The following is a 198,472-nucleotide window of genomic DNA, read 5'->3' on the forward strand; positions in this document are numbered from 1 at the left end:
AGGATGCCTTCGTGGCCGAGGCCGTTGCTTACGCATTCCTGCATGGCGTCCCAGAGTTTCAGCAGCCCGGCGCGGATCTCCGCCTCGCTGCGCCAGGCCTTCTCGTTGGCCAGCATCAGTTCCGAAATGCGCAGGTTATGGCGCTGGCACAGCACCAGCAGCTCCTCGGCGCTGGAGAAGTCGTAGGGCAGTTCGGTGGCGTCCTGATCGAGTTGCCCGGCCTTGGCCTGGGCCTCGTCGACCACGAAGCCGCCGCCGACGGAGTAGTAGGTGTCGCGGTGCAGTTCGCCCGCCTCGCCTTCGACAATCAAGGTCATGGCGTTGGGGTGGTAAGGCAGGTTCTCGTCCAGCAGCAACAGGTCGCGGTTCCAGTCGAAGGCCACCGGGTGACTGCCATCCAGCCGCAGTTCGCGGGCTTCCTTCAGCGCCTCGATGCGCGGGGCGATCTGCTTCGGGTCGACGCGGTCCGGCCATTCGCCCATCAGCCCCACCAGGGTGGCGCGGTCGGTGCCGTGGCCGACGCCGGTGGCCGACAGCGAGCCGTACAGGCGCACTTCGACACGCGTCACCTGCGCCAGCAGACCGCGCTCACGCAGCGCCGAGGCGAACAGCGCCGCCGCCCGCATCGGGCCCACGGTGTGCGAGCTGGAAGGGCCGATACCGATCTTGAACAGGTCGAACACGCTGATGGCCACAGGGAAAACTCCGGTAGGGATAACTCTTGGCGCCATGATCGACATTTCGCCAAAGCGAGGACTTCCCACACCGACTTGCTCGTATCCAAACACGTCGTGCTCGTTGCACGGAATGGCCTGGGCGATGTGGGGGCGAATTCATTCGCTGAGGGCAACGCAGTTGCCCCTGAACCTATGCAGGGCAGGCCTTCGGCCTGCTTGGCGAATGAATTCGCCCCCACAGAGAGCAGCCCCACAGGCGATCCTTCGATTGTCTTGCATTAGCCGCGACAGATAAGTTCTGAGTGCGACCGAGTCGGTAGTCAGGCGATGCGTCTGGCCCGCATCATTCCCGCGCCCGGGGGCGGGGGCCTGCAGCAGTCCGACAGCCACGCGAGTCCGGAAAACGACAATAAATCCAGCTGTGGATGGACCCCTCCCATGACTCGACCCACCACTCCCCTGCTGGCAGCATCGCTGCTGGCCATCTCCCTGTTCAGTACCCAGGCCACCCTGGCAGCCGCCGATCCCGAGCGCTGCTCCACGGTGCACTTCGCCGACGTCGGCTGGAGCGACATCACCGTCACCACCGCCGTCACCCGCCATGTGCTGAGCGAGCTCGGCTATGTCACCAAGGTCAAGCGCCTGTCGGTGCCTGACACCTACAAGGCCCTTGGCGAAGGCAAGATCGACGTGTTCCTCGGCAACTGGATGCCGAGCATGGAAAACGACATCCGCCCCTACCTGGAAAAAGGCACGGTGGAAAACCTCGGCGCCAACCTGACCGGTGCCAAGTACACCCTGGCGGTGAACCAGGCTGCGTGGGATGGCGGGGTGAAAAGCTTCGCCGACCTGGCGAAGTTCAAGCAGCAGCTGGGCGGGAAGATCTACGGCATCGAACCGGGCAACGACGGCAACAAGCTGATCGACAAGATGATCAAGGGGAACGCTTTCGGCCTTGCCGACTTCAAACTGGTGGAGTCGAGCGAGAACGGCATGCTGTCGCAGGTCAAACGCGCCGAGCACCTCAACCAGTGGGCGGTGTTCCTCGGCTGGGAACCGCACCCGATGAACAACCAGTTGCAGATGCATTACCTGGCCGGGGGCGATGACGTGTTCGGCCCCGACTTCGGCGGCGCGACCGTCTATACCAACGTGCGCAAGGGCCTGACCCAGGAGTGCCCGAACCTCGGGCGACTGTTGAAGAACCTCAAGTTCAGCCTGGCCATGGAGAACCACCTGATGGAGGCCATACTGAATCAGAGCACCAATCGCCGACGCGAAGCAAAGGCGTGGCTGAAGGCCAATCCCGACACCCTGGCTGCCTGGCTGCAAGGCGTTACCGCGCGCGACGGCAGCCCTCTACCGGTGGCCCTCACACAGGCCAAAGCACCGTGACGCGTCGCATCCAGCGATATCCATAGGCCATGTCGTCGCGCAACATATGAACGTCGCAAACCGACAATTGCCAAGGCCTCAAGGCTTTATCGTTGAGTCACCCGATTTCGTCGCTGTCGGTTCCCGTGAACCGGCAGACCGTGAGCACTCCGCTCCGGACCGAAGAACACAAGCGGCGGCCTCCCCCCGAACAGAGGTCGGCCTAATAAGAAATTTCGGAAGTACGCGCACCTCGGACCGAGGTGCAGAACCCGCCCAGGGAATGGGTTTCGTAACACTGCCAGAGGGCTGCGAGGTTCTCGAAACATTGTTATCCACACAGGCAAGACAGTCGGCATCACCGGACTGAGCGTCGTCGAGCGCCAGTTCTGGCTCCGTGTAGCTGTCCTGGATGTCTACTGAAGGGGAAATATCCCATGCAGTCTGGAAAGATCGTGGTTCAAAACCTGTACAAGGTTTTCGGGCAACAACCACAAGAAGCAATCGATTTACTCAAGCAAGGCTGGAGCAAGGAGAAGATCCTGGCAGAGCGCGGCGCCGTGATTGGCGTCAGCGATGTGTCTTTCAGCGTCAACGAAGGTGAAATCTTCGTGCTGATGGGCCTGTCGGGTTCGGGCAAGTCGACCTTGATTCGCTTGATCAACCGCTTGATCGAACCTACCGCCGGTGACGTGTTCATCGACGGGCAGAACGTCGCCAAGCTACCCACGTCGCAATTGATCGACCTGCGTCGTCGCGACATGAGCATGGTGTTCCAGTCCTTCGCCCTGATGCCCTCGCGCTGTGTGCTGGACAACGCCGCCTTCGGCCTGGAAGTGGCCGGCAAGGGCAAGAAGGAACGCGAGAAACGCGCCATGGAAGTGCTGGAACAGGTTGGCCTGGCCAGCTTCGCCCACAAGTACCCCCATGAGCTTTCCGGCGGTATGCAGCAGCGTGTCGGCCTGGCCCGCGCCCTGGCCGTTGACCCGTCGATGATCATCATGGACGAGGCCTTCTCCGCCCTCGACCCGCTCAAGCGTCGCGAGATGCAGGATGTGTTGCTGGACCTGCAGAAGAAGCACAGCCGCACCATCATCTTCGTGTCCCACGACATCGAGGAAGCCATGCGCATCGGCTCGCGCATCGGCATCATGGAAGGCGGCAAGCTGATCCAGGTGGGCACGCCCCAGGAGATCATCGAAAACCCCGCCAACGACTACGTGCGCAACTTCTTCAACACGGTCGATACCAGCCGCTACCTCACCGCCGGCCAGCTCAAGTCCGACAGCGTTCCGCTGTTCGTGCACAACGGCAAGGCGCCGGACGCGCAGACGGTCTGCCAGAAGCTGCAGGCCATGGACAAGCACTACGCCTTCATCGTCGACGAGAAGAACAATTTCCGTGGCTCCATCAGCCTCGAGAAGATCGCGCTGCTGGTCGAGGGTGGCCGCACCCTGGACCTGGAGCAGAGCCTGCTCAAGCACATCGATCCGGTACCGGAAGACCTGCCGCTCGACAGCGTCATCCAGCGCCTGGTGATCAACGAGGGGCCGATCCCGGTGGTCGACCAGAGTGGCCGCTATAGCGGCGCGATCAGCAAAGGCCGCCTGCTGAGCCGCCTGCGGGGAGAATGACGATGAGCGAGAAACTGGATCTTGGCAGCTGGGTGAATGACGTCGTCCAGCACCTGCTCGAAAACTACAGCGGCGCCTTCGAAAGCGTCGGCAACGTGGTCAGTGGCTTCTCCGAGCTGATCGAACGCTTCCTGATGTGGCCGCCGGCCTGGGTACTGATCGCGGTGTTCGTCGGCCTCGGCCTCTGGCGCATCGGCGTCAAGTTCGCCCTGTTCACCGCCGCATCGCTGGTGCTGATCGTACTGACCGGCTTCTGGGAGCAGACCGTGGTCACCCTCGGCCTGACCTTCTCCTCCACCTTGATCAGCCTGTTGCTCGGCATTCCGCTGGGCATCTGGGCAGCCAAGAGCGAGCGCGTGGCGGTGATCATCCGCCCGGTCCTGGACTTCATGCAGACCATGCCGGCGTTCGTTTACCTGATCCCCGCGGCCATGCTCTTCGGCCTCGGCCGCGTGCCCGGCATCATCGCCACGGTGATCTTCGCCATGCCCCCGGCGGTGCGACTGACCGCCCTGGGTATCCGCCAGGTGAACAAGGAAATCGTCGAGGCCGGTCAATCCTTCGGCTGCAACAGCTGGCAACTGCTATACAAAGTGCAGCTGCCGAATGCCATGCCGTCGATCATGGCCGGCGTGAACCAGACCATCATGATGGCGCTGTCCATGGTGATCATCGCGTCGATGGTCGGCGCCGGTGGCCTGGGTAACGACGTGCTCGCCAGTATCCAGCGCCTGGACATCGGCCTGGGCTTCGAGAGCGGCATGGCCGTGGTACTGCTGGCGATCATTCTCGACCGCATCACCGAAAGCTTCGGTACTCGCCAGACCACGACCCGCGGTCGTGTCTTTGGCCGGCTCGGAGCCAAACTGCAGCGGCAGCAAGCGCACTAAGAACGCTTCACCTTTTCAATGTCAGGGAGTCGCTAATGAAAAAAATGAAGAAAGTCGCTGCATTAGGCCTGCTGGCCTGCGCGCTGGCCCAGGGTGCCTGGGCCCAGGAGCCGCAGAGCTGCAAGCAGGTCCGTTTCGCCGAGATCGGCTGGGCCGACATCGCCGCCACCACCGGCGTGGCCATGGTGCTGACCGAAGGACTGGGCTACACCCCGCGCAAGATCATGGCGTCCGTGCCCATCGCTTTCACCGGCGTTAAGAACAAGCAGATCGACGTCTTCCTCGGCTACTGGGCGCCCTCCATGGACGCGGTGATCGAGCCCTTCACCAAGGACAATGGCGTGAAGGTGCTGCCGACCCCCAACCTGGAAGGTGCCAAGTACACCCTGGCGGTTCCCACCTACGCAGCTGACGCCGGCCTGAAGAGTTTCCAGGACATCGCCAAGTTCAAGGACCAGTTGGGCGGCAAGATCTACGGCATCGAACCGGGTAACGACGGCAACCTGCTGATCGACAAGATGATCAAGGGCAACCAGTTCGACCTCGGCCAGTTCCGCATGGTCGAGTCGTCCGAGGCCGGCATGCTGGTCCAGGTACAACGGGCAGTGAAGAAGAAGGAACCGGTGGTATTCCTGGGGTGGGCACCGCACCCGATGAACACCCAGTTCGACATCACCTACCTGGCTGGCGGCGATGACGTATTCGGCCCGGACTTTGGCGCCGCCAAGGTCTTCACCGTAGTACCACCGGACTACGAACAGCGTTGCGCCAACGTCGGCAAACTGCTGAACAACCTGCAGTTCAGTGTCGAGATCGAAAGCCAGCTGATGGAGAAGATCCTCGAGAAGGAAGACCCGGTGAAAGTCGCTACCGGCTGGCTCAAGGCCAACCCGGCCGTGCTCGACAAGTGGCTGGCTGGCGTTACCACCTATGACGGCCAGGACGGCGCCGCTGCCGTGAAGAAACACATCGGCCTGTAATTCCCGGGCTCCGCTCCGGAGCCTGTTTCCTTGCAATTCGCCAATCGTGGCCCGGCAACGGGCCACGACGGGCACTGTCGCGAACCCGCCAGAGAACGGGCCATCGACCACGTAGTTGGCTGCCAATCCCACCTGATGGAGCAATACGTATGCGCAAGTTGAAATCCCTGTGTCTGAAGACCCTTGGCGTCGCCACCCTTGCCCTTGGCATGGGCATGGCCAACGCCGCTGATAAACCCACCCTGAAGATCGGTTTCGTGAACGGTTGGGACGACAGCGTCGCCGCTTCCTATGTCGCGGGCGAAATCCTCAAGGAGAAACTCGGCTATGGCGTCGAACTGAAGCCCGTCGAGCCGGCGATCATGTGGCAGGGCGTAGCCCGTGGCGACCTGGATGCCACCCTCTCCGCCTGGCTGCCGGCTACCCACGGCGAGTACTTCGAAAAGCTGAAGGACAAGGTCGTCGTGCTGGGTTCCAACTACAAGGGCGCCAAGATCGGCCTGATCGTCCCTGACTACGTGCAAGCCAAATCCATCGAGGACCTGAACACCTACAAGGCCGACTTCGACGGCAAGATCACCGGCATCGACGCGGGCGCGGGCGTGATGCGCCGCACCGAAGACGCCATCAAGCAATACAACCTCGACATCAAGCTGATGCCCAGCTCCGGCCCGGCCATGGCCACCGCCCTGACCCGCGCCGAGAAAGCGCAGAAGCCGATCGTGGTGACCGGCTGGATTCCGCACTGGATGTTCGCCAAATGGAAGCTGCGCTTCCTGGAAGACCCGAAAAAAGTCTATGGCGATGACGAGCACGTCGACACCGTGGTCAACCCTGGCCTGGAAGCCAAGGCCGCCGACGCCACCGCATTCCTGAAGAAATTCTCCTGGAGCGGCGAAGAAGTCGGTGCCGTGATGCTGGCCATCCGCGAAGGTGCCAAACCGGAAGCCGCCGCCAAGGACTGGATCGCCAAGAACCCGCAACGTGTGGATGAGTGGTTGAAGTAAGCAACCACTTCGCTCCAGAACGCCCCCGCCGGCCATCGCCCGCGGGGGCGTTCTGCTTTTCGTGGGGGCGAATTCATTCGCTTTGGGCAACGCAGTTGCCCCTCCCCCAAGGCAGACCTTCGGCCTGCATAGCGATTGAAATCGCCCCCACAAAAGCATTCCCCTGCCGCCGATGCACCCTGATCAACCCCATCGATTGATCGATCAATCAATTTCCCCCTAGACTGCGCGCTCCCAATTCCCGCACAAAATGGTGGAAATACCCGATGCCCAAGGTCGGAATGCAGCCGATCCGCCGCTCGCAGTTGATCCAGGCCACCCTCGAAGCCGTCGACCAGGTAGGCCTCAGCGATGCCAGCATCGCCTACATCGCCCGCATCGCCGGTGTCTCCAATGGCATCATCAGCCACTACTTCCAGGACAAGAACGGCCTGCTGGAAGCGACCATGCGCCACCTGATGGGCGCCCTGAGCAGCGCCGTGCGCCAGCGCCGCACCGCCCTGCGCGACGACACCCCGCGCGCGAATCTGCGGGCGATCGTCGCGGGCAACTTCGATGACAGCCAGGTCAGCGGGCCGGCCATGAAGACCTGGCTGGCCTTCTGGGCCGCCAGCATGCACCAGCCGTCCCTGCGCCGACTGCAGCGCATCAACGACCACCGGCTCTACTCCAACCTGTGCTGCGAACTGCGCCGTTGCCTGCCCCAGGACCAGGCGCGCTCCGCTGCCCGTGGCCTGGCCGCGCTGATCGACGGCCTGTGGCTGCGCGGCGCCCTCTCGGGCGATGGCTTCAATATCGAGCAGGCACTGCATATCGCCTACGAGTACCTGGACCAGCAGTTGGCGAAAGCCGACGACTGAGGGGCTGAATCGCTCTGTTGTAGGGGCGAATTCATTCGCCAAGCAGACCGCAGGGCTGCCCTTGGAGGCCATCAGGGGCAGCTTCGCCGCCCTTGGCGAATGAATTCGCCCCTACAAGGAAATCACTCGGCCACAAATAAAAAGCCCGGTCCAGAGACCGGGCTTTTTCATTTCAAGCTGTTGGCTGATCAGGCCGCCTCGCCACGCAACTGGACGACGTTCGGGTGCTTCGGCACTTGCTCCATCGCCGCCACATCCGCCTTCATCTGCTTGAGCAGGGCGAACATGTAGAGCAGCAGCACCACCGAGAACGGCAGGCCCGCCAGCACCACCACCGTCTGCATCGCGGTGAAGTTGCCGGCGAACAGCAGGCCGATGGTCGCCAGGGTCACCACGGCGGACCAGAAGATACGCAGCCAGTTCGGCGCGTCTTCGTCCAGGTCGCCTTCCTCGCGGGACAGGTTGGCCAGCATCACCGAGCCAGAGTCGGCCGGGGTGAGGAAGAGCACGAAGCCGACGCAGATCGACAGGCCGATCACCGCCTTGGACCAGGGGTAGTGCTCCAGCAGCAGGTAGATGGACATCGCCGGCTGCTCCAGTGCCGCCTTGCCGAGGTCCGCCGCGTTCTGGTTCATCACCAGGTCGATGGCGCTGTTACCGAACACCGACAGCCAGGCCAGGGTGAAGCCCAGCGGGATCAGCAGCACGCCGCTGACCAGTTCGCGGACGGTACGGCCACGGGAAATACGGGCTACGAACATGCCGACGAAGGGCGCCCAGGAAATCCACCAGGCCCAGTAGAACAGGGTCCACAGGCCCATCCACTCTTCGCTCTTGCCGGACTGGCCGGTGTAGACGTAGAGGTCGAATGTCTTCAGCACCAGGCCGTTGAGGTAGTCACCCAGGTTCTGCACGAAGCCGTTTAGCAGATGCAGCGTCTGGCCGGCCAGCAGCACGAATACCAGCAGGCCGCTGAACAGAATGATGTTCAGGTTTGACAGGCGACGGATGCCCTTCTCGATCCCGGATATCGCGGCCAGGGTGGCTACCGCACTCATCACCAGGATCACCGCCAGCAGTGCGCCCTGGCTGTGGGGCAGGCCGAACAGGTACTCGAGGCCGGAGGACACCTGCAGCGAACCGATACCGAGGTTGGTCACCAGGCCCAGCAGGGTCACGAAGATGCCGAAGCAGTCCACCGCATTACCCACCGCACCCTTCATCCGGCGCTCGCCGAACAGCGGGTAGAGCGCCGAGCGCAGCGCCAGCGGCTTGTTGTGGCGGTAAGCGAAGTAACCAACCGCCAGGCCCACCAGCGCATAGATGGCCCAGCCATGCACGCCCCAGTGGAGGAAGGTCAACTGCAACGCCTGGCGCGCGGCGGACTGGCTGCCCGGCTGGCCTTCCGGTGGATTGTAGAGGTGGTCGATGGGCTCGGACGCCGCGAAGTACAGCAGCGAAATGCCGATGCCCGAGGAAAACAGCATGCCGGCCCACGCGCCGTAGCTGAAGTCCGGACGGCTGTCGTCGGCGCCCAGGCGCAATTGGCCGTAGCGGGAGAAGGCGACATAGAGGACGAAGAACAGGTACGCGCCGATGGCCAGCATGTAGTACCAGCCGAAGCTGCGCGACAGCCAGGCCTGAGCCTTGCCGAGCACATTGCCGGCGTCGTCTGGGAACACGATCAAGGCAACCGTGAGCAGCATGATGAGCGCGGTGGATCCGTAGAACACGACCGGATTCAGGCGCACCTTCCCGTGATTTTTTGTTGTTGGAGCTTTACTCATTTGGAAATACCAAGGCAGTTAAAGCAGGCGCCCAATGGGCGCAACGGCAGACCGCGCCTGTGGCTGCGACGGGTGGCAACCGCCGGCCGAAGGCCTGAAATCAGGTGCGGCGAACTGCCGCATCTCGCTTCATGGTGCGCAGCTTATTCTTTGTTGTTTGAACGTTCAATAAAAATAAAGTAGGCTGATTTTCGACCTGTCCGGAACGGTTCCGGGAAGCGGAGGAAACCCATGCCAAAAGTCGGAATGCAGCCCCTGCGGCGCACCCAACTGATCCACGCCACACTCGAGGCGGTGGACCAGGTCGGCATGGGCGACGCCAGCATTTCCTACATTGCGCGACTCGCCGGGGTTTCCAACGGCATCATCAGCCACTACTTCCAGGACAAGAACGGACTGCTGGAAGCCGCCATGCGCTTCCTCATGAACGATCTGCAGGACGCGGTGCGCAAGCGCCGCGAAGCCATGCGCGACGACAGTGCGCGCGGCTACATCCGCTCGATCATCGACGGCAACTTCGACGAGACCCAGGTCAACGGCCCGGCCATGAAGACCTGGCTGGCGTTCTGGGCCAGCAGCATGCACCAGCCGTCCCTGCGCCGTTTGCAGCGCATCAACGACCTGCGCCTCTACTCGAACCTCTGCTGGCAGTTCCGCCGCGAACTCGATGTGGAAAGCGCCCGAACCGCCGCACGTGGCCTGGCCGCCCTGATCGACGGCCTCTGGCTGCGCGGCGCGCTCTCCGGTGAAGCCTTCGAAACCGAGCAGGCCCGCCGGCTCGCTTACGAATTCCTTGATCAACAACTGACCAAGCAGGCGGCCTGAGCCGCCCGCCTTGCGACTACAAGACCTAGAGAGGACAACCACCATGGCCCGATTCGAAGAACAGAAGCTCTACATTGGCGGCCGCTACGTCGACTCCACCAGTGGCGCCAGCTTCGAGACCATCAACCCGGCCAATGGTGAAGTCCTGGCCAACGTCCAGCGCGCCGGCAAGGAAGACGTCGAACGCGCCGTCGCCGCTGCCGTCGAAGGCCAGAAGGTCTGGGCCGCAATGACCGCCATGCAGCGTTCGCGCATCCTGCGTCGCGCCGTCGACATCCTCCGTGAGCGCAACGACGAGCTGGCCGCACTGGAAACCCTGGACACCGGCAAGCCGCTGGCCGAAACCAAAGCTGTGGACATCGTCACCGGTGCCGACGTGATCGAGTACTACGCCGGCCTGATCCCCGCCATCGAGGGCGAGCAGATCCCCCTGCGTGAAACCAGCTTCGTCTACACCCGTCGTGAGCCCCTGGGCGTGGTCGCCGGCATCGGCGCCTGGAACTACCCGGTGCAGATCGCCATGTGGAAATCCGCCCCGGCCCTGGCCGCCGGCAACGCGATGATTTTCAAGCCCAGCGAAGTCACCCCGCTGACCGCCCTGAAACTGGCCGAGATCTACACCGAAGCCGGCGTACCGGATGGCGTGTTCAACGTCCTCACCGGCAGCGGTCGTGAAGTCGGCCAGTGGCTGACCGAACACCCGCTGATCGAGAAGATTTCCTTCACCGGCGGCACCTCCACCGGCAAGAAAGTGATGGCCAGCGCCTCCAGCTCTTCGCTGAAGGAAGTGACCATGGAACTGGGCGGCAAGTCGCCGCTGATCATCTTCGAAGATGCCGATCTCGACCGCGCCGCCGACATCGCCGTCATGGCCAACTTCTTCAGCTCCGGCCAGGTCTGCACCAACGGCACCCGCGTGTTCGTACCGCGCGCCCTGCAGGCCCGCTTCGAAGACAAGGTGATTGAGCGCGTCAAGCGCATCCGCCTGGGCAACCCGGAAGACGCCAACACCAACTTCGGCCCGCTGACCAGCTTCGCCCACATGGAAAGCGTGCTCGGCTACATCGAAGCCGGCCGCAAGGAAGGTGCACGCCTGCTGATCGGCGGCGAGCGCGTCACCGACGGTGAATTCGCCAAAGGCGCCTACGTGGCCGCGACCGTATTCAGCGACTGCACCGACGACATGACCATCGTCCGCGAAGAAATCTTCGGCCCGGTGATGAGCATCCTGGTCTACGACACCGAAGAAGAAGTGATCCGCCGCGCCAACGACACCGAGTACGGCCTGGCCGCCGGCGTCGTCACCCGCGACCTGGCCCGCGCCCACCGTGTGATCCACAAGCTGGAAGCCGGTATCTGCTGGATCAACACCTGGGGCGAGTCCCCCGCCGAAATGCCGGTGGGCGGCTACAAGCAGTCCGGCGTCGGCCGCGAGAACGGCCTGACCACCCTGGCCCACTACACCCGCATCAAGTCCGTACAGGTCGAGATGGGCGACTACTACTCGGTGTTCTGACCCGAGCCAGCGCCCAGGCGGCCCGGGACAGACCGGGCCGCACCCTAGAACAAGATGCCGTGCCCCGGAGGCGACTCCGGGATTTCTAGCAGGTAAGTCACATGTCCCAAGAATTCGATTACATCATCGTCGGCGCCGGTTCCGCCGGTAACGTGCTGGCCACCCGCCTCACCGAAGACGCGGATGTCAGCGTCCTGCTGCTGGAAGCCGGCGGCCCGGACTACCGCCTGGACTTCCGCACCCAGATGCCCGCCGCCCTCGCCTATCCGCTGCAAGGTCGCCGCTACAACTGGGCCTACGAAACCGATCCGGAACCCTACATGAACAACCGCCGCATGGAGTGCGGCCGTGGCAAGGGCCTGGGTGGTTCCTCGCTGATCAACGGCATGTGCTACATCCGCGGCAACGCGCTCGACTTCGACGGCTGGGCCAAGGCCCCGGGCCTGGAAGACTGGACCTACCTGGACTGCCTGCCCTACTTCCGCAAGGCGGAAACCCGCGACATCGGCCCGAACGACTTCCACGGCGGCGACGGCCCGGTGAGCGTGACCACGCCCAAGACCGGCAACAACCCGCTGTTCCACGCCATGGTCGAGGCCGGCGTGCAGGCCGGCTTCCCGCGTACCGACGACCTCAACGGCTACCAGCAGGAAGGCTTCGGCCCCATGGACCGTACCGTGACCCCGGAAGGCCGTCGTGCCGCCACCGGTCGCGGCTACCTGGACCAGGCGCGCAACCGCCCCAACCTGACCATCGTCACCCACGCCCTGTCAGACCGCATCCTGTTCAGCGGCAAGCGCGCCATCGGCGTCGCCTACCTCAAGGGCAACAACGACACGCCGATCACCGCGCATGCCCGCCGCGAAGTGCTGGTGTGCAGCGGCGCCATCGCTTCGCCGCAACTGCTGCAACGTTCCGGCGTCGGCCCGGCGGCCCTGCTGCGCGACCTCGACGTGCCGGTCGTACATGACCTGCCAGGCGTGGGCGCCAACCTGCAAGACCACCTGGAGCTGTACCTGCAGTACGCCTGCAAGGAACCGGTCTCGCTGTTCCCGGCCCTGCAATGGTGGAATCAGCCGGCCATCGGCGCGCAGTGGCTGTTCCTCGGCACGGGCCTCGGCGCCAGCAACCAGTTCGAAGCCGGCGGCTTCATCCGCACCCGCGAGCAGTTCGAGTGGCCGAACATCCAGTTCCACTTCCTGCCGGTGGCGATCAACTACAACGGCAGCAACGCGGTGAAGGAACACGGCTTCCAGGCCCACATGGGCTCCATGCGCTCGCCGAGCCGTGGGCGCATCCACCTGAAGTCGAAGGACCCGCGTCAGCACCCGAGCATCCTGTTCAACTACATGGCCCACGAACAGGACTGGCAGGAGTTCCGCGACGGCATCCGCATCACCCGCGAAATCATGGGCCAGCCGGCGCTGGACCCGTACCGTGGCCGCGAACTGAGCCCGGGCGCGAACCTCAAGTCCGATGCCGAGTTGGACGAGTTCATCCGTACCCACGCGGAAACCGCCTTCCACCCGTCCTGCTCCTGCAAGATGGGCACCGACGACATGGCGGTGGTAGATGGCCAGGGCCGCGTGCACGGCATGGAAGGCCTGCGGGTGGTGGACGCGTCGATCATGCCGGAGATCATCACCGGCAACCTCAACGCGACCACCATCATGATCGCCGAGAAGATCGCCGACCGAATCCGCGGCCGCAAGCCGCTGCCGCGCAGCACCGCCGACTACTACGTGGCGGGCGCCAAGCCGGTGCGTGGCACGCCGGTTCGCAAGCTGTAAGGCGGCAGCCTGAACGCAACGCCCCCCCGGGACCGTTGCAGGTTGGCGTAGAGCGCAGCGAAACCCAACGATGGGCGAGCCCGACACTCCGCTTGTTGGGTTTCGTTCCTCTACCCAACCTACGACTGTGGGGGTGAATTCATTCGCCAAAGGGTGACGCAGTCACCCCGCTGCATTTCAGGGCAGACCTTCGGCCTGCTTGGCGAATGAATTCGCCCCTACAACATCGACATCCTGCGAGCCCTACTCCGGCAAATCCTGCCGGATCATCCAGTGTCCGCTTGGCGGCATCAGGTGGCTGATATCGAAGCGCTGGAGGTTGTTCCGGTCGATGACCTCGATGCGCGGACTCACACGCCGCGGTGACTGCCTGCCCTCCAGCGCGCGTATGGCCAGGTCCACCGCGACCCGCGCCTGGACCACCGGCGAATCCGTGGGTGAGGCCAGCACGGAGCCGTCGGCGATGGCCTCCAGGACCCGCTCGGTGGCATAGAGCGATACCACCTGCGCCTTGTAACGACTGCCCGCTGAACGCACCAGCTGTCCGGCGAAGGCGGCGGCTTCGGCGTTGCCGAGGATGTAGTCCAGCTCCGGCTCACGGGCCAGCAACTGGCGCACAAGAGTGGCCTGGGTGGAACGGTCCACCGGACCGTAGCCACCGGCTATCAGGGTCACCCCGCCCTGCGAGCCGAATTCCTTCAGGCCTCGCTCGGCGTCAGCGACCCAGCCGGCGTCCTCGGGGCCGGGCAACCAGCCCACGCGCACCGGGCGACCACCACTGTGCTCACGGATGTAGGTCATGGCCGCCTTGGCCATGTCGGCGAAATCCACCTGGGCTCGGGCGGTGATGCCCGGGCAGTCGATGCGATTGATCAGGTCGATCACCGGTACCTTGTCCCGGTGCAACAAAGCGATCTCGTCGCAGAGCCCCTTGGCGCTGATGGCGGCGATCACATAGGCGTCGGCGGCCAGCTGGCCGCAACGGGTCAGCTGCGCCCGCTGCATGTCAGGGAACTGATAGCCACCGGCCTCGTATACCCCAAGCTGTATGCCCTGGCGCTGCGCTTCCTCGTCCAGCCCCCAGGCCACGCCCCACCAGTAGCGGTCCATGCCATGGGGCAGCAGGGCGCAGATGCGCCAGGGCTTGCTCGCTCCGGTCAGCGGCTGGTAGCTGGCCTGGCGGCCGTCCACCTCGACCTGCAACGGAAACCACTCCGCCGCGACGCAGGAGGTCGCGCTCAGCCAGCTCAACAGCAGGGCACAGAGGGTCCGCATGGGGACATTCCTTCCATGGCAGGAACAGTGGGGTATGGATAGTGGCAAGCCTGGCAGCCGGGCGCCAGCGCTCCTTGGTCCAAATGCGACCGGCTGGAAACAAGACCGGCCGGCGCCTAAAGTGCGCAGGGTCCCATACGCAAGGATCGACATGGCCGAGCCCGTATCCCTCGACGCCCGCACCGCCCGCATGCTGCCCTGGCTGGTGGCGGTGGCCTTCTTCATGCAGGCCCTCGACGGCACCATCCTCAACACCGCCCTGCCCGCCATGGCCCGCGACCTGGCCGAGGACCCGCTGCGTATGCAGTCGGTGGTCATTGCCTACATGCTCACCGTAGCCCTGCTGATTCCGGCCTCCGGCTGGATCGCCGACCGCTTCGGCACACGCCGCGTGTTCTTTGGTGCAGTACTGCTGTTCAGCCTGGGCTCGTTGTTCTGCGCCCTGTCCGCCACCCTGCCGCAACTGGTGGGCGCACGGGTGGTGCAAGGCCTTGGCGGCGCGCTGATGATGCCGGTGGGACGGCTGGTGGTACTGCGTGCCTATCCCCGCACGGAACTGGTGCGGATCATGAGTTTCATCACCCTGCCCGGCCTGCTCGGCCCGCTCATCGGCCCGACCCTGGGCGGCTGGCTGGTGGAATACGCCAGCTGGCACTGGATCTTCCTGATCAATATCCCGGTGGGCCTGATTGGTGGATTCGCGGCCTGGCGCTTCATGCCCGACCTCCGTGGCAGTGGGCCGGTGCGCCTCGACCTGGTCGGTTTCCTGCTCTTCGGCACGGCGATGGTGTTGATCACCATCGCTTTGGAAGGCCTGGGCGAACTTCAACTGCCCCACGTGCGGGTGATGCTCCTGCTGCTCGGCGGCCTGGCCTGCCTCGCCGTCTACTGGCTGCATGCGGTGCAGGTCGAACGGCCGCTGTTCGCGCCATCGCTGTTTCGCACCCGGACCTTCGCCGCGGGCATCCTCGGCAACCTTTTCTCGCGTCTGGGCAGCGGCGCCCTGCCCTTCCTCACGCCGCTGCTGTTGCAGGTGGCGCTGGGTTATCCACCGGCCCAGGCGGGAATGACCATGATCCCCCTGGCGCTCGCGGCCATGGCTGTCAAACCCGTAGCCAAGCCGTTGCTGGATCGTCTCGGCTATCGCCGCCTGCTGCTCGGCAACACGGTGCTGCTGGGCATGATGATCGCCAGCCTGTCGCTGATCGACGCCAATACCCCCTATCCACTGCTGCTCCTGCACCTGGGTGCGCTGGGCGCGGTGAACTCGATGCAGTTCACCGCGATGAATACCGTCACCCTGCTGGACCTGGACGACCACCAGGCCAGCAGCGGCAACAGCCTGCTCTCGGTGGTGATGCAGCTGTCCATGAGCCTCGGTGTGGCGGTGGCGGCGGCGCTGCTCGGCGGCTTCGGCAAACCCGATGCGCCCAGCGTGCTGGAGGCCTTCCAGGCCACCTACCTGTGCGTCGGCGTGCTGACCCTGCTGGCGGCGGCGATCTTCTTCCAGTTGCCGGCGGACAGCGGCCGCGCCGTACGCAGGGTGCACCGCGATATCGACGAGTGACGGGGGAGGCACGCAGGAGCCTGCTAAACTGCGCGCCATTTCGACTTCCAGGCCCGTCCCGTGACCACCACCGCCTTCTCCTCCCTGCCCCTCTCCGAGGCCACCCTGGCCAACCTGGAGACCCTGGGCTACCGCGACATGACGCCGATCCAGGCCCAGGCCCTGCCGCTGATCCTCAAGGGCCAGGACCTGATCGCCCAGGCCAAGACCGGCAGTGGCAAGACCGCCGCGTTCGGGATCGGCCTGCTGGAGCCGCTCAACCCGCGCTACTTCGGCTGCCAGGCGCTGGTGCTCTGCCCCACCCGCGAGCTGGCCGACCAGGTGACCAAGGAAGTCCGCCGCCTGGCCCGTGGCCACGGCAACATCAAGGTGCTGACGCTCTGCGGCGGCGTTCCGTTCGGCCCCCAGGTGGGCTCGCTGGAACACGGCGCCCACGTCATCGTCGGCACCCCCGGCCGGGTCCAGGAACACCTGCGCAAGGGCACCCTGGTACTCGACGGTCTCAACACCCTGGTGCTGGACGAAGCCGACCGTATGCTCGACATGGGCTTCTACGACAGCATTGCCGACATCATCGGCCAACTCCCGGCGCGCCGGCAGACGCTGCTGTTCTCCGCCACCTACCCGGCCGGCATCGCCCAACTGGCCAAGACCTTCATGCGCGAACCGCAGCAGGTGAAGGTGGAGGCCCTGCACGACGACAGCCAGATCGAGCAGCGCTTCTACGAGATCGACCCGCGCCAGCGCATGGATGCCGTGCTGCGCCTGCTGCAAAGCAACCGCCCGCAATCCTGCGTCGCCTTCTGCCATACCCGTCAGCAATGCCAGGAGCTGGAAGCCCACCTGCGCGACAACGGCGTTTCCGCGCAATCGCTGCATGGCGACCTGGAGCAGCGCGAGCGCGACCAGGTGCTGGCCCTGTTCGCCAACCAGAGCTGCAGCGTGCTGGTGGCCACCGACGTCGCCGCCCGAGGCCTGGACATCGCCGGCCTGGAAGCGGTGATCAACGTCGAACTGTCCCGGGACCCGGAAGTGCATATCCACCGTGTCGGCCGCAGCGGCCGCGCCGGCGAGAAGGGCCTGGCGCTGAGCCTGGTGGCACCCGCCGAGGCCAACCGCGCCCAGGCCATCGAAGACCTGCAGCAGTCGCCGCTGAACTGGCAGCGCATCGATGAACTGATCGTGAAGAACCGCGACCCCCTGCTGCCGCCCATGGCCACCCTGTGCATCAACGGCGGTCGCAAGGAGAAGCTGCGCCCCGGCGACATCGTCGGCGCCCTCACCGGTGAAGCGGGGATTCCCGGCAGCCAGGTGGGCAAGATCGCCGTCTTCGACTTCCAGGCCTTCGTCGCGGTCGAACGCGGCATCGCCAAGCAAGCGCTCAAGCGTCTCAGTGAAGGGAAGATCAAGGGGCGTTCCTACAAGGTCCGCATCCTCTGACTCAAGGTTGAGCTAACCCATGGCGGGCGAAGATGGCCTGATAGGTGCCGTCTTCGCGCATCCCCTGCATCGCCTGGTCGAACTCCTCCACCAGTTGCCGATGCCGTGGATGGCTGCGACGCACCAGGATATGCAGGCCGTTCTCGCTGAGCGGCCGGGGCAGGAACTCCAGCTGCTCACGAATGCCTGCAAGTTCGCCATTGAGGTAGAAACGCGCCACCAGTTCGTCTTCCAGCGTCAGTTGCACACGTCCGGCAGCCAGCATCCGCGCGCCCATCTGGAAATTCTTCACGGGCACCCTGTTCAGGCCAGCATCGGTATCGAAGCTCGGCAGGTAGCTGTAGCCGCGCACCACGGCAATGCTGCTGCTTTTCAGATCAGCCGGTGCCTGGAACCGGGCATCGCTGCCCTGGCGCTTGAGGAAGAGGATGCGATTGGTCAGGTAGGGCTTGGAGAACTGACCGTAGCCGGCTCGTTCGTCGCTGTACCAGGCATTGACGATCAGGTCGTAATCGCCGACCTGGACCCCGCGCAGGGCGCGAGCCCATGGCACCTGGACGAACTCGGGACGGTGGCCGGCGCGCTTGAGCGCCGTGCTCACCAGCTCGGTCGCCAGACCATTGCCCGGCAGGCTGGCATCGGTGAAGGGCGGCCAGATATCGGCAGCCATGCGCAAGGTTTCAGCAGGGGCACTCGCGGCGGCGAGCAGCAGGGCGAAGAAGGCAAAACCACAGCGTCGTCTCATGCGAAGGCATCCGAGAACAGGTCTGGCCGGCAGGTAGCCAAGACTGCACGAAAATTGCGACAGCGACCAGATATCCGGTACTTCCGTACCTGGTCCCGTAACGCCGCAATGTGACTCGCACCGCGCGCCAGCATCGAATGCGACAGGGTGGCTGACAGCGTCACCCACTGCCCTTAGGCTGTACGCGGCAGCACAGCCGTACCCGGACATTCGCCCACAAGGCCCCTATGCCCTCGACTCGATTCAATGAAACGCTGCGCCGCCTCTGGGCGCTGGACAAGTTCAGCTACAGCCTGCGCGTCTTCGTCGCCCTCACCGGGAGCATGGCGCTGTGCTGGCAGCAGGACCGATTGGACCTGCTGATTCCACTCTTCCTCGGCATCATCGCCAGCGCCCTGGCAGAAACCGACGACAGCTGGCAGGGCCGCCTGACGGCACTGCTGGTGACCCTCGGCTGCTTCAGCGTCGCCTCGCTATCAGTGGAGCTGCTATTCCCCTACCCCTGGGTCTTCGTCAGCGCCCTGGCCCTGGCCAGCTTCGGCCTGACCATGCTCGGCGCCCTGGGTGAGCGCTACGCCACTATCGCGTCGGCGACACTGATTCTCTCCATCTACACCATGATCGGCGTCGACCAGCGCGGCGGCGCGCTTACCGATCTCTGGCAGGAACCCGCCCTGCTCGTGGCCGGGGCCGCCTGGTACGGCCTGCTCTCGGTGCTCTGGCAGGCGCTCTTCACCCACCAGCCGGTGCAGCAGAGTCTCGCCAGGCTGTTCCGCGAACTGGGGCAATACCTCAAGTTGAAATCGGCGCTCCTGGAGCCGGTGCGCCAACTCGATGTGGAAGCTCGCCGGCTGGAACTGGCGCGGCAGAATGGCAAGGTGGTGGCGGCACTGAACGCGACCAAGGAAATCATCCTGCACCGGGTCGGCAATGGCCGGCCCGGCCCCAAAGTCAGCCGCTACCTCAAGCTGTACTTCCTGGCGCAAGACATCCACGAGCGCGCCAGCTCCTCCCACTACGCCTACAACGAACTGGCCGAAGCCTTTTTCCACAGCGACGTGCTGTTCCGCTGCCAGCGCCTGCTGCGCCAGCAAGGCGGTGCCTGCCAGGCGCTGGGGCGTGCGATCCAGATGCGCCGGCCCTTCGACTACCTGGATGGCGCCCAGGCCCTGGAAGACCTGAACAAGTCCCTGGAGCACCTGCGCATCCAGAGCAACCCGGCCTGGCGCGGCCTGCTGCGCTCGCTCAACGCGCTGGCGCGCAATCTCGCCACCCTTGACCGCCTGCTCATCGATGCCAGCAATCCCGATGCCCTCGCCGAAGCTCAGGACGCCAGTCTGCTGGACCGCTCACCCAAAGGCCCGAAGGATGTCTGGGAACGCCTCAAGCAGAACCTCACGCCCACGTCCCTGGTGTTCCGCCATGCCCTGCGCATGGCCGTGGCATTGACCGCCGGCTATGGCGTGCTGCACCTGATCCACCCCGAGCAGGGTTACTGGATCCTGCTGACCACGGTGTTCGTCTGCCAACCCAACTTCGGCGCCACCCGACGCAAGCTGGTGCAGCGGATCGCCGGTACCCTGCTCGGCCTGGCGCTGGGCTGGGCGTTGTTCGACCTGTTCCCCAGCGCCCTGGTGCAGTCCGCCTTCGCCGTGATCGCCGGGGTGATCTTCTTCGCCAATCGTGCGACCCGCTACACCCTGGCCACCGCCGCCATCACCCTGATGGTGCTGTTCTGCTTCAACCAGGTCGGCAACAGCTATGGCCTGTTCCTGCCGCGCCTGGTGGACACCTTGCTGGGCGCGCTGATCGCCGGCCTGGCGGTGATCTTCATCCTGCCCGACTGGCAGGGCCGCCGGCTCAACCAGGTGGTGGCCAACACCCTTGCCTGCAACAGTCGCTACCTGCGGCAGATCATGCAGCAGTACGCCAGCGGCAAACGCGACGACCTGGCCTACCGCCTGGCCCGGCGCAACGCCCATAACGCCGACGCGGCGCTGTCCACCACCCTTTCCAACATGCTCATGGAGCCGGGCCACTTCCGGAAGGAAGCGGACATCGGCTTCCGCTTCCTGGTGCTCTCACACACCCTGCTGAGCTACCTCTCCGCGCTCGGCGCGCACCGCAGCGATACCCCCGGTGAAGCCCTGACGCCGACAATCAACGAAGCCGCCGAACAGATTGCCGAGAGCCTGGACTGCATCGCCCAAGGCCTGACCGACCGCCGCCCGATCAACATCCATCGCGACGAAGAGGATGCCCTCGCCAAGACCCTGGAACAGCTTCCCGAAGACATGGACGACCGCCCCCGCCTGGTGCAGACCGAACTGAGTCTGATCTGCCGACAACTGGGGGCGTTGAGGACGCTGGCGGCGCATTTGTTGAATGAGGGGAAGGTGGCATAGGAGCCGGGCAGATTCGTTGTGGGGGCGATTTCAATCGCTATGGGCGGCGAAGCCGCCCCTGGGATCCATAGGCCGTCCTTCGGACGGTTCAGCGAATGAATTCGCCCCCACAGTCATATTCCCGAACCGCAACTTTCAGAGCCACTGCGCGTCCCAGAACGGGTAGTCGCCGATCCGCTCCACCAAGCCTGCCCGCAAGGGGTTGGCGACGATGTAGCGCGCCACCTTGCGGATGTCCTCTTCGCTGCGCAGAGCGTAGTCGTGAAATCCCGGTTGCCAGACGCCTCCACCGGTTTCGACGCGGAAGCCCAACTGACGGGCCGAACGCCCTTTGAATACCTTGACCACGTTGGACAATCCAATTGGCCCGTTGAGCTGAACCAACCAGTGCAGGTGGTCCGGCATCAGCACCCAGGCGAGCGAGCTCACCACATTCTGATCATGCAGCCGGCGCAACTCGGCAACGGCAATACGTGCGCAATCGAAGTCCCGAAACAGGGGCCGGCGGTCGTTGGTCGTGGTGGTGATGTGGTAGATCTGGCCAACGCGTGAAACGCGGCCCTTGAGGAGGTCCTCACTTGGCATATCCATTGCCCTTGTTGTTCTGAAGGCAATGACTTTATGGCCCAGGCAGCCGGATATGGGCTGCCACGCAGTGGTGAAAGGGATGATCCGGGCCGAGGAAGTTGCTGACGCCGCACCTCACCCTGTGGGGGCGAATTCATTCGCTGAGGGCTGCGCAGCAGCCCCACGCAAATCACAAGGCAGACCTTCGGTCTGTTTAGCGAATGAATTCGCCCCCACAAAAAAGCGGTCCGCCCATCTTCTACTCCCCCATCAACTCCCTGATCGTCTCCCCCACCTTCCGCACCGCCGCTTCGATGGCTGGTGTCGGTTTGGAGGAGTAGTTCATCCGCAGGCAGTTCCGGTATTTGCCGGAGGCGGAGAAGATGCTGCCGGCGGCGATCTGTACGCCTTTGGGCAGCAGGGCGCGGTTCAGGCGCAGGGTGTCGAAATCCTCGGGCAGTTCCACCCACAGCATGAAGCTGCCCTGGGGCCGGCTGGCGCGGGTGCCTTCGGGGAAGTAGCGCATCACCCAGTCGATCATCTGGTCGCGGCTGTGCTGGTACTGGCTGCGCATGCGCCGCAGGTGCGGTTCGTAATGGCCCTTGCCGATGAAATCGGCCAACGCCAGTTGCGGCTGGGTCGCCGTGGCACCGGTGGAGATGTATTTCATGTGCAGCACCCGATCGAGGTAGCGGCCGGGGGCGATCCAGCCGACACGGATGCCCGGCGCCACGGTCTTGGAGAAGGAGCTGCAGAGCAGCACGCGACCGTCGTCGTCGAAGGACTTGATGGTGCGCGGTCGCGGGTACTGGTAGGCGAGGTCGCCGTACACGTCATCTTCGAGGATCGGCACGTCGTAGCGCTGCGCCAGGGTGACCAGGGCGCGCTTGCGTGCCTCCGGCATGATGTAGCCCAGCGGGTTGTTGCAGTTGGGGGTGAGCTGGATCAGCTTGATCGGCCACTGTTCCAGGGCCATTTCCAGGGCTTCCAGGCTGATGCCGTTGAGCGGGTCCGTGGGGAGCTCCAGGGCCTTCATGCCGAAGCCCTTCAAGGTCTGCATGGCACCGTGGAAGCTTGGTGAATCCACGGCGACTATGTCCCCCGGCTCGCAGGTGGAGCGGATCGCCACCGACAGCGCCTCATGGCAGCCGGTGGTGATGACGATATCGCTGGCGGGGATCTGGCAGCCGGAATCCAGCGCCAGGCGCGCCACCTGTTCGCGCAGCGCCTCGGTGCCGTAGATGCTGTCGTAGTAGAGGCCGCTGCCATCCTGGCGCCGGCTGATCTGGCCGAGGCTGCGCAGCAACGGTTTCAAGGTCGGACTGGTGATGTCCGGCATGCCGCGGCCGAGCTGCAGGACATTGTCCTTGGCGCTGCGCTTGATCAGGTCGAGCACGTCGTTCCATTGAGAGACATCCACCGGCCGCTGCGGCGCCCGACTCATCGCCGGCAGCGCGGGTGTTTGACGGCGCGGCGGCACGAAGTAGCCGGACTTCGGCCTGGGCTCGGCCAAGCCACCGTCCTCGAGAATCCGATAGGCCTGCTGCACCGTGCTAAGGCTCACGCCGTGCTCCAGGCTCAGCGCGCGTACCGACGGCAGGCGGTCGCCCGGGCGGTAATAGCCCTGTTCGATGCGTTCACCGAGGGTTTCGGCCAGCTTGATGTAGAGCTTCATGACAGTCTCCCGAATCGGAGCGAACACACAGCAGAACCATTACAGATGGGTGCTGATCTGAGGATTCAGATAGAAAACCACGCAATCTGTATGAAGAAAATATACAGATCGTGAATCTGTATTGAGAAATTGCCGACGGACATCATGTTCCCACCCCGATCCACCACAGGGCATGAGGAACGCAATGATGAACGGCCTGAGCGATGTACGCCTGACTCTCCACGCACGGGAACTGGAACAGGAGCAGCGCACGCCTGTATCCCTCGCACCGGCCCTGTCGGGCAACCGCTGGGACCGTTTCTGGATGCGCCTGCAAACACGCCGCAAGCTGCTGGAGCTGGATGACCACGCCCTGCGGGACATCGGACTGACCCGCGAACAAGCGCTGGAAGAGGCCCTCAAACCCTTCTGGAAAGTCTGAACGCCGGAGCGGACACGGGCTCGATCGAGTAAGTCCAACCAGCCATCAGGGCCAGGGCTTCCAGTCGCGAGAAGGCTTGTTCAACGGCGCTTGCAGGCCCTGGAAGCCCGGTTGTGCCTGGAGCTTGCGCAAGCCTTCGGCCAGTCGCTTGTCCACGTACTTGCCACGGGGGTTGTCCGGCACCAGCCAGTGCACCGGATAAAGACCGAAGTCCTGGGCACGCAGCTGTTCACGCAGGCCCAGGCGATCGATTTCGTGTTCGGTCTCGCTCACGGCGAAGACGTAGCCGTCGATGCGCCCGCGCACCAGCTTCTGCAGGCTGCCCTCGATGCTGTTGCCGGACAGCGCCGGAAAACCCAGCCAAGGCGCATGGGCACGATCCGTCTCGACCTGGTAAGGAAACGCCAGGCTGCGCAGGGCTGGCGTCACGACCGGCGCGGCAAGCTGTTCCTGCAATTCATCGACGCGCCAGCTGTGCCCCAGCAGGGGCTGCAACTGTGCCTGTTGCCCGGCATCGAGACCGCTGGCGGCCAAGCGATCGGCGCTGAGCATATGGGCCGGGTCGAGCAGCTGGGCAACGTTCAGGCTGTAGGCACGCCGGGTGAACAGGCCGAAACGCACCTCCCAGAGCAGGCCCGAGCCGTAGCGCAATCCGGCCGGCAGGCGTGGCAGGTTACCGAGAAAGGGCACCTGGAATTCGCACTCACCGTTCTGCAGCAGGTGAAAGGTGCGCGCGAACGGGATGATCTGCAGGTCGAAATCGATGTCCGGGAGTTGCTGGTCGATGGCGCGGACCAGGTCCAGCAGCGGTCCGCTGCCATCCGCCTCGGCCAAGCCGGGCACTTCGGCCACCGCCACCCGCCATTGCTCGGCGGCCGCGACGGTGCTGGCCCAACCCAGGCACAAACTGAGGCACAGCAACGAGAATCGGCGCATGGATCACCCCGGAGGAGCGGTACGCCTGAGTATAGGAGCGCCCTCTAGCGCAGCAGGCTCGCCGTGCGCTGGATCGCATCCTGATGGGCGGACACCAGGGCCAGGCCGCCGCCGGCGTCCAGGGCATCCAGCGGAGGCGCCAGCTTGCGATAGGCGGCCAGTTGCTCGATGGCTGGCAAGCGCGCCTGTCGGCCGTCGTCGCGCAGGGCATGGAAGAGTCCCAGGTTGACCAGATCGACCAGGCCGAGCCGGCCGCCCGTGTCGACGTCCCACTGCCTGGCACTGCGCACGACATCAATGTAGCTCTGATCCACGGCCCATTTCTTCAGCACGATCACACTCAGGGACTGGCCGTATTCCTGGCAAAGACGCGTGTAGACCTCCGGACTCGGGACCTGGCTGGCGTCCTTGAAAGCGGAGAGCACCGCCAGGTCGCCCACATCGCAGAGCAGGCTGGCCAGCATTGCATGGTCCGGCGAGGGGAAGCCCAGGGGGCGGGCAAGTACCGCGCTGATTGCCGCATGGCGCGTGAGCCGTCCCCATACACCGATGAACAGCTGCTTGTGGGCGGCACTGTGGAGCGTGAAGAGACTTTTCAGGCTGTGGATCAGGGTGATGCGATCCACCTCCTGCAAGCCAAGCAGGCGGATCACATCCTCCAGCGTCCGCGGTGGCGCGCTGGAACGGAACATGATGCTGGAGGCGTGCTTCATCAGCAGTGCGCTGAGCGCCGGGTCCTTGCTGATGACCTGCTTCAACCGGGCGACGGAGACGTTCGGATCAGCCAGGGCGCGGCGGATGTCCAGGGTGATCATCGGCAGGCTGGGCAGTTGCTCTTCGCCATTCATCAGCTGCGTGACCACCTTGCGGTAGATCGAGTAATCCGACTCTGCTGCGCTCAACACGGTTCTCCCCTTTTTTTGTGGGCGCAGTGTAGCCACATGCCATCACGGCGCCCATGGGAAAACGTCTGCAATCGGACAGATTGCTCAGGGGAGCGGCACACCGTAGGGCTTGGCGAGCTTCTTCAGCCGACCATCGGCACGCATCTTCTTCAGCACGCGACCGATATCGTCACGCAGTTGTCGGTGGGATTCCCCCCTGGGTAGCGCGAAGTAACCGACCTGGGTATCGATCACTGGCGTGAGCTTGCGCACCTGAGCGTCGATACCCAGCTCGTCGATGCGCGGACGGGAATCCCGTTCGTTGCTGGCGACGAGATCGGCCCGGCCCGCCATCAGCAGCCGGAACGCCAGTTCCACCGAAGGCGTTACGTGCTGGTCGAGCTGGCCGCGCATGGCCTCGAAGCGCTCACCATAGATCCAGCCGTGAATGATAGCGATGCGTTTGCCCTTCAGGCTTGCCAGGGTGCCGTCCCAGGTCACCGGCGAGTCACTGCGCGCGTAGAACACCACGCTGTCGCGATAAAAACCGGGTTCGACGAACTGGAAGCGCAACTCCCGTGCGGCCGTGCGGTAAGGGCCGATCAGCACATCGGCGCGACCCTCTTCCACGAGCTTCTGGGCGCGGGCCCAAGGGTAGCTTTCGAAGCGCACCTGATCGCCCAGGTCCTTGGCGATCGCGCGCATCACATCGATGCCCAAGCCGCTGGGGGCTCCTTTGGCATCGAGAACATAGAGACCGGGGAATTCAGTACCAACCGCGAGCAATTCGCGGCCATTGGCGAAGGGGACCAAGCCCAGCACCCAGAGAATGACGCAGAGGGTGCGGAAACTCGGACGCATGTCCGCGGGCCTCGGTCTGCTGCTACTTCACAGCCTAGCAGCCGGCGTTGCGCTCAGCCCGGCAGTTCTCGCCAGGTGAGGTACACGCGCAGGTCGAACTCCAGCTGGTGGTAGCCCGGCAGCATGTGCTCACAGAGCTGGTAGAAGGCCTTGGTGTGATCGCGCTCTTTCAGGTGCGCCAGTTCGTGGACCAGGATCATCTGCAGGAATTCCGGGGCCGCTTCCTTGAACAGCGAGGCGACGCGGATTTCCTTCTTCGCCTTGAGCTTGCCGCCCTGCACCCGCGAAATCGCGGTGTTCAGGCCAAGGGCCTTGTGCACCACATCGAGCTTGTTGTCGTAGAGCACCTTGTCTGGCGCCGGGGCGTTGCGCAGGTGCTCCTGCTTCAGGGTCATGGCATAGCTGTACAGCGCCTTGTCGCTCTGCACTTCGTGGCGGCCCGGATAGCGGCGCTCCAGGTACTCAGCGAGGCGGCCGGCGGCCATCATCTGCGCCACCTGTTCCTGGAGGTGCGCCGGGTAGCCACGGAGGTACTTGAGACTGGTCATGACAAGGCAGGTGGGAATGGAAGGCGCGACAGTCTACCCGAGCACAGCGTTCGGCGAGCGCCTTCCAGACAAGTCGACCGCACCTCGAAAAGTTCCCTGGCGCTTTGCGACGCAGTTCAATTTTCGAGCAAATTCCCTCTCGAGTGAGCCACACGCATCGCTGATAGCACCGAGCCAGAGCCTTTCAAAAAACCGGCGCGGCTGATGGGAAAATTTCCTTATCCATCAAGGGCGGTCATTTCCGGCCGCTTTCGGCCACCCCCATAAAGGCAATATCGCAATACTGGCCAATCCCGATTTAGACATAATTTTGACGCCAATATGCCGACAATCGGTAACTGACAACCCGCCAGCGCCTTCGTATAAAGCGCTCGCGAGACGGCCAAACGCCTTCGGACGAAACGGCAGGCAACTGCCACCAGCAACCTTCACTTTTGGTTCGAGCGACTTTGGCCGGAACGCCGTCCTGCACCTGTGCGACGTGGATTCGCAGCGCCCGACCGGAAGTTCCTTTCGAGAACTCCGTCATGATCGACCTTTCCACCTGGAACCTGACCCTGCCCGTAGGCGTGCCTGCCGTCACCATCGAGACACCCCTGCTGGTGGGTGGCTACCGCGACTATTACTTCCAGAACGACAGCACCACCATCCGTTTCTGGGTACCAGTAAATGGCACCACTACGGCCAATGCGACCTACCCACGCAGCGAGCTGCGCGAAACCTACGCCGACGGCAAGCTGCGCAACTGGACCTACCCCAGCGCCGACAACCTGCTCAGTGCCAACCTCGCCGTCAGCCAGGTGCCCTCCACCGGCAAGCTGGTGATCGGCCAGATCCATGCCCATGGCAGCACCAGCCCACTGCTCAAGTTGGAGTACCAGTTCAAGACCAAGACGCAGACCGCCAATATCGTCGCCAAAGTACGCAACTCACCGACCGAGGAAACCAGCACGGTGATCCCGCTGCTCAGCGGCATCCCGCTGAACCAGCGCTTCAGCTATGTGATCGACCTGTCGCCGAATGGCCTGCTCAGCGTCATGGTGAATGGCAGCCTGTGGAGCCAGCAGCTCTCCACGGCGTGGGCGCCGAAGTCGCTGTACTTCAAGGCTGGGGTGTATGCGCAGGACAACGAAGGGTATGAGACGGAAGCAGGTGCGGCGACTTTCTATGGCCTGAAGATCGAGCATCGGGTGCCCTAAGCCCTCACCCCCGGCCCCCGCCCTGCGCCCCGGCCTGATCGCTTCGCGCTCAGTCGCTCATCGACACTGGAAGCGGTGCTTCCAAAAGCGTGTCTCTTCGCCCCTGATGGAGAGGGGTGACTCGCGCCTGGAGCTTTTGAATCTGCCGGCAAGTTTGGAGTGGTTTCTGGGGCAGGCACTCAATCGTGGCACGGTTGAGTCCCCCTCGCCCTTCAGGGAGAGGGGCTAGGGGAGAGGGTGACGGGCTCCAGGCACCGCGCCAGAACCTTCGCATCCGTCAAAACGCACGGATCGCCCGCGAGATAGCTGCGATACACCCTCAGCAGGTCCCCCTCGCTGATTCTGCAATCGCCCGCCGGGCACTGGCTGGCGAACTCGAAGCGGCCGGTGGGCGGATCGGCCAGGCGGATTTTCAGCGACGGCCAGCCAGACGGTTTCGCCGCCGATGGAGTGAACAACCAGGCACCCTTGCGCTGCACCAGGGCGCCGCCGGCTTCTGCGTAGTCGAAGACGAACATCAGGGTGCGCGAGGTCTTGGTGGTGCAGTCGGTGTGATCCAGGCATTGCTGCGGGTCGCTGGATACCGGCTCGGGCGGCGGCACGGGGGCCATCGGTGGCTGGCCGGCACATCCTGCGAGCAGCAAGGCAAAGCCCATCATCAGGGGCAGTCTCATCGGAAACTCCTGTTGCCGGATACGAAAGAGCCCCGCAGTGCGGGGCTCCTCGTGAAACGCCAGGGGATCAGTTGACCTTGGCGGCTAGCTCGCCCTTGGCGTAGCGCGCGAACATGCCTTCCAGGGAGATCGGTTTGATCTTGGAGGCGTTGCCGGCGGTGCCGAAGGCTTCGTATCGGGCGATGCAGATGTCACGCATGGCTTCGACGGTCTTGGCGAAGTATTTGCGCGGATCGAACTCGGCCGGGTTCTTGGCCAGGAAGCTGCGGATGGCACCGGTGGAAGCCAGGCGCAGGTCGGTGTCGATGTTCACCTTGCGCACGCCGTACTTGATGCCTTCGACGATTTCCTCGACCGGCACGCCGTAGGTTTCCTTAATGTCGCCGCCGAACTCGTTGATGATCGCCAGCCAGTCCTGCGGAACGGAGGAAGAACCGTGCATCACCAGGTGAGTGTTGGGGATGCGCTTGTGGATTTCCTTGATGCGGTCGATGGCGAGGATGTCACCGGTCGGCGGCTTGGTGAATTTGTAAGCGCCGTGGCTGGTGCCGATGGCGATGGCCAGGGCGTCCACCTGGGTCTTCTTGACGAAGTCGGCGGCCTCTTCCGGGTCAGTCAGCATCTGGCTGTGGTCCAGGGTGCCTTCGGCGCCCACACCGTCTTCCTCGCCGGCCTGGCCGGTTTCCAGGGAACCCAGGCAGCCCAGCTCGCCTTCCACGGACACGCCGCAGGCGTGGGCGAAGGCAACGGTCTGCTGGGTGACGCGGACGTTGTAGTCGTAATCGGACGGGGTCTTGCCGTCTTCACGCAGGGAGCCGTCCATCATCACGGAGGAGAAGCCCAGCTGGATGGAGCGCTGGCAGACGTCGGGGCTGGTGCCGTGGTCCTGGTGCATGCACACCGGGATGTGCGGGAATTCTTCGATGGCAGCCAGGATCAGGTGGCGCAGGAAGGGTGCGCCAGCATATTTGCGAGCACCCGCGGAGGCCTGCACGATCACCGGGGAATCGGTCTTGTCGGCCGCTTCCATGATGGCGCGCATCTGTTCCAGGTTGTTGACGTTGAAAGCCGGTACGCCGTAGCCGAATTCGGCGGCGTGATCCAGCATCTGGCGCATGCTGATGAGTGCCATGGTGTTTCAGTCTCCCGATTGGGTGGGCTGTCAAATTACAAAGCCTGCCGCAGGGGCAGGCCGGGTTCAAGGTCCCGGGGAGGAGCGGTCATGCGCCCATCCACGGGAAAATCAACTTTTTCAGAGCCTGTTCACACTCTAGCGAGCGGCTCTCAGGGCGCCTTGCAACCACGACCAATCAGATCATCGGTCGCCGCCCAGTAGACCAGGCCTTCATCACCCTTGGTGTGGAAGGCGAGGTTGCCGTCGGTGTAGAGCGCGCCGGAGCCCGAGGGTTCCCGCTTGAGGCGGTGGACGATATCGCCGCCGCCCAGGCGCAGGTCAACGCTCTCCTGACTCGCATCGCTAAAGCGCCAGAGCACTTCGGTCTGGCTGTCGCACACCCAGCGAGTCCAATCGTCGCTGGGGGCCTGCTGGCTGGCGCAACCGGCCAGGAGCGCCAAACCCGCAAGGGCGAACCATCCTTTCATCCACGTCTCCTTGGAGGATGGCTCCGACCATCCGCGCACCGCTGGTCATGGGCAGTGCTGTTGTCCTTCGTTACTCACAGTGGGGTCGCCACTGGCCTGCGCCTCCACCCGCTGGTCATCCTGATTGCTCGGGACTATCACCTGGGGCGGGCTCATTACGTCACAGGTGCTGGACGGCTTGCTACCGGCACAACCCCAAAGCCCAGCACTGAGAATCAACAGAATCGCAGCGTAGCGCATGGCAGGCTCTCCTCTTTGCGTTCCCTATCAAGGGACCACGGGGGCCTGCCATGGTTTAGGGCTTTTACTTCGCGCGCTGTTCCAGCACTTCCACGGCGGGCAGCACTTTACCCTCGACGAACTCGAGGAAAGCACCACCACCGGTGGAGATGTAGGAGATCTGCTCGTTCACGCCGTACTTGTCGATTGCTGCCAGGGTGTCGCCACCACCAGCAATGGAGAAGGCCGGGCTTTCGGCGATGGCCTGGGCCAGGACCTTGGTGCCATTGCCGAACTGGTCGAATTCGAACACGCCCACCGGACCGTTCCAGAGGATGGTCTTCGAGGACTTCAGCAGCTCGGCGAACTGGGCAGCGGTCTGCGGGCCAATGTCCAGGATCATGTCGTCGTCGGCCACGTCGGCAATTGCCTTGACGGTAGCAGCGGCGCTTTCAGCGAATTCCTTGGCAACCACGACATCCACCGGCAGCGGCACGCTGACCTTGGCGGCGATGGCCTTGGCGGTGTCCACCAGGTCAGCTTCGTACAGCGATTTGCCAACCTTGTAGCCCGCCGCGGCGAGGAAGGTGTTGGCGATGCCGCCGCCGACGATCAGCTGGTCGCAGATCTGCGACAGCGAGTTCAGCACGTCGAGCTTGGTGGAAACCTTGGAGCCGGCCACGATGGCGGCCATCGGGCGGACCGGGTTACCCAGGGCCTTGCCCAGGGCGTCCAGCTCGGCAGCCAGCAGTGGGCCAGCAGCGGCGACCTTGGCGAACTTGGCCACGCCGTGGGTGGAACCCTCGGCGCGGTGGGCGGTGCCGAAGGCGTCCATCACGAAGACGTCGCACAGGGCGGCGTACTGCTGGGCCAGCTCATCGGCGTTCTTCTTCTCGCCCTTGTTGAAACGCACGTTCTCGAACAGCACGACCTGGCCGGGGGCAACGTCGACGCCGCCCAGGTAGTCGGCCACCAGCGGCACTTCGCGGCCCAGGGCCTTGCTCAGGTAGTCGGCCACCGGCTTGAGGCTGTTCTCTTCGGAGAACTCGCCTTCGGTGGGACGGCCCAGGTGGGAGCAGACCATTACCGCCGCGCCTTTCTCCAGTGCCAGCTTGATGGTCGGCAGGGAAGCGAGGATGCGCGCATCGCTCTTCACGACGCCGTCCTTCACCGGCACGTTGAGATCCTCACGGATCAGCACGCGCTTACCCTGGAGGTCGAGGTCGATCATTTTCAACACGGTCATGGGGTCAGTCCTTCACGGGGGCTGTAGTTAACGAGAAGCAGCGGAAACCCGCAGATAGTGGTCTGCGGTGTCGAGCATACGGTTGGCGAAGCCCCATTCGTTGTCGAACCAGGCCAGCAGGTTGACCAGGCGCGGGCCGGACACGCGGGTCTGGCTGCCGTCGACGATGGCTGAATGGGGATCGTGGTTGAAATCGCAGCTGGCGTGGGGCAGCTCGGTGTAGGCCAGGAGCCCCTTCAGCGGACCGCTTTCGGCGGCCTCGCGAAGCACGCGATTGATCTCGTCGGCCGAGGTGTCACGGGCGGTCTGCAGGGTGATATCCAGGCAGGACACATTCACCGTCGGCACGCGGATCGCCTTGGCCTGGATGCGCCCGGTGAGTTCGGGCAGCAGGCGCTCGATACCACGGGCGAGACCGGTGGATACCGGGATCACCGACTGGAAGGCAGAGCGGGTGCGGCGCAGGTCTTCGTGGTGGTAGGCATCGATCACGGGCTGGTCGTTCATCGCCGAGTGGATGGTGGTAATGGAGACGTACTCCAGACCCACGGACTCGTTGAGAAGTTTCAGCAGCGGCACACCGCAGTTGGTGGTGCAGGACGCGTTGGACACCAGTTTCTCGGTGCCGGTCAGGCTGTCCTGGTTGACGCCGAAGACGATGGTGGCGTCGATGTCCGACTCGGTGGACATCGGCTGGGACAGCAGCACGCGTGGCGCGCCGGCAGCCAGGAAACGCTCGGCCTGATGGCGGTGGGTGTACTGGCCGGAGCACTCCAGCACCAGGTCCACGCCCAAGGCGGCCCAGTCGATACCTTCCGGCTCGGCGTGGCGCAGCACCTTCACGCAGTCGCCGTTGATGTGCAGGCAATCGCCATCCACCCGCACTTCGCCAGGGAAGCGGCCGTGGGTGGAGTCGAAGCGGGTCAGGTATTCGATGCTGGCCTGGTCGGCCAGGTCGTTCAGCGCGACGATCTCGAAGCTCGCCCCGCCACTGCGCTCATGGAGCGCGCGCAGCACGCAACGGCCAATGCGGCCGTAGCCGTTGAGGGCGACTTTGAAGGGGCGGTTGCTTGGCATGGTGCGCTCGCAGGACCGGAAAGGAAGAGGAAACCCCGTAGGAGCGAGCTTGCTCGCGAAACAAACGCTTCGCGAGCAAGCTCGCTCCTACGAACCGGGTCAGACGTCCAGCAGTTCTTCGGCGGTGGCGACGATGTTGTCGACGGTGAAGCCGAAGTGCTCGAACAGGGCTGCGGCCGGCGCCGACTCACCGAAGGTGGTCATGCCAATCACGCGGCCTTCCAAGCCGACGTACTTGTACCAGAAGTCCGCATGGGCAGCTTCGATGGCAATGCGCGCGCCAACCTGTACCGGCAGCACGGCCTGCTTGTAAGCGGCGTCCTGCTGATCGAACAGGCTGGTGGACGGCATCGACACCACGCGTACCTTGCGGCCGGCGGCGGTCAGCGAGTCGAAAGCCTGAACAGCCAGGCCCACTTCGGAACCGGTGGCGATCAGGATCAGCTCGGGCTCGCCGTCGCTGTCCTTCAGCACGTAGCCACCACGGGCAATGTTCGCCACCTGGACGGCATCACGAGCCTGGTGGGGCAGGTTCTGGCGGGAGAAGATCAGCGCGCTCGGGCCGTCGTTGCGCTCGACGGAAGCCTTCCAGGCCACAGCGGATTCCACCGCGTCGGCCGGACGCCAGGTGTTCAGGTTCGGGGTGCAGCGCAGGCTGGCCAGCTGCTCCACCGGCTGGTGGGTCGGGCCGTCTTCGCCCAGACCGATCGAGTCGTGGGTGTAGACGAAGAGCACGCGCTTCTTCATCAGCGCGGCCATGCGCACGGCGTTGCAGGCGTATTCCATGAACACCAGGAAGGTGGCGCCGTACGGAATGAAGCCGCCGTGCAGGGCGATGCCGTTCATGATGGCGCTCATGCCGAACTCGCGCACGCCGTAGAACAGGTAGTTGCCGGAGGCATCCTCGGCGGACACACCCTTGCAGCCCTTCCACAGGGTCAGGTTGGAACCGGCCAGGTCAGCCGAACCGCCGAGGAATTCCGGCAGCAGCGGGCCGAAGGCGTTCAGGGCGTTCTGGCTGGCCTTGCGGCTGGCGATGGTTTCGCCCTTGGCGGCGACTTCCGCGATGTAGGCATCGGCCTTGGCGGAGAAATCAGCCGGCAGTTGACCTTTGATGCGGCGCTGGAATTCAGCGGCCAGCTCCGGGTGGGCGGCGGCGTAGGCGGCGAAACGCTCGTTCCACTCGGCCTCGCGGGAGGCGCCGGCGGCCTTGGCGTCCCATTCGGCGTAGATGTCGGCCGGGACTTCGAAGGGCGCGTGGTTCCAGCCCAGCGCGGCGCGGGTCAGGGCGATCTCGTCGTTGCCCAGGGGAGCGCCGTGGCACTCTTCCTTGCCTTGCTTGTTCGGGGAACCGAAGCCGATCACGGTCTTGCAGCAGATCAGGGTCGGACGGTCGCTGGACTTGCGCGCGGTCTCGATGGCGGTCTTGATCTCGTCGGCGTCATGGCCGTCGACGTTGCGGATCACCTGCCAGCCGTAGGCTTCGAAGCGCTTCGGGGTGTCGTCGGTGAACCAGCCGTGGACTTCGCCGTCGATGGAGATGCCGTTGTCATCGTAGAAGGCGACGAGCTTGCCCAGGCCGAGGGTGCCGGCCAGTGCGCAGACTTCGTGGGAAATGCCTTCCATCATGCAGCCATCGCCGAGGAACACGTAGGTGTTGTGATCGACGATGTTGTGGCCTTCACAGTTGAACTGGGCCGCCAGGGTCTTTTCGGCGATGGCGAAGCCAACGGCGTTGGCGATGCCCTGGCCCAGCGGACCGGTGGTGGTCTCGATGCCGGCGGTGTAGCCGTATTCCGGGTGGCCCGGGGTGCGGCTGCCGAGCTGACGGAAGTTCTGCAGGTCTTCGATGTTGAGGTCGTAGCCAGTCAGGTGCAGCAGCGAGTAGTTCAGCATCGAGCCGTGGCCGTTGGACAGCACGAAGCGGTCGCGGTTGGGCCATTCGGGGTTGTTCGGGTTGTGCTGCAGGTAATCCCGCCAGAGCACTTCGGCGATATCGGCCATTCCCATGGGGGCGCCGGGGTGGCCGCTGTTGGCTTTCTGCACAGCATCCATGCTCAGGGCACGAATGGCATTGGCACGCTCACGACGGCTGGGCATCGCTTATCTCCTGCAGGTCTGAATAGACGGCTAATCGAAAAAAGGCCGCTATTTTCGCCCAGCCGGCAGGTCGCGGGCAATCACAGATGGTCGCAGTTTCACCGGTCGACCACGCGAAGGACCCGGCCAACCGCCGATCAGCCAATATCAAAACTTTTTGATATTGGCATTGCGACCCCGGGGGTCGGGGGCTAGACTGCCCTCCCTATGAGCCTGCGCGTACCCCAGATCCGCCATGACGACAGCGACGAGCTGGCTGCCCTGTGCAAGGCCGGCGGCGATCCGCTGCGTCTGAACGTGCTGCGGGTGCTGGCCAACGATTCGTTCGGCGTGCTGGAACTGGCGCAGATCTTCGCCACCGGCCAGTCAGGCATGAGTCACCACCTCAAGGTGCTGGCCCAGGCGAGCCTGGTGGCCACCCGGCGCGAAGGCAACGCGATCTTCTACCGCCGCGCGCTGGCGCAGAACGAGCGGGTCGGCGGCATGCTGCACGCGGCCCTGCTGGCTGAAGTGGACGAACTGGAGCTGCCGGGCGATATCGCCGGGCGCATTGCCGAAGTGCACGCCCAGCGTGAAGCGGTCAGCCGCGACTACTTCGCCCGTGCGGCGGAAAAATTCCGGGCGCAGCAAGACCTGATCGCAGGATTGCCGCAATACCGTGACAGCGTGCTGGCACTGCTCGACGCGCTGAGCTTCGAATCCGCTGCCACGGCACTGGAGGTCGGCCCCGGCGATGGGGGCTTCCTGCCGGACCTGGCACGACGCTTCAGCCAGGTCACGGCGCTGGACAACAGTCCGGCCATGCTGGAACTGGCGCGCATGCGCTGTAACGAAGAAGGCCTCGGCAACGTCGACCTGCGACTGACCGATGCCCTGAATGACGAGCAGGCGGCCGCCGACTGCGTGGTGCTGAACATGGTCCTGCACCATTTCGCGGCGCCGGCCGATGCGATGAAACAATTGGCCCAGCGCGTACTGCCAGGCGGCGCGCTGCTGGTGACCGAGTTGTGCAGCCACAACCAGAGTTGGGCCAGGGAGGCCTGCGGCGATCTATGGTTGGGCTTCGAACAGGACGACCTGGCCCGTTGGGCCAATGCCGCGGGGCTCACGCCCGGCGAGAGCCTCTACATTGGCTTGCGAAACGGCTTTCAGATTCAGGTAAGGCACTTCGCCAAACCGGATTCACGAAGCGAACTCACCCACCGGTAACGAATAGGAAAACCGATAGATGAGCGAATACTCCCTGTTTACCTCCGAATCCGTGTCCGAAGGCCATCCGGACAAGATTGCCGACCAGATTTCCGATGCCGTCCTCGACGCCATCATCGCCCAGGACAAGCACGCCCGCGTTGCCTGCGAAACCCTGGTCAAGACCGGCGTTGCAATCATCGCCGGTGAAGTCACCACCTCCGCCTGGGTCGACCTGGAAGAGCTGGTGCGCAAGGTCATCATCGACATCGGCTACGACAGCTCCGACGTCGGCTTCGACGGCGCCACCTGCGGCATCCTGAACATCATTGGCAAGCAGTCCCCGGACATCAACCAGGGTGTTGACCGCTCCAAGCCGGAAGACCAGGGCGCCGGTGACCAGGGCCTGATGTTCGGCTACGCCAGCAACGAAACCGACGTGCTGATGCCCGCTCCGATCTGCTTCTCCCACCGTCTGGTGGAGCGTCAGGCCGAAGCTCGCAAATCCGGCCTGCTGCCGTGGCTGCGCCCGGACGCCAAGTCCCAGGTCACCTGCCGCTACGAAGGCGGCAAGGTCGTCGGCATCGACGCCATCGTGCTGTCCACCCAGCACAACCCCGACGTGAAGTACTCCGACCTGCGCGAAGGCGTGATGGAGCTGATCGTCAAGCACGTGCTGCCGGCCGAGCTGCTGCACAAGGACACCCAGTTCCACATCAACCCGACCGGCAACTTCGTGATCGGCGGCCCGGTGGGCGACTGCGGTCTGACCGGCCGCAAGATCATCGTCGACTCCTACGGCGGCATGGCCCGTCATGGTGGTGGCGCCTTCTCCGGCAAGGACCCGTCCAAGGTTGACCGTTCCGCTGCCTACGCCGGCCGCTACGTTGCCAAGAACATCGTCGCCGCAGGCCTGGCCGAGCGCTGCGAGATCCAGGTGTCCTACGCCATCGGCGTGGCCCTGCCGACTTCCATCTCGATCAACACCTTCGGCACCGGCAAGATCAGCGACGACAAGATCGTCCAACTGGTCCGCGAGCACTTCGACCTGCGTCCGTACGCGATCACCAAGATGCTCGACCTGCTGCACCCGATGTACCAGCCGACCGCGGCCTACGGCCACTTCGGCCGCAATCCCTACGAGATGAGCTACGGCGAAGACACCTTCACCGCGTTCACCTGGGAGAAGACCGACAAGGCCGAAGCCCTGCGCATTGCCGCTGGCATCTAAGCCCTGAGCGATCTGCAGAAAGCCCCGCCTCGTGCGGGGCTTTTTGTTGGGTCATCGCCACGATTCAAAATCCCCACAACCTGCTGCGCCCGAACGGACACGTGATTCAGCGCCCGCTGACAAGCGCCACTCCTAGACTGGCCGCCTCCCCTGTGAGCATGGAGGCTCGCCGTGAAAACCTGGACATTCCTTCTTGCCCTCCTCCCCGGCCTCACCCTGGCCGATGCCTGCCCTGATTGGCACAGCGACCGTGCCCAAGCCGAACTCGCATCCCTCGCAGACCGGATCGCCGATTGGGATTTCGCCTACCACAGAGAGGGTCGCTCGCCGGTGGATGATGAGCTCTACGACCAGGCCCGTGCCCGCCTGACACGCTTGAGCGAGTGCTTTCCCGGCGCGACCTCGCCAGGGCGTCATCCCCTCGCGGGCAGCTCCGGCAAGACCCGCCACCCCGTCGCCCAGACGGGCCTGAACAAGCTGCGGGACATCGACGACCTGCGCCGCTGGATGGGTCAGCGGCGAGATCTCTGGGTCCAGCCCAAGGTGGATGGAGTCGCGATTACCCTGAGCTATCGCGACGGTCGCCTGGTTCGGGCCATCAGCCGCGGCAATGGCAGTCAGGGGCAGGACTGGACGCACCAGGCCCGGCGCATTGCCGCCATTCCCGAAAGGCTGACCAACATTGGCGACGCCGTGCTGCAGGGCGAGCTGTACTGGCGGCTGGACGGTCATGTGCAGGCGGAACGCGGCGGCCAGGGCGCACGCGGCAAAGTGGCCGGACTGCTGAATCGGCGCACGCTGGCCGAGCACGATGCCGGCGGCATCGGTCTCTTCGTCTGGGACTGGCCGGATGGCCCGGTGCAGATGGAGATGCGCCTGCAAAGCCTCAAGGCCATGGGCTTCGCCGATGCCGAGGCGCTGACCCGCCCCGTCACAGGTGCCGAAGACATCGCCGCCTGGCGCGAACGCTGGTACCGCTCGCCACTGCCGTTCGCCAGCGACGGCATCGTCATTCGCCAGGGCACGCGGCCTACGGCACAGCGCTGGAAGCCGGAACCGCCGAGCTGGGCCGTGGCCTGGAAATACCCGTTCGCCAAGGCCCTGGCGGACGTGCGCTCAGTGGAATTCAAGGTAGGGCGGACCGGCCGGGTCACGCCGCTGCTGAACCTGTCGCCGGTGGAACTGGATGGCCGGCGTATCCAGCGCGTCGGCCTCGGCTCGCTCAAGCGCTGGCGCGAACTGGACATCCGCCCCGGCGACCAGGTCGCCATCGTACTGGCCGGGCTCACCATCCCACGTCTGGAATCCGTGGTGCTGCGTGCCAGCGAACGCCTGCCGCTGGAAGCGCCACATCCGGGCCGCTATCACGCACTCAGCTGCTTTCGCCCGGAGCCCGGTTGCCGCGAGCAATTCCTCTCGCGCCTGGAGTGGCTCGGCGGCCCCAAGGGCCTGGGACTGAACGGGCTGGGGCGCGGCACCTGGGCGCGCCTGGAACTGGATGGACTGCTGGGCTGGCTTGATCTGGATGCTGCCGCCGTTGAGGCCCGGCCGGGCATCGGCGCGATGCGCGCGGCCGCCTTGGTGGAGACCTTCCGGGAAGCGAGGGGGCGATCTTTCAGGCGGTGGCTGAGCGCACTGGGGTTGCCGGCCATGGGCGCCTGGAAACCGGAAGGGGACTGGACGGTGCTGGCAGGCAGAACGCCTGCGCAATGGCAGGAACTGGCAGGCGTCGGACCGGGCAAGGCCAGGCAACTGGTAGCCTTCTTCCAGGACACCGACGTGCTAGCGCTGGCGGAACGTCTTGGTGCGGCCGGGGTGGATGGATTTTCCGCACCTCAATAGGCGCGGAACTCCTTGTGGCAGGCCTCGCAGCTGTCTTCCACCTTCTGTACCAGCGGCGCGACGCCCTGGGCGGTGACCGGACGGGCCTGGGCGGCGCTGGCGAGTTGGCCGGTGCTGGCCTCGAGCTCGCGTACCAGTTCCTTGAAGCGCTCCTGGCGCTGCCAGACCTCGTCACGGGCGGCGCTGTCGGCGTCACCTTCCTGGGCCTGCGGGAAATGCTGCCAAGGCTCGCGGGACAGCTGGTCGAGCTTGGTCGCGCCCGTGGCGAAACGTTGCTCGTCGAAGCTGATTCGGCCGCGCAGCATGCCACCGAGGTCTTCGCTGGTACGCAGCATTTCCTTGAAGATCGCCTGGCGCTTGCCCAGCGGCGAATTGGGGTCCACGCCGCCACAGGCAGCAAGGCCCAGACAGGCGGCGGCAAGGATCAGGAGCTTCTTGGCTTTCATCGACAGAATCACGGGTAGGGCTGAAGGCGGGCGACAGTATCCCCACCTGTCCGGCAAATACCAAGCCTGGCGACAGTTTGTCGCAGATCATGGAATTGCAGCTCCGCCCCGCAACCGCGCGCATTTCCCGCCACAATCAGGACTTTCGCAATCAAGGAGAAAACCGATGAAGCGACGTCTTGCCCTTCCGTTCGTCCTGGTCGCCGGTGCCTTATTGGCCCAGCCCCTCCTCGCCGCCGAAACGGGTTGCGCCGCCAAGCGTCAGGCCATCGAACAACGTATCGAAGTCGCCAAGGCCCAGGGCAATGCCGCCCAGCAGACCGGGCTGGAAAAGGCCCTGGCGGAGGTGAAGGCCAACTGCACCGATGCCGGCTTGCGTCAGGAGCGAGAAGCGAAGGTCGCCAGCTACGAGGCCGAAGTCCGCCAGCGCGAAGCCGACCTGCGCGAAGCCCAGGCCAAGGGCGATCCGGAGAAGATCGCCAAACGCAAGGCCAAGCTGGAAGAGGCGCGTGCGGAGCTGGCTGCGGCGCAAAAGGCCCTGGAAAACTGACCACGGCAATCAGACGAAACGAGGCGACGACCTGTCCCGCCCCTTCACCTGTAACCTTGGCGCGGCCTATTCCTTGAACTGGTCCTTGATATAGGTGATTTCGCGCTTGCCATGGGGCGCCGGCAGGCCGTCTTCGCCGATGTTGACGAAGACCATCTTGTCGATGGTCAGGATGCTCTTGCGGGTGATCTTGTTGCGCACTTCGCAGCACATGGTGAGCGAGGTACGGCCGAACTCGGTGGCGGTGATACCCAGTTCGATGATGTCGCTCTGGCGTGCCGAACTGACGAAATTGATCTCGGAAATGAATTTGGTGACCACGCGCTGGTTGCCGAGTTGGATGATGGCGTAGATGGCCGCTTCCTCATCGATCCACTTCAACAGGCTGCCGCCGAACAGCGTGCCGTTGGGGTTGAGGTCTTCGGGCTTGATCCATTTGCGCGTATGGAAGTTCATGCGGCGTCCTCCTTGTGTGAGATGGGAATAATCATGAACGGCCAGCTGCCGCTTGTCGCGGCAAGGCTTTCAATGGCTCTGATAGGTCCTCGACCGGGCGACGGAAAACCTTGGGCTTGCCCATCGACGTCGCTATAATCCGCAGGTTTCAAACGGCCGGCACAGTCTGGTCGTTCCCGCCACCCATCCGAGGGGCGCTGCAGCAAGTGGTACCTGTCAAGGCAGGTTCCGCCTGTCAGGCTCGGAAGGGGCGTTTTCAAAACGCATCAACGGCGCCCATTCGCACACTACGAATGGAGACTCACGCATGAGCGCTGTCATGACGCCTGCCGATTTCAACGACTACAAGGTCGCCGACATTTCCCTGGCCGCCTGGGGCCGCCGCGAGCTGATCATCGCCGAATCCGAAATGCCGGCCCTGATGGGCCTGCGTCGCAAGTACGCCGGCCAGCAACCGCTGAAAGGCGCGAAGATCCTCGGCTGCATCCACATGACCATCCAGACCGGCGTGCTGATCGAGACCCTGACCGCCCTGGGCGCCGAAGTGCGCTGGTCGTCCTGCAACATCTTCTCCACCCAGGACCAGGCCGCTGCCGCCATCGCCGCCGCCGGCATCCCGGTATTCGCCTGGAAAGGCGAGACCGAGCAGGAGTACGAGTGGTGCATCGAGCAGACCATCCTCAAGGACGGCCAGCCGTGGGACGCCAACATGGTGCTGGACGATGGCGGTGACCTGACCGAAATCCTGCACAAGAAATACCCGCAGATGCTCGAGCGCATCCACGGCGTCACCGAAGAAACCACCACCGGTGTGCACCGCCTGCTCGACATGCTCAAGGCCGGCACCCTGAAAGTCCCGGCGATCAACGTCAACGACGCCGTGACCAAGAGCAAGAACGACAACAAGTACGGCTGCCGCCACAGCCTGAACGACGCCATCAAGCGCGGCACCGACCACTTGCTGTCCGGCAAGCAGGCCCTGGTGATCGGCTACGGCGACGTGGGCAAGGGCTCCGCCCAGTCCCTGCGCCAGGAAGGCATGATCGTCAAGGTTTCCGAAGTCGACCCGATCTGCGCCATGCAGGCCTGCATGGACGGCTTCGAGCTGGTCTCCCCCTACAAGAACGGCATCAATGACGGCACCGAAGCCAGCGTCGACGCCGCGCTGCTGGGCAAGATCGACCTGATCGTCACCACCACCGGCAACGTCAACGTCTGCGACGCCGGCATGCTCAAGGCCCTGAAGAAGCGCGCCGTGGTCTGCAACATCGGCCACTTCGACAACGAGATCGACACCGCCTTCATGCGCAAGACCTGGGCCTGGGAAGAAGTGAAGCCGCAGGTACACAAGATCCACCGCACCGGTGCTGGCGCCTTCGATCCGGCCAACGACGACTACCTGATCCTGCTGGCCGAAGGCCGCCTGGTGAACCTGGGCAACGCCACCGGCCACCCGAGCCGCATCATGGACGGTTCCTTCGCCAACCAGGTGCTGGCGCAGATCTTCCTGTTCGAGCAGAAGTTCGCTGACCTCTCCGCCGAGAAGAAGGCCGAGCGCCTGACCGTGGAAGTACTGCCGAAGAAACTGGACGAAGAAGTGGCCCTGGAAATGGTCAAGGGCTTCGGCGGCGTGGTCACCCAGCTGACCAAGCAGCAGGCCGACTACATCGGCGTGACCGTGGAAGGCCCCTTCAAGCCGGACACCTACCGCTACTGATGGTCCGGGTGGACGGGCGCGTCCCGTTCACCCCCGTTTTCAGCCTGACGGAGGGCGCGCCCTCCGTCTCTTGCTCCCGAGCCTGGAAAGACCCATGTCCCAAGAACGCCGTTACAGCTTCGAGTTCTTCCCAGCCAAGACCGAAGCCGGGCACGAAAAACTGATGGCCACCGCCCGCACCCTGGCCAGCTACCAGCCGGATTTCTTCTCCTGCACCTATGGTGCCGGCGGCTCCACCCGCGACCGTACCCTGCAGACCGTGCTGCAGCTGGATGGCGAGGTGAAGGTGCCCACCGCACCGCACCTGTCCTGCGTCGGTGACAGCAAGGCCGAACTGCGCGCCCTGCTGGCCCACTACAAGGACGCCGGCATCCAGCGCATCGTCGCCCTGCGCGGCGACCTGCCGTCGGGCATGGGCATGGCCAGCGGCGAGCTGCGTTTCGCCAACGAACTGGTGGAATTCATCCGCGCGGAAACCGGTGACCACTTCCACGTCGAAGTCGCCGCCTACCCGGAAGTCCATCCCCAGGCGCGCAGCTACGAGGCCGACCTCGCCAACTTCGTGCGCAAGGTCAAGGCCGGCGCCAGCAGCGCGATCACCCAGTACTTCTTCAACGCCGACAGCTACTTCTACTTCGTCGAGCGCGTACGCAAGCTGGGTGTGGATATCCCTGTGGTACCGGGCATCATGCCGATCACCAACTACAGCAAGCTGGCCCGCTTCTCCGACGCCTGCGGCGCAGAAATCCCTCGCTGGATCCGCAAGCAGCTGGAGGCCTACGCCGATGACACGCAGAGCATCCAGGCCTTCGGCGAGCAGGTGATCACCGAGATGTGCGAGCAGCTGCTGCAAGGCGGCGCTCCCGGCCTGCACTTCTACACCCTGAACCAGGCCGAACCGAGCCTGGCAATCTGGAAGAACCTCAACCTGCCGCGTTGAGTTCGCCGTAGAAGACGAAAAGGCCGGGCATTGTCCCGGCCTTTTTCTTTTCCGTGTACGCATGACCATGTAGGAGCGAGCTTGCTCGCGAAAGGCCGTGCTCGGGGTTGTTCGCGAGCAAGCTCGCTCCTACAGAAGTGCGCTCCCACAACAAGTGCCGGCCTTCGCCATCGCTGCAGAGGCGACGGCGGTCACACCTTCGATGCGTTGACCTTCGGCTTACTACCCATTGCGCGCGCGGCCACGTAATCTGGCCACATGCCACTACTCAGCATCCTCCTCCTCGCCCTGCTCGCGTGCCTCGGCTCAGTCACCCAGGCCGAGCCCCTGCGCATCGTCAGCGAGCCCTGGGCGCCCTACATTTTCGAAGAGGATGGCCAGCTGCGCGGCTTGGATTACGAAGCCAGCGCCATCGTTTTCCAGCGCATGGGCATCGAGGTCCAGTGGAGCCTGATGCCTTGGAAGCGCTGTCTGGTGGAGCTGGAAAGCGGGCAGGCCGACGCGGTTCTGGACATTTTCCACAAGCAGGAGCGCGAATCGCAGATGGCCTTCCCTGCGGAACCGCTGTCGGAAGTGGAATTCGTACTCTTCTATGCGCGGCAACGGCCCTATCCATTCCAGCGCCTGGCCGATCTGCGGGGCTTGAAGATCGGCGTCTCCCCCGGCTACTGGTACGCCGACAAGGCCTTTCGCACCTCACCACTGTTCATCCGCGAGCCGGCACCGACCCACGAGGCCAACCTCGGCAAGCTGGTGCGCGACCGCGTCGACCTCGTCGTCAACGATCGCCGCGCCGGGCAGTTCCTGGTTCACCAGATGGGGCTGCAAGCGCAGATCGCCAATCATCAACGCGTGATCGGCCGCGACCGCCTGTACCTCGCCTTCCGCCGCCAAGCACAGCTGGAAAACCTCGCCGCGCCTTTCGGCGAAGCGCTCAGGCGCTTCAAGCAGGAACCGGCGTACGCACAACTGGTGGCCCGTTATCGTGAACCGGGCCGTGAAATCTCCAGCAACCGTTGAGCGCCGCGAGGGCTGTACATTCGCGAGGAGCTGTTATACTCGGCGCTCCGTCAGGCATACGCCCGGATGCTGAGCCACCCTAGAGCCAGCAGGACCGGTCGGGATCGCGAGCCATCGCTGCGATTCGAGCCAGACAAGATCACCCTTTCGGGCCAGCCCCTAGAACTACACAGGATCTCCCATGTCCTTTGCTTCCCTCGGTCTCTCCGAGGCATTGGTCGGCGCTGTCGAAGCTGCCGGCTACGCCCAGCCCACTCCCGTGCAACAGCGGGCGATTCCCGCCGTGTTGCAAGGCCGCGACCTGATGGTTGCTGCCCAGACTGGCACCGGCAAGACTGCCGGTTTCGCGCTGCCGATTCTCGAGCGCCTGTTCCCCAACGGACACCCTGACAAGTCCCAGCGACAGGGCCCGCGCCAGACACGCGTGCTGGTCCTGACCCCGACCCGCGAACTCGCGGCCCAGGTGCATGACAGCTTCAAGCTCTATGCCCGGGACCTCCACCTGGTGAGCACCTGCATCTTCGGCGGCGTCGGCATGAACCCGCAGATCCAGGCCGTTTCCAAGGGCGTGGACATCCTGGTGGCCTGCCCCGGCCGCCTGCTCGACCTGGTTGGCCAGGGCGCCATCGACCTCTCCCATGTAGAGATCCTGGTACTCGACGAAGCCGACCGGATGCTCGACATGGGCTTCATCCACGATGTGAAGAAGGTCCTCGCCAAGCTGCCCCCCAAGCGTCAGAACCTACTGTTCTCGGCGACCTTCTCGAAAGACATCGTCGACCTCGCCAACAAGCTGCTGCATGATCCCGAACGCATTGAAGTGACCCCGCCGAACACCACGGTGGAGCGCATCGAACAGCGCGTGTTCCACCTGCCGGCCAGCCACAAGCGCGCCCTGCTGGCGCACCTGATCACCGTCGGTGCCTGGGAACAGGTACTGGTCTTCACCCGCACCAAGCACGGCGCCAACCGCCTGGCCGAGTACCTGACCAAGCACGGCTTGCCCGCAGCGGCGATCCACGGCAACAAGAGCCAGAACGCGCGCACCAAGGCCCTGGCCGACTTCAAGGCCAACGACGTGCGCATCCTGGTAGCGACCGACATCGCCGCCCGCGGGCTGGACATCGACCAGTTGCCCCATGTGGTCAACTTCGAGCTGCCCAACGTCGAGGAAGACTACGTACACCGCATCGGCCGTACCGGCCGCGCCGGTCGCAGTGGTGAAGCCATCTCCCTGGTCGCCCCGGATGAAGAGAAACTGCTGAAGGCCATCGAGCGCCTGACCAAGCAGAAGATCCCGGCTGGCGATACCCAGGGCTTCGATCCGGCTACCGTCGAAGCCGAGCGTCCTGAAGCCCGTCCGCCGCGCCCCGAGCGTCAGCCGCGCGCCGACAAACCCAAGCGCGAAGGCAAACCGCAGCAGCAAGCGCCCCAAGGCCCAGTTGAAGCCAAGGAAGCCGGTGAGGGCGGCGAAGCCAAACCTCGCAAGAGCCGCAACCGCCGTCGTGGCAAAGGCAAGGGGCCGGAACAGGGCCTAGACCAGCAGGTCGCCGACGCCCAGCAGCCGCAGCAACCCAAGCAGGCTCGCCCGCAGCGCCCGCCGCAGCCGGCACCTGAGCGTGATCCGGAAGAATTCCTCGACGACGACGTGGACAACTTCGGCAATCGCGCCGACTACGTCAGCCCCTACCCGCCCAAAGGCCAGAACCAGGGTCGCAACCAGCGCCGTGGCGGCCAAGGCCAGGGCCAGCCTCAAGGTCAGCGCCAGGGTCAGGGCCAATCCCAGGGCCGCGGCGGCCAGGGGCGTGGGCAGCAAGGCCAGGGTGAAAACCAGAGCCGTCGCCAAGGTGGAGGCGGTCAGGGCAGCGGTCAGGGAAGCAGCCAGAAGCCGGGCCAGAAACAAGGTCAGAAGCAAGGCCAGAAACAAGGCCAGCAGCGCCAGGGCAAGCCCGCCAACAAGACTCGCGGCAGCGGCCAGCGCCGTGGTGAAGATCAATTGGTATCCCGTGGTCGCGACGAGCCGGCTGTTCAGGATCCCCGTGCCAACAAGCCGGCACCGAAGATCATCATGAAAGAGTCCCGCGCCGACCGTTTCCCGACGCCGGAGCAGTTGGACGAGCTGCAACAGAGCAATCGCCCACGCGGCGAGAAGCCAGCCTTGCTGACCCGCAATCGCTGAGATTCACCTGCTCCTGAAAACGCCGGCCCAGTGCCGGCGTTTTCGTTTCCGCGAGGAGGAAAGTGTTTCCTGTGGGAGCGATTTCAATCGCGATGCAGCGACTACGAGCCATGAAAACACCGGCTCAGCGTAGACATTTTCATTTCCGGGGGTCTGCATGCCCTGTAGGAGCGATTTCAATCGCGATGCAGGTCCGGACAGCAAAACGCCGGCACAGGGCCGGCGTTCTGGTACAGCGGGAAGGCGCGCTTAGGAACGCACGCCCTCGAAGGAGATGATCAGTTGGGCTTCCTGGGAAGCCGGGCCAAGGTCCTTCTGGATGGCGAAGTCTTTCAGCTTGATGGTGGTGGCGCCTTCGAAGCCGGCGCGGTAGCCGCCCCACGGGTCGTCGCCCTGGCCAACGAACTTGGCCTTGATCACGACCGGCTTGGTCACGCCATTGAGGGTCAGGTTGCCGGTCACGTCGGCAGTGCCCTGGCCGGTGGACTTGACCGAGGTGGACTCGAAGGTGGCGGTGGGGTTCTTGCTGACGTTCAGGAAGTCGCCGCTCTTGATGTGCTTGTCACGCTCGGCGTGATTGGTATCAACGCTGGCGGTCTTCAGGGTGACCTTGATCTTGCTGGCCTCCGGGTTCTTTTCGTCGAAGCTGAAGCTGCCGTCGAAATCCTTGAAGGACCCGTAGATGTAGCTGTAGCCCAGGTGGCCGATCTTGAAGTTGACGAAGGCGTGCTGGCCTTCCTTGTCGATCACGTAGTCGGCGGCCATGGCCTGGCCGGCGAACAGTGCAGCACCGAGGGTCAGGGCAGCGAAGGTTTTCTTCAGCATCGGTGAATCTCCTTGTTGAGTTGCAGCGTTATTTGGCGGCGCGGCCGAGCATACGGGTCAGGGTCGCGTCGCGGTCGATGAAATGGTGCTTGAAGGCAGCAAGGGCATGGATGCCGGCGAAAATCAGCAGGCCCCAGGCGAGGTATTCGTGGATGGCACCGGCGACATCTTCCTGGTCGGGGATGGCGGTCAGGGTGGCCGGTACCTCGAACAGGCCGAACACGGCAATGCCGCGACCTTCGGCGGTAGAGATCAGGTAACCGGAAATCATCAGGGCGAAGAGGCCGAGATACAGGACCAGGTGACCGACCTTGGAACCCAGGCGGGTCATCGGTCCATGGTTGGGAAGCGCCGGCGGCGGCGGGCTGATGAAGCGCCAGGCGAGGCGCGCGGCCATCACCAGGAACAGCAGGATGCCGATGCTCTTGTGGAGGTCCGGAGCGGTCTTGTACCAGCTGCTGTAATAGTTCAGACCGACCATCCACAGGCCCAGGGCGAACAGGCCGACGAAGACGATGGCCACCCCCCAATGCAGAAAAATACTCACCAGGCCGAAGCGGGACGGGGAATTACGCCATTGCATGAAATGAATCCTTGGAAACACAGGCTGGGTAAACGCGAGTGATTTAGCCTAGCGGCAAATCTATCGAATTAAAGCGGAAAATTTCGCTTTGAAATATCGAGTAATACGATCTTTATAACGAACGGATCTTTGCGGAATTTTGTCGAAGGAACGGGCTGAAAGTTCGTCAGCCGCAGCCGAGTGGCGCGACAGAGGGGATAGGCGGCGGGAAGACCCGCCGCCGAGGAAGCAACTCAGTTGAACAGTTTGGAGAAGAAACCCTGCTTCTCTTCTGTCGCTGCCGCCTTGGGCTTCACTGCCGGTTTGGCTTCGGTCACAGCTTCGACGGAGCCAACAGCCTTGCCGGCCTTGAGGTCGGCCACCTGGCTGGCGGCGCGCTGGCCACTGCGCAGGGCGCCTTCGAGGGTGCCCGGATAGAGCGCATCGGTGTGTTCGCCGGCGAATACCACGCGGCCCAGGGGCTGCTCCCACATGCGCCAGTACAGGCTGATTTCGCCCGGGCCATAGGCCAGGTACGCGCCGCCGGCCAATGCGTCCTTGCCGTAGCGACGCAGCTCGAAGCCCTTGAACTGTTCGCGTGCACCCGGGAAGTGCTTGTCGAAGCGGATCAGCACCTGGTCGACCATCTGCCGGTCGCCGAAAGCCTGCATGAGGCGCGCATTGTCGCCGGACAGGTTGATCAGCAGGTTGGCGCCGCCCTTGAGGGCCGGCTCGACCCAGAGCATGCCAAGCCCCTGATCGCTATAGACTTCGCCGGAAAGGCGGCTCTTGCCCCAGACCGGCTTCTTGAACTGCAGCAGCATCTGGTCGCGCCAGCCGTAGTTGATGTCCTTCAGGGCACGCAGCTGCAGCGCCGAGAGAGACGGCGTCATGCTGATCTTGCCCAGGGCCGGCAGCGGCACGGCGAGCACGACGTAATCGGCCTGGTAGCCGGTGCCGCCGACCTTCACGGTGACGCCATCCTTCTCCTGCACGATCGCGGAAACGCGGGCATTGGTCTTGATGGTCTTGATCTGCTTGGCCATGGCCTGCGCCAGGCCCTGGCTGCCGCCGGGCAGGCGCGCGGCGCGCATCTCGGTATCCGGCAGGCCACGGTAGACGCGGGCCTGCTGGGCGAGGTAGAGCAGCGACAGGCGCGACGGTTCGTCATAACGCGAGCGGATGCGCTGATCCACCAGGGCCTTGGCGGTCGGCGCCAGGTTCAGTTTTTCCAGCCAGCGCGCCACGCTGATGGAGTCGAGGGTCTGCAGCGTGTGGTTGGCCAACGGCTTCATCGGGTCGTCGATGGAAGCGGCCAGGTCATCCAGGCTCTTGTCGAAGCGCTTCAGGCCTTCGACGGTGCTGGGCGCCTCCTTGAGCAGGTCGGCTTCGGAGAAGTAGCGACCGTTCACCAGATAGCCCGGCGTGCGCACGTAATCCGGCGCAGATACGGCCTTCAGCTTGAACTGGTCGAGATAGCGATACAGGCTCGGTTGCAGCTTCGCGCTACCGACCCACTCACTGGCGGCAAGGCCGGCACGCCCACCGATGCCCGGCTTGGCCTCCAGCACGGTGACCTGCCAGCCCTTCTGCTGCAGCTCGTAGGCCGAGGTCAGGCCCGCCATGCCGCCACCGATGACGATGGCCGTCGGCTGCTTGTCCTTGGCCAGCGCCGTCGCGCTCAGCCCTCCCAATACGATCAGCGCCAAGGCGCGCCAGGCTGCTGGCATGAAAATCTCCCCCGGTAAAACAGTGTCGTTCTGAATTGGCGCGCAGGATACGCCAGCCCTGCCGGCCGGAACAGACGTGCCTTGAGGCCGGCAGGCAGCGTCCTGCTTGTCCAGGGCGGAGGCATTGCATAGGCTTCGCCGATCGCTACAGGAGAACGACTCATGGGCCTCAATGCCGACTGGATGCAACGCGACCTCGCCGTGCTCTGGCACCCCTGCACCCAGATGAAAGATCACGAACGCCTGCCGGTGGTGCCGATCCGCCGCGGCGAAGGCGTCTGGCTGGAGGACTTCGAGGGCAAACGCTACCTGGACGCCGTCAGCTCCTGGTGGGTGAACGTCTTCGGCCACGCCAATCCGCGCATCAACCAGCGCATCAAGGATCAGGTGGACCAGCTGGAACACGTGATCCTCGCCGGCTTCAGCCACCAGCCGGTGATCGAATTGTCCGAGCGCCTGGTGAAAATCACCCCCAAGGGCCTCGACCGCGTGTTCTATGCCGACAACGGCTCCTCCGGCATCGAAGTGGCGCTGAAGATGAGCTACCACTTCTGGCGCAACCAGGGGCTGGAACGCAAGAAGCGCTTCGTCACCCTGACCAACAGCTACCACGGCGAAACCGTGGCGGCGATGTCGGTGGGCGATGTCGCCCTCTTCACCGAAACCTACAAGTCGCTGCTGCTGGACACCCTCAAGGTGCCCAGCCCGGATTGCTATCTGCGCCCCGAGGGCATGTGCTGGGAAGAACACTCCCGCGCCATGTTCGCCCACATGGAACGCACCCTCGCCGAGCACCATGAAGAAGTCGCGGCGGTGATCGTCGAGCCGCTGATCCAGGGCGCCGGCGGCATGCGCATGTACCACCCGGTGTACCTCAAGCTGCTGCGCGAGGCCTGCGACCGCTATGGCGTGCACCTGATCCACGACGAGATCGCCGTCGGTTTCGGTCGCACCGGCACCATGTTCGCCTGCGAGCAGGCCGGCATCGCCCCGGACTTCCTGGTGCTTTCCAAGGCGCTCACCGGCGGCTACCTGCCGATGGCCGCCGTGCTGACCTCCGAAGCCGTCTACCAGGGCTTCTACGACGACTACCAGACCCTGCGCGCGTTCCTCCACTCGCACACCTACACCGGCAACCCGCTGGCCTGCGCCGCCGCCCTGGCGACCCTGGACATCTTCGAGCAGGACAAGGTAATCGAGGCCAACCGCAAGCTGGCCATGCGCATGGCGACCGCAACCGCACATCTGGCGGACCACCCCCATGTGGCCGAAGTGCGCCAGACCGGCATGGTGCTGGCCGTCGAGATGGTTCAGGACAAGGCCAGCAAGGCGCCCTACCCCTGGCAGGAACGCCGCGGCCTGAAGGTCTTCCAGCACGCGCTGGAGCGCGGCGCCCTGCTGCGTCCACTGGGCAACGTGGTGTATTTCCTGCCGCCCTACGTGATCACCGAAGAGCAGATCGACTTCCTTGCCGAGGTAGCCAGCGAAGGCATCGACATCGCGACCCGCGACTCGGTGAGCGTATCGGTGACGGCGGACCTGCATCCGAATCACCGCGACCCGGGCTGACAAGTAACACGGACGGCGCGCCAGGCCTTAAACTGCGCGCCTGTCCCACCTCTGCCCGAACGCCCATGCGCCTTTCCCGCTTCTTCATCGATGCCCCGCTCTCCCTTGGCCAGCATGAGCTGCCCGAAGCCCAGGCCCACTACATCGGTCGTGTGCTGCGTCATGCCGCAGGCGATGCCGTGCAGCTGTTCGACGGCTCCGGCCAGGAGTACCTCGGCGAACTGATCGAAGTGGGCAAGAAGGCGGTGAGGGTCGAGCTGCGCGAGTCCTTCGCCGGCATGGCCGAATCGCCCCTGCGGATTCACCTGGGCCAGGGCCTGTCACGCGGCGAGCGCATGGACTGGGCGATCCAGAAGGCCACCGAACTGGGCGTCGCCGAGATCAGCCCCATCGTCAGCGAACGTTGTGAAGTGCGCCTGAAGGACGAACGAGCCGACAAGCGCCTCGCTCACTGGCGGCAGATTGCGATCAGCGCCTGCGAGCAATGTGGACGTTCGGTGCTGCCGGTAATCCACGCACCGGTCACGCTGGTCGATTGGCAGCGCGATGTCCAGGCGGATCTCAAGCTGGTCCTGCATCCGGTGGCCGAGCCGCTGGCGAGCCATGCCAGGCCGGAAACGCTGGCCTTCCTGATCGGCCCCGAGGGCGGCCTCTCCGAAGCGGAGGTCGAATCCGCGAAAGCGGCAGGGTTCCACGCTGCGCGGTTGGGGCCACGGGTGCTGCGCACCGAAACGGCGCCGGTGGTGGCGCTCAGCGTGGCACAGCAACTCTGGGGCGATTTCTAGACCAACGCGCTGACGCCCAACACTCGGGATAACCGGAGAATCGTTGGGCCTCGCTGCGCTCGGACCAACCTACGGCAATCAGATCAGGCCAGCATCAGCGCCAGCACTGCCCAAAGCGCTGGCGTAGGTTGGTCTGAGCTACGCGAAGCCCGACACGCGGAATTACCGGAGAATCGTTGGGCCTCGCTGCGCTCGGACCAACCTACGGGAAGCCAAAATCAGATCAAACCGGCATCCGCCAGCATCTGTTCCAGGGCCACAAGGTCGGGGATCTTCGCCACGTCGGTGCCGAGTTGCACCGAGTCCAGCTCCAGGGCCGCCAGCGGTGCATTGGCGCGGCGGAGGTCTGCTTCGAGCTTCAGCGAACGGGGAATGCCTTGCAGCAGCAGGGCGATGAACTTCACGTGCGGGCGACCGCCGAGGGCGTTTAGCACCGCCACCCGCGCACCGGAACCCACCTTCGCCTCACCACCGGCGGCCGCCTCGAAGGACAGCAACGGCAGGCGCAGGTCGCGCCAAGCCACCTGGCCCAGCAGCCAGGCCGGCAGGCCCGGCGTTGCCTGGGGCGCGCGATAGGGAATGAGTTCGGCCAGCGCCACGTTGGGCACCAGCAGGGTACGGTCGGACAGGGGCAGCAAAAGCCCGGTAAGGCTGGCGGAGCTGTTCTGGGTGGTAACGGCTTGGCTCATGGAAATTCCTGGGTTAGCTGCACTGTGCGGCCAGATGTTCGACCAGCTTCGCCGCCAGCTCTCGCGGTTCACCGCTGAAACTGCTGTAACCGCCTTCGCGCAGACTGTCGGGCATGCTCGAACAGGCGCAGCTTTCGGCGCTCTGGGTCCAGATCAGCCCACCTTGCCGGCGCAGGTAGGCAGCGGCGGCGCTGCCATCGCTCCCCATGCCGCTGAAGGCGATCACACCGCACTGGGCACCGTAGTGCTGGGCCAGGTTGAGCATGGCCTGGTCGATGGATGGGCTGTAGGGCTCTGGCCAGGGACGCTCGCTCACCTGCATCTGCCCGTCTTCGCTGAAGCCCAGCTCGCGGCTGATGGGCACCACGACAACCTCACCGCAGCGTACGGCGTCGGCATGGCGGACCTGGTTGACATGCCATTGGCTGTGGCGTCCCACTGCCTGGGGCAATGCGCCCTCGAAGCTGGGGTCGATGTGCTGGGCATAGATGAAACCGATGGGCAGGCCACCGGGCAGAGCGTCGAGGAACGCCTTGACCGCCGCCGGCCCGCCGAGGGAAGCAGCCAGCAGCCAGACCTGGCGCGCAGGTTCGCCCGCCACCAGTGGCGTATCGGCCAGCGCTCTGGGCAGTTCCAAACGCGCCGGACGCTGGGCATCCGCCAACAGGGTCTCCAGGCTCGGACCCACGGCCACGGCGGGATCGCCGACGAGTTTCTTCAACTTGCCGAACAGGCGCCGCTCCCAACGCGGGTAATGCTCGGAATGGCGCTCCGGCGCATGGCCTTCGCCGAACAGGACAGGCGCGCTGGCATGCTCCAGCAGGCTGTCCACGAGGGGCGAATCCTCGGACAGAGCCAGGTCCACCAGCCACAGGTCAGCCTCGCAGGCGCCCAGGGCTTCGTCGTCGAGGCGGGCAGGATCGCTGTTGAGTACGACCTGGTAGCCATTGCCGGTCAGCGCCTGCTGCAGCACATGGCGCTGCAGCGAGGTGTCGGCGAGCACGGCGATCCGTGCGGAAGTCTTCTCTGTCATGTCCGTTTGACCAGATGCTGGATGGATTCGAGCAGCAGCGATTCCTGGTAGGGCTTGCCGAGGTAGTCATTGACGCCGATGGCCATGGCGCGCTCGCGGTGCTTCTCGCCGGTACGCGAGGTGATCATGATGATCGGCAGGTCCTTCAGGCGTTCGTCGTGGCGGATCAGGGTCGCCACTTCGAAGCCGTCCATTCGCGGCATCTCGATGTCCAGCAGCATGATGTCCGGGCGCTGCTCCTGCAGCAGGGCGATGGCGTCCACCCCGTCCTTGGCGGTGAGCACGTTCATGCCGTTGCGCTCCAGCAGGCGGCTGGTGACCTTGCGTACGGTCACCGAGTCGTCCACCACCATCACCAGCGGCGGACGCTCCAGGTCCACCTCCACCGGCAGCAGGTTGGCGCTGGCCGAACGCAGCTGCGGCTGCACCAGGTGCGCGTGACGCGTACGGATGGTCGCCAGCAGGTCCAGGATCACCACCACGCGGCCGTCACCGAGGATGGTGGCGCCGGAGATACCGTGGACGCCGGCGAACTGCGGGCCGAGGCTCTTCACCACGATCTCGCGGGAGCCCACCAGGGCGTCCACCTGCACGGCCACGGCGTGCTCGGAAGAGCGCACCAGGATCACCGGCAGCGGCAGGCTCTGGCCCACCAGCTTGGGTTGCTGACCGTTGGCCAGCAGGTCACCCAGGTACTTCAGTTCGTAGTTTTGCCCGGCATATTCGAAACGTGGCGCGTCGGGCTGGTAGTAGGTTTCCAGCTCGTAGGGCGAAACCCGCACGATGCCTTCGATGGTGTTCAGCGGAATGGCATAGAGGTCTTCGCCGGAAAGCACCATCAGCGCGCGGTTCACCGACACGGTGAACGGCAGGCGGATGAGGAAGCGGCTGCCCTCGCCCGGCGTCGAGTCGATGCTCATGGTGCCGCCGAGTTGCTTCACTTCGGAGTGCACCACGTCCATGCCGACGCCACGGCCGGAAATCTGGGTGACCTTGTCGGCGGTGGAGAAGCCCGGTTCGAGGATGAACTGCAGCACCTCGTGGTCCGACAAGTCGGACTCGATGTCCATCATGCCGCGCTCGATCGCCTTGCGGCGCACGGCCTCCAGCTTGATACCGGCACCGTCGTCCGCCAGGGTCAGGACGATATCGCCACCTTCGCGGCCGAGGTTCAAGCGGATGGTGCCGCTCTCCGGCTTGCCGGAGGCGCGGCGTGCTTCGGCATTCTCGACGCCATGGTCGACCGCGTTGCGCAACATGTGCTCCAGCGGCGCGACCATGCGTTCCAGCACGGTGCGGTCCATCTCGCCTTCAGCGTTGCCGACGACGAATTCCACCTGTTTGTCGAGCTCACTGGCCACCTGCCGGACGATACGGCGCAGGCGTGGTACGAGGCGGTCGAAGGGCACCATGCGCGTACGCATCAGGCCTTCCTGCAGCTCGGTGTTCACCCGCGCCTGTTGCAGCAGCAGGGTTTCTGCGTCGCGGTTCTTCGCCGCCAGGGTTTCCTTGAGGTCGAGCAAGTCAGACGCGGACTCGAACAGCGCTCGCGACAGCTGTTGCAGTTGCGAGTGACGGTCCATTTCCAGCGGGTCGAAATCTTCGTAGCCGGCACGTTCGGCTTCGGCCTGGTAGCGGCTGAGGATCTGCGCCTGGGTCTCGGTATCGAGACGGCGCAACTGGTCGCGTACCCGTTCGATGGTGGATTCCATCTCGCTCAGGGTGAAGCTGAAGTCGCTGACCTGCTGTTCCACCCGGCCACGGAAGATCGAGGTCTCACCGGCCAGGTTGACCAGGCCTTCGAGCAGCTCCGCAGGCACCTTCACCAGCTCCTGGGGCGCACGGCGCGCGGCTGCTTCCTGTGCGGCTTCGCGGGCTCGGTGAACGAAGGGCAGTACGCGCTCTTCACCAACCACCAGTGGCTGGACGCTGGCCGCGACGATCGGTGTGGCCAGTTGCGGCGCTTCCGGCTGACTCGGCGCAGGCGCCGGAGCGAGGTCTTCGGCGATGCTCTGATCGAGTTGCTGGCGCAGCTCTTCCAGCTCGGCCTGCAGGCCTTCGTAACCGGACTGCACGTCGAGGAACAGGCTTTCCGGCCAGGGCGCGCCCTGCTGCTGGGCCTCAACCAGGTGCTGTTCGAGATCGTGGGTGAGGTCGCCGAGGCGCTTCTGTCCGGCCAGTCGCGCGCCGCCCTTGAGGGTGTGCAGCACGCGCAGCAGCTCTTCCACATGGGCGCCGTCTTCGCGCGCCTCTTCCCAGCGGCCAATAGCGGTTTCCATGGCCTCCAGCAGGTCGTCGGCCTCTTCCAGGAAGATATCGAGGATATCCGCCTCGGCCACGGCCTCCAGGTCATCCGCGGCGGCAGGCTGCAGGTGCACGGCGCTGGGCATGCTCAGCTGTTCGCTGGGATTGGCGCGCCAGCGCTGGATGGCATCGATCAGGGCCTGGCCGTCCGGCAACGGGCGGCGTGCGCGCACCGCGTCGAGCATTTCGCTGAGGCGGTCCTGGCAGGCTTGCAACAGTCCGAACAGGGCCGGGCTGGCGCGCAGTCGACCGCCGCAAAGGCCTTCGTAGAGGAATTCCAGTTCATGGGCGAGGTCGCCGATGGGGCCGATCTCGGCCATCCGCGCACCGCCCTTGAGGGTGTGCAGGTCCCGTTGCAGGGACTCGATTTCAAGGCTGTTGTCCGGGTCTTCGGTCCAGCGCTGCAGGGCGGCGCCGGCGCTGTCGAGGATGTCGAAACCTTCCTCGAGGAAGATTTCCACCAGCTCCGGGTCCTGGTCGTTGTCGAAGGGCTGCGACGCGCTATAGGCGGCCGGCTCTTCAGCTACGCGCATCTCCAGCAACTCGGCCAGGGACGTTTCGCCCAGGACCTCGGTGGCGACGTCCAGCTCCGACTCTTCCAGTTCCTCGTTGGCAGCTGCCAAAGGCTCGCCTGGATTCGCAGCCTCTTCGTCGTCGAAGGCCAATTCATCGAAGGCTTCGGGTTCTGGCAGTGGCTGCACCACGGCGGCGGACAGACTCTGTGCACCTCCTTGGCGGAAGCCGCGAATGTCCTGGATCAACTGCAACGGATCGGTCAACACGCGGCGCGCCTGGAGCTGTTCCAGCAGCGAGGCGAGGCAGTCGTGGCTCTTCTGCAGCAGACCGGCGAGACGCGGCGAATGGCTGTAGCGGCGATCCACCAGGCCTTCGTAGAGGGATTCCAGTTCATGGGCGAGATCGCCAATGGGGCGGATCTCGGCCATGCGCGCACCGCCCTTGAGGGTGTGCAGGTCACGCTGCAGGGCCAGCAGGGCCGGGTTGTTGCCTGGCTCGACGAGCCAGCGTTCCAGCGCCTTGCCAGCACTATCGAGGATGTCCACCGCCTCTTCGAGGAAGATCGACACCATCTCTTCGTCCAGGGCGGCCGGAACTTCATCCAGCAGCTCGGCCTCGGGCGCTTGCTCGGGGTCGAAGGACGCCAGTTCGGGCAACGCCACTTCCTGCAGGCCCAGGGGCTCTTCCACCAAGTCCGGCAGCGGCGGGATACCTTCGGCAGAGGCCCATTCGGTGGCGTCCGCGTCCAATTCCTCGATTTCCAGGTCCGGGAGACCGGGTTCCAGCAGCGCCAATGCCGCCGGATCAACCACTTCCTGCATCAGGTCGCGCAGGGCCTGGGCGCGTTCGGGCTGGGGCGTGACCTCCAGCGCAGCAGCGACCTGGTCCATCATGCCGATCAGCGCCTCATGGGCTGCGTCGGCTTCGCTGAAGAAGCGCTCGCTGACCGGCAGGCTGCCTTCGTCGACCGCACCGTAGACGTCCAGCAGGGCTTCGCAGAGTTCTTCGATCTGCGGCAGCTCGGCCATCTCGGCTCCACGGCCAAGCGTACTCAGTTCTTCCAGCAGCGCGCCCAGTTCCTGGCGCTCGGCGGGGTGCTCGCGCCAACGCCGCAGCAAGTCCTCGGCGTCGAGCAGGATGTCCATGCCTTCCGCGAGGAACAGGGAGATCATCTGCGGATCGCGCATCTCGCCCTTGTCGTCACGGCGCGCGGCGTTGGCCGCGACCAGGCGGTCCTGATGCAGCTTCTGGATGCGCTCCAGCAGCTCATTGGTGCCTGGAATCGCCGCCAGCGGCGTGCTGTCGAGCTGGGCCACGCCCTGACGCAACAGGTTCAGCGCCTCGCGCAGCAGTTCGGCCTCGGAGAGGTCGATACTGAGCAGGTTGGTCTTGTATTCCTTGGCCAGTTTTTCCAGCGGCGTGGCGATCTCGGCGATCGGCAGGATGCCCGCCATGTGCGCGCTGCCCTTGAGGGTGTGCAGGGCGCGCTGGAGGTCATCGTTGACCGTCTGCGGCAGCTCGTGATCGCAGGCCTTGATGAAGCCGGCGAGGGTTTCCAGGTGCAGTTCCGCCTCGTTGCGGAAGATTTCCAGCAGTTGCGGGTCCAGCGCCTCGCCGGACTCGGTGATGACCGGAGCATGCGGCTCGCCCACGGGCTCGATGGCCTGCTCTGAACCCGGGGCTTCAGATTTTGGGAGCGGTTGCCCCTTGGCCAGGGCGTGGGCCGTGGCGGCCAGCTGATCGACGTCATCCCGCTGGCGTTGGGCCTTGCCGGCATAGTCCTCGACCAGGGCGGGCAGGAGGTCGACCACGGCCTGAACCGCCTGGTAGACGGGCTCGCTGGTCTCGATGCTGCGATCCAGCACGCGGTTGAGCAGGTTCTCCACCGACCAGGACAGTTCGCCGATAACGAGGGCGCGCACCATGCGACCACTGCCCTTGAGGGTGTGGAAGGCACGGCGCACTTCACCCAGGGCGTCGCGATCGTTGCTGTCGGCACGCCAGCGCGGCAGGTACTCGGCCAGGGTTTCCAGCACCTCGCCGGCTTCTTCGATAAAGACTTCCTGCAGTTCGTCGTCCACCGGCTCTTCGTCGGCGGGCGGCGGCAACAGGCTTGGCGGCACCTCGCGGGCCGGCGGATTGAAGGCGGGTACGGGCGCTGCCATGACTTCCGCCAGCGACAGCGGACGCTCAACGGCGGGCTCTTGCACCGGCGCTTCCAGCGGTGCGCTGGGTAGTTCCACCTCCGGCAGGCCGAGTTCGGCGAGGGCGGCTTCGTCCCACTCCAGCGGTGCCGGCAGGTCCTCCAGGTTCATCGCTTCCAGCTCGGCCACCGGTTCGGCGCCGGGCAGGGCGTCAAGCTCGTCGAAGTCCAGGCTCGGCAGCGCTTCGAGGCCGGCTTGCGGCATGTCGAGCGCCGGTTGATCGCCCGGCAGGGCCGGCGGCAGTTCTTCGAGGTCAGCGAGGTCGAAGCTCGGCAACGGCTGGTTCTCGTCGAATTCCAGCGGCGTGTCGAGGCTGAGGTCGAGCAGTTCGTCCTCCGCCGCCAGCGGCTCTTCGGCCAAGGCGGGCAGGCTGTCCAGCTCGGCCAGGTCGAGGCTCGGCAGGGCTCCGTCGTCCTGCAGCAACGACGGCTCCAGCTCCAGGCTCGCAGTGGTCTCGGGCTCCAGGCGGAGTTCGATGGTTTCAGCCGACTGCTCGGCTTCCAGCTCATCCAGGCTCCAATCGTTTTCGGCAGGCAGCGACACGCTCTCGGCGGCCGGCGTCTCGGCAATGGACGCAAGCTCCAGCGGAGCATCCAGACTCAGATCGATGACTTCGGCAGCGGGTTCGACTTCCAGCTCACCCAGGCTCCAGTTGTCATCGGAGACCAGCAGCTCGCTCTCGGCGACCGGCATCTCGGCAACAGCGGTCACCGGCTCCACCGGTTTGTCCAGGCCGAGGTCGATACCGTCGGCGAGCGACTCGAACTCCAGATCGTCAAGGCTCCAGCTGTCTTCCGCGACATCCAGTTCGCTCACAGCGACCGGAACTTCGGCGACAGCCAGTTCCAGCGGTGCATCCAGACTGAAATCGATGCTTTCGGCGGCCGGTTCGGCCTCCAGTTCACCCAGGCTCCAATTGTCATCGGATACCAGCAGCTCGCTCTCAGCGGCCGGCGTGGCGGCATCGCCAAGCGCTTCGCGGACAACATCCTGTTCGAGGTTGGCGGCCTCGATGACCGGCTCGAACGCGAATGCCTCAGGCATCACCGCTTCCGGCTCGTCTTCCGGATCGAGGTGTTGATGCAGCTCCGATTCTTCGGCCGCCAGTACTTCGATTTCCTGAAGCGGATTGGCCAGGGGCGCAGGGGCCTCGTCCTCATCTGGCCGATCGAGGATGGAGGGCTTTTCTTTCAGCGGATAACCCAGGGATTCCAGGCTTTCCTCGGCTACATCGAGGATCAGGTCGCCTTGGGCGGCATGGTCTTCCGAGAGGCGTTCGAGGTAGTACTCGACGCTGGTGATGGCGTCGGCCAGGGTGTCCAGGCTCTGCCAGTTGGGCACGGCCTTGCGGGCCAGCAGCTGTTCCTGAATGTAGCGGTTGCAGGCTTGCAGCAGGGAAGCGGCGCGCGGCAGCGGGATCATTGCCAGGCCGCCCCGGGCCTGCGTCAGCAGCTCCGGCACGCGGGCCAGGTGCTCGTGGTTCCACTGCGACGCAATGAACTCGATGATGGCGTCCTTGGCCTGTTCCAGGCCGTTGCGCGCCTCCTTGATCACCAATTGGTGAATCTGCGCCACGTCGGTGGTGGGCAGGTGGCTTTCTTCCGCCGCGCCATCGTCTGTCGGGCCGACCATGCCGGCCAGGGTGGCTTCGACGTAGAGCAATGCGCCGGCGACATCCATCAGCACAGCGTCACTGGGTTCACGCTGGCCGAGCGACAGGCCGTGGATGACGTCGATCTGGTCGAGGATGACTTTGCGCGGTTGACCGAAGCCCAGCACCGCCAGGGTGTCGGCGATCTGCTTGAGCGGCGGCAGCAGGGAATCCAGTTCGGCCACGCCACTGCGGTCGCTACGGACGAAGAGGTCGAGGCTGTCCTTGACCCGCACCAGTTCCTCACAGAGGGCGGTGACCACCGAACGCATGGCATCGCGGTCGGGGCCGGCAAGGCGGGCGCGCTCCTCGTCTACCACGGCAGTGTCGGGCAGGGCCTCGTCGAGGCGATAGCGTTCCTTCAGGGCACGAATACGCGGCGACTGGGCCGGCGCCTTGGCGACGTAGAACAGCAGGTTCTTCACCAGGTCTTCCGGAGCAGCCTGGTTGAAGCCGTCCGCACCCTCATCGAGCAGGCGCTTGAGTTCCTTGTCGACCTGGCGCAGCAGGTTGCGCACCGAGGAACCGTTGACCACGGAGCCATTGGCCAGGCCTTCCACCAGGCCGGAGGCGATCTGCCAGAGCGGGCCGAGCGGCGCGTCCTGGCAGAGGGATTCGAGGCGCGCGAAGACCCGCGCCATGTAGCCGAGGTTGGCGGCCAGGTCCTGGTTACGGATCACGCCGACCAGGGCGGTCTGCAACATCTGCCGCAACTTGCGCAGCAGCACCGGCAGATCGGCGGTGCGCATGCGCGCCAGGGTGTCCATCGACAGCGCCGGGAGCACGCTGGACAGGTCAGGTGCGAACAGGCTGGTTTCCGACAGCAGGTTGTCGCCACGGGCGGCACGCAGGTCGTTGAGTAGCGGCAGCAGGACCATCGGCAGGTCACGGCGGGCGCTCTGGATACGGTCCAGGTACGGCGGCAGTTGCAGGATGGCCTGCATCAGCACTTCCAGGGCCTCGCCCCGGTTGGCCGCGCGGCCTTCCATCAGGGCCTGGGCAAGACGCTCCATTTCTTCGGCGAGCAGGGCTGCGCCGTAGAACTCGACCATCTGCAGCGTGCCCTGGACCTGATGGATATAGGTCAGGCAGAAACGCATGCGCGTCGGGTCCTGGGGATTTTCGACGAAATCCTCCAGGGCCTGCCGCGCCTGCTTCAGGGTTTCCGCGATCTCGCCCTTTACCCACTCGAGGGCAACGTAGTCGTGCCGATCAGTCATAGCCGTCTGCTATCCCTTCCGGGTGAATGCCAGAACCTGTTCATTGGCCACCGGTTCGAGGTCCGGATGTTGCCAACCCACTACTTCGCCCACACCCAGCACCATCAAGCCTCCCGGCGCCAGGCGTTCGGCCAGGCGATTGAGGATTTCCCGACGGCGCCAGCGACGGAAGTAGATCAACAGGTTCTGACAGAAAATTACGTCCATGCCGGACATTGGCGCCTTGGCCAGCTCCAGCACATTGAGCCGTGCGCAGCACACCCGTGCGGCCAGGCTCGGCACTATCTTGTAGCGGCCATCGTCCTGGGCCTGGAAATAACGCGCGGTGAGCGCCTGTTCCAGTTGCTCCAGGCGCCGGGCGCCATACAGCCCTTCACGGGCCTTGGCCAGGGCGTTGAGGCTGATGTCGGTACCGGTGACGCCGAAGTAATCCGGCTGTTCCGTCTCGCCCAGCGCCTCGGCCGCCACCATGGCCAGGGAATAGGGTTCTTCGCCGCTGGAGCAACCCACGCTCCAGATTTCCAGGGGCCTGGCCAACCCAGCTTCGACACGCTTGCGCAGGTAATCGGCAAGCAGTTCGAAGGAGGCCGGGTGCCGGAAGAAACGGGTCTCCTGCACGGTCAGGCGATCCAGCAGGGTCGACCATTCCACCGCGCCACGCGGCCCGTCGGTGACCTGGCGGTAATAGCTGGCGTAGTCCTGGACCCCCAGTTCGCGCATGCGCGCACTGAGATTGGTCTGAAGGAATGACCGGCGCTGGTCGCTGACCACCACGCCGGTACGCTCCTCGAGTAGCTTCTGCCAGTCGTGGAACTCCGCTGTCGTCATGTCGGCCAGGGGTTTCAAGGCCCAGACGCCGCCTGGCTGCATGCTGTCGTGCCCTTGGTTCATGGCCGTCGTGCCGCGACCTCAGGCCGCGGCGCCTCCCCTGGTCAGGCTATGTCCTGAGCTTCCGGCAGTTTGAAACCGGAAACCGACTTGCGCATCTCGCTCGCCATCTTCGCCAGGTTGCCGATGCTCTTCGCAGTGGCGGTGGTACCGGCGGAGGTCTGCGAGGTGATCTCCTGAATCACGTTCATGGTGTTGGAGATATGGCCCGCGGAGGACGCTTGCTGACGAGCGGCGTTGGAGATGTTCTGGATGAGCGCGGCGAGGGTCTTGGATACCTTCTCGATCTCTTCCAGGGCCACGCCGGCGTCCTGTGCCAGGCGGGCACCACGGACCACTTCGGAGGTGGTCTGCTCCATGGAGATAACCGCTTCGTTGGTGTCGGTCTGAATGGTCTTCACCAGCGCCTCGATCTGCTTGGTCGCAGCGGAGGAACGTTCCGCGAGGCGCTGTACCTCGTCCGCTACCACGGCGAAGCCACGGCCCGCATCGCCCGCCATGGACGCCTGGATCGCGGCGTTCAGTGCGAGGATGTTGGTCTGGTCGGCAATGTCGTTAATCAGGCTCACGATGTCACCGATCTCCTGGGACGATTCACCGAGGCGTTTGATCCGCTTCGAGGTGTCCTGGATCTGCTCACGGATGTTATCCATGCCGGTGATGGTGTTGTGCACCACTTCGTTGCCCTTGTTGGCGATGGCTACGGAGCGTTCCGCTACCGCCGAGGACTCGGAGGCGTTCGCCGATACCTGGTCAATGGACACGGCCATTTCGTTGATCGCGGCGGAGGCGCCGGCGATTTCCTGGGCCTGGTGCTCGGAAGCCTCGGCCAGGTGCATGGCGGTGGCCTGGGTTTCCTGGGCGGCGGCGGCCACCTGCACGGCAGTCAGGTTGATGGTTTCAACCAGTTCGCGGAGCTGGTCGATGGAGTAGTTGATGGAGTCCGCGATCGCACCGGTGAAGTCCTCGGTCACGGTCGCGGCCACGGTCAGGTCACCGTCGGCGAGGTCGGCAATTTCGTCGAGCAGACGCAGAATCGCGGCCTGGTTACGTTCGTTCTTCGCGGCGGTTTCAGCCAGTCGGCTACGGGTGCTCTGTACCATCACCAGGCCGATGAGGATGATCGCGCCCAGGGCGAGGGCACCCAGCACGTAGCCGGCCAGGGTGTTCAGGCCGCGGCCGTTGGCCAGGTTCTCGAAGCCGGTGGTCAGGGCGGATGCCTTGTCCAGCAAGGTCTGGGAGCCGGTGAAGATGGTGTTGGCGGATTCGCGGACCTGGAACAGTTCCGGGGAGGTTTCGAGGATCTCGTCCACCGAACCGGAAACGAATTCGAAGAGCTCGGAAATCTCCTGCAGGCGCTCCAGCGCCTCGGTGTTGGTCACCTTGGAGATATCCATTGCGGCGTTGCCTTCGAGCATGGCGTTCAGTACACGGCCGAACAGGCTGGCGTCGCGGCCGAACATGTCGGCGGCCTGTACCGAGTCTTCGTCACCGGCCAGTACCTTGTTCACCGAGCCCAGGATACGTTCTGCCAGCAGCGACTGGCGCTGGGCCACGGAAACCTGGCTGGCGGGCGCACCGCTTTCGAGGAGGATGTCCACGACTTCCTCGTACTCGACCTGCAGCTGCGGAATGGTTTCGGCGAGGGTGGCGGCTACCTGGTGCAGGGACAGTACGGTCTGCTCGCTGGCCAGGATGGCGTCGGCGTTCTTGCGCAGGCTGTCCCAGTCCTTCTGCACCGTATCCACTTCGCCCTTCACGGCGACGGGGGCGGCAGGCAGGCCGGTAGAGGCGTCGCCCTTGACCAGGAAGTTCCAGCGCTTCTCGAAGTCGTTGCGCGCGTCCTTCAACAGGGCGAAGGCCTCAGCCTTGCCCGCCGCGGCTTCGGTGGAGTTCTTTGCGATACGCTGGGACAGCACGCGCAGTTCACCGGCGTGGCTGATGTATTCCTTGTCGTAGTTCGCCTGGGTGTTGAGGTACGCGAAGTTCGCGAACAGCAGCACGATGGCGACGATCAGGACCACGAAGAGTCCCGCGATCAGCGACGTACTGCGCACCCCTGAAAACAGATTGCCTGCGTTTAGTCTTTTCATTATCGGGCCCCCGCCTGGACCAACCACTTTATTCCCATGTAACGCCAAAGGGCCGGCAAAGCCGGCCCAACCTTGAAGTCACGGCCCCCGGGGTTCTGCCTCGGGGACCGGTACAGGACGCCAGGCGCCCTGCGTAGAACCTAGCCAGCCACCTCGAGGAACTCCTGGTGCTGCGCGAGTGCGTGCGGGCTGAATACCAGCCAGGGCTGTTCGCGATGGAAAACACCGTGGATGAAGGGCTGGATACTGGCCTCCAGGGGAGGCAACTCCTCGCTGAAGGAGTCCACCAGGAAATGCTGCATACCGAAGACTTCGTCGACGATCAGCCCGGCGAAGATCTCCTGGTGGTCCACCACCAGGACCCGGCGCTGCTTGCGCAAGGGCGACAGCTCGCTGCCGAAGAAGCCGCACAGGTCCATGACCGGCAATAGGCGTCCGCGCACGTTGGAAACGCCCTTGACCCAGGTTTTCACACCGGGAAGCGAGGTGTGGCGAGGCTCGTGCAGCACTTCGCTGACCTCACCCATGGGCGCCACGAACAGGCGCTCGCCCATGCGGAAACCGATGCCGCTCCAGCTCTGCACCACCTGTTGTTGCGCAGGCAGGCCCGCCGCCAGCGCGCGACAGCGCTGGTCGATCTCGAACAGGAGCTGGAAGGGAGACTGCGAATCCGACATGGCGACCGGCCTTGGCCTGTTTCTAATAATTATGTTGCAGGGACCGCCGCGGCATTCAGCCGGCCAGTACTGCGCTCAGGGTCTTGATCAGGGTGTCTTCTTCAATCGGCTTGGTCAGGTAATCCTTGGCGCCCTGACGCTTGCCCCAGACCTTGTCGGTCTCCTGGTCCTTGGTGGTGACGATGATCACCGGGATGTGGCTGGTTTCGGCGTCCTTGGTCAGCTGACGGGTCGCCTGGAAGCCATTGAGGCCGGGCATCACGATGTCCATCAGGACGGCATCCGGCTTCTCCTGGCGGGCCAGGGCCACGCCATCGGCGCCATTCTCGGCCTTGAGTACCTGGTGACCGTGCTTCTCGAGCATGGCGGTCAGCTTGTACATCTCGGTAGGCGAGTCATCAACAATCAGAATACGAGCCATTGTGTTCCCCATACGGAAAGGCTTCACCGGCCATCAGGCCGGACTTCAGGAGGCTTGCTCCACCGGGGTGAAATCGGGGACGTGAGTCTTGATCGCGCCGAGCAGCTCTTCCTTGCTGAAAGGCTTGGTGAGGTACTGATCGGAACCGACGATGCGACCCTTGGCCTTGTCGAACAAGCCGTCCTTGGAGGACAGCATGATCACCGGGGTGGATTTGAAAGCACTGTTGTTCTTGATCAGGGCGCAGGTCTGATAACCGTCCAGGCGCGGCATCATGATGTCGACGAAGATGATGTTCGGGTGGGAATCGGCGATCTTGGCCAAGGCATCGAAGCCATCAACTGCGGTGATGACCTCACACCCCACTTTCTTGAGCAGAGTCTCGGCTGTACGACGAATCGTTTTCGAATCGTCGATCACCATGACCTTCAAACCGTCGGAATGCTGTTCCATGTTCGCCCTACCATCGCCTCGGTGAGTCGTTATTCTGCTTTATATATGTGCCTGAGGCCCTACAACCGACGGGCTGCGACCCAATCGTCGGGCATTTTTAGCACAGTCTCCAGACGCAAGCTACACGGCGTCCGCATCTGCCTCACCTCCCCCCGGGAGGAAGGTTTTTCCCTTGACCGCAATCAATGCCGGCGCCACCCTGAGCGCCTTATCCAAACCGGCCCGCCAACCTTGGCGCGCCCCTTGAAACCTGTTGCGGAGACCCCCCATGAGCGTTCGCCTCGGGATCGTCATGGACCCCATTGCGCAAATCTCCTTCAAGAAGGACAGCTCCCTGGCCATGCTGCTGGCCGCCCAGGAGCGCGGCTGGTCACTGTTCTATATGGAGCAGCAGGACCTATACCAGAAAAACGGTGAAGCTCGCGCGCGCATGCGCCCGCTGAAAGTCTTCCTCGACCCCGCGCACTGGTTCGAGCTGGAGGCCGAGGCCGATACCCCGCTGGCCGAGCTGGACGTGATCCTGATGCGCAAGGATCCGCCCTTCGACAACGAGTTCGTCTACTCCACCTACCTGCTGGAACAAGCCGAACGTGCCGGCGTGCTGGTGGTGAACCGCCCGCAGAGCCTTCGCGACTGCAACGAGAAGTTCTTCGCCACCCTGTTCCCCGATTACACGCCGCCAACGGTGGTCAGCCGACGAGCTGACATTCTGCGCGAGTTTGCCGAAGAACAGCGTGACATCATTCTCAAACCCCTGGACGGCATGGGCGGTTCCTCGATTTTCCGTCACCGTGCCGGCGACCCGAATCTCTCGGTGATCCTGGAGACCCTGACCGCTCACGGCAGCCAGCAGATCATGGCGCAGGGCTACCTGCCGGCGATCAAGGACGGCGACAAGCGCATCCTGATGATCGACGGCGAGCCAGTGCCGTACTGCCTGGCACGCATCCCGGCTGCCGGCGAGACCCGTGGCAACCTGGCCGCCGGTGGTCGTGGCGAGGCACGCCCATTGACCGACCGCGACCGTGAAATCGCCGCTGCCGTCGGCCCGACCCTGCGGGAGAAAGGCCTGCTGTTCGTCGGCCTGGACGTGATCGGCGAGCACCTCACGGAGATCAACGTCACCAGCCCCACCTGCATTCGGGAGATCGACAACGCCTATGGCACACGCATCGGCGAACGTTTGATGGATGCGATCGCCCACAAGCTCGAGGCGCGGAGTGCTTCATAGACTTTTATGCGGACGCTCGGCAGACTGCGCCGCTATCTGAAGCCAGCTGACTGTCGATGAACGCAGCCTTGAATACCGCCACCGAACTGTCCGCCGGCGTCCGCCCGGCGGATCGGCTGGGCTTTACCCTGTTCCTCGCCGCCGTGTTGCACGTCGCGCTGATCCTTGGTGTCGGCTTTACCGTTGCCGACCCGGAGCAGATCAGCAAGACCCTGGAAATCACCCTCGCCACCTTCAAGAGCGAGGAGAAGCCGAAAAAAGCCGACTTCCTCGCCCAGGCCAACCAGCAAGGCAGCGGGACGCTGGAGCACAAGGCCAAGCCCAAGACCACTGAGAAGGCGCCCTTCCAGGACAAGGAAATCCGCAAGGCGACCCCACCTGCCGCGCCGCCCCAGGCACCGAAGAAAGAAGCGCCGAAGGCCGCGGTGGCAACCAAGAGCCCGCAACAGCAGAAAACCACGGTCAAGCGCGAGCAGACCAAGCCGCAGCCCGACAGCACGCCGGCTCCGGCCTTCGACAGCTCACAGCTCTCCGCTGAAATCGCCAGCCTCGAGGCGGAGCTGGACAAAGAGCGCCAGCTCTATGCCAAGCGCCCGCGCATCCACCGCCTGAATGCGGCCTCGACCATGCGCGACAAGGGCGCCTGGTACAAGGAGGAGTGGCGCAAGAAGATCGAGCGCGTCGGCAACCTCAACTATCCGGAAGAAGCCCGCCGCCAGCGCATCTACGGCAACTTGCGACTGCTGGTGTCGATCAACCGCGACGGCACCCTCTACGAAGTCCAGGTGCTCGAATCGTCCGGCCAGCAGGTGCTGGACCAGGGCGCCATGCGCATCGTGCGCCTCGCCGCACCCTTCGCGCCCTTCACCGGCGACCTGGCGGACATCGACCGTCTGGAAATCATTCGTACCTGGCGCTTCGAGCGCGGCGACCGCCTGTCGAGCAATTGAGAGCGGCAACTCCGTCTAGGCTCTAGGCTTCTATTCAGCGCCCCGCGACACAGGCGCTCATGCCTCTTGCCGCTTGAAGCCTGCCGTCTTAAGCCTGAAACTAGCCGACATGAAAAGCGCACCGAGCTACCTCAAGCACCACTTCCTGATCGCCATGCCGCACATGGCCGATCCGAACTTCGCCCAGACCGTCACCTACCTGGTGGAGCACAACGAGCAGGGGGCGATGGGCCTGGTGATCAACCGCCCCAACGGCCTCAGCCTGAGCGACGTACTCGAACAGTTGCGCCCGGAGTTCACCCCGCCGGCGCGCTGCCAGGGGCTGCCTATCTACGCCGGCGGCCCGGTACAGACCGACCGCGGCTTCGTCCTGCATCCGAGCGGCCACAGCTTCCAGGCCACCCTGGAACTCGGCGAGCTGGCGCTCTCCACCTCCCAGGACGTGCTCTTCGCCATCGCCGATGGCGGTGGCCCGCAGAAGAGCCTGGTCGCACTCGGCTATGCCGGATGGGACGCCGGCCAGCTGGAAACCGAACTCAGCGACAACGCCTGGCTGACCTGCCCGGCCGACCTCGCCATCCTCTTCGACACGCCGTCCGAGCAGCGTCTCGCGGCCGCCGCAAAGCGACTGGGCGTGAACCTCAGTCTGCTCACCGCCCAGGCCGGGCACGCCTGATGGCCGACTCGAAACCCCTGCGCCTGCTGCTCGGCTTCGACTATGGCACCCGACAGATCGGCGTGGCCGTGGGCCAGGCGGTCACCGGCCAGGCCCGCGAGCTGAAAATCCTCAAAGCCCAGAACGGTGTACCGGACTGGCAGCAGGTCGAAGCCCTGATCCGCGAATGGCAGCCCGATGCCATCGTCGTCGGCCTTCCGCTGAACATGGACGGCACGCCCAGCGACATGAGCGCCCGAGCGGAAAAATTCGCCCGGCGCCTGAACGGCCGCTTCAACCTGCCGGTATTCACCCACGACGAGCGCCTGACCACCTTCGAGGCCAAGGGCCAGCGACTGGCCCAGGGTCAACGCGACGGCTACCGCGAGCGTCCGGTGGATGCCCTGGCCGCTGCACTGCTGCTGGAAGGCTGGCTGGCCGAAAACTCCGCAATTTCCTGACTCCAGAACGCGAGGACCGCCGATGACCCTGCCCAACCCCGCCGAGCTGCTGCCGAGGATGGCCAGCGACCTGAAAGCTCACCTGAAGTCCCGCAAGATCGACGAGCCGCGCTACATCGGCATTCGGACCGGCGGCGTGTGGGTCGCCCAGGCCTTGCTGGAGCAACTGGGCGTGTCGAGCCCGATGGGCACCCTGGACGTGTCCTTCTATCGCGACGACTTCACCCAGAGCGGGCTGCACCCGCAAGTGCGCCCTTCCGAGCTGCCCTTCGAGGTCGAGGGCCAGCACCTGGTACTGATCGATGACGTGCTCATGAGCGGCCGCACCGTACGTGCAGCGCTCAACGAGCTCTTCGACTACGGCCGCCCCGCCAGCGTGACGTTGGTGTGCCTGCTCGATCTCAATGCGCGCGAGCTGCCGATCCGTCCGGACGTGGTCGGTGCAACCCTGTCCCTGGGCGCCACGGAACGGGTAAAATTGCTCGGCCCCGCGCCGCTCACCCTCGAGCGCCAGGACCTCGCTTCACCCGCCTGACCTCCCGATTTCCCGTAACTTTTCAGGGCCTGCCCCATGCCGACAGACGCCAAGCGCCCGCTGCAGCTCAACGACCAGGGCCAGCTGCGCCACTTCCTCTCGCTCGACGGTCTGCCCCGCGAGCTGCTGACGGAAATCCTCGACACCGCCGACTCCTTCCTCGAAGTCGGCGCCCGCGCGGTGAAGAAAGTCCCGCTGCTGCGCGGCAAGACGGTGTGCAACGTGTTCTTCGAGAACTCCACCCGCACCCGCACGACCTTCGAGCTGGCGGCCCAGCGCCTGTCCGCCGACGTCATTACCCTCAACGTTTCCACCTCCTCCACCAGCAAGGGCGAGACGCTGTTCGACACCCTGCGCAACCTGGAGGCGATGGCCGCCGACATGTTCGTCGTGCGCCATGCAGACTCCGGCGCGGCCCACTTCATCGCCGAGCACGTGTCCCCGGACGTGGCCATCATCAACGGCGGTGACGGGCGCCACGCGCACCCGACCCAGGGCATGCTCGACATGCTCACCATCCGTCGCCACAAAGGCAACTTCGAGAACCTCTCGGTGGCCATCGTCGGCGACATCCTGCACTCGCGCGTCGCCCGCTCCAACATGCTCGCCCTGCGCACCCTGGGCTGCCAGGACATCCGCGTGATCGGTCCGAAGACCTTGATCCCGGTGGGTGTCGAACAATACGGCGTGAAGGTCTACACCGACCTCGCCGAAGGCCTCAAGGATGTGGACGTGGTGATCATGCTGCGCCTGCAGCGCGAACGCATGCAGGGTGGCCTGCTGCCCAGCGAGGGCGAGTTCTACAAGCTGTACGGCCTGAGTTCCCAGCGCCTGACACTGGCTAAACCGGATGCCATCGTCATGCACCCGGGCCCGATCAACCGCGGCGTGGAAATCGAGTCCGCGGTGGCCGACGGCGCGCAGTCGGTGATCCTCAACCAGGTCACCTACGGCATCGCCGTGCGCATGGCGGTGCTTTCCATGGCCATGAGCGGCCAGACCGCGCAACGCCAACTGAACCAGGAAGCCGAGGAGCTGAACTGATGCGTACCCACATCCTCGGTGCCCGCCTGATCGACCCGGCCAGTGGCCAGGATCAGATCACCGATCTCTTCCTTGAAAGCGGCAAGGTCGCCGCCATCGGCAAAGCGCCGGCAGGCTTCGAAGCGGACAAGACCCTCGACGCCAAGGGCCTGGTCGCCGCGCCCGGCCTGGTCGACCTGTCCGTCGCCCTGCGCGAGCCCGGCTACAGCCGCAAGGGCAGTATCGCCAGCGAGACCCTCGCCGCCGCGAGCGGTGGCGTCACCAGTCTCTGCTGCCCGCCCCTGACCCGCCCGATCCTGGATACACCGGCCGTGGCCGAGCTGATCCTCGATCGCGCCCAGGAGGCCGGTCATGCCAAGGTCTTCCCCATCGGCGCCCTGACCAAGGGCCTGGCCGGTGAGCAGTTGTCCGAGCTGGTGGCCCTGCGCGACGTGGGCTGCGTGGCCTTCGGCAATGGCCTCGCCAGCTTCGCCAGCAACCGCGTGCAGCGCCGCTCCCTGGAATACGCTGCCACCTTCGACCTGACCGTGGTCTTCCACTCCCAGGATGCATCCCTGGCCGAAGGCGGACTGGCCCACGAAGGCCCGACCGCCAGCTTCCTCGGCCTGGCCGGTATTCCGGAGACTGCCGAGACCGTGGCACTCGCCCGTGACTTGCTGCTGGTGGAGCAAAGCGGCGTGCGCGCCCACTTCAGCCAGATCACCAGCGCCCGCGGTGCCGAGCTGATTGCCCAGGCCCAGGCCCGTGGCTTGCCGGTGACCGCTGACGTGGCCATGTACCAGTTGATCCTCACCGACGAGGCGCTGATCGACTTCTCCAGCCTCTACCACGTGCAACCGCCGCTGCGCACCCGCGCCGACCGCGATGGCCTGCGCGAAGCTGTGAGAAGCGGCGTGATCTCGGCCATTTCGAGTCACCACCAACCCCATGAGCCTGATGCCAAGCTCGCGCCGTTCGGCGCTACCGAGCCCGGCATCAGCAGCGTGGAGTTGCTGCTTCCGCTGGCCATGACTCTGGTCCAGGACGGTCTGCTCGATCTGCCGACCCTGCTCGCCCGCCTCACCGCCGGCCCGGCTCGCGCCCTGCGCCTGCCCGCTGGCCGCCTGGCCGTCGGCGCACCCGCGGATCTGGTGCTGTTCGACCCGCAGGCATCCACCCTGGCCGGTGAAACCTGGAAGTCCAAAGGCGACAACTGCCCCTTCATCGGTCACTGCCTGCCCGGCAAGGTCCGCTACACGCTGGTGGACGGCAGGATCATTTTCCAGGCCTGAAGCCGCTGCACGAAAAAGCCCGCCATTCGGCGTAATGCTGTTCACATAAGAACGCCGCTAATCCCTCACCGGGTGAGCGGCGTTCTTGGTTTCTGCAGTGGGGAAACGCTGTAGGAGCCAGCTTGCTGGCGAATGGGCGATATCCCGGAAAGCTTCGCGAGCAAGCTCGCTCCTACAACAACAGCGACACCTCGTTGGCGGGGCGAACTGAACAGCATTACGCCATTGGGCGGGCTTTTTCATTTCAAAGGACGCGGGGATCAACAGGCCTCGATGCAGTTGCGTCGCTGCTTGGCGCGATAGAGGCCGTCGTCCAGGCGCTTGAGCAGGGACTCGACCCCTTCGCCAGCCTGCATTCCCGCCACCGAGAAACTGGCCGTCAAACCCAGTGGCAGGCTGGGATCGGCCTGGGGGACCACCAGGCGCAGACGCTCTGCCAGCTGCAAGGCGGCGTCCTGCCCGGTCTCCGGCAGCAGGGCGATGAACTCCTCGCCGCCCCAACGGGCGAAGCAATCCTCGTCCCTGAGCGCCGCACGAACGATGCGGCTGACGGCCACGAGGGCACGATCACCGATCTGGTGGCCGTGGCTGTCATTGATGCGTTTGAAATGATCGAGGTCGAACATCAGCAGCGACGTCACATGCCCATGACGCTGGAAGCGCTGCCACTCGCTGTGCAGGTTGCGCTCAAAATGGCGACGGTTGGAAACCTGGGTCAGCGGGTCGGTCTCGCTGAGGCGCATAGCGCTTGCAACCTGCTGGGCCAGCGCCTCATTAGCCTGGCGCAGGGCCTCGGTGCGGGCGTCCACCAGCGCCTCCAGCTTGCGATTGAGGGCCAGCAACTCCTCGTTCTTTCGCTGCAATTCGAGGCTGGCCATCTTGCGCTGGTGGATATTGCGGTGCGCGCCGATCATCCGCGTCGGCGTGCCGGCCTCGTCGAACTCGACGAAACGGCCATGATCGCTGATCCACAGGTAACTGCCGTCGCGGCAGCGGCAGCGGTAGTCCTCGGCATAGATCAGGCTTTCGCCGTCCAGGTAAGCCTGGAAGTGGCGCATCACCCGCTCGATATCGCCGGGATGGATCACCGATTTCCAGGTATCCACGTCTTCCGGCAAGCTATCCAGCGCGTAGCCGAGCATGGAGTACCAGCCGGAGCTGCGCTTGACGTGATTGGTGCGGATGTTCCAGTCCCAGATACCGTCACTGACGATGTCCAGGGCGAAGCGCAGGGTGCGCTCGACTTCTTCGAGGGTGGTGCCGTAGCAATGGTCGAGGGGCTCAAGCTTTTCCATAAGCTTCCTGCGGGCCGAAACCCGGTTGAGACCGCTACGCCCAGGCACCTACCCGAGCGTTACAAAACTTGCTTCCAGCCTCAGGCCTGGATGGTCGCCGCCGGGTTGATCACCCGGCCGAGGCCCAGGTTGCGCAGGGCAAGATGCAGCGAGCTGTGGATAACCTGCGGGTTGTCGATGGCCAGCAGCTGATCCAGGAGTTCCCTGGCTTTCGTCATGGTGACCTGGCGCAGCAACCACTTCACCTTGGGCAGGTTGGTGGCGTTCATCGACAAGCTGTCGAAGCCCATGGCCAGCAGCAGCACGGCAGCCGCGGGATCACCCGCCATCTCGCCGCAGATGCTCACCGGTTTGCCTTCGGCGTGGGCGTCGTCCACCACCTTCTTCAGCGCTTGCAGCACCGCCGGGTGCAGGTAGTCGTAAAGGTCCGCCACGCGCGGGTTGTTGCGGTCCACCGCCAGCAGGTACTGGGTGAGGTCGTTGGACCCCACCGAGAGGAAGTCCACCTGGCGCGACAGCTCCTTGGTCTGGTAGACGGCAGCGGGGATCTCGATCATCACCCCTACCGGCGGCATGGGGATGTCCACGCCTTCGTCACGCACCTCGCCCCAGGCACGATGGATCAGGTGCAGCGCCTCTTCCAGCTCGTGGGTGCCGGAAATCATCGGCAGCAGGATACGCAGGTTGTCCAGGCCCTCACTGGCCTTGAGCATGGCGCGCACCTGGACCAGGAAGATCTCCGGATGGTCGAGGGTGACGCGGATGCCGCGCCAGCCGAGGAAGGGGTTGCTTTCCTTGATCGGGAAATACGACAGCGCCTTGTCGCCGCCGATATCCAGCGTGCGCATGGTCACCGGCAGCGGATGGAAGGCGGCGAGCTGTTCGCGGTAGATGGCGAGCTGCTCTTTTTCGCTGGGGAATCGCTCGTTGATCATGAACGGCACTTCGGTGCGATACAGGCCGACGCCCTCGGCGCCGCGCTCCTGGGCGCGGGTCACGTCGGCAAGAAGGCCGGTGTTCACCCAGAGCGGCATGCGTTGGCCGTCCAGGGTCTCGCAGGGCAGGCTGCGCAGTGCGTCCAGCCCCTTGACCAGCTGGCGTTCCTCTTCCACCACTTCGCTGTACTGCTTGCGCAGTTGCGCCGAGGGGTTGGTGAAGACTTCGCCGTGGTAGCCGTCGACGATCAGCTCGATGCCGTCGACCTTGGAATATGGCAGGTCGACCACGCCCATCACCGTCGGGATGCCCATGGCACGCGCGAGGATGGCGACATGGGAGTTGCCCGAGCCAAGTACCGAAACCAGGCCAACGAGCTTGCCTTCAGGCACTTCGCCGAGCATCGCCGGGGACAGCTCCTCGCTGACGAGGATGGTGTTTTCCTGGTAGACGAGGTTCTGCTTGCGCTCTTCCTGCAGGTAGGCGAGCAGGCGGCGACCGAGATCCTTCACATCGGAGGCGCGTTCGCGCAGGTAGGCGTCGTCCATCAGCTCGAAGCGGGTGACGTGCTCCAACACAACCTGGCGCAGCGCACCCTGGGCCCACTGGCCGGTGCGGATCACGCGCTTGACCTCCATACCGATGGAGGCGTCGTCGAGCATCATCAGGTAAACGTCGAAGAGGGCACGCTCTTCGGGGCGCAATTGGGTTTCCAGCTTGCTGGAGAGCCGGCGCATGTCTTCGCGCACCGCTTCCAGGGCCTGCTTGAAGCGTTCTACTTCGGCCTCGATGTCATCGACCGTGCGATCGGGCACCACGTCCAGATCGGCCGGCGGCAGCACCACCACCGCGGTACCCACCGCGGCACCAGGGGCGCCCGGCACACCGACGAACTTGGTTTCCTGGATTCCTTTGCCCTGGCGACCCAGGCCGCGAATCGAACCGGTCGCCTCGGCATGGGCGATTACGCCCGCGAGCTGCGCGCTCATGGTGACGAGGAAGGCTTCCTCGCCCTCGTCGAACTGACGCCGCTCCTTTTGCTGCACCACCAGTACGCCCATCACTCGACGGTGGTGGATGATCGGGGCGCCGAGGAAGGAGGCGAAGCGCTCTTCACCGGTCTCGGCGAAGTAGCGGTAACGGGGGTGATCGGCGGCGTGCTCGAGGTTCAGCGGTTCCTCGCGGGTGCCCACCAGGCCCACCAGGCCTTCGTTGGGGGCCATGCTGACCTTGCCGATGGAGCGCTTGTTCAGGCCTTCGGTGGCCATGAGCACGAACCGGTTGGACTCCGGGTCCAGCAGGTAGACCGAGCAGACCTGGCTGCCCATGGCCTCCTTGACCCGCTGCACGATGATCGCCAACGCCGCCTTCAGATCCTTGGCGGCGTTCACTTCCTGGACGATCTTGCGCAGCGTGTTGAGCATGGCTAGTCAGCCTTTCTCCGGGTCAGTCTTGCGCCAGGAGGCGCGGTGCTAGTTCCTTGAGTGCCCGGCGATAGACTTCACGCTTGAAGGTCACCACCTGGCCCAACGGGTACCAGTAACTGACCCAGCGCCAGCCGTCGAATTCGGGCTTGCCGGTCAGGTCCATCCGTACCTTGTTCTCGTCCGACTGCAAACGCAGCAGGAACCACTTCTGCTTCTGTCCAATACACAGCGGCTGGCTATTGGTACGCACAAGGCGCTGCGGCAGACGATAGCGCAACCAGCCGCGAGTGCAGGCAAGAATCTTCACATCCCGCTCTTCCAGGCCGACTTCTTCGTTCAACTCCCGGAAAAGTGCCTCTTCGGGCGTCTCGCGTGGATTGATACCACCCTGCGGGAACTGCCAGGCATCCTGATTGATACGCCGGGCCCAAAGCACCTGCCCGACATCATTGGCGAGAATGATGCCGACATTCGGGCGAAAACCATCGGAATCGATCACGGCACTCAACCTCGCAAACGCATGTTTCGGCATTGTTCCATAAAGGCCTTAAACGCAGCAATGCGAGCCTTTCTCGCGATGGGCAGCACCGCTCAAAGCCGCTATTCTGACCGCCCTTCGAAGCCTCGATGCAAGGAAATACGACGTGCGTTTGGCTCTTTTCGACCTCGACAACACCCTGCTGGCCGGCGATAGCGATCACGCCTGGGGCGACTACCTGTGCGAACGCGGCATCCTCGACGGGATCGCCTACAAGGCGCGCAACGACGAGTTCTATCAGGACTACCTGGCCGGTCGACTGAACATCCAGGACTACCTGAACTTCAGCCTGGAAATCCTCGGCCGCACCGAAATGGTGCAGCTCGACCAGTGGCACCGCGAGTTCATGCGCGACTGCGTCGAACCGATCATCCTGCCGAAGGCCGAAGCCCTGCTGGCCGAGCACCGCGCCACCGGCGACAAGCTGCTGATCATCACCGCCACCAACCGTTTCGTCACTGCGCCGATCGCCAGGCGTCTGGGCGTCGAAACCCTGCTGGCCACCGAATGCGAAATGGCCGACGGCCGCTACACCGGCCGCACCACCGATGTCCCCTGCTTCCGCGAAGGCAAGGTAACGCGCCTGGCGCGCTGGCTGGAGGAAACCGGCTTCAGCCTCGAGGGCAGCAGCTTCTATAGCGATTCGCTGAACGATCTGCCGCTACTCGAGCAGGTGAGCCATCCGGTAGCCGTGGACCCCGATCCGAAGCTGCGGGCCGAAGCCCTGCAACGCGGTTGGCCGGTGATTACCCTGCGTTGAGTGCGCTTCAATCACTCCGCTCAAAGCGGTTTGATCACCATCAGCGCGTACACCACCGCCAACAAGACCAGTGCGAGAACCGCCAGCCAGGTGCGTACAGCCACATGGCTGGCCACCTGCGGCGCTAGGGCCGTGCCATCCCGAAACGCCTGGCGCGCCAGGTTGCGGATGCGCACCTGCAGCCAGAGCAGAGGCAGCCAGCAGAGCGCTGCCAGCAGGTAGATTCCTACACTCCACAACAGCCAGCGCTGACCCAAGGGCCAGCCGCCGACCTTCGCCAGCGCCAGGCCACTCAGGGGCAGCAGCACGGCGGAACTGGCGATCAACCAGCATTCCAGCCTCACCAAAGAGGCGAAGGTGGCCGCCATCTGCTGGGGATCAGCCTCTTTATTCCAGGCCCGGCGGGCGAAGAACAGCCCGGCCAGCGCCGCGCCGAAAAGCACGGCGGCCAGCAAGCCATGGACTGTCTTGAACAGGAAATAGAGGGTCATGCGGGGTGCAGACGCTACATCAGAGCGGTTTGGCCAGCATCAGCGCCAGCACGGAAAGAAATAGCAGCAGGCCGACGAGACCATAAGCGGCACCGAACTTGAGGCTGCGGCGAGCAGGCGCGGAAGCCGGTCCACCGTCGACCAGTGCCTGCTCCCGCAGTCGCCCGACACGGCGGAACAGCAGCAGCCAGGCAATGCAACCGAAGAGGTAAAGGATGGCGCCGCCGAGGAGCCAGGTCTGGCCCAGCGGCAGACCAGCGAGGTTCACCATCCACCAGCCGCTGATCGGCAGCGACACGGCGACGAGGATCAGTAACGGCACGCCGATCAGCAGGATGCGCCGCAGGCTGGGGCCGATCAGCGCGGCATCGCCGGAACGGAAATTGCGCCAGCCGTACCATGCCAGTCCTGCCAGTCCGCCGAAGAACAGCAGGGTGGCCAGGCCGTGAAGGATGCGAAATGCGAGGTAGTTTTCCATGAAGCAGGTCCTTGTCTGCGTGGGCGGCTGAGTCCAAGCCTAGCAGCCGCCCGATCCAGCACCCCGGCCTGCGTCAGCCCAGGAAGAGCTGGTACGCCGGGTTGTCGCTTTCGTCCCAGTGGGGATAGCCGATCTCGTCGAGAGCGGCATGCACCAGCGCGCGCTCCTCGGCCGGCACCTGCAGGCCGGCGACCACGCGGCCATCGGCGGCGCCGTGGTTGCGGTAGTGGAACATGGTGATGTTCCAGCGGCCGCCGAGCTTGTTGAGGAAGTTGAACAGCGCCCCCGGACGCTCGGGGAATTCGAAACGGAACACCATTTCATCGCTGATGCGCACCGCGTGCCCGCCAACCATGTGACGGATATGCAGCTTGGCCAATTCGTTATCGGTGAGGTCCAGCACCGGGAAGCCCTGGCTGCGCAGGTTTTCCACCAGGACCGCGCGCGGGTCGGTTTCCGGGTGGGTCTGCACGCCGACGAAGATGTGGGCTTCGGCGTCGGTGTTGTAGCGGTAGTTGAACTCGGTGATCTGGCGCTTGCCGATGGCCTCGCAGAAGGCCTTGAAGCTGCCCGGGCGCTCCGGGATGGTCACCGCGATGATCGCCTCGCGCTTCTCCCCCAGCTCGGCACGCTCGGCCACGTGGCGCAGACGGTCGAAGTTGATGTTGGCGCCGGAGTCGATGGCCACCAGGGTATGGTCGCGCACGCCTTCACGCTCGACGTACTTCTTGATCCCGGCCACGGCGAGGGCGCCGGCAGGTTCGGTGATGGAGCGGGTGTCGTCGTAGATATCCTTGATCGCCGCACAGATTTCGTCGGTGCTGACTGTGATCACCTCATCCACATGCTGCTTGCAGATATCGAAGGTGTGCTGGCCGATCTGCGCCACGGCAACGCCGTCGGCAAACAGTCCGACTTGCCCCAGCACCACGCGCTCGCCAGCGGCCATGGCGGCCTGCAGGCAGTTGGAATCGTCCGGCTCGACGCCGATCACCTTCACCTCGGGGCGCAGGTATTTGACGAAGGCCGCGATACCCGCAACCAGGCCGCCACCGCCCACTGGCACGAAGATGGCGTCCAGGCGGCCGGGGTGCTGACGCAGGATTTCCATCGCCACGGTGCCCTGGCCGGCGATCACTTCCGGATCATCGTAGGGGTGGATGTAGACGTAGCCCTTCTCTTCCACCAGCTTCAGCGAGTGCGCCAGCGCCTCGGGGAAGGCGTCGCCGTGCAGCACCACCTTGCCGCCGCGGGCACGTACGCCCTGCACTTTCAGCTCCGGCGTGGTGCGCGGCATCACGATGGTCGCTTTAACGCCCAACTCGCGGGCCGCCAGGGCGACGCCCTGGGCATGATTGCCGGCCGATGCGGTGACCACCCCGCGATTCAGTTCCTCGCGGGAGAGCTGGGCGATCTTGTTGTAGGCGCCACGAATCTTGAAGGAATAGACCGGTTGCAGGTCCTCGCGCTTGAGGAGGATCTGGTTGCCGAGGCGCTCGGTGAGCTGGCGGGCGGGCTGCAGCGGGGTTTCCACGGCGACGTCGTAGACGCGCGAGGTCAGGGTCTTCTTCACGTATTCTTCGAGCATCGCGGTTTCACTGGCGGGCATTTCACGGGAGGACCGAGTCTACCGCAGGGATTCGTCGGGCGACCACAGAGAATGCGGGGTTTTGCCCCGGCGACGGGCTATAATTCGCGCCCTCGACACTCCTCCTATCGGACCTCCACAGCATGACCCAGGACCAGCTCAAGCAGGCCGTCGCCCAGGCCGCCATCGACTTCATCCTTCCCAAGCTCGGTGAAAAGAGCATCGTCGGCGTCGGCACCGGCTCCACCGCCAACTTCTTCATCGACCTGCTGGCCCAGCACAAGATGGCCTTCGACGGTGCCGTGGCCAGCTCCGAAGCCACCGCCCAGCGTCTGAAGGGCCACGGCATCCCGGTCTACGACCTGAATGGCGTCAGCGACCTGGAGTTCTATGTCGACGGTGCCGACGAGAGCAACGAGCGCCTCGAACTGATCAAGGGCGGCGGTGCCGCCCTGACCCGCGAGAAGATCGTCGCGGCGGTGGCCAAGACCTTCATCTGCATCGCCGACGAGAGCAAGCTGGTTCCGCTGCTCGGCACCTTCCCGCTGCCGGTGGAAGTCATCCCCATGGCCCGCAGCCATGTGGCTCGCCAACTGGTGAAGCTGGGCGGTGATCCGGTCTACCGCGAAGGCGTGCTGACCGACAACGGCAACATCATCCTCGATGTGTACAACCTGCAGATCGACAGCCCGGTACAACTCGAAGAGCAGATCAACAACATCGTCGGCGTGGTCACCAACGGCCTGTTCGCCGCCCGTCCGGCCGACCTGCTGCTGCTCGGCACCAAGGATGGCGTCCGGAGCCTGACCGCCTGACCGGACTCCCGGCCTGCGGGAAACCGTCTAGATTTGTTGGCTACGGCGTCGTTCGGCGCCGTCCAATGCCACGAACTAGGAGGTGCCCCATGGCTGGGAAATTCCACCTGAAGAAGGCCAACGATGGCCAGTTCCACTTCAACCTGAACGCCGGCAACGGCGAAACCATCCTCACCAGCGAGCTGTACAAGGCCAAGGATTCAGCCTTGAACGGTATCGAGTCTGTGCGCAAGAACGCCGCTCGCGACGGCGCCTTCGAAAGCAAGACCGCCAGCAACGGCAAGTTCTACTTCGTGCTCAAGGCCACCAACGGCCAGGTCATCGGCCAGAGCCAGATGTACGCCAGCGCCTCCAGCGCCAGCGCAGGCATCGACTCGGTCAGAAACAATGCCCCCGGCGCCACCCTCAACGACGAAAGCTGATCAGTCGCTCGCCTGTTTGCGGAACACGTAGAACAGGTTTGGCTCGCTGACCAGATAGAGGTTGCCGTCGTTATCCATGGCCACCCCCTCGGCCTGCGGCACCCCCCGCTGCAGGCCGTGCATGCCGCGCAGCAGCGAAAGCGTGCTAATGGGGCGGCCATCGGCGTTCAGCTCCAGCACCAGCCGCGACTCGTCCGACAGCGCCAGCAAATGGCCGCTGCGCTCCTCGTATTGCAGGCTGGAAAGGTCGCGCAGGAAGAGCCGGGCATCACGCTTCGGGTCGTCCACCACATGTACCGCGAAGGGCTTGTCCGGGTTGGTGTGGGGGAAACCGTGGATCTCGTAGATGCGCACCGGATCGCGCTCCTTGGCCACGAACAGGCGCTGCCCGACGGAATCGTAGGCCAGGCCCTCGAAGCCCTTGTTACCCGAAAGGCCGATACCCAGGGACAACTGCTGCGACTCGCTGGCATCGATGGAGGTGGTGTTCTCGTCGACGCGTACCTTGATGAGGCGCTGCAGGCGCTCGTCGGTGATCACATAGACGCCCTTGCTGATGTACTCGATGGCCTCGGGGTCGCCAAATCCCACCAACTGGATGCGGCGGATCAGGTGCCCGTCCAGGGACAGTTCGATGATTTCAGGACGCTGGTTGGTGACGGTGAAGAGGCTGTGCCGGTCAGGATCGTAGGTCAGCGCGGAGACGTCGTCCGACAGGCCCTCGATGGGCTTGGCCTCGATGGCCACCTGATAGTCCGGCAGCCAGAGAGATCGTTCCCGCCATTCGGAGGCGTGGCGCCATTCTTGCAGTGCGAACAGACCGCGCTCGAACAGCCGGAACTGCTGGGCGGCAATTCCGAGCAGCACCAGCAGCAGCACCAGGAACGCGGTGACCAGGCGCCACGGGGTCAGGAATGAACGCATCGATCAGGACTCGGGGATTCAGGACGCGGCGAAGGATACAGAGCGCACCGGACTTCTACCTGAATTGAAGCTTAAAGCCTGCGCACATGCTGGAAGGACGTTACAAAAGGGGACGGACATGGCCACCGCGCTGCTACCGGAAGAACGCGCACTCACCACCTTGCACACCATCGCCCTGGCCGTGGCCACATTGGCCAGCAGCGGCACCGACCGCAGGGTCCTGCTGGATGGCAGCGGCGTCTGCTGCGCCGATCTCGACACCCCCGATAAGTTGATCTCGCATGCCCAGGAGCTGCGCGTCTTCGCCAATGCCCTGGCCAGCACCCGCGATCCCGCCCTGGGCCTGTCCCTCGGCCTGCGCATGCACGTATCCGCCTACGGCATGCTCGGCTACACCATGCTCGCCAGCCGCACCTTGCGCGATGCCCTGACCATCGCCCTCGGCCAGTCAGCACTGCTGGGGACCTACTTCAAGCTGAGCCTTGAGGAAGACTGCGACGAGGCGCGCCTCGTCGCAGTCGGCTACCGCTACGCACCGGAGCTGACGGTATTCAACAGCGAGCTGTGCCTGACCTCGCTGCTCACCGTGCTGCAGGACCTGCTCGGTACCAGCATTCGCCCGCTCCGGGTCTACCTGTCCTATCGACCGCCGCTACACGCCGCCACCTATGAACAGATACTCGGTTGCCCGGTGGAATTCGGCGCCTCGCGCAATGCGCTCTGCTTCGACGCCGCCCTGCTCGACCGCACCCTGCCCCTGGCGGACCCGGTGACGTGCCACTATGGCCTGCAGCAATGCCTGAAACTGGATGCCCAGCTCAACAGCCGCCATGACGTGCTCGACCAGATCCGCCAGCACCTGGCCGGCAACCTGCGCGACGCCTGCGACCTCGATAGCGTCGCGCGCCAGTTGCATCGCTCCGAACGCACCCTGCGCCGCCACTTGCGGCAGCTGAACACCAGCTTCCAGCGTCTGCTGGACGAAGTGCGCTACGACAAGGCGCGCCAGTTGCTGGTGCAGACCGACCTGCCCATCTACCTGATCGCCGAGCAGCTCGGCTACAGCGAGACCGCGAGCTTCCGGCATGCCTTCCAGCGCTGGAGCGGGCAGTCGCCGAGCCTGTATCGGCGCTAGGCTTGCCAGCGGCCATTGTGGGGGGCGAATTCATTCGCCAAAGCAGACCGCAGGTTTGCCCTACGACCTCTGGGGCAGCTCCGCCGCCATTCGCGAATGAATTCGCCCCCACAGGCTCCTTCCCGCCTCTTCGCAACCTTAATCACCCTTTACAAATTGGCCGAAAATATCCCCTTTTGACCTGATCTATCGTTCTGCACCTACTAGGCTGCTGACAGAATCGCGACAAACAAGGGCCGCTTCACCAGCGAAAAAAGAAAAGCCCAATAAGAACAAACCCTTAGAGCTTGTGATCAGCATGACTAGCGCGATCAGCGTCGAACGTGTGTGCATGGAGTTCGGTGATCCGGGGCAGGGCGTGAAGGCCCTCGACGATGTTTCCCTGGAAATCCGCGCCAACGAGTTCTTCACCCTCCTCGGCCCGTCCGGCTGCGGCAAGACCACTCTCTTGCGGCTCATCGCCGGTTTCGAGCAACCCAGCTCCGGCGCCATCCGCCTCTACGGCGAGCCGATGCAGGGCCTCCCGCCGTTCCGCCGCCCGGTCAACACCGTGTTCCAGAGCTACGCCCTGTTCCCCCACATGACGGTGGCGCAGAACATCGCCTTCGGCCTGGAAATGCGCGGGCTCTCCCGCAGCGACATCGAGCAGACGGTGCAGCGCATGCTGGAACTGGTGAAGCTGCCGGATGTGGGCAAACGCCGCGCCGACCAGCTTTCCGGTGGCCAGCAGCAGCGCATCGCCCTGGCCCGCGCCCTGGCCAACAAGCCCAAGGTGCTGCTGCTGGACGAATCGCTTTCGGCGCTGGACCAGAAGCTGCGCAAGGATATGCAGATCGAACTCAAGCGCCTGCAGCACGAGACCGGCATTACCTTCATCTTCGTCACCCACGACCAGGAAGAAGCCCTGACCATGTCCGACCGCATCGCGGTGATGAGCAAGGGCCGCATCCTCCAGGTCGGCACCCCGACGGAAATCTACGAAGCACCGCTGAACCGCACAGTGGCGGACTTCATCGGTGAAACCAACTTCCTCGAAGGCGAAGCGCTGGAACGCGGCATTCTGCTGCCCGACGGCCAGTTGCTCAGCGCCTACAGCCCCCGTCGTGGCGCCGTGACCCTGGCGATCCGCCCGGAGCGCACCTGCCTCGACGAACAGGGCAACCTGGCCGGTGAAATCGAGAACGTGGTCTATGTCGGGACCGATACCGTGTACCACCTCAACATCGCCGGGCAGAGTGGCTTCCGTGTGCGCCAGCAGAACCGCAATGGGGCGCTGAACGTCTATTCAGCCGGCGAAAAGGTGCGGGTACAGGTGCCCGGCGAAGCCATCCGGGTGCTGGTCGAATGAGTACCCTGCGCGCCCAGGCGGAGCGCCGCCAGCTGCAGCGTCGCCTGGCGCTGACCAGCCCGGCCATGCTCGCCCTGCTGGTGTTCCTGGTGCTGCCGCTGGGCATCATGTTCCTGGTGTCGATCCTGGCTCCGGGCGACTACGGCGGCGTGAAGTGGGACCAGTACTCGCTGGAGGCCTACATCAACTTCCTCTACGAGCGCGACCTGGACGACAGCCTGGTGTTCAACACCGACTATCTGCAGATTTTCCAGCGCTCATTCTGGCTGTCAGTGCTGACCACGGTCGGCTGCCTGCTGATCGGCTTCCCTACTGCCCTCTACCTGGCGCTGCAGAGCGAGCGCAAACGCAACCTGCTGCTGTTCCTGGTCACCGTGCCCTTCTGGACCAACCTGCTGGTGCGGGTCTACGCGTGGATCCTGCTGCTGCGCAATGGCGGCCTGGTGGACAGCGGCCTCGGCGTCTTCGGCCTGTCCGACGGCGCGCTGGGCCTGCTCTACACGGATGTCGCCGTGGTGATCGGCCTGCTCTACACCTTCCTGCCGTTCATGGTGCTGCCTATCTACACCAGCCTCGAAAAACTCGACTGGCGACTGGTAGAAGCCGCCTTCGACCTCGGCGCCAACCGCTTCCAGGCCCTGCGCCGGATCATTGTGCCGCTGGCCATGCCGGGCATCGTCGCCGGCGCGATCCTGGTGTTCATCCCGTCGCTCGGCAACTACATCATTCCCGAGCTGCTGGGGGGCGGTAAGTCGCTGATGATCGGCAACCTGATCCAGCTGCAGTTCGGCGCATCCCACAACTGGCCACTGGGCGCGGCACTGTCCTTCGCCCTGCTCGGCTTCGTGCTGCTGGCAATGCTGCTCTATAGCCTGCGCTTCAAGCAGGCCGCCGGCGGAGGCCACCCATGAACATGCAGAACCCCCTCTGGCGATTCACCGGCGTACGGCCCACCGCCTGGCTGTTCTTCGCCTTCCTCTATGTGCCGATCCTGGTGCTGGTGGCGCTGAGCTTCAACGGCGGACAGTCGGCGACCATCTGGGAAAGCTTCAGCCTCAAGTGGTACTCGGTGGTCGCCAACGACCCGGAAATCGTCCGGGCGGCGAAGAACTCGCTGATCGTCGCCACCTTCGCCACCCTGATCGCAACCGCCCTGGCCACCCTCGCCGCCTTGGGCATGCGCGGCCGCGCCTTCCGTGGGCAGACGCTGATGAGCGGAGTGCTCGGCCTGCCGCTGCTGGTGCCGGAGATCGTCACGGCGGTGGCCACCCTGATGTTCTTCGCCTTCATCGGCCTGAAGCTCTCGCTGTTCACCATCCTCATCGCCCACGTGGTGTTCTGCATTCCCTTCGCCTACCTGCCGATCCGCGCCCGCCTGGAAGGCATGGACCCGCGCCTGGCCGAAGCCGCCGCCGACCTCTACGCCTCGCCCTGGAAAGCCTTCTGGAAGGTGACCTTCCCGCTGCTGATGCCCGGCATCCTCTCCGGCGCAATGCTCGCCTTCATCATTTCCATGGACGACTTCGTCATCACCTACTTCGTCGCCGGGGCCGGGGCCACCACCCTGCCGGTGTACATCTTCAGCTCAATTCGGATGGGTATTTCGCCGAAGATCAACGCGATCTCCTCGATCATCCTCGTGATTTCCATAGTTTTCGTTGCATTGTCCTACTACGTCGGGCAGCGCAAGCGCTGACCCGTCCTCGACCAGCAAGGAGCTTGACCATGACCCGTCGTACCCCGCTCGCACTTGCCGTACTGCTCGCCTCCGGCCTTGCCGGCTCGGCCCAGGCCGCAGGGACCCTGCACTTCGCCAACTGGTCGGACTACTACCCGCCGGAGCTGTTGAAGAAGTTCGAGAAGGACACCGGCATCAAGGCCACCCTGGATGCCTACGACAGCAACGAAACCCTGTTGGCCAAGCTCAAGGCCGGTGGCGGTGCCTACGACGTGGTCGTGCCGTCCGACAGCTTCATCCAGATCATGGCCGGCGACGGACTGCTGCAGAAATTCGACAAGAGCAAGCTGCCCAACCTGAAGAACCTCAAGGCCAACTTCCAGACGCTCGACTTCGACCCCGGCCACGACTACAGCGTGCCGTACCTGTGGGGCACAACCGGCTACAGCTACGACAGCAAGCAGGTACCAGGCGGCAAGCTGGATGAGAGTTGGAGGCCCTTCTTCGAGCCACCGGCCGAACTGAAGGGTAAGGTCGTTGCACTGAACTCCATCGAAGACCTGTACATCGCCGCCTCCCACTACCTGTCCATCGACCAGTGCACCGAGGACCCGAAGGAAGCGAAGAAGATCCAGGACCTCCTGCTGGCGCAGAAGCCACTGCTGGCGATGTACAACAGCGATGGCACCATCGAGCGCATGGCCGCTGGCGAAGTCGCCATGCACATGCAGTGGAACGGCGCCTTCCACCGCGCCCACGCCCAGCGCGACAGCCTGGTCTACGTGTATCCGAAAGAAGGCATCCACGTCTTCATCGACAACCTCGTGATTCCCAAGGATGCGGTGAACGTCGAGGAGGCCCACGCCTTCATCAACTGGATGATGCTGCCGGAGAACATCGCCGCCGCCTCCAACTTCGCCAAGTACAACAACGCCATCGAAGGCTCGGACAAGTTCATGGAAAAAGAACTGTTCGACGACCCGGCCATCAACACCCCGCAAGACAAGCTCGACCGCCTGCGCACCTTCAAACTCTGCTCGCCCAAGGCCCTGAGCCTGCGCAGCAAGGTGTGGACCAAGCTGAAGAAGTAAGTCGGAAGAACGCCATCCTACGAACGCTTTTTAGTAGGTTGGTCCGAGCGCAGCGAGGCCCAACGTTTTGCCGGTAATTCCGCGTGTTGGGCTTCGCGTAGCTCAGACCAACCGACATCAGTGCGTAGATACAAGGGTGGATACCCCGGCCAACCATGTTGGCCATTTCGATCCCTTTTTGACCCTTTGCGGGGTTCTGCGGCCTGCCGGGCGCTGACAGAATCGAACTGCATGCCACTAGCAAGCGCCCCATGGCGGCGCTGAATCAACAAGAAAAATGGCTAGAGAGATACGACGATGTCCCGTGCACTTGCGCCTCGAACCACCCTTCCCCACTTCGTCCTGCGGACCCCGCAACTCCACCTTTACTGACTGCCCGCGCACAGCCGGATGCGCAACGGACCCGGCCTCGCACGCGCATGGATGGCTCGCATAGCGACCCAGGCGCCGCCCAGCGGCGCGCAGTAGATTGGAGAGAAGAATAAATGCCCACCCCGTCCGCCAGCCTCGAAAACAGCGGCAGCCTGCCCAACGAATTCACCCACAGCGCCCAGGGAACCGCCCTGCGCCGGATACTCGGGCTGCCCGCCCTGGTGTTCTTCGGCCTCGTCTACATGGTGCCGCTGACTATCTTCACCACCTACGGCGTGGTCACGCAGATGACGGGCGGCCGCACCGCCCTGGCCTATGTGGTGACCCTGCTGGCGATGATCTTCACCGCCCTGTCGTACAGCTTCATGGTCCGCCGCTATCCCATCGCCGGCTCTGCGTACTCCTATACCAGCCTGAGCTTCGGCGCCGGCGCAGGCTTCCTCACCGGCTGGTCGCTGCTGCTGGATTACCTGTTCCTGCCGATGATCAACTACCTGGTGATCGGCCTGTTCCTCAACGTGGCCTTCCCGGAAGTACCGGCTTGGGTCTTCGTGGTCAGCGCCATTGCCCTGGTCACCGCGCTGAACGTTCGCGGCATCAATTCGGTGTCGAGCATGAGCAACCTGATCGTGGCCGCCCAGGTAGTATTCGTCGTGGTGTTCCTGGCCATGGCCGGCAAGAGCCTGTTCGGTGCCCCGGTCGACTTCACCGCCCCCTTCATCGGCGACGGCAGCCAGCCGGGACTGGCACCGCTGATGGCGGGTGCGGCGGTGCTCTGCCTGTCCTTCCTCGGCTTCGACGCGGTGTCGACCCTGGCCGAGGAAGCCCGCGATCCGCGGCGTGACATCCCGCGCGCCATCGTCATTACTACCCTGATCGCCGGTGCGCTGTTCTTCGTCCTGGCGCTGGTTTCCCAGTTGGTATTCCCCGGTAGCGTCTTCCAGGACGTGGACGCCGCTGCGAACGAAGTGATGCTGAAGGCTGGCGGGCAGTTCCTCGCTGCATTCTTCACCGCCATCTATGTCGCCGGTTCCGTCGGTTCGGCCCTGGCTTCCCAGGCCTCGGTATCGCGCATCCTCTACAGCATGGGCCGCGACGGCATTCTTCCGCGCCGCCTGTTCGGCACCCTGTCCGGGCGCTTCCAGACCCCGACCACCGCCATCCTGATCGTCTCGGCCGTGTCGCTGCTGGCGGTGGTGATCGACCTCGCTACCCTCGCTTCGATGATCAGTTTCGGCGCGCTGGTGGCCTTCTCCGCCGTGAACCTGGCGGTGATCCGCACCCACCTGTTCGACGGCCGTCCGCGCCAGTCGGGTGACGTGTTGCGCTATGGCCTGATCCCGGCCATCGGTTTCGCCCTGATCGCCTGGCTCTGGACCAGTCTGTCGGGCCTGACCCTGGCCATCGGCCTCGGCTGGTTCGCCATTGGCCTGGCCTACCTGGCGATTCAGACCGGCGGCTTCCGCCGCAAGGCGCCGCAGGTGCAATTCTCTGAGTTCGAATGACCCCGACTGACCACTAGCCGACCAGGAGACGCTGATGCTGACGATCTATTCCGACGACCACCACCTGCACCACGGCAAGCATGAGCTGATCGGTGGCCAGTTCACCCCCTGCTTCGAGAAACCGAGCCGCGCCGACATGGTGCTGGACCGTGCCAAGGCCGTGAACCTGGGCGCCATCCAGGCACCGACGGATTTCGGCCTGTCGCCCATCCTGCGGGTGCACAGCGAGGGGTTCGTGAACTTCCTGAAGACGGCCTGGAGCGAATGGCAGGCCAAGGGTCGTAGCCACGACATGCTGCCCATCGCCTGGCCGACCCGGCGCCTGCGCCAGGTGGAGCCGACCGATATCGACGGTCGCCTGGGCTACTACTCCTTCGATGCCGGTGCGCCCATCACCGCCGGCACCTGGCAGGCCATCACCAGCTCGGCCAACGTCGCCCTCAGCGGCCAGGCCGAGCTGCGCAAGGGCGCCCGCGGCATCTTCTCCCTGTGCCGCCCGCCGGGACACCACGCCGCCGCCGACTACATGGGCGGCTACTGCTACCTGAACAACGCGGCCATTGCCGTGCAGGCCATGCTGGACGCCGGCGCCAAGCGGGTCGCAGTGCTGGACGTGGACTACCACCACGGCAACGGTACCCAGGACATCTTCTACGACCGCGGCGACGTGCTCTTCACCTCGATCCACGGCGACCCGCGCTTCGAGTACCCCTACTACCTGGGCTTCGCCGACGAGAAAGGCGTGGGTGCGGGAGCAGGCTTCAACTTCAACTACCCGCTGGCTTCGGGCATCGACTGGTCCGCCTGGAGCCTGGCGCTCGCCGACGCCTGCCGGCAGATCGCCGAATACGCGCCGGACGCGCTGGTGGTTTCGTTGGGTGTGGATACCTTCAAGGAAGACCCGATTTCGCAGTTCAAGCTGGACAGCCCGGATTACCTGCGCATGGGCGAGGTCATCGGCAAGCTCGGCCTGCAGACGCTGTTCGTGATGGAAGGGGGTTATGCGGTGGAGGAGATCGGCATCAACGCGATCAATGTATTGCAGGGGTTCGATAGCGTGGCGTGAGGTATTCAGGGAAATGGCATTTGTGGGGGCGAATTCATTCGCTATGCAGACCGAAGGTTTGCCCTTCGGATCATTTCGGGGGCAGCTGCGCTACCCTTAGCGAATAAATTCGCCCCCACAAGGTTTTATGAGTTCACCCGCTCAACGAACTCCACATCCACCTCGCGGCCCGTCAGGTCGCGATCCACTTCGCCGGTCAGCTTGACGGTGTCTTTCTCGCCGATGGACATCGGCGGCCAGTCTTCATCGTCGATTTCCACCTTCATGCTGCCGGTGGCGTCCTTGAACTCGTAGATATCGCCCTTGATGCGGCGAACGATCTGTCCCTTCAGCACCACTGGAGCATCGTCGGCGGCTTCGAGGGCGGCGGCGACGGTGCTGATCTGGGCATTGGCGCCCGGGCCGGTGTAACTGTTGGCCATGACGGCGGTGGAGAACAGCGGTACGGCCAGCAGGGCGAGGTATTTGGCTTTCATGGAGATGATCCCGTGTGTGTGTAGATGACGGGATCAGGCTAGGACGGCTGGCTGAAACGAGGCTTAAATGCGCCTTAAGCGAAGCTTAACGGCGCACCCTGCAGAGCGCGTCAGCGCGGATCGGCGCTGGCGACCAGGTTCTTGCGGAATACGTAGAACAGGTTGGGCTCGCTGACGACGTAGATGTCACCGCTCTCGTCCATCGCCACGCCTTCGGCTCGGGGAATACGGCTGTCCAGGCCGTTCATGCCGCCGAGCAGGCTGATGAAGCTGATCGGTTCGCCCTGTTCATTCAGTTCCAGCAGCAGATTGGACTGGGCCGAGAGCACCAGCAGATGGCCGGTGCGCGGGTCGATGCTCAACGCCGAAAGGTTGCGCATGCCCAGGCCGTAGCTGGGTAACGGACGCAGCGCTTCGCCAAGGGTCTCGTTGCCATCGCTGCCCAGACTAAACAGGGCGACGGGGCCACGCTCCTTGCCGAGGATCAACTGGCCGTTGAGCGGGTCCCAGGCGATGCCTTCGAAGCCCTTGTTGCCCGAGTCCGGGAAGCCGAGGTCGAACTCGTTCGTCGCATCGGCGCTCAGTTCACGGGTTTGCGGGTCCAGTTCGAAGATCGACAGCGTACGGCGACGCTCGTCGGTCACCGCCACATGGCCGCCTTCGAGTACGGCCACGCCTTCTGGGTTGGAGAAGCCCTTCAGCGGAATCTTGCGCAGCACCTCGCCCTCACGGCTCAGCTCCACCAGGGTGGGCGACTTGCCGGTGACGGTGAACAGGGTCCCGGTAACGGGGTTGTAGGCCAGGTCGGAGGTTTCGTCGTTCTCCAGACCGGCCAGGGGCTTGCCCTGCAGCACCGCCTTGTAGCCCGGGAGCCAGATGCTGGCGGCGCGCTGTTCCTGGCTCGCCTGCTGCTCGCCGACCCACACCAGGGCGCGGTCATCCCAGTGCATGTACCGGGTCAGCGCGGTGGCGCCGGCGGCAATGGCGACCAGGCCCAGCATCAGTCGGCGACGGCTAACGAACGACAGGAGGCGGCGCGGCATCAGGTACTACTCAAAAAAAGGGTCGGCAATAGATAGCCAAATGCCAGTGAAAGTTCCGTGAAACCCCGACCGGCGGTCGGCTGGGTCAGATGACCCGGCTTTCGAAGCGACTGTGCCCTACCAGCTCCAGCACAAGTTCGTCGCCCTGGTTCAGCGGGCCGACGCCCACCGGCGTGCCGGTGAGGATGACGTCGCCCGGCTGCAGGCTGAAGTGGCCGGCCATATGCTGGATCAGCGGGAGGATGGCATTGAGCATGTCACGGCTGTTGCCGTCCTGGCGGACTTCGCCGTTGACGCTCAGGCGGATGCCGATGTCGTCGAGACGCTCCGGGGCGTCGCCGGGCACGAAGGGCGCCAGTACACAGGCACCATCGAAGGACTTGGCGATTTCCCAGGGCAGGCCCTTCTCCTTCAGCTTCGCCTGCACGTCGCGCAGGGTCAGGTCCAGGGCCGGGGCGAAGCCGGAAATGGCGTCGCGCACTTCCTCTTCATCAGGACGGCGCGACAGCGGCTTGCCGATCAGCACGGCGATTTCCGCCTCGTAATGCACTGCACCACGGTCCAGGGGAATGCTGAAGCCACCAGCCAGCGGCACCGTGCAGGAGCCCGGCTTGATGAACAACAGCGGTTCGGTGGGCACCGGGTTGTTCAATTCCTTGGCATGCTCGGCGTAGTTGCGGCCGACGCAGACCACCTTGCCCAGGGAAAAGTGGATCGGAGTGCCATCGACGTAATGGTGCTGGTAGCTCATTTACCGACTCCTGAACGGTCCATAACGCAAACGGCGGATGATCCTTCCGAATTCATCCGCCGCTTTCGTGCTTAGTTGAAAATCTTGCCGGGGTTCATGATCCCGTTCGGATCAAACACCGCCTTGATCGCCTTCATCACCGCAATTTCAGGCTCCGAACGGCTGTAGCCGAGGTAATCGCGCTTGGTCATGCCCACGCCATGTTCGGCGGAGATCGAGCCGTTGTACTTCTGCACGGTCTCGAACACCCACTTGTTCACGGTGGCGCACTTGGCGAAGAACTCGTCCTTGGACAGGTTGTCCGGCTTGAGGATGTTCAGGTGCAGGTTGCCGTCGCCGATATGGCCGAACCAGACCACTTCGAAGTCCGGATAGTTGGCTTCGACGATGGCATCGATGTCGTGCAGGAAGGCCGGCACCTTGGAAACGGTGACCGAGATGTCGTTCTTGTACGGCGTCCAGTGGGAGATGGTCTCGGAGATGTACTCGCGCAGCTTCCACAGGTTCTGCAGCTGTTGCTCGCTCTGGCTCATCACGCCATCCAGCACCCAGCCCTGCTCGACGCAATGCTCAAAGGTGGCCAGGGCGTCGTTGGCGATCTCCTCGCTGGCGGCTTCGAACTCCAGCAGCGCATAGAAGGGGCACTCGGTCTCGAAGGGCGCCGGCACGTCACCACGGGCCAGGACCTTGGCCATGGCCTTGTCGGAGAAGAACTCGAAGGCGGTGAGATCCAGCTTGCTCTGGAAAGCGTGCAGCACCGGCATGATGGAGTCGAGGTCCGGGGAACCCAGCACCATCGCTGTGAGGTTCTTCGGCGCGCGGTCAAGGCGCATCGTGGCTTCGACCACGAAGCCCAGGGTGCCTTCAGCGCCGATGAACAGCTGACGCATGTCGTAGCCGGTGGCGTTCTTGATCAGGTCGCGGTTCAGCTCCAGCAGGTCGCCGGCGCCGGTGACCACCTTCAGGCCGGCCACCCAGTTACGGGTCATGCCGTAGCGAATCACCTTGATCCCGCCGGCATTGGTGCCGATGTTGCCGCCAAGCTGGCTGGAACCTGCGGACGCGAAGTCCACCGGGTAGTACAGGCCCTTTTCCTCAGCAAAGTTCTGCAACTGCTCGGTGATCACGCCCGGCTGGCAGACCACGGTGCGGTCGAACTCGTTGAATTCGAGGATCTGGTTCATGTAATCGAAGGCGACGACCACTTCGCCATTGGCCGCTACGGCCGCGGCGGAAAGGCCGGTACGACCGCCGGACGGTACCAGCGCCACCTTGTGCTGGTTGGCCCAGCGAACGATGGCCTGCACCTGCTCGATGCTCTTGGGAAAGACGATGGCGCTCGGCGCGGGGGCGAAATGCTTGGTCCAGTCCTTGCCATAGGCGTCCAGGGAAGCGGCATCGGTCAGTACCTTGCCGGGTTCAACCAGGGTCTTCAGCTCTTCGATCAGGGCAGCGTTGGTCATCAGCGAAACTCTCAAATCATTCATGGTCGCCCTGAGAACGTTTCAGGTCGCAACCGAGCAAGGAAAAAGGAGATCATGCTAGCATACGCACCCCGTGAATCGTGCGCTCCAGCCGATATTCCGGGTAGCAGCCCGCGCTCCCCCACGGCCCGCTTCTGACATTTTTACCGGGATACATAGGTACGCAGATGAGCAAGACCTCTCTCGAAAAGAGCAAGATCAAGTTCCTTCTCCTCGAAGGCGTCCACCAGAACGCCGTGGACACCCTGAAGGCCGCCGGTTACACCAACATCGAGTACCTCAAGGGCGCACTCTCGGGTGACGAACTGAAGGAAAAGATCGCCGACGTGCATTTCATCGGCATTCGCTCGCGCACCCAGCTCACCGATGAGGTGTTCGATTGCGCCAAGAAGCTCATCGCCGTCGGCTGCTTCTGCATCGGCACCAACCAGGTCAACCTGAATGCCGCCCGCGAGCGTGGCATCGCCGTGTTCAACGCCCCTTACTCCAACACCCGTTCGGTCGCCGAACTGGTGCTGGCCCAGGCCATCCTGTTGCTGCGCGGCATTCCGGAGAAGAACGCCTCCTGCCACCGCGGCGGCTGGATCAAGTCTGCGGCAAACTCCTTCGAAATCCGCGGCAAAAAGCTGGGGATCATCGGCTACGGTTCCATCGGCACCCAGCTCTCCGTGCTGGCCGAGGCCCTGGGCATGCAAGTGTTCTTCTATGACACCGTGACCAAGCTGCCGCTGGGTAACGCCACCCAGGTGGGCAACCTGCACGAGCTGCTGGGCATGTCCGACATCGTCTCCCTGCACGTGCCCGAGCTGCCGTCCACCCAGTGGATGATCGGTGAGAAGGAAATCCGCGCCATCAAGAAAGGCGGCATCCTGATCAACGCCGCACGCGGCACCGTGGTCGAGCTGGATCACCTGGCCGCCGCCATCAAGGACGAGCACCTGATCGGCGCCGCCATCGACGTGTTCCCGGTCGAGCCCAAGTCCAACGACGAAGAGTTCGAGAGCCCGCTGCGTGGCCTGGACCGCGTGATCCTGACCCCGCACATCGGCGGTTCCACTGCCGAGGCCCAGGCCAACATCGGTCTGGAAGTGGCGGAGAAGCTGGTGAAGTACAGCGACAACGGTACCTCGGTATCGTCCGTGAACTTCCCGGAAGTGGCCTTGCCGTCCCACCCAGGCAAGCACCGTCTGCTGCACATCCACGAGAACGTGCCGGGCGTGATGAGCGAGATCAACAAGGTGTTTGCCGACAACGGCATCAACATCTCCGGTCAGTACCTGCAGACCGACGAGAAGGTCGGCTACGTGGTGATCGACGTCGATGCCGAGTACTCGGACCTCGCCCTCGAGAAGCTGCAGCACGTGAATGGCACCATCCGCAGCCGCGTCCTCTTCTAAGACAGGGGCTGCTACGCGTCGGCGATACTGCGTTGGAAAGAGCCTCGGAGATGCTCATTTACAGTCGTAAACTCCGCTCTCCTTAGCTCTTTCCGCCTTGTCTCGCTCTAGCTCGCGAACCCCTGGCGGATTTTGCAGGACAAGAAAAAGGGAGGCCTCGGCCTCCCTTTTTCGTTTCCAGCGTCTTTACTTGACCGTCACGGTGATGGATTGCGAGATCACCGGCGGGTCCAGCGGTACGTGGTTCTTGTCCCCCACCAGCAGTTGCAGGGTGTGCTTGCCGGGCGGCAGGGTAACCTGGGTTTCGGTCTGGCCCTTGCCGAAGTGGCGGATGCTGTCGGTCATGGGCAGCGGCCGGTCCATTTCCGGCTGTTCGGCGAGGCCGATCAACAGGTGGTGGTGGCCGGTTGCGGGCACATCCACGCCAGCCGGCGCGACGCCCATGCCCTTGAGACCGAACTTCACGGTAAACGTCTTGCCGACGGTGGCGCCGTCAGCCGGTTCGATGAAGTACACCTGCGCGCCTTCGGGCGCCGGGGTCCGTGGAACAGCGGCCAGGGTGGCGGTGGCGGCGCCAAGCAGCAGGGCGCCAAGGCTCAGGAAAGACAAAGTCCTCATTACACATCTCCATGTTTTGTGAGCCAGATACCAGACCCTATGCAACCAGTTAGGTTCACCTGCTGTCCGAGCAAGGCGCTTCACCTGCGCCAGCGGAAAAACCATAACGAATCGAGGAAGTCCCCCATGCGTCTGCTCTACTGCCTGCCCACCCTGTTCGCCCTGCTGAGCCCGCTGGCCCAGGCCGAATTGCTCGATGATGTCTGGGAACGCGGCAGCCTGCGCATCGCCCTGGAGGAGAACAACCCGCCCTACAGCTACCGGGAGAACGACAAGCTGACCGGCTTCGACGTGGCCCTGGGTCGCGCCCTGGCTGCGGAAATGAATGTGGATGCGGAGTTCGTCGTGGACGACGACGGCAAGATGCTCGAAGGCTTGCAGAGCGGTCGTTATGACATCGCCCTGGACCGGGTCGCCGCACCAGCCGAGGGCGAGCAGACCCTGGAGTTCAGCGAACCCTACGTCTTTCCCGTGAGCGAGACCGAGGGCAATCTGGCGCAGCCCATGACGATTCCCTTCCAGAAAGGCAATCCCGCCTTCCGCGACACCCTCAACCGCGCCCTGATCAAGCTGCGCAGCGAGGGCAAGCTCGGCGCGCTGTCGACGCAATGGCTGGGCAAGGACCTGAGCCAGCCACCGACTGCCGCCAAGCGCTGAGGCTCAGTCTTCGTCCAGTTCGGCCAGGCGCGCAGCGGCCTGGGCCAGCTCCTCTTCGTTGAAGACCTCGACACCGGCGCGGCGCAGGGCTGCGGCGGTCACGCCTTCGCCGGCGACGCGAGTGCCGCTGAAACTGCCGTCGTAGTTCTCCCGATTGCCGCACGAAGGGCTGCGGGCCTTGAGCAACGCGATGCGGATGCCGTTGCGCGCCACCAGATCCAGGGCAATGCGCGCACCGGCAACGAACTCGTCGGTCACGTCCTGGCCGTCGTCGGTGAGCACCGGCAGTTCGCCGTCCAGCACGGCGCCGCCGCGCCCACCGGCGATCTCGGCCGGTGCACGGGGCGTCGGCAGGCCGCCGGCCACTTCCGGGCATAGCGGCACGATGCGCCCCTCCGCCTGCCAGCGCTCCAACAGGTCGAACGGCCCGTGGGCGCCGCCGTCATAACGGACCTTTTGCCCGAGCAGGCAACGGCTGACCAGGATCTTCTGCATCTTCATCTCCAGAGGGGGACCGTCGTAGTCACCCCGGGTAACACCGGTGGCGCCCGCGCGAATCGGCGCCTGATCGAAGGTAGGGCCTTGGCCCGTTAACTGCCAAGCCGTTCTCGGAGGCAGGCGACGAGCTTCCCCATCCTTCGGCGGGAAGCGCCCCGCGCCACTGGCTGTCGCGCCTGCGCCCCTCCAGACTGCGCGCAACCTGCACAGGAGCGTGCCATGCCCAGAACAACCCACAACCTGCGCCTCGCACTGGCTTGCGGCACTGCCCTGCTCAGCGGCACCGGCCAGGCCGCCCTCGAATCCCTGGATAACCAGGCCCTCAGCGAAATCAGCGGCCAGGCAGGGATCAACCTGCGCCTGGACGTCATGGCGCGCATCGACAGCATCAGCTGGAACGACGATGGCGGCAGCCTGTCCTTGCGCAATGTGCGCATCGACAACGGCTGTCTCAAGCCCGGTGACTGTCCCAACGGTGCCGGCGGCAGCTTCCCCCTGGGGGCGGCGCAGCTCGGCCTTACCCTGCCCATCTTCGGCGTCGACCAGCCGACCCTGAAAGTCGACGTGGTGAAGAACTCAACCGGTACCCAGCAACTCCGTCTGGAACTGCCCGACCTCACCACCATCAATGATCAGCTGCAGGGCAGTGGCATTCCCGCCCAGCGCATCCGCGTACGGGTCGCCGCCGACATGCACATCGGCGAAAGCCGGATCGGCAGCCTGGAAATTCGCGATATCACCGACCTGCGCGGCAACTTCCGAGTCTGGGGCCACTGACGGACCCCGGCTTCAGAGCGGGCCGCCGCGGCGCCGGAACCACCCGGTGAGGGACAGCCGCTCGCGGTTCGCCGGCAGGACCTCGTGGGGCACATCAGCGGACAGGAACACCACCAGGCTGCCGCCCTCGGGCAGCACATCCCGTTCCCCATGCGCCAGGTACAGGCGCAGTTCACCGCCCTGCTCCGGCTGCCAGTCGGCGTTCAGATAGGCCACCACCGACACGGCGCGGCGGTCATCGTCGCGAAAACGGTCCAGGTGCTTCTGGTAGAAGGCGCCGGGCGGATAGCAGGCGAAGTGGCATTCGAAGTCTTCCAGGCCCAGGTAGAGCTCGCGATTGAGCAGCTGGCGCAACTCGTCCATCAGGGCCAGATAGGCATCGCTGGCGGCCGCCTGACCGGGCTCCAGCCACTGGATACGATCGCCGCGCACCCCTTCGCGAACCTGCTGCCCGTCTCCACGGCCGATGGACGCAGGCGCGAGCGCGCCCGCTGCTTCGCGGGCGCGGCATTCATCGGCCAGGGCACGGGTCAGGTCGGCAGGCAGCATCAGGCACTGGTGGGACCAGCCCTGGCTGGCCAGGTCGTCGGCGATCGGGGTGAGCACGAGTTGTTCTGCGGGTAGCGACATGATCCCGGAATTCTACCAGCGAGCAGGAAATTACCTACATGCACTGATGAAGATTCCGACACCTCGACAATAAAGCCCGAGTCCGCTGAGAATAGCCGCACGCTCAGCCCCGCAACGCCCACCCGCCGCCACCGCCTTGCCCGCCGAACCGATGCCGTACGCGTGGGTCCGATACGAACAGCGGACTGCGTCATCAAGGAGACTCCATGCGCCTGCTCTTCGCCGTCACCCTCCTCCTCTTCGGTTTGCCCGCCCTGGCCGACGACCACGCCAGCCTCTACCAGGTGGCCGGCTGGCCGGAGCAGCGCGCGCATTTCAACGATGCCCTGACCGCAGCCCAGCAGCGTTACCAGAAGACGTTGCCGCCAGCGGTCTACCAGGCACTTGTGGAAAACAGCAACCGGCGCTTCCAGCCCCAGGCCATCGACCAGCGCGCCCAGGTTGCGCTGCGGAACCAGCTACAGGACCCGCGTCCGGCACTGGCCTTCTTCCAGTCAACGCTGGGCAAGAAAATCATCGCTGCGGAAACCCTGGCCACTCGCCGCGACCAACTGGCGATGCACGCCAACGGCCTGCCACGCATCGAAGCCGAAGCCACCCGCCGCCTGCTGATCGGCCACCTGGCGCAAGCCCTGCCAGCGCGCGAAGCTGGCGCGGAAGTCAGCCTGGCCCTGGCTGGCGTCGCGGCCGACAGCCTGAGCCAGATGCTCCCCGGCCTGCTCGGTGGCGGCCAGGCGCAAGGCATGATCGATGGCCAGCGCCAGCGCCTGATGGAACAGATCGGCAACGACCTGGATAACACCCTGCTCTACGTCTATCGCGGCCTCTCCGACCCGGAGCTGGAAGAGTTCGTCACCTTTGCCGAATCCACCGACGGCAAGGCCTACTACCAGGCCGCCCTGGCTGCCGTACGCGCCGGCCTCGCCGTAGGCCAGGACGCCTCGGCCCAGCAGGGGCTCTGAACCACCTCGCAGAGTGAGCGCCGCGTAGAGCCTGCGATACCCAGCGAAAGACAGCATGGGTATCGCTCCGCTCGCGGAGCGCCGCCCGACCCATCCTACGTGGCTGCGGCGTCAGCCCAGGCGCTCGCGCAAGAAGCCAAAGTACCGCTCCCGATAGGCCGGCGCCTCATTCACCAGATGATGCCCGGCCCCTTCCAGCATCAGCACGTCCGGCTGATCGAACTTCTCCGCCAGCACCCTGAGGTTGTGCCGCCAGTCCACCGTCATGTCGCCGTCGCCCTGGATCACCAGCGGTCGGCGCGAACTGCGCTGCGCCCGCTCGATGCGCGGCACCCAACGCGCCAGCGCACCAACCCAGGCGGTGGGCAGGGTCTGCGGCTGCAGCGGGTCCTTGTGGTGGACGAACTCGATGAACTCGGCATCGCTGGAGTTGACGCTGAAGCGCCGTGGAATGCTTTCGACGAAGTGCCGCATCAACTGGTAGCTGAACTTCGACCAACCCCAGGCGCGCGGCCGCACCAGCGGCGCGAATAACAGGGTCTCGCCCAGTTCGGGGCGCGGCGTGCCGGTCAGCAGATAGTCCAGCAGGATGCCACCACCGGTGCTCTGCCCGGCCAGATGCCAGGGCTGCGGCAAGTCCAGCGCCGCCGCCTCGCCCAGCAAGGCCTGGAGGGTGGCCTGATACTCGGCGAAATCACCGATGCTGGCCCGCGTTCCGCTGGACAACCCATGGCCGGGCAGGTCGCAGGCGATCACCGCGAAGCCCATGCCCAGCGCCCACTCCACCAGGTGGCCATAAAGGCCCATGTGGTCGTAGTAGCCGTGCAGCATCACCAGGCTGGCGCGCGGTTCGGGCGGCAGCCAGAGCTGGGTCACCAGTGAATACCCGGCCGCCTCGACGCAGCCCAGACGTGCCTGAACGCCAGGATGGCGCGCGGCGAAGTCCAGCCGGTAGAAGGTCCGATAGGTCTGGGCCTGACGCAGGTCAGCAGCGCCTGCGGCCAAGGGTCGCAACAACGGGCGCAGGAGATCGGGCTGGAACGGGTCTGGCATCGGGCTTTCCTGGAGGAGGTAAATCTGTCCACAGGACCGTACGGGGTCCTGGCCGGCTGCCGATATTCTGCTGCCCGGCGCAACGTGGCAAGCTACGCGCCCCCGCACAGGCCCTTGATCATGCGTGCACTCAACCCCAAGACCCTGATTACCAGCCTCGCCCTTCTCGCCTGCGTCGGCGCCATCCTGCTGGCCCTGCGCTGGTACGAGTCGCGCTATGTGCGCCCCTTCAATAGCCAGGCGACGGTGTTCTCCGGCGAACAGCTGCGCCTGCCAGCCGAACTGGCCGGCCCGGGCCCCATCCGCCTGGTGCACTTCTGGGACCCGGCCTGCCCCTGCAACGCCGGCAACCAGCAGCACCTTGCGGAATTGATCCAGCGCTTCGCGCCCCAGGGCGTGACCTTCCACGCGGTGCAGAAGCCCGGTAGCAAAGGCCAGCTTCCCCCAGGCCTGGAAGCCCTGCAGCCGCTGGCCACGATGCCCGGCTCCGAGCAGTTGCCGGCGGTGCCCGCGGTGGGCATCTGGGACCGCGACGGCCGCCTGGCCTACTTCGGCCCCTATAGCGAAGGGGCGGTGTGCAACTCGGCCAACAGCTTCATCGAGCCGATTCTCGAAGCCTTGATCGACAACCGCCCGGTCAGTGCCAGCAGCACCCTGGCGGCAGGCTGCTTCTGCGCCTGGCGCGAGCCGACCTAACCGACTCCGATACGCGCCCGCCAGGCCTCCGGCGGCATTCCGTACCAACGGCGAAAGGCCCGGTAGAAGGGCGACAGCTCCGAGAACCCGCAATCCCGAGCGACCTCGCGCATGGTTCGGCCCTCCTGCAACAGTTCGATGGCGCGCGCCTGCTGCACCGACTCACGTATCCGCCGCAGGTTGCTGCCCTGGTCGGCCAGCGCCCGCTGCAAGCCGCCAGCGCTGAAGCCCAGTTCCGCCGCGCAGGCTTCCAGCGAGCATTCCGCCTTGCCCAGGCGAACACCCAGCAGGTAGCGCAGCCGATTCAGCAGGTCGTTGCCCACCAAGGCGTCCATTTGTGCCTCGGCGTGCTGCCAGAGCAGCTGGTGCAGCTCCGGATTGGCGGTGCGCGACGGACGCTTCAGCAGGGCCGCCGGGAACAGCAGGGCGTCATGCTCACGGCCGAAAACAGGCAGCAGGCCGAACAGCCGTTGGTGCTCGCTCACCCGCGCCGGGCGGGCATGGCGGAACTGCACGCCATCCAGGCGGAATTCGCCATCGGTGATGAAACCCAGCAGCTTGGTGAAGAGCAGTGCCAGGCATTCCATCTGCTGGCGCAGGGAAGAGAAGCCCAGGTAGTTGAGGTCGATCACCAGGCGTGCCACCGCGCCGTCCACGTGCAGCTGGGCAACGAAGCCGCCAGACAGGATGTGCTGGAAGCGCAGGAAACTCGCCAACGCCTCGCCCAGGTCACGGCTGGCCAGCAGCAGATAGCCCACCACGTCGAGCAAGCGCGGCTTCATGACCTCACCCAGATGCAGTCCGATATCGGGGTCGCCGACCAACGAGTCGGCGGCCAGCCAGAACTGCGGCGCATCGTCGTGACGCAGGCGACCGTCCACCGGCGGCGGTCCCGGGCGACGGTGCTGGTTGACGCCGAGGTAGACCCGCCCCGGATTGAGACCCAGCTCGGCCAGCGCTTCATAGAGCAGGCGACGCAAGGTGGCCGAATGAGTCAGCGGGGCGAAGCTGGAGGTATCGGGGTCAACGGTGGACATGGCGGCTCCTCGAAATTGACCAAAGACTTTCAGTTCGCGCGTATTTGGTCAATGCCCGCCAATTCAGCCTTGGGGAGAATGCCGCGACCAAAACAACAAGGAATTTCGTGCATGAAACGCACCCTGACTGTCCTGGCCGTGGTCATCGCGGCGGCCGCTGGCGGCGCCACCTGGTATAGCGAGAGCAAGAAGCCCGTGCGCGACGGCGAGCTTGCCATGGCCCACCTCCAGGCGCCGGTGACCGTGCGCTACGACGAGCGCGGCGTACCCCATATCCAGGCCGCCAACGAAGCCGACATGTACCGCGCGCTGGGCTTCGTCCATGCCCAGGACCGCCTGTTCCAGATGGAAATGCTGCGCCGCCTCGCCCGTGGCGAACTGGCCGAAATCCTCGGCGCCCGCCTGGTGGACACCGACCGCCTGTTCCGCACCCTGGGGATTCGCGCCCACGCCGACGCGTACGCCACCAAGATGGACAAGGACAGTCCGGCCACCAAGGCCCTGCAGGCCTACCTCGACGGCATCAACCAGTACCAGGACAGCCGCCCGGCGCCGGTGGAATTCGACCTGCTGGGCATCGAGAAACGCCCCTTCACTATCGCCGACACCCTCTCGGTCGCCGGCTACATGGCCTACAGCTTCGCCGCCGCCTTCCGAACCGAGCCGGCCATCACCTATGTGCGTGACGAACTGGGCGCCGACTATCTGAAGGCCTTCGATCTCGACTGGCACCCCGACGGCGTGATTGGCCAACCGCTTGCCCAGGGCGACTGGCAGGACCTCAACCGCCTCGCGCAGCTCAGCCAGCAAGCCCTGGTCGAAGCCGGCCTGCCGCAGTTCGAGGGCAGCAATGCCTGGGCGGTGTCCGGCACCCACACCGCCAGCGGCAAGCCGCTGCTGGCTGGCGACCCGCATATCCGCTTCGCCGTGCCGGCGGTGTGGTACGAGGCGCAGCTGAGCTACCCGGGCTTCGAGCTCTATGGCCACCACCAGGCGCTGAACCCGGTTGCCTCCCTGGGGCACAACCGGCAGTTCGCCTGGAGCCTGACCATGTTCCAGAACGACGATCTCGACCTGATCGCCGAGAAGAGCAACCCGGACAACCCGAACCAGGTCTGGTACCAAGGCCAGTGGGTGAATCTGGAAAGCCGCGAGGAAACCATCCAGGTCAAGGATGGCGAGCCGGTGAAACTGACGCTGCGCCGCTCGCCCCATGGCCCGATCATCAACGACGCGCTGGGCGCGGCGGCCGGCAAGACGCCGATCGCCATGTGGTGGGCCTTCCTGGAAACCGAGAACCCGATCCTCGACGCCTTCTACCAGCTCAACCGCGCCGACAGCCTGGACAAGGCCCGTGCCGCCGCCGAGAAGATTCACTCGCCCGGCCTCAACGTCATCTGGGCCAACGCCGGCGGTGACATCGGCTGGTGGGCGTCGGCCAAACTGCCGCAACGCCCGGACGGGGTGAATCCCTACTTCATCCTCGACGGCAGTACAGGCGATGCCGACAAGCCCGGTTACCTGCCCTTCAGTGCCAACCCCCACGAAGAGAACCCGGAGCGCGGCTTCATCGTTTCGGCCAACTACCAACCGCTGTCGCCGACTGGCGTGGCCATTCCGGGCTACTACAACCTGCCGGATCGCGGCGTGCGCCTGAACCAGCGCCTGGCCGAGCCGGGCGTGAAGTGGGACGTGCAGAACAGCCAGGCACTGCAACTGGATACCGCCACCGGCTATGGCCCGCGCCTGCTCGCGCCCATCCTCGACGACCTGCGCGCGGCCGCCAGCGATGATGCTGAGCGCGCTCTGGTGGAGCAGCTCGCCAACTGGCAAGGCGACCACCCGCTGGAGTCCACCGCCGCCACCCTGTTCAACCAGCTCACCTACGAACTGGCCAACGCGATGATGCGCGACGAGCTGGGCGATGCCTTCTTCGACAGCCTGCTGCAAACGCGCATCCTCGACTCCGCTCTGCCGCGCCTGGCCAGCGACCCGGCCTCGCCCTGGTGGGACAAGCGCGATACGCCGCAGAAGGAAAGCCGCGCGGAGGTGGTCAAGGCCGCCTGGCAGGCCAGCCTGGCGCACTTGAAGAAGACCCTGGGTGAGGACAGCTCGAAATGGCAATGGGGCAAGGGCCACACCCTGACCCACGCCCATCCGCTGGGCCAGCAGAAGCCGCTGAACCTGCTGTTCAACGTCGGTCCCTTCGCCGCACCGGGTGGCCACGAGGTGCCCAACAACCTGTCCCACCGCGTCGGTCCGGCGCCCTGGGAAGTGTTCCACGGCCCCTCCACGCGCCGCCTGGTGGACATGGCCGACGCCGAACATGCCCTGGGCATCAACCCGGTGGGCCAGAGCGGTGTGCCCTTCGACCGTCACTACAAGGACCAGGCCGAGCGGTACATGCGCGGTGAGTACGTGCCGATGCACTTCGCCGAGGATGAGGTGAAGGCGAATAGCCAGGAGACGTTGGTATTGAAACCGGGCGACTGAGGCCCTCTCCCCCGCCCCCTCTCCCTGAAGGGAGAGGGGTGACTCAGGACCGGCCGCCCTGCGCGGAATGCCCCCTCTCCATGAGGGAGAGGGCTGGGGTGAGGGGGAAAAGCCCCACGACGTTGCCCCGTCTGAGCATTGACGCCCTCAAACCCTCCCCAACGCCTGCCCCAGGTCCGCGCGCAGGTCTTCCACGTCCTCCACCCCCACCGACAACCGCACCAGCGAATCGCCAATGCCCAGCTCCGCGCGAATCTCCGCCGGGATGCTGGCATGGGTCATGATCGCCGGGTGCTCGATCAGGCTCTCCACGCCCCCCAGGCTTTCGGCCAGGGTGAAGATGCGCACCGCTTCGAGGAATCGCCGGGTGCCCGCCAGGTCGGCCCGCAGGTCGAGGGAGATCATGCCACCGTAACCCTGCATCTGCCGCCGCGCCAGGGCGTGCTGGGGATGGGATTGCAGGCCGGGGTAGTAGACCCGTGCCACCTGCGGCTGCTGCTCCAGCCAGTAGGCCAGTTCCTGGGCGTTGTGGCAGTGGCGCTCCATGCGCAGGGCGAGCGTCTTCACTCCGCGCAGGGTGAGGAAGGCGTCGAAGGGCCCGGCGATGGCACCCACGGCGTTCTGCAGGAAACCCAGGCGCTCGCGCAACGGGTCGCAGCGGCTGTCGCTGGAAGCGATGGCGATGCCGCCGATCACATCGGAGTGGCCATTCAGGTACTTGGTGGTGGAATGCACCACCAGGTCGAAGCCGAGTTCCAGGGGCCGCTGCACCCAGGGACTGGCGAAGGTGTTGTCCGCCACCAGGATGATGTCCCGGCCCTGGCACAGTTCCGCGATGGCTTCGAGGTCGGCCAGGCGCAATAGCGGGTTGCTCGGGGTTTCCACCCAAAGCATGCGGGTGTCGTCCTGGATCGCGGCACGAATTGCGCCGATGTCACTGAAGTCGACGAAGCTGAAGCGATGCCCGGCGCTGACCCGGCGTACCCGCTCGAACAGGCGGAAGGTGCCGCCGTAGAGATCGTTGCTGGCGACGATGTGCGAGCCGCTGTCGAGCAACTCCAGCACCGTGGAGATCGCCGCCAGGCCGGAGGCGAAGGCAAAGGCCTGGGCACCGCCCTCGAGGTCCGCGACGCAGCGTTCCAGCGCCCAGCGGGTGGGGTTGTGGGAGCGGCCGTAGTCCAGCCCCTTGTGCACGCCGGGGCTTTGCTGGGCATAGGTGGAGTTGGCGTAGATCGGCGGCATGATCGCGCCGGTGGAGGGATCGGGCGCCTGGCCGGCGTGGATCACACGGGTGGCGAAGGCGCGCGCTTCGGCGTCTTCCTGCTGGCTCATGCAAGGGTCCTCCGCAGGTGATTGAGCAGATCGGAGCGAGTGATCAGGCCGTGGAAGCCGGACGCGTCGGAGATGATGGCGACCAGCCCGCGGTCGAGCTCGGCCTGCAGCTCCGCCAGGCTGGCATCAGGTGCCAGCGTCTCCAGGCTAGCGGTCATGACGCTGGCCACCGGCTGGCGGAAGTGCGTGGCATCGGCATGCACACCGAGCAGGATGTCGGACTCGTCCACCACGCCCACCAGGTGGCCATCCCGGAGCACCGGCAACTGCGAGACATCCGCCAGGCGCATGCGCTGGAAGGCAGTAAGCAGGGTGTCGTCCGGGCCGACGCTGATCACCCGGCCGTCTTCGAAGCGCCGTGCGACGATGTCCCGCAGGTCGCCGTAACGCTTGCGCGCCAGTAACCCCTGGTCGGTCATCCACTGGTCGTTGTAGATCTTCGAGAGGTAGCGGGTGCCGGTGTCGCAGACGAAGCTGACCACCCGCTTGGGTACCTTCTGTTCGCGGCAGTAGCGCAGCGCGGCGGCCAGCAACGTTCCGGTGGACGAGCCACCGAGGATGCCCTCGTTGCGCAGCAGTTCGCGGGCGTGGCCGAAGCTTTCCTCATCGCTGATGGAGTAGGCACGCCCCACGCTGGAGAGATCGGCAATCCCCGGGATGAAGTCTTCGCCTATGCCCTCCACCGCCCAGGAACCGGGTGTGCCCAGGGTGCCGCTGCGGGTGTATTCGGCAACGATGGACCCCACCGGATCGGCCAGGACCATTTCCAGGTCGGGCTGTACCCGGCGGAAGTAGCGGGTCAGGCCGGTCAGGGTGCCCGCCGAGCCGACCCCGACGACGATGGCGTCCACATCCTGGCCGGTCTGCTGCCAGATTTCCGGGCCGGTGGTGCACTCGTGAGCCAGCGGGTTGGCCGGGTTGTTGAACTGGTCGGCGAAGAAGGCGTCGGGAATCTGCGCAGCCAGCCGACCAGCCAGGTCCTGGTAGTACTCCGGATGGCCCTTGCCGACGTCCGAGCGGGTGATATGCACCTCGGCCCCCATGGCCTTCAGGTGCAGCACTTTCTCGGTGGACATCTTGTCCGGCACCACCAGCACCACCCGGTAGCCTTTGGCGCGCCCCACCAATGCCAGGCCCAGGCCGGTATTGCCGGCAGTCGCCTCGACAATGGTGCCGCCGGGCTTCAGCCGGCCGTCACGCTCGGCACTGTTGATCATGGCGATGCCGATTCGGTCCTTGATGGAGCCACCGGGGTTCTGGGATTCGAGCTTGAGGAAGAGCGTACAGGGGCCGGTATCGAAGCGGGTGACCCGCACCAGCGGAGTGTTGCCGATCAGGTCGAGAACTGCGGGACGAACATCTTTGACACTGTTCATGGCGTCACCTCCTTGCGCGACCAGGCAGGGGGGCGAAGCGGACGCCCCACGGTGGAACATAGGCTGCAAGGCGAGGTGCCGCCATGGGTTCCGACGAAGGGGTCAGGCCGAGGGGAATTGATCCTGTGGGGGCGAATTCATTCGCGAAGGGACGCGTAGCGTCCCCGGCAAGGCTTGCAGGCCGGACCTGGCGGTCCGGTTAGCGAATGAATTCGCCCCCACAAGGATAAGGACTGGCTTAGCGGGCGTTGAGCACCGAAACCTGGGTGTTCAGGGTCCAGAAGTCGTAGAGCACGCCGAGCAGGAAGAAGCCGCCCGTCAGCAGGTAGAGGATGCCGCTGATCCACTTGCCCTGGTACATGCGGTGCACGCCGAAGACGCCGAGGAAGGTCAGCAGGATCCAGGCGACGTTGTAGTCGTACTGGCCGGAGTTGAAGCGCAGGGCGGCCTCGCGGTCCATGGAGGGGATCAGGAACAGGTCGATGATCCAGCCGATGAAGAACAGGCCCAGGGTGAAGAACCAGATGGTCCCGGTCACCGGCTTGCCGTAGTAGAAACGATGCGAACCGAGGAATCCGAAGATCCAGAGCAGGTAGCCGATGACCTTGCTGTGGGTGTCCTGACGGGTGTTCATGCTGCCTCCTGCAGGGGTGATGTATCCGGTCAAGAAGAAGCCCGCATGGGCGGGCTTCTTCAAGGGTGCGAGCTTAACGGAAGCGGCGCCCCGGGTCTTCTTCGTTCACCTGCAACGACAGGCCGTCGCTCATGTGTTGCAGGTGCTCGCCATCGGTCTCGGAGCCGAGCTTGATCATCAGGCGCAGGTCGTTCGCCGAGTCGGCGTAGAGCAGCGCATCTTCGTAGGTGATCTCGCCCTGGGAATAGAGGCTGTAGAGCGCCTGGTCGAAGGTCTGCATGCCGTGTTCGGTAGAACGCTTCATCAGGCCCTTGAGCTCGTGGACCTCGCCCTTGCGGATCAGGTCGGCGGCCAGCGGCGTATTCAGCAGCACTTCGATCACCGCACGGCGGCCCTTGCCATCCGGAGTCGGTACCAGTTGCTGGGCGACGATGGCCTTGAGGTTCAGCGAGAGGTCCATCCATACCTGCTGCTGTCGGTCCGCGGGGAAGAAGTTGATGATGCGGTCCAGCGCCTGGTTGGCGTTGTTGGCGTGCAGGGTAGCCAGGCACAGGTGGCCGGTTTCGGCGAAGGCGATGGCGTGGTCCATGGTTTCGCGGGTCCGCACCTCGCCGATCAGGATCACATCCGGCGCCTGGCGCAAGGTGTTCTTCAGGGCCACCTCGAAGGACTCGGTGTCGATGCCCACTTCACGCTGGGTAACGATGCAGCTCTGGTGCTGGTGGATGAATTCGATCGGGTCTTCGATGGAAATGATGTGGCCGCTGCTGTTCCTGTTGCGGTGGCCGATCATCGCCGCCAGCGACGTGGACTTGCCGGTACCGGTGGCGCCCACGAAGAGCACCAGGCCGCGCTTGGTCAGCGACAGCTTCTTGAGGATTTCCGGCAGTTTCAGCTCTTCGATGGTGGGGATGGTGGTCTCGATCCGGCGCAGCACCATGCCCACCAGGTTGCGCTGGTAGAAGGCACTGACCCGGAACCGGCCGATGCCCCGCGCGCTGATGGCGAAGTTGCACTCGTGGTTCTCGGCGAAGTCGCGGCGTTGCTGTTCGTTCATCACGCCCAGCACGGTTTCCCGCGTCATTTCCGGCGACATGGGGTTCTTGGTCACCGGCATGATCTTGCCATTGACCTTCATCGACGGCGGCACACCCGCCGTGACGAAGAGGTCGGAGCCGCCTTTTTCCACCATCAGGCGCAACAGTTTCTCGAATTCCATGACGTTCTCGCTGGCCGCTCAGGCGAATCAGAAGTTTTCCGGGCTCTTGGCCTTTTCCCGGGCGCTCTCGCGGCTTACCAGCCCCTTGGACACCAGCCCCTTGAGGCACATGTCGAGGGTCTGCATGCCGAGCGAGCCGCCGGTCTGGATGGCGGAATACATCTGCGCCACCTTGTCTTCGCGAATCAGGTTACGGATGGCCGGGGTGCCGATCATGATCTCGTGGGCCGCCACCCGGCCGCCGCCGATCTTCTTCAGCAGGGTCTGGGAAATCACCGACTGCAGCGATTCGGAGAGCATGGAACGGACCATGGACTTCTCCTCGGCGGGGAACACGTCGACCACCCGGTCGATGGTCTTGGCCGCGGAGGTGGTGTGCAGGGTGCCGAACACCAGGTGGCCGGTTTCCGCGGCGGTCAGCGCCAGGCGGATGGTTTCCAGGTCGCGCATCTCGCCCACCAGGATGATGTCCGGGTCTTCACGCAGGGCCGAGCGCAGGGCTTCGTTGAAGCCGAGCGTATCGCGGTGCACTTCCCGCTGGTTGATCAGGCACTTCTTCGACTCGTGGACGAACTCGATCGGGTCTTCCACGGTGAGGATATGGTGGTACTTGGTGCTGTTCAGGTAGTCGAGCATCGCCGCCAGGGTGGTGGACTTGCCCGAACCGGTGGGGCCGGTGACCAGCACCAGGCCGCGGGGAACGTCGGAGATCTTCTTGAAGATCTCGCCCATTCCCAGGTCCTCCATGCTCAGCACCTTGGAGGGAATGGTCCGGAACACGGCGCCGGCGCCGCGGTTCTGGTTGAAGGCGTTGACCCGGAAACGCGCGACGCCAGGAACTTCGAAGGAGAAGTCAGTCTCGAGGAACTCCTCGAAATCCTTGCGTTGCTTGTCGTTCATGATGTCGTAGATCAGCGCGTGGACCTGCTTGTGGTCCAGGGCCGGCAGGTTGATCCGGCGCACGTCGCCATCGACGCGAATCATGGGTGGCAGGCCGGCCGAGAGATGCAGGTCCGAAGCGCCCTGCTTGGCGCTGAAGGCAAGCAGCTCAGTAATGTCCATGGGGCTCCCCAATTCGAAGCAAACGGTTTGCAGACCGCTGAATGATCACTGCGCCGGGCTTGCGGCTGTCGAAGCCGACCGGCCTGGCCGTCGCTCGCTACATTTTTCAGCGGCAGTTAGAATGCCGCAGACCCCACTCAGGCCGGGCTGTAGAGCGCAGGTAATGTCCACGATAGCAGACAATATTGCAAAGGTTCGCGCGCGTATCCGTGAGGCGGCGCAAGCCTCCGGGCGAGAATTTTCCAGTATCGGCCTGTTGGCCGTGAGCAAGACCAAACCCGCAGTCGCGATCCGCGATGCGTTCGCCGCAGGAATCGTCGATTTCGGCGAAAACTACCTGCAGGAAGCCCTGACCAAGCAAACCGAGCTGACTGACCTCGCGCTGACCTGGCATTTCATCGGTCCGATCCAGTCGAACAAGACCAAATCCATTGCCGAACATTTCCACTGGGTGCACTCGGTGGATCGCCTGAAGATCGCCGAGCGCCTCTCCGCCCAGCGCCCCGCCGGAATGCCGCCGCTGAACATCTGCCTGCAGGTGAACGTCAGCGGCGAAGCCAGCAAGTCCGGCTGCACCCCCGAAGAGCTGCCCGCCCTGGCCGCCGCAGTGAGCGAACTGCCGAACCTGCGCTTGCGCGGCCTGATGGCCATCCCGGAACCGACTGATGATATGGCGGAGCAACACGCCGCCTTCGCCCGCCTGCGCCAGTTGCAGGCGACACTGAACCCCTCCCTGGACACCCTGTCCATGGGCATGAGCCATGACCTCGAAGCGGCCATCGCCGAAGGCGCCACCTGGGTGCGGATCGGCACCGCGCTGTTCGGCGCCCGCGATTACGGCCAGCCCTCGCATTCATAAGGAAGCATTGATGAGCACTCCCCGCATTGCATTCATCGGCGCCGGCAACATGGCCGCCAGCCTGATCGGCGGCCTGCGCGCCCAGGGCGTCGCCGCCGACCATATCCGCGCCAGCGACCCCGGCGCAGAGCAGCGCGCGAAAGTCGCCGCCGAGCACGGTATAGAAGTGGTGGAAAGCAACGCCGACGCCGTTAAAGGTGCCGACGTGGTGGTTCTGGCAACCAAGCCGCAAGTCATGAAAGCCGTTTGCCAGGCCCTTGCGCCCAGCCTCGTGGACGGCCAACTGGTGGTTTCCATTGCCGCCGGCATCACCTGCGCCAGCCTGGCCTCCTGGCTCGGCGCCCGCCCGATCGTGCGCTGCATGCCCAACACCCCGGCGCTGGTCGGCCTGGGCGCGAGCGGCCTGTACGCCAACGCCGAAGTCAGCGCGGCCCAGCGTGAGCAAGCCGAGCAGCTGCTGTCCGCCGTGGGCATCGCGCTCTGGCTGGAGGATGAGAAGCTGATCGACGCGGTGACCGCCGTATCCGGCAGCGGCCCGGCCTACTTCTTCCTGCTGATGGAAGCGATGACCGCCGCCGGTGAAAAACTCGGCCTGCCCCGTGCCACCGCCGAACAGCTCACTCTGCAAACCGCCCTGGGCGCCGCGCGCATGGCAGTTTCCAGCGACGTCGACGCCGCCGAGCTGCGCCGTCGCGTCACCTCGCCCAATGGCACCACCGAAGCGGCGATCAAGACTTTCCAGGCCGGCGGCTTCGAAGCCCTGGTGCAACAGGCCCTGAACGCCGCCGACCGGCGTTCGGCCGAACTGGCTGAACAACTGGGCCAATAAGGAGCTTTCGATGACCGGACTCAACACCGCCGCCATCTACGTGATTCAGACCCTCGGCAGCCTCTACCTGCTGATCGTCCTGCTGCGTTTCATCCTGCAGCTGGTGCGCGCTGACTTCTATAACCCCCTGAGCCAGTTCGTGGTGCGCGCCACCAAGCCGCTGCTCAACCCGCTGCGCAAGATCATCCCCGGATTCGGCGGGCTGGACCTCGCCTCCCTGGTGCTCGCCATCCTGGTCCAGCTGCTGCTGATGATCATCACCCTGACCCTGATGGGCTACGGTGTCGGCGGCTACCTGCTGCAACTGCTGATCTGGTCGATCATCGGTGTCACCTCGCTGTTCCTGAAGGTGTTCTTCTTCGCCCTGATCATCAGCGTGATCCTCTCCTGGGTCGCGCCGGGCAGCTACAACCCCGGCGCGCAGTTGGTGAACCAGATCTGCGAACCGCTGTTGATGCCGTTCCGCAAGCTGCTACCGAACCTCGGCGGCCTGGATATCTCGCCGATCTTCGCTTTCATCGCGCTGAAACTGCTGGACATGCTGGTGATCGGCAATCTGGCCGCCATGACTGGCATGCCGCAGATCCTCAGCCCATTCCTGTGACCTGGTACCGCTGGGCAGGCGAGGATTTGGTCCTCGACTGCCATCTGCAGCCCAAGGCGAGCCGTGATGAGTTCGCCGGGCTGCACGGTGAGCGCCTGAAGATCCGCCTTACCGCCCCTCCGGTGGAAGGCCGGGCCAATGCCCACCTGATGGCCTTCCTCGCGGAGGCCTTCGGGGTCGCCAAGAGCCAGGTAAGCCTGGAAAGCGGTGAACTGAATCGCCAGAAACGGGTGCGCATCCAGCGTCCGCGAACCCTCCCCGATCTGCCCGGATTGACCGCTCGGCAACCCTGACCGACCTTAAGGCGGGCATCGTCTGCCCGGCAATTGACGGCCATTCCCCAAGGCGCATAATGCCGATCAATGACAGGCTGGCACTGTGCCTTTACCTCGTCCCGGAGCCGATCTCCGGCGGGCGTGGTGCGACCACCGGTCGTCGCGACAACCCGATTCGAGTTTCATCCATTCCCGTAACGCAGGAAGCGTGTTCGCGAGGAGAGCCTGAATGAGCATGGAGCGTCTCAGTCAGCAAGTCGATGCCTACGTCGCCTGGAAGCGTGAGCTATTGCGGGAGATCACCCGCTATAGAAGCTGGCTTGAACACAACCGGCTGAACTCCGATGCGCTCTCCGCCAAGCTGGAACGGGCACAGCGCCTGCTCCGCACCGACCACATCACCCTGGCCTTCGTCGGCGAGTTCTCCCGCGGCAAGACCGAGCTGATCAACTGCCTGTTCTTCTCCGAGTTCGGCCAGCGCATGCTGCCGTCCCAGGCCGGGCGCACCACCATGTGCCCCACCGAGCTGTTCTACGATCCGCGCTCCGAACGCTCCTATATTCGCCTGTTGCCGATCGAGTCACGCATGGCCGAGGCCAGCGTCTCCCAGTTCAAGCGCGCGCCCCGACACTGGGTGAACATCCCGCTGGACCCGAGCGACCCGGACAACATGATCCAGGCCTTCACCCAAGTGGCGCGGACCAAGCCGATGCCGGTGGAACAGGCCATCCAGCTCGGCTTCCACCCGGACATGCTCGACCCCACCGGCCGCCCCGGCGAAGTGCTGGTGCCGGCTTGGCGCCACGCCATGGTCAACTTCGATCATCCGCTGCTGCGCCAGGGCCTGCGCATCCTCGATACCCCCGGCCTGAACGCCCTCGGCAGCGAACCGGAACTGACGCTGTCGATGCTGCCCGCCGCGCAGGCCATCGTCTTCCTGCTCTCGGCGGATACCGGCGTCACCGCCAGCGATATGGACGTCTGGCAACAGCACATCCGCCAGTTGGACGAAGACACCCAGTCCCATCTGTTCGCCGTGCTGAACAAGATCGATGTGCTCTGGGACGACCTCGCCGGCGAGAGCTTCGTGCAGAACGCCATCCGCCGCATCCAGGAAACCACTGCCCGCCAGCTCGGCATCCGCAGCGATGAAGTGCTGCCGCTGTCGGCCAAGCAGGCGCTGCTGGCCAAGGTGCGCAACGATGGGGAGCTGCTCCAGCGCAGCCAGATCGGCGCACTGGAAGAGCTGCTCTGCGACCGGATCGTCACGCAGAAGGAGCGCCTGATCGAAGATCACGTGGCGCACCAGATGATGTCCCTGCTGCAGAACAGCCTGCATGTGCTCAACCTGCGCCTGGAAAAGGTACGCGAGCAGCAATCGATGCTCGACAGCCACCAGCAGGACAACGGGCAGATGCTCTTCGAGCTGACCGCACGCACCAAGCAGGATCACGCTCTGCACCACCGTCGCCTGCTCGGCCTGAAGACCAACCAGCGCCTGCTCAAGCGCCAGGGCGACGCCCTGCGCAACGCCGCCCGCACGGAGCGCCTGGAAGAACACCTGGCGCGGCTGCGCCGCGAGCTCACCGGCAGCTGGACCACCGTCGGCATCAACCAGGGCATCCTGCACTTCTTCCGCTCCGTCGCGCTTGATCTGCACAACCTCGAACACGAGGCCGAAATGGCCAACAAGATGGTTGCGGCCATCTACCGCCGGCATAACGAAGAGAACCCGCTGAACGGGGTCGACGCCCCGCAGTTCAACGTGCAGCGCTATCTTCGCGAGCTCGGCCAGCTGCGCTCGAAGGCCGACCAGTTCCGCCTGCATCCCAAGACCCTGCTGACCGAGCAACGCCAACTCGGCAAGCGCTTCTTCGACACCCTGGTGCAGGAAGTCATCGGTATGCACCAGCGCCTGCGCCTGGAAGTCGCGCAATGGGCCGGTGATGCGTTGATGCCGCTGATGCAACACACCCTGGAGCACAAGCAGCTCCTGGAAACCCACATGCTGCGCCTGAAGGCCCTGGCCCAGGAAACCCAGCTCACCCGCCAGCGCGGCCAGCAACTGGAGCGCTACACCGAGGAACTGGAGCAGCAGATCAGCGAAGCCAACGAAATGCTCCGGGCTTTCCGCCTGCCCTCGCCGATGCAACGCATGGGCAAGGTGGTCAACCTGCCGGTGGCCCCCCGCAAACAGCAGGGTGGCGAGTCCGCCTGAACGCCCGCCGCGCCTGATTATTCAACGCTTTAGCCGCCGCCCCCTGCGCTTGCCGCAGGGGGCGGCGCTCTTTAGACTGGCGCCCTTCCCAGATTGAGAGCAGGGTCGCGATGCCCACCGCCATTCCCGCAGATTCCGTCGGCCTGGTCAGCCCCCAGGTGCAGCGCTTCAGCGAACCGCTGGCACTGGCCTGCGGCCGCAGCCTCGCCGACTACGAACTGGTCTATGAAACCTACGGCGAGCTGAACGCCGACCACAGCAACGCAGTGCTGATCTGCCACGCGCTCTCCGGCCACCACCACGCTGCCGGTTACCACAGCATGGAAGACCGCAAGCCGGGCTGGTGGGACAGCTGCATCGGCCCGGGCAAGCCCATCGACACCCTGAAATTCTTCGTCGTCTGCCTGAACAATCTCGGTGGCTGCAACGGCTCGACCGGCCCCTCCAGCACCAACCCGGCCACCGGCACCCCCTTCGGTGCCGACTTCCCGGTGATGACGGTGGAAGACTGGGTAAACAGCCAGGCGCGCCTCGCCGATGCCCTGGGCATTCAGCAATGGGCCGCCGTGGTAGGCGGCAGCCTGGGCGGCATGCAGGCCCTGCAATGGACCATCAGCTACCCGGACCGCGTGCGCCACTGCCTGGCCATCGCCTCGGCGCCCAAGCTCTCCGCGCAGAACATCGCCTTCAACGAGGTGGCGCGCCAGGCCATCCTCACCGACCCGGACTTCCACGGCGGGCACTTCAAGGACCAGGGCGTGATCCCCAAGCGCGGCCTGATGCTGGCGCGCATGGTCGGCCACATCACCTACCTGTCGGACGACGCGATGGGTGAGAAATTCGGCCGAGGCCTGAAGAGCGAGAAGCTCAACTACGACTTCCACAGCGTGGAATTCCAGGTGGAAAGCTACCTGCGCTATCAGGGCGAAGAGTTCTCCGGGCGCTTCGACGCCAACACCTACCTGCTGATGACCAAGGCGCTGGATTACTTCGACCCGGCCGCCGCCCATGACGGCGACCTGGCCCGCACGCTGGCCGGCGCCAAGGCGGATTTCTGCGTGATGTCCTTCACCACCGACTGGCGCTTCTCCCCGGCCCGCTCGCGGGAAATCGTCGACGCCCTCATGGCGGCGCGGAAGAACGTCAACTACCTGGAAATCGATGCCCCCCAGGGCCACGATGCCTTCCTCATGCCGATTCCGCGCTACCTCCAGGCCTTCAGCAGCTACATGAACAGGATTGCGGTGTAACCCATGCGTGCCGACCTAGAAATCATCCAGGACTGGATTCCCGCCGGCAGCCGGGTGCTCGACCTCGGCTGCGGCCGTGGCGAGTTGCTGGCCTGGCTGCGCGACAACAAGCAGGTCAGCGGCTATGGCCTGGAGATCGATCCGGAAAACATCGCCCACTGCATCGACCGCGGCGTGAACGTGATCGAACAGGACCTGGACAAGGGTCTGGGCAATTTCGCCAGCAACAGCTTCGACGTCGTGGTGATGACCCAGGCGCTGCAGGCCGTGCACTACCCCGACCGCATCCTCCAGGAAATGCTGCGGGTCGGTCGCGAATGCATCATCACCTTCCCCAACTTCGGTCACTGGCGCTGCCGCTGGTACCTGGCGCGCTACGGCCGTATGCCCGTGTCGGAGTTCCTGCCCTACACCTGGTACAACACGCCGAACATCCACTTCTGCACCTTCAAGGACTTCGAGGCACTGTGCCGCGACATGCAGGTGAAAGTGCTCGACCGACTCGCCGTGGACAACGAGCACCGGCACAACCTGCCCAGCCGCGTTTGGCCTAATCTGTTGGGTGAGATCGGTATCTATCGCGTCAGCGGTCCGAGCCTGACGGATCACCGCGTCGCGGTCTGAATCAAAGGAGGCAAAACCATGCGTCGTCTAGCCCTGTTCCTTTTCGCCCTTTGCCTGGCGCTGCCGGCAGCCGCTGAGCGCAAGCAGACCTTCGGCGACCTGGACGTGCACTACAACGCGTTCAACTCCAGTTTCCTGCAGCCGGACATCGCCGCCGCCGTGGGCCTGACCCGCAGCAAGACCCAGGGCGTGGTCAACGTGGCCGTGCTCAAGGCCGGCAAGGCCAGCACCGCGCAGGTCAGTGGCCAGGTGAAGAACCTGCTGGGCCAGGTCACGCCGCTGCAGTTCAAGCAGATCAGCGAGGGCGAGGCCATCTATTACCTCGCGCAGTTCCCCTTCAACGAGCGTGAAATGCTCAATTTCACCCTCAACGTGCAACGCGGAGGCGAAGCCGCCCACAGCTTCAGCTTCGACCAGGAATTCTTCCCCGACGAATGATGCCTTTCAACGAACTGGTGCTGGCCAGCCACAACGCCGGCAAACTCAAGGAACTCCAGGCCATGCTCGGCGACAGCGTGAAAGTGCGCTCCATCGCCGAGTTCAGCGACGTCGAGCCGGAAGAAACCGGCCTGTCCTTCGTTGAGAACGCCATCCTCAAGGCCCGCAACGCGGCCAGGGTATCCGGCCTGCCAGCACTGGCCGACGACTCCGGTCTGGCGGTGGATTTCCTCGGCGGCGCGCCGGGCATCTACTCGGCACGTTACGCCGATGGCAAGGGTGACGCGGCGAACAACGCCAAGCTGCTCGACGCCCTGCGCGATGTCCCCGAAGCCGAGCGCGGCGCGCAGTTCATCTGCAGCCTGGCCCTGATGCGCCATGCCGATGACCCGCTGCCGATCCTCTGTGAAGGCATCTGGCGCGGCAGCATCCTGCTCGAAGCCCGTGGCGAGCACGGTTTCGGCTACGACCCGCTGTTCTGGGTTCCTGAATGCGGCTGCTCCAGCGCCGAACTGTCCCCCATCGACAAGAACCAGCTCAGCCACCGCGCCCGTGCCATGGCCCTGCTCAAGCAGCGGCTGGGGATATGAAAAGCACGGCGTCGCACCCGGAGGCTGGAAACCAGGCCATCGGTTTCCAGCTCCCGCCCCTGGCGCTCTATGTCCATATCCCCTGGTGCGTGCGCAAGTGCCCCTACTGCGACTTCAACTCCCATGCCGCCGGCTCCGAGCTGCCTGAAGAGGCCTATATCGATGCCCTGCTGGCGGACCTGGACCAGGACCTCGGACATGTCCACGGTCGCTCGCTGACGTCGATCTTCTTCGGTGGCGGCACGCCCAGCCTGTTCAGCGCCAATGCCATCGGCCGGTTGCTCGATGGCGTGGAGCAGCGGGTGCCCTTCGCCCGCGATATCGAGATCACCCTCGAGGCCAACCCCGGCACCTTCGAGCAGGCCAAGTTCGCCGCCTACCGGCAGCTCGGCATCAACCGCCTCTCGATTGGCGTGCAGAGTTTCCAGGAAGCCAAGCTGAAGGCCCTGGGGCGCATCCACAACGGCGACGAAGCCGTGCGCGCTGCGGACATGGCGCGCAAGGCCGGATTCGACAATTTCAACCTGGACCTGATGCACGGCCTGCCGGACCAGTCCATGGAAGATGCCCTCGAAGACCTGCGCACGGCCATCGCCCAGGGTCCGACGCATCTCTCCTGGTACCAGCTGACCATGGAGCCGAATACTGTGTTCTGGAACCAGCCGCCGGAGCTGCCCGAGGACGACATCCTCTGGGACATCCAGGAGGCCGGCCAGGCACTGCTGGCCGAACAGGGTTACGCGCAATACGAAGTGTCCGCCTATGCCCGCGACGGCCAACGCGCACGGCACAACCTCAACTACTGGAGCTTCGGCGACTTCCTTGGCATCGGCGCCGGCGCCCACGCCAAGATGAGCAGCCCGGAAGGCCGGATCATCCGCAGCTGGAAAACCCGCCTGCCGAAGGACTATCTGGATTCCGCCAAGCGCTTCCAGGCCGGCGAACGCCACCTCGACCACGACGAGCTGCCCTTCGAATTCCTCATGAACGTGCTGCGCCTCACGGACGGCGTGCCCGCAGACCTGTTCACTCAGCGCACCGGCATGCCGCTGGCCAGCCTGGCGGCAGCGCGCAGCGAAGCCGAGGCCCGTGGCCTGCTGCTGAAGGACCCGCAACGCCTGGTTGCCACCCATGAAGGCCAGCTGTTCCTCAACGACCTGCTGCAGCATTTCCTACCTTGACGGGCGCACCACGGATTTGGAATCGTCTGCCCCCGAACCATTTCGCCAAGGACCCTCTGGATGGAAGTCGTACTGGATCTGATCGCCACCCTTTCGCGCTGGAGCCGTGGCCACCTGCACGATATCGCCCTGGCCATCATGGCCACCGTCCTGGTGCTGTTCGGGCCCGCGCTGAACGCCTGGGTACAACAGCGCATCGGTAGCCTCAACTTCCTCTTCCGCACCCTGCTCTTCGTGCTGCTCTGCGCGGTGGGCTACGGCCTGGCGATGATCTACCTGACGCCCTGGCTGGCCAAAGGGCTGGGCTACTTCAACAACTACACCCTGGCGCCCGTCCTGCTACTAGTCTTCTTCGTGATCGGCGTGATCGCCGATCGCAACTAGGATCGGCGGCTCCCGGCCGCCACCGCCGGGAGCATGCCCATGAAACCGATCAAGCACCTCTACCTGCACTTCCAGGACGGCCAGCGCCTGGCCCTGCGCTTTCCCCAGCAAACCGCCGACCCGGTGGAAGTGGCCAGGGGCTTGCGCCGCCAACTGGAGTCCCCTTTCCTCAGCATCGAGGTGGATGGCGACCTGCTGCTGATCCCACGGGAAAGCATCAAGTACATGCAGATCAGCCCCGCACCCCCGGCCCTGCCGGATGCGACGTTGACTGGGGCGGAGCTGATCAATTAGCGGCGCCTTCCGGATGGGTGGAGCACGCTTCGCCGCTCGGGGTCTGGAAAGACATCCGCTGGTGGATGTGAAAGACGACATCCACCCTTGTGGGAGCGAATTCATTCGCGAAAATGGGTTCGCAGCGAGCCGCCGGAAACTACCCTCTCCCCCGGCCCCTCTCCCAGAAGGAGAGGGGTGACTTTCGGCACACCGTCGACGCAGTCCTGTAGGGGCGAATTTATTGGCTGTGTCGGCATTACGTGTTGCAAGTAGCTGCACTGCCCATAGGAGCTGGCTTGCCAGCGAATGGCCCCGTTTCGCTAGCAAGCTAGCTCCTACAAGGCTCCTGGACCGATGACCGATCTCTGGCAACATCTAACGCAGACATAGCGAATTTATTCGCCAAGCAGGGCAAAGCCCTGCCCTGTAAGCGAATTCATTCGCGATTGAAATCGCTCCCACAGGGCTGTGGCGCCTGGAAGACGCCCATTAAAAAGCCGCCCCGAGGGGCGGCTGGGATGGCCAGGCAGGCCGGAATCAGTTGCCTTCGCGCCGTAGCGCCTGGGGAGTGAAATCCCTCGGGCTGAGCGGGGCGTTGAAATCATACATGGGTTCGTTGTTGTCGAGACCGTCGACAAAGTAACGATCGCCCACGAAATCGTAGATGGTTTCCAGCGTACTGCCGAACATCGGTGCATCGTAGTAGCTGATCGGATGGCTTTCCTGCATGCCGCTCAGGTGTCCGTCCTTGTCATAAAGATCAACGGCCAGAATCTGCCAGCTGTCCTCGTCCAGGTAGAAACGACGCTTGGCGTAGGGATGGGTGAAGCCCTTGCGCAGGGTCGCTTCCACCACCCAGACACGATGCTGCTCATAACGCAGCAGGTCAGGATTCACGTAGCTGGACTTGAGGACCTGCTCGTAGGGGATGCCCTTCTGGTGCACGGCGTAGCTGTTGTAGGGCACCAGCATTTCCTGCTTGCCGAGCAGCTGCCATTCGTAACGATCCGGCGCGCCGTTGTACGAGTCCACCACGTCGGCCGTGGCCAGGCCATTGGTGTCGGGCTGCAGGGTGTCGTACGCCAGCATCGGCAGACGACGGACACGCCGTTCGCCGCGATTGAAGCGCCAGGCCTTGCGGATCGACAGCACCTGGTCGAGGGTTTCCTGCACCACCAGCGCCGAACCGGACAGCTTGGCCGGAGCGACGACGCGGTACTTGTAGAAGAACAGCGTGTTCTCCAGGTTGCCCGGGGTCATGCCGTCGCGGCCGTAGACGAAATAGATGTCCCGTTCCAGCTTGAGCAGGTTGTAGCTGCCGTTGGCCAGGACGGCGGCCTGGTTGGTGGTGAAGTGAATCTGCTCGCCGCGATAACGCAGGATATGGTTCCAGATGGCTTCCAGGCCGCTCGCCGGAATCGGGAAGGGAATGCCGGCCGCGGCGCCCTCGACGCCGTTGCCACCGGCGATCAGCGAACCGTTCACGGCATTCGAGCGGGTGGCGTCATAGATGCGCTGCGGCGCCGCAGCGCTGCGATGGGTCGGGAAGACCCGCAGCTTGTATTCCGGATGCTCCTGCAGCAGGGCCTTGTACCCCGGCGTCAGGATCTGCTCGTACTGGGCGAGGTTGCTGCCGTCAATGACGAAGCGCGGGGCCTCACCGGCATAGGGATCAGGGTGGTGCATGCCCGGCTGGTAGCCAGCCGGCGGGGTGGCCAGACCACCGTCCCAGGCCGGGATGGTGCCGGCGGCATTGCCGGCTCGCTCACCGCCGAGGGGCGTGAGGTCCTGCCCGAGACGGGCGGCCTGGGTAGCGTCGACTTTGGCCTGGGCTTGCAGGGCGCAGCCGGCCAGGAGCAGATATCCGAATGTTCTCAACAACACAGCCTTCTCCTCACGACGTAATGGGCATTACGTCGCTCTTATTCTTATGCCGCCCGCTCAATGGGCAGGCGTTGCTATCGTCGGATCAGGTGAGGTGCCGGGTTATCCCGGTCTAGTCAGGTGTATCGGTGCGCCGCTGGACGGCGCCCGATCAATCGATGCGCTGGAACTTGAGATCCCAGACGCCATGGCCAAGACGCTCGCCGCGGCGCTCGAACTTGGTGATGGGGCGTTCTTCCGGGCGCGGAACGTAACGGCCGTCCTCGGCCAGGTTGCGGTAACCCGGCGCAACGCTCATGACTTCCAGCATGTGCTCGGCGTAATGCTCCCAGTCGGTGGCCATATGCAGCACACCGCCGACCTTGAGCTTCTGTCGTACCAATTCGGCGAACGCGAGCTGGACGATCCGCCGCTTGTGGTGACGGGACTTGTGCCAGGGATCGGGGAAGAACAGCAGCAGGCGGTCCAGGCTTGCATCCGCAACGCAGTCACGCAGCACTTCGAGCGCATCGCAGCTGTATACACGGATATTGGACAGGCCCTGGGTCATGGCGCCATTCAGCAGGGCGCCAACCCCCGGACGGTGAACTTCGACACCAATGAAATCCTGCTCGGGTGCGGCGGCAGCCATCTCCAGGGTGGCATGGCCCATGCCGAAGCCGATCTCGAAGGTACGCGGCGCACTGCGACCGAACAGGGCGTCGAAATCCTGCGGACCGTCAGCCAGTTCCAGGCCGTACTTCGGCCAGCCCTGGTCGAGGCCACGCTGCTGGCCTTCGGTCATGCGCCCGGCACGCATCACGAAACTCTTGATGGTGCGGTGGTGGCGCGTTTCGTCGGCGGCAGCCGGCGAGCCCTGTTCTTCAATCATGTTCGCGAAACCTGTAAATAAAATTCAGAACCTGCTCGATCTTGCGAGCTAGAACCATGCAAGGCAAAAACAGGTGAGGAAGCGGAGTTTACAGGCTGTAAATGAGCATTACTCGCTTCGCTCGCCCTTCGGGCCGCGCTAAAGCGCGTTAGCCGCAAGCGGCTTTCCGAGCCTGTTTTTAACGCCGCAGGGCCGACGCGCAGCTGATCGCGGATTCTCAGCGGATCAGACCATCCAGCGGCGAGGACGCACTGGCGTAGAGTTTGCGCGGCATACGCCCGGCCAGGTAGGCGAGGCGACCGGCAACGATGGCGTGCTTCATGGCCTCGGCCATCATCACGGGGTTCTGCGCGTGGGCGATGGCGGTGTTCATCAGCACGGCTTCGCAACCCAGTTCCATGGCGATGGTGGCGTCGGACGCAGTGCCGACACCGGCGTCGACCAGCACCGGAACCTTGGCTTCTTCGAGGATGATGCGCAGGTTCCAGGGGTTGCAGATACCCATGCCCGAGCCGATGAGGCCGGCCAAGGGCATCACGGCGATGCAGCCCATCTCGGCCAGCTGGCGGGCGATGATGGGATCGTCGCTGGTGTAGACCATGACGTCGAAACCGTCCTTGACCAGCTGCTCAGCAGCCTTGAGGGTTTCGACGACGTTGGGGAAGAGGGTCTTCTGGTCAGCCAGGACTTCCAGCTTGACCAGGTTGTGGCCATCCAGCAGCTCACGGGCCAGGCGGCAGGTGCGCACGGCTTCCTCGGCGTTATAGCAGCCGGCGGTGTTCGGCAGGATGGTGTACTTGTCCGGCGAAATCACGTCCAGCAGGTTCGGTTCGCCCGGGTTCTGGCCGATGTTGGTGCGGCGCACAGCCACGGTGACGATCTCGGCGCCGGAAGCCTCGATGGCAACGCGGGTTTCTTCGAGGTCCTTGTACTTGCCGGTGCCCACCAGCAGACGCGATTCATAGGTGCGGCCCGCGAGGGTGAAGGGCTTGTCGATCGGCGTTTGGCTCATGCTGGACTCCTGGCGGGCAGAGGGAATTGCTTGATACGCGAAACAGGTGCTGCGGATGGTGCGGCTGGGCAGGTTGAAACCCGCTCTACTAGCCGCCGCCGATGGCGTGGACCACCTCGATGCGGTCGCCTTCGCGCAGGGCGGTGGAGGCGTGCTGGCTGCGCGGCACGATATCGAGATTGAGTTCGACCGCGACGCGGCGGCCGGCGAGGTCCAGGCGGGAAATGAGGTCCGCGACGGTCTGGCCATCGGGAAGCTCGAAGGATTCGCCGTTCAACTGAATGCGCATGACGGATCAGTCACAACTGGAAAAGGGGACGGCATTCTAGCCCGATAGCCGCGCGGCACCAAGGCAAAAGGGCGCCATTCGTCCCGCAATTTGACGCCACGGTCAAGTTAGCGACTCGCCAGGTTCCAGGCCGAGAGGCCCAGGCACAGCCAGCCAACCAGGAAGGCCAGGCCACCGAAGGGCGTGATGATGCCAAGCTTGCCGATTCCACTCAGGGTCAGCAGGTAGAGGCTGCCGGAGAACAGCAGGATACCGAGGGCGAAGAAGCCGCCCGCCAGGTTCACCAGTCGACCGGGAGCGTGCAGCGCCAGCAGGGCCACGCCGAACAGCGCCAGGGCGTGGATCAACTGGTAGTGGGTGCCGGTCTGGAACACCGTCAGGTACTCGGGCGTCAGCCTGCTTTTCAGCCCGTGGGCGGCAAAAGCGCCAAGGGCCACCCCGGTGAAACCGGCGAATGCGGAAAGCAGCAGGAACAGACGCGCCATGGGGACTCCAGACAGAGGAAGGACGGCCGCTATAATGGCGCGCAAATTTCCCTGGGCCAAGCCAGCATGTTCAGCACCATTCGCCGCCGCCTGTTCAAATTGCTGCTCTGGTTCGCGGCGGCGTCCGTGTTGCTGGTGATCCTGTTCCGTTGGGTGCCGCCGCCCGGCTCGATGCTGATGGTGGAGCGCAAGATCGAGTCGTGGATCGACGGCAAGCCGATCGACGTCAAGCGCGACTGGGTGTCCTGGGATGAACTGCCGAATGATTTGAAGATCGCGGTAATCGCCGCCGAAGACCAGAAGTTTGCCGAGCACTGGGGCTTCGACATCCCGGCCATCCGCAAGGCCTTTGCGCACAACGAGCGCGGCGGTTCGGTCCGTGGCGCCAGCACCCTCAGCCAGCAAGTGGCGAAGAATCTATTCCTCTGGTCCGGCCGCAATTGGGTCCGCAAGGGTCTGGAAGTCTGGTTCACCGGCCTGATCGAATTGTTCTGGCCGAAGCACCGAATCCTCGAGGTCTACCTGAACAGCGTCGAGTGGGGCAACGGCGTGTTCGGCGCCGAAGCCGCAGCCCGCCAGCATTTCGGCGTCCATGCCACCCGCCTGTCCCGCCAGCAGGCAGCCTTGCTGGCGGCCGTTCTACCGAATCCGCGTAGATGGAGCCCTTCAAGGCCAAGCGGTTATGTCGCGACCCGCGCTGGCTGGATTCGCCGACAAATGAGTCAACTCGGCGGCAGCAGCTACCTGCAACAACTCTGAGGCCGGACCAGTAGGAGCCAGCTTGCTGGCGAAGAAAGGTGCCACCCCGCTTCGCGAGCAAGCTCGCTCCTAAAGGGGCCGCGCGCCCTCCCTCAATCACTCAGTCCTTCATCGCCTCGCGCGGCACCAGGTGCAGGAGCTGCACCTTGCCTTCCAGCAGGTGTGCGCTGAGCCCCTGCTGGGGGTAGATCCACGCCTCGCCCTCACCGGTGCGCAGGCGCAGTCGGGGTGGCCCGATGCTGGCGGCCAGCCGCGCGGCCGATACTTCGGCCATGGGCACCATGTTCAGCACGGCTACCCGGTGTCCGCCCAACTGCTCCAGCATCTCGCCACTCAGAGGTTGCTCGTCGGTGCCTGCGCCCAGGGCCTTGGACAGGCTGCTGCGTTCGCCATCGCTCAGCTCCAGCTCGCCCTCAAGGCGCCAGACGCCCTCTTCCCGCTCCTGCTCGGTGCGGTAGATCAGACGCGGACCTTCCGCACGCGGTTGCAACCAGAGTTCCCCCGGCGCCAGCTCCGCCAATTTCTCCAGGGGCAGGTCACCTTCGGCCATGGGCACGATCACCGATTCCTGCCAGTCCTGCAGCCAGGGCAGCGGCTCGGCGCGGTCGGACTGCTTGCTCATCCATAGCGCCAGGGAAAAGAACAGCACGGCGACCGAGGCGAACAGCAGCCAGTGGCTGGTGCGCAGGGACGGCATGGGCATGGTGGTTTTCTCCAGACAGAAAAAAGCCGCACCGAAGTGCGGCTTTTCCGGGTTTCAGCGTCACGCCTGAATGAAGCCCTTGAGCTTGTTCATGGCGTTCTTCTCCAACTGGCGAATACGCTCGGCGGAGACGTTGTACTTGGCTGCCAGGTCGTGCAGCGTCGCTTTCTCCTCGGCCAGCCAACGCTGGTGGAGGATGTCGCGGCTGCGCTCATCCAGGCCGTCCAGCGCTTCGTGCAGATTGGCGGTGGAGCTGTCGCTCCAGTCCGCTTCCTCCAACTGACGCGCCGGGTCGTAGCGGTGGTCTTCCAGGTAGTGCGCCGGAGCCTGGAAGGCAGCGTCGTCGTCAGCATCCGCCGCCGGGTCGAACGCCATGTCCTGGCCGGTCAGCCGGCTTTCCATCTCGCGCACTTCATGGGGCTCGACACCCAAGGTGTTGGCCACTGCATGGACTTCATCGTTGTTCAGCCAGCTCAGACGCTTCTTCTGGCTGCGCAGGTTGAAGAACAGCTTGCGCTGCGCCTTGGTGGTGGCGACTTTGACGATTCGCCAGTTGCGCAGGATGAATTCATGGATCTCGGCCTTGATCCAGTGCACAGCGAAGGACACCAGGCGCACGCCCATTTCGGGGTTGAAACGCTTGACGGCCTTCATCAGGCCGACGTTGCCTTCCTGGATCAGGTCGGCCTGGGCCAGACCGTAGCCGGAATAACTCTTTGCGATGTGCACGACGAAGCGCAGGTGCGCCAACACCATTTGCCGTGCCGCTTCCAGATCTTGTTCGTAGAAGAGGCGTTCGGCCAGTTCGCGCTCCCGCTCGACAGTCAGCAGCGGGATGCCGTTGACCGCATGCACGTATGCCTCCAGGTTCGCACCGGGGGCCAGGGCATAGACAGGTTGCAGGGAAGTGGTCATGCGAATCCTCCGATTCACTAAAGCTCGCGCAGTGTAGCACTGGCCTATATGACTGCAAGGGGGTGTAAAAGTTTCCTTACACCCCTCGCAACACCCGCGAAAACCGATGGGTTCTAACGCGGCGCCAGCTCACTGAGATGACGGGCGACGGCCAGCCAGGCGCCAATGTAGCCCAGCAGGACAGCGCCCAGAAGCAGGGATAGACCATCGGCTAGTGGTACGCCCACGAGCGCGAAGTCGCTGCCGTAGAGACCGGCCAGACGGACGACGGCATCGTTCAGCCAGTCCAGGCCATAGGCGAGCACCAGCCAGGCCAGCAGGCCCGCGCCGGTACCGTAGAGCGCGCCCATATAAAGGAAGGGACGACGCACATAGCTATCGGTACCGCCCACCAGCTTGATCACCTCGATCTCGGTGCGGCGGTTCTCGATATGCAGACGAATGGTGTTACCGATGACCAGCAGCAAGGCCAGGATCAGCAGCACCGCCAGGCCGAAGACGAAACGTTCGCCCAGCTTGAGGATCGCCGACAGGCGCTCGACCCAGACCAGGTCCAGTTGCGCCTGTTCGATGCCGGACATTTCCGACAGACGTTGACGCAAGGCCTCAAGGGCCGCCTTGTCGACTTCCTTGGGGGTCACCAGGATCACGCCGGGCAGCGGGTTCTGCGGCAGTTCCTTGAGCGCCTCGCCTAGACCGGATTGCTGCTGCAGCTCGGCCAATGCCTGCTCGCGACTGATCCATTCGGCCTCGGCAACATCCGGCATGCCGGCGATTTCATCCCGTAGCTTCTGCCCCTGGGACTCGCTGGCATCCATTTTCATGAACAGGGAAATCTGCGCCGCACGCTGCCAGGACCCACCCAGCCGCTCCACGTTGCTGAGGAGCAGGGACAGACCCATGGGCAGGCTGAGGGCGATCGCCATCACCAGGCAAGTGAAGAAGCTGCCCACGGGCTGGCGACCCAGGCGACGCAGGCTGTCCACCAGGCTGGCGCGGTGGCTCTCCAGCCAGGCATGCAGCAGGGTTTTGAAATCCGGGCCGTCATCGCCCTTCTCCGGCGACTCGACGTGGCGGGGCGAAGCCCCCACACGCTCGGCGGGCTTCGGCGGCGGCATCTGCTTGGCGCTCATCAGACCGCCTCCCCGTCGCCGATCAGGCGGCCACGTTGCAGGGTGAGCAGACGGTGGCGCATGCGCGCAATCAGCGCCAGGTCGTGACTGGCGATCAAGACAGTGGTGCCCAAGCGATTGATGTCCTCGAATACACCCATGATCTCGGCGGCCAGGCGCGGGTCCAGGTTACCCGTGGGTTCGTCCGCCAGCAGCAAGGCCGGGCGGTGAACGACGGCGCGGGCAATGCCCACGCGCTGTTGCTGGCCGGTGGACAGGTCGGCCGGATAAAGCTCGGCCTTGTCGGCCAGGGATACACGCTCCAGCGCCACGCTCACGCGTTTGGCGATCTCCGCCTTGGACAGGCCGTGGATCTGCATCGGCAGGGCGACGTTGTCGAACACGCTGCGGTCGAACAGCAGTTGGTGGTTCTGGAAGACGACGCCGATCTGGCGGCGCAGGAAAGGGATCTGCGAGTTGGTGATGGTCGACAGGTCCTGCCCGGCTAGCAGCAGCTTGCCGGTAGTGGGTCGCTCCATCGCCAGCAGCAGGCGCAACAGCGTGCTTTTACCGGCGCCGGAGTGGCCGGTGACGAAGAGGAACTCGCCGCGGCGTACGCGGAAGCTCAGTTCGTGCAGGCCGACGTGGCCGTTTGGATAGCGCTTGCCGACCTGCTCGAATCGAATCATGCGGACTCCCGCTCTGCGAAGAGGGCCTTGACGAAGGCGTCGGCTTCGAAGGTACGCAGGTCGTCGATGCCTTCACCCACACCGATGTAGCGGATCGGCAGGCTGAATTGCTTGGCCAGGGCGAAGATCACCCCGCCCTTGGCGGTGCCGTCCAGTTTGGTCAGCGCCAGGCCGGACAGGTTGACCGCCTGGTGGAACTGCTTGGCCTGGTTGATCGCGTTCTGGCCGGTGCCGGCGTCCAGCACCAGCAGCACTTCGTGGGGAGCGGTCTCGTCCAGCTTGCCGATCACGCGGCGCACCTTCTTCAGCTCCTCCATGAGGTTGTCCTTGGTGTGCAGACGGCCGGCGGTATCGGCGATCAGCACATCGACGCCCCGGGCCTTGGCGGCCTGCACGGCATCGAAGATCACGGAAGCGGAGTCGGCGCCGGTGTGCTGGGCAATCACGGCGATGTTGTTGCGCTCGCCCCAGACCTGCAGCTGCTCGACCGCAGCGGCGCGGAAGGTGTCACCGGCGGCCAGCATGACTTTCTTACCGTCGAGCTGCAGCTTCTTGGCCAGCTTGCCGATGGTGGTGGTCTTGCCGACGCCGTTCACGCCGACCACGAGGATCACGTAGGGCGCGCTGCCACTCTCGATCTTCAGCGGTTGTTCGACCGGACGCAGCAGAGCCGCCAGTTCGTCCTGCAAGGCCTTGTAGAGGGCGTCGGCGTCAGCCAGCTGCTTGCGCGCGACCTTCTGGGTCAGGCTCTGGACGATGGCAGTGGTGGCTTCCACACCCACGTCGGCGGTCAGGAGACGGGTCTCGATTTCATCCAGCAGGTCGTCGTCGATGGCCTTGCGGCCGAGGAACAGGCTGGCCATGCCTTCGCCAATGCTGGCGCTGGTCTTCGACAGTCCCTGCTTGAGGCGGGAGAAGAAGCTGGCCTTGGCGGGCTCGGTCTGGACGGCGAGAACGGGGGCCGGCTCGACTGCAGGAGCGGGTGCGATCACCGGCGCCGGCTCTTCTGCCACGGGTGCAGGTGCAGGTGCAGGTGCAGGTGCAGGTGCAGGTGCAGGTGCAGGTGCAGGTGCAGGTGCAACAGCCTCGGCGACTACCGGCGCCTCGGCAATCACGGGAGCGGGCGCTTCGGTCACGACCGGAGCGGGCGCGGAGACTTCGACAGGCGCGGGCGCTGGTGCCGGTGCCGGTGCCGGTGCCGGTGCCGGTGCCGGGACTTCGGCTACGACCGGAGCCGCTTCGGGGACCGGGGCCGGAGCCGTTACGGGCTCAGCGACAGGCTGGGCAACCGGAACAATTTCAGGCGTGGGCGCAGGTGCGGCCGGCGTCTCTGCCTCGACAGGAGCAACCGGTTCCGCCGGAGCGACGGGAGCGGTTTCCTGGGGCTTTTTGCGCAGCCAGCCGAACAAGGATTTCTTTTCCCCGGCCTGGGCCGGAGCTTTCTTGTCGTCGTTGGAACCAAACATGAGTCGATTGCATCTCAAGGGAGCGGCCGTACTGGCTCTATGCCGGCCAGCTTCGCCGCCCCGGGAAAGGATGGGGTATCCTAGCACCTCTTCGCCCGCAGGCGGTACGACCGCCGGGGCCGTCCGATAGGTCAAGAACATCAATGAAAGCCATTGCCCGACAAGCCGCCGGCTTGCTGTATTGCGCTCTCTGTCTGCCCGTTTTGGCTATCGCTGCAGACAATCAGCCCACCCACGAGTTCACCCTGGACAACGGCCTCAAGGTCGTCGTCCGTGAAGACCATCGCGCCCCCGTGGTGGTGTCCCAGCTCTGGTACAAGGTCGGTTCGAGCTACGAAACGCCCGGCCAGACCGGTCTCTCCCACGCCCTCGAACACATGATGTTCAAGGGCAGCCGCAAACTCGGCCCAGGCGAAGCCTCGCGCATCCTGCGGGAGCTCGGCGCCGAGGAGAACGCCTTCACCAGCGACGACTACACCGCCTACTACCAGGTGCTGGCCCGCGACCGCCTGGGCGTCGCCTTCGAGCTGGAAGCCGATCGCCTCGCCAGCCTCAAGCTGCCGCCGGAAGAGTTCACCCGCGAGATCGAAGTGATCAAGGAAGAACGCCGCCTGCGCACCGACGACAAGCCCACCGCCAAAGCCTTCGAGCGTTTCAAGGCGATGGCCTATCCGGCAAGCGGTTACCACATCCCCACCATCGGCTGGATGGCCGACCTCAACCGTATGAAGGTCGAGGAGCTGCGCCACTGGTACGAATCCTGGTACGTGCCGAACAACGCCACCCTGGTGGTAGTCGGCGACGTCACCCCGGACGAGGTCAAAGGCCTCGCCGAGCGCTATTTCGCCAACATTCCCAAGCGTGACGTGCCGCCCGCGAAGAAGCCGCTGGAGCTGGCCACCCCCGGCGAGCGCCGCCTCAACCTGCACGTGCGCACCCAGCTGCCGAGCCTGATCATGGGCTTCAACGTGCCGGGTCTCGCCACAGCCAAGGACCCCCGCCAGGTCCACGCCCTGCGCCTGATTTCCACCCTGCTCGACGGCGGCTACAGCGCGCGCCTGTCCAGCCGACTGGAACGCGGCGAGGAGCTCGTCAGCGGCGCCTCCGCCTGGTACGACGGCTTCCCCCGTGGCGACAGCCTGTTCGTCATCAGCGCCACCCCCAACGTGCAGAAGGGCAAGACCCTCGAGCAGACCGAAGCCGGCCTCTGGCGCCAGCTGGAAGACCTGAAGAACACCCCGCCGAGCGCCGACGAACTCAAGCGCGTACGCGCCCAGGCGATCGCCGACCTCGTCTATCAGCGCGACTCCATCACCAGCCAGGCCACCACCATCGGCCAGCTGGAAACCGTTGGCCTGTCCTGGAAACTGATGGACCAGGACCTCGCGGCCCTCGAAGCCGTGACGCCCGCCGACATCCAGGCCGCCGCCAAGACCTTCTTCACCCGCGACCGCCTGAGCGTCGCCCACATCCTTCCCGAGGAGGCCCGCAATGACTGAGCGAAACGGCCTGCGTTACGGCCTGCTCGGCCTGGCCCTGATCGTCCTGCTCGGCGTACTCGGCTTCGTCGCCAACCGCCCGGACACTACCGCCACCGCCGAAACCGCCACCCCGGCACCGGCCGAGGGACTGCAATCCCTGGCAGAGCTGGGCGGCAAGGCACCCAGTCGCCGTAGCCTGGACATCCAGAGCTGGACCACCGCTGAAGGCGCCAAGGTGCTCTTCGTTGCCGCGCCTGAGCTGCCGATGTTCGACCTGCGCCTGACCTTCGCCGCCGGCAGCAGTCAGGACGGCGCCACCTCTGGCCTGGCGACCCTCACCAACGCGATGCTCAACGAGGGTGTGAAGGGCAAGGACGTCACCGCCATCGCCCAGGGCTTCGAGGGCCTGGGCGCCGAGTTCGGCAACGGCGCCTACCGCGACATGGCCATCGCCAGCCTGCGCAGCCTCACCGCCCCCGAGCAGCGCGAGCCCGCCCTGGAACTGTTCACCCAGGTGATCGGTGCGCCAACCTTCCCTGAAGACTCCCTGGCGCGGATCAAGAACCAGATGCTCGCCGGATTCGAGTACCAGAAGCAGAACCCCGGCAAGCTCGCCGGCCTGGAGCTCTTCGAGAAACTCTACGGCCAGCATCCGTACGCGCACCCCAGCGAAGGCGATGAGAAGTCCGTACCCGGCATCACCGTCGCCCAGATGCGCGAGTTCCATCAGAAGGCCTACGCCGCCGGCAACGTGGTGATCGCCGTCGTCGGCAATCTCACCCGCGCCGAAGCCGAAGCCATTGCCAACCAGGTATCCAGCGCACTGCCGAAGGGCCCTGCCCTGGCCAAGCTGCCGGAACCGGATGCACCCAAGGCCGGTATCAATCACATCGAGTTCCCGTCCAAGCAGACCCACCTGATGCTGGCCCAGCTCGGCATCGACCGGAATGACCCGGATTACGCCGCGCTTTACCTCGGCAACCAGATCCTCGGCGGCGGCGGGTTCGGCACGCGACTGATGGAAGAGGTGCGCGAAAAGCGCGGCCTGACCTATGGCGTCAGCTCCGGCTTTACCGCCATGCAGGTACGCGGCCCGTTCATGATCGGTCTGCAAACCCGCGCCGAGATGAGCCAGGGCACCCTCAAGCTGATCCAGGATATCGTTCGCCAGTACCTGGCAGACGGTCCGACCCAGAAGGAACTGGACGATGCCAAGCGTGAGCTGGCGGGCAGCTTCCCGCTGTCCACCGCGAGCAACGCCGACATCGTCGGCCAGCTGGGCGCCATCGGCTTCTACAACCTGCCGCTGACCTACCTGGAAGACTTCATGGCCAAGGTCCAGGCGCTCGACGTTGTCCAGGTGAAGGCCGCCATGGCCAAACACCTGAACCCCGACCAGTTCGTCATCGTCACCGCCGGCCCCACCGTTCCCCAGAAGGACCTGCCGCCGCCCACCGACAAGCCCGCCGAAATGCCCAGCGGCGTACCGGAGCACTGATGCGCAAACCGACCCCCAGACCCGCCACGCCGAAACACGGCGGCCAGGGCCAACTCCGCATCATCGGCGGCGAATGGCGCTCGCGGCGCTTTTCCTTCCCCAACGGTCCCAGCCTGCGCCCCACCCCCGACCGGGTACGCGAGACGTTGTTCAACTGGCTCGCACCCTATATCGAAGGCGCGCGGGTCCTGGACCCCTTCGCCGGTAGCGGCGCCCTCTATCTGGAGGCGCTGTCCCGGGGTGCCGTCGAGGCGCTGGCGCTGGACCTGAATCCCGACTCGGTCGCCGCATTGCGCGGCCATCTGGACACCCTGCGCTGTGGCCGGGGCCAACTGCTGCAAAGCGACGCCCTGCGTTATCTGGACACCCAGTCCTCCAGCGCTTTCGACGTCGTATTCCTCGATCCGCCGTTCAACCAGGGCCTGCTGCAACCTGTTTGCGACCTCCTGGAGAATCGCGGCTGGCTCTCACCCCTCGCCTGGGTCTATACCGAAAGCGAGAACGCGCCCTCCGCGCTCGGTCTACCGGGTAACTGGCGCCTGCACCGCGAGAAGAAAGCCGGCCAGGTGTACTACGCCCTGTGGCAACGCTCGGCCAGGGAAACCTCCGACGCCTGATCGACGGCACACCGATGAACCAGTTCCATTCGCCCGCGACCACCCGCGCCGGCTTCCAGCCGGCCTGGTGGTTGCCGGGCCCACATTTGCAGACCCTGTGGTCGCCCTTCTGCCGCAAGCCACTCCGGCTTTCCCGGCAGCGGGAGCGCTTGTGGCTGGACGACGGTGATTTCCTCGACCTGGACTGGCATGGTCCCCACGAAGCCGATGCACCACTGGTGCTGGCCCTGCACGGCCTGACCGGCTCATCCGGCTCCCTGTACGTGCTTGGCCTGCAGCAGGAGCTGGCCGCTCGCGGTTGGGCCAGCGTCGCCATCAACTGGCGTGGCTGTTCGGGCGAACCCAACCTGCTGCCCCGTGGCTACCACTCGGGTGTCAGCGAGGATCTGGCGACCGCCGTCCAGCACCTGCGCGCCAGCCGCCCGCTGGCGCCGCTCTATGCGGTGGGCTATTCGCTGGGTGGCAACGTGCTACTCAAGTACCTCGGAGAAACCGGCGACGACTGCGGCCTGCAAGGTGCGGTGGCGGTCTCGGTGCCCTACCGGCTGGACCAGTGCGCCGACCGCATCGCCCTGGGTTTCTCACGGGTCTACCAGGCGCATTTCATGCGCGAAATGGTGGCTTATGTGAAGAACAAGCAGCAGTCGTTCGCGCATCAGGGCCACGGCGAACACCTGTCCACCCTGGAACGCCTCGGCTCGCTGGAAAACATGCGTACCTTCTGGGACTTCGACGGTCGCATCACCGCGCCACTGCACGGTTTCAGCGATGCCCACGACTACTATCGCCGCGCGTCCAGCCGCTACTACCTGGGCGGCATCCGCATTCCCACCCTGCTGATCCAGTCAGCCGACGACCCCTTCGTCTTCCGCCACAGCCTGCCGGAGGCCCATGAACTTTCGGCCTCGACCCGCATGGAACTGCATGCGCGGGGCGGCCACGTGGGGTTCATCGAAGGATCGCCGCAGCAGCCCACCTATTACCTCGAGCGGCGGATTCCGGACTGGCTAGCGAGTCAGACACCGGAGCGCTGAACGCCGCGGCTCAGTGGTCGCTGGCCCAACTGTCGAGCCAGCGCCAGCGATGGGGGAAGCGCGCCTTCAAACCCAGACGGTCCACACGCCAGAACGCCGGCCACTCCCCTTTTACCCGCGCCAGCAAGCGCAGGTTGCGGCTCGGGGCGCTGAATGCCTCGCGCAGCTCCACCGGCACAGGAGCGGCGTCCTCCACCATGCGCACCACCTCGGCAGGCAGCCAGGTGCCGTCCGGTAGGCGCAGCCGGAAAGGCTGGCCTGGAGAGGCATAGACGGCATCCCGCGGGTCGAGATAGACCCACAGTTCGGCGTCGCCCAGACGCTGCAGGCGCATCAGCGGTGTCCCGGGGCCGACGTTTTCGCCCTCATCCACCAGCACCTCGCTGATCACCCCAGACTCCCCGGCCTTCAGCTCCAGCCCATGCAAGCGTGCTTGCAGCCAATCGCTTTCCAGTCGGCGCTGACGTTCCAGAGTGTCGTCCACCGGTTGCGACTCTCGCCGCTCGAATTGCAGCAGGTCACGCTGGCGCCTGTCCCGCTCGTCCTGGGCCTGCTGGACCTCCCCCCGGGTCGCGGCACCGGCGGCGAGCAGCCCGCGCAGGCGTCCCAAGCGCCCCTCCGCACTGGCCAGAAGACGTTCCAGAGCCTGACGCTCCTGCTCCGGCAAGGGCCGATTCCCGGCAGGCTGTCGCGCCTGGGCGGCGGAGTCACCGAGCAGGGCAAGTCGACCGCGCCACTCGGGGTTATCCATCTTCACCAGCAACTGGCCGGCCTCGACCCGGTCGCCGGGCCTGGCCAGCACGCGCTCCACCTGTCCAGCCTCCCGCGCCCGCAGCTCGGTGGACGGCAGGTGCAGCTGCACCGGCGCCTCGATCAGCCAAAGGCCGAGGAACTCGCGCCCGACCAGGAACAACAGCGGACTGGTCACCGCGAGCAGGATCAGGTACCAGCGCAGCTTGAAGGCCAGGCGCTTACCGGGTGCGTAGAGCACCTTGAGCCCCTGCTCCTGGGTGGGCTGCTGTTCCTTGGGGCTGGAGAATCGAATCTTCATGGCCTGACTCAACGGGGGAAATGGGTCCAATCCTGCCAGTCGACACCGGTGATACCGGCAGGCTGCAGGCGCGTGCGCCAACGCTCGAACTGTTCCCGCAACTGCGTGCGCGATGCCCCAGCCCAGGACTCCTCAGCCGGTAGCTGGGGCTCGACACTCTGGGCCAGACGGAAGCGCAGCGCCGGCCAGCGCCGGGCGATGGATTCCGCCAGTTCGGCGCTTCGAGCGGGATTGCGGGTGTAGATCATCAGGTCGACCTGCCGCACGCCGCGCTTCGGCAGGGCACAGGGCACGCAGGTCGCGCCGGCGACTGGCTCGGCGAACCAGCGGGGATGGCTGGACAGCTCCAGCGGCCAGGACACGACCCCGGACACGGCGCCCAGGCTGTCCAGCCAGTCCTGCAAGCGGCGGTCGGGCACCGGCCAGCCGAGCTGCTCCACCTCAAGATCCAGGTGCAGGGCATCGAACGGCAGCCCCTTGAGCTTGCCGAGCAGATCCAGCAAACCCTGGCGCCCAGCGGGCTCCAGCCAAGCCGGGTCCCCCAGCAGCAAAGCCACCTGCAAGCCTTGGGCGTGGGCCTCATCAAGGGTGTCCTGCAGTTGCTTGCGCAGGACCGGGATGTTGGCCACCTGCCCACCATCGAGCCCCAGGTACAGCCGCGTCATGCCGGCGCGGCGCAGTTCGCGCAGTTCCGCGTGACGAGTCGCGGGATTCAGCAATGCCCCGCTTTTCCACAGGTAAACACCCTGGCTCCAGCCCGTCGAGCCGACGCCCTTCGGCGCCGCCCCAACCACACCCAGGGCCGTCCAGTCGAGACGCTGCGGCCCCAGCAGGCCAGCCAGGGCCTGGTCATCGTCGACGAACAGACGCAGGGCCGCTTCACGCAGCCAGGCAGCGTGCCAGGCGGCAATCAGGCGCAATCCGCTGTTGTAGCGTTCAAGTTCCACAGCCAGTTCCTCGGCCGCGCTCTCGGAAACCGAGCGCTCGGCGCGCAGCCGCTGCTCCCGCAGGGCCTGGTCTGAAACAGCCAACTGCTCGCGCTCTCGATCCAGGTTCAGCGCTGCCTGGCGTTGGGCCTGCAGGGTCTGCCCAAGGGACTGGAGCAGTTGCTGGCGCTCGGCCTCCAGCTGCGCCAGGGCGGCTTGATGGCGCGCCTCACCTTCGCGATTGCGGGCCCGGCCGTAGTTCATCAGGTCGAAGGGCGCGGACAGACTGAGTGCGGCCACCAGCCCGTCGCCGCTCTTGCTGGCGCCGCTGCGTGACTCGTAGCTCTGCGCAACGCTGAAGCTTGAATCGACGCTCTCGTACCAGGGCGATTGCCGATTGCGCTCGGCGTGGCGCAGTTCGTCCTGCCGCTCCTGCAGGCTCGGGTGACCCTCCAAGGCCAGACGCCAGTTGGACAGCGGCAGCACTTGCGTTGACAGCGATTCCGCTTCGGCCTGCTGACCAGGGCCAATCTCCATACCCGCCAACCCGGCCAGGCTGGCGCGGGTGTCCTCCACCAGGAGCGCGCTCTGCCGGCAACGCTGCTGGAGACCTTGCCATTGGCCGTCCAGCAATCGCGCCTGCGAAGGCAGCAGCCAGCCGCCCTGCTGACGCCGGGCCAGGCGTTCGCGAGCCGTCTGGGATGCGGGCAGCAGCCCCTTGCACCAGCGCTCTTCCTGCTCGGCGCGCCACCAGTCGGCGTAGGCGCTGCGTAAGGCCAGACGTTGCTCCGCCAGGCGCAACAGGCGCTGCGCCTGCTGCCGCTTCTGCTCAAGCTCCACCGCCGATACGGCCTGGACTTGTCGACGCAGGCTGCCGAGCAGCGGGTGGCGCAGGCCGAGGGCCAGGTCACGCCCGTAATAGTCGTCACGCAGGTCTTCGGTCACCAGTTCGTGGTAGTGCCCGGTACTGCCGGAGCCGAACCACTGCCAGCCCGCCTCGGCTTCGCGTTGTTCCTTGAGTGCATCCAGCGCCCGCAGCTCGGCCGCCTTGGCCTGCAGCGCGGTGCCGTCTTCGGCGCGGTCCAGCACCTGGGCCAACGGCAGCACGTCGGCCCGGACCATGCCGGCGGCCAGCAGCAGTGCGCAGAAAAGAAATGGACGAATCATCAACTCAGAACCTCTTGGCCCTGCGCAGCACCCACCAGGGCGCCATGCTGGTTTCCTCATGGCCGCGGCGCAGGGCCTCGTTGAGCATGGCCACCGCGCTCCACATGCGCATGACCAGCATGAACAGCGGGAAGACGAAGACCACAGGGAACAATCGCAGGTCCAGGCGCGGCCGCTCGGACACCAGGGCCAGCATGGCCACATAGAGCAACAGCGTCATGCCCAGATAGACCAGGTAGATGAGGGCGGCCAGGGCCAGGAAGCGCGGCCAGGGCAATACCCAGGGCCCGGCCAGGCAGTAGCCGGCGATGATGAAAGGCAATACCAGCTGGAAGAAGAAGCCGGTGATCAGGGTCATCAGGAAGTTCGGCCAGCCCAGCAGTCGCGGATTGAAGCTGTGGCGGTGCTTGCGGATATAGAGGAAGTACAGGTCACCGTCCCAGCGCAGGCGCTGCTTGAGGAACTGCAGGAAGGTCACGGGCGCATCGGTATGGCCGATGGCGCAAGGCTCGAACGGAATGCGCAGGGGCCTGCGGCCGAAGTAGTTCTTGATCCGCAGGGTGATATCGAGGTCTTCCGCGGTGTGGGTGTCCCAGCCGCCGATCTTGTCGAGGAAACTGCGGCGAAACGCGCCGAACGCACCGGATACGTTATTCACCAGGTTCCATTCGCTGAGGCCGATCTTGGCCATGTGGATCGACAGCTGATACTCCAGCGCCTGCATGGCGGTGGTGAGCGAAGCCCAGGCATTGCGCACTCGCAGGCTTCCTGCCACGGCCGGGACGTCCGGGTCGGCGAAATGACGGACCATCTGGCTGACCATGTCGTTGTCGAAGGAGGTGTCGCCATCCAGGGCCATCACCACTTCGCCGGTGCAGTGAGCCAGGCCCGCGTTCAGGGAGGAGACCCGGCCCCCGCGCTGCCACTTGGCGATGGGTCGCAACAGGCGTCGCGGATAGAGCTGCGGATCGACGCGAAAGTCCCGCACGGCCTGCATGGTGGGCTGGTTCACGGCCGCTCCGTCCACCACCGGAATCATCTCGATATAGCCGGGGTAGGTCTGCTCGCACAGGCTGCGCAGGGTCGTCTGGACGTCCCGACCCTCGCTGTAGCAGGTGATGATGCAGGACACCCGCGGCCGATAGGTGCTCTGCTGGGGCAACTCGAACGGCTTGCGGACGAACCAGCGCAGGACGCCGATCAGCACCAGCAGGTTGAGCGGCAGCTCCAGCAGCAGGAAGGCCGGCAGCAACATGAAGGCACCCTGCAGAATGCCATCGCTCCTGGCGAACTCGCCGAGGAGCAGCAGCCACTGCTCGACAAAGGCTTCCATGCTCAGCCCAACTGTCCGCCCAGACGCGCCAGCAGCAGGGCAGCGTCTTCCTGGTCCTGCTGATCATCGGGAGCCGTGAAGACGGCCAACCGCACCTCGATGGGCGTCGCCTGTCCGGCGGTCAGGCGTTCCGCTCCCTTGACCAGGCGCTTGCGCACCACCTCCATGCCGGTGACATCGGTGTGCGGCATCAGCAGCCAGAGCACCTCCTCGCTCAGCCGGCAACAACGATCGGTTTCCCGCACGGCTTCCTGCAGGCGCTCCACCAGCCCGTCCACCAGCGCGTGGCCGCGCATCTCACCGAGTTGGGAGAGGGTGTCCAACAGGTTGACGAATCGCAGACCGAGAAGAGAGAAGGCCGGCTCCCGGTGCCGTCGCGTCAGTTGCAGCTGCCAGTTCAGCAGATCGAGGAAGGCCTGGCGTGGCAACAAGTTGAGACTGCCGAAGCGCTCGAGGTTCGTCGCCCCGGCGCCGAAGCCTTCCCGGCATCTCAGGCGCCCGGCCTCGGCCAGGCGGAAGTGGCGTATCTCGCGTACGCGCAGCTTGTCGGGCGCGTGGGATTGGCCGCAATCCAGGCAGCGCGCATCCACGGCGGCATCGACGAAAAAGGCCTGGCAGTTGCGGCAGCGGTAGTTCTCCAGCGGACGGTCGTAGTCGCTGCCAATATGGCGAAGACGAGTCAGGCAGTTCGGGCAGAGCAGCACGCCTTCCTTGAGGAAATGTTCCTGGGGACCGACGTGCCCGCAGGTGAAGCAATGCAGCGAAGGCTGGCGACCAATGTCCAGGGCCTGGCACTCGGGGCAGACATCCACGTAATTGAGGCGACCCGACCCGCAGCCGGTGCACAAGCGCAACCGGTCCTGCAGTTCACCCTCTTCCAGCCAGCCCTGCTGGCTCATCAGCTGTAGCCAGGAGAATTGATTGATGGTCTCTTCGTTGCCCAGGGCTTCCAGCAGCGGATAGCGGTAGTGCTGGGGCACGCTGGCATCACGCACTGCAACGACTTCACCACGTGAGCGCAGCCAGAGCCACGCCATCACCCGTTCCTCGAAGCGTTCCGGGGCGGCTCCGCGATTGAAAAGGCCAAAGCGCTCGCGCCAGAGGCGCCACAGGGGCGTGATCGCACCAGGGTCGGCCGGCGGCGGGCCGTCACCCAGGGCAATGCACCAGGGATCCTGGTCCTGACAACAGTAGATCAGACTGAAACGATAGCGGGGATCGAGGCGCAGGCCCCGCAAGGCCTGGCCCGCCTGTGCGCCCGGCAGGTCGACCAACAGCACATCGGCTTCGGAATCGGCCTGCAGGCTCGCAAGATCGTTGTAGCGTTCCAGTTCAATGCCGGGGAATCGATACGGACCAGCGCCAAGTAACGCAATCCTAGGTGTGCTTCTGGACATGGATAAAACTCAAGCATTCCTTGGCTCAATTTTCTCACTATAGACGCGCCACTTCGCCTTAACACGCGTCAATGTTTCCTCGATCAGCTCGGTACCACCTGCTCCAGCGGCACATACAGCTTCTCGTAGAGCGCCTTGACCGCAGGCTGCGCCTCCGGCGCCAGGTAGCCACCTTCCAGCGCCAGCACCTGATAGATGCCCCGACGCAGCAATTCCTGGCTGAGGTCACCAGCATCGACGCGGGTGGTGCAGAGAAAGCGCACCCAGGAGGTGACGATGATCCAGCTGTTGAGGGTCAGCGCTTCGACCTGGGCCGGGTTCATGCGCAGGATGCCGGCACTGACGAAGCCGCGGTAGATGCCCTGGGCATGATCCAGGCAGCGCTGGGCGAACAGGCGATAGCGCGAGGCAAGCTCGGCATCCGACTCCAGCAAGTGTTCCAGGTCCCGGTGCAGGAAGCGGAAATCCCACATGGCCGCCAGCAGCGACTCCAGGTAGAAGGTCTTGTCCTCCACCGTCACCGGGCGACCTTCTGGCAGGCGCAGGAAGCTGTCCACCCGCGCCTCATAGAGTCCGAACAGCTCGGCGATGATCTCCTGCTTGTTGCGGAAGTGGTAATAGAGGTTGCCCGGCGACATGCCCAGGTGAGCGGCAATGTGGTTGGTGGTGACGTTGCGCTCGCCCTGGGTGTTGAACAGCCCGAGGCTCTCCAGAACGATTCGGTCGCGGGTCTTGGGTCTTGGGGACATCAGGTGGAAATTCCTGCAATCGATGGAACGCGGCGAGCGCTAAAGGTACACCGCAAGGCGCTCCGGAAACACCCGGTGTTACCGGGACCAGGCACGCCCAGCTTTTCGATGGGCTGCCGGCGGACGGACCACAGGGCAAGCTAATTTGACAGATTAGAGCAATTGCTCTAAAAATCCAGCGACATCACAAGAACAGAGCCTTACCGTATCCGTACAGCGGATGCGAAACGGCTCGTCCGGAGCCGCCGAGGAGCAGCGCCATGGTCGCCGACATCGCTTACCTGCAACAGACCCAGCAGCAGATCAGCCAACTGGAGTCCCTCTTCCAGCGCCAGCGCGAAGCCTTTCGCGCCAACCCCATGCCCAGTGCCGAGCAGCGCATCCAATGGCTGAAATCGCTGCGCGACCTCCTGTTCACCGAGCAGGACGCCCTGGTAGCAGCCATTTCCCAGGACTTCAGCAATCGCGCGGCGGAAGAGACACTGCTCGCGGAGATCATGCCCAGCCTTCAAGGCATCCATTACGTCAGCAAGCGCATCCGCAAATGGATGAAGCCCTCCCGTCGTAGTGTCGGCATGGCGTTCCAACCGGCTTCGGCCAAGGTGGTCTACCAGCCGCTGGGTGTCGTCGGCGTCATCGTGCCGTGGAACTATCCGCTGTTCCTGGCCATCGGCCCGCTGGTGGGCGCGTTGGCGGCGGGCAACCGGGTGATGATCAAGATGAGTGAATCCACCCCGGCCACCGCCCAATTGCTCCAGGAACTGCTGGCGCGCGTCTTCCCCGAAGACCTGGTGGCCGTGGTCCAGGGCGAGGCCGACGTCGGCGTTGCGTTCTCCCGCCAGCCCTTCGACCACCTGCTGTTCACCGGCGCAACCAGCATCGGCAAGCACGTGATGCGCGCCGCAGCCGAGAACCTGACCCCGGTAACCCTGGAACTGGGCGGCAAGTCGCCGGCCATCGTCTCCGCCGACGTGCCCCTGACCGACGCCGCCGAGCGCATCGCCTTCGGCAAGACCATGAACGCCGGTCAGACCTGCGTGGCCCCGGACTACGTCCTGGTGCCGGAAGATCGTGTCGACGGCTTCGTCGAGGCCTATCGCCAGGCTGTGAAGGGCTTCTACCCGCAGCTGACCGACAACCCCGACTACACGGCCATCATCAATGACCGCCAACTGAGCCGCCTCAAGGGCTACCTGACCGACGCCGAAACCAAGGGCGCGCGCCTGGTCCCGCTATTCCCCGAAGCCCAGGGCCGTCGCCTGCCGCACACCGTCGTACTGGGCGCGACCGACGACATGAAGCTGATGCAGGAGGAGATCTTCGGCCCGCTGCTGCCCATCGTCCCCTATCGCGCCATCGACGATGCCTTCGCCTACATCAATGATCGTCCGCGCCCGCTGGCCCTCTACTACTTCGGCTACGGCAAGGCCGAACAGCAGCGCGTGCTGCACGAAACCCACTCCGGCGGCGTGTGCCTGAACGACACGTTGCTCCACGTGGCCCAGGACGACATGCCCTTCGGCGGCATCGGCCCCTCCGGCATGGGCCACTATCACGGCCATGAAGGTTTCCTCACCTTCAGCAAGGCCAAGGCGGTGTTCATCAAGCAGCGTTTCAATGCCGCGAAGCTGATCTACCCGCCCTACGGCAAGGCCATCCAGAAGCTGGTCTTCAAACTTTTCGTCCGCTGAACCGGGCCTTCGCAGGCAGATAACAAGAATGAGCGAAACCACCCTCGACGCGCCGGGGCTCTCCCGGCGCAACCTGCTCAAGGTCGGCCTGTTCGGCTCGGCCTTTCTCGCCACCGCCGGCGTGACCGCCAGCCTCACCGGCTGCTCGGCCAGCGCACCTGCCAGCGGTTTTGCCGTGTTGCGTGACTCCGACCTGCCGTTCCTGCGCGCGCTGGTGCCGGTGATGGTGGACGGCGCCGTATCCGTCGAACAACTGCCGGCGGCGGTGACGGGCACCCTGCAAAGCCTGGATTACGCCCTGCACCGTCTCTCACCGGAAATGCTCAAGCTGACCCTGCAGCTGTTCGACGTGCTCGCCCTGCCGGTCACCCGTGGCCCGCTGACGGGCGTCTGGGGCAGTTGGGAGAAGGCCAGCGCCCAGGATGTGCGCGACTTCCTCACGCGCTGGGAAAACAGCTCCATCGGCCTGCTGAAGATGGGCCACGCATCCCTGCTGCAACTGGTGATGATGGCCTGGTACGGCCGGCCGGAATCCTGGGCCCACTGCGGTTATCCCGGCCCGCCGCTGATCTGAGAACCTATTTACGATTTCGCGAGCTAGAGCCATGCAAGGCAAAAACAGGCGAGGAAGCGGAGTTTACGAGCTGTAAATGAGCATTCCGAGCCTGTTTTTAACGCCGCAGGGCCGACGCGCAGCAGATCGTAAACAGGTTCTGATCCATCGCCATAACGACAAGAACTGCTCGAGACCCTGACATGCCTGTACCCGATCTGTTCGCCGAAGGCCTCGCCCGCGGCTGGAAAACCCACAACGGCTCGCAACTGGAGCAAGACCTGACTCTGGAAGCCGACGTTGCGATCGTCGGCAGCGGCGCCGGTGGTGGTACCACTGCGGAAATCCTCAGCGCTGCAGGCTTCAAGGTATTGCTGATCGAAGAAGGCCCGCTCAAGACCAGTTCCGACTTCAAGATGCAGGAAGCCGAGGCCTACCCGAGCCTCTACCAGGAAGGCATCGGCCGCATGACCAAGGATGGCGCCATCACCATCCTCCAGGGCCGGGCCGTGGGCGGCACCACCTTGGTGAACTGGACATCCAGCTTCCGCACCCCCGACCTGACGCTGCAGCACTGGGCCAGCGAGCATGGCGTTAAGGGGCTCTCCGTGGCAGAGATGGCGCCCTGGTTCGAGAAGATGGAACAGCGCCTGGGCGTCGCGCCCTGGGCGATTCCGCCCAACCCAAACAACGATGTGATCCGCCTTGGCTGCGAAAAGCTCGGGCTGCACTGGAAGGTGATTCCACGCAACGTGCGCGGTTGCTGGAACCTCGGTTATTGCGGCATGGGCTGCCCAACCAACGCCAAGCAGTCGATGTTGGTCACTACCATTCCCGCCACCCTGGAAAAGGGTGGCGAGCTGCTCTATCTGGCCCGTGCCGAAAAGCTGCTGATCGAAGGCGACAAGGTCACCGGCATCGAATGCCTCGGCCTGGACGAACGCTGCGTGGCGCCCACTGGCCGCAAGATCACGGTCAAGGCACGCCACTACGTGCTGGCCGGCGGCGGCATCAACACCCCCGGCCTGCTCCTGCGCTCCAACGCACCGGACCCGCACAGCCGCACCGGAAAGCGCACCTTCCTGCATGTGGTGAACTTCTCCGCGGCGCAGTTCGACCGGGTGATCAATCCCTTCTACGGTGCGCCGCAGTCGATCTATTCCGACCATTTCCAGTGGGATGACGGCGCCACCGGACGCATGTCCTACAAGCTCGAAGTGCCGCCCCTGCAACCGGCGCTCACCAGCACCCTCCTGGGCCGCTTTGGCGTCGACAATGCGCTGCGCATGGAACAGCTGCCGCACACCAACGTGATGCTGGCCCTGATGCGCGACGGCTTCCATCCGGACAGTGCCGAAGGCTCGGTGGAGCTGCGCAGCGACGGCAGCCCGGTGCTCGACTACCGCATGACCGACTACACCTGGGACGGCATTCGCCGGGCATACCACGTCATGGCCGAGATCCAGTTCGCCGCGGGCGCCCGCTCCGTCCTCCCCATGCACAACAACGCCGACTACGTGAAAACCCTGGCCGAAGCCCGCGCCCTGATCGACAGCCTGCCGCTGGAGCTCTACCGCGCCCGCCTGGGCAGCGCCCACGTGATGGGCGGTTGCGCCATGGGCGAGGACCCGAAGCTGGCAGTGACCGACAGCCTGGGCCGGCACCATCAGTTGGCCAACCTGTCGATCCACGACGGCTCGCTGTTCCCCACCAGCATCGGCGCCAACCCGCAGCTGTCGGTCTATGGCCTGACGGCTAAGCTGGCCAGTGACCTGGCCGAGCGGCTGGGCAAGGTGTAATGGCTCCCCGCGAGGACAGGCCCCATGGACAAGCTCCTCTCCGCCCTGCTGATCGTCGCCGGCATCATTCACCTGCTGCCGATCAGCGGCCTGCTCGGGGCTGAACGACTCGCGGCGCTCTACGGCCTGTCATTCAGCGAGCCCAACCTGCTGATCCTGATGCGCCACCGTGCGGTGTTGTTTGGCCTGCTCGGCGCGCTGCTGGTCTGGGCGGCCTTTCGTCCGGCGCTGCAACCGGCAGCCAGCCTGGGCGGGCTGGTGAGTGTGCTGTCGTTCCTGCTGCTGGCCTGGCTCACACCGGGCTACAACGCCGCGCTGCGCAAGGTGGTGATCGCCGATTGGGTAGCGCTGGCCTGCCTGGCACTGGCCATCGTGCTCTGGCTGCTGCGCCGGCCGGAGTCGACCGGATGAGCGCACTTCTTGGCCGCGCGGTTTCGCTGCGCTACCATCCGATTCCCTTTCGGTCCCCTGCCAGGACGTCGCGATGAACCGAGTGTTGTATCCGGGCACTTTCGACCCCATCACCAAGGGTCACGGCGATCTGATCGAACGCGCCTCGCGCCTGTTCGATACCGTGATCATCGCCGTTGCCGCGAGCCCGAAGAAGAATCCGCTGTTCAGCCTGGAGCAGCGTGTGGAGCTGGCGCGCGAAGTCACCAAACACCTGCCGAACGTCGAAGTGGTGGGCTTCTCCTCCCTGCTGGCGCATTTCGTCAAAGAGCAGAATGCCAATGTCTTCCTGCGTGGCCTGCGCGCCGTGTCCGACTTCGAATACGAATTCCAGCTGGCCAACATGAACCGCCAACTGGCGCCGGACGTGGAGAGCATGTTCCTCACTCCGTCGGAGCGGTATTCCTTCATCTCCTCCACGCTCGTGCGTGAAATAGCGGCCCTGGGCGGCGATATCAGCAAGTTCGTCCATCCCGCTGTCGCTGCGGCATTGGCCGAGCGTTTCAAACGCTGAGCACGGGGCTCTGCTGAAGGCTCGCAAGAGCCTCGCCCTGCACCCTGGCGATCGGCGCGTGCGTCGATCGCGGCAATCCGGCACAATTCCGCTATTTCTGTTAAAGGCCGCCGCTGCATGGCGACGGCAGGAGTTGTTCCCATGTCCCTCAAGATCACCGACGACTGCATCAATTGCGACGTCTGCGAACCCGAGTGCCCGAACGGCGCGATCTCCCAGGGCGAAGAGATCTACGTGATCGATCCCAACCTGTGCACCGAATGCGTCGGCCACTACGACGAACCCCAGTGCCAGCAGGTCTGCCCCGTCGATTGCATTCCGCTAGACGAAACCCATGTCGAAAGCAAGGATGAGCTGATGCAGAAGTACCTGAAGCTCACCGGCAAGGCCTGATCCATGGGCCGCCCGGTACGCGGCGCCTACCGTGGCGCGCTGCTGGCGTCGCTGCTCCTGCTCGCGAGCCTGTCCCAGGCCGCCGAGCCGGGCCGCGCGGCAGTTGCCACGCCCCATCCGTCTGCCACAGTGGCCGGCCTGGAAACCCTGGCGCAGGGCGGCAACGCCTTCGATGCCGCAGTCGCCATCAGCGCCGCATTGGCAGTCGCCGAACCTTACGGTTCCGGCCTCGGCGGCGGCGGCTTCTTCCTGCTCCGCAAGGGCGGCGACAAGCCCACCTACCACTTCCTCGATGCCCGCGAACGCGCCCCGTTGGCCGCCAATGCACGCCTGTATGTACGTGACGGCAAGGTAGACCCGGCCCTGTCCCTGGATGGCCCGCTGGCCGCCGCCATTCCCGGCCTGCCTGCCGCCCTGGCGGACCTCGCTGGCCGCTACGGCCGCTTGCCCCTGGCCGACAGCCTGACACCGGCCATCCGCCTGGCCCGCGACGGCATCTCAGTGGACCGGGTCTACCGCGAGCGCGCCTCCTGGAGACTGTCGTCCATGCGCGACGACCCGGAAACGGCGCGGCTGTTCCTCGACCACAAGGGTGAAATCCCGGAAGAATTCAGCCTGCTGCGCCAGCCGGAACTCGGCAACACCCTCGAACGCATCGCCCGCTACGGCAAGGCCGGGTTCTACAGCGGCCTCACCGCCGAAAGGCTGGTGCAGGGCGTGAACGCCGCCGGCGGCATCTGGAGCCTGCGCGACCTGGCCGAATACAAAACCGTGGAACGCCAGCCGATCCGCTTCCGCCTCGCCGATGGCCGTGAGCTGATCGGTGCCCCGCCGCCCTCGGCCGGCGGCATCGCCCTGGCCCAGAGCCTGGCCATGTTGCAGGAACTGCCCTGGCGCAAGGCAGACCGCGTGCAGCGCACCCACTACGTGGTGGAAGTCCTGCGCCGCGCCTATCGCGACCGTGGCCTGCTCGGCGACCCGGATTTCGTTGTAATTCCGCAGGCCAAACTGCTCGATGCCGGCTACCTGAAAGACCTCGCCAAGGGTATCGATGCCCGACGCGCCACGCCGAGCAGCAGCCTGCCGCCTTCGCCGCCCTGGCGCGAAGGCGACCACACGACGCACTTCGCGGTCATCGACAAGGACGGCAATGCGGTGGCCGCCACGCTGTCCATCAACCTGCCCTTCGGCGCTGCGTTCACCGTGCCCGGCACCGGCGTTCTGCTGAATGACGAGATGGACGATTTCGCGGCGAACCCCGACGGCGCCAACGCTTACGGCCTTGCCGCCAGCCAGGCCAATGCCGTGGGCTCCGGCAAACGCCCGCTCTCGTCCATGAGCCCGACCTTCATCGAAAGCGAAGGAGAATTCGCCGCCTTCGGCACCCCGGGCGGCAGCCGGATTCCCAGCATGGTGCTGTTGTCGGTGCTGGAGTACCTGGATGGTCAGCCGGTGAACCGCTGGCCAGCGGTGGCGCGCTATCACCACCAGTACCTGCCGGACCAGATCGAGTACGAGCCGGGCGCCTTCAGCAGCAGCGAAACCGCCGAATTGCGCGCTCGCGGCTACAGCCTCAAGCCGCTGGAACGCAACTACGGCAACCAACAGGTGCTGTTCTGGAGCAAGGCCAAGGGCAGCCTCGACGCGGCCAGCGACCCACGAGGCCTCGGCCTATCCGAAATCCTCGACATCGAGAAGCTAAAGTAGGAGCGAATTCATTCGCGAAGGGCCGCCCCAGCGGCCCGTTACCCCCAAGCCAGCACAAGGGGTCCACATCGCGAATGAATTCACTCCCACAGAAAACAGGGCCGCACCTCAGGTCAGCCGCTCGCCTTCCAGCACGATCAACGCCTCGTCATCCTGCTCCAGCCGCCGCAGCTCGCGGAACAGCAACTGTCCTTCACCCAGCATCATCACGTTGCGAAGGCTCTGGAAGATCCGGCTGGCATAACCCAGATCGTTCATCAGGGAACTGGTCATCAGGCCATCCAACTCGCCACTGCGCACCGAATTGAACAGCCGGGTGCGGAAGCTGCCATCGAAGGCCGCGGCCTTTCCGTCCAGCCAGGCCAAGCGCTCGTTCCAGGCCTGCTCCGGCAGGTCGGAACGGCCCAGCTCGTGCAGCTCATGGAGCATGGTCAGCAGGTGGCGACGCAGGTCCACGTAGGCATCACGAAGGGGTGACGGCTCCTGATCCAGATAGCGGCCGAGGTTCTTCTGCAGGTGCTTGGCGTCCTTCACAGCATCCACCAGTTGCAGCGCAGCCAGTTGGCAACTGACCCAGAACTGCTGGTGCGCTTCGTCCAGAGGCAGGTCGAGTCGGCCCATGAAACTCAGCAGATCGCCGTACACACCCTTGATATGCCGCTGGTAGAGCGCTTCCGCATCCAGATGATGGCGCTCCGGCCGGGCCTGCAGCAGGCGCTCGTCGCCTTGCGCCTTGGCCAGTTGATCCACCGGCAGATAGAGCGCGTGACAGATCACTTCCATGCTCAAGCGCCCGAGATGGCGCAACTCGCGCACCACGGCGCTGGCGGCGGCATCCACCGAGTCCAGGGCGCGTTCGTTGAGGTAGCGCGCCCGTGTACGCAGCAGCTCCTCCGGCCCGGCAGCCAATTCGGTGATGAGCACCTGGGGCTCTTCGCGCTCCGGCAACCAGCGCACCAGCCAATGTGCGAGACGTTCCTGAAGCGGCCAGAACAACAGCACCCCCATGGCGTTGATCAGGCTATGGAACATGGCCAGCTGGATCAGCTCGTTGTCGCCCAGTCCGGTGAGACCGGCGATCCGATCAACCAGCCAGCTCAATGGCCCCAGCAGGATGAAAGCCAGGCTGCAAGTGACTACGTTGAACAACACATGGGCCAGCGCCAGCCGCTGTCCACTGCGGTTGCCGCCGAGGGAGCCCACGAAGGCCGTAGTGACGCTGCTGCCGACGTTGGAGCCGATGGCGATGGCGAACCCCTGGGCCAGGTCCAGCTGACCGCCTGCCAGGGCCGCCAAGGTCAGCATCAAGGTTGCGTGGCTGGATTGCAGCACCACGGTCACCAACAGCCCCACCAGCGAGAACAGCAGGCTGCCCATCAGCCCGTCCGCCTGGTAAGCGGTGAAGTCGAGGCCGTCGCCGAAACTGGCGAAACCGTCCTTGATCTGGTCGATACCGAGGAAGATGAAGGCAATGCCGAGAACGATGCGTCCGGCCGCCTTGCTCTTCTCGCCGACGAAGCCGCCGAGCACGCCGAACACCAGCAACGGCAATGCCAGCGGGCTCAGGCTGAGGTTCTGCCCCGCCAGGGCCAGCAGCCAGATGCCGCTGGTAGCCCCCAGGTTGGCGCCGAACAGAATGGCGATGCCGCCGGCGAGCTGGATCAGCCCGGCACTGATGAAGGCGATGGTAAGCAGCGACACCAGCGTGCTGGATTGCAGCAGCAAGGTGCCGCAGATGCCGAACATCAGCCCCTTGAAGTTGGTGGAGGTGCTGCTGGCCAGCAGTTGCTCGAGTTTGCTGCCGGCGAGTTGGCGTAGCCCCTCTTCCAGGCACTGCATCCCGAACAGGAACAGCGCGAGACCGGCGCAGAGTTCCAGCCAACCGGAGCTGAACCAGAAGCTCAATGCCAAGCCGATGGTGGCCAAGATGAGCAAGACGATGCGGGAGTAATGCTTCACGGGCGGTATTCCTTCACCAGACACTGCCCAGCTGTTACCCGATGCGGCCGCCAATCGGCAACCCGTACAGAGTCCGAAAACGCCGACGACCCCGAAGAGGGGCCGTCGCGATGGAGCTACAGGAAGGGATCAGTCTCGCTGGTAACCGCTAATGGTGCAGCCCAGGCAGCGCACGAAGGCCTCTCTGCCTGGCTCGACAACCAGCGCATCGGCCGCATCCCCGACATTCCCGCCCAGGGCGGAGAACGGCAGGCTGATGATGAACAGGCCTGCGCCGATCACGGTAGCGCCGATCAGCAGCGGGCGGGCGATCAGGATGTCGCCGGCCATGCTGTAACCGCTGGGGGCGTTGGCGGTGTACATCGGGTCGCCGCTGACGTTTTCCTGTACCACTTCCGCATTAGCCGGCAGCGCCAGCAGGCCAGTGGTCAGCGCCAGGACAGCAGCGGTTGTGCGGAGCAGGTTCATACGGGCGATCCTTCAGATAGTGGTGTACGAAAAACTATAACAGCGCATGGCACATTGGCAGCGTGACGGCCTTCAATCGCCATTGAAAGCGTAGTCGGGTTTTTTCGGCACGTAAGGACGGTAGAAGGCCAGCAACTGGCGCAGATCGGCCTGCTCGTCACCGGTGGTGTAGAACGGCTGGCCGATCACCACCCGGCGATTGACGTAATCCAGGGCCGCCGGCACCACCGGCACGTCGGCGCCACGGGCGATGTGGTAGAAGCCCATCTTCCAGCGCTCCACCCGCTTGCGGGTGCCTTCGGGCGAGATGATCAGCATGAACTCGCGGCTCTGGCGGAATTGCTCCACTGCCTGCTCCACCATGTTCAGCTTGAGGTGGCGGTGGATCGGCACCCCGCCCCAGCGCTTCAACAGACCGCCGAAGGGCCGGCGGAACAGCGTGTGCTTGGCGAACCAGTGGCCATTCAGGCGCAGGACGAACTTCACCGCGAGGAAGATCACGAAGTCCCAGTTGGAGGTGTGATGGGCGCCGATCACCACAAACTTGTCGAGGAGCGGCATGCGTCCCTCGATACGCCAGCCCATCAGGCGCAGCATGCCGTGGCCGATCGCCTCGGCAAAGGGATTGGGGGGCAGGTAGTTACCGTACATAGGACAGACTTCTTTCTTGTTATACGAATGCTCGACGCCGAGTCTGGCGACCCGGCGAGGGATTAGCGTTGGCAGCGCGGACAGTAGACGCTGGCGCGCTGGCCCAGGCGGACTTCCCGCAGAGTCGAGCCGCACTGCTTGCAGAACTCGCCCGCGCGCCCGTAGACGAACAGCTCCTGCTGGAAGTAGCCCGGCTTGCCGTCACCGCCGACGAAGTCGCGCAGCGTGGTACCGCCACACTCAATGGCTTGCGCGAGGATACGTTTGATCTCCTCGGCCAGCTTCAGGTAGCGCGCCCGCGAAATGGAGCCCGCTTCGCGACGCGGGTCGATCCCGGCGGCGAACAGCGCCTCGGTGGCGTAAATGTTGCCGACCCCGACCACCACGGCGTTATCCATGATGAAGGGCTTCACCGCCATGCTGCGGCCGCGGGACAGCTGGAACAGGCGGTCGCCGTCGAACAGCCCGGTCAGCGGTTCCGGTCCCAGGTGACGCAGCAGCTCGTGGTTCAGCGGATCATCGCTCCACAGCAGCGCGCCGAAGCGACGTGGGTCGGTGTAGCGCAGGGCCATGCCCGACTCCAGCTCGATATCCACATGCTCATGCTTGGCCGCTTCCAGCCCTGCTTCCACCAGGCGCAGGCTGCCGGACATGCCGAGGTGGCTGATCAGGGTGCCGACCTCGGCCTGCAGCAACAGGTACTTGGCGCGGCGCTCCACCAGCAGGATGCGCTGGCCGGACAGCCGCACATCGAGGTCCTCGGGAATCGGCCAGCGCAGACGGCGCTCACGCACGATCACCCGGCTGACGCGCTGGCCTTCGAGGAAGGGCGCAATGCCACGACGGGTAGTTTCGACTTCGGGTAATTCAGGCATCGGAATCTCGGTACTCGGGCGCGGCTCAGCTCACGCCAAGCTCGCGGATGCTTTCCTTGAGGTTCTCGAAGTCGTACTCCGACAACCCGACATAGTCCAGCACCTGCGCGCGAATGCTCATCCACTCGTAATCCTCTGGCTGGTTGCCCAGCACCAGATGCGAGGCACAGATGTGCTCGGCCATCTTGAGGATGGCCAGCAGCGTCTTGAGCTGGGCATCGCGAGCGGAATCGTCGGTGAAGATCGACAGTGCGTTGTGGTGGTTGGCGATGGCTTCGCAGAGATGCTCCGGCAAGCGCCAGGAGCGCGCCGTGAAGAATCCGACCACAGCGTGGTTGGTATTCAGCAGGCGATTCTCGGTGTCCACCACGCGGCGCTCAGGGCCAGCACTGGCGTAGGCCTCTTCCAGCACCATCATGTAGTCGGGGAAGCGCTTGAGCATCAGCGGGATGCCGCAATTGTGGAACAGGCCGAGGGCATAGGCCTCGTCGGCCGACTGGTAACCGATGCGCTTGGCCAGCGTCAGGCTGGTCATCGCGACGTCCTGGGCGGTGTCCCAGAAGCGGTTCAGGGTAAGGATGGTCTCATCGCTCATCTCGCCCTTGATCGACTGTGCGTTGATCAGGTTGATCACCGTGTTGCAGCCGAGCAGGTTCACCGCCTGCTGGATCGAGGCGATGCGGTTGGTCAGGCCGAAAAAGGGCGAGTTGACGATCTTCAGCAGCGCGCCGGACAGGCCCGGGTCCTGGCTGATCAGGCGGGCGATGGACTTCAGGTCCGGGTTGGGCATGACCTGCTCCATTTGCAGGTCGACCATGATCTGAGGTTGCGGCGGCACACTGATGCCCTGCAGGACCTGACGGATCTGATCTGCGGATAGTTCTTGAGCCATGGGAATGAGAGGGAAGTTTGACCGAGTCGACAGTCTACCCGGTTGCACCAATCACTTGCTCGGGATTTCCAGGCATTTTCCGACCATCGTGCCAGGTCGCCTACAGCACCGCCGGGCGGCCCCCGGAGCCTGCGCGGGCTGGGGTATAATCCCCGCCTTTTTTCCGGAGAGCGACACATGTCCCTGCCCAGCCTGCGCCTCAAAGCCAACGCCGATCGACGCCTGCGCGCCGGCCACCTGTGGGTCTACAGCAACGAAGTGGACGTGGTCGCCACCCCGATGAGCCTCTTCCAGCCGGGCGACCAGGCCATCCTCGAAGCCGCTGGCGGCAAGCCCCTGGGCGTGGTCGCCATTTCGCCGAACAACCTGATCTGCGCCCGCCTGGTGTCCCGTGACATCAAGCACAGCCTGGACAAGTCCCTCCTGGTGCATCGCATCAACGTCGCCTTGAGTCTGCGCGAGCGCCTCTTCGACAAGCCCTTCTACCGCCTGGTCTACGGCGACTCCGACCTGCTGCCGGGCCTGGTGGTGGACCGCTTCGGCGATCACCTGGTGGTGCAACTTGCTTCCGCCGCCATGGAGCGCAACAAGGACGCCGTGCTCGACGCCCTGGTGCAGGTCCTCAAACCTCGCGGCGTGCTCTGGAAGAACGACTCCAGCGCGCGTGACGCCGAAGGCCTGGAGCGCTACGTGGACACTGCCTTCGGTGTGGTGCCCGAGTGGGTCGCCCTGGAAGAGAACGGCGTGAAGTTCGAGGCCCCGGTCATGGAAGGCCAGAAGACCGGCTGGTTCTACGACCACCGCATGAACCGCGCGCGCCTGGCGCCCTACGTGAAGGGCAAGCGCGTCCTCGACCTGTTCAGCTACATCGGCGGCTGGGGCGTGCAGGCCGCGGCCTTCGGCGCCAGCGAAGTGTTCTGCGTCGACGCCTCCGGCTTCGCCCTCGACGGCGTGGAGCGCAACGCGACCCTCAATGGCGTGGCCGAACAGGTCACCTGCGTGGAAGGTGACGTGTTCGAAGCCCTCAAGGAACTGAAAGCCGCCGAAGAGCGCTTCGACGTGGTCGTCGCCGACCCGCCCGCCTTCATCAAGCGCAAGAAGGACCTGAAGAACGGCGAGGCCGCCTACCGCCGCCTCAACGAGCAAGCCATGCGCCTGCTGAACAAGGACGGCATCCTGGTCAGCGCCTCCTGCTCCATGCACCTGCCGGAAGACGACCTGCAGAACATCCTGCTCAACAGTGCCCGCCACCTGGATCGCAATATCCAGCTGCTGGAGCGCGGCGGCCAGGGTCCGGACCACCCCGTGCACCCGGCCATCGCCGAGACCCGCTACATCAAGAGCCTGACGGTTCGCCTGCTGCCGAACAGCTAAGCACCTCCGCCCAGCATCGGGCCGGCCGCTGCGCCGGCCCGACCGCCAGCCTTTCCCTGCCGGCCGGGCCCGGCGTAGAATCGGGCCATTCCTCGCCAACCATCCTCCGGCGGGCCAGTGAGCTTCGGCCGAGCGAGCGGTGACCCCGCCCCGCCTTCCGGCCACCACCGACCGAATGGCCATCTGCCGTTTGCATCCGGTATGTTGCGCGCTCACGATGAGACTCTTATCGATACCTGATTAGCCGCAGGAAACCGTCATGCCCGATTACCGCTCGAAAACCTCTACCCACGGCCGCAACATGGCCGGCGCCCGTGCCTTGTGGCGCGCCACCGGGATGAAGGACGAGGACTTCAAGAAGCCGATCATCGCCATCGCCAACTCCTTCACCCAGTTCGTGCCCGGTCACGTGCACCTGAAGGACCTGGGCCAGCTGGTCGCCCGCGAGATCGAAAAGCACGGCGGCGTGGCCAAGGAATTCAACACCATCGCCGTGGACGACGGCATCGCCATGGGCCACGACGGCATGCTCTATTCCCTGCCGAGCCGCGAGATCATCGCCGACTCCGTGGAATACATGGTCAACGCCCACTGCGCCGACGCCATCGTCTGCATCTCCAACTGCGACAAGATCACCCCCGGCATGCTGATGGCCGCCCTGCGCCTGAACATCCCGGTGGTCTTCGTCTCCGGCGGCCCGATGGAAGCCGGCAAGACCAAGCTGGCTAACCACGGTCTGGACCTGGTGGACGCCATGGTCGCGGCCGCCGACGACTCCTGCTCCGACGAGAAAGTCGCCGAGTACGAGCGCAGCGCCTGCCCCACCTGCGGTTCCTGCTCCGGCATGTTCACCGCCAACTCCATGAACTGCCTGACCGAGGCCCTCGGCCTGGCGCTGCCGGGCAACGGCTCGACCCTGGCCACCCACAGCGACCGCGAGCAGCTGTTCCTGCGCGCCGGCCGCCTGGCCGTCGAGCTGTGCCAGCGCTACTACGGCGAAGGCGACGAGTCCGTGCTGCCGCGCAACGTTGCCAGCTTCAAGGCGTTCGAGAACGCCATGACCCTGGACATCGCCATGGGCGGCTCGACCAACACCATCCTGCACCTGCTGGCCGCCGCCCAGGAGGCGGAGATCGACTTCGACCTGCGCGACATCGATCGCCTGTCGCGCAAGGTGCCGCAGCTGTGCAAGGTGGCGCCGAACATCCAGAAGTACCACATGGAAGACGTGCACCGCGCCGGCGGCATCTTCTCCATCCTCGGTGAACTGGCCCGTGGTGGCCTGCTGCACACCGACGTGCCCACCGTGCACAGCCCGAGCATGAGCGATGCCATCGCCCAGTGGGACATCACCCAGACCCAGGACGAGGCCGTACACACCTTCTTCAAGGCCGGCCCGGCAGGCATCCCGACCCAGACCGCATTCAGCCAGTCCACCCGCTGGGCGACGCTGGACGACGACCGCGCCGAAGGCTGCATCCGCAGCGTCGAGCACGCCTACTCCCAGGAAGGTGGCCTCGCGGTTCTTTACGGCAACATCGCCCTCGACGGCTGCGTGGTGAAGACCGCCGGCGTGGACGAGTCCATCCATGTGTTCGAAGGCACCGCGAAGATCTTCGAAAGCCAGGACGCCGCGGTGAAGGGCATCCTCGCCGACGAAGTGAAGGCCGGCGACGTGGTGATCATCCGCTACGAAGGCCCGAAAGGCGGCCCGGGCATGCAGGAAATGCTCTACCCCACCAGCTACCTGAAGTCCAAGGGGCTGGGCAAGCAGTGCGCCCTGCTCACCGACGGCCGCTTCTCCGGCGGCACTTCGGGCCTGTCCATCGGCCACGCTTCGCCTGAAGCCGCTGCCGGCGGCGCCATCGGCCTGGTGGAGGACGGCGACAGGATTCACATCGACATCCACAACCGCACCATCCAGCTGCTGGTCAGCGATGAAGAGCTGTCCCACCGTCGCCATGTGCAGGACAAGAAGGGCTGGAAACCGGTCGCGCCGCGCGCGCGCAAGGTCACCACCGCGCTCAAGGCCTACGCCCTGCTCGCCACCAGCGCCGACAAGGGCGCGGTGCGCAACAAGTCGATGCTCGAAGGCTGACAAAATAAAAAGTGGCTCGTCGATGTGGCGAGCCAGTACCCTTGCGCCCTGACACAGACAACGCCGGACACCTGGACAGTATCCGGCGGTTCCAGTGACTGACCTTGGGTTAGGTAATGCAAGAGCACCAGACAGGCCGCCCCCAGAAGAAAGTAGCCATACTGCAATCGAACTACATCCCCTGGAAGGGATACTTCGACATGATTGCCGCCGTGGATGAATTCATTCTCTACGACGACATGCAGTACACACGGCGAGATTGGCGTAATCGTAATCAGATTAAAACGCCGCAAGGTCTTCAATGGCTTACAGTTCCCGTGAAGGTGAAGGGAAAGTACCACCAGGCCATCCGAGAAACTGAAATAGACGGTAAAGACTGGGCAATGGCTCACTGGAAAGCCCTTACCCAGAATTACAAGCGCGCCAAGCACTTCAGTTCGATCGCTCAAGAGCTGGAACCTCTTTACCTCGACAACGATTACGAATTTATTTCACAGCTCAACAGAGCCTTGATTGAATGGGCCTGCGGGAAACTCTCAATCCAGACAAAAATCTCCAACAGCTGGGATTACAAACTCATTGACGGCAAAACTGAGAGACTTGCCGACCTGTGTGAACAAGCAGGTGGAACCCACTACATCTCCGGCCCCGCCGCAAGAAGTTATATTGACGAATCAGTTTTCGACGAGAAAAACCTGCAACTGTCCTGGTTTGACTACGACGGATACAAAGAGTACCCGCAGCTTTGGGGGGAGTTCTCCCATGGCGTATCCATTCTGGATCTTCTATTTAACTGCGGACCCGCCTCTCATGAGCTCCTGAGATTCACGCACCGCAGTCGCAGCGCTGACGATATAACCAGATGAGCAGCCCTAGCTTGAATAAAGTCTCGATCGTCTCGACGCTTTACCAGTCGTCCGCATACATCAACGAATTCGTTGAGCGCGCTAGCCTGGCCGCCACCCAGCTTGCGCTTGACTACGAGATAATCCTGGTCAACGACGGTTCCCCGGACAATTCGCTCGAAAAAGCCATCATCCATGCCGAAAACAATCCTCATGTAAAAGTAATTGATCTATCGAGGAACTTTGGCCACCACAAGGCGATGATGACGGGTCTCGCGCACGCTTCCGGTGATTTGATCTTCCTGATCGACAGCGACCTTGAGGAAGAGCCGGAGTGGCTGAACAGGTTCTATGGGAGGTTGACGTCCGAGCACTGCGATGTCGTATATGGCGTCCAGGAGGCGCGTAAAGGCGGTCTCGTAGAGCGGATAACCGGGCAATGGTTCTATCCTCTTTTTCGAACACTGACTGGGCTTTCGCTCCCGGAGAACATCGTCACAGCGCGCCTGATGACGCGCCGGTACGTGGACTCCCTGTTGGCGCACGAAGAAAGAGAGGTCTTCATGGCCGGCCTTTGGTACATCACCGGTTATCGTCAGGTCGCCGAAGTCATCAAAAAGCACAGCACCAGCGAGAGCACCTATACATTCCGCCGCAAGATGTCCCTGCTCGTGAACTCCGTCACTTCCTTCAGCAATACTCCGCTGATCGGAATCTTCTATGTCGGCATCTCCATTTCGGCACTCGCGAGCCTTTACATTGCATATCTGGCAGTTCAATGGCTCTTCTTGACCCGACCATTGAGTGGATGGACATCCGTAATGGCTTCGATCTGGCTGATTGGTGGCCTGATCATCTCTTTCATAGGTGTTGTTGGAATATATCTCTCGAAGATATTTTCAGAGGTAAAACGACGTCCCTACACCATCGTGCGGCGAGTATATGAAAGTAAAAAGTGACATTCTCTCCGAGATTGCCGATTACTACTCCACCAAACTCGCTGAGCATGGTGAAACGCCACGAGGTGTGGACTGGAATGGTGAGGAAGGCCATACACTTCGGTTCGTTCAGCTTGCCAAACTCATCGAAGGGTCCTTGAGCTACTCGCTGAATGATCTCGGTTGCGGGTACGGCGCGCTGTACGAGCACCTCAGCGCCCTACACGGAAACCTTTCCTACTATGGCTATGACATCTCGCACGAGATGATCGCGGCGGCATCTCGTCGCCATGAAGGAAAGAGCAACTGCCACTTCGTGGAGTCCCACCGACCTACAATCGAGGCCGACTACGGAATCGCCAGTGGCATATTCAATGTACGACTTGGCCGCTCCGATGAAGAGTGGAAAGAGCACCTGATCATCGCACTGGACGCACTGAACGAAACGAGTCGCAAGGGCTTTACCTTCAACTGCCTGACATCGTATTCGGATACGCACAAGATGCGTGATTACCTGTATTACGCCGACCCGTGTGAACTGTTCGACCTTTGCAAGCGCCGCTATTCTAGAAACGTCGCCCTGCTCCATGACTACGGGCTCTATGAGTTCACGATACTGGTGAGAAAAGACAAATGAAAACACCACTAGTTATCTTCGGCACTGGGGACATAGCTCAGCTTGCCCATTACTACTTCAGCAACGACAGCGATTTCCAGGTCGTTGCATTCACGGTGGATGCAGCCTTCATTACGTCCAGCGAGTTCCTGGGGCTTCCCGTGGTCCCGTTCGAAGAGATCGATACCCACTATCCGCCGGCTGACAACCGACTCTTCATTGCCTTGAGCTACTCAAAACTGAATGAGGTTCGCAAGGAGAAGTACCTGGCTGCCAGAGCGCTCGGCTACAAACTGGCCAGCTACGTCAGCTCCCACGCTACGGTCCTGAATGACAACCAGATTGGCGATAACTGCTTCATTCTCGAAGACAACACTATTCAGCCCTTCGTGCGTATCGGAAACAACGTCACCCTGTGGAGCGGCAATCACATTGGCCACCATTCCACGATCAAGGATCACTGCTTCATTGCTTCGCACGTAGTGATATCCGGCGGCGTCGAAATTCAGGAGATGTGTTTCATCGGAGTCAACGCGACGCTGCGAGATCACATCAAGGTAGGGGAAAAGTGCGTAATAGGCGCCGGCGTCCTGCTACTGAAGGATGCCGAGGCGGAGGGTCTCTATATCGGCGCACCGAGTGAACGCTCTCCGGTGCCAAGCACCAGGCTCAAAAAGATCTGACCCATGAAATGGAAGAAACTCGGCCAGGTGTTCTGTCCGTCCGGAGAATTCGAATGGATGCATTCGCACGCAGCGAATCCGGTTGCAGATCACGTCGGCGGCAATCGCTTTCGAATCTATTTCAGCACGCGCGATCAACAGAACCGCTCCAGCATTGCCTGGGTGGAGATCGAAATGTCGGCCCCGACCCAGGTTGTCAGGGTTTGCAAAGAGCCCGTGCTGTCACCCGGCCCGATTGGATGCTTCGACGATAGTGGCTGCTCGATTGGATCGATCGTACGCGTCGGTGATCTGCATTATCTCTATTACATGGGCTGGAACCTCGGCGTAACCGTGCCCTGGAGGAACTCGATCGGCCTGGCCATCTCTGCAGATGGTGGCCAGACCTACCGGAGACACTCCCTGGCTCCGCTGATGGATCGATCCGCGGAAGATCCCTACACGCTTTCCTATCCCTGGGTAGTTCGGAACACTGATGGTTGGCACATGTGGTACGGCTCCAATCTGGAGTGGGGTGCCACCCAGGCCGACATGTCACATTTCATCAAATACGCCAGTTCGGACGACGGACTGAGCTGGTCCCGTAATGGCCACGTTGTGATCACGCCGGAAAGCGAAAGCGAGTACGCATTCGCTCGGCCCTGCGTTGTGCAGCAAGGCGGAAAACACCTCATGTGGTACGCCTATCGCGGGGAAAGCTATCGCATCGGTTATGCGGAATCCCACGATGGTCGCACCTGGACACGCCGAGACGAGCTGTCGGGAATAACCGTCAGCGAAGGTCATTGGGATGGCCTCAGCATTGAGTATCCCAGCGTCTTCAGCCACCAGGGCCGGCAGTACCTGCTGTACTGCGGTGACGGCTATGGCAAGACCGGTTTCGGTATCGCGGTTGCAACAGATGATTAGGCAAAAGCTGATCAGCAACAGTTCGATCAGGCAGCTCTTGCGCTACGCGGTGGTGGGCGTCATCAGCAACTGCTCCGGCTACATGGTGTACCTGCTGCTCACCTATCTGGGCATGACACCCAAGATCGCAATGACGATTCTGTACTGCGTCGGGGCTGGGGTCGGGTTCTTTGGCAACCGGAAATGGGCGTTTGAGCATGATGGCCACTATCTCGGTGCAGCAATCCGCTATATGTGCGCTCACATCCTCGGCTATACGACAAGCCTGTTGCTGCTGCTCATATTCCACGACCACCTTGGTTACCCTCACCAACTTGTCCAGGCAGTCTCGATTGTGATCGTTGCATTGCAGCTCTTTGCCACCTTCAAGTTCTTTGTATTTCCTCAAGGCCGCAAGGCCACGAAACAAAGATCTGCCTGACTTGCGGCGCGAACTACTGTTCCAGCATCGTGACGCTTCTGCTTCCAGCGATGCTGGCCTCTCGCTTGACGCAGAAACGCACCAGCAATGCTCACTACGACGCAACCGCAGAGTTCAAATTGCCCAGACTGCTCAACTAGTGCTTCGAAATGGCAATGAACGTGGAGTGCGCACTAATCCGCACAGGTTTGAGACTCCCCATCGGCGGCTCCCGCCTGGTTATCGCGAGAAAACGCTAGGGAAAAGAGTGGCCATGGCACCACCATGGCCGACTTTTCCAATGGTTCAGTCCCCGAGGCTCTTCACCGAGACGCAGCACATTTCTCCGGATGCCTTCGCCAAACCCTTGAGGCTGTCCGGCAGATAGTCGCAGCGGGACAGCACGCCAGCACTGTTCATCTTCCTCAGGAACTGGCGCGTATCGCCCACAGTGTTCCCGTACGCCAACTCGAAAACGTACAACGCATTCATCGGAGCGCGGCTTCCCGCCAGGTAGAAATAGCCCACCCCATCGACAACTGCATGGGGCGAGTCAGCCTTGCCCAACTCGCAACTGCTCGCCAGTTGGTCGAGTTCAAGCTGCGCCTTGTCGTAGAGATGCAAGGGCGTGGACAGTAACTGGCTCGGAACCGTATAGAAGCTGCCCTGATTGGCAATCCACAGCGCAGGGAGTTGATAGCTGGCCAGTTGGATGGCACTGACCAGAAACACGCCCATGCAACCCGCCGCAATAGCTGACAAGGCCCGTTGATTTCGCGCTAGCCATTCCTGGTGAACTGAATCGCCCAGAAGCATCCCGATCAGCAGAACCAGGCAAGGAACCATCAAGCCGGGCGTATAGAAATGCCAGCTGGCAGGATTGTAAATCGCGGCATGACCCAGCAATCCGGCGAGCATCATGGCAATCAGCACATGCGTAAGACGCAGCCGGAGCCTCACCAGCGCTCGCATGACCACCCAGGATGCAGTCACCGGAACCGAAATCAGCAGAATGATGTACAACTGGCGGATGCCACTGCCGACAGCCAGGAATCTGGCCAGCCCCCCGTCGAACAGCAACGGTTTGGCAAGCCAGAACGATTGGGGATCCGCGCTGAGTGGCACTCGTTCGGGCACGAGAGCGAGTGCGGCGAGCAGGTTATACAAGAGCCTGGCGGAAAAGTCCGCGATATCCGAGGCGCCGCGAAGGTCGATGACATTGCCCGACAGCACCGCTTGAAGGCTTGGCACATTGTCGCAGGACGTCGCGGCGAAGGTTGCTGGAACTATCTGGACCAGCATTGCCAGGGGCACTCCAACCGCGAATGTCCGCAGCCCCCAATGTGCATACCTCAACGAAGCCCAGATGGACACCACCGCGAACGGCGCGAAGAACAGCGACTTGGGGTGGATGTACAACATGGCGGAAAACAGCGTTACCAGCCCGCTCGACTTGACGAGCCCCAAGCCGACCGACTCTCCCGGCTTGCTGAAGTACAACGGCACGAGGGTGAAAATGATCAAGCACAGCGCCTGAAACTGCTCTCCGCGAGTCAGGATCATGATCATCGGCAGGCTGCCGATTGCACTGAGGCACAGAAGTATCAAGCGCACCGAGTTCCTGGCGCTCGCGCCCTGCGCCAACCTGCCTCCCCACCACCAGAGCATCGCCAGACACAGCACGGCAACGAGAACGCCTACCAGGCGGAGGCCGAATGCGGTTTCCACTCCGTAGATCAGGGAATACAGCACTGCACCCGGCACCAGGCTGGCTTGCAACCCGGCCGTAATCGCTTGTCGGCATTGCGGATAGAGGTAGAGCACTTGCCAGTCATCGGCCAAGAACCGCGCCCGGCTCATATGAACGGCGATTTCATCCGAATACAGCGGTACCAATAGCCCGACGGCAAGCGAGAGGAACACCAGCACCTGAGTCACGCCGCCCAAGGCCATCCATACGCCACCTATCGACGCATCAGCCTTCAGGAAATCGAATCTGGCTATCTGGGCCACCCGCTTCATTGCGGTCTGCCAAAGTAGTTGAAGACCTCCTCGATCACCCGGCTCGTGGACTCCTCAGGCATTCCCGTCCACATCGGCAGTCTCAGCAAGACACTCGATACATGGTCCGTAACCGACATTTCGCCCACCGCGCGGGCAAACCGTTTGCCCGCGGGGGCGGAGTGCAGCGGGATGTAATGGAAAACGGCCTTGATGTCCTGCTCATTCAGATACGCCATCAGGTCGTTCCGCACGTCGTTGCTCTCCAGCAGGATGTAGTACATGTGCGCATTGTGCTCACAGACCTCGGGAACGATCGGACGTCGCAGGAGCCCCTGCGCCTCAAGCGGCTGCAGTGCCTCATGGTATCTACCCCAGGTTTGCAATCTGGATGCCTGGAGCGCGCCCGCCTCTTCGAGCTGGGCCCAGAGAAACGCAGCGGTGAGCTCACCCGGGAGGTAAGAGGAGCCCAGGTCCTGCCAGGTGTATTTGTCCACCTGCCCACGGAAGAACTTGCTTCGGTCCGTGCCTTTCTCCCAGAGAATTTCTGCCCGCTCGGCATAGGTCGGACGATTGACCAGCAAGCATCCACCTTCGCCAGAAGTGAGGTTCTTGGTTTCGTGGAAGCTGAATGCCGCAAGATGCCCGATCGCTCCAAGCGGCTGTCCCTTGTACTTGGCGAGAATCCCCTGCGCTGCATCTTCAATCACCATCAGGCCGTGCTTTTCGGCAATCGCCATGATGCGATCCATTTCGCAGCCCACGCCTGCATAGTGGACAGGCACTATCGCTCGGGTCCTGGGCGTGATGGCGCTTTCGATGAGACTTTCATCGAGGTTCAGGGTGTCGGGCCTGATGTCCACGAAGACCGGCTTGGCACCTCGAAGTACGAATGCATTGGCCGTGGAAACGAAGGTATAGGAGGGCATGATGACTTCATCGCCCGGCTGCAGGTCGGCGAGCAGGCCAGCCATCTCGATCGCCGCCGTACAGGAATGCGTCAGCAGTACCTTGCCACTCCCAGTGGAGCGCTCCAGCCAGTCCTGACATTTCTTGGTGAAGGCGCCGTTGCCCGCGAGGGACATCATCTGATGCGCCTGCGCAATGTTCCAAAGCTCCTTGCCCGTCATGTAAGGACGGTTGAACGGCACCTTCATGGTTAACCCCACGAATTTGAATGGATGTTTGGCGACTGGTCGCAGAAGGTCTAGCAATCGAGGAGGCAACCACCCCCTCGTAATCCCTGCGATTGGCCAGAGAACCGGCCTCCGGCCAGTTGGCGGCGAGGATACCGACTGCCACTGACAAGCGAAAGGCAGCAGCGCAGGAGGATCATTGGAGGGAGGCACGCCAAAGCGACATTCAAGAAAATCCGGGGCCGGATGTGCATTTCATTCCTCTGCCTGGCGCCCAGCCTACCTGATTAGCGGCGGCAGCTTCGCTCACATCCTCCCGAGATAGTAGAATCGCCGCTTTTTTGCGGTCGATCGCCATGACTTCACTGGAAAAGCCCCCCGCCCCCGAGGCTCGCAACGAGCTGCTCTACGGCCTGGAAGACAAGCCGCGCCCGCTGGCAGCCCTGCTCGCTGCGCTGCAGCACCTGCTGGCCATCATCGTTCCCATCGTCACCCCCGGCCTGCTGATCTGCCAGGCGCTGGGTGTGTCGGCGCGGGATACCAACCTGATCGTCTCCATGTCCCTCGTGGTATCGGGCATCGCCACCTATGTGCAGTGCAAGCGCTTCGGGCCGTTCGGCGCCGGGCTGCTGATCGTGCAGGGCACCAGCTTCAACTTCGTGGGCCCGCTGATCGCTGGCGGCGCGTTGATGGTCAAGCAGGGCACACCGGTTGAAGCGGTGATGGCCGCCATCTTCGGCGTGGTGATGGCCGGCGCTTTCGTCGAGATGGGCATCTCCCGCGTGCTGCCCTTCGTGAAGCGACTGATCAATCCGCTGGTGACCGGCATCGTGGTGCTGATGATCGGCCTGACACTGATCAAGGTAGGCCTGATCAGCATGGGTGGCGGCTTCGGCGCCATGGCCAACGGCACCTTCGCCAATGGCGAGAACCTGCTGCTGTCCGGCACCGTGCTGGGCGTGATCCTGCTGCTCAATCGCATTCCGCTGGTGTGGATGCGCAGCTGCGCCATCGTCATCGCGCTGCTGGCGGGCTATGCGCTTGCCGCCTGGCTCGGCCGTCTCGACTTCAGCGGCCTGCACGACGCGCCGCTGGTGCAGGTGCCGGTACCGCTGCACTTCGGCCTGGGCTTCTCCTGGTCGCTGTTCGTGCCAATGCTGGTGATCTACCTGGTCACTTCGCTCGAAGCCATCGGCGACGTCACCGCCACCAGCAAGGTTTCGCGCCAGCCGGTGGAAGGCCCGCTGTGGATGCAGCGGATCAAGGGCGGCGTACTCGTGAATGGCGCCAACTCCCTGCTGGCCGGCCTGCTCAACACCTTCCCCAGCTCGGTCTTCGCGCAGAACAACGGCGTAATCCAGCTCACCGGCATCGCCAGCCGCCACATCGGCGTCTGGATCGCCCTGATGCTGGTACTGCTGGGACTGTTCCCGGCGGTGGCCGGCGTGCTGCAGGCCATTCCAGAACCCGTTCTGGGCGGTGCCGCCATGGTGATGTTCGGCGCAGTGGCCGCTTCCGGCATCAACATCCTCGCCGGCACCACGCTGGATCGCCGCGCCCTGCTGATCATCGCCGTGTCCCTGGCCTTGGGTCTCGGCGTATCGCAGGTGCCGGAGTTCCTCGCCCATATGCCGGCAGCCCTGCGCAACATCCTCGAATCCGGCGTCGCCACCGGCGGCCTCTGCGCCCTGCTGCTCAATTGGTTCCTGCCGGAAAGCCCGGCGCAGTCGCACTAAGTGGCAGAATGGGTCCCATCACTCGATGGGACCCAGCCATGACCTCCCTCCGAATCGGCCTGATCTCAGACACCCACGGCCTTCTCCGGCCCCAGGCCCTCGCGACGCTTGAGGGTTGCGACCATATCCTCCATGCCGGCGACATCGGCAAGCCCGAAATCCTCGATGCTCTGCGCCAACTGGCGCCGCTGACTGCGGTGCGAGGCAATAACGACGTGGACGCTTGGGCCGACGTTGTACGCGACGTCGAAGAACTGTGGCTGGGGGAAACGGGTATCTACCTGGTGCACGACCAGGCGGACATCCCCGATGATTTGAAGGAGCGTGGATTCAGCGTTGTGGTCACGGGGCATTCCCATAAACCGCTGATTACCGAGCGCGCCGGCTTGGTGCACGTGAATCCGGGCAGCGCCGGACCGCGGCGCTTCAAGCTGCCGGTGTCGGTGGGGTTTCTCTTGATTGAGGGCGGCGAGGTGCGGGCGGAGTTGCGAGAGCTACAGATCTGACGGACCAGTCGCCACTGTAGGTTGGGCAGAGCGTAGCGAAGCCCAACACCTGGTCTGGGACGTTGGGCTTCGCGTCGCTCAGCCACAACCTACCAATCTGGATTGGTCTGGGATTGCCTCAGCGCTTTTCCCAAACCTCGAACGCATAGGCCGGCGTGTCCGTCGTCGCCTCGTGCTCGATGCTGGAGGCCAGGCGCCAATCCTGCTGCGACACTTCAGGGAAGAACGCATCGCCTTCCGGAGCCAGCTCTACACGGGTCAGGTAGAGGCGGTCGGCCTGGACGAGGCCCTGGGCGTAAAGCTCGGCACCGCCGATCAGCATCAGCTCTTCGGCCTCTTCCTCGCGCGCCCAGGCGTCAGCGCGCTCGATGGCGGCTTCCAGGCTGGGGAAGACTTCCGCGCCTTCCAGCACCAACCCTTCCTGGCGACTGACCACCAGATTGAGCCGGCCCGGCAGCGGACGACCCAGGGAGTCCCAGGTCTTGCGGCCCATGATGATCGGCTTGCCGAGGGTCATGGCCTTGAAATGCTTGAGGTCCGCGGGCAGATGCCAGGGCAGTTGGTTGTCGCGACCGATCACGCGGTTCTGCGCGAGGGCGGCAATCAGGCAGAGGGGTAGGGTCTTTTTCATGGCGGCGAGAATACCGATTGCCGTCGTGGAGAGAAAGCAATCGGAGGTTTGGGCGTCCCTGGAATCGATTTCCGGCATGGCCTGTGCATACCTGAAATCACCAACTTGGCGGACAGCATCCATTCGTCGCCAATCATTTTTCTGACCATGTGGTCAACTACGTGTTCTGCGCTTTTAGGAGAATTTGAATGATGTTTGGCTGGAAATAGGCGAAAAAGATCGCCTAAAAAATTGTATACAAAGCACTAGTCAATGGACCGGATAATTGTCTACAGTTGCCAGCACAATAACAAAACCGAGAGCCCACCATGACAGTCCCAACCGCAAGTCCGTCTCCGGTGCAACGACCGGAAGATGAAAACCTCGGCATTGGAGCCAACCTCGCCTACGGTCTGCAGCATGTGCTGACCATGTATGGCGGAATTGTCGCGGTACCCCTGATCATCGGCCAGGCCGCCGGGCTTTCGCCCGCGGACATCGGCCTGCTGATCGCAGCCTCACTGTTCGCCGGTGGCTTGGCCACCTTGCTGCAAACAATCGGTCTTCCCTTCTTCGGCTGTCAGCTTCCGCTGGTGCAAGGCGTGTCCTTTGCCGGCGTGGCAACCATGATCGCCATCATCGGCAGCAACGGCGCCGGCGGCATTCCAGCCGTGCTCGGCGCGGTAATCGCCGCCTCACTGATCGGCCTGCTGATCACCCCGATATTCTCGCGGATCACCAAGTTCTTCCCGCCGCTGGTGACCGGCATCGTGATCACCACCATCGGCCTCACCCTGATGCCCGTTGCGGCACGCTGGGCGATGGGCGGCAACAGCCAGTCGCCGGAGTTCGGCAGCGTGGCCAACGTCAGCCTCGCCGCGTTCACCCTCGCCACCGTGCTGCTGCTGAGCAAGCTGGGCAGTGCCAGCATCTCGCGGCTGTCGATCCTCCTGGCGATGATCATCGGCACCGTGACAGCGGTGTTCTTCGGCATGGCGGACTTCTCCAAGGTGCTCGAAGGCCCGCTGGTGGCCCTGCCCACGCCGCTGCACTTCGGCATGCCGGAATTCCACATTGCGGCGATCCTGTCGATGCTGATCGTGATCATCGTGACCCTGGTGGAAACCTCGGCCGACATCCTCGCCGTCGGTGAGATCATCGGCACCAAGGTGGACTCCAAGCGCCTCGGCAACGGCCTGCGCGCCGACATGATTTCCAGCTCCCTGGCCCCGCTGTTCGGTTCCTTCACCCAGAGCGCCTTCGCCCAGAACGTCGGCCTGGTAGCCGTGACCGGTGTGAAGAGCCGCTACGTGGTCGCCACCGCCGGCCTGATCCTGGTGACCCTCGGCCTGCTGCCGGTGATGGGTCGCCTGATCGCCGCCGTGCCGACTTCGGTACTGGGTGGCGCAGGCGTGGTGCTGTTCGGAACCGTCGCCGCGTCGGGCATCCGCACCCTGGCGCAGGTGGACTACCGCAACAACATGAACCTGATCATCGTCGCCACCTCCATCGGCTTCGGCATGATCCCGATCGCGGCGCCGACCTTCTACCACCACTTCCCGGCCTGGTTCGAAACCATCTTCCACTCCGGCATCAGCTCGGCCGCCATCATGGCCATCCTGCTGAACCTCATCTTCAACCACCTGAAGGCCGGCAACTCGGACCAGCAGTCGGTGTTCGTCGCCGCCAGCGAGCGCACCCTGCGCTACCAGGACATCGCCGCCCTGAACGAGGGCGACTATTTCCGCGACGGCAAGCTGTACGACTGCGACGGCAACGAAGTGAAAGTGGTGTCCGAACATGACGACCATCACGACGCGCCATCAACACCCCGGGTGAAGGTGGCAGCCAGTTCCCATAGCCACTGACAGATGAAGGCCGGCGCCCAGCGCCGGCCTTCTCTTTTGATGATGGGGCCGCTTCCAGCGGTTATTCTCAACGCTCACCCTTGGCCAAGAAGCCCTTCGTGAGCGAACCCAATCCAGCCTCCCTCCCTGCCCTTTCCCGCCTCGACCGGCTCTGGCTCACCGAGGCCATCCGCCTGCGCGAAGAACACGCCGGCCCCCTCGAAGACGCCGAGGCAAACCGCCGCGCCAATGCCGCCGGCGGAGACCTCACCGCACGCATCGAAGCCCGCGCGCTCTGGCTCGCCCAGCGCGACGGGCAGCTACAGGCCCTGCAGCACTGGCGCCAGGGCGCACGACTCGCCGGCTTGTTGCTGCTGGTGCTCGCCCTGGTCAGCGGCGCAGGCCTGGCGGTTGCCGCCCTTGGCGATGGCCAACGCCCGGTCAACCTGTTCTGGGCATTGGGCAGCCTGCTCGGCCTGCATTTACTGATGCTGCTCGGTTGGGCCCTGTCGTTTTGTCTCGGCAGCAGCGCCAGCGTGCTGGGGCGCATCTGGCTTTGGCTCAGCGGCAAGCTCGCCCGGGACGCCCAGGCCGCACATCTGGCCCCCGCACTGCTCCTGCTGCTGCAACGCCAACGCCTGACCCGCTGGGGCCTGGGCACCCTGGTTCACGGCGTCTGGCTGCTGACCCTGGGCAGCGCCCTCGCGGTCCTCCTCCTCCTGCTCGCTACCCGTCGCTACGGTTTCGTCTGGGAAACCACCATCCTCGGCAGCGACACCTTCGTCTTCCTCACCCAGGCCCTCGGCGCGCTTCCCAGCCTGTTCGGTTTCAGCCTGCCGGATGCCGCAACCATTCGCGCCAGCAGCAGCGTGGTCGGCGAAGAAGCCGCGCGCCAGGCCTGGTCAGGCTGGCTGCTGGGGGTCACCTTCACCTACGGCCTGTTGCCGCGCCTGCTGCTGGGGCTGTTCTGCTTCTGGTGCTGGTCACAAGGACGTGCACGCCTTGGCCTGGACCTCAGCCTGCCTGGCTACAGCTTGCTGCGCGAACGCCTGCAGCCCGCCAGCGAGCGTCTGGGCGTTTGCGATGCCGCCCCGACCGAACTGGTCGAACCCCACGCCGGCAGCCTGAATGGCGCCAGCCAGGGTGCGCTGCTGGTGGCGATCGAACTGGATGATCGCCGCCCCTGGCCGCCGCCCCTGCCCAAAGGCGTCGGTGATGCAGGCGTGCTCGACAGCCGCGAACAGCGCCAGCGTTTGCTCGACCAGCTCAGCCGCTTTCCGCCAGAACGCCTCGCCGTGGCCTGCGACCCTCGTCGCTCGCCGGATCGGGGCACCCTGGCATTGATCGGCGAACTTGCGCGCAGCGCGGGCCAGATCCGCATCTGGCTCCTGCCCCCACCCTCAGGCGAGATCCTGGATAGCCAGCGCCTGGAAGATTGGCACCAGGCACTCGACCGTCTGGCCCTGACCCACGCTCAGGGGGCTCCCCTGCACTGGCTGGAGACCGGCCATGACTAAACCCTTGAAGCTCGCCGTGGTGGGCCACACCAACGTGGGCAAGACCTCCCTGTTGCGCACCCTGCTGCGTGATCGGTCATTCGGCGACGTGTCCCATCGCCCCAGCACCACCCGGCACGTGGAAGGGGCGCGCCTGTCAGTGGACGGCCAGCCATTGCTGGAGCTTTACGACACGCCGGGCCTGGAAGACGCCATCGCCCTTCTCGATCACCTGGAACGACTGGATCGCCCTGGCGAACGCCTGGATGGCCCCGCCCGCCTCGCCCGTTTCCTCGACGGCAGCGAAGCACGCCAGCGTTTCGAGCAGGAGGCCAAGGTGCTGCGCCAACTGCTGGCCTCCGACGCCGGGCTCTATGTGATCGACGCCCGCGAGCCGGTGCTGGCCAAGTACCGCGATGAGCTGGCCGTGCTCGCCATGTGCGGACGGCCGCTGCTGCCCGTGCTGAACTTCGTCGCCAGCGAAAATCACCGTGAGGCCGACTGGCGCGAGGCCCTCGCCCGCCTGGGCCTGCATGCGCTGGTGCGCTTCGACAGCGTGGCGCCGCCGCTGGATGGTGAAGAGCGGCTCTACGACAGCCTGGCCCTGCTGCTGGAACGCGCCCGTCCGCAGTTGCAGCTGCTGGTGGACGATCACCAGGCGCAACGCCGGTTACGCCTGGAAGCCGGTAGCCGCCTGATCGCCGAACTCCTGCTGGACGTCGCCGCCTGCCGCCGCAGCGTGCCGGCCCAGGACGCCGCCCTCCAGGCGGCCACAGAGGCCCTGCGCCAGCAGGTGCGCCAGCGTGAGCAACGTTGCGTGGAAGCCCTGCTGCGCCTCTACGCCTTCGCTCCGGACGATGCCGCCACCAGCGACCTGCCGCTGCTGGGCGGCCGCTGGGGCGACGATCTGTTCAACCCGGAAACGCTCAAGCAACTGGGCGTTCGCCTGGGCGGCGGCATGGCCGCGGGGGCGGCGGCCGGCGCCAGTGTCGACCTGCTCGTGGGCGGCCTCACGCTGGGTGCGGCAGCGGCGCTCGGAGCCATCGCCGGCGGCGCCTGGCAGACCTTCGGCCACTATGGCGAACGGTTGCTGGGCAAGATCAAGGGACAACGCGAGCTGACCGTGGACGACGCCATCCTGCGCCTGCTGGCGCTGCGTCAACGGCAGTTGCTGGCGGCGCTCGACGCGCGTGGCCACGCGGCGTTCGACGCGGTGCGCGTCGACACGCCGGAGGCGAGGCAGTGGCAGGAAGGCAAGCTGCCGCCAGTACTGGGCAAGGCCCGCGCCCATCCGGAATGGTCGTCGCTGAATCCGGGTGCCGAGCTGGAACAGGCGGAGCGCCAGGGGCAGGTAGCGACCCTGGCCACTGGCCTCATGCCCTGACGACATACCGGCGGCAAGGACTTACCGAAAACCCTCCGCTCCCGTAGGATTGGCCCGCCGCTTCAACAGGGCCCACCGTCTGAATGCACGGTGCCGGCAAGGGGCCAGATTCCCCGCCCCAGCGCGCCCGACACAAAAACAAGAACCGGGAGAGATGGATGATGCGCAAGTTGTTGATGCTGTTCTGCCTGCTGAGCCCGTTGGCCTGGGGTAGTGAGCAGGATGCCCGGCACCTGGGGGAGCTGAGCAGCCATAGCCGCCTGCTCTGCGCCAGTGCCATGGTCTATTTCAATCCTCAGGAGCGCGAGCCCGATCCCCGCGCCCTGAAGGCAACCTTCTACCACCTCAACACCCTGAACCGGCTCATCGTCCAGCTCGGCAGTCCTGAGTCGCTGCAGCGTCCGGTGCAGGCCATGGAAAAGTTGTTCAATACACTCGACGCCCTGCCGCGCGATCAGGCGGCCCGATTCCCGGAACTGGTGGGCCAGTTGCTGGAGCATGAACGGGGTCTGGAGCAAGCCGCCCAGGCGCTTTCCGCAGACATGAAACAGGATTCGGCAGCCGACCCTGGCGCACCGTTCAACGCGCAGAGCCAGGCACTGGCCAGCGTGCTGCTGGACTATCAGCTTCGCGCCTATCCCTTGCCCAACAAGCTGGACTTCGCCCTGCCCGAGGCTCAGGCGGCGGGGCTGGATGCCGACATCGAACAGCGCTTCGACCAGTTGCTCGCTGGCCATCCGGAACACGCCGCAGTGCTGGGCAAGGCCCGGACCAACTACCGCTTCGTGCGCGCCCAGCTACAGCAAGGCGGCGGCCGCACCCATGGCGGTGCCGAGTTCTATCTCAGTCGCGCAGCCGACGATCTCGACGAGCTGGCGGCGAACCTGAACTAGCCCGCGACGCGCATCAGCCGGGCTGCCGAGGGTGTCCCCGAAGCAGCTCGGAGCACCCCGGATCAGCGTCCGCCGGCTTCGATCTGGATGCGATCAGCACGGCATTCGCTGCGATCCCGCGCGCGACTCGCGGCGAACTGCCCATCGACTACATCGACCAGATTGTCAGCCTGATTCAGTTCACGGGGCAGGGCGACACGAATCTCCTGCAGGTACTGACCGCTGCAAATGAGCAGGAAGTTGTTCTGCGCATCGCGGCTACCGAAGTCTTTCTCCACGCGCTCATAGAACAAGCGTTTCGAAATGGCGCCGCCGATATTGGCAACGACGTACTGGCCCGCCGCCGACTGGTCCAGCTGGCGCACCAGATCCACCGCGCGGCGGAAGTAGGCGTCGTCGTCCATCTGCGTCTGGCAGACACCGTGCTTGTCCCACTGGTAGCGCCCGAAGCTGGTGCCGTAACGGAAGTTCGGCATCCATGGGCGGAGGTAGGCCAGTGTGTCCGCGCTGAGCTTGAGATCGGGTCCGGCGCAGTGACCGTAGCGCTTGCCGCAGGATTGTCGATTAGGCCATAGGCCATGCAGGGTCAGGTGGGAGATTTTCAGCTCACCGGACTCCAGGCCCTCGCATTCGGGCTTGCTGCCCTTGTAGGACGCGTGCTCGCAGAAGCCCGGCTGCCAGGTGGCCGCCAGCACGTAGCCGTCATGCTGGTCCGGCAGGCTGCAGATGTCGCCGCTGCTTTCGGTCTTCGCGGGCTTGCCGGTGTTGAACACCAACCCTTCAACGGCCCCGCAATCGGCCGCAACCCAGCGCAGCGGCGTGGCACTGCCCGGAATGCGGATTCGCAGCCAGTCGTAATCGCTCGTGTTGACCTCCACCACTTCGTAGCGCTGGCCCGGCTCCACCTTGAGGTCGTCCGGATTGCTCTGCTTGCGGATGGACTGGAAGGCCTCGCAACGCTGGCTGGCGACGAAGCTGCCCTGGGCCGGCTCGGCCCAGGCGATGAAGGACGGCCAGAGGCCGAAAAGCCCCGTGAGCAGGGCTGCAAGCGGGGCTTTCATGGTGACTCCTGTCAGCGGAAGACCGGGGCGTTTGTCGCCCCGGTGGATCAGACGGCGACCGGCGCCTTGATGTGCGGATGCGCCTGGTAGCCCACCAGTTCGAAGTCCTCGAACTTGAAGGCGAACAGGTCCTTCACGTCCGGATTGATCTTCATGGTCGGCAACGGCAGCGGCTCGCGGGTGAGCTGCAGGTCGGTCTGCTCGATGTGGTTGGCGTACAGGTGGCAGTCGCCGCCGGTCCAGATGAACTCGCCCGGCTCCAGGTCGCAGACCTGGGCCACCATCAGGGTCAGCAAGGCATAGCTGGCGATGTTGAAGGGCACGCCGAGGAAGATATCGGCGGAGCGCTGGTACAGCTGGCAGCTCAGCTTGCCGTTGGCCACGTAGAACTGGAACAGCGCGTGGCAGGGCGGCAGCGCCATCTCATCCACCAGGGCCGGGTTCCAGGCGGAAACGATCAGCCGGCGCGAGTCCGGGTTCTTCTTGATCATTTCCACCACCTTGGCGATCTGGTCGATGGACTCGCCATTGGGCGCCGGCCAGGAGCGCCACTGGTAGCCGTAGACCGGCCCAAGGTTGCCCTCTTCGTCGGCCCATTCATCCCAGATGGAGACGCCGTTGTCCTTCAGGTACTTGATGTTGGTATCGCCCTGGAGGAACCACAGCAGCTCATGGACGATGGATTTCAGGTGGCACTTCTTGGTGGTCACCATGGGGAAGCCGTCGGCCAGGTCGAAGCGCATCTGGTGGCCGAACACGCTATAGGTGCCGGTGCCGGTGCGGTCGCTCTTGAAGGTGCCGGTCTCGCGCACGCGGCGCATCAGGTCGAGATACTGTTTCATCAGACGACTCCTTGGGCAGCCTGGCGGCGATGGGCCCAGACAATCAGGGCGATGCCGCCGAAGATCATCGGCAGGCAGAGGATCTGGCCCATGGTCAGCCAGCCGAAGGCCAGGTAACCGAGTTGGGCATCCGGTACGCGGACGAACTCCACCGCGAAGCGGAAAAGACCGTAGAACAGCGCGAACATGCCGGAAACGGCCATGGTCGGGCGGGGTTTGCGCGAATAGAACCAGAGGATGGCGAACAGTGCCACGCCTTCCAGGGCGAACTGGTACAGCTGCGACGGATGGCGCGGCAACTGCGCCGGGTCGGTGGGGAAGATCATCGCCCAGGGCAGGTCGGTGGCCTTGCCCCAGAGCTCGGCGTTGATGAAGTTGCCGATGCGGCCGGCGCCCAGGCCGATGGGGACCAGCGGCGCGATGAAGTCCATCAGCTGGAAGAAGCTCTTGTTGTTGCGCTTGCCGAACCAGAGGGTGGCCAGCATCACGCCGATCAGGCCGCCGTGGAACGACATGCCGCCCTTCCAGACTTCGAGGATCAGCAGCGGATTGGCGATGTACGCCGACAGATCGTAGAACAAGACGTAACCAAGACGACCGCCGGCGATGACGCCGAGGGCGACCCAGAACACCAGGTCGGAGAGCTTTTCCTTGCTCCAGGTGGGGTCGAAGGCCTTCAGGCGACGCGAGGCCAGCCACCAGGCACCCCCGATGCCGATGAGGTACATCAGGCCGTACCAGTGGATCTTCAGCGGGCCGATAGCCAGCGCTACCGGATCGATCTGGGGATAAGCCAGCATCACAGCTCCTTAGATCAGGAAATTCAGGCCCACTGTCAGCAGCAGCAGGGCGAACAGGCGCTTCAGCAGGCGCGGCGATAGCCTATGGGCCAGGCGCGCACCGAAGCGGGCGAAGAACATGCTGGTGGCGGCAATGCCGACCAGCGCCGGAAGGTAGACGAAGCCAAAGCTGTAGGGCGGCAGGTTGGCGTTGTTCCAGCCCAGCACCATGAACGACAACGCGCTCGCCGCGGCAATCGGCAGCCCGCAGGCCGCGGAGGTGGCCACAGCCTGCTGGATGGGTACGCTGCGCCAGGTCAGGAAGGGCACGGTCAGGGAGCCGCCGCCGATCCCGAAGATGGCAGAAGCCCAGCCGATCACCGCACCTGCCAGGGTCAGCCCCGGCTTGCCAGGGACATCGCGACTGGCCTTGGGCTTCAGGTCCAGGCCCATCTGGATGGCTACCAGTATGGCGAAGACACCGATGATCTTCTGCAACATCGGGCCCTGGATGGTGGCGGCGGTCAGCGAACCGAAGCCGGCGCCGATGAGGATGCCGACGGCCATCCAGGCGAATATCGGCCAGCGCACCGCACCCTTGCGATGATGCTCGCGCACCGAGTTGATCGAGGTGAAGATGATGGTGGCCAGGGAGGTACCGACTGCCAGGTGCGTGAGGATGCCGGGATCGAATCCTTGGGCGGTGAAGCTGAATACCAGCACCGGCACGATTATCATGCCGCCGCCGACGCCAAACAGCCCGGCCAGCACTCCGGCGCAGGCGCCGAGCACCAGGTAGAGCAGGAATTCCATGGACACCCCCGAAAACAAAGCGGCATGTTAACGGAAGGCTGTTTCTGGCTCCACCGCGTGGAGATGGACGTTCGACGGAAGCTGCCGATAACCCGGAAGTAGACATTTGCAGCTGATGTAGTTTTCCTACCGGCTGCTACACTCCGGCTCATAAAAAGGAGACGACTCCATGTGCCTGATCGTATTCGCATGGCGCCCCGGACACGAAGTCCCGCTGGTGCTCGCTGCAAACCGAGATGAATTCTACGCACGTCCCACACTGTCCATGGCGAACTGGGAAGACGCACCTGGCGTGATCGCTGGGCGCGACCTGGAAGCCGGAGGCACCTGGCTCGGCGCCGGGCCCAAAGGCCGCTTCGCCGCCCTCACCAATATCCGCGACCCCCGAACGCCCCCGGTCGGCCGCACCCGTGGCGAGCTCTGCGTGCAGTTCCTGCGCGGAACCATGGGGCCAGGCGAATTCCTCGAGGATGCGCTGCGCCGCGCTAACGACTACTCGGGGTTCAACCTGCTGGTGGGGGACGACCGAGAGCTGTGGTTCCTCAACCCGCGCAGCGGCGGCCCGATCAACCTCAAGCCGGGCATCTATGGCGTCTCCAACGCCGATCTGGATACGCCCTGGCCCAAGGTCGAGCGCGGCAAGGCGGCCATCGCCGAATGCCTGAACCCGCCCTCGACCGATGCCCTGCTCAATCTGCTGCACGACCCGGAGGTTGCGCAGGACCACATCCTGCCGGACACCGGCGTGGGGCTGAACACCGAGCGCATGCTCTCCAGCGTGTTCATCGCCACCCGCACCTACGGCACCCGTGCCAGTTCGGCGCTGATCGTCCGCGCCGACGGCAGCCGCGAGCTGGTGGAGCGCAGCTACGGGCCCTACGGCGCGAAGCTGGGGGATGTGCGGATGGAGCTGAAGGACTGATTGTCCAGGGTGGGGCGGATTCCTTCGCCCACACCCGCTCCTACTGAATAAACGCTTCGCAGAGACGACAAAGGCCACCCGAAGGTGGCCTTTGTATTTTCAGCACTGGATCAGGCAGCTTGGGTGGCAGCCGGTTTCCAGTTGGAGGAAGCGGCTTCCTCGGCCATGGTTTCCATCGCCTGCTGGATGGCGCGCTTGCGACGCTCCTCGGCCCGGCGGGTGAAGTACCAGGCAAAGAAGGTGAACAGCGAGACGGTCAGCAGGATCAGGCTGGCCACGGCGTTGATCTCCGGTTTCACGCCCAGACGCACGGCGGAGAAGACCTCCATCGGCAGGGTGGTGGAACCGGGACCGGAGACGAAGCTCGCCAGTACCAGGTCGTCCAGGGACAGGGCGAAGGACATCATGCCGCCTGCCGCCAGGGACGGCGCGATCATCGGAATGGTGATCAGGATGAACACCTTCCACGGCCGCGCGCCCAGGTCCATGGCCGCTTCTTCGATGGACAGGTCCAGCTCACGCAGTCGCGCCGACACCACGATGGCCACGTAGGCCGAGCAGAAGGTGGTGTGGGCGATCCAGATGGTCACGATGCCACGCTCCTGGGGCCAGCCGATCAGTTGCGCCATGGCCACGAAGAGCAGCAGCAGCGACAGACCGGTGATCACCTCGGGCATTACCAGCGGCGCGGTGACCATGCCGCCGAACATCGTGCGGCCACGGAAACGCGGGATGCGGGTCAGCACGAAGGCAGCCAGGGTACCCAGGGCTACAGCGGCAACCGCGGTGTAGATGGCGATCTCCAGGGAGCGGCCCACCGAGTTCATCAGCTGGGTGTTGTCCAGCAGGCCCACGTACCATTTCACCGACCAGCCGCCCCAGACCGTTACCAGCTTGGAGGCGTTGAAGGAGTAGATCACCAGGATGACCATCGGCAGGTAGATGAACAGCAGGCCTGCCCACAGCATCAGGTTGGAGAAACTGAAGCGTTTCATACTTTGCCCTCCAGTTCCTTCGCCCAGCTTCTGGATGGAGAGTCGGTTGAAGAGAATGATGGGCACGATCCGAACAGATGATTCATACCTTGCCCTCCAGCTCTTTGGCCTGGTTACGGTTGAAGAGAATGATGGGCACGATCAGGATCGCCAGCATCACCACTGCCAGGGCGGACGCCACCGGCCAGTCGCGGTTGTTGAAGAACTCCTGCCACAGCACCTTGCCGATCATCAGGGTCTCCGGGCCGCCGAGCAGTTCCGGGATCACGAACTCGCCCACCACCGGGATGAACACCAGCATGGAGCCGGCGATGATGCCGTTCTTCGACAGCGGCACGGTGATCTTCCAGAAGCTGTTGAACGTGCTCGAACCGAGGTCCGAAGCAGCCTCCAGCAGGCTCGGGTCATGCTTCACCAGGTTGGCGTAAAGCGGCAGGATCATGAACGGCAGGTACGAATAGACGACACCGATGTACACCGCCAGGTTGGTGTTGAGGATCTGCAGCGGCTCGTCGATCAGGCCAAGTCCCATCAGGAAGCTGTTGAGCAGGCCGTTGTTGCTGAGGATGCCCATCCAGGCGTAGACGCGGATCAGGATCGCAGTCCAGGTCGGCATCATGATCAGCAGCAGCAGCACGGTCTGCGCTTCCTTGCTGGCACGGGCGATGGCGTAGGCCATCGGGTAGCCGATCAACAGGCACAGCAACGTGCTGAGGAAGGCGACCTTCAACGAACCCAGATAGGCCGCCAGGTACAGTTCGTCTTCGCTGAGCATCACGTAGTTGCCCAGGTTGAGGACGACCTGCAGCTGGTTTTCCGCCCAGGTGTAGATCTCCGTGTACGGCGGGATCGCCACGTCGGCTTCGGCGAAGCTGATCTTCAGCACGATGGCGAAGGGCAGCAGGAAGAACAGGAACAGCCAGAAGAACGGTACCCCGATGACGAGGTGTCGTCCGGTCGGTATCAGGTTTCTCAGTTTGGGAATTTTCATGACCGCAGCACCACGCCGCTGTCGTCTTCCCACCATACGAACACTTCGTCATCCCAGGTCGGACGGGCGCCACGGCGCTCGGCGTTGGCGACGAAGGACTGGACGACCGAGCCGTTCGGCAGCTTGACGTAGAACACCGAGTGACCGCCCAGGTAGGCGATGTCGTGGACCCGGCCGCGCGACCAGTTGTATTCGCAGGTCGGCTGTTCGGTGGTCACCAGCAGCTTTTCCGGACGCAGGGCGTAGGTGATGCGTTTGTCCTGCACCGAGGTGGTCACGCCGTGGCCGACGTAGATCGGGCGCTCCAGTTGCGGGCAGGCGATCAGCGCATGGGCCTCGTAGTCTTCCACCACTTCGCCGTCGAAGAGGTTGACGTTGCCGATGAACTCGCACACCAGGCGGCTGATGGGCGTTTCGTAGATATCCACAGGGCTGCCGATCTGCTCGATGCACCCCAGGTGCATGATCGCGATGCGCTGGGCCATGGTCATGGCCTCTTCCTGGTCGTGGGTCACCATCACGCAGGTCACACCCACACGCTCGATGATCTCCACCAGTTCCAGCTGCATCTGCGAACGCAGTTTCTTGTCCAGGGCGCCCATGGGCTCATCGAGCAGCAGCAGCTTCGGACGCTTGGCCAGGGAGCGGGCCAGGGCCACGCGCTGACGCTGGCCACCGGACAGCTGGTGCGGCTTGCGCTTGGCGAACTGGGTCATCTGCACGAGCTTGAGCATCTCGTTGACGCGCTCGTCGACCTCGGCGGCCGGGAGCTTGTCCTGTTTGAGTCCGAAGGCGATGTTCTGCGCAACAGTCATATGCGGGAAGAGCGCATAGGACTGGAACATCATGTTGATCGGGCGCTCGTAGGGCGGCATGTCGGTGATGTCGACGCCATCGAGGAAGATGCGCCCTTCAGACGGCCGCTCGAAGCCCGCGAGCATCCGCAGCAAGGTTGATTTACCCGAACCGGAACCGCCGAGGAGAGCGAAGATTTCGCCCTTCTTGATGTCCAGGGACACGCTGTCCACGGCCACCGTCTCGTCGAACTTCTTGGTTACCCGGTCGATCTTTACCAGCACCTCTTTGGGTTGCTGGTTGCCCTCAAGGGCTTTCTTGTAGGCACCGGAGGCTATTGCCATTACCACACTCCCAGAAATTGCTACCCGACCACCGCGGCCGGGCGGGTTTGTACAGCATGGGCGTGAATCAGGCTCCCTGCCTGATACCGCCTGGGTTGATCCGACGCGCCCGCCACACTACGGACGCGCCGGTTTTGCATCATTTGCCCGACTTGACCTTGGTCCAGCTGCGGGTCATCAGCCGCTGGACCTTCGGCGGCAGTTCCGCCGAAACATAGAGCTTGTCCAGCACCGCTTGTGGCGGGTAGACGGACTCATCGGTGCGCACTTCCTGATCCATGAACTCCCCAGCCTTGAGGTTGGGGTTCGCATAGCCGACGTAATCGCTGACCTTGGCGATTACTTCGGGCTTGAGCAGATAGTTGATGAAGGTGTGGGCTTCCTTGGCGTTCGCTGCATCGGCCGGAATGGCCAGCATGTCGAACCAGAGGTTGCCGCCTTCTTTCGGGATCGCGTAGGCGATCTGGATGCCCTTGCCGGCTTCCTCGGCGCGCGAGGCGGCCTGGAAGATGTCACCGGAGAAACCGGCGGCGACGCAGATGTCACCATTGGCCAGGTCGCCGATGTACTTGGACGAGTGGAAGTAGGTCACGTAGGGACGTACCGCCATCAGCTTCTCTTCGGCCTTCTTGTAGTCGTCCGGGTTGGTGCTGTTGGGGTCCAGGCCCATGTAATTCAGCACGGCGGGGATCATCTCATCGGCCGAGTCGAGGAAGGCCACGCCGCACTGGCTGAGCTTCTTGATGTTCTCGGGTTCGAAGATCGCCGCCCACGAATCGATGTGGTCGACGCCGAGCGCGGCCTTGACCTTCTCGACGTTGTAACCGATGCCGTTGGTACCCCACAGGTAGGGAACGGCGTAGAGATTGCCCGCGTCGTTGCGCTCGAGCTGCTTGAGCAGGTTGGGGTCCAGGTTCTGCCAGTTGGGCAGTTGGTTGCGGTCGAGTTTCTGGAATGCGCCCGCCTTGATCTGTTTGCCGAGGAAGTGGTTGGACGGCACGACCAGGTCGTAGCCCGTACGGCCCGCCAGCAACTTGCCTTCCAGGGTCTCGTTGGAGTCGAAGACGTCATACACCGGCTTGATGCCGGTTTCCTTCTGGAAATCCGCCAAGGTGGTCTCGCCGATGTAGTCCGACCAGTTGTAGATATGCACCGTCTGATCCGCCTGGACCTGGGAAACCAGGGTCAAGGTGGCGGCGGCAGTGATCATCATCTTGCGGATGGGGAAGTGCACAGGTTCGTCCTCTTCTGTTATCCGGCGAAGCCGGAAGAAGCCCGGGTCATTCCAGCAACCGGGGCCAGTCAACTCGTGGTGTTGCGCAGCGCGGTCCGGGCACCGGCGGGGATGTCCCCGCCGGGCACGGCAGCCGTGCTTACTTGCCCGACTTGATGGTGGTCCAGGTACGGGTCATGGCGCGTTGCACCTTGGACGGCAGGTCCGGGAAGGCGTAGAGCTTGGCCATGGTGTCCGCGGTCGGGTAGATGCCCGGGTCCTTGCGGATCGCCTCGTCAACCAGCGGGGTGGCAGCAGCGTTACCGTTAGGGAACTGCACCTCGTTGGTGATCTCGGCCATGATTTCCGGCTTCATCAGGAAGTTCATGAACGCATAGGCGGCTTCGGTGTTCGCGGCATCAGCCGGAATGGCGACCATGTCGAAGAAGGTGCCGGCGCCTTCTTTCGGAATGTTGTAGGCGACCTTCACGCCACCCTTGGCCTCTTCGGCGCGGGACTTGGCCTGGTACACGTCACCCGAGTAGCCGACTGCCACGCAGAGGTTGCCGTTGGCCAGGTCCGAGATGTACTTGGAGGAGTGGAAATAGGTGATGTGCGGACGGATCTTGAGGAACAGCGCCTCGGCTTCCTTCAGCTGTTTCGGGTCCTGGCTCAGCGGATCGTGGCCCAGGTACTTCAGCGCGATCGGCAGGATCTCGGTCGGCGAGTCGAGGAAGGAAACGCCGCAGGACTTCAGCTTCTCGATGTTTTCCGGCTTGAACAGCAGATCCCAGGAATCGACCGGGGCGTTGTCGCCCAGTACAGCCTTGACCTTGTCCGGGTTGTAGCCGATGCCGATGGAGCCCCACATGTAGGGGAAGGCGTACTGGTTGCCCGGGTCGGACACTTCGACGGTCTTCAGCAGGTTGGTGTCCAGGTTCTTCCAGTTCGGCAGCTTGGACTTGTCCAGCGGCTGATAAACCTTGGCCTTGATCTGCTTGGCCAGGAAGTTGTTGGACGGCACCACGATGTCATAGCCGGATTTGCCCGCCAGGAGCTTGGCTTCAAGAGTCTCGTTGGAATCGAAGACGTCGTAGACGACCTTGATGCCGGTTTCCTTGGTGAACTTCTCGACGGTGGTCGGTGCGATGTAGTCCGACCAGTTGTAGACGTGCAGCACTTTGTCGTCAGCCTGGGCCATGCCGGCCACGGCGCCCGCCAGGGTCATGGCGAGCAGGGTCTTGCCGAAGGTTTTGATCATGCGGGTAGCTCCATTTTTGTTGAAGTGTCCGAGTGGCGTCGTACCGAATACGTCACCACTCGGTGAGCCTGGCCAACGCACCGGCGAAGTCTGGCAAGGTAGAGGGCTTGCTTACAACAGGCGGCGTCCCTAAATGCCACCATCAAGCCCTCTTTTTCTTAGCCTTTGACTTCAGCCAGGGTGAGGTCCAGGCACTTGCGTGCCTTGGTCACCAGTTCGTCGACTTCGTCTTTGCTGATCACCAGCGGCGGCGAGATGATCATGGTGTCACCCACCGCGCGCATGATCAGGCCATTGCGGAAGCAGTGCTCGCGGCACAGCATCCCCACACCACCGGCGAAGCGTTCACGGGTCTGCTTGTTCTTGACCAGCTCCAGCGCCGCCACCATGCCGACACCGCGCGCCTCGCCCACCAACGGATGGTCGGCCAGCTCCTGCCAGCGCTGCTGCAAATACGGTGCCGTTTCGGCCTTCACTTTCTCGACGATCTTCTCTTCGCGGAGGATGCGGATGTTCTCCAGCGCAACCGCCGCCGCCACTGGATGACCAGAGTAGGTGAAGCCGTGGTAGAACTCCCCACCCTCATTCAGGGTATGGACGATCTCATCACGGACAATCACGCCGCCCATGGGGATGTAGCCGGAGGTCAGGCCCTTGGCGATCGGCATCAGGTCCGGGGCGTTGCCGTAGTACTGGCTGCCGAACCATTCGCCGGTACGGCCGAAGCCGCAGATCACTTCGTCGGCGATGAACAGGATGTCGTACTTGGCGAGGATCTCGCGGATCTTCGGCCAGTAGGTTTCCGGCGGGACGATCACGCCACCGGCACCCTGGATGGGTTCGGCGATGAAGGCAGCGATCTTGTCCTCGCCCACTTCGAGAATCTTCTTCTCCAGCTGCTCGGCGGCCCAGACACCGAATTCGGCCGGCGCCATGTCGCCGCCCTCGCCGAACCAGTAGGGCTGGGCGATGTGCTCGATGCCCGGAATCGGCAGGTCACCCTGCTCGTGCAGGGCCTTCATGCCGCCGAGGCTGACACCGGCCACGGTGGAGCCGTGGTAGCCGTTCCAGCGGCCGATGATGACTTTCTTCTGCGGCTGCCCCTTGGTCGCCCAGTAGTGGCGGACCATGCGCAGCACGGTGTCGTTGGCTTCCGAACCGGAACCGGTGAAGAACACGTGGTTCATGCCTTCCGGCGCGATCTCGGCGATCGCCTTGGAAAGCTCCACTGCCGGCGGGTGCGCGGTCTGGAAGAACAGGTTGTAGAAGGGCAGTTCACGCATCTGCCGGGTAGCCGCCTGAACCAGCTCCTCACGGCCGTAGCCGACGTTGACGCACCACAGGCCGGCCATGCCATCGAGGATCTTGTTGCCTTCGCTATCCCAGATGTACACGCCTTCGGCCTTGGTGATGATCCGCGCACCCTTGGCGTTCAGCGCCTTGTAGTCGGTGAACGGCGGCAGGTGGTGGTCACGACCGAGCGCTTGCCATTCAAGGGTCTTGGGGTTGGTCACTTGGCTGTTCATTTCTATACCTCAGTAAACACACGTCTGGAGGGCCGGCCGGGTCGGCCGGCCTCCGTTCCGGATCAGACGGAGAGCAGCAGGAACTCACGCTCCCAGGAGCTGATCACCCGTTTGAAGTTTTCATGCTCGGCACGCTTGACCGCCACATAGGCCGTCACGAACTTGCCGCCCAGATATTTCTCGATGTCCCGGCAGGACTCCATGCGCTCCAGCGCCGCCTCAAGGGTCAGCGGCAGGCGCAGGTTGCGGCGTTCATAGCCACGGCCCTTGACCGGTGCGCTCGGCTTCACGCCTTCCACCATGCCGATGTAGCCACACAGCAGGCTGGCGGCGATGGCCAGGTAGGGGTTGGCGTCGGCGCCGGCCAGGCGGTTTTCCACGCGGCGGTTCTGCGGACCGGCATCCGGTACGCGCAGGCCCACGGTGCGGTTCTCCTCACCCCACTCCACGTTCACCGGCGCGGAGGTATCCGGCAGGAATCGGCGGAAGGAGTTCACGTTCGGCGCGAACAGCGGCAGGACCTCGGGGATGTACTTCTGCAGGCCGCCGATGTGGCTCAGGAACAGCTCGCTCATGGAGCCGTCATCATTGGAGAAGATGTTCTTCCCGGTCTTGATGTCGACCACGCTCTGGTGCAGGTGCATGGCGCTGCCCGGCTCATCGGTGATCGGCTTGGCCATGAAGGTCGCCGCCACGTTGTGCTTGAGGGCGGCCTCGCGCATGGTGCGCTTGAACACCAGGATCTGGTCGGCCAGGTCGAGGGCATCGCCATGACGGAAGTTGATTTCCATCTGGGCGGGGCCTTCTTCGTGGATCAGGGTGTCGAGGTCCAGGTCCTGCGTCTCGCACCAGTCGTACATGTCCTCGAACAGCGGGTCGAATTCGTTCGCTGCATCGATGGAGAAGGACTGGCGACCGGTTTCCGGGCGGCCCGAACGGCCCAGCGGGGCTTGCAGCGGGAAGTCGGGGTCGTCGCAGCGCTTGGTCAGGTAGAACTCCATCTCCGGCGCGACGATGGGCTTCCAGCCTTTATCCGCGTACAGCTTGAGCACCATCTTCAGGATGTTGCGCGGGGACAGCTCGATGGGGTTGCCCTGCTTGTCGAAGGTGTCATGGATAACCATGGCGGTGGGCTCGATGGCCCAGGGCACCAGGTAGACGGCGCTCTGGTCCGGCCGGCAGAACATGTCGATGTCCGCCGGGTCGAGCAGCTCGTAATAGATGTCGTCCTCAACATAGTCGCCGGTCACGGTTTGCAGCAGCACGCTCTCGGGGAGGCGCATGCCCTTCTCGTCCAGGAACTTGTTGGTCGGCGAAATCTTACCGCGGGCGATGCCGGTAAGATCGCTGATCATGCATTCAACTTCGGTGATTTTGCGTTCTTTCAGCCAGCTGGTCAGCTGGTCGAGCTTGGTAGTCATAAAGACCTCAGGGTTGAGAGCTTCACTAGGAGGCTTCAGCAGGTTCGTGGCATTCACGCCCATCGAAACACCGCCGCGATCAGTACAGTCCGAACTGCGCAACACGGCAACTTCGCCGGTTTCCTGAAGAGTTCTCCCGCTCAGCGTTTCCCCGCCTTCTCCCTGCAAGCCTCACCAAAGGCCTGGAAGATGGCGAGATAGTTCGGGTTGGTCTGCACTTGCCATTCGGGATGCCACTGCACCCCGAGGGCAAAGCTACTGGCGCCTTCGACCGAAAAGGCCTCGACCAACCCATCAGGCGCCAGAGCCTCTACATGCAGGCCCGGCGCCAGACGTTCAACGCCCTGGCCATGAATGGAGTTGACTAGAATCTCGGACGGCAAGCCGATGCCGTCGAGCACGCCACCCGGCTGCACCTGGATCGGGTGCCGGGGAGCGTATTGCACCTCGAACGGCTCGTCGGCCGGCTCGCGGTGGTCCATGAATCCTTCTACTAGATGCACACGCTGGTGCAGGGTGCCGCCAAAGGCCACGTTCATTTCCTGGAAACCACGGCAGATGCCCAGAACGGGAATACCGGCGGCGATGGCCGCACGGACCAGAGGAAGCGTAGTGCGATCCCGGGCGGGATCGTGACGGGTGCCGGGCTCGGATGCGGGGCCCTGATAATGATGGGGCTCCACATTCGACGGGGAGCCGGTGAAGAGAAGACCGTCCAGGCTGGCCAGGAGAGTCGCTTGGTCCATCAGTTCAGCCAGGGCCGGAATTACCAGCGGAATTCCACCGGCTCCGACCGCTACCGCACGCAGATACTTCTCACCAGCTATATGATAGGTCTGAGGACCGATCTCTCTGGTGCAAGCGGATACGCCGATCAACGGCAGGCGAGACATGAGACACCCGTATTATTTGTCTGATTTGGGTTTCGACCGAGCTTAGCGTTGTTCATTTTTTTACACAATAGGGCTGTAAAAAATTGAACACGCCCCGCTGAGCACCGCAGCCGACAAGGTTCGGAGAGAGGTTCGGATGCCCCAGAACGCCCCAAAACTGGCCATCGAGCCCATTTTTGGGGCAAAATAGGGCTCGCTTGACATCAAGGGGTGATTCGGATTGACTCACACCTTAGATTGAGCGTGATTGATATTTTTAACAAAAAAGGTGTTGCATCATGTCGGTACCCCCGCGTGCCGTTCAGCTTCAAGAAGCGAACGAATTCCTTAAGGAGCATCCTGAGGTCCAGTTCGTCGACCTGTTGATTGCAGATATGAATGGAGTCGTGCGAGGCAAGCGAATCGAACGCGCCAGCCTGACCAAAGTCTACGAGAAAGGCATCAACCTCCCCGCTTCGATCTTCGCTCTCGATATCAACGGTTCCACCGTCGAAAGCACCGGCCTCGGCCTGGACATCGGCGATGCAGACCGCATCTGCTACCCCATCCCCAGCACCCTCAGCGACGAACCCTGGCAAAAGCGCCCGACCGCGCAACTGCTGATGACCATGCATGAGGTCGAAGGCGAAGGTGAACCCTTCTTCGCCGACCCGCGCGAGGTCCTGCGTCGTGTGGTGGAAAAGTTCGATGACCTCGGCCTGACCATCTGCGCCGCGTTCGAGCTGGAGTTCTACCTGATCGACCAGGAGAACATTAATGGCCGTCCGCAGCCGCCGCGCTCGCCCATCTCGGGCAAGCGACCGCAGTCGACCCAGGTTTACCTGATCGACGACCTCGACGAATACGCCGACTGCCTGCAGGACATCCTCGAAGGTGCCAAGGTCCAGGGCATCCCTGCCGACGCCATCGTCAAGGAAAGCGCCCCGGCCCAGTTCGAAGTCAACCTGCACCATGTCGAAGACGCTCTGAAGGCCTGCGACTACGCCGTGCTGCTCAAGCGCCTGATCAAGAACATCGCCTACGACCATGAGATGGACACCACCTTCATGGCCAAGCCCTACCCGGGCCAGGCGGGCAACGGTCTGCACGTGCATATCTCGCTGATCGACAAGAAGACCGGCAAGAACATCTTCACCTCAGATGATCCCGAGCAGAACGCCGCTTTGCGTCACGCGGTCGGCGGTGTGCTCGAGACCATGCCTGCGTCCATGGGCTTCCTGTGCCCGAACGTGAACTCCTACCGCCGTTTCGGCGCGCAGTTCTACGTACCGAACGCGCCAAGCTGGGGCCTGGACAACCGCACCGTGGCAGTCCGCGTGCCCACCGGCAGTTCGGATGCCGTGCGCATCGAGCACCGCGTGGCCGGTGCCGACGCCAACCCCTACCTGATGATGTCGGCCATCCTGGCCGGTATTCACCATGGACTGACCAACAAAATCGAGCCGAGCACGCCTATCGAAGGCAACTCCTACGAGCAGTTGGAGCAGAGCCTGCCGAACAACCTGCGCGATGCCCTGCGCGAGCTGGACGACAGCGAAGTCCTGGCCAAATACATCAGCCCGGATTACATCGACATCTTCGTCGCCTGTAAGGAAAGCGAGCTGGAGGAGTTCGAACACTCCATCTCCGACCTCGAGTACAACTGGTACCTGCATACCGTGTAAGCGAGTCCACAACGCCGGCCCCAGGGCCGGCGTTGTTGTATCTGAAACCTTTGCAACACCCGGCGCGGCACGTCATTCCGGCTGCCGTCGCCTTGCAGCACCCGTAAACCAGAACAAACAGAACCCGCATGCTCTACCAGGGAGGACGTCATGCCCCGTTTGCTCGCCCCACTGTTGCTCGCATTGCTCCCCGCACTGGCCCAGGCCGACGACCTGATCCGTGTCTACAACTGGAACGACTACATTGCCCCGGAGGTGCTGGAAGCATTCCAGAAGGAAACCGGCATCAAGGTCGATTACCGCACCTTCAGCAGCGCCGATGAACTGGACAAGGCATTGGCCAGCGGCGAGCCCATCGACGTTGCCGTGCCCTCCCATAACGACTTGCCACGACTGATCAAGGAAGGTCGTCTGCAACCCCTGGACTTCTCCCGCCTGCCCAACCGCCAGCACCTGGACAAACAGCTGCTGAGCAAGCTGGCCGCGATGGACCCAAACAACCAGCACGCCGTGCCCTACCTCTGGGGCGCAGTCGGCCTCGCCGTGAATACGCCCCAGGCGGAGAAGGCCTTCGGCGGCCCGCTGCCCCACAGCTGGAGCCTGCTGTTCGATGCCGAGCAGAGTGCGCGCCTCGGCCAGTGTGGCATCAGCCTGCTGGACGCCCCCGACGAGACCCTTGCCGTGCTGCTCAACTACCAGGGCCGAAACCTCGCCCGCAGTGCGCCGAGCCGTCTCAAGCGCAGCGCCGAGACCCTCACCGGACTGCGACCGAACCTGCGCTACATCGACAGCGAGCGCTACATCGCCGACCTCAACGCCGGCAAGCTCTGCATCGCGATGGCCTGGGTCGGTGACGCCCTGAACGCCGCCGCTGCCGGCCAGCCAGTGACCTTCATGGTCCCGGACGAAGGCTCGGTGCTGTTCATCGACAACCTGGCGATCCCCACCAGCGCCAACCGTGCCGACCTCGCGCACAGGTTCATCGACTTCATGCTGCGCCCAGAGGTTGCGGCCAAGGTCACCGGCGCGACCCTCTACCCCAGCGGCAACGCCGACGCCCGCCAGTACCTGGACGAGTCCCTGCGCAACCAGCCGGGCCTGTACCCGGACAAGGACACCAAGCGGCGCCTGTTCCCGGTCGAGCCCGTGCCGGAGAAACTCAGTGCTACGCGTGATGAGGTGTGGACCGCCTTCCGCGAGGGTCAGTAAGGCGCCTTGTAGGAGCTAGCTTGCTAGCGAAAAACGGCCATTCGCTGGCAAGCCAGCCCCTACCTCTCCCCAACCCTCTCCGCAAGCGGGAGAGGGGGTGATTCATACACTCTCTTGCTCCAGAACCACCGCCTGGCGTCCAATAGCGGCTCTTCGGAAAGGAGCTACCCATGCCGCGCCACGCCACCGCTCGCAAGCCCCGCGCCAGCAGCCAGCTGCGCATCGCCGGGATTCTCGATGCCGCCCGCACCCTGCTCGCGGAACAGGGCGTGGCCAACCTGTCGATCTACAGCGTCGCCGAGCGGGCGGAAATGCCGCCCTCCTCCGTCTATCACTTCTTCTCCAGCGTCCCGGCGATACTCGAAGCCCTCACCGCGGATATCCACGCGGCGTTCCGCGCCTGCCTCCAGGAGCCCATAGAGCACGAGCGCCTGCGCCACTGGCACGACCTGTCGCGACTGGTGGAGGAACGGATGTTGTCGATCTACGGCGCCGACGCCGCTGCGCGTCAGCTGATCCTCGCCCAGCACGGTCTCACCGAAGTCACCCAGGCTGACCGCCAGCACGACATTGAACTGGGACGGCTCATGCACGCCCTGTTCGAACGTCACTTCGAGCTGCCGGCGTTGCCCGAGGATGTCGATGTCTTCGCCCTGGCCATGGAACTGGGCGACCGCGTCTACGCCCGTTCGGTGCAGCTGCACGGCGAAATCACCCCGCGCCTGGCCGAGGAAGGCATGCGCGTATTCGATGCCTACCTGGGTTTGTACTTGCCGCCCTACCTGCCAAAACGAGCGGCGTTGCGGGAAATCTGATCCGACAAATTCCGATATTTATCCGCAAATAAATCGAAATTTAGCTTTCGATAGATAAATCTCGCTTTGAAAGCAGATTTTTATCGGATATAAAGTCGCCATCCGCACGGCGGCACACTCCGCCAGCACGGAAATATCCCCGATTGCCGATAGAAATCCGGCAACGGGCTCTTATTCGTCCTGACGAGGTGTCTCATGTCCCGCATCGTTACCGTCGCCGCCACTCAGATGGCCTGCTCCTGGAATCGCGCCGCGAATATCGCCAACGCCGAGAAACTGGTTCGCCAGGCCGCGGCCAAGGGCGCGCAGATCATCCTGATCCAGGAGCTCTTCGAGACCCCTTACTTCTGCCAAAAGCCGAACCCGGATTACCTGCAGCTGGCGACGTCGACCGAAACCAACGAAGCCATCGCGCATTTCCAGAATGTCGCGAAGGAACTCCAAGTCGTGCTGCCCATCAGCTACTTCGAGCAAGCCGGCCGCGCACGCTTCAACAGCATCGCCATCATCGATGCCGACGGCTCCAACCTCGGCGTTTATCGCAAGAGCCACATCCCGGACGGCCCCGGCTACCACGAGAAGTACTACTTCAACCCGGGCGACACCGGCTTCAAGGTCTGGAACACCCGCTACGCCAAGATCGGCGTGGGCATCTGCTGGGACCAGTGGTTCCCGGAAGCCGCGCGCAGCATGGCCCTGCTGGGTGCCGAGATTCTCTTCTACCCGACCGCCATCGGCAGCGAGCCGCACGACGCCAACATCACCTCCCGTGACCACTGGCAGCGCGTGCAGCAAGGCCATGCCGGAGCCAACCTGATGCCGCTGGTAGCGTCCAACCGCATCGGCAAGGAAGAACAGGACGGCTACGACATCACCTTCTACGGCTCCTCCTTCATCGCCGACCAGTTCGGCGCCAAGGTCCAGGAACTGAACGAGACCGAGGAAGGCATCCTGGTGCACAGCTTCGACCTGGACAAACTCGAGCACGTGCGCAGCGCCTGGGGTGTGTTCCGCGACCGTCGCCCGAACCTATACTCCCCGATCAAGACCCTGGACGGCTCCCTCGAGTCCTGACAGTTAAAACAGGGGCCAACCTGATGGCGATGCACTGTTCGCCAGCAGGTTGTCCCCTGCCCCATTCCATACCGATGGTGGATCGATGAACACTCTGAACAGCCTCCCCCGTGACGACGGCTTCCGCATGCCGGCCGAATGGGAACCCCATACTCGCACCTGGATGGTCTGGCCGGAGCGCCCGGACAACTGGCGCCTTGGCGGCAAACCCGCGCAAGCGGCCTTCACCGCTGTGGCCAAGGCCATTGCCCGCTTCGAGCCGGTGACCGTCTGCGTCTCGGCCAATCAGTACGAGAACGCCCGCGCGCGCCTCGACGAGCCGAACATCCGCGTGGTGGAAATCAGCACCGACGATGCCTGGGTCCGCGATACCGGCCCGACCTTCGTGGTCAACGACAATGGCGACGTACGCGGCGTGGACTGGACCTTCAACGCCTGGGGCGGCTTCGATGGCGGCCTCTACTTCCCCTGGAACCGCGACGACCAGGTGGCGCGCAAGGTCCTCGAGATCGAAGGCAGCAAGCGCTACCGCACCGACGGCTTCGTGCTGGAAGGCGGCTCGATCCACGTCGACGGCGAAGGCACCCTGATCACCACCGAAGAATGCCTGCTGAACAAGAACCGCAACCCGCACCTTTCCCGTGAGGAAATCGAGGCGGTGCTGCGCGAGCAACTGGCGGTGCAGACCGTGATCTGGCTGCCGGATGGTCTCTACAACGACGAGACCGACGGCCACGTGGACAACTTCTGCTGCTACGTGCGCCCAGGCGAAGTCCTGCTGGCCTGGACCGACGATCCGCACGACCCGAACTTCCCACGCTGCCAGGCCGCCATGAAGGTGCTGGAGCACGCTCGCGACGCCAAGGGCCGCCAACTGGTCGTGCACAAGATGCCGATCCCCGGCCCGATCTACGCCACCGAGGAAGAATGCGCGGGCGTGGACCTGGTGGAAGGCACCCAGGAACGCGATCCGTCGATTCGCCTGGCCGGTTCCTACGTGAACTTCCTGATCGTCAACGGCGGCATCGTTGCGCCGAAGTTCGACGACGCGAAGGACGCCACGGCCGAAGCCATCCTCAAGCGCATCTTCCCGCAGCACGAAGTGGTGATGGTGCCCGGCCGCGAGATCCTCCTCGGCGGCGGCAACATCCACTGCATCACCCAGCAGCAACCGGCGCCGCAGAAGCGCTGAGCGAAGCCGGAATGAACAAACCCCCGCACTTGCGGGGGTTTGTTTTTTGCGGCGGCATGAAGCTGCAGGGGCCTTGCTCTTGTGGGGGCGAATTCATTCGCTGAGGACCGCGCAGCGGTCCCCGACCTTGCAGGGCAGTCCTGCGGACTGCTTAGCGAATGAATTCGCCCGCACAGAAAAAGCGAAGCATCACAGCTTCGCGATCGACACCTCGGTGGATTTCACGAAGGCGATCACCTCGGAACCCACACCCAGCTCCAGTTCGCGCACGGAGCGGGTGGTGATGACGGAGGTGACGACGCCGGCGGCAGTCTGCACGTCGATTTCGGAAAGCACCGGGCCTTCGATGATTTCCTTGATGGTGCCTTTGAACTGGTTACGGACGTTGATGGCTTTGATGGTCATGGCGTTGATTCCTTTGCTCGGGAGATTGGGGTTTGGGTCAAAGCGCCCAACGCAATTGCGTGGGCAGGGGGGAAACAGGTTCGGGTTCCGGTGGGGCCGGCGGCAGCGCCAGCACCCGGTCCAGCACGTCGGCTTCCAGCGCGGCCAGGCGCGCCGAGCCACGGGCTCGTGGGCGATGCAGCTCAACCGGCAGATCGAGGCCAATGGCGCCGTCCTCGATCAGGATCACTCGGTCGGCGACGGCCACGGCCTCGCTCACGTCGTGGGTCACCAGCAGCACGGTGAAGCCGTGTTGCTGCCAGAGCCGCTCGATCAGCTGCTGCATTTCGATTCGGGTTAGTGCGTCCAGAGCCCCCAGGGGCTCGTCCAGCAGCAGCAGACGCGGCTGGTGGATCAAGGCACGGGCCAGGGCCACGCGCTGCTTCTGGCCACCGGAAAGCGCTGCCGGCCACTCCTGTGCACGGTCGGCCAGGCCAACCGCTTCGAGGGCTTCCAGGGCACGCGGACGCCAGTCGCCGGAGAGGCCGAGACCGACGTTGTCGATCACCCGCTTCCAGGGCAGCAGGCGCGCATCCTGGAACATCAGGCGCGTGTCTTCGCGAGCGTCTTCCAGCGGTGCCGAGCCGGCCAGCAGCTCGCCACGGGAGGGCTTGTCCAGCCCCGCCAGCAAGCGCAGCAGAGTGCTCTTGCCGCAACCGCTGCGGCCGACCACTGCGACGAACTGGCCAGCGGGAATCAGCAGGTCGATGCCCTTGAGCACTTCGCGCTCGCCGAAGGCCTTGCCGATGCCGCGCAGCGCCAGCGGGATGCCGCGCTTGAGGCGTTGTGGAGCCTGGGCAGCGGTCATGCGGCACCTCCCTTGGCCTGGTAGGCCGGGTGCCAGCGCAGCCAGATGCGTTCCAGGCCCCGGGCGGCGACATCGGCCAGCTTGCCGAGCACCGCGTAGAGCAGGATCGCCAGTACCACCACATCGGTCTGCAGGAACTCGCGGGCATTCATCGCCAGGTAGCCGATGCCCGAGCTGGCGGAAATCGTCTCGGCGACGATCAGCGTCAGCCACATGAAGCCGAGGGCGAAACGCACGCCCACCAAAATCGAGGGCAGCGCGCCGGGCAGGATCACCTGGCGGAACAGTGCGAAGCCGGACAGCCCATAGCTGCGCGCCATTTCCACCAGCGCCGGGTCGACGTTGCGGATGCCGTGGTAGGTGTTGAGGTAGATGGGGAACAGGGTGCCGAGGGCGACCAGGAAAATCTTCGCCGACTCATCGATGCCGAACCACAGGATCACCAGCGGAATCAGCGCCAGGTGCGGCACGTTGCGGATCATCTGCACCGAACTGTCCAGCAGGCGCTCGCCCCACTTCGACAGGCCGGTGATGAAGCCCAGCAGCAGGCCGAGGCCACCGCCGATGGCGAAGCCGATGCCCGCGCGCCAGCCGCTGATGGCCAGGTGGGTCCAGATCTCACCGCTGGACAGCAGATCCCAGCCCGCCGAAAGCACCGCGCTCGGTGCCGGCAGGATGCGGGTGGAGAGCAGGCCGGTTACCACCGCGACCTGCCAGATCGCCAGCAGCGCCACGGGCAGGGCCCAGGGCGCCAGGCGCAGGAGTAAGGATTCCAGTTTCATCCCGCGCCCTCAGCTCTGCGACGCCAGCTTGGCTTCGGGTAGCGCTTCGTTGGCGACCATTTCGCCGAACGGGCTGACGAAACCCAGGCCGTCATTGGTGCGCGGACGGGCGACATCCAGATGGGGGAACAGCAATTCGGCAACGCGATAGGACTCTTCCAGGTGCGGATAACCGGAGAAGATGAAGGTGTCGATGCCGAGGTCGGCGTATTCCTTCACCCGCGCCGCCACAGTCGGGCCATCGCCCACCAGCGCGGTGCCGGCACCGCCACGCACCAGGCCGACACCGGCCCAGAGGTTGGGGCTGACTTCCAGCTTGTCGCGGCGACCGTTGTGCAGTGCGGCCATGCGCTGCTGGCCCACCGAATCGAAACGGGCGAAGGCAGCCTGCGCCTTGGCGATGGTGGCATCGTCGAGGTTCTCGATCAGGCGGTCGGCAGCCGCCCAGGCGGCTTCGTTGGTCTCGCGCACGATCACGTGCAGGCGGATACCGAAGCGCACCGTGCGACCTTGTTTGGCGGCCTTGGCGCGCACCTGTTCGATCTTCTCCTTCACCGCTGCCGGCGGTTCGCCCCAGGTCAGGTACAGCTCCACTTGCTCGGCCGCGAGGTCCTGGGCCGCTTCGGAAGAACCCCCGAAGTACAGTGGCGGACGCGGCTGCTGCAGCGGCGGGTAGAACAATTTGGCACCCTTCACCTGGATGTGCTTGCCGTCGTAGTCGACGGTTTCGCCCTCCAGCACGCGGCGCCAGATGCGGGTGAACTCCACCGAGGCTTCGTAACGTTCTTCATGGTTCAGGTGCAGGCCATCAGCGGCCAGTTCGTCCGCGTCGCCACCGGTGACCAGGTTGAACAGCGCGCGGCCACCGGACAGTCGATCCAGGGTCGCTGCCTGGCGCGCGGCCACGGTCGGCGAAATGATCCCGGGGCGCAGGGCCACGAGGAACTTCAGGCGTTGGGTCACCGGGATCAGCGAGGCGGCCACCAGCCAGGAGTCCTCGCAGGAACGTCCGGTGGGGATCAGCACGCCGCCGAAACCGAGGCGGTCGGCCGCCTGCGCGATCTGTTGCAGGTAGCCGTGGTCGACGGCGCGGGCGCCCTCGGATGTGCCGAGGTAATGGCCGTCGCCGTGGGTTGGCAGGAACCAGAAGATGTTCAAGCTCATGGAGTGGTCTCCTTAAAGGTGTCCCCTCTCCCTCCGGGAGAGGGGTTCAAGTCACTGCTGCGCGACCTTGGCCGGCGGCGTCCAGATCACATCAGCGATGCTGAGTTTTTTCGGAATCAGCTTCAGGCCGGTGAAGGTGTCGGCGATCTTCTGCTGCGCGGCCACCACCTCGGGGCTGAGCGGCTGAGCGCCGTAGCCTTGGCGTTTCACCGCGATGGAAGTGATCTCCTTGGACAGGCCCAGCAGCGGCGCGACCTGTTCGGTGACCTTGTCCGGATCGGCCTTGGAGTCCTCGCCCACGGCGCGCACTTCCTCGATCAGGGTGCTGACTACCTGCGGGTGCTTCTGGGCGTAGGTGCGGGTCGCCAGGTAGAACTGGTGGTTATCCACAAGCCCTTCGCCATTGCGCAGGGTGCGGGCTTCCAGTTGCTTCTCGGCGGCGGCCTGGAAGGGGTCCCAGATCACCCAGGCATCCACGCTGCCGCGCTCGAAGGCGGCGCGGGCGTCAGCCGGCGGCAAGTAGACGGGCTGGATATCGCTGTACTTCAGGCCGGCCTCTTCCAGGGCGCGCACCAGCAGGTAGTGCACGTTGGAGCCCTTGTTCAGGGCGACTTTCTTGCCGGCCAGTTCCTTCACCGACTGGATGGGCGAACCCTTTTGCACCAGGATCGCTTCGCTCTGCGGTGCCGGCGGCTCGTAGGCCACGTAGAGCAGGTCGGCACCGGCGGCTTGGGCGAACACTGGCGGGGTTTCACCGGTCACGCCGAAGTCGATGGAGCCGACGTTCAGGCCTTCCAGCAACTGCGGGCCGCCGGGGAATTCGGTCCATTTGACCTCAACGCCCTGTTCGGCCAGACGCTTCTCCAGCGTGCCCTTGGCCTTGAGCAGCACCAGGGTGCCGTACTTCTGGTAGCCGATCCGCAGGGTCTCGGCCTGTGCTTGAGTGATGGCGCCGAAAGCCAGGGCAGCCGCGAACAGGGCAGCCAGGCTCCGACGCAAAGTGATGGTGCGCATGGCGCTCTCCTCATGACTTTGCTTGTGGTGTCGTTGCCTGCTTCCCGTTGGCGGGTGAGTAAGGCGGGGGTCGTTCAGTGCGCGCGAGGCGCCGGATGAATCAGCGGTTGGGTTGCGGGGTCAGGCGCAGGTACGGCCGGACCGCCTTGTAGCCACGCGGGAAGCGCTGGCGGATCTCGTCTTCATCCTTGAGCGAGGGCACGATCACCACGTCGTCGCCGTCCTGCCAGTTAGCCGGGGTGGCAACCTTGTGGTTGTCGGTCAGTTGCAGGGAATCGATCACCCGCAGGATTTCGTTGAAGTTGCGCCCGGTGCTCGCCGGGTAGGTGATGGTCAGGCGCACCTTCTTGTTCGGGTCGATGATGAACAGCGAACGCACGGTGAGGGTGTCGTTGGCGTTCGGGTGGATCAGGTCGTACAGGTCGGACACCTGGCGGTCGGCATCAGCGATGATCGGAAAGTTCACCAGGGTGCCCTGGGTGTCGTTGATGTCATCGATCCAGCGGTGGTGGGAGTCCACCGGGTCGACGGAAAGGGCAATCGCCTTGACCCCACGAGCGGCGAATTCGTCCTTCAGCTTGGCGGTGAAGCCGAGCTCGGTGGTGCACACCGGAGTGAAGTCGGCCGGATGGGAGAACAGCACGCCCCAACTGCTGCCCAGCCACTCGTGGAAACGGATGCGGCCTTCGCTGGATTCCTGTTCGAAGTCGGGGGCGATGTCGCCGAGGCGGATACTCATGGTGCTGCTCCTGTGTCTGGTTGTCGTTCCGTGGGGCTCACTATGCGTAGCTGCGCTGAAAATTAAAAAGAATAAATAACGATTTATTTATTACTTTATTATCTATTTAGTTGCAAACGTGAAAAACCCGGGAAGGCCTCTGGAATGAGGCTCCCGGCTAGTTCATACGCGATCAAACCGTAGGTTGCGGCTGAGCTATGCGAAGCCCAACACGCGGATTCGCGACCCACCTCGTTGGGCTTCGCTGCGCTCTGACCAACCTACAAAAGCTCCCTCTCCCTGTAGGGGCGAATTCATTCGCCAAGGGTCGCGTAGCGGACCCGTAGGTTGTGGCTGAGCTACGCGAAGCCCAACACACGGAGTTGCAACCCACCTCGTTGGGCTTCGCTGCGCTCTGACCAACCTACAAAAGCCCCTCACCCCAACCCTCTCCCGGAGGGAGAGGGAGCTGTCCGTGCCGGCGTTCGGCTTTGGCGCTTCCCTGTGGGGGCAGCAGGCCGCAGGCCTGCCAGTCCCTTACAACAGCGTCAGGGTATAGCTCAGGATCAGGCGATTCTCGTCCTGGTCGCGCGCCGCATCGCTGCGCAGGGCGGCATTCCGCCAGGACACGCCGAGGCCTTTCAGCGGGCCGCCCTGCAGCACGTAGTCGAGGCGGAAGTCGCGTTCCCACTCGCCCTGGTCGCTGCCCTGGGTCTCGATGTTGCTGCCCTTCAGGTAGGTGCCCACGGCCTTCAGCCCCGGCACGCCGAGCTTGGCGAAGTCGTAGCCGTACTCGGCCACCCAGGTGCGCTCGCCGGCGCTGAGGAACTTGCCGATCTGGCGGTCGGTGATCAGGTAGGCGGTGGCGCCGTCGCCCTGGTTGAGGAAAGGGAAGGCGCTGTCGCCGGACACCTGCTGGTAGCCCAGGCTCGCCGCGTGGCCGCCGAGGGTGTAGGTGAACAGGGCGCTCCAGGTGCGGTTGTCCACTTCGAAGCGGTCCGGATCGTTGGTCGCCCAGTTGCCCGAGCTGCGGAAGCCTTCGCGGCGGCCTTCGACGCTGGCGTTCTTGCCGTCGGAGTCGCTGTAGAAGTAGCGCAGGTCGGACTTCAGCGCGCCCACCGGCAGCGCCCAGTTGTGGGTCAGGCCGACGAAGTGCTGCTG

Annotated in this window: 184 protein-coding genes and 1 riboswitch; of the genes, 91 read left to right on the top strand and 93 right to left on the bottom strand. The window is 64.2% G+C overall.

Features of this window, described 5'->3' with window-relative positions:
• A partial coding sequence (locus tag DM872_RS05115) for a serine dehydratase beta chain (protein WP_373273682.1) occupies positions 1 to 695 on the bottom strand: 695 nt, incomplete at its 3' end.
• A 420-nt stretch (positions 696 to 1,115) separates the two neighbouring features.
• Between DM872_RS05115 and DM872_RS05120 the strand changes: the two genes are divergently transcribed.
• The 6 genes from DM872_RS05120 (at position 1,116) to betI (DM872_RS05145) (ending at position 7,422) form a co-directional block, all read left to right on the top strand.
• The gene (locus DM872_RS05120) at positions 1,116 to 2,072 is read left to right on the top strand and encodes a choline ABC transporter substrate-binding protein (RefSeq protein WP_179058434.1); all 957 of its coding nucleotides are present in this window, start codon (positions 1,116 to 1,118) and stop codon (positions 2,070 to 2,072) included.
• Positions 2,073 to 2,488: 416 nt separating this feature from the next.
• Positions 2,489 to 3,685 (top strand): quaternary amine ABC transporter ATP-binding protein, encoded by a 1,197-nt coding sequence (locus tag DM872_RS05125; RefSeq protein WP_077520410.1) that lies wholly within the window; start codon positions 2,489 to 2,491, stop codon positions 3,683 to 3,685.
• Positions 3,686 to 3,687: 2 nt separating this feature from the next.
• Positions 3,688 to 4,575 (top strand): ABC transporter permease, encoded by an 888-nt coding sequence (locus tag DM872_RS05130; protein ID WP_179058435.1) that lies wholly within the window; start codon positions 3,688 to 3,690, stop codon positions 4,573 to 4,575.
• Between the two features lie 35 nt (positions 4,576 to 4,610).
• Complete coding sequence (locus DM872_RS05135) at positions 4,611 to 5,555, top strand: choline ABC transporter substrate-binding protein (RefSeq protein ID WP_179058436.1); 945 nt, start codon at positions 4,611 to 4,613, stop codon at positions 5,553 to 5,555.
• 149 nt (positions 5,556 to 5,704) lie between these two features.
• Entirely contained in the window at positions 5,705 to 6,562 is an 858-nt protein-coding gene (locus tag DM872_RS05140) for a glycine betaine ABC transporter substrate-binding protein (protein WP_179058437.1), read from the top strand.
• 266 nt (positions 6,563 to 6,828) lie between these two features.
• Positions 6,829 to 7,422 carry a transcriptional regulator BetI gene (gene betI / locus DM872_RS05145; RefSeq protein WP_179058438.1) on the top strand — a complete coding sequence of 198 codons (594 nt, stop codon included), beginning with the start codon at positions 6,829 to 6,831 and terminating at the stop codon, positions 7,420 to 7,422.
• A gap of 188 nt (positions 7,423 to 7,610) precedes the next feature.
• Here the strand turns inward: betI (DM872_RS05145) and DM872_RS05150 are convergent, their stop codons facing one another.
• On the bottom strand, positions 7,611 to 9,155 hold the full coding sequence (locus DM872_RS05150; protein ID WP_179058439.1) for a BCCT family transporter: 1,545 nt from the start codon (positions 9,153 to 9,155) through the stop codon (positions 7,611 to 7,613).
• Between the two features lie 285 nt (positions 9,156 to 9,440).
• Between DM872_RS05150 and betI (DM872_RS05155) the strand changes: the two genes are divergently transcribed.
• The 3 genes from betI (DM872_RS05155) (at position 9,441) to betA (ending at position 13,340) form a co-directional block, all read left to right on the top strand.
• Complete coding sequence (betI, locus tag DM872_RS05155) at positions 9,441 to 10,034, top strand: transcriptional regulator BetI (protein ID WP_179058440.1); 594 nt, start codon at positions 9,441 to 9,443, stop codon at positions 10,032 to 10,034.
• Positions 10,035 to 10,077: 43 nt separating this feature from the next.
• The gene (gene betB, locus DM872_RS05160) at positions 10,078 to 11,550 is read left to right on the top strand and encodes a betaine-aldehyde dehydrogenase (protein ID WP_179058441.1); all 1,473 of its coding nucleotides are present in this window, start codon (positions 10,078 to 10,080) and stop codon (positions 11,548 to 11,550) included.
• A gap of 101 nt (positions 11,551 to 11,651) precedes the next feature.
• Positions 11,652 to 13,340 carry a choline dehydrogenase gene (gene betA / locus DM872_RS05165; protein ID WP_179058442.1) on the top strand — a complete coding sequence of 563 codons (1,689 nt, stop codon included), beginning with the start codon at positions 11,652 to 11,654 and terminating at the stop codon, positions 13,338 to 13,340.
• A 243-nt stretch (positions 13,341 to 13,583) separates the two neighbouring features.
• On the opposite strand, the gene torT is transcribed toward betA, so the two are convergent.
• Complete coding sequence (torT, locus tag DM872_RS05170) at positions 13,584 to 14,615, bottom strand: TMAO reductase system periplasmic protein TorT (protein WP_179058443.1); 1,032 nt, start codon at positions 14,613 to 14,615, stop codon at positions 13,584 to 13,586.
• A 151-nt stretch (positions 14,616 to 14,766) separates the two neighbouring features.
• On the opposite strand from torT, the gene mdtD reads away from it, so the two are divergent.
• Both mdtD and dbpA read left to right on the top strand, forming a co-directional pair.
• The gene (gene mdtD, locus DM872_RS05175) at positions 14,767 to 16,182 is read left to right on the top strand and encodes a multidrug transporter subunit MdtD (protein ID WP_179058444.1); all 1,416 of its coding nucleotides are present in this window, start codon (positions 14,767 to 14,769) and stop codon (positions 16,180 to 16,182) included.
• A gap of 60 nt (positions 16,183 to 16,242) precedes the next feature.
• Complete coding sequence (dbpA, locus tag DM872_RS05180; RefSeq protein ID WP_179058445.1) at positions 16,243 to 17,622, top strand: ATP-dependent RNA helicase DbpA; 1,380 nt, start codon at positions 16,243 to 16,245, stop codon at positions 17,620 to 17,622.
• Between the two features lies 1 nt (position 17,623).
• Here dbpA and DM872_RS05185 read toward each other — a convergent pair whose 3' ends face one another.
• Positions 17,624 to 18,367, bottom strand: a complete 744-nt coding sequence (locus tag DM872_RS05185; protein ID WP_179058446.1) for a substrate-binding periplasmic protein — start codon at positions 18,365 to 18,367, stop codon at positions 17,624 to 17,626.
• A 227-nt stretch (positions 18,368 to 18,594) separates the two neighbouring features.
• Here DM872_RS05185 and yccS point away from each other — a divergent pair, with 227 nt between their 5' ends.
• Entirely contained in the window at positions 18,595 to 20,772 is a 2,178-nt protein-coding gene (gene yccS, locus DM872_RS05190) for a YccS family putative transporter (protein WP_179058447.1), read from the top strand.
• A gap of 135 nt (positions 20,773 to 20,907) precedes the next feature.
• Here yccS and DM872_RS05195 read toward each other — a convergent pair whose 3' ends face one another.
• Together DM872_RS05195 and DM872_RS05200 are read right to left on the bottom strand one after the other, a co-directional pair.
• Positions 20,908 to 21,357 (bottom strand): REP-associated tyrosine transposase, encoded by a 450-nt coding sequence (locus tag DM872_RS05195; protein ID WP_179058597.1) that lies wholly within the window; start codon positions 21,355 to 21,357, stop codon positions 20,908 to 20,910.
• Positions 21,358 to 21,598: 241 nt separating this feature from the next.
• Entirely contained in the window at positions 21,599 to 23,014 is a 1,416-nt protein-coding gene (locus DM872_RS05200) for an aminotransferase-like domain-containing protein (protein WP_179058448.1), read from the bottom strand.
• A 187-nt stretch (positions 23,015 to 23,201) separates the two neighbouring features.
• Between DM872_RS05200 and DM872_RS05205 the strand changes: the two genes are divergently transcribed.
• Entirely contained in the window at positions 23,202 to 23,435 is a 234-nt protein-coding gene (locus tag DM872_RS05205) for a DUF1127 domain-containing protein (protein ID WP_179058449.1), read from the top strand.
• Between the two features lie 45 nt (positions 23,436 to 23,480).
• Here DM872_RS05205 and DM872_RS05210 read toward each other — a convergent pair whose 3' ends face one another.
• The 4 genes from DM872_RS05210 to DM872_RS05225 form a co-directional block, all read right to left on the bottom strand.
• On the bottom strand, positions 23,481 to 24,371 hold the full coding sequence (locus DM872_RS05210; protein WP_179058450.1) for a hypothetical protein: 891 nt from the start codon (positions 24,369 to 24,371) through the stop codon (positions 23,481 to 23,483).
• A 44-nt stretch (positions 24,372 to 24,415) separates the two neighbouring features.
• Positions 24,416 to 25,273: an HDOD domain-containing protein gene (locus tag DM872_RS05215; RefSeq protein ID WP_179058451.1), complete on the bottom strand. Its 858-nt coding sequence runs from the start codon at positions 25,271 to 25,273 to the stop codon at positions 24,416 to 24,418.
• Between the two features lie 87 nt (positions 25,274 to 25,360).
• Positions 25,361 to 26,116 (bottom strand): substrate-binding periplasmic protein, encoded by a 756-nt coding sequence (locus DM872_RS05220; protein WP_179058452.1) that lies wholly within the window; start codon positions 26,114 to 26,116, stop codon positions 25,361 to 25,363.
• Positions 26,117 to 26,169: 53 nt separating this feature from the next.
• The gene (locus DM872_RS05225) at positions 26,170 to 26,664 is read right to left on the bottom strand and encodes a YgjP-like metallopeptidase domain-containing protein (protein ID WP_179058453.1); all 495 of its coding nucleotides are present in this window, start codon (positions 26,662 to 26,664) and stop codon (positions 26,170 to 26,172) included.
• 527 nt (positions 26,665 to 27,191) lie between these two features.
• On the opposite strand from DM872_RS05225, the gene DM872_RS05230 reads away from it, so the two are divergent.
• Positions 27,192 to 27,863, top strand: a complete 672-nt coding sequence (locus tag DM872_RS05230; RefSeq protein WP_179058454.1) for a polysaccharide lyase family 7 protein — start codon at positions 27,192 to 27,194, stop codon at positions 27,861 to 27,863.
• A 212-nt stretch (positions 27,864 to 28,075) separates the two neighbouring features.
• On the opposite strand, the gene DM872_RS05235 is transcribed toward DM872_RS05230, so the two are convergent.
• The 7 genes from DM872_RS05235 to tkt form a co-directional block, all read right to left on the bottom strand.
• On the bottom strand, positions 28,076 to 28,537 hold the full coding sequence (locus tag DM872_RS05235) for a hypothetical protein (protein ID WP_179058455.1): 462 nt from the start codon (positions 28,535 to 28,537) through the stop codon (positions 28,076 to 28,078).
• Positions 28,538 to 28,604: 67 nt separating this feature from the next.
• Positions 28,605 to 29,669 (bottom strand): class II fructose-bisphosphate aldolase, encoded by a 1,065-nt coding sequence (gene fba, locus DM872_RS05240; RefSeq protein ID WP_179058456.1) that lies wholly within the window; start codon positions 29,667 to 29,669, stop codon positions 28,605 to 28,607.
• A gap of 152 nt (positions 29,670 to 29,821) precedes the next feature.
• Positions 29,822 to 30,139: an MliC family protein gene (locus tag DM872_RS05245; RefSeq protein ID WP_179058457.1), complete on the bottom strand. Its 318-nt coding sequence runs from the start codon at positions 30,137 to 30,139 to the stop codon at positions 29,822 to 29,824.
• Between the two features lie 45 nt (positions 30,140 to 30,184).
• Positions 30,185 to 30,379 (bottom strand): hypothetical protein, encoded by a 195-nt coding sequence (locus DM872_RS05250; protein WP_179058458.1) that lies wholly within the window; start codon positions 30,377 to 30,379, stop codon positions 30,185 to 30,187.
• A 64-nt stretch (positions 30,380 to 30,443) separates the two neighbouring features.
• Positions 30,444 to 31,604, bottom strand: a complete 1,161-nt coding sequence (locus tag DM872_RS05255) for a phosphoglycerate kinase (RefSeq protein WP_179058459.1) — start codon at positions 31,602 to 31,604, stop codon at positions 30,444 to 30,446.
• 27 nt (positions 31,605 to 31,631) lie between these two features.
• The gene (gene epd / locus DM872_RS05260; RefSeq protein WP_179058460.1) at positions 31,632 to 32,681 is read right to left on the bottom strand and encodes an erythrose-4-phosphate dehydrogenase; all 1,050 of its coding nucleotides are present in this window, start codon (positions 32,679 to 32,681) and stop codon (positions 31,632 to 31,634) included.
• A gap of 99 nt (positions 32,682 to 32,780) precedes the next feature.
• Complete coding sequence (gene tkt / locus DM872_RS05265) at positions 32,781 to 34,781, bottom strand: transketolase (RefSeq protein ID WP_179058461.1); 2,001 nt, start codon at positions 34,779 to 34,781, stop codon at positions 32,781 to 32,783.
• Positions 34,782 to 34,988: 207 nt separating this feature from the next.
• On the opposite strand from tkt, the gene DM872_RS05270 reads away from it, so the two are divergent.
• The 3 genes from DM872_RS05270 (at position 34,989) to ligB (ending at position 39,042) form a co-directional block, all read left to right on the top strand.
• Entirely contained in the window at positions 34,989 to 35,990 is a 1,002-nt protein-coding gene (locus DM872_RS05270; RefSeq protein ID WP_179058462.1) for an ArsR/SmtB family transcription factor, read from the top strand.
• Between the two features lie 19 nt (positions 35,991 to 36,009).
• Positions 36,010 to 37,200 carry a methionine adenosyltransferase gene (gene metK, locus DM872_RS05275; RefSeq protein WP_077524212.1) on the top strand — a complete coding sequence of 397 codons (1,191 nt, stop codon included), beginning with the start codon at positions 36,010 to 36,012 and terminating at the stop codon, positions 37,198 to 37,200.
• A 171-nt stretch (positions 37,201 to 37,371) separates the two neighbouring features.
• A complete protein-coding gene (gene ligB, locus DM872_RS05280) occupies positions 37,372 to 39,042 on the top strand; it encodes an NAD-dependent DNA ligase LigB (protein ID WP_179058463.1) in 1,671 nt (556 codons plus the stop codon).
• Here ligB and DM872_RS05285 read toward each other — a convergent pair.
• The gene (locus tag DM872_RS05285) at positions 39,036 to 39,488 is read right to left on the bottom strand and encodes a c-type cytochrome (protein WP_179058464.1); all 453 of its coding nucleotides are present in this window, start codon (positions 39,486 to 39,488) and stop codon (positions 39,036 to 39,038) included. The genes ligB and DM872_RS05285 overlap by 7 nt on opposite strands.
• A gap of 166 nt (positions 39,489 to 39,654) precedes the next feature.
• Between DM872_RS05285 and DM872_RS05290 the strand changes: the two genes are divergently transcribed.
• A complete protein-coding gene (locus tag DM872_RS05290; RefSeq protein ID WP_179058465.1) occupies positions 39,655 to 40,038 on the top strand; it encodes a DUF1090 domain-containing protein in 384 nt (127 codons plus the stop codon).
• A gap of 66 nt (positions 40,039 to 40,104) precedes the next feature.
• Here the strand turns inward: DM872_RS05290 and DM872_RS05295 are convergent, their stop codons facing one another.
• On the bottom strand, positions 40,105 to 40,494 hold the full coding sequence (locus DM872_RS05295; protein WP_179058466.1) for an acyl-CoA thioesterase: 390 nt from the start codon (positions 40,492 to 40,494) through the stop codon (positions 40,105 to 40,107).
• Between the two features lie 183 nt (positions 40,495 to 40,677).
• Positions 40,678 to 40,779, top strand: a riboswitch (S-adenosyl-L-homocysteine riboswitch).
• Between the two features lie 22 nt (positions 40,780 to 40,801).
• Here DM872_RS05295 and ahcY point away from each other — a divergent pair.
• The 4 genes from ahcY (at position 40,802) to DM872_RS05315 (ending at position 46,350) form a co-directional block, all read left to right on the top strand.
• Positions 40,802 to 42,211, top strand: a complete 1,410-nt coding sequence (gene ahcY / locus DM872_RS05300) for an adenosylhomocysteinase (RefSeq protein WP_077524207.1) — start codon at positions 40,802 to 40,804, stop codon at positions 42,209 to 42,211.
• A 94-nt stretch (positions 42,212 to 42,305) separates the two neighbouring features.
• Positions 42,306 to 43,151 (top strand): methylenetetrahydrofolate reductase [NAD(P)H], encoded by an 846-nt coding sequence (gene metF / locus DM872_RS05305; protein ID WP_179058467.1) that lies wholly within the window; start codon positions 42,306 to 42,308, stop codon positions 43,149 to 43,151.
• Positions 43,152 to 43,409: 258 nt separating this feature from the next.
• Positions 43,410 to 44,171: a substrate-binding periplasmic protein gene (locus tag DM872_RS05310; RefSeq protein ID WP_179058468.1), complete on the top strand. Its 762-nt coding sequence runs from the start codon at positions 43,410 to 43,412 to the stop codon at positions 44,169 to 44,171.
• A 181-nt stretch (positions 44,172 to 44,352) separates the two neighbouring features.
• The gene (locus DM872_RS05315) at positions 44,353 to 46,350 is read left to right on the top strand and encodes a DEAD/DEAH box helicase (RefSeq protein WP_179058469.1); all 1,998 of its coding nucleotides are present in this window, start codon (positions 44,353 to 44,355) and stop codon (positions 46,348 to 46,350) included.
• A gap of 249 nt (positions 46,351 to 46,599) precedes the next feature.
• Here the strand turns inward: DM872_RS05315 and DM872_RS05320 are convergent, their stop codons facing one another.
• From DM872_RS05320 to DM872_RS05330, 3 genes are all read right to left on the bottom strand, one after another.
• Complete coding sequence (locus DM872_RS05320; RefSeq protein ID WP_179058470.1) at positions 46,600 to 47,175, bottom strand: YceI family protein; 576 nt, start codon at positions 47,173 to 47,175, stop codon at positions 46,600 to 46,602.
• A 28-nt stretch (positions 47,176 to 47,203) separates the two neighbouring features.
• Positions 47,204 to 47,758 (bottom strand): cytochrome b, encoded by a 555-nt coding sequence (locus tag DM872_RS05325; RefSeq protein ID WP_179058471.1) that lies wholly within the window; start codon positions 47,756 to 47,758, stop codon positions 47,204 to 47,206.
• A 233-nt stretch (positions 47,759 to 47,991) separates the two neighbouring features.
• Positions 47,992 to 49,467, bottom strand: a complete 1,476-nt coding sequence (locus DM872_RS05330; RefSeq protein WP_179058472.1) for a flavin monoamine oxidase family protein — start codon at positions 49,465 to 49,467, stop codon at positions 47,992 to 47,994.
• 162 nt (positions 49,468 to 49,629) lie between these two features.
• On the opposite strand from DM872_RS05330, the gene DM872_RS05335 reads away from it, so the two are divergent.
• Positions 49,630 to 51,036 carry an adenosylmethionine--8-amino-7-oxononanoate transaminase gene (locus DM872_RS05335; RefSeq protein WP_179058473.1) on the top strand — a complete coding sequence of 469 codons (1,407 nt, stop codon included), beginning with the start codon at positions 49,630 to 49,632 and terminating at the stop codon, positions 51,034 to 51,036.
• 65 nt (positions 51,037 to 51,101) lie between these two features.
• Positions 51,102 to 51,821, top strand: a complete 720-nt coding sequence (locus tag DM872_RS05340) for a 16S rRNA (uracil(1498)-N(3))-methyltransferase (RefSeq protein WP_179058474.1) — start codon at positions 51,102 to 51,104, stop codon at positions 51,819 to 51,821.
• A 218-nt stretch (positions 51,822 to 52,039) separates the two neighbouring features.
• On the opposite strand, the gene DM872_RS05345 is transcribed toward DM872_RS05340, so the two are convergent.
• The 8 genes from DM872_RS05345 to pilG form a co-directional block, all read right to left on the bottom strand.
• Positions 52,040 to 52,510 carry a chemotaxis protein CheW gene (locus DM872_RS05345; RefSeq protein ID WP_179058475.1) on the bottom strand — a complete coding sequence of 157 codons (471 nt, stop codon included), beginning with the start codon at positions 52,508 to 52,510 and terminating at the stop codon, positions 52,040 to 52,042.
• A gap of 13 nt (positions 52,511 to 52,523) precedes the next feature.
• The gene (locus DM872_RS05350; protein ID WP_179058476.1) at positions 52,524 to 53,543 is read right to left on the bottom strand and encodes a chemotaxis protein CheB; all 1,020 of its coding nucleotides are present in this window, start codon (positions 53,541 to 53,543) and stop codon (positions 52,524 to 52,526) included.
• Positions 53,540 to 61,438: an Hpt domain-containing protein gene (locus DM872_RS05355; RefSeq protein WP_179058477.1), complete on the bottom strand. Its 7,899-nt coding sequence runs from the start codon at positions 61,436 to 61,438 to the stop codon at positions 53,540 to 53,542. The genes DM872_RS05350 and DM872_RS05355 overlap by 4 nt, the downstream gene beginning before the upstream one ends.
• Before the next feature lie 9 nt (positions 61,439 to 61,447).
• Positions 61,448 to 62,308 (bottom strand): protein-glutamate O-methyltransferase, encoded by an 861-nt coding sequence (locus DM872_RS05360; RefSeq protein WP_179058598.1) that lies wholly within the window; start codon positions 62,306 to 62,308, stop codon positions 61,448 to 61,450.
• Between the two features lie 62 nt (positions 62,309 to 62,370).
• Positions 62,371 to 64,419: a methyl-accepting chemotaxis protein gene (locus DM872_RS05365; protein WP_179058478.1), complete on the bottom strand. Its 2,049-nt coding sequence runs from the start codon at positions 64,417 to 64,419 to the stop codon at positions 62,371 to 62,373.
• A gap of 140 nt (positions 64,420 to 64,559) precedes the next feature.
• On the bottom strand, positions 64,560 to 65,096 hold the full coding sequence (locus DM872_RS05370) for a chemotaxis protein CheW (protein ID WP_179058479.1): 537 nt from the start codon (positions 65,094 to 65,096) through the stop codon (positions 64,560 to 64,562).
• Between the two features lie 55 nt (positions 65,097 to 65,151).
• Positions 65,152 to 65,517: a twitching motility response regulator PilH gene (pilH, locus tag DM872_RS05375; protein WP_077524194.1), complete on the bottom strand. Its 366-nt coding sequence runs from the start codon at positions 65,515 to 65,517 to the stop codon at positions 65,152 to 65,154.
• 45 nt (positions 65,518 to 65,562) lie between these two features.
• Positions 65,563 to 65,970 (bottom strand): twitching motility response regulator PilG, encoded by a 408-nt coding sequence (gene pilG / locus DM872_RS05380; RefSeq protein WP_077524193.1) that lies wholly within the window; start codon positions 65,968 to 65,970, stop codon positions 65,563 to 65,565.
• A gap of 268 nt (positions 65,971 to 66,238) precedes the next feature.
• Between pilG and gshB the strand changes: the two genes are divergently transcribed.
• From gshB to DM872_RS05415, 7 genes are all read left to right on the top strand, one after another.
• A complete protein-coding gene (gene gshB / locus DM872_RS05385; protein ID WP_179058480.1) occupies positions 66,239 to 67,201 on the top strand; it encodes a glutathione synthase in 963 nt (320 codons plus the stop codon).
• A gap of 56 nt (positions 67,202 to 67,257) precedes the next feature.
• Positions 67,258 to 68,151, top strand: coding sequence for an energy transducer TonB (locus DM872_RS05390; protein WP_179058481.1), 894 nt, complete (start codon positions 67,258 to 67,260; stop codon positions 68,149 to 68,151).
• Positions 68,152 to 68,260: 109 nt separating this feature from the next.
• On the top strand, positions 68,261 to 68,827 hold the full coding sequence (locus tag DM872_RS05395; RefSeq protein WP_179058482.1) for a YqgE/AlgH family protein: 567 nt from the start codon (positions 68,261 to 68,263) through the stop codon (positions 68,825 to 68,827).
• Positions 68,827 to 69,267 (top strand): Holliday junction resolvase RuvX, encoded by a 441-nt coding sequence (gene ruvX / locus DM872_RS05400; RefSeq protein WP_179058483.1) that lies wholly within the window; start codon positions 68,827 to 68,829, stop codon positions 69,265 to 69,267. The genes DM872_RS05395 and ruvX overlap by 1 nt, the downstream gene beginning before the upstream one ends.
• A gap of 22 nt (positions 69,268 to 69,289) precedes the next feature.
• On the top strand, positions 69,290 to 69,802 hold the full coding sequence (pyrR, locus tag DM872_RS05405) for a bifunctional pyr operon transcriptional regulator/uracil phosphoribosyltransferase PyrR (protein WP_179058484.1): 513 nt from the start codon (positions 69,290 to 69,292) through the stop codon (positions 69,800 to 69,802).
• 36 nt (positions 69,803 to 69,838) lie between these two features.
• Positions 69,839 to 70,846 (top strand): aspartate carbamoyltransferase catalytic subunit, encoded by a 1,008-nt coding sequence (locus DM872_RS05410; RefSeq protein ID WP_179058485.1) that lies wholly within the window; start codon positions 69,839 to 69,841, stop codon positions 70,844 to 70,846.
• Positions 70,846 to 72,117, top strand: coding sequence for a dihydroorotase (locus DM872_RS05415; protein WP_179058486.1), 1,272 nt, complete (start codon positions 70,846 to 70,848; stop codon positions 72,115 to 72,117). The genes DM872_RS05410 and DM872_RS05415 overlap by 1 nt, the downstream gene beginning before the upstream one ends.
• Before the next feature lie 260 nt (positions 72,118 to 72,377).
• On the opposite strand, the gene DM872_RS05420 is transcribed toward DM872_RS05415, so the two are convergent.
• The 3 genes from DM872_RS05420 to DM872_RS05430 all read right to left on the bottom strand — a co-directional run bounded on the left by DM872_RS05420 (position 72,378) and on the right by DM872_RS05430 (position 76,274).
• The gene (locus tag DM872_RS05420; RefSeq protein ID WP_179058487.1) at positions 72,378 to 73,412 is read right to left on the bottom strand and encodes a sensor domain-containing diguanylate cyclase; all 1,035 of its coding nucleotides are present in this window, start codon (positions 73,410 to 73,412) and stop codon (positions 72,378 to 72,380) included.
• 80 nt (positions 73,413 to 73,492) lie between these two features.
• Positions 73,493 to 75,772: a phosphoenolpyruvate--protein phosphotransferase gene (gene ptsP / locus DM872_RS05425; RefSeq protein WP_179058488.1), complete on the bottom strand. Its 2,280-nt coding sequence runs from the start codon at positions 75,770 to 75,772 to the stop codon at positions 73,493 to 73,495.
• 22 nt (positions 75,773 to 75,794) lie between these two features.
• Positions 75,795 to 76,274, bottom strand: a complete 480-nt coding sequence (locus DM872_RS05430) for an RNA pyrophosphohydrolase (protein WP_077524243.1) — start codon at positions 76,272 to 76,274, stop codon at positions 75,795 to 75,797.
• Between the two features lie 145 nt (positions 76,275 to 76,419).
• On the opposite strand from DM872_RS05430, the gene DM872_RS05435 reads away from it, so the two are divergent.
• Complete coding sequence (locus DM872_RS05435) at positions 76,420 to 77,073, top strand: HAD family hydrolase (RefSeq protein WP_179058489.1); 654 nt, start codon at positions 76,420 to 76,422, stop codon at positions 77,071 to 77,073.
• Between the two features lie 20 nt (positions 77,074 to 77,093).
• Here the strand turns inward: DM872_RS05435 and DM872_RS05440 are convergent, their stop codons facing one another.
• The 3 genes from DM872_RS05440 to ilvA all read right to left on the bottom strand — a co-directional run bounded on the left by DM872_RS05440 (position 77,094) and on the right by ilvA (position 79,630).
• Positions 77,094 to 77,564, bottom strand: coding sequence for a DUF2269 family protein (locus DM872_RS05440; protein ID WP_179058490.1), 471 nt, complete (start codon positions 77,562 to 77,564; stop codon positions 77,094 to 77,096).
• Between the two features lie 19 nt (positions 77,565 to 77,583).
• Positions 77,584 to 78,042 carry a DUF2269 family protein gene (locus DM872_RS05445; protein WP_179058491.1) on the bottom strand — a complete coding sequence of 153 codons (459 nt, stop codon included), beginning with the start codon at positions 78,040 to 78,042 and terminating at the stop codon, positions 77,584 to 77,586.
• A 73-nt stretch (positions 78,043 to 78,115) separates the two neighbouring features.
• Positions 78,116 to 79,630 (bottom strand): threonine ammonia-lyase, biosynthetic, encoded by a 1,515-nt coding sequence (gene ilvA / locus DM872_RS05450; RefSeq protein WP_256873297.1) that lies wholly within the window; start codon positions 79,628 to 79,630, stop codon positions 78,116 to 78,118.
• A gap of 143 nt (positions 79,631 to 79,773) precedes the next feature.
• On the opposite strand from ilvA, the gene rpiA reads away from it, so the two are divergent.
• Together rpiA and DM872_RS05460 are read left to right on the top strand one after the other, a co-directional pair.
• Complete coding sequence (gene rpiA / locus DM872_RS05455; RefSeq protein WP_077524179.1) at positions 79,774 to 80,445, top strand: ribose-5-phosphate isomerase RpiA; 672 nt, start codon at positions 79,774 to 79,776, stop codon at positions 80,443 to 80,445.
• An 89-nt stretch (positions 80,446 to 80,534) separates the two neighbouring features.
• The gene (locus DM872_RS05460) at positions 80,535 to 80,867 is read left to right on the top strand and encodes a YegP family protein (RefSeq protein ID WP_179058493.1); all 333 of its coding nucleotides are present in this window, start codon (positions 80,535 to 80,537) and stop codon (positions 80,865 to 80,867) included.
• Here the strand turns inward: DM872_RS05460 and DM872_RS05465 are convergent, their stop codons facing one another.
• Positions 80,868 to 81,791 carry an SdiA-regulated domain-containing protein gene (locus tag DM872_RS05465; RefSeq protein WP_179058494.1) on the bottom strand — a complete coding sequence of 308 codons (924 nt, stop codon included), beginning with the start codon at positions 81,789 to 81,791 and terminating at the stop codon, positions 80,868 to 80,870. It abuts the gene before it with no gap.
• A 118-nt stretch (positions 81,792 to 81,909) separates the two neighbouring features.
• On the opposite strand from DM872_RS05465, the gene DM872_RS05470 reads away from it, so the two are divergent.
• The 7 genes from DM872_RS05470 to DM872_RS05500 all read left to right on the top strand — a co-directional run bounded on the left by DM872_RS05470 (position 81,910) and on the right by DM872_RS05500 (position 89,986).
• On the top strand, positions 81,910 to 82,926 hold the full coding sequence (locus DM872_RS05470) for an AraC family transcriptional regulator (protein ID WP_179058495.1): 1,017 nt from the start codon (positions 81,910 to 81,912) through the stop codon (positions 82,924 to 82,926).
• Positions 82,927 to 83,224: 298 nt separating this feature from the next.
• A complete protein-coding gene (locus DM872_RS05475) occupies positions 83,225 to 84,274 on the top strand; it encodes an ABC transporter ATP-binding protein (protein ID WP_179058496.1) in 1,050 nt (349 codons plus the stop codon).
• Positions 84,271 to 85,185 carry an ABC transporter permease gene (locus tag DM872_RS05480; protein WP_179058497.1) on the top strand — a complete coding sequence of 305 codons (915 nt, stop codon included), beginning with the start codon at positions 84,271 to 84,273 and terminating at the stop codon, positions 85,183 to 85,185. The genes DM872_RS05475 and DM872_RS05480 overlap by 4 nt, the downstream gene beginning before the upstream one ends.
• Positions 85,182 to 85,970 carry an ABC transporter permease gene (locus DM872_RS05485; protein WP_179058498.1) on the top strand — a complete coding sequence of 263 codons (789 nt, stop codon included), beginning with the start codon at positions 85,182 to 85,184 and terminating at the stop codon, positions 85,968 to 85,970. The genes DM872_RS05480 and DM872_RS05485 overlap by 4 nt, the downstream gene beginning before the upstream one ends.
• 29 nt (positions 85,971 to 85,999) lie before the next feature.
• Positions 86,000 to 87,043: an ABC transporter substrate-binding protein gene (locus tag DM872_RS05490; protein WP_179058499.1), complete on the top strand. Its 1,044-nt coding sequence runs from the start codon at positions 86,000 to 86,002 to the stop codon at positions 87,041 to 87,043.
• A gap of 485 nt (positions 87,044 to 87,528) precedes the next feature.
• The gene (locus tag DM872_RS05495) at positions 87,529 to 88,920 is read left to right on the top strand and encodes an APC family permease (protein ID WP_179058500.1); all 1,392 of its coding nucleotides are present in this window, start codon (positions 87,529 to 87,531) and stop codon (positions 88,918 to 88,920) included.
• A 34-nt stretch (positions 88,921 to 88,954) separates the two neighbouring features.
• Complete coding sequence (locus DM872_RS05500) at positions 88,955 to 89,986, top strand: histone deacetylase family protein (RefSeq protein WP_179058501.1); 1,032 nt, start codon at positions 88,955 to 88,957, stop codon at positions 89,984 to 89,986.
• Positions 89,987 to 90,111: 125 nt separating this feature from the next.
• Here the strand turns inward: DM872_RS05500 and DM872_RS05505 are convergent, their stop codons facing one another.
• From DM872_RS05505 to DM872_RS05520, 4 genes are all read right to left on the bottom strand, one after another.
• On the bottom strand, positions 90,112 to 90,462 hold the full coding sequence (locus tag DM872_RS05505) for a NirD/YgiW/YdeI family stress tolerance protein (protein WP_179058502.1): 351 nt from the start codon (positions 90,460 to 90,462) through the stop codon (positions 90,112 to 90,114).
• A gap of 110 nt (positions 90,463 to 90,572) precedes the next feature.
• Complete coding sequence (locus DM872_RS05510; RefSeq protein ID WP_179058503.1) at positions 90,573 to 91,505, bottom strand: SdiA-regulated domain-containing protein; 933 nt, start codon at positions 91,503 to 91,505, stop codon at positions 90,573 to 90,575.
• Positions 91,506 to 91,590: 85 nt separating this feature from the next.
• Complete coding sequence (locus DM872_RS05515) at positions 91,591 to 92,256, bottom strand: fumarylacetoacetate hydrolase family protein (RefSeq protein WP_179058504.1); 666 nt, start codon at positions 92,254 to 92,256, stop codon at positions 91,591 to 91,593.
• Between the two features lie 71 nt (positions 92,257 to 92,327).
• Positions 92,328 to 93,719 carry an FAD-binding oxidoreductase gene (locus tag DM872_RS05520; protein WP_179058505.1) on the bottom strand — a complete coding sequence of 464 codons (1,392 nt, stop codon included), beginning with the start codon at positions 93,717 to 93,719 and terminating at the stop codon, positions 92,328 to 92,330.
• Positions 93,720 to 93,907: 188 nt separating this feature from the next.
• Between DM872_RS05520 and serA the strand changes: the two genes are divergently transcribed.
• Positions 93,908 to 95,137 (top strand): phosphoglycerate dehydrogenase, encoded by a 1,230-nt coding sequence (gene serA / locus DM872_RS05525; RefSeq protein WP_179058506.1) that lies wholly within the window; start codon positions 93,908 to 93,910, stop codon positions 95,135 to 95,137.
• A 186-nt stretch (positions 95,138 to 95,323) separates the two neighbouring features.
• Here serA and DM872_RS05530 read toward each other — a convergent pair whose 3' ends face one another.
• Complete coding sequence (locus DM872_RS05530; RefSeq protein WP_179058507.1) at positions 95,324 to 95,755, bottom strand: DUF4399 domain-containing protein; 432 nt, start codon at positions 95,753 to 95,755, stop codon at positions 95,324 to 95,326.
• A 126-nt stretch (positions 95,756 to 95,881) separates the two neighbouring features.
• Here DM872_RS05530 and DM872_RS05535 point away from each other — a divergent pair, with 126 nt between their 5' ends.
• Complete coding sequence (locus DM872_RS05535; protein ID WP_179058508.1) at positions 95,882 to 96,412, top strand: transporter substrate-binding domain-containing protein; 531 nt, start codon at positions 95,882 to 95,884, stop codon at positions 96,410 to 96,412.
• Positions 96,413 to 96,415: 3 nt separating this feature from the next.
• On the opposite strand, the gene DM872_RS05540 is transcribed toward DM872_RS05535, so the two are convergent.
• Complete coding sequence (locus DM872_RS05540; RefSeq protein ID WP_179058509.1) at positions 96,416 to 96,907, bottom strand: DUF523 domain-containing protein; 492 nt, start codon at positions 96,905 to 96,907, stop codon at positions 96,416 to 96,418.
• Positions 96,908 to 97,129: 222 nt separating this feature from the next.
• Here DM872_RS05540 and DM872_RS05545 point away from each other — a divergent pair, with 222 nt between their 5' ends.
• Positions 97,130 to 97,687, top strand: coding sequence for a DUF6160 family protein (locus DM872_RS05545; protein ID WP_179058510.1), 558 nt, complete (start codon positions 97,130 to 97,132; stop codon positions 97,685 to 97,687).
• Positions 97,688 to 97,699: 12 nt separating this feature from the next.
• Here DM872_RS05545 and DM872_RS05550 read toward each other — a convergent pair whose 3' ends face one another.
• A complete protein-coding gene (locus DM872_RS05550; RefSeq protein WP_179058511.1) occupies positions 97,700 to 98,317 on the bottom strand; it encodes a 2OG-Fe(II) oxygenase in 618 nt (205 codons plus the stop codon).
• A gap of 206 nt (positions 98,318 to 98,523) precedes the next feature.
• On the opposite strand from DM872_RS05550, the gene DM872_RS05555 reads away from it, so the two are divergent.
• Positions 98,524 to 99,279 carry a hypothetical protein gene (locus tag DM872_RS05555; RefSeq protein ID WP_179058512.1) on the top strand — a complete coding sequence of 252 codons (756 nt, stop codon included), beginning with the start codon at positions 98,524 to 98,526 and terminating at the stop codon, positions 99,277 to 99,279.
• A gap of 111 nt (positions 99,280 to 99,390) precedes the next feature.
• Here DM872_RS05555 and DM872_RS05560 read toward each other — a convergent pair whose 3' ends face one another.
• Positions 99,391 to 100,332: an alpha/beta hydrolase gene (locus DM872_RS05560; RefSeq protein ID WP_179058513.1), complete on the bottom strand. Its 942-nt coding sequence runs from the start codon at positions 100,330 to 100,332 to the stop codon at positions 99,391 to 99,393.
• A gap of 120 nt (positions 100,333 to 100,452) precedes the next feature.
• On the opposite strand from DM872_RS05560, the gene DM872_RS05565 reads away from it, so the two are divergent.
• Positions 100,453 to 101,028 (top strand): DUF6436 domain-containing protein, encoded by a 576-nt coding sequence (locus DM872_RS05565; protein ID WP_179058514.1) that lies wholly within the window; start codon positions 100,453 to 100,455, stop codon positions 101,026 to 101,028.
• On the opposite strand, the gene DM872_RS05570 is transcribed toward DM872_RS05565, so the two are convergent.
• Positions 101,025 to 102,065, bottom strand: a complete 1,041-nt coding sequence (locus tag DM872_RS05570; RefSeq protein ID WP_179058515.1) for an AraC family transcriptional regulator — start codon at positions 102,063 to 102,065, stop codon at positions 101,025 to 101,027. The two genes, DM872_RS05565 and DM872_RS05570, sit on opposite strands and share 4 nt — an antisense overlap.
• 111 nt (positions 102,066 to 102,176) lie before the next feature.
• Between DM872_RS05570 and DM872_RS05575 the strand changes: the two genes are divergently transcribed.
• On the top strand, positions 102,177 to 104,558 hold the full coding sequence (locus tag DM872_RS05575; RefSeq protein ID WP_179058516.1) for a penicillin acylase family protein: 2,382 nt from the start codon (positions 102,177 to 102,179) through the stop codon (positions 104,556 to 104,558).
• 147 nt (positions 104,559 to 104,705) lie between these two features.
• Here DM872_RS05575 and DM872_RS05580 read toward each other — a convergent pair whose 3' ends face one another.
• From DM872_RS05580 to pilT, 5 genes are all read right to left on the bottom strand, one after another.
• Positions 104,706 to 105,890, bottom strand: coding sequence for a trans-sulfuration enzyme family protein (locus DM872_RS05580; protein ID WP_179058517.1), 1,185 nt, complete (start codon positions 105,888 to 105,890; stop codon positions 104,706 to 104,708).
• Entirely contained in the window at positions 105,887 to 107,266 is a 1,380-nt protein-coding gene (locus DM872_RS05585) for a pyridoxal-phosphate dependent enzyme (RefSeq protein WP_179058518.1), read from the bottom strand. Before DM872_RS05585 ends, DM872_RS05580 begins: the two co-directional genes overlap by 4 nt.
• Positions 107,267 to 107,504: 238 nt before the next feature.
• A complete protein-coding gene (locus DM872_RS05590) occupies positions 107,505 to 107,900 on the bottom strand; it encodes an NINE protein (protein WP_179058519.1) in 396 nt (131 codons plus the stop codon).
• A 73-nt stretch (positions 107,901 to 107,973) separates the two neighbouring features.
• Positions 107,974 to 109,119 carry a PilT/PilU family type 4a pilus ATPase gene (locus DM872_RS05595; protein ID WP_179058520.1) on the bottom strand — a complete coding sequence of 382 codons (1,146 nt, stop codon included), beginning with the start codon at positions 109,117 to 109,119 and terminating at the stop codon, positions 107,974 to 107,976.
• Between the two features lie 27 nt (positions 109,120 to 109,146).
• The gene (gene pilT / locus DM872_RS05600) at positions 109,147 to 110,181 is read right to left on the bottom strand and encodes a type IV pilus twitching motility protein PilT (protein WP_077524152.1); all 1,035 of its coding nucleotides are present in this window, start codon (positions 110,179 to 110,181) and stop codon (positions 109,147 to 109,149) included.
• A gap of 163 nt (positions 110,182 to 110,344) precedes the next feature.
• Between pilT and DM872_RS05605 the strand changes: the two genes are divergently transcribed.
• The 12 genes from DM872_RS05605 (at position 110,345) to DM872_RS05660 (ending at position 119,727) form a co-directional block, all read left to right on the top strand.
• Entirely contained in the window at positions 110,345 to 111,040 is a 696-nt protein-coding gene (locus DM872_RS05605) for a YggS family pyridoxal phosphate-dependent enzyme (RefSeq protein WP_179058521.1), read from the top strand.
• A gap of 10 nt (positions 111,041 to 111,050) precedes the next feature.
• Positions 111,051 to 111,869 (top strand): pyrroline-5-carboxylate reductase, encoded by an 819-nt coding sequence (gene proC, locus DM872_RS05610; protein ID WP_179058522.1) that lies wholly within the window; start codon positions 111,051 to 111,053, stop codon positions 111,867 to 111,869.
• 10 nt (positions 111,870 to 111,879) lie between these two features.
• Positions 111,880 to 112,473, top strand: a complete 594-nt coding sequence (locus DM872_RS05615; RefSeq protein WP_179058523.1) for a YggT family protein — start codon at positions 111,880 to 111,882, stop codon at positions 112,471 to 112,473.
• Positions 112,470 to 112,766: a DUF167 domain-containing protein gene (locus tag DM872_RS05620; protein WP_179058524.1), complete on the top strand. Its 297-nt coding sequence runs from the start codon at positions 112,470 to 112,472 to the stop codon at positions 112,764 to 112,766. Before DM872_RS05615 ends, DM872_RS05620 begins: the two co-directional genes overlap by 4 nt.
• 211 nt (positions 112,767 to 112,977) lie before the next feature.
• Positions 112,978 to 114,966, top strand: coding sequence for a dynamin-like GTPase family protein (locus DM872_RS05625; RefSeq protein ID WP_179058525.1), 1,989 nt, complete (start codon positions 112,978 to 112,980; stop codon positions 114,964 to 114,966).
• A 110-nt stretch (positions 114,967 to 115,076) separates the two neighbouring features.
• Entirely contained in the window at positions 115,077 to 116,216 is a 1,140-nt protein-coding gene (gene metX / locus DM872_RS05630; RefSeq protein ID WP_179058526.1) for a homoserine O-succinyltransferase MetX, read from the top strand.
• A gap of 3 nt (positions 116,217 to 116,219) precedes the next feature.
• Positions 116,220 to 116,840 carry a methionine biosynthesis protein MetW gene (gene metW / locus DM872_RS05635; RefSeq protein WP_179058527.1) on the top strand — a complete coding sequence of 207 codons (621 nt, stop codon included), beginning with the start codon at positions 116,220 to 116,222 and terminating at the stop codon, positions 116,838 to 116,840.
• Between the two features lie 18 nt (positions 116,841 to 116,858).
• Complete coding sequence (locus DM872_RS05640; RefSeq protein ID WP_179058528.1) at positions 116,859 to 117,278, top strand: DUF4426 domain-containing protein; 420 nt, start codon at positions 116,859 to 116,861, stop codon at positions 117,276 to 117,278.
• Positions 117,275 to 117,868, top strand: a complete 594-nt coding sequence (gene rdgB / locus DM872_RS05645; RefSeq protein WP_179058529.1) for an RdgB/HAM1 family non-canonical purine NTP pyrophosphatase — start codon at positions 117,275 to 117,277, stop codon at positions 117,866 to 117,868. Before DM872_RS05640 ends, rdgB begins: the two co-directional genes overlap by 4 nt.
• The gene (hemW, locus tag DM872_RS05650) at positions 117,865 to 119,049 is read left to right on the top strand and encodes a radical SAM family heme chaperone HemW (protein ID WP_179058530.1); all 1,185 of its coding nucleotides are present in this window, start codon (positions 117,865 to 117,867) and stop codon (positions 119,047 to 119,049) included. The genes rdgB and hemW overlap by 4 nt, the downstream gene beginning before the upstream one ends.
• Before the next feature lie 60 nt (positions 119,050 to 119,109).
• Positions 119,110 to 119,433: a DUF3392 domain-containing protein gene (locus DM872_RS05655; RefSeq protein WP_120653596.1), complete on the top strand. Its 324-nt coding sequence runs from the start codon at positions 119,110 to 119,112 to the stop codon at positions 119,431 to 119,433.
• 39 nt (positions 119,434 to 119,472) lie between these two features.
• On the top strand, positions 119,473 to 119,727 hold the full coding sequence (locus DM872_RS05660; protein ID WP_179058531.1) for a hypothetical protein: 255 nt from the start codon (positions 119,473 to 119,475) through the stop codon (positions 119,725 to 119,727).
• Between the two features lie 519 nt (positions 119,728 to 120,246).
• On the opposite strand, the gene DM872_RS05665 is transcribed toward DM872_RS05660, so the two are convergent.
• The 5 genes from DM872_RS05665 to DM872_RS05685 all read right to left on the bottom strand — a co-directional run bounded on the left by DM872_RS05665 (position 120,247) and on the right by DM872_RS05685 (position 124,250).
• A complete protein-coding gene (locus tag DM872_RS05665) occupies positions 120,247 to 121,590 on the bottom strand; it encodes a DUF1329 domain-containing protein (RefSeq protein WP_179058599.1) in 1,344 nt (447 codons plus the stop codon).
• Positions 121,591 to 121,744: 154 nt separating this feature from the next.
• Entirely contained in the window at positions 121,745 to 122,464 is a 720-nt protein-coding gene (gene trmB / locus DM872_RS05670; protein WP_179058532.1) for a tRNA (guanosine(46)-N7)-methyltransferase TrmB, read from the bottom strand.
• 217 nt (positions 122,465 to 122,681) lie between these two features.
• Positions 122,682 to 123,476 (bottom strand): thiazole synthase, encoded by a 795-nt coding sequence (locus tag DM872_RS05675; protein ID WP_077524138.1) that lies wholly within the window; start codon positions 123,474 to 123,476, stop codon positions 122,682 to 122,684.
• 88 nt (positions 123,477 to 123,564) lie between these two features.
• Positions 123,565 to 123,765, bottom strand: coding sequence for a sulfur carrier protein ThiS (gene thiS / locus DM872_RS05680; protein WP_179058533.1), 201 nt, complete (start codon positions 123,763 to 123,765; stop codon positions 123,565 to 123,567).
• A 107-nt stretch (positions 123,766 to 123,872) separates the two neighbouring features.
• Positions 123,873 to 124,250 (bottom strand): DUF423 domain-containing protein, encoded by a 378-nt coding sequence (locus DM872_RS05685; RefSeq protein ID WP_179058534.1) that lies wholly within the window; start codon positions 124,248 to 124,250, stop codon positions 123,873 to 123,875.
• Between the two features lie 66 nt (positions 124,251 to 124,316).
• Between DM872_RS05685 and mtgA the strand changes: the two genes are divergently transcribed.
• On the top strand, positions 124,317 to 125,009 hold the full coding sequence (gene mtgA / locus DM872_RS05690) for a monofunctional biosynthetic peptidoglycan transglycosylase (RefSeq protein ID WP_179058535.1): 693 nt from the start codon (positions 124,317 to 124,319) through the stop codon (positions 125,007 to 125,009).
• Positions 125,010 to 125,109: 100 nt separating this feature from the next.
• Here the strand turns inward: mtgA and DM872_RS05695 are convergent, their stop codons facing one another.
• The 5 genes from DM872_RS05695 to ftsY form a co-directional block, all read right to left on the bottom strand.
• A complete protein-coding gene (locus tag DM872_RS05695; protein WP_179058536.1) occupies positions 125,110 to 125,712 on the bottom strand; it encodes a hypothetical protein in 603 nt (200 codons plus the stop codon).
• 60 nt (positions 125,713 to 125,772) lie between these two features.
• Positions 125,773 to 126,627, bottom strand: a complete 855-nt coding sequence (rpoH, locus tag DM872_RS05700; protein ID WP_179058537.1) for an RNA polymerase sigma factor RpoH — start codon at positions 126,625 to 126,627, stop codon at positions 125,773 to 125,775.
• Between the two features lie 113 nt (positions 126,628 to 126,740).
• Positions 126,741 to 127,760 (bottom strand): permease-like cell division protein FtsX, encoded by a 1,020-nt coding sequence (gene ftsX, locus DM872_RS05705; RefSeq protein WP_179058538.1) that lies wholly within the window; start codon positions 127,758 to 127,760, stop codon positions 126,741 to 126,743.
• Positions 127,760 to 128,428 carry a cell division ATP-binding protein FtsE gene (gene ftsE, locus DM872_RS05710; RefSeq protein WP_179058539.1) on the bottom strand — a complete coding sequence of 223 codons (669 nt, stop codon included), beginning with the start codon at positions 128,426 to 128,428 and terminating at the stop codon, positions 127,760 to 127,762. The genes ftsX and ftsE overlap by 1 nt, the downstream gene beginning before the upstream one ends.
• Positions 128,425 to 129,894 (bottom strand): signal recognition particle-docking protein FtsY, encoded by a 1,470-nt coding sequence (ftsY, locus tag DM872_RS05715; protein WP_179058540.1) that lies wholly within the window; start codon positions 129,892 to 129,894, stop codon positions 128,425 to 128,427. Before ftsY ends, ftsE begins: the two co-directional genes overlap by 4 nt.
• Positions 129,895 to 130,037: 143 nt before the next feature.
• Between ftsY and DM872_RS05720 the strand changes: the two genes are divergently transcribed.
• Genes DM872_RS05720 through DM872_RS05735 form a run of 4 tightly spaced genes read left to right on the top strand, consistent with a single transcriptional unit; the run spans position 130,038 to position 134,524 of the window.
• Positions 130,038 to 131,393 carry a M16 family metallopeptidase gene (locus DM872_RS05720; RefSeq protein WP_179058541.1) on the top strand — a complete coding sequence of 452 codons (1,356 nt, stop codon included), beginning with the start codon at positions 130,038 to 130,040 and terminating at the stop codon, positions 131,391 to 131,393.
• Positions 131,386 to 132,873, top strand: a complete 1,488-nt coding sequence (locus tag DM872_RS05725; protein WP_179058542.1) for a M16 family metallopeptidase — start codon at positions 131,386 to 131,388, stop codon at positions 132,871 to 132,873. The genes DM872_RS05720 and DM872_RS05725 overlap by 8 nt, the downstream gene beginning before the upstream one ends.
• Positions 132,873 to 133,490 carry a 16S rRNA (guanine(966)-N(2))-methyltransferase RsmD gene (rsmD, locus tag DM872_RS05730; protein ID WP_179058543.1) on the top strand — a complete coding sequence of 206 codons (618 nt, stop codon included), beginning with the start codon at positions 132,873 to 132,875 and terminating at the stop codon, positions 133,488 to 133,490. Before DM872_RS05725 ends, rsmD begins: the two co-directional genes overlap by 1 nt.
• A 14-nt stretch (positions 133,491 to 133,504) precedes the next feature.
• A complete protein-coding gene (locus DM872_RS05735; RefSeq protein ID WP_179058544.1) occupies positions 133,505 to 134,524 on the top strand; it encodes a hydrolase in 1,020 nt (339 codons plus the stop codon).
• Between the two features lie 10 nt (positions 134,525 to 134,534).
• On the opposite strand, the gene DM872_RS05740 is transcribed toward DM872_RS05735, so the two are convergent.
• The 5 genes from DM872_RS05740 to DM872_RS05760 all read right to left on the bottom strand — a co-directional run bounded on the left by DM872_RS05740 (position 134,535) and on the right by DM872_RS05760 (position 141,147).
• Positions 134,535 to 135,575 (bottom strand): efflux RND transporter periplasmic adaptor subunit, encoded by a 1,041-nt coding sequence (locus DM872_RS05740; protein ID WP_179058545.1) that lies wholly within the window; start codon positions 135,573 to 135,575, stop codon positions 134,535 to 134,537.
• An 8-nt stretch (positions 135,576 to 135,583) separates the two neighbouring features.
• A complete protein-coding gene (locus DM872_RS05745; RefSeq protein ID WP_179058546.1) occupies positions 135,584 to 137,668 on the bottom strand; it encodes a TolC family protein in 2,085 nt (694 codons plus the stop codon).
• Positions 137,669 to 137,672: 4 nt separating this feature from the next.
• Positions 137,673 to 139,001 carry a glycosyltransferase family 2 protein gene (locus DM872_RS05750; RefSeq protein ID WP_179058547.1) on the bottom strand — a complete coding sequence of 443 codons (1,329 nt, stop codon included), beginning with the start codon at positions 138,999 to 139,001 and terminating at the stop codon, positions 137,673 to 137,675.
• Positions 139,002 to 139,003: 2 nt separating this feature from the next.
• Complete coding sequence (locus DM872_RS05755) at positions 139,004 to 140,398, bottom strand: diguanylate cyclase domain-containing protein (protein WP_179058548.1); 1,395 nt, start codon at positions 140,396 to 140,398, stop codon at positions 139,004 to 139,006.
• Between the two features lie 83 nt (positions 140,399 to 140,481).
• Positions 140,482 to 141,147, bottom strand: a complete 666-nt coding sequence (locus DM872_RS05760) for a TetR/AcrR family transcriptional regulator (RefSeq protein ID WP_179058549.1) — start codon at positions 141,145 to 141,147, stop codon at positions 140,482 to 140,484.
• Between the two features lie 260 nt (positions 141,148 to 141,407).
• Here DM872_RS05760 and DM872_RS05765 point away from each other — a divergent pair, with 260 nt between their 5' ends.
• The 7 genes from DM872_RS05765 (at position 141,408) to ggt (ending at position 148,254) form a co-directional block, all read left to right on the top strand.
• Entirely contained in the window at positions 141,408 to 142,838 is a 1,431-nt protein-coding gene (locus DM872_RS05765) for a coniferyl aldehyde dehydrogenase (RefSeq protein WP_179058550.1), read from the top strand.
• A gap of 28 nt (positions 142,839 to 142,866) precedes the next feature.
• The gene (locus tag DM872_RS05770; protein WP_179058551.1) at positions 142,867 to 143,412 is read left to right on the top strand and encodes a twin-arginine translocation pathway signal protein; all 546 of its coding nucleotides are present in this window, start codon (positions 142,867 to 142,869) and stop codon (positions 143,410 to 143,412) included.
• 182 nt (positions 143,413 to 143,594) lie between these two features.
• Positions 143,595 to 145,190: a GMC family oxidoreductase gene (locus DM872_RS05775; protein WP_179058552.1), complete on the top strand. Its 1,596-nt coding sequence runs from the start codon at positions 143,595 to 143,597 to the stop codon at positions 145,188 to 145,190.
• A 24-nt stretch (positions 145,191 to 145,214) separates the two neighbouring features.
• On the top strand, positions 145,215 to 145,601 hold the full coding sequence (locus DM872_RS05780; protein ID WP_179058553.1) for a phosphopantetheine adenylyltransferase: 387 nt from the start codon (positions 145,215 to 145,217) through the stop codon (positions 145,599 to 145,601).
• A 73-nt stretch (positions 145,602 to 145,674) separates the two neighbouring features.
• Positions 145,675 to 146,154, top strand: a complete 480-nt coding sequence (gene coaD, locus DM872_RS05785; RefSeq protein ID WP_179058554.1) for a pantetheine-phosphate adenylyltransferase — start codon at positions 145,675 to 145,677, stop codon at positions 146,152 to 146,154.
• 141 nt (positions 146,155 to 146,295) lie between these two features.
• Complete coding sequence (locus DM872_RS05790; RefSeq protein WP_028629061.1) at positions 146,296 to 146,547, top strand: YfhL family 4Fe-4S dicluster ferredoxin; 252 nt, start codon at positions 146,296 to 146,298, stop codon at positions 146,545 to 146,547.
• Between the two features lie 3 nt (positions 146,548 to 146,550).
• A complete protein-coding gene (gene ggt, locus DM872_RS05795) occupies positions 146,551 to 148,254 on the top strand; it encodes a gamma-glutamyltransferase (RefSeq protein WP_179058555.1) in 1,704 nt (567 codons plus the stop codon).
• A 108-nt stretch (positions 148,255 to 148,362) separates the two neighbouring features.
• On the opposite strand, the gene DM872_RS05800 is transcribed toward ggt, so the two are convergent.
• From DM872_RS05800 to DM872_RS05820, 5 genes are all read right to left on the bottom strand, one after another.
• Positions 148,363 to 150,213 carry a Na/Pi cotransporter family protein gene (locus tag DM872_RS05800; protein ID WP_179058556.1) on the bottom strand — a complete coding sequence of 617 codons (1,851 nt, stop codon included), beginning with the start codon at positions 150,211 to 150,213 and terminating at the stop codon, positions 148,363 to 148,365.
• 129 nt (positions 150,214 to 150,342) lie between these two features.
• Positions 150,343 to 150,681, bottom strand: a complete 339-nt coding sequence (locus DM872_RS05805) for a multidrug transporter (protein ID WP_179058557.1) — start codon at positions 150,679 to 150,681, stop codon at positions 150,343 to 150,345.
• Between the two features lie 72 nt (positions 150,682 to 150,753).
• Positions 150,754 to 151,332, bottom strand: a complete 579-nt coding sequence (locus tag DM872_RS05810) for a lysophospholipid acyltransferase family protein (RefSeq protein WP_179058558.1) — start codon at positions 151,330 to 151,332, stop codon at positions 150,754 to 150,756.
• A 62-nt stretch (positions 151,333 to 151,394) separates the two neighbouring features.
• Positions 151,395 to 152,207: a bifunctional DNA-formamidopyrimidine glycosylase/DNA-(apurinic or apyrimidinic site) lyase gene (mutM, locus tag DM872_RS05815; protein ID WP_179058559.1), complete on the bottom strand. Its 813-nt coding sequence runs from the start codon at positions 152,205 to 152,207 to the stop codon at positions 151,395 to 151,397.
• Positions 152,208 to 152,232: 25 nt separating this feature from the next.
• On the bottom strand, positions 152,233 to 153,045 hold the full coding sequence (locus DM872_RS05820; RefSeq protein WP_179058600.1) for an HDOD domain-containing protein: 813 nt from the start codon (positions 153,043 to 153,045) through the stop codon (positions 152,233 to 152,235).
• A gap of 231 nt (positions 153,046 to 153,276) precedes the next feature.
• Here DM872_RS05820 and DM872_RS05825 point away from each other — a divergent pair, with 231 nt between their 5' ends.
• The 8 genes from DM872_RS05825 (at position 153,277) to DM872_RS05860 (ending at position 160,983) form a co-directional block, all read left to right on the top strand.
• Complete coding sequence (locus tag DM872_RS05825) at positions 153,277 to 154,473, top strand: class I SAM-dependent rRNA methyltransferase (RefSeq protein WP_077524110.1); 1,197 nt, start codon at positions 153,277 to 153,279, stop codon at positions 154,471 to 154,473.
• A 259-nt stretch (positions 154,474 to 154,732) separates the two neighbouring features.
• Positions 154,733 to 156,571, top strand: a complete 1,839-nt coding sequence (gene ilvD, locus DM872_RS05830) for a dihydroxy-acid dehydratase (RefSeq protein WP_179058560.1) — start codon at positions 154,733 to 154,735, stop codon at positions 156,569 to 156,571.
• A gap of 116 nt (positions 156,572 to 156,687) precedes the next feature.
• The gene (locus tag DM872_RS05835) at positions 156,688 to 157,437 is read left to right on the top strand and encodes a WbqC family protein (protein WP_179058561.1); all 750 of its coding nucleotides are present in this window, start codon (positions 156,688 to 156,690) and stop codon (positions 157,435 to 157,437) included.
• Entirely contained in the window at positions 157,434 to 158,375 is a 942-nt protein-coding gene (locus tag DM872_RS05840) for a glycosyltransferase family 2 protein (protein ID WP_179058562.1), read from the top strand. Before DM872_RS05835 ends, DM872_RS05840 begins: the two co-directional genes overlap by 4 nt.
• A complete protein-coding gene (locus DM872_RS05845) occupies positions 158,359 to 158,991 on the top strand; it encodes a class I SAM-dependent methyltransferase (protein WP_179058563.1) in 633 nt (210 codons plus the stop codon). Before DM872_RS05840 ends, DM872_RS05845 begins: the two co-directional genes overlap by 17 nt.
• On the top strand, positions 158,988 to 159,653 hold the full coding sequence (locus DM872_RS05850) for an acetyltransferase (protein WP_179058564.1): 666 nt from the start codon (positions 158,988 to 158,990) through the stop codon (positions 159,651 to 159,653). Before DM872_RS05845 ends, DM872_RS05850 begins: the two co-directional genes overlap by 4 nt.
• Positions 159,654 to 159,656: 3 nt before the next feature.
• The gene (locus DM872_RS05855; RefSeq protein ID WP_179058565.1) at positions 159,657 to 160,562 is read left to right on the top strand and encodes a hypothetical protein; all 906 of its coding nucleotides are present in this window, start codon (positions 159,657 to 159,659) and stop codon (positions 160,560 to 160,562) included.
• Positions 160,555 to 160,983: a GtrA family protein gene (locus tag DM872_RS05860; protein ID WP_179058601.1), complete on the top strand. Its 429-nt coding sequence runs from the start codon at positions 160,555 to 160,557 to the stop codon at positions 160,981 to 160,983. Before DM872_RS05855 ends, DM872_RS05860 begins: the two co-directional genes overlap by 8 nt.
• A 285-nt stretch (positions 160,984 to 161,268) precedes the next feature.
• Here the strand turns inward: DM872_RS05860 and DM872_RS05865 are convergent, their stop codons facing one another.
• Entirely contained in the window at positions 161,269 to 162,984 is a 1,716-nt protein-coding gene (locus DM872_RS05865; RefSeq protein WP_179058566.1) for a hypothetical protein, read from the bottom strand.
• Positions 162,981 to 164,120 carry a dTDP-4-amino-4,6-dideoxygalactose transaminase gene (rffA, locus tag DM872_RS05870; RefSeq protein ID WP_179058567.1) on the bottom strand — a complete coding sequence of 380 codons (1,140 nt, stop codon included), beginning with the start codon at positions 164,118 to 164,120 and terminating at the stop codon, positions 162,981 to 162,983. The genes DM872_RS05865 and rffA overlap by 4 nt, the downstream gene beginning before the upstream one ends.
• Positions 164,121 to 164,455: 335 nt before the next feature.
• Between rffA and DM872_RS05875 the strand changes: the two genes are divergently transcribed.
• Positions 164,456 to 165,835 (top strand): nucleobase:cation symporter-2 family protein, encoded by a 1,380-nt coding sequence (locus DM872_RS05875; protein WP_179058568.1) that lies wholly within the window; start codon positions 164,456 to 164,458, stop codon positions 165,833 to 165,835.
• Positions 165,836 to 165,873: 38 nt separating this feature from the next.
• Positions 165,874 to 166,341, top strand: a complete 468-nt coding sequence (locus DM872_RS05880) for a metallophosphoesterase family protein (protein WP_179058569.1) — start codon at positions 165,874 to 165,876, stop codon at positions 166,339 to 166,341.
• 118 nt (positions 166,342 to 166,459) lie between these two features.
• Here DM872_RS05880 and DM872_RS05885 read toward each other — a convergent pair whose 3' ends face one another.
• The gene (locus tag DM872_RS05885) at positions 166,460 to 166,972 is read right to left on the bottom strand and encodes a dihydrofolate reductase (protein ID WP_179058570.1); all 513 of its coding nucleotides are present in this window, start codon (positions 166,970 to 166,972) and stop codon (positions 166,460 to 166,462) included.
• A 308-nt stretch (positions 166,973 to 167,280) separates the two neighbouring features.
• Here DM872_RS05885 and DM872_RS05890 point away from each other — a divergent pair, with 308 nt between their 5' ends.
• The 4 genes from DM872_RS05890 to DM872_RS05905 all read left to right on the top strand — a co-directional run bounded on the left by DM872_RS05890 (position 167,281) and on the right by DM872_RS05905 (position 172,571).
• A complete protein-coding gene (locus DM872_RS05890) occupies positions 167,281 to 168,819 on the top strand; it encodes a nucleobase:cation symporter-2 family protein (protein ID WP_179058571.1) in 1,539 nt (512 codons plus the stop codon).
• Between the two features lie 98 nt (positions 168,820 to 168,917).
• Complete coding sequence (locus DM872_RS05895) at positions 168,918 to 170,315, top strand: DUF2868 domain-containing protein (protein ID WP_179058572.1); 1,398 nt, start codon at positions 168,918 to 168,920, stop codon at positions 170,313 to 170,315.
• Positions 170,308 to 171,678, top strand: coding sequence for a GTPase/DUF3482 domain-containing protein (locus DM872_RS05900; protein ID WP_179058573.1), 1,371 nt, complete (start codon positions 170,308 to 170,310; stop codon positions 171,676 to 171,678). Before DM872_RS05895 ends, DM872_RS05900 begins: the two co-directional genes overlap by 8 nt.
• Before the next feature lie 158 nt (positions 171,679 to 171,836).
• Positions 171,837 to 172,571, top strand: coding sequence for a hypothetical protein (locus DM872_RS05905; protein ID WP_179058574.1), 735 nt, complete (start codon positions 171,837 to 171,839; stop codon positions 172,569 to 172,571).
• A gap of 62 nt (positions 172,572 to 172,633) precedes the next feature.
• Here DM872_RS05905 and DM872_RS05910 read toward each other — a convergent pair whose 3' ends face one another.
• Genes DM872_RS05910 through DM872_RS05925 form a run of 4 tightly spaced genes read right to left on the bottom strand, consistent with a single transcriptional unit; the run spans position 172,634 to position 176,066 of the window.
• Positions 172,634 to 173,632, bottom strand: a complete 999-nt coding sequence (locus tag DM872_RS05910; protein WP_179058575.1) for a ribonuclease T2 family protein — start codon at positions 173,630 to 173,632, stop codon at positions 172,634 to 172,636.
• 47 nt (positions 173,633 to 173,679) lie between these two features.
• Positions 173,680 to 174,474: a thymidylate synthase gene (locus tag DM872_RS05915; protein WP_179058576.1), complete on the bottom strand. Its 795-nt coding sequence runs from the start codon at positions 174,472 to 174,474 to the stop codon at positions 173,680 to 173,682.
• The gene (lgt, locus tag DM872_RS05920; protein WP_179058577.1) at positions 174,474 to 175,274 is read right to left on the bottom strand and encodes a prolipoprotein diacylglyceryl transferase; all 801 of its coding nucleotides are present in this window, start codon (positions 175,272 to 175,274) and stop codon (positions 174,474 to 174,476) included. The genes DM872_RS05915 and lgt overlap by 1 nt, the downstream gene beginning before the upstream one ends.
• 9 nt (positions 175,275 to 175,283) lie before the next feature.
• Complete coding sequence (locus tag DM872_RS05925; RefSeq protein WP_179058578.1) at positions 175,284 to 176,066, bottom strand: sulfite exporter TauE/SafE family protein; 783 nt, start codon at positions 176,064 to 176,066, stop codon at positions 175,284 to 175,286.
• Positions 176,067 to 176,235: 169 nt separating this feature from the next.
• On the opposite strand from DM872_RS05925, the gene DM872_RS05930 reads away from it, so the two are divergent.
• Complete coding sequence (locus DM872_RS05930) at positions 176,236 to 176,988, top strand: NRDE family protein (protein WP_179058579.1); 753 nt, start codon at positions 176,236 to 176,238, stop codon at positions 176,986 to 176,988.
• A gap of 110 nt (positions 176,989 to 177,098) precedes the next feature.
• Here DM872_RS05930 and DM872_RS05935 read toward each other — a convergent pair whose 3' ends face one another.
• From DM872_RS05935 to DM872_RS05970, 8 genes are all read right to left on the bottom strand, one after another.
• Complete coding sequence (locus tag DM872_RS05935) at positions 177,099 to 177,983, bottom strand: ABC transporter permease subunit (RefSeq protein ID WP_179058580.1); 885 nt, start codon at positions 177,981 to 177,983, stop codon at positions 177,099 to 177,101.
• An 82-nt stretch (positions 177,984 to 178,065) separates the two neighbouring features.
• Positions 178,066 to 178,947 carry an ABC transporter permease subunit gene (locus tag DM872_RS05940; protein WP_179058602.1) on the bottom strand — a complete coding sequence of 294 codons (882 nt, stop codon included), beginning with the start codon at positions 178,945 to 178,947 and terminating at the stop codon, positions 178,066 to 178,068.
• Positions 178,948 to 178,970: 23 nt separating this feature from the next.
• Positions 178,971 to 180,113 carry an ABC transporter ATP-binding protein gene (locus DM872_RS05945; protein ID WP_179058581.1) on the bottom strand — a complete coding sequence of 381 codons (1,143 nt, stop codon included), beginning with the start codon at positions 180,111 to 180,113 and terminating at the stop codon, positions 178,971 to 178,973.
• A 139-nt stretch (positions 180,114 to 180,252) separates the two neighbouring features.
• Positions 180,253 to 181,323 (bottom strand): polyamine ABC transporter substrate-binding protein, encoded by a 1,071-nt coding sequence (locus tag DM872_RS05950; RefSeq protein ID WP_373273683.1) that lies wholly within the window; start codon positions 181,321 to 181,323, stop codon positions 180,253 to 180,255.
• A gap of 163 nt (positions 181,324 to 181,486) precedes the next feature.
• Positions 181,487 to 182,587 carry a polyamine ABC transporter substrate-binding protein gene (locus tag DM872_RS05955; RefSeq protein ID WP_179058583.1) on the bottom strand — a complete coding sequence of 367 codons (1,101 nt, stop codon included), beginning with the start codon at positions 182,585 to 182,587 and terminating at the stop codon, positions 181,487 to 181,489.
• A gap of 158 nt (positions 182,588 to 182,745) precedes the next feature.
• On the bottom strand, positions 182,746 to 184,113 hold the full coding sequence (locus DM872_RS05960; protein WP_179058584.1) for an aspartate aminotransferase family protein: 1,368 nt from the start codon (positions 184,111 to 184,113) through the stop codon (positions 182,746 to 182,748).
• Positions 184,114 to 184,175: 62 nt separating this feature from the next.
• Positions 184,176 to 185,534, bottom strand: coding sequence for a glutamine synthetase family protein (locus DM872_RS05965; protein ID WP_179058585.1), 1,359 nt, complete (start codon positions 185,532 to 185,534; stop codon positions 184,176 to 184,178).
• Positions 185,535 to 185,674: 140 nt separating this feature from the next.
• Positions 185,675 to 186,427, bottom strand: a complete 753-nt coding sequence (locus DM872_RS05970; RefSeq protein WP_179058586.1) for a gamma-glutamyl-gamma-aminobutyrate hydrolase family protein — start codon at positions 186,425 to 186,427, stop codon at positions 185,675 to 185,677.
• A 278-nt stretch (positions 186,428 to 186,705) separates the two neighbouring features.
• Here DM872_RS05970 and DM872_RS05975 point away from each other — a divergent pair, with 278 nt between their 5' ends.
• The 5 genes from DM872_RS05975 (at position 186,706) to aguA (ending at position 192,381) form a co-directional block, all read left to right on the top strand.
• Positions 186,706 to 188,091 (top strand): glutamine synthetase family protein, encoded by a 1,386-nt coding sequence (locus DM872_RS05975; protein WP_077524091.1) that lies wholly within the window; start codon positions 186,706 to 186,708, stop codon positions 188,089 to 188,091.
• A 150-nt stretch (positions 188,092 to 188,241) separates the two neighbouring features.
• The gene (locus DM872_RS05980) at positions 188,242 to 189,300 is read left to right on the top strand and encodes a polyamine ABC transporter substrate-binding protein (RefSeq protein ID WP_179058587.1); all 1,059 of its coding nucleotides are present in this window, start codon (positions 188,242 to 188,244) and stop codon (positions 189,298 to 189,300) included.
• A gap of 170 nt (positions 189,301 to 189,470) precedes the next feature.
• Positions 189,471 to 190,115 (top strand): TetR/AcrR family transcriptional regulator, encoded by a 645-nt coding sequence (locus tag DM872_RS05985; RefSeq protein WP_179058588.1) that lies wholly within the window; start codon positions 189,471 to 189,473, stop codon positions 190,113 to 190,115.
• 195 nt (positions 190,116 to 190,310) lie between these two features.
• A complete protein-coding gene (gene aguB, locus DM872_RS05990) occupies positions 190,311 to 191,189 on the top strand; it encodes an N-carbamoylputrescine amidase (RefSeq protein WP_179058589.1) in 879 nt (292 codons plus the stop codon).
• A gap of 85 nt (positions 191,190 to 191,274) precedes the next feature.
• Positions 191,275 to 192,381 carry an agmatine deiminase gene (gene aguA, locus DM872_RS05995; RefSeq protein ID WP_179058590.1) on the top strand — a complete coding sequence of 369 codons (1,107 nt, stop codon included), beginning with the start codon at positions 191,275 to 191,277 and terminating at the stop codon, positions 192,379 to 192,381.
• Between the two features lie 189 nt (positions 192,382 to 192,570).
• Here aguA and DM872_RS06000 read toward each other — a convergent pair whose 3' ends face one another.
• The 7 genes from DM872_RS06000 to DM872_RS06030 all read right to left on the bottom strand — a co-directional run.
• Positions 192,571 to 192,786 carry a TOBE domain-containing protein gene (locus DM872_RS06000; protein WP_016490167.1) on the bottom strand — a complete coding sequence of 72 codons (216 nt, stop codon included), beginning with the start codon at positions 192,784 to 192,786 and terminating at the stop codon, positions 192,571 to 192,573.
• A gap of 37 nt (positions 192,787 to 192,823) precedes the next feature.
• On the bottom strand, positions 192,824 to 193,633 hold the full coding sequence (gene ssuB / locus DM872_RS06005; RefSeq protein ID WP_179058591.1) for an aliphatic sulfonates ABC transporter ATP-binding protein: 810 nt from the start codon (positions 193,631 to 193,633) through the stop codon (positions 192,824 to 192,826).
• Positions 193,630 to 194,415, bottom strand: a complete 786-nt coding sequence (ssuC, locus tag DM872_RS06010) for an aliphatic sulfonate ABC transporter permease SsuC (RefSeq protein ID WP_179058592.1) — start codon at positions 194,413 to 194,415, stop codon at positions 193,630 to 193,632. Before ssuC ends, ssuB begins: the two co-directional genes overlap by 4 nt.
• 9 nt (positions 194,416 to 194,424) lie before the next feature.
• Positions 194,425 to 195,579: an FMNH2-dependent alkanesulfonate monooxygenase gene (gene ssuD / locus DM872_RS06015; RefSeq protein WP_179058593.1), complete on the bottom strand. Its 1,155-nt coding sequence runs from the start codon at positions 195,577 to 195,579 to the stop codon at positions 194,425 to 194,427.
• Positions 195,580 to 195,630: 51 nt separating this feature from the next.
• Positions 195,631 to 196,593: a sulfonate ABC transporter substrate-binding protein gene (locus DM872_RS06020; RefSeq protein WP_179058594.1), complete on the bottom strand. Its 963-nt coding sequence runs from the start codon at positions 196,591 to 196,593 to the stop codon at positions 195,631 to 195,633.
• A 100-nt stretch (positions 196,594 to 196,693) separates the two neighbouring features.
• The gene (locus DM872_RS06025) at positions 196,694 to 197,332 is read right to left on the bottom strand and encodes a peroxiredoxin (RefSeq protein WP_179058595.1); all 639 of its coding nucleotides are present in this window, start codon (positions 197,330 to 197,332) and stop codon (positions 196,694 to 196,696) included.
• A 516-nt stretch (positions 197,333 to 197,848) separates the two neighbouring features.
• On the bottom strand, positions 197,849 to 198,472 hold a 624-nt coding region (locus DM872_RS06030; protein ID WP_179058596.1), incomplete at its 5' end, for an OprD family outer membrane porin.

It is taken from the genome of Pseudomonas taiwanensis (assembly GCF_013393345.1).
In the GTDB taxonomy this organism is placed as follows: Bacteria; Pseudomonadota; Gammaproteobacteria; order Pseudomonadales; family Pseudomonadaceae; genus Metapseudomonas; species Metapseudomonas resinovorans_C.

Coding starts and splice junctions, on each gene's coding strand:
- DM872_RS05950 (WP_373273683.1), bottom strand. CDS start 181,323: ATGATCACTGCCGCCGCCACCTTGACCCTGGTTTCCCAGGTCCAGGCG.
- ahcY (WP_077524207.1), top strand. CDS start 40,802: ATGAGCGCTGTCATGACGCCTGCCGATTTCAACGACTACAAGGTCGCC.
- coaD (WP_179058554.1), top strand. CDS start 145,675: ATGAACCGAGTGTTGTATCCGGGCACTTTCGACCCCATCACCAAGGGT.
- ftsE (WP_179058539.1), bottom strand. CDS start 128,428: ATGATTCGATTCGAGCAGGTCGGCAAGCGCTATCCAAACGGCCACGTC.
- DM872_RS05810 (WP_179058558.1), bottom strand. CDS start 151,332: ATGTACGGTAACTACCTGCCCCCCAATCCCTTTGCCGAGGCGATCGGC.
- rpoH (WP_179058537.1), bottom strand. CDS start 126,627: ATGACCACTTCCCTGCAACCTGTCTATGCCCTGGCCCCCGGTGCGAAC.
- serA (WP_179058506.1), top strand. CDS start 93,908: ATGAGCAAGACCTCTCTCGAAAAGAGCAAGATCAAGTTCCTTCTCCTC.
- betI (WP_179058440.1), top strand. CDS start 9,441: ATGCCAAAAGTCGGAATGCAGCCCCTGCGGCGCACCCAACTGATCCAC.
- DM872_RS05725 (WP_179058542.1), top strand. CDS start 131,386: ATGACTGAGCGAAACGGCCTGCGTTACGGCCTGCTCGGCCTGGCCCTG.
- DM872_RS05345 (WP_179058475.1), bottom strand. CDS start 52,510: ATGAGCCAAGCCGTTACCACCCAGAACAGCTCCGCCAGCCTTACCGGG.
- DM872_RS05365 (WP_179058478.1), bottom strand. CDS start 64,419: ATGAAAAGACTAAACGCAGGCAATCTGTTTTCAGGGGTGCGCAGTACG.
- DM872_RS05205 (WP_179058449.1), top strand. CDS start 23,202: ATGAACGGCCTGAGCGATGTACGCCTGACTCTCCACGCACGGGAACTG.
- DM872_RS05485 (WP_179058498.1), top strand. CDS start 85,182: ATGAACATGCAGAACCCCCTCTGGCGATTCACCGGCGTACGGCCCACC.
- DM872_RS05890 (WP_179058571.1), top strand. CDS start 167,281: ATGACAGTCCCAACCGCAAGTCCGTCTCCGGTGCAACGACCGGAAGAT.
- DM872_RS05335 (WP_179058473.1), top strand. CDS start 49,630: ATGGGCCTCAATGCCGACTGGATGCAACGCGACCTCGCCGTGCTCTGG.
- DM872_RS05315 (WP_179058469.1), top strand. CDS start 44,353: ATGTCCTTTGCTTCCCTCGGTCTCTCCGAGGCATTGGTCGGCGCTGTC.
- DM872_RS05825 (WP_077524110.1), top strand. CDS start 153,277: ATGTCCCTGCCCAGCCTGCGCCTCAAAGCCAACGCCGATCGACGCCTG.
- DM872_RS05320 (WP_179058470.1), bottom strand. CDS start 47,175: ATGCTGAAGAAAACCTTCGCTGCCCTGACCCTCGGTGCTGCACTGTTC.
- fba (WP_179058456.1), bottom strand. CDS start 29,669: ATGGCACTCATCAGCATGCGCCAGATGCTGGATCACGCCGCCGAATTC.
- DM872_RS05245 (WP_179058457.1), bottom strand. CDS start 30,139: ATGAAAGGATGGTTCGCCCTTGCGGGTTTGGCGCTCCTGGCCGGTTGC.
- DM872_RS05655 (WP_120653596.1), top strand. CDS start 119,110: ATGGAAGTCGTACTGGATCTGATCGCCACCCTTTCGCGCTGGAGCCGT.
- DM872_RS05580 (WP_179058517.1), bottom strand. CDS start 105,890: ATGAGCCAGCAGGAAGACGCCGAAGCGCGCGCCTTCGCCACCCGTGTG.
- metK (WP_077524212.1), top strand. CDS start 36,010: ATGAGCGAATACTCCCTGTTTACCTCCGAATCCGTGTCCGAAGGCCAT.
- DM872_RS05140 (WP_179058437.1), top strand. CDS start 5,705: ATGCGCAAGTTGAAATCCCTGTGTCTGAAGACCCTTGGCGTCGCCACC.
- DM872_RS05900 (WP_179058573.1), top strand. CDS start 170,308: ATGACTAAACCCTTGAAGCTCGCCGTGGTGGGCCACACCAACGTGGGC.
- DM872_RS05585 (WP_179058518.1), bottom strand. CDS start 107,266: ATGAACAGTGTCAAAGATGTTCGTCCCGCAGTTCTCGACCTGATCGGC.
- DM872_RS05735 (WP_179058544.1), top strand. CDS start 133,505: ATGAACCAGTTCCATTCGCCCGCGACCACCCGCGCCGGCTTCCAGCCG.
- DM872_RS05475 (WP_179058496.1), top strand. CDS start 83,225: ATGACTAGCGCGATCAGCGTCGAACGTGTGTGCATGGAGTTCGGTGAT.
- DM872_RS05420 (WP_179058487.1), bottom strand. CDS start 73,412: ATGGAAAAGCTTGAGCCCCTCGACCATTGCTACGGCACCACCCTCGAA.
- DM872_RS05255 (WP_179058459.1), bottom strand. CDS start 31,604: ATGACCGTGTTGAAAATGATCGACCTCGACCTCCAGGGTAAGCGCGTG.
- DM872_RS05495 (WP_179058500.1), top strand. CDS start 87,529: ATGCCCACCCCGTCCGCCAGCCTCGAAAACAGCGGCAGCCTGCCCAAC.
- aguA (WP_179058590.1), top strand. CDS start 191,275: ATGAACACTCTGAACAGCCTCCCCCGTGACGACGGCTTCCGCATGCCG.
- betI (WP_179058438.1), top strand. CDS start 6,829: ATGCCCAAGGTCGGAATGCAGCCGATCCGCCGCTCGCAGTTGATCCAG.
- DM872_RS05930 (WP_179058579.1), top strand. CDS start 176,236: ATGTGCCTGATCGTATTCGCATGGCGCCCCGGACACGAAGTCCCGCTG.
- DM872_RS05695 (WP_179058536.1), bottom strand. CDS start 125,712: ATGCCCATGCCGTCCCTGCGCACCAGCCACTGGCTGCTGTTCGCCTCG.
- DM872_RS05535 (WP_179058508.1), top strand. CDS start 95,882: ATGCGTCTGCTCTACTGCCTGCCCACCCTGTTCGCCCTGCTGAGCCCG.
- DM872_RS05570 (WP_179058515.1), bottom strand. CDS start 102,065: ATGTCCACCGTTGACCCCGATACCTCCAGCTTCGCCCCGCTGACTCAT.
- hemW (WP_179058530.1), top strand. CDS start 117,865: ATGAAAAGCACGGCGTCGCACCCGGAGGCTGGAAACCAGGCCATCGGT.
- DM872_RS05755 (WP_179058548.1), bottom strand. CDS start 140,398: ATGTCCAGAAGCACACCTAGGATTGCGTTACTTGGCGCTGGTCCGTAT.
- DM872_RS05440 (WP_179058490.1), bottom strand. CDS start 77,564: ATGACCCTCTATTTCCTGTTCAAGACAGTCCATGGCTTGCTGGCCGCC.
- DM872_RS05360 (WP_179058598.1), bottom strand. CDS start 62,308: ATGCAGCCAGGCGGCGTCTGGGCCTTGAAACCCCTGGCCGACATGACG.
- metW (WP_179058527.1), top strand. CDS start 116,220: ATGCGTGCCGACCTAGAAATCATCCAGGACTGGATTCCCGCCGGCAGC.
- pilG (WP_077524193.1), bottom strand. CDS start 65,970: ATGGAACAGCATTCCGACGGTTTGAAGGTCATGGTGATCGACGATTCG.
- DM872_RS06000 (WP_016490167.1), bottom strand. CDS start 192,786: ATGACCATCAAAGCCATCAACGTCCGTAACCAGTTCAAAGGCACCATC.
- DM872_RS05195 (WP_179058597.1), bottom strand. CDS start 21,357: ATGCCAAGTGAGGACCTCCTCAAGGGCCGCGTTTCACGCGTTGGCCAG.
- trmB (WP_179058532.1), bottom strand. CDS start 122,464: ATGATTGAAGAACAGGGCTCGCCGGCTGCCGCCGACGAAACGCGCCAC.
- rpiA (WP_077524179.1), top strand. CDS start 79,774: ATGACCCAGGACCAGCTCAAGCAGGCCGTCGCCCAGGCCGCCATCGAC.
- ssuC (WP_179058592.1), bottom strand. CDS start 194,415: ATGAAACTGGAATCCTTACTCCTGCGCCTGGCGCCCTGGGCCCTGCCC.
- rdgB (WP_179058529.1), top strand. CDS start 117,275: ATGATGCCTTTCAACGAACTGGTGCTGGCCAGCCACAACGCCGGCAAA.
- aguB (WP_179058589.1), top strand. CDS start 190,311: ATGTCCCGCATCGTTACCGTCGCCGCCACTCAGATGGCCTGCTCCTGG.
- DM872_RS05545 (WP_179058510.1), top strand. CDS start 97,130: ATGCCCAGAACAACCCACAACCTGCGCCTCGCACTGGCTTGCGGCACT.
- DM872_RS05975 (WP_077524091.1), top strand. CDS start 186,706: ATGTCGGTACCCCCGCGTGCCGTTCAGCTTCAAGAAGCGAACGAATTC.
- DM872_RS05840 (WP_179058562.1), top strand. CDS start 157,434: ATGAGCAGCCCTAGCTTGAATAAAGTCTCGATCGTCTCGACGCTTTAC.
- DM872_RS05860 (WP_179058601.1), top strand. CDS start 160,555: ATGATTAGGCAAAAGCTGATCAGCAACAGTTCGATCAGGCAGCTCTTG.
- DM872_RS05230 (WP_179058454.1), top strand. CDS start 27,192: ATGATCGACCTTTCCACCTGGAACCTGACCCTGCCCGTAGGCGTGCCT.
- DM872_RS05520 (WP_179058505.1), bottom strand. CDS start 93,719: ATGACCAACGCTGCCCTGATCGAAGAGCTGAAGACCCTGGTTGAACCC.
- DM872_RS05885 (WP_179058570.1), bottom strand. CDS start 166,972: ATGAAAAAGACCCTACCCCTCTGCCTGATTGCCGCCCTCGCGCAGAAC.
- DM872_RS05480 (WP_179058497.1), top strand. CDS start 84,271: ATGAGTACCCTGCGCGCCCAGGCGGAGCGCCGCCAGCTGCAGCGTCGC.
- DM872_RS05590 (WP_179058519.1), bottom strand. CDS start 107,900: ATGAACACCCGTCAGGACACCCACAGCAAGGTCATCGGCTACCTGCTC.
- DM872_RS05980 (WP_179058587.1), top strand. CDS start 188,242: ATGCCCCGTTTGCTCGCCCCACTGTTGCTCGCATTGCTCCCCGCACTG.
- DM872_RS05235 (WP_179058455.1), bottom strand. CDS start 28,537: ATGAGACTGCCCCTGATGATGGGCTTTGCCTTGCTGCTCGCAGGATGT.
- DM872_RS05775 (WP_179058552.1), top strand. CDS start 143,595: ATGCCTGTACCCGATCTGTTCGCCGAAGGCCTCGCCCGCGGCTGGAAA.
- DM872_RS05330 (WP_179058472.1), bottom strand. CDS start 49,467: ATGCCAGCAGCCTGGCGCGCCTTGGCGCTGATCGTATTGGGAGGGCTG.
- DM872_RS05905 (WP_179058574.1), top strand. CDS start 171,837: ATGATGCGCAAGTTGTTGATGCTGTTCTGCCTGCTGAGCCCGTTGGCC.
- DM872_RS05325 (WP_179058471.1), bottom strand. CDS start 47,758: ATGCAATGGCGTAATTCCCCGTCCCGCTTCGGCCTGGTGAGTATTTTT.
- DM872_RS05340 (WP_179058474.1), top strand. CDS start 51,102: ATGCGCCTTTCCCGCTTCTTCATCGATGCCCCGCTCTCCCTTGGCCAG.
- DM872_RS05490 (WP_179058499.1), top strand. CDS start 86,000: ATGACCCGTCGTACCCCGCTCGCACTTGCCGTACTGCTCGCCTCCGGC.
- mdtD (WP_179058444.1), top strand. CDS start 14,767: ATGGCCGAGCCCGTATCCCTCGACGCCCGCACCGCCCGCATGCTGCCC.
- pyrR (WP_179058484.1), top strand. CDS start 69,290: ATGACCCTGCCCAACCCCGCCGAGCTGCTGCCGAGGATGGCCAGCGAC.
- ptsP (WP_179058488.1), bottom strand. CDS start 75,772: ATGCTCAACACGCTGCGCAAGATCGTCCAGGAAGTGAACGCCGCCAAG.
- DM872_RS05945 (WP_179058581.1), bottom strand. CDS start 180,113: ATGGCAATAGCCTCCGGTGCCTACAAGAAAGCCCTTGAGGGCAACCAG.
- betB (WP_179058441.1), top strand. CDS start 10,078: ATGGCCCGATTCGAAGAACAGAAGCTCTACATTGGCGGCCGCTACGTC.
- DM872_RS05760 (WP_179058549.1), bottom strand. CDS start 141,147: ATGTCCCCAAGACCCAAGACCCGCGACCGAATCGTTCTGGAGAGCCTC.
- DM872_RS05220 (WP_179058452.1), bottom strand. CDS start 26,116: ATGCGTCCGAGTTTCCGCACCCTCTGCGTCATTCTCTGGGTGCTGGGC.
- DM872_RS05515 (WP_179058504.1), bottom strand. CDS start 92,256: ATGAGCTACCAGCACCATTACGTCGATGGCACTCCGATCCACTTTTCC.
- ftsY (WP_179058540.1), bottom strand. CDS start 129,894: ATGTTTGGTTCCAACGACGACAAGAAAGCTCCGGCCCAGGCCGGGGAA.
- DM872_RS05120 (WP_179058434.1), top strand. CDS start 1,116: ATGACTCGACCCACCACTCCCCTGCTGGCAGCATCGCTGCTGGCCATC.
- DM872_RS05540 (WP_179058509.1), bottom strand. CDS start 96,907: ATGCAGAAGATCCTGGTCAGCCGTTGCCTGCTCGGGCAAAAGGTCCGT.
- tkt (WP_179058461.1), bottom strand. CDS start 34,781: ATGCCCAGCCGTCGTGAGCGTGCCAATGCCATTCGTGCCCTGAGCATG.
- DM872_RS05660 (WP_179058531.1), top strand. CDS start 119,473: ATGAAACCGATCAAGCACCTCTACCTGCACTTCCAGGACGGCCAGCGC.
- DM872_RS05935 (WP_179058580.1), bottom strand. CDS start 177,983: ATGAAACGCTTCAGTTTCTCCAACCTGATGCTGTGGGCAGGCCTGCTG.
- proC (WP_179058522.1), top strand. CDS start 111,051: ATGAGCACTCCCCGCATTGCATTCATCGGCGCCGGCAACATGGCCGCC.
- DM872_RS05720 (WP_179058541.1), top strand. CDS start 130,038: ATGAAAGCCATTGCCCGACAAGCCGCCGGCTTGCTGTATTGCGCTCTC.
- DM872_RS05445 (WP_179058491.1), bottom strand. CDS start 78,042: ATGGAAAACTACCTCGCATTTCGCATCCTTCACGGCCTGGCCACCCTG.
- DM872_RS05395 (WP_179058482.1), top strand. CDS start 68,261: ATGAAAAGCGCACCGAGCTACCTCAAGCACCACTTCCTGATCGCCATG.
- DM872_RS05125 (WP_077520410.1), top strand. CDS start 2,489: ATGCAGTCTGGAAAGATCGTGGTTCAAAACCTGTACAAGGTTTTCGGG.
- ftsX (WP_179058538.1), bottom strand. CDS start 127,760: ATGAGCGCCAAGCAGATGCCGCCGCCGAAGCCCGCCGAGCGTGTGGGG.
- epd (WP_179058460.1), bottom strand. CDS start 32,681: ATGCCAAGCAACCGCCCCTTCAAAGTCGCCCTCAACGGCTACGGCCGC.
- DM872_RS05185 (WP_179058446.1), bottom strand. CDS start 18,367: ATGAGACGACGCTGTGGTTTTGCCTTCTTCGCCCTGCTGCTCGCCGCC.
- DM872_RS06020 (WP_179058594.1), bottom strand. CDS start 196,593: ATGCGCACCATCACTTTGCGTCGGAGCCTGGCTGCCCTGTTCGCGGCT.
- DM872_RS05370 (WP_179058479.1), bottom strand. CDS start 65,096: ATGTCGGATTCGCAGTCTCCCTTCCAGCTCCTGTTCGAGATCGACCAG.
- betA (WP_179058442.1), top strand. CDS start 11,652: ATGTCCCAAGAATTCGATTACATCATCGTCGGCGCCGGTTCCGCCGGT.
- DM872_RS05960 (WP_179058584.1), bottom strand. CDS start 184,113: ATGAACAGCCAAGTGACCAACCCCAAGACCCTTGAATGGCAAGCGCTC.
- DM872_RS05270 (WP_179058462.1), top strand. CDS start 34,989: ATGAGCCTGCGCGTACCCCAGATCCGCCATGACGACAGCGACGAGCTG.
- DM872_RS05865 (WP_179058566.1), bottom strand. CDS start 162,984: ATGAAGCGGGTGGCCCAGATAGCCAGATTCGATTTCCTGAAGGCTGAT.
- DM872_RS05210 (WP_179058450.1), bottom strand. CDS start 24,371: ATGCGCCGATTCTCGTTGCTGTGCCTCAGTTTGTGCCTGGGTTGGGCC.
- DM872_RS05225 (WP_179058453.1), bottom strand. CDS start 26,664: ATGACCAGTCTCAAGTACCTCCGTGGCTACCCGGCGCACCTCCAGGAA.
- DM872_RS05850 (WP_179058564.1), top strand. CDS start 158,988: ATGAAAACACCACTAGTTATCTTCGGCACTGGGGACATAGCTCAGCTT.
- metF (WP_179058467.1), top strand. CDS start 42,306: ATGTCCCAAGAACGCCGTTACAGCTTCGAGTTCTTCCCAGCCAAGACC.
- rsmD (WP_179058543.1), top strand. CDS start 132,873: ATGCGCAAACCGACCCCCAGACCCGCCACGCCGAAACACGGCGGCCAG.
- DM872_RS05770 (WP_179058551.1), top strand. CDS start 142,867: ATGAGCGAAACCACCCTCGACGCGCCGGGGCTCTCCCGGCGCAACCTG.
- DM872_RS05350 (WP_179058476.1), bottom strand. CDS start 53,543: ATGACAGAGAAGACTTCCGCACGGATCGCCGTGCTCGCCGACACCTCG.
- DM872_RS05915 (WP_179058576.1), bottom strand. CDS start 174,474: ATGAAACAGTATCTCGACCTGATGCGCCGCGTGCGCGAGACCGGCACC.
- DM872_RS05200 (WP_179058448.1), bottom strand. CDS start 23,014: ATGAAGCTCTACATCAAGCTGGCCGAAACCCTCGGTGAACGCATCGAA.
- DM872_RS05965 (WP_179058585.1), bottom strand. CDS start 185,534: ATGACTACCAAGCTCGACCAGCTGACCAGCTGGCTGAAAGAACGCAAA.
- DM872_RS05250 (WP_179058458.1), bottom strand. CDS start 30,379: ATGCGCTACGCTGCGATTCTGTTGATTCTCAGTGCTGGGCTTTGGGGT.
- DM872_RS05625 (WP_179058525.1), top strand. CDS start 112,978: ATGAGCATGGAGCGTCTCAGTCAGCAAGTCGATGCCTACGTCGCCTGG.
- rffA (WP_179058567.1), bottom strand. CDS start 164,120: ATGAAGGTGCCGTTCAACCGTCCTTACATGACGGGCAAGGAGCTTTGG.
- ilvD (WP_179058560.1), top strand. CDS start 154,733: ATGCCCGATTACCGCTCGAAAACCTCTACCCACGGCCGCAACATGGCC.
- ilvA (WP_256873297.1), bottom strand. CDS start 79,630: ATGCTCGAAGAATACGTGAAGAAGACCCTGACCTCGCGCGTCTACGAC.
- DM872_RS05410 (WP_179058485.1), top strand. CDS start 69,839: ATGCCGACAGACGCCAAGCGCCCGCTGCAGCTCAACGACCAGGGCCAG.
- mutM (WP_179058559.1), bottom strand. CDS start 152,207: ATGCCTGAATTACCCGAAGTCGAAACTACCCGTCGTGGCATTGCGCCC.
- DM872_RS05510 (WP_179058503.1), bottom strand. CDS start 91,505: ATGCCGCGCCGCCTCCTGTCGTTCGTTAGCCGTCGCCGACTGATGCTG.
- torT (WP_179058443.1), bottom strand. CDS start 14,615: ATGCGGACCCTCTGTGCCCTGCTGTTGAGCTGGCTGAGCGCGACCTCC.
- ruvX (WP_179058483.1), top strand. CDS start 68,827: ATGGCCGACTCGAAACCCCTGCGCCTGCTGCTCGGCTTCGACTATGGC.
- DM872_RS05550 (WP_179058511.1), bottom strand. CDS start 98,317: ATGTCGCTACCCGCAGAACAACTCGTGCTCACCCCGATCGCCGACGAC.
- DM872_RS05955 (WP_179058583.1), bottom strand. CDS start 182,587: ATGATCAAAACCTTCGGCAAGACCCTGCTCGCCATGACCCTGGCGGGC.
- DM872_RS05390 (WP_179058481.1), top strand. CDS start 67,258: ATGAACGCAGCCTTGAATACCGCCACCGAACTGTCCGCCGGCGTCCGC.
- DM872_RS05880 (WP_179058569.1), top strand. CDS start 165,874: ATGACCTCCCTCCGAATCGGCCTGATCTCAGACACCCACGGCCTTCTC.
- DM872_RS05875 (WP_179058568.1), top strand. CDS start 164,456: ATGACTTCACTGGAAAAGCCCCCCGCCCCCGAGGCTCGCAACGAGCTG.
- DM872_RS05745 (WP_179058546.1), bottom strand. CDS start 137,668: ATGATTCGTCCATTTCTTTTCTGCGCACTGCTGCTGGCCGCCGGCATG.
- DM872_RS05505 (WP_179058502.1), bottom strand. CDS start 90,462: ATGAAAGCCAAATACCTCGCCCTGCTGGCCGTACCGCTGTTCTCCACC.
- DM872_RS05925 (WP_179058578.1), bottom strand. CDS start 176,066: ATGGAATTCCTGCTCTACCTGGTGCTCGGCGCCTGCGCCGGAGTGCTG.
- DM872_RS05595 (WP_179058520.1), bottom strand. CDS start 109,119: ATGGAATTCGAGAAACTGTTGCGCCTGATGGTGGAAAAAGGCGGCTCC.
- DM872_RS05910 (WP_179058575.1), bottom strand. CDS start 173,632: ATGAAAGCCCCGCTTGCAGCCCTGCTCACGGGGCTTTTCGGCCTCTGG.
- DM872_RS05310 (WP_179058468.1), top strand. CDS start 43,410: ATGCCACTACTCAGCATCCTCCTCCTCGCCCTGCTCGCGTGCCTCGGC.
- DM872_RS05290 (WP_179058465.1), top strand. CDS start 39,655: ATGAAGCGACGTCTTGCCCTTCCGTTCGTCCTGGTCGCCGGTGCCTTA.
- pilT (WP_077524152.1), bottom strand. CDS start 110,181: ATGGACATTACTGAGCTGCTTGCCTTCAGCGCCAAGCAGGGCGCTTCG.
- DM872_RS05500 (WP_179058501.1), top strand. CDS start 88,955: ATGCTGACGATCTATTCCGACGACCACCACCTGCACCACGGCAAGCAT.
- DM872_RS05835 (WP_179058561.1), top strand. CDS start 156,688: ATGCAAGAGCACCAGACAGGCCGCCCCCAGAAGAAAGTAGCCATACTG.
- DM872_RS05685 (WP_179058534.1), bottom strand. CDS start 124,250: ATGGCGCGTCTGTTCCTGCTGCTTTCCGCATTCGCCGGTTTCACCGGG.
- DM872_RS05470 (WP_179058495.1), top strand. CDS start 81,910: ATGGCCACCGCGCTGCTACCGGAAGAACGCGCACTCACCACCTTGCAC.
- DM872_RS05135 (WP_179058436.1), top strand. CDS start 4,611: ATGAAAAAAATGAAGAAAGTCGCTGCATTAGGCCTGCTGGCCTGCGCG.
- DM872_RS05970 (WP_179058586.1), bottom strand. CDS start 186,427: ATGTCTCGCCTGCCGTTGATCGGCGTATCCGCTTGCACCAGAGAGATC.
- DM872_RS05985 (WP_179058588.1), top strand. CDS start 189,471: ATGCCGCGCCACGCCACCGCTCGCAAGCCCCGCGCCAGCAGCCAGCTG.
- DM872_RS05750 (WP_179058547.1), bottom strand. CDS start 139,001: ATGGAAGCCTTTGTCGAGCAGTGGCTGCTGCTCCTCGGCGAGTTCGCC.
- DM872_RS05740 (WP_179058545.1), bottom strand. CDS start 135,575: ATGAAGATTCGATTCTCCAGCCCCAAGGAACAGCAGCCCACCCAGGAG.
- DM872_RS05565 (WP_179058514.1), top strand. CDS start 100,453: ATGCGTGCACTCAACCCCAAGACCCTGATTACCAGCCTCGCCCTTCTC.
- DM872_RS06025 (WP_179058595.1), bottom strand. CDS start 197,332: ATGAGTATCCGCCTCGGCGACATCGCCCCCGACTTCGAACAGGAATCC.
- DM872_RS05295 (WP_179058466.1), bottom strand. CDS start 40,494: ATGAACTTCCATACGCGCAAATGGATCAAGCCCGAAGACCTCAACCCC.
- DM872_RS05845 (WP_179058563.1), top strand. CDS start 158,359: ATGAAAGTAAAAAGTGACATTCTCTCCGAGATTGCCGATTACTACTCC.
- metX (WP_179058526.1), top strand. CDS start 115,077: ATGCCCACCGCCATTCCCGCAGATTCCGTCGGCCTGGTCAGCCCCCAG.
- DM872_RS05615 (WP_179058523.1), top strand. CDS start 111,880: ATGACCGGACTCAACACCGCCGCCATCTACGTGATTCAGACCCTCGGC.
- DM872_RS05675 (WP_077524138.1), bottom strand. CDS start 123,476: ATGAGCCAAACGCCGATCGACAAGCCCTTCACCCTCGCGGGCCGCACC.
- DM872_RS05415 (WP_179058486.1), top strand. CDS start 70,846: ATGCGTACCCACATCCTCGGTGCCCGCCTGATCGACCCGGCCAGTGGC.
- DM872_RS05460 (WP_179058493.1), top strand. CDS start 80,535: ATGGCTGGGAAATTCCACCTGAAGAAGGCCAACGATGGCCAGTTCCAC.
- gshB (WP_179058480.1), top strand. CDS start 66,239: ATGAGCGTTCGCCTCGGGATCGTCATGGACCCCATTGCGCAAATCTCC.
- DM872_RS05285 (WP_179058464.1), bottom strand. CDS start 39,488: ATGAAAGCCAAGAAGCTCCTGATCCTTGCCGCCGCCTGTCTGGGCCTT.
- ggt (WP_179058555.1), top strand. CDS start 146,551: ATGGGCCGCCCGGTACGCGGCGCCTACCGTGGCGCGCTGCTGGCGTCG.
- yccS (WP_179058447.1), top strand. CDS start 18,595: ATGCCCTCGACTCGATTCAATGAAACGCTGCGCCGCCTCTGGGCGCTG.
- lgt (WP_179058577.1), bottom strand. CDS start 175,274: ATGCTGGCTTATCCCCAGATCGATCCGGTAGCGCTGGCTATCGGCCCG.
- thiS (WP_179058533.1), bottom strand. CDS start 123,765: ATGCGCATTCAGTTGAACGGCGAATCCTTCGAGCTTCCCGATGGCCAG.
- DM872_RS05575 (WP_179058516.1), top strand. CDS start 102,177: ATGAAACGCACCCTGACTGTCCTGGCCGTGGTCATCGCGGCGGCCGCT.
- DM872_RS05530 (WP_179058507.1), bottom strand. CDS start 95,755: ATGAGGACTTTGTCTTTCCTGAGCCTTGGCGCCCTGCTGCTTGGCGCC.
- DM872_RS05605 (WP_179058521.1), top strand. CDS start 110,345: ATGTCCACGATAGCAGACAATATTGCAAAGGTTCGCGCGCGTATCCGT.
- DM872_RS05640 (WP_179058528.1), top strand. CDS start 116,859: ATGCGTCGTCTAGCCCTGTTCCTTTTCGCCCTTTGCCTGGCGCTGCCG.
- DM872_RS05555 (WP_179058512.1), top strand. CDS start 98,524: ATGCGCCTGCTCTTCGCCGTCACCCTCCTCCTCTTCGGTTTGCCCGCC.
- mtgA (WP_179058535.1), top strand. CDS start 124,317: ATGTTCAGCACCATTCGCCGCCGCCTGTTCAAATTGCTGCTCTGGTTC.
- DM872_RS05560 (WP_179058513.1), bottom strand. CDS start 100,332: ATGCCAGACCCGTTCCAGCCCGATCTCCTGCGCCCGTTGTTGCGACCC.
- DM872_RS05465 (WP_179058494.1), bottom strand. CDS start 81,791: ATGCGTTCATTCCTGACCCCGTGGCGCCTGGTCACCGCGTTCCTGGTG.
- DM872_RS05130 (WP_179058435.1), top strand. CDS start 3,688: ATGAGCGAGAAACTGGATCTTGGCAGCTGGGTGAATGACGTCGTCCAG.
- ssuD (WP_179058593.1), bottom strand. CDS start 195,579: ATGAGCTTGAACATCTTCTGGTTCCTGCCAACCCACGGCGACGGCCAT.
- DM872_RS05780 (WP_179058553.1), top strand. CDS start 145,215: ATGGACAAGCTCCTCTCCGCCCTGCTGATCGTCGCCGGCATCATTCAC.
- DM872_RS05805 (WP_179058557.1), bottom strand. CDS start 150,681: ATGAACCTGCTCCGCACAACCGCTGCTGTCCTGGCGCTGACCACTGGC.
- ssuB (WP_179058591.1), bottom strand. CDS start 193,633: ATGACCGCTGCCCAGGCTCCACAACGCCTCAAGCGCGGCATCCCGCTG.
- DM872_RS05355 (WP_179058477.1), bottom strand. CDS start 61,438: ATGACTGATCGGCACGACTACGTTGCCCTCGAGTGGGTAAAGGGCGAG.
- DM872_RS05855 (WP_179058565.1), top strand. CDS start 159,657: ATGAAATGGAAGAAACTCGGCCAGGTGTTCTGTCCGTCCGGAGAATTC.
- DM872_RS05765 (WP_179058550.1), top strand. CDS start 141,408: ATGGTCGCCGACATCGCTTACCTGCAACAGACCCAGCAGCAGATCAGC.
- DM872_RS05790 (WP_028629061.1), top strand. CDS start 146,296: ATGTCCCTCAAGATCACCGACGACTGCATCAATTGCGACGTCTGCGAA.
- pilH (WP_077524194.1), bottom strand. CDS start 65,517: ATGGCTCGTATTCTGATTGTTGATGACTCGCCTACCGAGATGTACAAG.